This is a genomic window from Shewanella sp. GD04112 (assembly GCF_029835735.1).
In the GTDB taxonomy this organism is placed as follows: Bacteria; Pseudomonadota; Gammaproteobacteria; order Enterobacterales; family Shewanellaceae; genus Shewanella.
In genome coordinates this window covers 2189336-2420021 of the sequence record NZ_JAOEAL010000001.1, presented here as the reverse complement: position 1 = coordinate 2420021, position 230686 = coordinate 2189336, and the positions used below count along the sequence as shown (strand labels likewise).

The window sequence follows — 230686 nt, the reverse complement described above, 5'->3', positions numbered from 1 at the left end:
ACTACGTCGTAATTGGTTTTCGCCAATTCCAGCATACGTTTTTCGAGGGCTTCGATATCTTCTTGAGTCAGCTTGTGCTCAAGATCGATGTCGTAATAGAAGCCGTTATCGATCACAGGACCGATCGCCATCTTGGTTTGTGGCCATAATTGCTTGATTGCATGGCCTAATAAATGCGCGCAAGAATGGCGAAGGATTTCAATACCTTCTTCGTCTTTAGCGGTAATAATAGAAAGTTCAGCATCGGTTTCGATCAGATCGCAAGCGTCTTTTAGTTCGCCATTCACGCGACCAGCGATACAGGCTTTAGCAAGACCAGGGCCGATATCAGCGGCAACATCGAGAGTCGATACGGGATGTGCAAACTCGCGCTTGCTACCATCAGGAAGTGTAATTACAGGCATGAAATATCCTTGTCCAGTGGTGACCCACACGTAGGGCCACATGGTGATTAAGTAAAAAGAGAATGCTCGCGAGGTTAAGACAGTACAGGAGTCTTAGCCGCCTTGCGTAGCAGGACAGTTATTCTACGGGATAGTCTTTAAGGCACGCAAGTTAAATGGCCCAATTGCGAGGCTTAGCACTCAAATCAGCTTCTTTATTAACACCAATCCGCAAAGTTTACCGTGAATTCATCATATTGCAGTCAATCATTCATGTGGCAGTCATCTAACACCCCTACGCTATGCGCGTTAAATGATTGCGGGTTGGTTGGAGGTTTCCACCATGCCTACCGTGCCGTCACATCGCTGTAAATAATGAAGCCAAAGGAGTTGGTATGTTCACGAGTATCCTATTGACGGTTGCACTTAGCCAAGTCGCCCAGAACCCAATCCCAGTTAGCCCCACGCCACACACTCAACCTGCCCCCCGAGCTATTCAACTCCAAGCGGTGCAATTCGACGCCATAGGCTTACAGGCCGATATCCACGCCGAGCTTTTGCAGCAGATAGAACAGCTATCACAGGCCATTAGTGACAATATAGAGCAAGGCATATTACCGACGGCGCCTGTCGAACTGATGACAGTAAAGGATTGAGTTAGCTTAGCCGGTACGTATTGCTTGACGGTTTTTACGCGAGATAAATCTCAGTGAAAAAAGTACCCAGCGCTGAGATGAACGGAAAAATCTAGTTACAGAGATTTTGATACCGACTTTATCTAAGTTGCCACGGCACATTCTTGTATACTCAACTAAAGCCTGTGTGAAGGCTTAGCGACAAGTGTCATCCCTAGCATTCGTTAGAGAGGAGTTGCGCCATGAGGATCATGAATAAAGTGATTGCCTGCCCCCACTGCGGACACCATCAACATATTAGTATTGATGCCAGCAGCGGCGATCAGGATTATTACGATGACTGCCGAATTTGTTGTAATCCCATCCACCTGCGTTTACATGTGGATGATGCCCGCCGCACCATAGAGTTATATATTGACTCGGACGACGAGCAAATTTACTAGGCATGTAGCTTAAGATTGGCCGCTAAAACGTTTGGCCAGCACACGCTCGACGGTATCGACGATGGCTTGGGTTTGGCTGTCAATTTCGATATTTAGCTCATCTCCAACCTGACACTGGCCTAAGTTGGTCAATTTGAGGGTTTCTGGGATCAAGTGCAGCATAAAACTGCTCTCGGTCACCTCGCCGACCGTTAAGCTGCAACCGTTTACCCCGACAAAGCCTTTATAAAGGATATAGTTCATCCATTTGGGCTCGACGCTTAAGGTCAGATCATAATGCTGCTCGGTGTGACTAATGTGGCTAACTTTCGCCTTGGTATGAATGTGTCCCGAGAGGATATGGCCGCCGATTTCACTACCGAACGTCAAAGAACGCTCAATGTTCACCCGCTGACCAACGGTCAAATTGGCAAGGTTTGTCAACCTTAAGGTCTCTTCCACTACATCGAAAAATACCCTATCATCAACGACCTGAGTCACCGTCAGACATACCCCGTTATTTGCCACACTTGCGCCAATCGCAAGTCCCTCATGCAAATCAGGTTTAAACGCTACCTCAAGGGTATTTAGGCCATCTTTCTTATGTATTGCAACCACCTCACAGGTGGCTTGAACTATACCAGTAAACATTTTTTGCTCGCTTATTTGTTAAAGGCTGTATTTATGAATCATTCAGGCTTTCAGGCCAAACGCTTAATTCAACTCGCACTCCCTGTGTTGATTGCCCAAGTGACCCAAACCATGATGGGGTTTATCGATACGGTCATGGCGGGCCGCGTCAGTGCTGTCGATATGGCCGCCGTGGCCGTAGGAACCAGTCTTTGGTTACCCGCCATCTTATTTGTCCAAGGGTTGCTGATGGCGTTTACGCCGTTATTTGCCCATCATAATGGCGCAAATAATCAGAAAGCCATTCAACCGCTGGCGTTTCAAGGCGCTTATCTGGCCTTAATTGGTGGCCTTGGCGTGATGGCGTTTCTTGCATCCGCCCCACTCGTGCTCAGCCATATGAATTTAGAGCCCCAATTGTACAACTTAACCATAGGATATATCGACGGTATTTTATGGGGCGCGCCCGCATTTGTGCTCTATCAGGTATTACGCGGTTGCAGCGAAGGGATTTCTTACACATTACCGACCATGATCATCGGATTCGTTGGGCTCGCGGTGAATATTCCGGCGAACTATATCTTTATCTATGGTCATTTCGGCATGCCAGCAATGGGCGGCGCCGGCTGTGGTGTCGCGACAGCACTAGTGTTTTGGGCCATGTTGATTGCCATGACGATTTATATGCAGCTACATAAAAAGTTTGCCGCATTGGCGCCCTTTAGCCAGTTCCATCGCCCTGATTTTGCCACCATGAAGAAGATGACTAAGCTTGGAATGCCGATTGCGATGGCGCTCTTCTTTGAGGTGAGCCTATTTGCAATTATTGCCCTGCTGCTGGCGCCATTGGGCGCGACTGTCGTGGCCAGTCATCAGATTGCGCTGAACTTCTCCGCCATAGTATTTATGTTGCCACTCTCGATTGGTATTGCCGTCTCGATTCGTATTGGCTACTACCTCGGCCGCGATCGCGCGGATATTTCTGCCGTGGTGGCAAAGGTTGGATTGTGGTTGGCGCTTTCATTGGCCTTGTCGACGGCAATCTTAACGGTGTTATTCCGCTTCCAAATCGCTGAGTTGTATAACAGCGATCCTGAAGTGGTGGTACTTGCCGGCAGTTTGATGCTCATGGCCGCGCTGTATCAATTATCTGACTCAATCCAAGTGGTCGCTGCCGGTGCCTTGCGTGGATATAAAGATACCCGCAGTGCGTTTTATATTACGCTGTTTTCCTACTGGGGCATTGGCATGACATTAGGTTATACCTTGGCGTATACCGACTTTATCGTACCCGCCATGGGCGCCCATGGTTTTTGGACTGGATTAATTGCCGGCCTCACCTCAGCGGCGCTGCTGTTTTTCATCCGCCTTCGTTATATTCAAAAGCATGGTGTGCATTTAAGTTTGATTGAAGGCGACAGCGTGCATCATTAAGCAGATTGAAAGATAAAACGGCGAGCATTTGGCTCGCCGTTTTATTTCGCGCGGGGTCATTTGGGCCCTCATCACAGTCTAACTTGCCGCTTTATCAACAACTTTGCTGAAACACTGGACAAGTTGCACAGCAATTCACCATTTGGCAATAAAATTCATTTTTTTGCTTGCCAGCCTTTCGCTATCCCCCTAATATAGCGCTCGTTCCGAAGCGCAACGCTAAGTTGTGTTGAGGCAACAATTAAAACGATGCACCCGTAGCTCAGTTGGTTAGAGCACTACCTTGACATGGTAGGGGTCGGTGGTTCGAGTCCACTCGGGTGTACCACTCTCTTCAAAGAGTATAAACTTTGACTTCTTATTAAAAAGTAAACAGTGCACCCGTAGCTCAGTTGGTTAGAGCACTACCTTGACATGGTAGGGGTCGGTGGTTCGAGTCCACTCGGGTGTACCATTTCTCGCTTTAACTCCCTATAAAACCTCAATTTAATATAAAATCCATCGAGATTCTTAATTTTTATTTGTGCCTAAGATAAAATCTTCGAGCCTGTTTTAGTTTTTTGCAAAAACATTCAAACATGCCCCACCCTTCGGCTCTGTCTGATTTTGCCTCTTTTGCTTAATCCACATTTACCGCTGTTCCCCCAAAATTCAACGTTTTTCTAAACTTGTGCCCATTTCGTGCCAAACCTGTTGGCACAAGATACATTTGATAACTTGCCCACTGACCCCCATCTTAAATAGCTAAAGAAATCCTAGTAACCATCGGGAGTGAGCCATAACCGCCACACCGATTGCAAAATGTGTTTTCATTTCGCCGGCGGCAAATCGGCTAAGATTCTAGGTATTTTTATTTCGGCATTTAATGGGGTCATCTTGCCTGCATCACAACAGTATTCGCAAACAAGCAAGTCACTATTGCAATTCAAATATTCATTGTGTGGACATAGCGAAAGTGAAGACTCTGACTTATATATCTATGGAAGGAAAAATACCTACATTAGGCTTTTTTAACTGAATTTGAGCATAGTCATCATTGCTGGGGTTTACATGCGTAATCTAAAGATCAGTCACCTATTACTTGGCGCTTTTGCGATTCCAATTATTGCAATTCTAGGGTTAACCATGATGGCAATGAGCAAAATGCAGGTCATCAATGATCAGTCTACCGTCATATCCAATGACTGGTTGCCAGCCGTGCGGGTCATCGAGCGACTCAACGGTCAAACCGCAGATCTTAGGGTATTAGAATCCCGGCATATTCTCTCGCTGGATGAAGGACAGATGCGAGATACCGAGCGTGAACTGGAGAAAACCAAAGCGCAAATCGATGACTCTATCCGCACCTACGAGCAACTGATCAGCGGCAATAAAGAACGAAATATCTTCAATGATTTTCAGCGCTTATATAAGGAATATCTTGTCGTTCATCAGAAGCTGCTTATACTGTCACGGGCAAATAAAAACGAAGATGCTAAACAATTGCTGCTGACGGAATCACTCGAGGCGTACAACGAATACTCGGATTTATTGCTGAAATTATCAGACCTGAATTACAAAGGCGCGCAGGACGCAAGCAGCTATGGCGATGTGATTTACGATGAATCGATCAAAATAATGTTATTCATTTTGGTCATAGTGTCATTGTTGGTGTTAGTGACGTCGACGGCTATCTCAAAATTTATTATTACATCAATTAAAACTGTGCAGAGTTTTATGGCGAAGTTGGCTAATGGCGATCTTTCCGAGCGCATTGCCGATATTGGCAATAATGAATTGGGTATTTTGGCTCAGGGCTGTAATGAGACAGCCGATAAAATTTCTGAGATGACCGAGCAATTGATTACCGTTGCCGACAATACCGCGACTTCGGCCGAAATACTCGCCTCGACCATGAATCAAGTTGAGCATAATTCCCAGCAAATGCTGGTTCAGGTAGAACAAATCGCGACGGCGCTCAATGAAATGTCCAGTACGGCACTCGAAGTGAGTAAAAATGCGACTGAGGCGGAAACCAGTGCTGGTGAGGCGATGGGCAATGTCTCTGAAGGCAATAAATCCCTCGGTGAGTCCGATAATATTTCAGTCAAAATTGGCGCGGCGATCCGAGATTCAGGCACCATAGTCAATCAGTTGAAAGACTATTCCATCGAAATTGGCTCTGTTATTGATGTGATTACCAGTATTTCCGAACAAACCAACCTACTGGCACTCAATGCGGCGATTGAAGCGGCAAGGGCTGGTGAAGCGGGTCGCGGTTTTGCCGTTGTTGCCGATGAGGTTCGCTCTCTTGCGGCTAAAACCCAGCAATCCACCATTGATATTCAAGAGATTATTTCAAAATTACAGTCTCAGGCGGAAAAGGCCGATCATTATATGAAGGCCAATACCAGTTTGTTGGATGAGTCACAAATGGTATCGGAAAAAGTGCGTAGTGCTTTCCAAGGTATTTCCGCCTCCGTCAATGCGATTTCTAATGTTAATACCGTGGTTGCCACTGCCTCGAGCGAACAATCCAGCGTGACCGAAGACATTTCCAGAAATATCTCATCGACGGTTGAAATGGTCGATCAAAACGTGGTGGGAGTCGGCAACGCCAGTAAGGCTTGCCATGATGTGTTATCCGAAGCGGGTAAACAAAAACAGCTACTTGCCTTCTTCAAAACCAAGCGCAGTTATTGATTAGAGAATAGATTTATTCAGGTGTCGATTGTGAGTTAAAGCGAACTACTGAACGTTAGCACACTTGAGATTTAGCGCGGCCTAGGTTAGTGGAGTCTAGGCTGCGCTACAAAAGAGGATAAACACCTAACCGCAAACACTGTTGACGTTCAATGTGAAAGTTCATTGTTTAGCTATCTGTTGAAGCTCTTGTTAACGCAAGTGTCAGCGGCTCAAGATGGAGCAATTATTAGCTTGAACGTTCCGCTTGTTCTTCCCATGTCATACGTTTGCGATAAATGGTCGATGGACTGATATCCAGCAGTGCGGCCGCTTTAGGGACATTACCATCACACAGGGCTATCGCCCCTTCTATCGTTTGCTTCTCGGTTAACCAAAGCGGTTGGATCCGCTGTTGCTCAGCAGTATGTGTATGCGCCTCTTGCGTGGAATCTGCCGATAATTCGCGGCTCACCACTTGAACGGGTGTATCAATGTCCACTTTTGTCGTTTCGACCTGCATCTTAGTCTGCAGCTGAACTTTTGTTTGAGGCTGTGCTAGCGGCTTTAGCGGTGTGGGGAACATACTTGGCTCAACATGGCTTGCGTCATTGAGTACCACAATCTGACGGATCACGTTCTGTAGTTGCCTTACATTGCCTGGCCAATCATAGGCTTGCAACATGGCTGCAGCCTGAGGATTAAAGTCGATAAACTTTTTACCTTCTTCTTTGCTGTAGGTTTTTAATAATTGTTTGGCCAGCAAGAGCACATCATTCCCCCGTGCGCGCAGGGGCGGCAGTTCGATGGGAATAACATGCAGGCGATAAAACAAATCCTCACGGAAATGCCCAAGTTTGACTTCTTCCCAGGGCTCGCGATTGGTGGCACTGATAAAACGAATATCCACATGCTCTTCTTTAGAGCCGCCCACCCGTTGAAAGGTCCCTGTTTGGATAAACCGCAGTAACTTGCTCTGCAGTTCTAAATCCATTTCGCAGATTTCGTCGAGGAACAAGGTGCCGCCGTCGGCTCGAGTCGCGGCGCCATCCCGATTGTTATGGGCGCCGGTGAATGCCCCTTTGCAGTGGCCAAAAATTTCGCTTTCAATCAGTTCTTTCGGGATTGATGCGCAGTTTAAGGCGATAAAGGGTTTGTCGGCGCGATTACCGACTTGGTGAATGGCCTGGGCGCAGACTTCTTTACCCGTACCACTCTCCCCCATAATAAAAACCGATGCCTTACTGTTGGCGACACAATCAATGGTTTTGTACACGCTCTGCATCGCCAGCGAATCGCCGATAAACCCTTGGTAATGACCCTTTGGCAAGCTGTTTTCATACTGAGTCACAAGCTCGAGTAATTGCTTTTGTTTAAGGGCATTACGCACCGTTATTGATAGTCGCTTGGCATCGAAGGGTTTAACTAAAAAGTCGAACGCCCCTGAGCGCATCGCATCAATGGCAATATCGATGCTGCCGTGGGCGGTGATCATAATGGTGCTGATATGGGGATGACTCTGCTGCACTTGCTTAAGAATGTCGAGACCCGACATATCCGGCAGCTTAATATCGAGAATTAACAGATCAGGCTGCCAGTTCGACAATTCCTTTAGGGCATCCGCGCCGTAATGCACATGGGTTACGTTAATGTCCTCCGCGCGTAAATACTCCGTATAGAGCGCACCGAGTGACATACTGTCTTCAACCAATAATGCTGAATAATTCATAGCTATCCCTATTGAATAAATCGTTCCGTTAATAGGCTGTGAGTCTGTTTTCCAAGGACATAAATCTGTGCCATCAGCTCGGGAATGGCACCGAGCTGTTGCTGACGGGCACAGGCTTCTAATTTCTGAGCTAATAAGAACAGCGCCGTCGCCCCAAAACTGCCTGAACTGCTTTTTAGAGTGTGCGCTTGATCTTCAATCTCGTCCACTTGCGTCGAATCGAGTTCGCTTAACTGATTAAGCCGCTGCGCCAATTCATCACAGAAGATCGTCATCATGTTCGATAGACTCGCTTTACCTAAGGTTTGTTCAAGCTCCGCTAGGAGTGGTTCATCGAGTAAATTCGCTGAGTTTTCAGCGGGTTTATGTGAGCTTGGTAAGCTGACAACGGCATTGGGCAACCATTTTTGAATGGCATGCAGTAAGGTTTTTTGTTTGACGGGCTTAGCGATAAAGTCCTTCATCCCGACTCGATAGCAATGCTCTATCTCTTCTTTCATCACATTGGCCGACATCGCCAGAATAACTTGCTCAGGGTGATTTTGCAGGATGACTTCCGTGGCCTCGAGTCCATCCATCTCGGGCATACGTACATCCATCAAGACGAGATCGAAGGGCTTTTCGGCGACCAACTTAACCGCTTCAAGCCCGTTGCAGGCATAAGTGATATCAAACCCCGCCTTGGTGAGCATGGTTCCGGCAATAATTTGGTTCGCGGGACTGTCTTCGGCGAGGAGGATATGGCCTTGGAATTTCTCTTGGGCCACATACTCCTCTTCAAACTCATTCGCCAGCGCATCTTTACTCAAGAGTGCTAACTGCATGGCGCGGCTTAGGGGCTTATTGACGACTTGATCTAACCCTAACGTGGCGAGTGAATGGGTTATTTCGGTGCTCATTCCCGATACCAAGGCCACCATAGAACCATCGGCGGTTAAATGCGCTTGCCTTAATCGATTGACATCCTGTTCGTTTACATCCAAAAAGAAGCCTTCATCGAGCAAAATTAGGTTGAATTGACCTTTTATTTTTTTCGCCCGTTTGATTGATGGCCAGTCCATCACTTCAACCGTCTCTACCCCGTATTGCGAATATTGTTTCGAGACGAGCGATAGCCAAGTTGCATCATGGTGGGCGAGCAGAACCCGAGAATGGGCGGGGAAATAATGACTGTGGCAGAAATTTCCCTCAAGCAATTGCAAAGACACATAAAAAGTAAAGCGACTTCCCTGACCAAGCTCACTTTGCAGCTCGATCGTGCCGCCCATCATAGTGATAAGCTCGCTACAGATGGCCAAACCTAGGCCCGTACCCTTGTAGTTTGTGTTATGGGTATCGTGTACTTGGCTAAATTCTTTGAATAGTTTGCTTTGCGCCTCCGCAGAGATACCAATACCAGAGTCTGTGACACGGCAATAGAGTTGCACCTCGGTTTGGTGATTATCGGGGATCCACATTTCCACTGTGATGGTGCCGGATGCAGTAAACTTAATCGCATTATCGACGAGGTTATGCAGCACTTGGCGTAAGCGCTGCTGATCGCCAACCACGGTTCTTGGCACATTTCGATTCACAAAACTGACCAGCTCTAACCCCTTTTCGAAGGCTTTGGGCTCAAGAATTTGCAGCACTTGAGCAACCAGTTTATCTGGCTCAAACTCATGGGACTCGAGCACCATCTGCCCGGCTTCAATCTTCGAAAAGTCCAAGATATCGTTAATGGTATGCAGCAAAGCACTGCCCGCTTCCCGCGCGATATTGGCGTGAATGCGTTGATCTTTGCTTAAGGATGAGTCGAGCAACAATTCCACCCCGCCTAAAATTGCGTTCAGCGGTGAGCGGATCTCATGGCTCATGGTGGCTAAGAAACGCGACTTCACTTTACTGCCCTGCTCGGCTTGTTCTTTTGCCTGCTGTAGTTTTTGCTCGTTGGCTTTGCGCTCAGAAATATCCCGTAAAAATGCCGTAAACAGCACTTCATCCCCGAGTTGGATCGGTACCACCTCAAGCTCGATAGGGATTAGATTTCCAGCCTTGCAGCGCGCGAGTAATTCGACCCGCTTATTGAGCATTTTCCCTTCGCCAGTGCGGCGATAACGTTCAATGCCTCGCTTATGCCCCTGTTGTTTGTCTTCGGGGATAATTAAATCCTCCAATAAGGCGCCGACAGCTTCCTCGCGGCTATAACCAAACAGTCTGGTGGCCGCGAGGTTAAATTCAATGACTTTGCCCGACATATCGATGGTTATTAAGCAATCTTGGCTCGCCGCTAAGGTGGCAAGCAACACTGACTCGGTTTTCGCTGCGGCGATTTCTTTGCGTTTCGCTTCGGATAAGTCTTTGACTAAACCGATAAACATCGCCCGATTGTCGATGCTCATTTGCGACACGGATAAGGCGATAGGAAATAGCTGACCGTCCTTACGTTGCGCCGTTAACTCGCGGCTGGTGCCGATGATTTTGGCAACATGGGTTGTGAAGTACTGCTGAATGTAACCATCGTGCAATGGCCTTTGGTCGAACGGCATAAAAATCGATACATTCTGGCCAATCAGTTCATTATGGGCATAACCAAAGAGTCGACTGACGGCGGGGTTGATGTCGGTAATGATGCCGAATTCATTGATGATCACAAAGCCATCGACCGCCGACTCAAGAATGGTGTTGAGACGGATATTTGCCGCCTCTAATGCCTTGGTTCTGGCATCGACTTTATCGACCATATTGTTAAAGGCGCGGGTCATCTGGGCGATTTCATCCTTGCCTTTGACAGGCACCCTCACCCCAATCTCGCCCGCGAGAATGCGTTTAGAGGCGCTGGTTAGCTGAGTTAAGTTACGGGTGAGGTAATGCCCAAGCAGCAATGAAAACAAGGCCACCAGCAACATTTCAACCCCAGCGATTGAGAGGATCTGTTGTGTCACCGTATTAACCAGATTTTCAAGGCTCTGGGTCTCAAACCCCATGTTCACTTTGCCGAACAGATAGCCATTGACTTCAATGGGATATTCGAGATCGAAGATCCCATCTTTGACTTGATCCAGATGTTTATCCGCTTGATGCGAAACCTGAATGTATTTATCGGCGCCGCCATAGGCCAAAATGCGGCTCTGATCAGACACTGTTACATACAAGACTTCGCTGTGGCTTAACAGCTCTTGAATTAACGAATGTAATGTCGCCAGATCGTTACTGATCACCGCATCCTGCGCCGCCACAGAGAACAGTGTTAACGTGGTTTCGGCCCGTTTTTCAATTTGCGACTGATTAGACAACTTAAGGTAGTTAATGCTGGTATACACCAGCAAAAACAGTAATAAACCTTCGATTAAGGCGATCCCTAAAATTGTTTTCAGTCTAAACGACACACTATTTCTCCCCGAGCGGTTTGGTTAAGGAGCCGAGTTTGAGCGAGCGGACATCATCCCAATCCTGATCTTCTGCCGCGGTAAACGCTGAAAAGTCCACCGATTCTAATAAGGCTTTGCCCTGCGCTGTTGTCGAGAGTGCCATTAACCGCTCGAGTAGCATTTGACGCTGCGCCGCCGAGACTCGTGGATGCGTTGCAATAGCATGGGGCGTATAGGTCGGCGTTTGCCACAATACCGTTAATTGCTGTTTTTGCGCTTCACTAAGATTATTAAAGGTGCGCTGAACGCCGCCCCCCGCATCTACAAGCCCTTGCAGCACGGCTAAATATACTGAGTCATGGGAGCCTACATATTTTACCTGCACATTAAGATTGGCCTGTTGCAGATGTGCCCTTGGTAGCACACTGGCCGCAAATGCCGCGGGTGCCGGAAAAGCCAAGGTTTTTCCCTCTAATTGGGCTAACGATTTGATGGGAGAATCCTTGCGTACCACAAGCAAGCCTTTGAGCTTTTTATCCTTTTCACGCGCTAAGGCCAAATATCCCGGGCTGTCATGAAACACCACATAGTGGTAGGGATTCATATAGGCAATATCGTATTCCCCTGCCTTGAGCCGCCGCTCAAAGGTGGGAATGTCGGGTGCCGTTGCAAATTGCAATTGATAATTTGCATTTTCAGACAAGGCGGCGAGGATCGGCGGCCACAGCTTTGCGAGTTGAGTCGCCGACTGCTGGGGTACTACACCAAAAATCAGCGTCGGTTTTGGGGTATCAGGGGGATTGCTATCCTGCGCATAAGTCGGCGATACCCAAGCCATTACTAAGATTATCAGATAGATAAACTGCCATTTTATGGCATTGTTAGGCGCTGCCTTGACGCACAATCTAGAAAACTGAGCCATGCTAAATGTCCTTTTTTAATGATATGCATTCTACATATAGGGCATAAAACACTTTGCCCCTATGCTGCATCAGCAACCCCTGTGCCATAAAAAATACCATCAATAAAAACAATCATCTTGGAGAACATTTCGCCTGAGATAAACTCACTATGGATGAGGGTTTTGCATTTTGCAACAAGATGGCAAAAATCAGTCTTAAGCCTGCGCTTTTCGGCGATGCTTTGCAGTATCAACCTCAATTAGTTGGCTTTTTTTAAATGGGCATAGCTCTTGCTATTCGAAAATATTCCCTTTGCAGGAGTCAGACTATGCCGCTCTCTTCGCTCACATCGATTCAAGCCGTTACCTTGTCTGTGCTGGTCGTGGAAGACACAGATTGCGAGCGCTTTTATATCACTCACCTGCTAAGACAGTTTGGTTGGTTGGTCGAGAGTCGCAGTAACGGTAAGGCTGCGCTGGATTACTTGCAGCAGAATGAAGTGCATATTTTAGTCAGCGATTGGCGCATGCCTGAGATGAGCGGCATCGAGTTGTGCCAAATCGTTAAAAATAATCATCTGCCGCCCTTTGTGATCTTGCTGACGGCCAATAATCAGACAGCCGATATTGTGTTAGGTATTGAAGCGGGCGCCGATGACTTTATCTGTAAGCCTTTTCTACCAGAACTGTTAAAGGTTAGGATGTTAGCTGCAATGCGTATCGTGCAGCTGCAACATAACTTGAGCCGTAACATTCAACTGTTACAGCAAGGGCTTGCGAAAGAATCTGCCTTGCTCAGCACCATAAAACAGGATTTGTTTTCTGCCGCTAAGGTGCAGCGAGAATTACTGCCCCGCAGTAAAACCTTGCCAAGGGATTGGCAGTTACACCATGAGTTTCAGCCCGCGAGTTATCTTGCTGGCGATCTCTATCAATGTTTCGATCTTGGCGATGATCAACTCGGGTTTTATCTGATTGATGCCGCGGGTCATGGGGTCGCCGCCGCGCTGCAGAGTGTCAGCCTTGCCCAGCGTCTGTCGATGGAACGTACCGATTGGTGCGGATTATCGCCCCAAGAAATAGTGAATCAGGTTAATCGCGAGCTAAGCGACCCAGACAATACTGGCCGCTTTGTGACTCTGTTACTCGGCAAGATCAATACGCTGACGGGTGAACTAAGGCTGTGCAGCGCCGGCCATCCCGCGCCGTTACTGCTCACCGAGACTAGCTGCGAGCCCTTGCCCCTCGACACTGAGTTACCGCTTGGGATCCATGGCGCCGTGCAGTATCAAGATCAGCTAGTCACCCTCTTACCTGGCAGTCGCTTGTTGTTATTTTCCGATGGTACCTATGAGTGCCAACACCCCAAGTTCGGTTTTTTCGGCCAAGCGCGTTTGCAAACCCTGTGCTCGAAAGCCAACAGCTTGAGCGATGAAGCCTTGCTGCATCACTTGAGCCATGCCTTACAACTCTGGCAAGGCGGCACAACTCAAGATGATATTTCGATGATGTTAATTACCTACCCGTCAGCCAACTATGCCAATGCGGCTTTGGAGGCATTATGAACAGCTTGCAGTTTAACCTCACCCATGACCAATGGAGTCAACAGCCTTTTTGCTCCGAATTAGAGCAGTTTATGCTGATGCAAAATGTACATGAGCGCCAACGATTTAAAGTCATTACCTGCATACTCGAGGCGGTCAGTAATGTGATAAATCACACCGAAGATTCCCGTGAGCCCATCGTATTGATTGTCCACTGTAATCATGACCGGATTATCGTCGATTTACTGGACCGCTCGCCCGTGGTGCCTAAGGTTTCCTTCGACCAATGTCCTGACCAAATGAACGAGCATGGTAGAGGCTTATGGATCATGTATAACTGGATGGATGCGGTGCGGTTTCAGACCACAGTGCTCGGTTCACACTTAAGGTTAACCTTACTGCGTCATCACTAAAGATCATTTCCATCATACCTAGCGGCGGGAATTTCCACCGCTAGGTTTCGTTTCATGTTCGTAGCGCTTTCCAATTGCAAATTGCAATGCATTTTCAAACCTAGCTCTATCCTTAATACCTTTACCAAGTTAACTGATTGAATTTATTAATTATAAATATTGGCCTGATAAATGCCTATCTGTTACTGCGGTTTCAATATTAACTGGCAGCCAGAGGTGATTATCATGAAATTCTTCCCACTCGAAAAATACAACGCGAGCCTAGTGATATTTCCCACAGAGATGATGATGGCCAATACGCCCACCCACAGGGCCGCGCTATTACGCCATATGGAGCAGAACACTAACCGCCTAATCATCAATCTTGAACAAGTGAAATGCATCGACTCTAGCGGCTTGTCGGTATTGATCTCCGCTCTTAAACGGGCACAGCAGCATGATGGTGAAATATTGCTTTTGTCTCCTTCGGCCCATGTGCGCGCCCTGATTGAACTGACGCGCTTACACCAGATTTTCAGCATCTATGAAAATCAAGATGCAGCCATCGCGCACTTTAGTTGCCACTAGCGCATCGTACAGGGTTTAGCTAAGAGGGAGTGACATTATGGAAAGGTTAACACTCAGCCATTTGGGCCATATCGCAGGTAAATGCCATTTATCCTTACCACAAGTGACTATCAGCGCCGCTATCTGCTTGTTAACGGCTTGCGTCACTCCCCAGCGCACGACTCAGGACCAACTCTGTCAGCAACAGGCCGGAGAATATTGTCACTACTTCGGCCCGCAAACTTCGTATCTGCGTCAGGCGGACCAGCAGTTATTAACGGCGCAAGCTGAGAACGTCAGTCTTAATCCAAGTGAAGTTCAAAGCATTAGCGCCACATTGAGCGAAACAGCCGCCCTCGATGCACAGCTCTCCGTTGGTGATAAGTTGCGTGTAGGGATCCTTAATGGCGAGGATTTCAGTGCTGATGTGGAGATTGATGCCAACGGCCAAATCTATCTGCCCTATTTACCGCCGATTACTGCGCAGGGATTGACTCTCTCCGTCCTGAAACAACGTATCAGTCAAACCTTAGTGAATGAGCAATTAATGCAAGCCAGCAGCGTGCGGGTTAATATCAGTCCCATCGCCTGGGCGCCGGTTGAAGTCACTGTACTGGGTTCGGTATTTGAACCGGGGCAGCACTTTATCAACCAAAAGTCCGATACCGAGATTAAGGATGATGACAAGAGCCATAGCGGCGATCAGGCAAGCGATCGCACCATAGCCGCCGCCCTTCGCGCCTCCGGAGGGGTGAGACCCGACGCCGATATCCGTCAAGTGCGGGTGATCCGCGGTCAACAGCATTTTTTACTGGATTTATCCGGCGTGATCAGCGGTACCCAAGTGCCACGTTTTCTCTTGAGTGCCGGCGATCAAATCTTTGTCCCAAGTTCTCGGCATTTTGAGGACAAACTGGTGCGCCCCTCGCAAATCACCGCACCTGGGATCCGCGTGTTTATTTCTAACTTAACCCAACCAGCGAGCAGTAACTCGCAATCTGCGGTAGATACCGAAGCGACACGTTTTCCCTACGGCACACGTTTACTCACAGGCGCGATAGCGGCTAACTGTGTCGGCGGCGCCCAAAGCACCAACGCCAGTCGTCATGTGTTGCTAGTGACACGCAATCCGCTCTCGGATCAAACCGATATCGTCGAGCGCTCATTGGACAGCTTAATCCGTGATTCTTGGCAGCCACAAATGAACCCGGTATTGCTCCCTGGAGATGGTATCGCCTGCTATGACTCTGGCGTGACCAATGTGCGTGAGATTGCGCGCAGTCTAACCGACTTATTGGTGCCTGCAAGTTTACTCGGTTTGCTGTAGCTCGGAACAAGCGCTTGGGTGGCAGGTGATGCCACCCTTAGGATGATTCGCGAGGGAGAATTGATCATGAAAGCATCTCAGGAAGGCTACCCTCTACTGTGGTTAAAGCGCGCGCTGGTCAATGGCAGCAGCTTGCCCGCCCCCGCGCGCCGTAAGTTGTATCTAAAGACCGTGCTATCGGCATTAGCGGTAATTTGGCTGATAACCGGCCTTGTTATTGTTATCACCCCAACCCGCTATACCTGCAAATGGGTGCTGATTTTACCCGGCGCCGGCGCGGGGGCGGTCGTTAGTCTCGACAGTTTGGGCCAAGCCAGCAGTTCGAGCAGTTCCCCTTACCTGAGTTCAGCCATCGACCCGCGGGAAAACTATAAGGCCATCGCGCTAAGCGACAAGCTCTTAAGTGACGCAGCCGCCCAGTTAAATCTTAAGGCCTCAGCACTGGGCACGCCTAAATTAAAGCTCCCCAGTCAAACGGGATTAATGGAGTTTAGTATCAGTGCCAACAGCGCCGAGCTTGCCGAGCAAAAAGCCTGGGCACATTATCGCACGCTACAGGGCACACTCTCACACCTGAGAATCGATGAAATCCATATTCGCGAAAACGGCGTCAGAATGGGGCTTGAGAGCTTTGCCGATAAAGTGCATCAGAGTCAGGCGAATATTGTCGCCTTTCAATCTAAGACGGGGTTGGTCTCGCTGGATCAATTTAAGGAAGTGGCGGTCACCATTGAGCATTTACGCCAAAGCCAAGTCAATCTGACCGCTAAACTCAATGGCGGCCTTGCCAGTCAGCAACTGTTGGAAGCTGACTTATCCCTAACGGCGAGTCAGTCCACTGATTTGCTTAAGCTGAAAAACGATCAGCTATTCCAACAACTCTTAGTTAACTATACCGAGTCTACCGCGCTGCTTGTGGGCCTTAATGGTCACTTTGGTGAGCAACATCCCCAAGTGCTGACCGCCAAGACAGAGCAAAAAACCATGTTGGATGCGCTGCATAGTCGCTGCCAAAAATTGCTCACGCGCTGCGATCCAAAGTTGATGTTGATCCTGTCCGTCGACGATATCGATGGCCGCGCAGAGCTGATGCAAAAGCTGATAAACATCACTACCGAAAATGAAGGCTTAACCCATGAGCTGGCGTCCCTGAGCACCCAAATTGATGAATGGGAAATCCGGCTCAAGCACAGCAATGACGATGCGGCAAAGCTTGAGGATTTACACCGTGATCATCAACTTGCGACCGCGGTGTTTACCTCCGCCATTGCAAAAATTGATGTGGGCAAAGCCGACATCTTTTCCGCTTACCCGTTATTACAGCTGTTTGCAGCACCGACTCGCCCCGAAAAGCCTGACAAGCTGGGCTTAATTTTAACCTTAGTGGGTGGCATCGCCGCCTCAATGATGGTCATTGTCGGATTGAGCATACTATGGATACGCAAACCTATACTCCAGAAAATTCTGACGAACGACTAGTCTGGCTCGCCATTACGGGCACCTACTTCTTTTGGTTTTTAGGTGCCATGTATTTAGTTGCTCCAGTGATCGGTTGGATCTTAGTGCTGCGGATGCTCGGCAGACTGCTGTTTTACGCCGAAGGGTGCCGGATTTCGTTACCGATAATAAGTTGGATATTTGCCATGTTATTGATGCTACTGGCATTAGTAATAGGCCATCTGGTGGAGCATTTAGGCATAGCCCAACTGATTAAATCCTCCATAGGTTGGGCCAAGGGCTGGGCGCTACTGGCGGTATTTCCGCTGATTGGCGGCCTGCAAATTCGGCCACAGCTGATTTACCGCGCCTGCTGCGTGGTCGGCAAACATACCTTGATATTGTTTCCGCTGTTTGTACTCGCTTGGCTGCTGCACTTGCCGACAACCTTGTATGTCTCTCCCTTAAGCATTGTCGGTGGACCTGGGCCTGAGTTTTTCGCCGTTAGCTTGTATGAAATCGACCCTGGCAGCGGCATGCCGAGGTGGCGTCTCTTCACTCCTTGGGCTCCCGCCCTTGGCATGGTGGGTAACTTTTATTTTCTATTTGCCCTGCAGGAAACCAATAAGCGTTATCGCTTCTATGGCTTAGCTGGCAGTATCTTGATGGTGCTCATCTCCCAATCCAGACTCGCTATCCTCTGCTGCCTCGCCCTCGTCTGTTATTTCAACTTTATTCGCTACGCCAAATCCCCTTGGCTGTACTTATTGGTGAGTCCGGTTTTTCTATTGGCGGGTATTTTTGGCGAGTCGGTACTGTCTAGCATCGAAGCCAGTATTCACAGCGTCAAAGCCGCCAGAGCCGACTCGACTCGGGTGCGTGAGGCCCTCGGCCAAATCGCCCTCGAGCGCTGGGCGAATGAGGCGATTGTCTGGGGCCATGGCATTGTCGAGCGCGGCCCCCATATGGTGGAGTATATGCCGATTGGCTCGCACCATACTTGGTACGGTCTATTGTTTGTGAAGGGGATCGTTGGCGCCTTCGCGCTGGCAGTAGCCTTATTTGTCAGTGTGCTCAGTCTTCTGCCTAGTTTGATGCAATCCAGACTCTCGGCAGTCGGTATGGCGGTACTGATGATTTTGCTGCTTTACACCTTTGGCGAAAATTTAGAGATCCTCGCCTATCTCTTCTGGCCTGGGTTAATCGTGCTCGGTATTGCCCATAATCAGGCAAAACAAGCGGCGACCCTTCGCCAGCAGCGCTTATCACAAGCACTAGCGCAAAAACAGTAACAGGAATCATCAGAAGCCACTCAACCAAGTGCTGACTGAGAACCCTTCGCTAGTTTTTCCTTGTCCTTTCAATACACACGGCCGTTGCATCTTGATTTGCATTTTGCAATCGGCCGCAAATCAAACCGCCTCCCTAATATGCATTCACATTAAAAATAAGCTAACAATATGTTTTTAAATGGAAAAATAAAACACAAAAAGCTGGCATAGAAACTGAATAGTCAACATAGGCACTCTTAACTGATAGGTGTTGCGATGAGCAAGTGGGCATGGATACAAACCCTTAAGTACAACCAAGGTATTCGCCAATTGGGTAGCAGCATACTGTGGTTAGGCTCAGCCCAAGTCGGCGGGCGTATTGTGCGCCTTGGTTGCAGCATTATCTTAGCCCGTTTACTTACCCCCGAGGTCTTTGGCCAAGTCGCGATCATTCTGACCAGTTTTGAAATAGTCAGCATTTTTATTCGCAGGATCACCTCGGCATCACTGATCAAGATGGACGATAGCGCCTTTGCTTCTCATCTCGCCAGCGCCAATCTGATCAATATTTTTGTGTGTGTACTGTCTTTTGTTGCCTTGAGCTTACTCAGTGGCCTGTTAGCGATTTACTATCAAGACGCACAGATAGTGAAGCCTATGATACTCATGGCAACAAGCTATTTGCTCCTCCCCTTTGGCATGCTGCATGCCGCCGCCAACCTACGCCAAAATAAGATGCGTATCGTCGCCAAGGCCAACCTGTGGCAGACGGTGGCCGACAGTGTGCTCACCGCTATCTTAGCGTTATGCGGTATGGGGATCTGGGGGATTATTCTACCTAAAGTGCTGGTGGTGTTGATTTGGATAGCCGTGCATAGGCAGCATTCTGGTATCCATAATATTCACACTGCCCCACTCGCGCGTTCTTTCTGCCAGATAAACTTAACTCAATGTAAATCACTATTTCGCTTTGGTACTCAGGTGGCGCTTGGGGATCTTTGCCTCGCCCTGAGACAAAATATTGATTATTTATTAGTGGGTTACTTTTTAGGTGTTGAGGCGCTTGGGATCTATTTCTTCGCGGTCAATACCAGCCTTGGGATTAGCTTAGGGTTAATTCAAAGCTTTGGCACCGCCTTCTATTCACATCTTTGTCAGAGTGATGGTGAAGATCCGCTGCTTAAATACCGCCACGGTCTGCTGAGTATCATGCTAGTGACCTTGCCTATCATAGGCTTACAAAGCGCGCTCGCCCCTTGGTATTTACCGCTAGTGTATGGCCAACATTGGCTTGAAGCTGGCGCGCTGCCGGTCTTTATTCTGCTCTGTTTGAGTGGTTTAACGCGTCCCTTGGGTGAAGCCGCGAGTCAACTACTGATCTCCTGCGAGCTTAGTAAGCTGAACTTAGTCTCAAATGTCGGCTTTATTGGCCTATTGGCGTTGAGTATCAGCCTCGGCACCCTGTGGGGGCTGAAAGGCGTCGCCATGGGCATCTTCCTCTGTTACCTCATTTGTATGCCGTTATTTGCCTACTTTGTGATGAAACCCATAGCAGAAAAACTGCGTTTACCCACCTTATCCCCTTCATTAGGAGGTTCATTATGATCCCTACCGTCTCTGTGGTGATGCCGGTCTATAATGTGGAAGCTTTTGTCTCAAAAGCGATTTCCTCAGTATTAGCTCAAAGTTTTACGGATTTTGAGCTCATCATAGTCAATGACTGTGCCACCGATAATAGCCTCGCTCGCTGTAAACAATTTTGCGACAGCCGCATTCGTATCGTGCAGCATGCCGTGAATAAGGGCTTAGCCGCCGCACGTAATACCGGCATACGCCATGCGATTGGTCGCTATGTGGCCTTTATCGATTCGGACGACCTCTGGCATCCGGATAAGTTAAAGCTGCATGTGGATCATCTACAAAAATCGCCCAAGGTGGGGATCAGCTTCTCGCGTTCAAGCTTTATCGATTACCGGGGTAACCCGATCAACTTTTACCAGATGCCGCAGCTCACAGACATAGATGCTGGCCATTTGCTTTGCCGCAATCCGGTGGGCAATGGTTCAGCGCCGGTGATCCGCCGCGAGACCTTAAATGACATTCGCTTCCAAGCACTGAACCACAGCGAGCATTACACTTGTTACTTCGATGAACAATTTCGCCAATCGGAAGATATCGAGTGTTGGTTTCGCATCGTGGCGACAACCGAGTGGCAAATGGAGGGGATCCCCGAGCCATTAACTTACTACCGCTTAAACCACGGCGGCTTATCGGCGAATTTAGTGAAACAGTTGGCATCTTGGGAGCAAATGGTCACTAAGGCACGCCGTTATGCCCCTAAGATCCTGTTAAAGCATGAAAATGCTGCCAGAGCCTATCAGCTTCGCTACTTAGCCAGGCAAGCCATTCGCCTAGGCGATGGTCGTATGGCGAAAAACTTAGTCAATCAAGCGCTGCTGACTTCACCACAGATCTTATTCAAGGAAACCAATCGCACCCTTACCACGCTGATTGCGGCCTATTTGCAATGGTTAATGCCCCGAGGTTTATACCAAATGTGCGAAACCCTTGGGCAAAAGTACCTAGGTTATCGCCAACGTTTGCAAATCAAACGTGATGGTGTGACGGCAAGCTTACTCACCACCCAATTAAAATAAGTCAAATCGACGCGACAGCAAACGTTGCATATTCATCGTACAGATTCAAGGCGGCTCAGTGAGCCGCCTTGCTTTTGTCGTAGGTTAGTCTCTAATGCATTGCGCTCGTTTCACCACTGTGTTTCACATTATTTGTGAGCGTTAGTGATGATGAGGACAATAACAGCGCCTGAGATAATTCCCCCTAGCTGATACTTCCATCTCAAAAGGATTTGCAGCTTGCAAAGCAAACTGCAAAAAACCACTTAGTCCATAAAGCATTAACCTCTTAGTGATTGTTTTTAAATGATTTATCAATCTGGCCTGCATTATGCTTTGTGACTCTTGCCAAGCGCAGCTATAAGCGGTTATCGAGCGTCCCGCTTAGCATCAAGCAAATTGCATGGAGGTCATGATGAATACTCAGAACTCGACTCAAGTACGCTGGTCTATTCGATTATTCGATAGCGCCATTGCGATGCTGGCCTTATTGCTCTGCTCACCTTTTATTCTTGTGGTTTACCTTTACCGCAAGTCACAGGGACAAAGTGTATTCGAACGTGTGTATGTGCATGGTGGCCGTAATCAAATTGGTCTGTGGCAATTTGCCTACCAAGGCGCAGGATATCGTCTCCCCCAACTGTTTAATTTACTCAAAGGAGATATCGGCCTATTAGGTGTTGAAGCCCAATTTGCCTTCACGCCTTTAGTCGATTTACCTCAAGTTAATCGTATTGATCGAGTGGGTATATTTTCCATCAGTGCTATGCAGCGCCGAATGGGGATTGACTTTGAATCCAGTGAGAAAAGCTTAAACATCGCCTATTCGAGCTTAAGCCGTTACTTCTTTGCGCTGCTAAGCGCTATTTTGAATAGCCTTTTGACCTCTGCTTCACGCTCCCACACTAACCAAGTCACGATTTTTGGCGTGACCATGCGTAACCTCAGCATGACAGGCATGCTCGACATGCTAGTACAACAAGCACAGCACCCAAAACACCACTTAACCCCATTTTCCTTTGTGAATGCCGACTGTTTAAACAAAGCCTATTGCGATCCCCAGTACCATCAGATTTTGAATCAATGTGAAGCCGTTTTTGCCGATGGCATAGGGGTACGTATGGCTTGCCGCTGGCAAGGCGTGGATCTCAAGGGCAATTTAAATGGCACAGATATGTTGCCACTCTTATGTGAGCGCCTGATTGCAGCCAATCTGTCTCTCTATCTGCTGGGCGGCGCGCCAGAAGTCGCCCACCAAGCCGCCGAACAGCTTCAGTGTCGTTTCCCACAATTAAAAATTGCAGGCACCCACCATGGTTATTTCCATGAGGCAGATACCAAGCAAGTGATTAAAAAGATTAATCAATCTGGCGCTGCCGTGCTGTTGGTGGCCATGGGCGCCCCTAAACAAGAGCTATGGTTGAATCAATATCAAGCAAAACTTACTCCTGCGGTCGGTATTGGTGTGGGCGGACTGTTCGACTTTTACTCCAATCGTATTAGCCGCGCGCCACTTTGGTTAAGGCAAATTGGCATGGAGTGGATCTGGCGCTTAATGCAAGAGCCCAAGAGAATGTGGCGCCGCTACATTATCGGTAATCCCCTGTTTTTATATCGGGTATTCAAAGAACTGCGTGCTAACGCCAGCCTTAATGCAAAAACTCAAGCTGACGTACAACAAACACCCGCTACGCCCCAGTTTCCTAACTTAAGTGACTCAGGCTCACTGAAACGCTGCAAACGCATCCGCTTGCATCTGCTATTGAACCGCATCGTTAAACGTTGCCTCGATATCTTAGTCGCGGCCATCGCCATACTGTTACTATCGCCTCTACTGTTGATCGTTGCACTGCTTATTCGATTGGAATCCCCAGGCGCCGTGCTGTTTTGCCAGCAGCGCGTCGGCAAGTGGAATCAACCTTTTACCATGTGGAAATTCCGCTCCATGTATCAGGACGCCGAAACGCGACTGGCCAGCTTACAACAGGCGAACGAAATGCAAGGCGGCGTCCTATTTAAGATGAAACAGGACCCCAGGATCACCCGTGTCGGTCAATTTATCCGTAAAACCTCCATCGATGAGCTGCCACAGCTATGGAATGTACTCAAGGGCGAGATGTCACTGGTTGGCCCGCGCCCCGCGCTACCACGAGAAGTCGCGCAATACAGTCCAAGCGATCGCCGCCGCTTAGAAGTTAAACCCGGCATAACCTGCATCTGGCAAGTATCGGGTCGCTCCGACATTCCCTTCGACCGTCAGGTTGAGTTGGATGTGGATTATATCTACCAACAATCCTTAATAGCGGATCTGTCCTTGCTTATCAAGACCATACCCGCCGTGATTTTCAGCCGTGGTGCCTACTAAGGGGGTTACTATGCAAGCCATTATTTTCGCCAATCGCCATGGACACGAACTGACACCGCTGGATAAACAATACTGCCCAGCATTACTCCCCATGGGAAACCGTGCCCTGATTGAATACACCCTAGAAGATGTCGCCAATGCCGGGATTGTTGAGGTAAAACTGATTATCTCAAGCCATGCCAAAGAACTCGAAGCGCATCTTGGCGATGGTAGCCGTTGGGGATTAAAGATTGATTACTTCCTCAGCAGAGAACAAGAGTCTGTCAACTGCGTGATGTCACGACTAAAACTCGATTTCGAACAAGATTATCTCGTTGTAAGGGGCGATATGCTGCGCTCCCCCTGCATTAAACGCTTTATCGATTACAGCCTAAAGCGACCTTTACACTTAGTGTTACCCATAATGGCCGACTGCAATCCTGGTATGCTGCTATTGCCTAGCGCCTGTAACCATCTGTATCTCCTCGATTGGCCCTTAGAACGAGATCCAACGGTCACTAATGCCATGATGGAACCGCTACCTGGGCAGTGCGCCATGTTGGACTCCTTCGAATCCTATCTTAATGCCAATTTAGCCATAGGCGATGGCAGCTTTACTGGACTATCTCCTTCTGGTCGCCCCACTCCCAGTGGCCGACATGCCAAGTTTTTTCACCTAGGGGCTAAGGCGCAAACGGGCAAATTGGACCAACATGCCGCCTGGGGCGCGATTGGAGAGCAAACCTGGATAGCCCCCGATGTGGATATGCACGATCAACTGATCATTGGCGATCAATGTGTTATCGAGAAAAACTGCCGTTTGAGTAACAGCGTGATCCTGACGAACAGCTTTGTCGGTGAAGGACTGAATGTCGATAACTGTATTATCAGTAAAAATCTGCTGATCAATGTCGGATTTAACACTGCCATCGAAGTTGATGACCCTAGGCTTATCGCCTCAACCGAGCAGAATTTACACGCCCATGTACCTTGCTCGAGTCGGCTTATGGCTTTGATATTGCTTGGCTTAACTTTACCCTTCTGGCCATTACTCTGGCTGTGGAGCTTATGCCATTCATCAACTCTAGGCCAGTCTAGACCAGCAGTGAGTATTGCGTATCAGCCCATTAAGCTGTTGCGCGTTAATTTGCCGCCATCAGGCATGGGATTATCGCTGCTACCACAGCTTTATCAAGTATGTTTGGGGCGATTATTCCTGCTAGGCAGTCAATCCCCTGAGATGCATTCAGCATCCGAGCTTAGCGAAGCTACGCCACTATATGGCGTTTACGGTCCGCTGCAACTGCTTGGCGCCGAACTGCCAGAGGAAGAACAAGGGCTGATTGAGCAGGAGTTTCTTAGCAAGCCTAAGGCATCGCAATGTTATCAAGTGATCAAACTGTGCTTTCAATTAGTTTCAAAATCAGTGGCTTCAACACGCTCTGCCACGCCCAAACAGCCCAGCACAAATCAACTTAGTGCAAGCCAGCCAGATATCGCCAATGAATGGGGGAACGGACAATGAAAACCATCATCACTTATGGCACCTACGACTTATTCCACTATGGTCATGTGAGATTGTTTCAGCGCTTAAAAGCCATGGGCGATAAGCTGATCGTCGGCGTATCGACCGATGAGTTTAATGCGCTTAAGGGCAAAGCAGCCTTTTTCAACTATCAACAGCGCGCCGAAATGGTGGCCGCCTGTAAGTACGTCGATTTAGTGATCCCCGAGACACACTGGCAGCAAAAACCTCAGGATATTGTGGCGTTAGATATCGACATCTTCGGCATGGGCGACGACTGGCAAGGCAAATTTGATTACCTCGGCACCCTTTGTCAGGTGATTTACTTAGGCCGAACCGAAGCGATTTCAACCACGGAAATCAAAACCAATCTGGCTATGCCACACACTAAGGTGGCGCTAGCGATTCCCCAATTGATTAAGTAAGGCCGAGATTGAAGGAAATCATCGAAATCAAAGGGTAAGTGAGGGATATCATGGGCACAAATCTAGCATTAGCCTTACTGAAGAAATGCATTTTCACCCTCTCTTGGTTAGTACCAAGAAACGCTAACAAGGCGGTATTAGGTTGCTACAAGAACCGTTTTGCCGACAATAGCAAATACCTGTTTTTGCATTGGCAGCAGACGCACTTTATGCAAACCATTTGGATAAGCGGCGATAAAGCCCTAATCCATACTCTCAAACAACAAGGTTATACCGCCCATTCACGTTGGAGCCTGCTGGGCATTTACCATGCGCTCACGGCCAAATACTATGTATACAACAGTTATATTGGCGATATTAATCAGTGGTTTGCAGCGGGTGCGGTTCGCATTAACCTCTGGCATGGTTCGCCGCTTAAAAAAATCGAGTTCGATATCACCACAGGCCCGTTAGCCACCAAGTATCAAACCCAGTCCCTTTGGCAAGCTGGACTCAAGGCGCTGCGTTATCATCAGGAATATGTCCGTCCTAGTTTGATGCTAAGCCCTAGCCCACTGGTCGGTCAGTGCTTCAAAGCTGCCTTTCGGTTAGAAGAGGATTCGCTGCTGGCCAGTACTAATCCGCGCACCGATTACTATCTGCGTTACCCGGAGCAGCGCCAAACGCTACCCTTAAAGGCGGATGCGACGGCCTATCGCCGAGTCATTCTCTATGCGCCTTCTTGGCGGGATGCTTTATGGCAAAACAGTCAACATTTATCTTCACATTCGACCCCACATTTAACGAGAGGTAATAGCGATTCACCCTACCAAGCGGCTTTTGATTGGCAAACCTTGTCCCAACATTTAGTCGATACTGATTCCTTGTTGCTGTTACGTCTGCATCCCAATGAGCGTCAATACGCAGCGCAATTTTGTGCCTATCCCAATGTGCTCGATATCAGCGAATGGGATGATGTTTACGGGATTTTGCATCGTGTCGACCTGCTGATCACCGATTATTCGTCGTTATTTATCGATGTACTGCCACTTGAGATCCCTGTCATCTTCTACCGTTTTGACCATGAGCAGTATCTCAATCAGAGCCGCGATTGCCACGATATAGGTCAAGATCCGCTCAGTATTGGCCAGGTCGCCTATCAATTCAATGACTTATTGGCATTACTGCAGGAAATGAATCACCTTAACGCCAAACCGCAGCCGAATGAGGCTTACAAACAATTACAGCGATTATATTGGTCGCAGCACGCTAGTGGTTTATCAGCGGATAACTTAGCGACAGATGCTATATCTGTGGATGAAAGGCATGATGACAGTTTTGCACGTTTAGAGCGGCACCTGCGCCAAGGGCAAACTCAGTCGTTTAAGTTTGCCTTTGGCACTGATATCAAGCCTCGGATATGAAAGTTAGATATAAAGGTTCTGATATAAAAGCTCTGATATAAATAAATCAGCCATCGGACCTTGGTTTAAAGCCATTTACAAGAAGGTGTCTTTAAACCAATCCCAGATCCCGAGTGAGGTTTCGGGTAATAAATCGATACCGAGCGCCGATTTAAGCAGATATAACAGCAAGAGACCGAACAAGGTACACAGCAAGATAAAGGCAATAAAGAACAGGCTAAACATCATCAAGGACAAGCGTTTTTCTCGGCGTGTATAAGCGCGTCGGTTTTTACCTAAAAGAAATACATAATAAAAGCGCCATTTAATAAAAGGCAGCGCGAACGTACCTCTGTTATCAATAAAGTGTTTACCCCAAGTTCTGTCCCCCAAGGCAACACGTATCCCCATTAATTGTTCTTTTGTATAACTGTCGGCAATCTGTGGCGGTAATTTGGCCAATAACTTGAGAATGGTCGGCTCCTGTTTAATCTTATCTAACGTTTCTTGATCCCATGGCTCAAATTCATTCATGCCCTATTTCAACCCGATATTTATTATTTCTGAACAGATTATAGTCAACAAATTAAGCCATTTAGAGATATTACCATCAATCATTCGGTGGATATTCCCGCGCTATTCAGCTCAGGTTAACCGCGGCGCGGGTATCATAGCGCCAGAAATTCACGCATCGCTTAAGTTTTAAAAGCTATTATTTTCATGACGTTGTAGGAAAATCCGATCTTTTTTGAAAAAATTTTCAAAAAGATTAACCCTTTTTTGCTATTACTACGTTTACAAAGATAAGAATACAGCAAATGATGGTACAACCAACTGTGCTATGCCTTATCAACATCACTAGGAGACTATTATGAAATTGACTCACTTATTTAACACTGCGGCACTTCCCCTTGCCTTTGCATTATTATCTTTTAATGCCGCAGCAGTGAGCCCACCACATCCAACAGGATTAAATGCACCTATGATCAGTGTCGCGAGTTTCAACCATAAAAATTATGCCGAGCAAGAAGCCACAAAAATGTTTCCTGCACCTGAGGCGGGTATGGTGCAACATATTTTGACCTTACCCAAACTTGAGAATGAAGACGACTACATGGTTGAAATCCAAATTGGCCAAACCCAATTAGTCGACTGTAATAAGCATGGTCTGAACGGCGAGTTAAAAGAACTCTCGGTTAAGGGCTGGGGTTATAGCTATTATCAAGTATCAGAAGTCTCTGAAGGCCCAAGCACTATGATGGCCTGTTTGGACATGGCGAAAAAAGAAGCTTTTGTCCGCATTCCAGGTGAACTTAAAATGCGTTACGACAGCCGTTTGCCTAAGGTATTTTATCTGCCAGAAGGCACTGAGCTGCGCTTTAGAACCTGGAAAGTCGATTCAACGTATCACTACGCTAAATAAACTCGCATCAATATAAGTTGTTTATTTAATTGTATAACTACGGTGATATAAAGGGCATATCTCACTAGATATGCCCTTTTTTATCAGCAAGCTTCGTCGGCTAACTGCACTAATTGGACGCTAATTTAGCTTTAATCTCGGCATATCTAAGGTGTTCGCAGCGTCCAAAACCCGATAATTTCCGCACTTGTAGGCGAGTAAACAGCGGTAATGTCATGCCGGCCAAAAACCGGCATTGGGTATCTAGGGATAATGAAGCAAAACCTTTCGACTCCGCCGCTCGCTCTAGTTCATGCAAATCGGCCTTAAGCTGCGCATCATCAGGCCACTTTGGCACTTCGGAATACGCCAATTTAGCCATTTGGCCACGGCATACACTGCAATGACCACAGGATTGAGGCGCGGCATTATCATCAAAATAGCGGGCCAAATTGTAATTTAAGCAAGTCGTTAGCTCAAAAAATCGCACTAACTGGGCAATACGGGCGACTTCTTTCGTCTCTTTGTCGGTAAAGTATTGATGGAGTTCGTCGGCTAAATGCCCCTGCGCTAACACCTCAGTATTCACTTGATAGACATCCGTCACTCGCTTAGCTTCCAATTCGATAAGCTGTTGACTGGCAAGATATTCTAACGCCGCTAATACTCGAGTACGTTCCGCACCTGTGGCTTGGTAGAGCGCGGAAAAATCTAAACTGCCCCATACTCGTTTCATCTGAGTATGGGTAAAGATGTCATTTAAAAATGCCTGACGCTCGGGGGAAAACTGGCTCAAGATCTGCGCCTGTGGCTCAATAAAACGGTAACTGATATCGGCGTAATAAGCATAAAGCGGCTTAATCACGCCCATCATTTCAAGCTGAACTAGCAAGGTTTTAAGGGGAAGCTGCCTGATATTACTCACATTTGATAGCTGATGAAGTTGCAGCTCCCAACGTCCGTTATGGGTTTCTTCGCGAATGTTATCAATCACAGCAGTAATACTGGCCAGTTCCGGCGTATCGCCGTAAACAAAATTTTCGACCGTGTTTATGCCATCTAAATTCGCCAAAGTCACGCAATGTGAGAGCTGGCCATCCCTTCCTGCACGGCCAATTTCTTGGCAATAATTCTCTATGGATTTAGGCAGATCGTAGTGAACCACAAAGCGAATATTGCTTTTGTCTATGCCCATACCAAAGGCGATAGTCGCAACCACGATGCGGATCTTACCTTGCATAAAATCCTGCTGAATTTGCTGCCGTTTTTCATCCTCAAACCCCGCATGATAGGCACTCGCATCAAAGCCCATTTGACAAAGTTTCGCCGCAACATCCTCCGCAGTATGTTGCAATGTCACATACACAATCCCCGCGCCAGTAAAGTGATTAAGCTGCTGTTGCAGTGCCATCAGTTTGTGTTGGCTTGCTACAGGCAAGACGGTCAAGTCGAGGTTTGAACGATAAAAACCTGTTTGAACAATATGTTGTGGCTTGATATCGAAACGCGCCGCCATATCCAGTTTCACTTTACGTGTCGCGGTCGCCGTGAGTAACAGTACCAATGGAATCGCTAATTCACGGCGATAATCGGGAAGCTTTAAATAGTCGGGGCGAAAATTATGTCCCCATTCCGAGATGCAGTGCGCTTCATCGACAACCAGCATAGAGATAGGAATTGATTGAATAAATTGCCTAAAGCGCTCATTTTTGAAACGTTCAACCGACACCATCAAGAGTTTTAATTCGCCAGAGCGAGCATCACGCATGACCTGTTGGGTTAATTCAGGCGTTAAGGTTGAGTCGATACTTGCCGCTTTAATGCCCTTCTCATGCAAGAAACTCAGTTGATCTTTGATCAACGCCAATAAGGGTGACACCACTAAGGTTAGATGGGGAAGTTGCAGAGCAGTAAATTGGTAACAGAGTGATTTTCCTGAGCCGGTGGGGAAAATAGCAAGACTCGAATGGCCCGACAACAACTGCGAGACAACCTCATGCTGCCCTTGCCTGAACCCATCAAAACCAAACTGTTGCTGTAGTAAGGAAGCATAATCCGTGGCGTTCGCTGACGGCGTAATTGAATAAGACATAAACAAATCCTTATGCCACCAAAAGTGTGGAGGCGGTGGCGACCACGCAAACAGATGAATGTTCTAGTGAATGCGAGTAAGCGTGTCGCTATGATTTTCTAGCTAAATATAAATTGATAAAGGCGGTGAGTTTGTCATTGAAGGCTTCTTCAAAGGCATCAACATCTTGACCTAAGGTATTGAAATACTGTGTCACTTGCGCGCGAGATAAACTTTTGTTGGCGATACTGTATTCCATTTCTGGCAGTGTTTTATCGTAACGGGGCACTAGCGTCCAAGTCACCACATCGGCGGCAAAGTGCTTCATCGCTTGCTGCGCTAAGGCACAAAAAGCTTCAATATGCTCACGCCCATCGGGTCCCAAACACCCAGGCTCCACGCGGCAAAGGACGGCAACAGTTCTATGCTGTGACATGCTATTCCCTGTATAAAACTCATCAAAAATAGAAAGTTACAAAAGAGGTGGCGGAAGCGAATTAGCCATATTCGCGCTTAAGCTCTCTCTTTGAGTGTATGTGCCCCCCGTAAGAAGTCACGTACGCTAAGGTTAAAAATCACACACGAATATTTTAAACCTGACTCTCGTCTTCAACCATGGCAGCTACGGCCGCAGCATGTTCCGATAATAACGTATCGAGCGCTTGATCAAAACTGTCCAAACGTTCGAGTTCCATATAACGCTTCAAACGTAAAATAATATCTTTGCTGACTTCGATATGGGATTTCTTCTGGCGCTTTTTAATTTGTGAAAGTTCTTTTCGCACCATGCGCCAGCCCAAATCACTGAAATATTGATTCAGCATTCGATTTACAGATTGTAGTTGTTGGTCAACGGGCTGATTTTTTTTGCGCAGTTGAACCAGTAAATTTAAATTAGCAATTAATTCGGTATAACTGGATTGGGACTGATTTAACTGAAACCACTCTGCCCGCTCAGTGACACTTTCGGGATGAACCATGCGATAAATTAACGGCAAGGCAAACACTAATTCAGATTTATCTAACAGTAATAATTTTCGGCCCGCAGTAGGTGCGGCATGATGATATTCCCATAGCGTGTTTGTCGTCATTGGTACCGTTTTATACTTTCTAATAATGGTTTATGAATAGACTCATGATACCGACAAACAGTATAGATTAAAAGAATGGTTACACCATTTTATAGGTTCATTTTCACAGCACAAGGTTAAACGCTCCACTCCACAAACAAACGAGATGGAGCTCGTAGTTCTCTTGTCCTCTAATCCCCTGTTTTAGCATGGCTAAATCGATATCAGTTTTACATCAGCAAATCATAAGTTAAATTTATCTTCTACTTTTCAACCTTATAAAATGGTTAAACCATCTTTTAAAAATGCAGCTACTCCCCTACAAAGTTAACCGACTAGCAAAATAACTACAGGTTGTTTTATCGCCAAATTTAACTCGCATAGCCGTAATTGATCAAATAACAAACAGCAAAACCAGACTCATCTTTATCGCTTATTAACCTGTTATCTGACCCCACCTTATACATTTAATTCGTATTGAGCCCGCCTTGCCAACGCCTCTATCTTAAATAATGCTTTATTTTCAATCGATGCGATTGATTAAAATACAAATAACAGCTCTACCAGTGATAATGACGATTATCACTGGTAGATAAAGGCTGCTTTTACGTATAATTGCGCCAGTTTTATCGGCCGTAAAATACTCTAATGTCTAAATCCATTATCCATTATTCCACAGGTGGAAGTGCTCCTAGCCGTTCCTCTGGCATGACATCGAATATCACACCAAGCGATAAAAAAATGGATTCGCCATTTTTTGAGGAAAGCTCACTGCCCCAATCTGTTCACAGTGATTTTTTTAACGCGGCAGCCGAAACTGAATACGAAATATCCATCAATACCCGTCGGGTTTATCGGACCAGCTTTGGCCTATTTGAGCAATATTGCGCGACGCATCAGCTGCAATCCTTACCCGCCGATCCGCGCAGTATTATTTCTTTTATCGGTCATCAAAAAGAATTGCTCCAAGCAAGCAGTGGAACTCAGCTTTCAAAGCAAACTTTAACGACTCGGCTTGCCGCGATCCGTTACTATCATATTCAAGCAGGATTCCCATCCCCCACTGAACACCCGTTGGTGATCCGTGTGATGCGCGGCCTTAGTCGTAATCACCATAGGCAAGTCCAAGATTATGATCAGCAACCAATCATGTACGATGAGGTCGAACTATTGATCCAAGCGATTGAGCAACAGCCCCATCCACTGCTGCGCTCAAGGGACAAAGCCATTATTCAACTTGGACTGCAAGGCGGATTTCGCCGCTCAGAATTGGCCAATTTAAAAGTACAATATTTAAGTTTTATGCGGGACAAATTAAAAGTACGGCTGCCATTTTCTAAAAGTAATCAGCAGGGATTAAGGGAATGGAAGAATTTGCCCGACTCTGAACCCTTTGCCGCCTATAATGCCGTCAAGGACTGGTTAAATGAAAGTAAAATTACCGAAGGTCATTTATTTCGCTCAATTTCACGAGATGGAAAAACCTTAAGGCCTTATCAAGTTAGCGATAATGTCACATCTAAATCATCACTCATCCGAAATAGTGGATTCTTAAACGGTGACGATATTTATCGGATCATTAAGCAATATTGTCTAAAGGCAGGATTACCGGCGCAATATTATGGCGCCCACAGTTTACGTAGTGGGTGCGTTACACAACTTCATGAAAATAATAAAGATACCTTGTACATCATGGCAAGAACAGGACATACGGATCCACGCTCATTACGCCATTACCTCAAGCCAAAAGAAGATTAACCACAGTATTAGTACTTAATTAATAACACTGTTTTTAGTATTTGTTTTGAGAATATTTTTTATTTTTAAGTTATTTTTAATAAACAACAAAAATTATTATATTGCAGTATTACTGTCATATAAACTCAGCTTTAGTGTCATATTGCTACTTTAGGCTTAGGTTCGAAATTTAATTCATCGAACTAGCTGGAGTAAAATATGAGCAAGGCCACCTTTGACCCGACACTTTATAATAAAAGTAATAACGAACCTTTTAATCAAGTGTTGGATAAACATTTATCCCGCCGTAATTTTGTTAAAAGCGGATTAGGCCTAGGTGCGATGACCGCCTTCGCAGGCATGGGATTAGTGGGTTGTGGTTCGGACAATTCCCCTGCCCCAACACCTATCGATCCCGTTCCGCCATTACCACCGACTCAAAGTAGCGCCAAATTAAACTTCACATCAGTGGCCGGCGCCCGCTTGGATGCGGTTGTGGTACCCGAAGGTTACAGCGCGCAAGTACTTGCCCCTTGGGGAACACCATTAAATGCGAAGGCTGCACCTTGGAAAGCCGATGGCAGCAATACCGCCGATGACCAAGCAAACTCTGTCGGTATGCACCATGATGGCATGCATTTCTTCCCATTAAATGATGCAGGCGATGACGGTTTACTCTGTATCAACCATGAATATATCGATGAGATAGCCCTGCATCCTAATGGCCCAACCGTAGATGAAACCACTGGATTACGTACCATTATCGATGAAATCCGTAAGGAAATTAATGCCCACGGCGTGTCGGTGGTAAGAATTAAACTCGTTAATAATCAATGGGAAGTTGTTTACAACGACAGTCATAACCGCCGCTTTACCGGCGCAACTGTGATGGATATCGCCGGGCCTCTCGCCTATTCGCCACTACTCGAAACCCGTTATTCGCCCGATGGCAGCCAGGCTCGTGGCACCTTAAATAACTGTGGTAATGGTTACACGCCTTGGGGCACCTATTTGACCTGCGAAGAAAACTGGCCGGGTTACTTTGCCAACCGCGGCACTTTAGCCGCCGATCAAGCCCGTATCGGGATCAGCAAAAGCAGCACCCGCTATGGCTGGGATGACTTAGCGGGTCACGCCGAGGAGCGCCTCGATGAGTTCGCGCGTTTTGATGTCACGCCAAAGGGCAATAGTGCACAAGATGATTACCGCAACGAGGCTAATGGCCACGGCTATATCGTTGAAATTGACCCCTATAATCCAAGCTCACGCGCCATCAAACGGACTGCCCTTGGTCGCTTCCGCCACGAGGGATGTACCTTCGGAAAATTAACCGAAGGTAAACCTGTGGTGTTCTACTCTGGCCACGATTCTCAATTCGAATACTTATATAAATTTGTGTCGAATGCGCTGTGGGACCCACAGGATGCAAACAGCACAAATCGCCTGCAAATGGGTGATAAGTATATGAATGAAGGAACATTGTATGCCGCTAAGTTTAACGAAAATGGCGCTGGTATATGGTTGCCTTTAACCTTAGATAGCCAAACAACAGACGGGAAAACCTTAGGTGATAGCTTTGCCAGTCTGGCCGAGATTATCTTAAATACCGCAGGTGCGGCGGATTTAGTCGGCGCAACGCCTATGGACCGCCCTGAGTGGTGTGCGGTTGACCCCTTCACAGGTTCAGCCTACTTAACACTGACCAATAACTCTAAGCGTACCGAGGCAAACCCAGCTAATCCAAGACTTAAAAACTCCTTTGGACATATTATTCGTTGGGATGAAGGTGACAAAGACACTGAATTCACATGGGATATTTTTGTCTTTGGCTCACCGAGTGATGGCAATGCCGAGACCAACCTGTCGGGCTTAACGGATCTAAACCAATTTGCTAGCCCCGATGGATTGGCCTTCGACGCCCGCGGTATTTTATGGGTGCAAACCGATAATGGTGCCAAAGAAGTCGCCGAAGAAACCAATGATCAAATGCTAGCGATTGTGCCATCAACCTTAGTCGACAGCGCAAACAAGCAAGCCAGCGTCACGGCCGAAAACCAAATGGAATTAAAGCGTTTCTTTGTCGGGCCAAATGATTGCGAAGTCACAGGTTTTGCTATTAGCCCAGATTACACTTCGGTTTTTGCCAACATTCAGCATCCAGGTAACTGGCCCTATTCGAATAATGCCGCCGAAATAACGCCTGCTGGTACAGTACTGCGACCACGTGCGGCAACTGTGGTGATCCGTAAACTCGATGGTAAAGAAGTAGCGGTCTAATCGTCACCCAACCTAAACCCGATAAAAATCCCCGCCATGCGGGGATTTTTTTATTCACTCACGGCACCACCACCCAGCGCTCGATACAGGGCGATTTTGGCCAATTGCTTGTCACGTAATATCTCGCTGTAGGCCAATTGGGCGCTAAATAATTGCCGCTGCGCATCCATTAAATCCAGCGAAGTGGCCACACCATTTTGGTAACGCAGTCGCGCAAGACGTGCATAAGCCGATGAAGATTCAACTAATTCCTTTTGCGCTTTGATGGCCTCTTGGGCGCGTTTAAGATTATTCAGCGCATCGTTCACATCAAAGTAAGCGGTCAGCACCACATTGCGATAATTCAGCATTGACTGTGTAGCTGCTTCTGTAGCGATATCATATTCGGCAGCAATTTTTCCGCGGTTAAAAATCGGTGCACTAATGCCGCCAAGCAGTGACCAAGTGACACCATTACTGTCGAAGATATCTTTAAGATGATCGTTCTCCCGACCATACACACCCGAAATGGTAAATTTAGGGAAAAAGGCCGCCTTGGCGATACCCACTTCCGCATTCGCTGCAATCATCTGCTGCTCGGCAATTTTGACATCGGGTCTCAATGTCAACAATTCAGAGGGAACACCTGTATTGAGTTCATAGGGTAAACCCATATTTTCGGGTAAACCTTGGGGAGATGGTAAAGCATAATCATATTCACCGAGTAAGATATGTAACTGATTTATTTTATATTTTCTTTCGTAGTCTAATGTCGGCAAGGTCACTTTTGTGCTTTGAAGCTCAACTTCAGCCTGACGCACATCGAGGCCCGAAATCACGCCATTGGCATGGCGAAGCTTGGCGATATCCAGCTCCTTCTGCCGTAATCCCACGGTGTCGATAGACACACTATAACGCTGCTCGATATCGAGCCATTCGTAATAACGGCTAGCAATATCACTGATAAGGCTAACATGGCTGAGCCTGAGCTTTTCAACCTCCGAAAGATAATCGGCCATAGCGGCCTCGCTCGCCCTGCGGTTTGCGCCCCAAAGATCTAGCTCCCACGAAACCGCGCCGCCTAAATCTAAGGTGGTACTCGGACTTGGGTTAGTGCTGGTTGCACCGCTATCTAAACTGCGTTCATATCCCGCTTTGACTGAAACCTCAGGCCAAAGTGCACTGTCAACAACAGTCATTTTTGAACGTGCAGCGAGAAGACGCGACTGCGCCATTTGTAGGTCCAGATTGTTCGCCAGCGCATGTTCAATCAAGGAAATCAGCACAGGATCTTGATAAAAATGCCGCCATGATAGGGCCGAGACCTCCTTTACATTCCCCTGCTCGGCAGTGGTTTGCGACAATATTTGCGCTTGATACTGGCTCGGTAACGCCAGATCTGGCCGCTGGTAATCAGGCCCCATGGCGCAGCCTGCAACACTCAATGCCGTCACGAGTCCCAAATAAAGCGGCTTTAAGCGCAAATGAAAACCCAACGAAATAGACTGGATCATAGGCTGAGTCGCCGTCGATTGAGAGTCAGATAAAGTATGGCGATTAACCACGGCTCACCTCCTCGACGGTTTCTTGATCTAGGAGTAATTCCTCTTTTGTTTTAATGGGTTGTTTAACAACTTTCTTTTTAACCCAGCCAGCTGTCGTGACAAAGAACAGCGGCACAAACACTATGCCTATGGTGGTTGCCAACACCATGCCACCCAGGATAGGTAACGAAATCGATTGCCGACTCACGGCCCCAGGCCCTTCGGATAACACCAGCGGTAACACCCCAAGAATAAACGCCATGGAGGTCATTAAAATCGGCCTAAAGCGCATGGTCGCAGCTTCGAGCGCCGCCGAAATTCGCGTCCGACCTTGCTGATGCAACTGATTGGCAAACTCGACAATAAGAATTGCATTCTTCGCCGCCATACCGATTAAGGCGATAAATGCCACTTGGAAGAATAAGTTACTCTGCATGCCACTGATTAAGGTCGTCACCGCCGCCCCTAAGAGTGCGATGGGCGCGATCAGCAATACCGCGACTGGAATACTCCAACTCTCATAGAGCGCGGCTAAAAACAGGAATACGAATAACAGTGCCAACCCAATGGCAATGCCGGTTTGGTTCGCCGACTGCACCTCTTGGTAGGTAATACCCGTCCATTCGTATTTAAACTCATCGGGCAAAATCGGCGTTGCGACCCGCTCTATGGCTTGGATAACATCACCAGTGGCGTAGCCCGTTGCAGGCGTGACATTGATGGAAGCGCTGGAGAATAAGTTGTAGTGGGTCACCGAAGATGGCCCAACGGTGTAATCATACTTAGCCAGCACACCAATCGGTACCATAGCGCCGCTCGATGAGCGCACATAATAATCTTTTATCTGGTGCGGGAATTGACGGTAGCGCTCTTCCGCTTGGATCTTCACCCGATAGACACGGCCAAAGAGGTTAAAGTCATTCACGGTTGAGGAGTCAGTTAAGGTTTTGATGGTGCTGTAAATATCACTCACATTCACCCCAATCGCCATCGCCTTTGCCTCATCGACCGTCAAATGCAATTGTGGAATTGCGCTCTGCAGTGACACGCTGGCACTGGCAACTTCAGGCTGCAGTTTTAGCTGTTCGACTAATTCGTTAGCGGTTTCTATTAAGCCATCAAAATGGGTGCCAGAGGTGTCTTGGAGCTGCATTTCTACCCCAGAGCCATTGCCTAAGCCGGGAACGGCCGATGGCAAATACAGGTTAAACTCAGCTTCTAAGACGTTTTTCAGATCCTTATCTATCGCCTTCATCACGGATTGTACCGTAGCATGACTGGCTTCGCGCTCAGCCCAAGGCTTAAGTACCACTTCAAATTGGCCGTTGGCCTGATTCGCCCCCGAGCGGCGGTTTTCCCCCGCCAGCGTAAATGAATAGGCCACGGCAGGATTAGCACGCACATATTGCTCGGCTTTCTTTAAAATCGCCTCGGTGCGATTCACCGTTGAGCCATCGGGCAGTGTCATATCGATAAAGAATCGACCTTGGTCCTCATCGGGCATAAAGCTGCTCGGCAAATGGGACATGATGAAATAGGTGCCACCAAACATAATCGCAAAGGCTAAGTAACTGCGTTTGGCGTATTTGTTGGTTAAGGCGACTAAGCCGACATATTGATTGGTACCCACGTCGAGTTTTCGATTCAGCCAATGGAAGAATCCCCGCTGCGGTGCCTTGCTGGGTTTTAATAATAAGGCGCACAGTGCCGGACTTAAGGTCAGCGCGACTAGGGTGGAGATCAATACCGCGACCGTAATCGCCACCGCAAACTCACGGTACATGATGCCGGTGATCCCCGCTAAAAACGACACGGGCACGAATACCGCGCAGAGCACTAAACTGGTGGCCACCAATGCGCCCGACAATTCTTTCATCGCAATTCGGGTCGCATCGATAGCGCTCATGCCCTTCTCATGGATTAAGCGCTCCACGTTTTCGACCACCACAATGGCATCGTCGACCACAATGCCGATGGCGAGAACCAGCGCGAGTAAACTCACGGTATTAATAGTAAAACCAAAGGCCAGCATGGCCGCTAAGGTCCCAATTAAGGAAACCGGTACTGCAATGGCCGGAATCAAGGTGGCGCGCACATTTTGCAGGAACAAGTACACTACCAACACCACGAGCACTAAGGCTTCTATCAGGGTGTGGATCACCTCATCGATGGATTCCTGGATAAAGATGGAGGCATCGTAAAACACTTCCCATTTCATCCCTTGGGGGAACTTTTGCGACAGCTCTGCCATCGTCTGTTTCACCTTGCGGGTCACTTCTAGGGCATTCGCGCCAGGGAGTAAGTACACCTGCAAGATGGTGGCATTTTCACCATTTAACTGGGATTGCAACGTATAGGCGGAGGAACCTAGTTCTACACCGGCAATATCCCGCAGCCGGATAATCGAGCCGTCGGGATTGGCGCGCACAATGATCTCATTAAATGCCTGCACCGAGCTTAATCTGCCCGCCACACTGATGGGCAAGGTTAAACTGATGTCGTCATTATTAGGTTGAGTACCAATGGTGCCTGCGGGGGATTCTTTGTTTTGTGCCTTGATGGCGTTGATCACATCTGTGGTGGTTAAGCTGTACCCCGCCATGGCATCGGGTTTTAACCAAATCCGCATCGCATAACTGCGTGAACCCGTGTTACGGGTGCGACCCACGCCGGGAATGCGCCTCAGCGCAGATTCAATATTGATGGTGGCGTAATTACTCAGGTAAATCTCATCGAACCTTTCATCGTTCGAAGTTAACGCGAGTTTTAACAATTCCACCGACGCATCTTTGGAGACGGTCACCCCTTCGGTTTGCACGTCGATTGGCAGCCCCCCCGAAGCTTGCTGAGCGGAGTTTTGCACATCCACCGCTGCCAAGTCCGCATTAGTGCCCACATCGAAGGTAATGGTCACACTGGTGCCGCCCGAGTTGGTGCTCTTGGAACTCATGTAAATCATATTGGGCACACCATTCACTTCCTGCTCGAGCGGTGTGGCGACGGATTCGGCGGCGGTGGTAGAGCTTGCACCAGGGTAAGAAGCAGAAATGGTCACCTGTGGCGGCGTGATGTAAGGATACTGATCGACGGGCAGCTTAAACATCGCAATCACCCCGAGCAGCACGATAACGATGGAGATGACACTGGCAAAAATCGGCCGATTAATAAAAAACTGCGCCATTATTTTTGCTCCTGCTTTTGCTGCTCCAAGGCTTGGCGCTTAAGTGCCTCGGCTTTTGACATCTCATCTTCCTTCTCGGCGTATTCCTTCGCACTCAACGGCTCGGCAATCTGGCCGTGGCGTACACGGTGCATGCCTTCGGTGATCACCATTTCCCCCGCCTTGAGGCCACTTTTGACCACAACCCCTTCAATCCCTTGATGATCGATCACGATAAAACGTCGCTCGACCGTGTTATTGGGCAATACCACCATCACGTACACCCCGCCCTGATCTACTTGGGTGGCTTTTTGCGGGATAACAATCGCATTGGGGATTTCGGACAGTTTTATCCGCACATTGGTATATTGACCGGGCAACAGCTCTTTTTCAGGATTAGGCAGAATGGCGCGCACCTCAAAGGTGCCAGTGTTAGGGTTTACCTGGGGATCGGTAAAACTCACATCCCCGAGGTAGCGATATTCACTGCTATCAGGGAGCGTTATCCGCACAAAACCCGCGAGCGCCTTACCTTCGACCTCGGCTTCTTTTTTCGCCGAATAACTGGTTAGGCGGCGCTGGGCATTTAAATAATCCAGTGCCGACATATTAAAGCTGACATAAATCGGGTCGACCTGTTTAACGCGGGTCAGGAGCGATTGGCCCTTACTGCCCACAAGTGCACCAATATCAACCTCGGAGCGACTCACCAGTCCGGCTATCGGCGCCTTAATTTCGGTATAGCTGAGTTCTAATTCGGCCTCTTCCACCTCGGCGCGACTTGCGGTGAGGTTAGAACGGGCCTGAGCCAAGGTGGAGAGCGCATTATCGTAATCGAGTTGGCTAGCAGCATCCTGCTCATACAGCTAACACCTATCACTTAAGGTGTTTAGAGCGAACAGGGTAGCGAGTTTTATTGATACGAACGGTCCTTGCTTTGGGCCGTTTTCTTTTTTGGGGCAGTATGTAGCGTTTAACTCTCTCCCGCATGGCCCTTAGCTTTCTCGGGATGGAGCCGGGGGAGGCTATCGCACACCACATCAGCTCATCCTGAATATCTCTCAATGCCATCATAAAACTTATACGCAATGGCGATACCTGCGCCTCTCTCGCAATACGACTGATTTCCAGGCGAACCAAATTGTAAGCTATCAATATTCCCCAGATTTCTTGTATTACCCCCTCCACAGACTGACTTCGTAGCAGCACTTCATCTTCGAGCATATTGTGCTTTATCTCTCCGTAGCTGTTCTCTATTTCCCATCGTTCAAAATACACATCCAGTAATGACTGCGTACCATATTCCAGACTCGTTAAGGAGGTGAGAACACCTATGACGTGATTAGGTTGTTCTGGCTTAGGGTACAGGACAAGGCGGGCTTGCCATTTCTCCGGCAAGCTTGGGTCTTGTTTCCGAGCATGGGCTGACACTTTCATTTCCACTAAAAGGTCTCGCCCTTCCTTATCCAGTTGCTCAACCACTTCATATTGCGTGTTGGATTTTATCGGCGTCATCCAGTGACTCGTCGTATGTTGCCGTTGCCAATTAATCATCAACTCGGCACTGAGGTAACAGCGGTCAAAAATCGTCAGGGAGTGAGCGGGGGCTGAAGCGGCCAGCTGTTTGGCATAAGAGACCTCTCCTGTCGAGCTGGGCCCAAAGACAACATCATGTAATAAACGACTTCGCAGCGATGTGAGGGCACATAATCGAACAATCGGGTATTCAGTATGGTGGTTTTCATTGTACTTGATGTATTGGAAGTGCTCTGCAAGACAGGCGGTATCATGGGTGCGGAACTGAGTGCCGTCGACAGAAAGTAAACTCAGTCCAAACCATTTGTCATCGCTATCTTCCTGCTGGGTCCAATGGGCTGCTGTCAGTTTAAAAAGCGCTTCCAAAGGTTGGGCGGTGAGGCGCTTTCTCGCTTGAGGAATAGCACTTGGTGCAACAGAATCCCCTAAGTGGTTGGAAAGCTTGAGGTCTAGTTTATCTAAAACTTCCGTGATGGGTTTATCCCGATACAAGCCAATACCGACAATTAGCCAAACGACAAGTTCGGCGGGTAACTTACGCCGTCTCATGCTGGCTTTATTGGTAGAATCAAGGGCTTGCTCTATCCATTCGAGCGGGAGTTCTTTTTGGAAGAGAGCCAGTGATTCTGGTGCAGCAAACGTATCGACATCAATCAGCCAGTGAGCCAACATAAAAAATACCCTCAGCAATTAGTGTACTGAGGGTATTGTTAACCATCCGTAGGATCGTTCAACTGATCAATGCCTTAACTGATCGGTGTTACCCCAATGGGTGGTTTTTTAGTGGATGAAACTTCCTGAATTTTTCTCAAAAGTATGGGGTTATCATGACAGTACATGCCATGTTATGCTGATTTTCTCATAATCTTGATAAACATTTGGCGCGATAACAACAAGTACGCGCTGTGATCAAAATTGAGTGTTATGTTGGAAAATACGATGTATAGTAAACTTCATATAGGAAAAATCGAAGTTTATACTCTGAAGAAGCGATTATTCTAAAGTTTTCGACCGCTATACACTCTTATCATTCTTTGTTAATCGTTTATTAAGATAATAAATATAAGGACGAAACCATGAACGATGTCATTCGTGACTTTTTCAAAATGGAATCAGCTGGTGGTATTCTTCTCGTGATTGCCGCGGCAATTGCGATGACCATTGCTAACTCACCGCTGGGCGAAACTTATCAATCTGTACTGCATACTTATGTATTTGGTATGTCAGTTTCTCACTGGATTAATGACGGCCTAATGGCTGTTTTCTTCTTACTCATTGGCCTTGAAGTTAAGCGAGAGCTGCTTGAAGGTGCGTTAAAATCAAAAGAAACCGCAATTTTCCCTGCGATTGCAGCGGTTGGCGGTATATTAGCTCCTGCTCTTATTTACGTAGCCTTTAATGCCAACGATCCTGAGGCGATTTCTGGTTGGGCAATTCCAGCGGCGACAGATATCGCTTTTGCTTTAGGTATCATGGCGTTATTAGGTAAGCGTGTACCAGTAAGCCTAAAAGTGTTCTTGCTGGCGGTTGCTATCATCGATGATTTAGGTGTAGTTGTTATTATCGCGCTATTTTACACCGGTGACCTGTCGACCATGGCGTTGCTTGTTGGCTTCATCATGACTGGTGTCCTATTCATGTTGAATGCGAAGGAAGTAACAAAACTTACGCCATACATGATCGTCGGTGCGATCTTATGGTTCGCGGTGCTTAAATCTGGTGTTCACGCAACATTGGCAGGTGTAGTGATTGGTTTTGCTATCCCACTAAAGGGAAAGCAGGGCGAACATTCTCCACTTAAACATATGGAGCACGCGCTTCACCCATACGTGGCATTTGGTATTCTGCCTCTATTCGCATTTGCCAATGCGGGGATTTCGTTAGAAGGCGTATCGATGTCAGGTCTAACTTCAATGCTGCCACTCGGTATTGCTTTGGGTCTACTGGTTGGTAAGCCTCTAGGTATCTTTACCTTTAGCTGGGCAGCGGTAAAAATGGGCGTTGCTAAGTTACCTGAAGGCGTTAACTTCAAGCATATCTTTGCGGTATCTGTGTTGTGTGGTATTGGCTTTACAATGTCTATCTTCATTTCCTCTTTAGCGTTCGGAAATGTAAGTCCTGAATTTGATACCTATGCTCGACTCGGTATCTTAATGGGTTCTACGACAGCAGCATTACTTGGCTATGCCTTACTGCACTTTTCTTTGCCTAAGAAAGCGCAAGCGTAAGATAAAAATGAGCTATTTTGTAAAGCCTCCCAATCGGGATAACACCGATCAGTTAAGGCATTGATCAGTTGAACGATCCTACGGATGGTTAACAATACCCTCAGTACACTAATTGCTGAGGGTATTTTTTATGTTGGCTCACTGGCTGATTGATGTCGATACGTTTGCTGCACCAGAATCACTGGCTCTCTTCCAAAAAGAACTCCCGCTCGAATGGATAGAGCAAGCCCTTGATTCTACCAATAAAGCCAGCATGAGACGGCGTAAGTTACCCGCCGAACTTGTCGTTTGGCTAATTGTCGGTATTGGCTTGTATCGGGATAAACCCATCACGGAAGTTTTAGATAAACTAGACCTCAAGCTTTCCAACCACTTAGGGGATTCTGTTGCACCAAGTGCTATTCCTCAAGCGAGAAAGCGCCTCACCGCCCAACCTTTGGAAGCGCTTTTTAAACTGACAGCAGCCCATTGGACCCAGCAGGAAGATAGCGATGACAAATGGTTTGGACTGAGTTTACTTTCTGTCGACGGCACTCAGTTCCGCACCCATGATACCGCCTGTCTTGCAGAGCACTTCCAATACATCAAGTACAATGAAAACCACCATACTGAATACCCGATTGTTCGATTATGTGCCCTCACATCGCTGCGAAGTCGTTTATTACATGATGTTGTCTTTGGGCCCAGCTCGACAGGAGAGGTCTCTTATGCCAAACAGCTGGCCGCTTCAGCCCCCGCTCACTCCCTGACGATTTTTGACCGCTGTTACCTCAGTGCCGAGTTGATGATTAATTGGCAACGGCAACATACGACGAGTCACTGGATGACGCCGATAAAATCCAACACGCAATATGAAGTGGTTGAGCAACTGGATAAGGAAGGGCGAGACCTTTTAGTGGAAATGAAAGTGTCAGCCCATGCTCGGAAACAAGACCCAAGCTTGCCGGAGAAATGGCAAGCCCGCCTTGTCCTGTACCCTAAGCCAGAACAACCTAATCACGTCATAGGTGTTCTCACCTCCTTAACGAGTCTGGAATATGGTACGCAGTCATTACTGGATGTGTATTTTGAACGATGGGAAATAGAGAACAGCTACGGAGAGATAAAGCACAATATGCTCGAAGATGAAGTGCTGCTACGAAGTAAGCGTCCATTTTAGGACGTATTGACGCCTTATAGATTTCGGCCAAGCATCCTGGCTAGATGTCTTTCATGATCTGCACCAGTCCTGGTGGGATTTTCCACTGGCGGTTATCATCGCTGACCACCATCACTGATTTCTTGTTGATTTTGATAACCACGCCGAACACTTGGCCTTCTTTGGCCTTGAAGTGGACTTTTTGGCCTAAACGTAGCTGGCTTAGAACATTGATGTCGTTTTGCAAACGTAAGTAGTCTATCCGCTTGCAGATTAGCTCGTTCAGGTCATGTAATTCGTCTAAGGTTAGGTCTTCTATGCGCATATCGCCTCCGTCTGGAGGCTATTCTACCGAAGTGGCGGGTAAAGCAAAGAGGTCTGAACGCAGTGGATTATCGGCGAACTGGGTTTTCCAATACCGTGGCGTCAGTTCATGTACCAGGCTGGCAGGGTGTTGGCTGATACGTAGCAGTACATCGGTCAGATAATCGTTTACATTGATATCATGCAATCGACAAGTGACTATCAGGCTTTGGATAACGCCAACATGCTCAGCACCGATTTCTGTCCAACAGAACAACCAATTTTTTCTCCCCATGGGTATGGGCCTGAGCGCCCGCTCCAGATGGTTTGTATCCAGCGGCACATCGGGGTCTTCTAAGAAGACACGCAGTGCCATTTCTTTGCTTTGTACATAGCCAATCGCTTTGTAGAGGGGGTCTTTTGGCAGCAGCGTCAGGTTATGCAGGGTGTCATCACACCACGTAAAGAAGCGGTCAACCACCGGTTTACTGTGCGCAAGCCGGTATTGGCGTTTTTTGTCATCCGTGAGCTTTTGGTTTCGGATAGTCTCTTCTATCTCATACAGCTTGGCGATTAGGCTTATCGCTTCTTTGGCCGGTTGTGGCCAGCTGTTTTCGGCTGCAATAAATTGCCGGCGACTGTGCACCCAGCACTGGGCATGGGTTAAGCCCTCATTCGCTTTTATATAACTGGCATAGGCGCTGTAGCCATCGCTTAATAAAGTCCCTTTAAAGCGATGTTTTAATATCTCTTCTATATGTTGCCGCCCGCGGCTGGTGGAGAAGGTAAAAACAATTTCATCCTTATCACCATACACCGTGAGCTTACGGCAGCGTAGCTCAACTTATTTCAATTAACCTGATTTAATCATTGTAACTAAATCAACCCGGTCACAATGATGCCAGATAAACTCCTTAACACCCTCGCTAACTTTGAACAGTGGCGAAGCAATAAACCTTCTCGAGGTAGTGCAATCCCTGAAAATTTGCGCCAGCAAGCGATCGCCCTTTTACCGCATTATTCAAAAACAACCATTGTTAAAAAGTTGCGTATTAGTCATGAGCAATTCAATACTTGGCTTACCGCCAACTCATCAAGTGATGTATCCAATCACTTTATTTCACTACCCAATGCAACGCCGATAACCGAGTCGCTTTCTATCTCCCTGAAGTTCAACAATGGCAATTCTTTAGCCGTATCTGGCGAAGTCAGCGAAACACGGTTTGCTCAGTTAATTGAGGCCATAAAATCATGATCCATTTAACCCGTCATAGCGACATTTTGATTGCTACCCAGCCCGCTGATTTTCGTCAAGGCATTGATGGGTTAGCTACGCTGTGTAAACAACGCCTTCATTGTGAGCCTCGCTCTGGTACCTTGTTTGTTTTTATTAATCGTAACAAAACCATGGTGCGCGCACTCGCTTATGAAAATAACGGTTTTTGGTTGATGACAAAGCGTTTATCTAAGGGCAAGTTCTCTGGCTGGCCAACCATTAATAGTGCCATGACGTCCGTGGACGCCAAACATTTACGGCAATTGCTCAGCGGGAATTACCACCCATTATAAATAACCGCTTGATTTCATTTTAAATGGGATCATACTCCATCCTCTTTTTTATTCCCGCAGGCAAAAGGCTTATTGTGGCAAAACCTTTTAACGATATCGATGCACAATCTCTCGATGATTTAATCAAGCGAGTGATTGAAGCCAAAGAAAATAATCTTGCGCTTAGCGCTGATGATTATCAGTTATTGCTTGATGCGTTACTGACATTAACAACAACACAAAACAAGCTAGCTGACCACGGTATCACCGTGCATAAATTACGTAAGTTACTTGGGATTGAAAAATCATCAGAAAAACAAAGCGACCTGTGTAAAGCACAGAAAAAAACCAGCAAGAAAAGTAAAAAACCAAAAACACAGGATGAAGACTTTACACAGGTCAAACCGGTTATCATCAAACATGCGTTAAACGAAGTAAATAAAGGGGATAGCTGCCCAGAATGTTTGAAAGGTAAGGCCTATAAAGTCGAGCCTGGCAGTTTGTTGCGCATTACAGGGCAAACGCCTTTTACCCCAGAGCAACATATTATGGAGCGCTTGCGTTGCAATGCGTGTGGTGCCTATTTCACGGCAAACCTGCCCGATGAAGTATTACATGACGGTAATAGTCATCAAAAATATGGTTACTCTGCGCGTGCGTTAATGGCGATTTATAAATACTTTGCAGGGCTACCTTTTTATCGTCAAGGCAACATCCAAAAGCTATTGGGCGTCAACATCACTGCGTCGACGGTGTTTGACCAAGTAGAGCTTGTCTGTGATGCGATTTATCCTGTTTACCAGCACTTGTTTGAGTTGGCTGGCGATGCTAAGCACTATTACTTAGATGACACCACCCACCGTATTCTTGACGCCAAGCCAGTTGAAAAGAAAGTACGTAATAGCGAGAAAACACGCTTGCGCTCAGGTGTTTATACATCAGGAGTGATTGCCAGCTTAAAAACGGGCCATGATATTGTGTTATTTGAAACCAATATTGGGCACGCAGGTGAGTTTATCGACCGCATACTCTACAAACGACAAGTCACTGTCGCACCGATATTAATGAGTGATGCGCTCGCCAGTAATCAGCCAAGTACTTGCGAGGTTGAAACATCACTTTGTAATAGCCATGCAAGGCGCCAGTTTGTCGATGTCATTAATCATTTCCCCGAAGAGGTTGAAAATATACTCACACTCTATGGTGAAGTTTGGCGCAATGAACAGACAACCATTGAACGTGAACTCACCGCACGCGAGCGACTTGAGTACCATCAGCAACATTCATTACCCATACTTGAAGCGATTAAAAGTTGGGGTGAAAAGCACTTTACTAATGAAAGCATTGAAGAAAATAGCGGTCTAGGCAAAGCTATCCGTTATTTTTTAAAACACTATGACGGGCTGAGTTTATTTTGCCATCACGAAGGGGTAAAAATAGATAATAACCGCATAGAATCGATGTTAAAAATAGTGGTGCGAGATAGAAAAAATGCGATGTTTCGTAAAAGCTTACTCGGTGCGAACATTGGCGATGTTATCACGTCGATGATAGCAACAGGCAATGAAGCAGGCATCAATGTATTTGATTACTTTACGCGACTGCAACGAGATGCGGATGATGCAAAAAAGCATCCTGAAAAATACCTACCTTGGAATTATCTCGACCAATACCAATAATAAACCGCTCATAATCAAGCAATGCTTGGGCCAGTGGCCTAAGTATTGCCGTGCCTGAAATTTAAGAAACCAGATTTTTTGCTTTATTACTTATGTCACGCCATGCTGCCGTAAGCTCACCATACACCGGCCAGAAGTAACTTTGCTTCATTTTGCCCGGGCCCGCTTTGCCTGCTTTAATCGGCGTCTCGTCCATTGCCAGCACCTGGCTTTGTAAGATGCTGGTCAGCATCGCATCCACAATCGGATAGAGTAAATCAATACCGCGTGCCACGATGGTGCCCAGTGTGCTGCGGCTTAAAGTAATGCCCGCTGCGGCTAAGCGCTGGTGTTGGCGATACAGCGGCAAGTGGTATTGGAATTTATCCACCAACATGCCGACGATAAAACTCACATCCGCCACGCTTTTATCCAGCACATTAAACGGCGCTGCGCTTGGCAGGATAGTGTCGCTGCCTTTGTGTTTAACGATTTGCCGGTCATAACGCAGCACGTCGAAGCTCTCTGGGCGCTGTGCTAAGCGGAAGGTGCTTTTTACGCCAATCACTTCATACTGGTCGGCATCTTCCCCTTTTAACTCGTCTGGTATCAGCGTAATCACTTTCACCGGTACGTTATCGTTAAATCGCAAACCACTGTCATTAACGCAATCATCCGGGCGCTGTTTGCCTTTTCTGCGGGTGTAGGTGGTATATTCGGTTTCACCTTCGGGTTGGGTCAGCGGTGGCACCATATCGCCCAGTAAGCTTAACTGCATACCCAATTCCAAGGCGCGCTTTTCTGACTTCTGACCAAACAGCTGCTTCTCAAACCAGGCTAAGCGTTGCTGAATGCCTGCGAAGGTTTCGCGCAATGACGCATGCTCAGTTTCCAGCTTGCCGTACTTTTCTGACCAGGCCTGATTCTCTGCAGAAGCCTGTTGCAACAAACTCTGCAGGCGCGCGATTTCACTGGTCAAATTAACCCGTGTCTCGGCGTCCGTTGCCACGTTGGATGAGGATGAAGGCTTGATTTTCATAGCGTCAATTATACAGACTTATCAAGCGATTGACTGCCCATAGCGCTTCGCTTGTTTCTGGCGAAGTACGGTAATTCCGTCAACGATCATTTGCAGGGTGCAACCGGTGAGTGATTGGATCCCACTCGGATGCGGTTTCACCGGAAACTGGCCTTGCTCGAGGCGCTTAGCCCAGACACAATAGCCTGAGCTTTCGAAGTACAACACCTTCATCTGGGTTTTGCGGGCATTGATAAACACAAAGTACTGGCCGCTTTGTGGATTATGGCAAAGTTTATTGCGCACCAGGGCACTTAAACCGTTAAAGGATTTACGCATATCCACGGGTGTGGTGCACAGCCAGATTTTTTGGTTGGCAGCAGGGATAAACATTATTGCTGGTTAAGCGTGAGTTCAACGCCATTACCCAGTGACAAGACGATATGCCAGCGAGCGTTACCGTGATGTGCAAGCGCGGATAAATCGATAAACTGTGTATCCTGGCGAACAGGCGCTTGTTCAGTTTGCTCAGCCAAGCGTTGCCGCCATTTATAAAATGACATGGTGCTCAGTTGATGGGTTTGGCAAAACTCAGTGATGCTCAGCTCTGATGTGTGCCATAAGTCGATTAATTGCTGCCATTGTGCCGCGTTGCGGTAAGCTCGCTTTGCCATATCACTCTCCTGTTATGATGAGTGCACAGCTTATCGCGCGATCTTAAGTGGGAATAGGACGTCCTAAAATGGACGCTTACGGGTGTTAGTCAAGTTCACCATAATATAGTCATTTTTTAATGCTTCAGTTGCGGTTTACCTGGATTCGCCTATAATAATTTACTGCACCAACCGGTCGGTATTTTTGTGGCTACGGCGGCTTCGATCCGGCCTCGGCACGGGAGCTTATCCTTGAATAAAAAATCTCAACTGACTAACAGTCAAATCATTCAGGCCGCGCTTAGTGTTGCTGCTGAAAATGGCGCCGGTAAAGTGACGCTGGATGCGGTTGCCAAAGTCGCTGGTGTCAGTAAAGGTGGTTTGATTTACCATTTTCCCAGTAAAGAAGCGTTAATCAGCGCCATGGTGCAGCATTTGTTAGATGAGACAGAGTGCCAGCGGACGCAACAAGAGCGCACGGAAAGTTCGACCTTGGCAGCGGTATTGCAAACCCGCGCCCACTTTACCCGGCAGATTGCCGGTAATACCGCGATGGCGATTCTGGCCGCGGCCGCAGAGCAGCCAGCTTTGTTACAGCCGGTGCAGCAACACAATAAGGATGTAATGCAGCAAATTCAGGCTGAACATGGTAATTCACTGCAGGCAACCTTGCTGTTACTGGCCAGTGAAGCCCTGATTTATCACGATTTATTGAATTTATCCCCTTTTACCGCAGCAGAGCGCAGCGCGCTGGAACAACAATTAGTGCAACAGGCACGGGAGCTACAAGTATGAAGATGGCATTTAAATCACCCTGCTGGGTTTTGAGTTTCGTGATTGGTTTAAGCGCCTGCTCAGAAGCACCGCCACCGGCCGCAGTGGCGGTACCGACAGTGAAGCTCTATACCGTGAATGGCGAAGAGCAGGCCAATAGCCGGCATTTTGTCGGCCGTATAGATGCGGTGAGTACTGTTGATTTAGCCTTTCAGGTTGGCGGCCGGGTCACTGAATTACCGGTGCAGCAGGGGCAGGTCGTGCCTGCCGGAGAACTGCTGGCCGCTTTAGATCCCGCAGACTACCAATTAGCCGTGGACCAGGCGGAAGTGCAGCTGGCGCAGGCCAGTCGAGATCTGGAACGTGGCAAGCCGTTGCGTGAACAGGGAGTTTTAACCCCGTCTGCCTTTGATCAGCTGCAAACCAATTTTGAAATTGCCCGGGTTGCGTTGGAAAATGCCCGCCGTAATCTGGACTACACCCAACTTAAAGCGCCCTTTGATGCGCTGGTTACCCGCCGGCTGGTAGAACGTTTTGCCACTGTTGCTGCCGGTACGCCATTGTTACGAGTGCAAAATATTTCCGAATTGCGTGTACATATTAACGTGCCGGAACAGATTATGCGCCAGGTCAGGGATACCAGTGACTATCTGGTTTCAGTGCGGTTATCCGAGGCGGCAACCGAGCGTTATCCGCTGGCATACCGGGAACATGCTACCGAAGTCGACCCGTTAACCCAAACCTATCAGGTGTCTTTTGCGATGCCGCGTTTACCGGAAGTTAATTTATTACCAGGTATGACGGTTAATGTGGTGACTGAGCGGGTAGCAACCGACAGCGCCGTGTTGATTCCGGTATCCGCGCTGGATACCACCACACCGGAACAATTTTATGTCTGGCGCTATCAGCCCGAAACCCAAACTGTGCAGCGCATTGCCGTACAGGTTGGCACGGTGCGTGAGCAACAGATTGAAGTGCTCAGTGGCCTGAACCGGGGCGAGCAGGTGGTTTCTGCCGGGATTTATCAGTTACAGCCCGGGCAGCAGGTGCAGCCCTTTGTGGCCTACTAAGGAGCCTTCTGATGCGGATTGCCAGTTATGCAATTGAAAAGCAGGTTAATACCTGGCTGTTTATTATGCTGTGCTTTTTGGGCGGACTTTGGGCATTGGTCAGTATTGGCCGCTTAGAAGATCCGGCCTTTACCCTGAAAGAGGCGATTATTGTCACCTATTATCCGGGCGCAACGGCATTGGAAGTGGAAGAGGAAGTGACGGAATTGCTGGAATCCGCTATTCAGCAATTATCACAATTAAAGCGTATTACCTCCAAGTCGATGCCGGGTAAATCGGAAATCCGGGTGCAAATTCAGGATAAGTATGACGGCAGTCAGATGCCACAGATTTGGGATGAGCTCAGGCGTAAGGTTAATGATGCCAGTATTCGCCTGCCCACCGGCGTAATGAAGCCGATCGTCAATGATGATTTCGGTGATGTATTTGGTATTTTTTATGCCGTGACAACTGACGGTTTTTCCGATCGCGAAGTACGCGAGCTGGCTACTTTTTTACGCCGTGAGATGCTGACGGTGCCTGGGGTGGCAAAAGTCCAGACCGCCGGCGAACCGGAAGAGCAAATCAGCGTAGAAATTTCGCATGAGCGTTTGCTCGGGATCGGTCTGCCTTTGCAGTTAGTGGTCAATACTCTGCAAACCGAAAATGCAGTAGCACAAGCCGGCTCGGTGCAGGTGGGTGACAAAAGGATTCGCCTGAACAGCAAACCCGGCCTGGATTCAATTGAGGCAATTGAAAATTTACGGATTGGAAAACCGGGCTCAACCGAGCAACTAAGCATTTTTGATGTTGCAACAGTGCGCCGGGATGAAGTTGAAGTGCCATCGCAAATCATTCGCTTTAATGGCAAACCGGCCTTTACGCTGGCGATTTCCGGTCTGACCGATGCCAATATTGTCGATGTAGGTAAAGCGGTTGATCAGCATCTGGCGAAACTGGCAGAGCGTATCCCGCTTGGCGTAACCCTGCATCCGATCTATCAGCAACATGTCGTGGTGGATAACGCCATTAACGACTTTATTGTTAACCTGATCTTGTCCGTGGTCATTGTTATTGCGGTGCTGTGTCTGACCATGGGGTGGCGGGTTGGTTTAGTCGTTGGCGGTACTTTGTTACTTACCGTCTTGGGTACCGTATTCTTTATGAAACTGGCCAATATCGAGATGGAGCGGATTTCGCTTGGCGCGCTGATTATTGCCATGGGCATGTTGGTTGATAACGCCATCGTGGTCGCAGAAACCATGCTGATTAATATGCAGCGTGGCCAGAGTTCACGGCAGGCGGCGGATGAAGCGGCCAGTCGTACCCAGATCCCGCTGTTAGGCGCGACCGTGATTGGCATTATGGCCTTTGCTGGTATTGGCCTGTCGCCGAATAGTACCGGTGAGTTCTTGTTTTCGCTGTTTGCCGTCATCGCGATTTCATTGCTGTTAAGTTGGGTGCTGGCGATTAGTGTCACCCCTTTGCTGGCGCATTATTTGTTTAAAGTCGATGCCAATAGTGCCGCTGCCGATCCCTATGCTGCCGGTTTTTATCAGCGTTATGTCAGGGTATTGCGCTTTGCCTTGCGCCAACGTGCGCTAACTCTGGGCGGTTTGGCGCTGCTAACGCTAATTAGTGTTATCGGTTTCGGGCAAGTAAAGCAGGCATTTTTCCCGGCGTCGAACACGCCAATTTTCTACTTGAATTACTTCTTGCCCCAGGGCTCAGATATTCGCGCTACCTCGCGTGATCTGGCAGAAATTGAAGCCTTTGTAATGGCGCAACCCGAAGTCGAATCAGTCAGTAGTTTCGTTGGCTCGGGTGCCAGTCGCTTTATGTTGACTTACGCACCGGAGCAGCCGAATGCCGCCTATGGCCAATTGATTATCCGTACCGCACACCGTGACCAGATCCCACCGCTGATGCAGCGGCTGCGCACTGAACTGCCGCCGCGCTTACCGCAGGCTGAGATCTACACCCAGCAACTGATGTTTGGGCCGGGCAGTGGCGCTAAGCTGCAAGCCAGGGTATCTGGCCCGGATGAGCGCATCTTACGGCAGCTCGGCCAGCAAATTACTGAATTAATGCGTCAAGAGCCGGCTATCACCGATTTACGGCATAACTGGCGGCAACGGGAGCTGGTGATCGTACCGGACTTTAACCAAGAGCGGGCGCGGGTTGCCGGCATTAACCGCACTGATTTGGCGCAAACACTGGAGTTTGCCAGCACCGGGTTGCGCAGTGGTGTCTACCGCGAACATGATAAGCAAATTCCCATCGTGGTGCGGCCGCCAGCACCCGAGCGGTTTGATATTGACCGGCTGCAGGATCGGATGATTTGGAGTGCTAACGATAATACCTATATTCCGATTACGCAGGTGATTAATGGGCTGCAAACCCAAACTGAAGAAACGATAATTCAGCGCCGCGACCGGTTAAGAACCCTTACCGTTGAAGCTGAACCGGCCTGGGGTTACACGGCCGATCAGGCCCTAAAATTGGTTCGCCCGAAAATTGAGGCGCTGCCATTACCCGCTGGTTATCAACTGAGTTGGGGCGGTGAATATGAAAACTCCGCAGAAGCCCAGCAATCGCTGGCCGCGCAATTACCCTTAAGTTTTATCGTGATGCTGGTGATCAGTATTTTACTGTTTGGTGCGCTGAAGCAGCCGCTGGTGATTTGGTTAATAGTGCCGATGTCTATCTGTGGCGTGACCGCCGGTTTACTGGCCACCGGATTGCCTTTTGGCTTTACGGCCTTACTCGGCTTCCTCAGTTTGTCAGGCATGCTGATGAAGAACGCCATCGTACTGGTAGACGAAATTGATCTGCAAATTCAGCAAAACAGCGATAAGGTTCAGGCGATAGTGCAGGCCAGTGTCAGCCGGATCCGGCCGGTATTACTGGCAGCCTTGACCACGATTCTGGGGATGTTGCCGCTGATTTGGGATGCGTTTTTCAATAGTATGGCAGTAACGATAATGGCCGGCCTAGCCTTTGCCTCGGTATTAACCCTGGTCGCGGTGCCGGTACTGTATGCCATGCTGTTTCGGATAAAACCCGCCTGAGCTGGTTAAAACAGGGCCGGTTTTGCCGGCCCGGTGGCTACTTGGCGCAGCGAATACAAAGCTCAGTAAAGGGGATAGTGGTAAGACGTGCCAATTTAATGGCCTCGCCACACTGGGCACATTTATCGTAAGTGCCGAGTTCCATTCGGCCAAGCGCTCTGTTGATTTGTGCCAGCTCTTGCCGATCTTTTTGTTCGATAGCGCTTAATACTTCATCATTCTCGCGTTCGGTTGCCTGTTCGGCAAAGTCAGCACTGCGACCTTGCGCAAAGTCGCGCTCAATGGCAGCGACCTGGCGCTCCAATTCTAATTTTCGGGCTAGCAGGCGACTTTTAAATTCCTGAAATGGCATTTGCGGCGTAAGCGTCCATTTTAGGACGTATTGACGCCTTATAGATTTCGGCCAAGCATCCTGGCTAGATGTCTTTCATGATCTGCACCAGACCTGGTGGGATTTTCCACTGGCGGTTATCATCGCTGACCACCATCACTGATTTCTTGTTGATTTTGATAACCACGCCGAACACTTGGCCTTCTTTGGCCTTGAAGTGGACTTTTTGGCCTAAACGTAGCTGGCTTAGAACATTGATGTCGTTTTGCAAACGTAAGTAGTCTATCCGCTTGCAGATTAGCTCGTTCAGGTCATGTAATTCGTCTAAGGTTAGGTCTTCTATGCGCATATCGCCTCCGTCTGGAGGCTATTCTACCGAAGTGGCGGGTAAAGCAAAGAGGTCTGAACGCAGTGGATTATCGGCGAACTGGGTTTTCCAATACCGTGGCGTCAGTTCATGTACCAGGCTGGCAGGGTGTTGGCTGATACGTAGCAGTACATCGGTCAGATAATCGTTTACATTGATATCATGCAATCGACAAGTGACTATCAGGCTTTGGATAACGCCAACATGCTCTGCACCGATTTCTGTCCAACAGAACAACCAATTTTTTCTCCCCATGGGTATGGGCCGAAGCGCCCGCTCCAGATGGTTTGTATCCAGCGGCACATCGGGGTCTTCTAAGAAGACACGCAGTGCCATTTCTTTGCTTTGTACATAGCCAATCGCTTTGTAGAGGGGGTCTTTTGGCAGCAGCGTCAGGTTATGCAAGGTGTCATCACACCACGTAAAGAAGCGGTCAACCACCGGTTTGCTGTGGGTAAGCCGGTATTGGCGCTTTTTATCATCGGTCAGTTTTTGGCGTTGGATAGTCTCTTCTATCTCATACAGCTTGGCGATTAGGCTTATCGCTTCTTTGGCCGGTTGTGGCCAGCTGTTTTCGGCTGCAATAAATTGCCGGCGACTGTGCACCCAGCACTGGGCATGGGTTAAGCCCTCATTCGCTTTGATATAACTGGCATAGGCGCTGTAGCCATCGCTTAATAAAGTCCCTTTAAAGCGATGTTTTAATATCTCTTCTATATGTTGCCGCCCGCGGCTGGTGGAGAAGGTAAAAACAATTTCATCCTTATCACCATACACCGGCCAGAAGTAACTTTGCTTCATTTTGCCCGGGCCCGCTTTGCCTGCTTTAATCGGCGTCTCGTCCATTGCCAGCACCTGGCTTTGTAAGATGCTGGTCAGCATCGCATCCACAATCGGATAGAGTAAATCAATACCGCGTGCCACGATGGTGCCCAGTGTGCTGCGGCTTAAAGTAATGCCCGCTGCGGCTAAGCGCTGGTGTTGGCGATACAGCGGCAAGTGGTATTGGAATTTATCCACCAACATGCCGACGATAAAACTCACATCCGCCACGCTTTTATCCAGCACATTAAACGGCGCTGCGCTTGGCAGGATAGTGTCGCTGCCTTTGTGTTTAACGATTTGCCGGTCATAACGCAGCACGTCGAAGCTCTCTGGGCGCTGTGCTAAGCGGAAGGTGCTTTTTACGCCAATCACTTCATACTGGTCGGCATCTTCCCCTTTTAACTCGTCTGGTATCAGCGTAATCACTTTCACCGGTACGTTATCGTTAAATCGCAAACCACTGTCATTAACGCAATCATCCGGGCGCTGTTTGCCTTTTCTGCGGGTGTAGGTGGTATATTCGGTTTCACCTTCGGGTTGGGCCAGTGCTGGCACCATATCGCCCAGTAAGCTTAACTGCATACCCAATTCCAAGGCGCGCTTTTCTGACTTCTGACCAAACAACTGCTTCTCAAACCAGGCTAAGCGCTGCTTAATGCCCGCGAAGGACTGTGTCATTTTGGCATACTGCGCTTGCAGCTCATCCCAGTTTTGCTCAAGTACACTGTGTTTTTGTGATAAGGCAGCATGCTTTTGTGCCAATTCAGCATGGGCTTGCGCTAAGGTGTCTTTTTGCTGTAGCGCTTCAACCAAAGCTTGCAGGCGCGCGATTTCACTGGTTAAATTAACCCGTGTATCGGCATCAGTTGCCACGTTTGATGAGGATGAAGGCTTGATTTTCATGATGCCAATTATACAGGCTTATCAAGCGCTTGACTGCCCATAGCGCTTCGCTTGTTTCTGGCGAAGTACGGTAATTCCGTCAACGATCATTTGCAGGGTGCAACCGGTGAGCGATTGGATCCCACTCGGATGCGGTTTCACCGGAAACTGGCCTTGCTCGAGGCGCTTAGCCCAGACACAATAGCCTGAGCTTTCGAAGTACAACACCTTCATCTGGGTTTTGCGGGCATTGATAAACACAAAGTACTGGCCGCTTTGTGGATTATGGCAAAGTTTATTGCGCACCAGGGCACTTAAACCGTTAAAGGATTTACGCATATCCACGGGTGTGGTGCACAGCCAGATTTTTTGGTTGGCAGCAGGGATAAACATTATTGCTGGTTAAGCGTGAGTTCAACGCCATTACCCAGTGACAAGACGATATGCCAGCGGGTGTTACCGTGATGTGCAAGCGCGGATAAATCGATAAACGGTGTATCCTGGTGCACAGGCGCTTGTTCAGTTTGCTCAGCCAAGCGTTGCCGCCATTTATAAAATGACATGGTACTGAGTTGATGGGTTTGACAAAATTCAGTGATGCTCAGCTCTGATGTGTGCCATAAGTCGATTAATTGCTGCCACTGTGCAGCATTGCGGTAAGCTCGCTTTGCCATATCACTCTCCTGTTATGATGAGTGCACAGCTTATCGCGCGATCTTAAGTGGGAATAGGACGTCCTAAAATGGACGCTTACGCCCCAAAAAAGAAAACGGCCCAAAGCAAGGACCGTTCGTATCAATAAAACTCGCTACCCTGTTCGCTCTAAACACCTTAAGTGATAGGTGTTAGCTCATACAGCGGCTTTAAGCGTTTCACATCCCGCTCGGCCTTATCGAGAATAGCCTGCTGTGACGAAAGTTTGGCCTTTAAACGATTCACCACCGCCACATAGGGTTTATTATCAATCTGATACAGCAGTTCACCCGCTTTGACTGCACTACCTTCTACAAAACGCTTCTCCTCCACAAAGCCATCGACCCGCGCCCGAACTTCCACATCTAAGGAAGCTTGGGTCACGCCAATATAATTGCCATAGAGCGGCACGGTTGCCGTGGTGACTTTTTCCACCACCACCATTTTGGGGGAGATTTTAATTTCAGGATCTTGGCAGCCACTCACAGAGAGACAGAGCAAAAGACCACTCAGATAAAGGGGAAATGAGCCTAAGCGTGGAACAAAAAAACGAGCTGTAACAGATGGTTGAGGCATATGCGAATCCCGCACTCTAAAGACAGTGGAACCACTCGCATGGGCAAAGTGGTTTTAACAATTTTAGTCGGTTCTAGGTAACATCCTGTGACCAATGCAAATTCAGTGTAAGGCAAACAGCATAAAATTGAAATTTTAAAATCAATAAGTTCAATGATTTGTGATGGGAATGCGAAAGCGAGGATTTACAGCGGATGAGGCAAGTAAAATCACTCCCCAAAAGTGTCAGTGTACTCTTGGGGGATTAAAAACTAACTAGCGTTAAACACTGGTTGGCGTTGCGGCGCAGTAAGCCGCTTCGAAGGCGTCGGTAAAATCGCTGATGGGTAGAATTTCCTCGCGGCAGCGGCGATTGCGCCCGAGCAATGAGGACTCAACAAACAGATCGAACCAAGCCGTTAGTGCCTTTCCATTGGCCTCCTCGCCCATTGCCGCCAACGCCAGTGAGGCAACTTCTGCCGTACCTAGTTGAAAGTCATGACTGCCCTTACGTAAGGCATAGGTGGCTAAGGTATCTGGGTCAAAAGATAGCATAGGCAAACCCTGCAGATAGATACTCTTGCGAAACATCTTAATCGCTTCACGCCAACTGCCATCGAGCATAATCAGCAAAGGTCGTTTACCCTCGGCAAGACTGGCCATGGGCACCTCAGTCAATACGGTTTGCCCTTGGTCGGCATATTGCGCCGGAAAGACTAAAAAGGGTTGATAGTCGCTTGAAGCCAATAGCGCCAACAACTCAGGGGCGGGTTCGGTGCGCGACCAGAGAAAGGCATAGGTATCAGGGATAAGATCGGCAATTAAGCGACCGCTGTTGGTGGGCTTTAAGACCTCATCGTTATACATCAGCAGCAGAAAACTAGCATGAGTGGTCAACTGTTTACGCAGTGAACAGGTACAAAATTGCTCACCTAATAAGCATAAATGACAGCGGATCAGTTTTTTACCGCGGGCGCCAAAGGGCTTAGTCGATATGGATTTACGGTATTCATATAAGCGATGTACAGCGTGGGGAGCTAGAGCCATGGCAGCCAATTCTCAGTCTATTTCGGTCAAACTTGTTTTTAAAGGCGCGACTCAGTATACGCCATTTATGCGTGTACTTACGTGCGGTGGCGCAGTGTATCCTTTGGCCATGAAAGGCGCAATTAGCCTAGTGTAAAAGTGGCATTTCCCTTAAATTTTCCTTTGTGTATTTCACGACCCTACAAAACAAAAAAACCATTAAATCAGATCAAAAACTCAGCATTTTGATATGGGCATCAACCTCTTGTTCACCCTTTACTAAAATATTGCCGTTAATCCTGTCACCCAAGCGAAATTAAATGGCGAGTCGAGCCTAAATCGTGCTAAACCTTTCATCATTATCGAGTTTCAAACGGCGCAGATTGTTAATCCGTGCCGTTCAATCATGCCATCATCGCGAAAGGAATTGTATGCCAGAGTCTCTTCAGCCAGCCGTAAAAACAGCGAGGTTTTTACGCTTATCGAACCCATTCCCCCTTTTAGGTTTAGTCCTGATTACGGCGGCGCCATTAGTGGCCAATGCTGCACCACAGGTTCAAACAAAAGCCATGCAATCCCTTGTCGATTCCGCGATCAATCCCTTAATGAAGGAATATGGGATCCCTGGGGCTATTGTTGGGATCAGTATGAATGGTCAACAGTATTTCTTCCCCTATGGTGTTAGCTCAAAAACCACTGGGCAAGATGTCAGCGTGAATACCCTGTTCGAGATTGGTTCTATCAGTAAAACCTTTACCGCGACACTCGCAAACTATGCTCAAGTCGAAGGTAAACTCACTTTGACTGATAAAGTAAGCCAATACCTGCCCGAATTAAGGGGCAGTGCCTTTGACCAGATAAATCTTATCAATCTCGCGACCCATACCGCGGGCGATTTGCCCATGCAAGTGCCTGATAAAGTGACCAACAATGCAGAATTGATGCGTTATTTTAAAGAATGGCAACCCGCCTATGCCGCGGGAACACACCGAAATTATGCCAACCCCAGCATTGGATTACTCGGCCTAATTGCAGCTAAACAGTTAGGGCAAAGCTTTCCAAACGCAATGGAGCAAACCCTATTTCCACAACTGGGTATGACTCACAGCTATCTTCAAGTGCCAAGCAACAAGCTGGCCGATTACGCCCAAGGATATAACAAGCAAGATCAGCCTGTACGCCTGAATCCCGGTGTGTTAGCCGACGAGGCTTACGGGATAAAAACCTCGGCCGTGGATTTGCTGCGTTTTGTTGAAACCAATATGCAGCAACATCCTCTTTCTCCCGCATTGCAACAGGCTATCGATGCAACTCACGTTGGCTACTTTGATGTCGGCATGATGACCCAAGAGATGATTTGGGAGCATTATCCCTATCCTATAGCCCTCGATAAGCTGCTTACGGGACATACCCAAGAAGTGGTGTTTGGCAGTGTGCCAGTGAAAGCAATCGAGCCGCCGCAAGCACCACAGCCTGATTTATGGATAAATAAGACAGGTTCAACCGGCGGTTTTGCCGCCTATGTGGCTTATATTCCCGCGAAGAAACTTGGCATGGTGTTACTAAGCAATAAAAATTATCCCGTTCCGCCTCGGGTGACTGTTGGCTACCAGATATTAACGGGCTTAACAGCACTGCCAGCGAAATGATCCCTTAGCAACCCTCATTCGATGGAAGGCAGATTCTGCTTTCCATCTTTTTAATTGTTAACTCGCATACTGCTTTACGTCTCTATCTCTGTACTAATCTGAACGATAACTCTTTTATCCGCATCGGATCATATAAAAAATCTTGTTAATAAATAACTTGTGTTGATTAATCTAAGCTGCCGCCATTTATCAAAATCAATACCCAATTAACAAGTTACTCACCAAGTGTAAGCTTAGTTTGACAATGATAATTCGATAGAAAAACTTATGAATAAGATTAAAAAATATTTCAGTAAATCAATATGATTGCCACTTGAACTGAAATGTTTTGGGCGTAAGATGCGCGCCATCGTTCAACTCTGCTTTTTAATGGAATTATGATGTCAGACGACACACCGTCTTTAATCTCACAAAAAGCGCCGACACCCGCCGCAGGCTGCGCAACTCAGTTACTCTTTATGCTGGTATTTATGGTGGCCTGTGGGCAAATGGCACAAACTATTTTTGTCCCCGCACTCCCCCTTATCGCCCAAGGCTTAACTGTGGATGCCAGTAAATTGCAGGCGGTTATGGCCTGCTATCTGCTCGCCTACGGCTTATGTCAATTTATCTATGGCCCGTTATCCGACCGCGTTGGGCGTAAAATGCCGCTGCTCATTGGCATTGGGATTTTTATCCTTGGCGCGTTGATGGCGGCAGAGGCTACAAGTTTTAGCCAATTGATTTTCGCAAGCCTGCTACAGGGGCTAGGTACCGCGAGTGCTGGCGCCCTGTGCCGCAGTATTCCAAGGGATCATTACTTCGGCGATAACTTAGTTAGATTTAACAGTTATGTGTCCATGGCCGTGGTGTTCTTGCCCTTGGTCGCGCCCTTCTTAGGCAGCTTTGCCTCCGCTTACTGGGGGTGGCAAGCCGTATACTGGGTGCTGTTTGGATTCGGCGCCTTGGTTTGGCTACTGCTCTGCTTTGGCTTTAAGGAATCCTTACCCAAGGATAAGCGAGAGCAACAACCCATTTTGGCTTCCTATCGCCATGTTCTGCGCCACCGCAGTTTTAGGGCCTATTTGCTTTCGCTTATCGCGACATTTGCTGGCATTGCCGCCTTCGAAGCCATTGCAGGCGTACTCTATGGCCAATATTTGCAGCTCTCGCCGTTTATGGTGAGCTGTTATTTTGTCGCGCCCATCCCTGGATACTTACTCGGTGCCCTGATTGCGGGTAGACAAAAACAGGCACAGCGTACGGTGTTGCAAGGGGTTGCACTCTTGGGCGCAGGCGCCTTGTTTATGTTGATCCCAGGTATATTTCAACTGGTCGTGGGCTGGAGTTTATTGATAGGCTCGATTCTGTTCTTCAGTGGCGCTGGCATGTTATTTCCGACATTAACCTCGGCGGCGCTAGAGCCGTTCCCACGCCAGGCTGGCATTGCGGGCGCCCTACTCGGTGGCCTACAAAACTTCGGTGCGGGGCTTGCCGCCTTAACCATGTCGCTCGTGCCAATGGGCGGCCAGTTAAGTATTGGTTTGCTGAGCGCGCTGATGGTGCTGTTAGTGATTGTTGCCTTGCATTATGCAAGGGATCAAAACGATACCCATCACACCCTGTTGCCGCAAAATCCATAGTTGGCAAAACACCCAATAAAAAAGCCCACATTGGTGGGCTTTTTTATTGCTTCGATTAGAGAATGCGTCTGAGCAGGAAGTCTGCCTTTAGCCTTCTAATGCGAGTCATAATCTTCTTCACCGGCGCGGGATAGCTCTGTAAGGTATCCACTTGGCTGTAATGATAAAGTCTTTGCGTGTGTTCGAGGATATGGCTTTGCTCGGCCTCAAATTGTGCCTTCCAGCTGCCGCTTTCATCGTGTATGAGTAAACCATTCTCTAAATCCAGCGCCCATGCTCTTGGGTTTAAGTTTGAGCCCGTGATCAAATGCTTACGACCATCGGCGCTGATCCCCTTGAGGTGATAGCTATTGATGCCATGTTTCCACAGATGAATATTAAGCTGACCATTATCGATTGCCCATTGCTGACGCTTAGCAAATTTACGCAGCGATTGCTCATACAGATACGGCAATGCCCCTATGGTAGAGAAATCCTGCTCGGGCGGAATGTAAAAGTCATTCGCCGTTTTATCCCCTACCACTATGTCGATTCGTTTGCCTTTGCGGAGGTGCTTAGCCAAGGCACGCACCAGAATATAGGGAGGATTAAAATAAGGCGTGCAAATAAACAGTCTATCTTTTGACTCTTCCACCATGGCAATCACGGCTTTATTCAGCAGGTTATGTTTGCGGCCTAATCCCAGTAAAGGGGTGACACGGTTGCCACTGCGGGTCGCGTTAAACTCGTACTGTGCCTGTGATAACCTGAGTTTAAAGCTGCGCACATCGGTTTTGGGTGGCAAGACTTCTTGCTGCGCATCTTGAGTGAGCGAGGCAACGGCAGGATCGGCAATAATGTAGCGCTGGATCATAGTGCGCATACTGCGCGCTAACTCGGCCGACTCAATTACATGGTAACGGTCAAAACGGTATTTATCGTTTTGCTGCAGATAAATGTTATTCAGGCTGGCACCGCTGTAAATCACCGCATCATCAATCACAAAGCCCTTAAGGTGCAGCACGCCCATAAACTCACGGGATTTGACCGGCACGCCCATAATGTCGATAGGATGCTCTGCCTCGGCCATGACCTTGCGGTACATCAGATAGTTACCGCTGTCGCCCTTGTGACCAATCAAGCCACGTCTAGCACGGTGAAAATCGACCAAAATCTTGATATCTAACGCGGGGTTATTCGCCTTAGCCGTCATCAAGGCCTGTAAAATTTCGCGCCCAGCCTCATCGTCTTCAAGATAGAGTGCGGCGATATAAATGCTGTCCTTGGCATTTTCGATACGGCTAAGCAATTCTGCCTTAAATCGGCATGGCGTAAGCAACCACGTTAAAGCCTCGGGTTGAACGGCTATTCCACCAAGCTTATCTAGCAAGGCATCCTCCTTTAAACATGCTGACCACCCCGATAGGAAGCGCTTGGGGTCAGTGACAAAAACATCACAGCAATTTGGGTTAATTCTGGATAGGCTTCTGTCACTGCCAGCCTGATCGTTTGTTCTACTTTAAGATGGATATCAGGGTCGACCGGAAACCAAAGCAATTCGATTTGGACAAAGCGTTGATCAATTCTGCCATTACGGTAGCTGATGCTTGGGATCCAATCTAATGTAAAACTCTCTGCATTACCTTTACATATAGCCGCCAAAGACTGCAGTAATGTTTGGCTAAGCTCTGCAACAACTGCCTGTGGCAAGCCGCGCATACTAATATGAGGCATGGTTTTAGTGGTTACCTGAGATCCTAAAATCGTAAGGGGTAGAAATTACCGACTTCACTGCAACTCGGCAAGACTTTTCGGCGAAAAGCACGCGGGATAGCGCCTATTTTGCTGGTAATTTGACCTGAAACGACGCATTCCACACCAGCAGGACTAAAATGCAGCAATTTAGCCCACAAACGGCAGGCTTCTATGCCTGCATTCACGGCTAACTAAATGCTTTTTCAGTTTTTCCTTTAAACCTTTTGTCCATGATGGCTAATCGACGCTAGGCAGACCATAAGCAAAATGGTGTGTGAGTCACAAAACAGGGCTTCTGCCGCAGGCAAGCGTGCCTGTGGTCGTTGTTTTAGCGTAAACTAAAACATCTTAAGTCCCTATTGCCTAACACCATGAACAAAAAAATCCTACTGACCCTCGCCCTCACCTTAGCCTTAGCTTGGGGCATATTTCATTTTAAAGCGCAGCTCGGCTTGCTCATTTTGCCGCTTTTTATCGGATTGGTTTTATTTGTCACCCTAAGGCTGTATCGTCTAATGGAAAAAGACGATGGCAGCAATGACCGCTAATGGTAAAAAGGACATTCAGGACACCTATGACGCACTCGATAAACAAGGATCAGTTACAGGCATCATTTACTCGCCCCAAGCTTAATGGGTTCCTCGTAGGCAGCATGTTAAGTATTCTGCTGCCAACTCAAGTGATTGCAGCAATACATCCGCTGGATGAGTCGACATTTGCCAAGCAAATCGCCGACATTGCCCCGCGTCATTCGCAAGTCGCTTTGCTGGCCCGAGATTTAAGTACCAACACACTGTTATACAGCCAGCAAGCCGATACCTTATTTATCCCCGCCAGCACACAAAAAGTGCTGACCGCCGTGACCGCTATGGCCAACCTTGGCCCAGACTTTCGCTTTGTCACTGAGCTGTGGAGTGATGCGCCCATTCGCAAAGGTCATATTGCGGGCAGTGTTTATCTGCGTTTTAGCGGCGATCCAACGCTGACTCAGGACGATCTCAAAGCCTTGTTTGCCCATCTACAAAAGCAAGGCATAACAAGCATTGAGGGACATCTCTATCTTATCGGGGATAAACAAGAGCAATTACAAGCACCTGGTTGGGTGTGGGATGATCTCGGGATTTGCTTTGCAGCGCCAGTGTCGAGTTACATCATCAATCAAAACTGCGTTTATGGACAGTTTGCGCCAAGCTCAGCCAAGCATGCTTCTGAGGTCAAATTAAGGGCATCCAGTTTTGGAGTAAAAGTCAGTAGCGACGCCATATTCTCCCCCAAGGCAGGCCATGATTTTTGCCAGCTCGATTTAGTACGCCTTGGCCAGAACCAATATCATCTACGGGGCTGCTACCCCGGCAGTGAAGCGATACCACTGGCGATTGCCATTAGCGATCCCGAAAAATTTGCCATGGACACCCTAACAGCGACGCTCAAAGGTGAAATATCACTTTCGGGTAAAGTGAAAATAGGCAACACCATCCCTTCTAAGGCGAAACTGATCGCCAGCCATAGCAGCGCGCCCTTGCCTGAGCTGTTAAAAACCATGCTGTTGAAGTCGGATAACCTCATCGCCGATAGTTTGTTTAAGCGCGTGGGGAAAAATTATTACAAAGCCCAAGGCAGCTTTACCCATGGTGCTGCGGCGATGCGCCATATACTGACAGAGCTTGGGATTGATTTAACCAACGCCAATATTGTCGATGGTTCAGGACTTTCTCGCTATAACCTGTTGAGCGCAAAACAATTAGCCGATGTACTGGCGCTCATTTACCAAGATGCACGCTTTCACAGCCTCATTGACAGTTTGCCCGAGGCTGGTGTCAGCGGCACACTGCAATATCGCTTGGGATATACTAAACCGCCCTTAAAACATCTAGTGTTTGCCAAGACAGGCTCGATGCAGGGCGTCGCCAATTTAGCTGGCTTTATGCGTTTAGCGCAGCAGCGGGATATTCTCTTTGTGGTGCTCGAGAATGGCATTAGTCCTGAAACCAAAAAGCAACGTAAACCCGCCTTTAGCGCCGACTTTTTAACTCGGTTGTTGAGTGCTGTCGAAACTCAAACTCAGACCAGCCAAACAACGACCACAGAGCTAAGCACCGTTAAGTTAAGTGATTAATATCCGGTAAGGTGTAGAGTCATATACAAAGCAATGTCTCGTCCTAAGATAGGTTGACAGTTTTTAGGCCAGCTCCAGTAGCTGGTCTTTTCTATTGTGCACCTGATTAGGGGAGTCCATATTCAAACTCAGATGCGGTCTCATATTGTTGTATATTGCTATCGATTCTCTAACAAGTATCTTCAGCTCCGCAAATGTCCTACATCGGTGCAGTAAAAACTCCTGCTTCAGTATGCCATTTACTCTTTCTGCTAATGCATTTTGGTAGCAATCATAACCATCCGTCATTGACGGCTGGATTTGGCTCGCCTGAAGCGCATTCTGATAAACGGCTGAGCAGTACTGTAAGCCTCTGTCTGAGTGATGCACCGCGTTGCCGATATAGCGCTTATCTTTGATGGCCATTTTTAACGCTTTCACCACACTCTCGGCTTTCATGTCTTTACTCACGTGATGACCGACTATTTTACGAGAACTGGCATCGGTGACCAGTGACAGGTAGTGCACACCTTGGTCTGACTCAAGATAGGTGATATCGCTGACCAGTACATGCCCTGCATCGTGCAGTCCCTCCTCTTTCAGCAGATTAGGATGCTTCTTCATCCAGTGTTTGCTGAACGTGGTTTTTGTGTAGCTTTTCTTCGGTTTAACCAGTAAACCTTCACTTCTCAAATAGGTAAAGAACCCATCTCGCCCGAGTTTAATATCGTGCTCAACCAGCTTGGATTTTATCAACGTGTAGAGCTTACGGGCCCCTAACCTTGGCATATATTTACGCCAGTACTGGACCCAGTCTTTGATAACCGATAGCTCAGCTCTACGACTTTCCATTCGAGCAACTGCCTGATAAATACCTTGCCTCGACATACCCGCAGCACGACATGCGGCAGCGAGGTTTATTTCTCCGTTGCCTTTTGCTTGCCAGACGTACCGGATAAGTACTTTTTTCTGAGGCCTGCTCCATATTCATTGTCCATGATATCAACCATGCCATTGAGGATTTGGTTACGCAGTTTCTCTTCTGCTAACTCACGTTCAAGGCGCTTGATCGTTTCGGCAGGGGTTTCTTTTGACTTAGTCATAAGGGGATGCTGAAAAGGTTTCGACCAATCAAGTCTACCATGTTTTCTAAGCCAGACGAGTACCGTTGAACGGCCTTGAATACCAAAATGGGCTTGGGCTTGTTTGTACGTCATTTCGCCTTTTTCAACACGCTCTACAACGCCTAATTTAAAGGCTAAGGTGTAATCTCGTTGTGTGCGCTTACGGCTTGAGTTAATTAATGTTGTCATAAAGAAATCCTCTTTATGTCAACGTATTTCAGGACGGGACACAATTAAAACAAAAAGCACTGAATATCAGTGCTTTTTTATTAGGTTAATGCGAACGTTTAACGCGATTAAGCTGGTTAGAACAGCTCTGCTGGCATCGCCATTGTGCTGGTATCTCCCGCGCGCACTTGTGCTAAATGATAGTCAGCCTTAGGCAGCAATTTGTCGAAATAGAATTTAGCGAGGTAGGATTTTTGCTCGGCAAACTGTTTATCTTCAGCACCCACCGCTTTATCCAACATGGCTAACCAATAAAACCCATAGAGAGTGAAGCCGAAGGCATCTAAAAAGTCGACCGCACTGGCGTTAATGAGCGCTGGTTGAGTCAGCTTTTGCTCATTGATGGATTCGGCAACATTGACTAAGGCATCCAAACGGGCACAAACGGCGGAAACTTTCACCGCATCGACCTGAGTAAATTCACGCATTTGCGCCTTTAACTCGGCCACAAACTCCTTAAGGGTCGCGAGATTATCGCCAGTGACTTTTCGGCCGAGGAAGTCGATCGCCTGAATACCGTTAGTACCTTCGTAAATCTGCGCAATACGAGTATCACGTACTAACTGCTCAATACCGGTTTCACGAATATAGCCATGACCACCAAACACTTGCTGCGCCATGATAGTGGCATCTAAACCGCGGTCGGTTAAAAATGCTTTCGCGACTGGTGTTAACAAGCCCACATAACGAGCAGCCTTAGCTTTGACTTCATCCGCGGCATATTTTGCTAAATCGAGTTGTTTACCGGTAAATACTGAGAGTGCGCGCCCCGCTTCCGTCATCGCACGGATAGTCAACAGCATGCGACGCACATCACCATGCACAATAATAGGATCGGAATCGCTGCCCGTAGGTGAGCCGCCAGCGGCAACGCCTTGGTTGCGTTCTTTGGCATAATCGGCGGCCATTTGATAAGCGGCCTGCGCACTGCCAAGCCCTTGAATACCGATGGCTAAACGCTCGTAGTTCATCATAGTGAACATACACACTAAACCACGATTTGGCTCACCAATCAGGTAACCTTTTGCCTCATCAAAGTTCATCACACAGGTAGCCGAACCCTTAAGCCCCATTTTATGTTCGATGGAACCCACGCTCACGCCATTCGCCTGACCTAAACTGCCGTCGGCATTAACCGTGGTTTTAGGCACGAGGAACAGTGAAATACCTTTGCTTTCAGGAAGCTTTGCCAGCACTAAGTGAATGACATTCTCGGTCAAATCATGATCGCCACCCGTGATAAAGATTTTGCTGCCGCTAATGGCATAACTGCCGTCATCCTGTGGGATAGCACGGGTACGGATATTACGTAGATCTGAGCCTGCCTGAGGTTCAGTCATATCCATGGCACCTGCCCATTCACCGCTGTAAAGTTTCGGCAAATAGGTTTCTTTAATCTCTTCACTGCCGTGGGCATTAATACACAGTGCCGCCCCCGCCGTGAGTGAACCATACAGAGTGAATGCATTACAGGCGCTGTAAGCCATTTCATCGACTAACACCCCCAGCATTTTCGGCATGCCCATACCACCAAACTCGGGTTCACCACACAGGCCCACCCAGCCGCCTTGGGAATATTGATCGTAAACGGCTTTATAGCCATCAGGCGTAATCACTCGATTATCCTGATGAACAACGCCTTGCTCATCGCCAGCACGGTTAAGCGGATGGATTAATTCAGCACTGATTTTCGCGGCTTCTTCGAGAATCGCGCCGGCCGTATCCATATCGACCATTTCAGCAATATCAGGGAGTTGTGCCCAAGTATTTGGCGCATCAAAAACCTGTTCCAATAAGAAACGCATATCCGCTAACGGAGCTTGGTAAGGATTCATGGGTAGACTCTTAAACGCAGGATTTAAACAGTTGTTTTAATTTATACCAGTTCAATACAGAAAACAATCTCATTACAAATTCACTTTGCAACTCAGAACCAGTAAAACCGTTAATGTGAAATACGGGCAATAAAAAACCCTTAAGTTGCCTTAAGGGTTTTAGTGTAGCCAGAGATAAGCGATGCGTCGTCGGCTTAGCTCACGATTAACGCATTGATTACCACATTAAATCGTCTGGGATCGCATAATCTGCATAGGGGTCATCTTCGACCTCTATCGCCTTCCCTTCATCCTGTTGCCATAGATAACCGCACCATTGTGGCACCAACAAATTAACGCGCTCAGCCAATTTATGGGGGACTAGGTAGCTCTTATCCTCATATCGAACAATCCCTAACAGTCCTTTAAGCAGTTCCGATTGGATTTTCTCATCGATATAAACTGAATAGATTTTATTATCGAGGGTATAGTTAAACTTGACCTCGGCATGGCTTGGGATCTTAATCGCAAATTGAGTAAATTCACTCACTAAGCCACGCACTTGCCCACGGGCTGTCGCCTCGGCAAAGCGCTGCTCGTTCAATGCCTTATCTTTTTCAGCTTGGAGTCGTTTTTGCTCGGCAATGTCACTCTTCAATGCGCTCGAACCATCATCCACCCGCGCCTTTTTATCGCGACGTTTTTGCGTCTTCACATCACGCACTTTTTGTTTACTGGCAAGGCCAGCCTTAAGCAGCTGCTCTTGTAATGCATTCGCCATGGATTTTCACCCGATTTCTCTATCAAATAAATAAGTTACAACGCTTAACTAATTGTTATCACTGCTGAGCTTTAGTCGCCAACTCGCCTAATGCGGTCATTGCAATGCTCGCACCGCCAAGTGACCAACCACCATCGACAGGTAACACAACCCCAGTGATGTACGAGGCATACTCTGATCCTAAAAACATCGCGGCATTAGCAATATCCTGCCCTTCGCCATTACGTTTTAACGGTACAGACTGTGCAACTTGCTGTTGCAGCGCTGCGCTCGGCGCTAAACGGTTAAATCCTTCAGTGCCTGCGATTGGACCAGGAATAATGGAGTTTATACGTATCCCTTCACAACCCCATTCTATCGCCAATGTCCGAGTGAGCATGTCTACGCCCGCTTTAGCGGCGCACACATGGGCTTGCATTGGCATGGCTATCGATGCCTGCGGCGCCGAGATTTGAATAATATTCCCTTGGGGGCGACGCAGTAAAGGATAAGCCGTCTTTAGCACTTGAAAACTGCCCAGCAGATCAATATCCATCACGGCTTTAAAGCCATTAGCAGAGAGTTTTGCCGCTGTAGCCGGAAAGTTACCTGCCGCGCCACTTACCAACACATCGATAAAGCCAAATTCGGAGGCGATAGTATCAAAGCCCTGCTCAACTGCAGCCAAATCCCTGACATCAAAGCTCACTCCAAGGTGAATACCATCTGGATTTGATTGCTTTAATTGCAACACGGCGGCATCAATCTTGTCTTGGCTGCGACTCGCCACCGCCACATTCGCACCGGCCTGCGCAAACGCGTTGGCTATCGCGAGGTTAATTCCACTCGTACCACCGACAACGACAACATTCTTACCTTGATAATTAAACATCGTAGTATTCAGCATGGGCATTCTCCGTGAACGGTCAAATTAACGCGCGAATAAGTGCTTAAGCCGCAATGGCTTTCATCATTTCTCTCAAGCGAGAGATTGATGAATCGCCTGCAGTGCAGCCAGAGGGTCGGCGGCCTTAGTGATTGGTCGACCAATCACTAAATAATCAGAACCGGCTGCAAGCGCCTGCGGTGGTGTCATGACCCGGTGTTGATCACCCACGTCGCTGCCCACAGGGCGGATCCCCGGGGTGATAAGTTTAAAATCTTGACCTAAGAGTGATTTAAGTACGCTTGCCTCTTGAGCTGAACAGACTACACCATCGAGGCCCGCCTGTTTGGTGAGTTTCGCGAGACGTTGCACATGTTCAAATGCAGGAACATCAATGCCGATGAGTTTTAAATCTTCATCACTCATTGAAGTAAGGACAGTTACTGCGATTAGCATAGGAGCATCATTACCATAGGGCAGCAACGCTTTTTTCGCCGCCGCCATCATGGCCAAGCCACCGCTGGCATGCACGTTTGTCATCCACACGCCCAGTTCTGCCGCGGCCGCGACCGCTTTGGCGACCGTATTAGGAATATCGTGAAACTTTAAGTCGAGGAAAAGATCGAAACCACGGTCGTGAATATCTTTCACCAATTGTGGGCCAAACAGGGTGAACATTTCTTTGCCCACTTTGAGGCGGCACATGTTGGGATCGAGTTGATCTATCAGTTGTAAGGCGTGGTTTTTATTATCGTAATCAAGCGCTACGAGGATAGGTTTGGTCGTCATCATCTCTCCAACTGGGTTACACTAACAAGGTATTTCTAAAGGTTATTCACCGTCTAAGCCACGGATCCGTTTAATGGTGCCCCATTTTTTACAGGAGGGGCAATGCCAATAAAGCGTGTGGGATGGGAAACCGCATTCTTTACAGCGATAACTTGGACGGAATTTAATTTGCTGTTCAACAAGTTGCTCAAGCATAGTCAAACTTTGTTTGGCTTGCCCTTCTTCTGCTTGACGCAGGTGCATCTGCATTAAGTGCTGAAATCCCTTCATGGTGGGATGGCGATACAGGGCATCTAACACCATGTTTTCAGCCGCTTTTATCTCATCGAGACTAATCATATGTTGAGCAAGCGCTACCACCACAGAGGCGCCCGCGCCTTCGGCCATCGCACCCGCTAATAATTCTTGATAACCCTCTTTATCTTGGGTATCACGATACACTTGCTTCGCCGTGGGTAAGGCATCGGCGAAGAGTTCTATATCGGCCTTTTTCAGTGCCATCAGCATAGATTTACACTGGTTGTAATCCTTGGCGTCGAGAAATTTTTTGGCGAGCGTGAGTAAAGCTCGGCCGCACTTAGGATCTTGTTTTAATGCCTGTTGTAATAGCTTGATCTTGTCAGCATCATCACTGGTTTCGTCCGCAAGCTGGCAATAAAAATGGGCGATAATCGGTTTAAGCACCTGCTGGCGCTTGCGACTTAAGCGCTTAGTGATATCGATGGCCTTTTGCCATTCCTTAATGACTTGATAAATGGCAATCAGCTGCGTCTCAGACTCTTCGCTATGGTCATCTTGACTCACCAAATTCAGGAAAATCTCTTCCGCGCGGTCGTAAAAGCCCGCCGCAAGGTAATCTTTACCCAGTTCCATCATCGCGATATCACGCTGCTCATTGGTGAGCGTTGGGCGTGCGATTAAGTTTTGATGGATACGAATGGAGCGGTCAACTTCACCGCGTTTGCGAAATAGCGAACCGAGGGAAAGATGGGTATCGATGGTTTCATCGTCCACATCGAGCATACTGATAAACAAGTCGACCGCTTTGTCTGACTCGTTCGACAACAGGAAATTCAAGCCGGTGAAATAATCACGACTTAATTGCTTACGCTGATTACTCTGGTTTTGCCTTATGCTCCGCCGCCCCATATACCAACCGTAACCGGCAGCAATAGGAAGCAACAGGAAGAGGATCTCAAGCATATTAGGCGTCTACACCTTGAGGAGTTTTAGCGGTTTGGACCGTTAATTTTTTTCTGGTCGCCGCTAAAGCCAATTTCAGTTTGACAATATAATAGCTGGCCACAAGCCAACTCAACATAAAGCCTGCAAAGAAAACCACGGCTAATACTACGGGTAAACGGTACTCACCCTGAGCCACAAAGTAGCTGATCGTCACTACTTGTTCATTACGCGCACCAAAAATCAATGCCACGATAAATAACAGTGCCACAAGGACTGTCGCTACAAAAGATTTCACGTCGCACTCCCTTAAACGCCTTTCAATTTTCTGATTATCCAAGAAATTTACTGAGCTGACCAGCTTTGCCTTGCATTAGATATAAAAAAGCCCCCTTACGGAGGCTTTTTGTAATGCGGTCAATTATACATTAACTGCGTCAACGCGTTCGCGCAGTTCTTTGCCTGGCTTAAAGTGCGGGACGTATTTGCCTTCCAATTCAACTGATGAACCAGTCTTTGGATTGCGGCCAGTACGCGGTGCACGATAATGAAGCGAGAAACTACCAAAGCCACGGATCTCAATACGATCACCGCTTTCTAATGTTGTTGCCATTTGCTCCAACATCTCTTTGATTGCGCCTTCAACCTCTTTCGCCGACAGCTGCGACTGCCTGGTGGCGAGTTTTTCGATCAGTTCGGATTTTGTCATCCTAGCTATCCCCTATTATCAAGCCAAACACAGTCACCTAATGGGGAGAAAAACTCCCCATACAACAGGCGATTATTTGCGAGCTGCTTTAAACGCTTCAGCCATTGCATTACTAATAACAGCGTCTTCTTGTTTATTCAAGGTCGCCATTACTTCTTTTTCTTCAGCTTCGTCTTTCGCTTTGATTGACAGGCTGATAGAACGGTTCTTACGGTCAACACCCATGAACTTAGCTTCGATAGCATCACCTACTGAGTAAACAGTAGATGCATCTTCGATGCGCTCACGGCTGATGTCAGCTACACGGATGTAACCTTCAACAGTGTCAGCTAGTTCAACAGTCACACCTTTAGCATCAACAGCAGAAACAGTACCGTTTACGATAGTACCTTTCTTCTTGTCAGCTAAGTAAGCGTTGAATGGATCGTCTTCAGTTTGCTTAACACCTAAGCTGATGCGCTCGCGCTCTGGATCAACAGACAGAACCACTGCGTGGATTTCGTCGCCTTTCTTGTACTCAGATACTGCGTCTTCGCCAGTGCCGTTCCAAGAAATGTCAGACAGGTGAACTAAACCATCGATACCGCCGTCAAGACCGATGAAGATACCAAAGTCAGTGATTGACTTGATCTTACCAGAAACCTTGTCGCCTTTGTTGTAACGAGTTGCGAAGTCATCCCATGGGTTGGTCTTACATTGCTTCAGACCTAGAGAAATACGACGACGCTCTTCATCGATGTCCAGAACCAGAACTTCAACTTCGTCACCTAAGTTAACAACTTTAGATGGGTGAATGTTCTTGTTAGTCCAATCCATTTCAGAAACGTGAACTAAGCCTTCAACGCCTTCTTCGATTTCAACGAAACAGCCGTAGTCAGTCAGGTTAGTTACGCGACCAGTTAACTTAGTGTTTTCTGGGTAGCGCTTGCTGATTTCTAACCATGGATCTTCGCCAAGTTGTTTCAGACCTAGAGACACACGAGTGCGCTCACGATCGTACTTCAGAACTTTAACGTTGATTTCGTCACCAACGTTCACGATTTCAGATGGGTGCTTAACGCGTTTCCATGCCATATCAGTGATATGTAACAGACCGTCAACGCCACCTAAATCTACGAATGCACCGTAGTCAGTCAGGTTCTTAACGATACCTTTAACTGCTTGACCTTCTTGCAGGTTTTCTAACAGTGCATCACGCTCTGCGCTGCTTTCTGATTCGATAACTGCACGACGAGAAACAACAACGTTGTTACGCTTCTGGTCAAGTTTGATAACTTTGAATTCTAATTCTTTGTACTCTAAGTGAGCGGTGTCGCGAACTGGGCGCACGTCAACTAGAGAACCTGGTAAGAAGGCACGGATACCGTTTAATTCAACAGTGAAACCGCCTTTCACTTTACCATTGATGATACCGATTACAGTTTCAGCATCTTCGTAAGCTTTTTCCAGAACGATCCAAGCTTCGTGACGTTTCGCTTTTTCGCGAGACAGTTGAGTCTCACCGAAGCCGTCTTCAACAGAGTCAAGAGCTACGTCAACTTCATCACCAACAGCGATTTCTAAAACGCCTTGAGCGTTTTTGAATTGTTCAGCTGGGATTGGGCTTTCAGACTTCAGACCTGCATCAACCAGAACCATACCGTTTTCGATAGCAACTACAGTACCACGAACGATAGAGCCTGGACGGAATTCCAGAGTTTGAAGGGATTGTTCAAATAGATCAGCAAAAGATTCAGTCATGTTTAGGTTACTTTAATGTAATAAACCACAGTCAATCCTAGACGTGGAGTCAGTCAAATTATCCGTATCATCCTTAATACGAATACCTATCCAAACAATAACTTAGTTAGTGTTGGATAATTTTTGGTTGATGTAGTTGAGCGCAAGCTCAAGCACTTCATCAATACCTTTATCACTAGTATCGATAACGAGCGCGTCCTCGGCAGGGACCAAAGGGGCCACTGGACGATTCATATCGCGGTCGTCACGCTCGATAATTTCAGCTAAAAGGCGCTCGATATTAACATCGAAGCCCTTGTCCTGCAACTGATTATAGCGTCTTTGAGCCCGCTCCTCTGCAGAAGCAGTTAAATATAATTTAGCCGATGCCGTTGGGAAAACAACCGTGCCCATGTCACGGCCATCGGCGATTAATCCTGGTGCCGTTCTAAAGGCACGTTGACGGCGTAATAAGGCTTCCCGCACACGGGGAAATGCTGCCACTTTAGAGGCCGCATTTGAGCATTCTTGAGTACGTATCGCAGTTGTGACGTCTTCACCTTCTAAGATCACTTGAACTGGGTCTTTCTCGTTGCCGGTTAAAAATTTCACATCAAGGTGCGCAGCAAGGAGTGTGATGGATTCTTCATTTTCCAGTTCTACATCGTGGTGAATTGCAGCTAACGCAAGCACTCGGTAAATAGCACCACTATCAAGCAGTTGCCATCCAAGATGCTTAGCCAATAATTGGCTAATTGTCCCTTTACCAGCACCACTTGGGCCGTCGATTGTGACTACAGGAGCCCGTTCAGACATACATTCCTCCGCAAAAAATAATCATCATCCGTGAGTTCTTAACTAGAGCCCCGAAAATGAGCGCGCCGCATTGTACAATACTATACAAATAAAATCCGTGGATTTTTTATGAAGTTTAGAAGCCGCTCAAATGCGGCTTCATCATCTTGATATGACCCAAAGTCAGTCTGTTACAGAAAGCAATTAGGCTTTGAGGCTGGCAAATTGGACAAAATAGTCAGGAAAGGTTTTCGAAGTACAATCGGGATCATTGATGGTAATCCCGCAATCAGCAAACGCCATCATGGAGAAGCACATCGCCATGCGGTGGTCGTTATAAGTATCAATCTCTGCAGTATTGAGCACAGCTGGCGGCGTGATTTGAATATAATCATGCCCCTCTTCCACTAAGGCGCCCACTTTACGCAGCTCTGTGGCCATCGCCGCTAATCGGTCGGTCTCTTTAATGCGCCAGTTATAGATATTGCGAATGGTGGTTGTGCCCTTAGCAAACAAGGCCGCGGTGGCAATGGTCATCGCCGCATCGGGAATATGATTCATGTCTAAATCAACCGCGGTTAACGGCGCGCCACGGGCAATAATGTAATCATCGCCCCACTCAATATCGGCGCCCATTTTTTCCAGCACATCGGCAAATTTCACATCGCCCTGAATGCTTAAACGCCCAACGCCCGTGACTTTTACTTCACCGCCTTTAATGGCTCCCGCGGCTAAAAAGTAAGATGCAGAAGATGCATCCCCTTCCACTAACACTTTACCCGGAGACACATACTGCTGCCCGGCCGGGATCTCAAAGCGGGCATAGTCATGGTTAATCACCTGAACGCCAAACTGCGCCATCAAGGCTAAGGTAATGTCGATATAAGGTTTTGAAACCAGTTCACCTTTGACATGAATGTTCACACTGCCCTTAGCGAGGGGGGCAACCATTAACAGCGCCGTTAAGAATTGGCTAGACAGATCGCCAGCAATTTCCACATCGCCACCGTTAAGCCCGGTTGCATTGATGGTCAGAGGCGGAAACCCTTCATTCTTAAGGTACACAATATTAGCGCCCAATTGTTTTAGGGCATCGACCAAGTCACCAATGGGACGCTCTTCCATGCGCGGTTCGCCCGTTAGGGTAAATTCGCCACGCCCTAAGGTCAGCGCAGCGCACAATGGGCGCATAGCCGTGCCCGCATTGCCTAGAAACAGCGTTTGCGCAGTATCCGCCGAGATAGCGCCACCTAAACCAGTGAGCTCGCAGACAGTATTATTTTGAGATAAGCGGTATTCAACTCCCAACTGCTTTAAAGACGCCAACATATGACGAATATCATCGGAGTCGAGCAAATTGGTGAGCGTGGTGGTGCCTTTGGCTAAGGTCGCCAATAATAATGCGCGGTTAGAAATGCTTTTTGAGCCCGGAATGTTGATCTCACCGCGGACTTGCACAACAGGTTCAAGACGTAATTGCTTCATGAGTAAATCTTCTTTCTCTTAGGGCGTAACCATCGATGGCACGCAGACTGAAAATAGGTAAATGGCAACCTCACGCTACATGGCGTCAAGTTAAGATTACAAATTAAAGGAGATTGGGGACCTTGTTGGTGCTTCGTCGTTATAAAATTACCGATAGTGACGCAGGATTCAACCGTTTTTTACTAAAAAACGGCTTTTTAAACCGGAAAATTACTCAAGTCAGTCTAAAAATAACAAAAACACAAAATATCTGCGGTTAAATTGTGATCTAAAGCGTTTTTTGGCAGGCTTTTTTGCCAGATTAATTGGCCATAGTTCACAGTTTTTGCTTTAAATTTTTCATCTATCCACGCTATTCTAGGTTTCAAACGATAAATCATGCATATTCTTTGCAATTCATGTTGTCGCAATATAACCAAAAAGGTAGATGGAGCCATGTTTAACTCACTCGTCGCAATGCCTGCGGATCCTATCCTCGGCCTATTAACCCAGTACCGTGAAGACTCACATCCTCAAAAAGTCGACTTAGGTGTGGGCGTTTATAAGGATCCCGCTGGAAACACTCCCATCCTTAATTGCGTGAAAAAAGCCGAAAAATTCCGTTTAGACACTGAAACCACCAAAGTGTATATCGGCCCAACCGGTTCGCCTCAGTTTAATACCCTGATAACAGAATTAGCCTTTGGCAGTGATCACAGCGCGATTATCGCCAACCGAATTCGTACAGTATCCACGCCTGGTGGCACGGGCGCCCTGCGCGTTGCCGGTGATTTTATTAAACGTTGCAATCCTAATGCTGTGCTATGGGTGAGCGATCCCACATGGGCTAACCATATAGGCTTGTTTGAAGCGGCGGGTCTGACCGTTAAAACCTACCCTTACTATGATTACGACACTAAGTCGTTAAAGTTCGATGAGATGCTCAGCGCGCTTACGCAGATTGGCCCGAACGATGTGGTGCTGTTCCACGCCTGTTGCCATAACCCGAGCGGGATGGATTTAACGACAGAACAATGGGATAAAGTGGTTGCCCTCACCAAGGAGCAAGGTTTTACCCCGCTTATCGACATGGCTTACCAAGGTTTTGGTGATGGGGTCGATATCGATGCCTACGGCGTGCGTAAAATGGCCGCCGCGGTCGATAATATGATCCTGTGTAGCTCTTGCTCGAAAAACTTCGGTCTGTACCGTGAGCGTATCGGTTCTTGCTCTGTGGTTGCAAAAGATGCAAACACGGCAAACATCGCGCAATCTGTACTGCTTTACGTGGTTCGCTGCCTGTACTCCATGCCGCCAGCCCACGGCGCGGCAATTGTCGAAACCATTCTAGGTTCGGCAGAATTAAAGCAAGAGTGGTTAGATGAGCTCAAAGTGATGCGCGACCGTATCAACGGTAACCGCGCCATTTTAGTGGAAAAACTCAAAACCAATGGCGTGGACCGCGACTTTAGCTTTATCGCACGCCAAAAAGGCATGTTCTCTTTCCTAGGAGTTAATCCTGAGCAAGTGGCGCGCCTGCAGAAAGAATTCAGCATTTATATGGTGGGTTCGAGCCGCATTAGCATTGCAGGCATTAGCGAAGATAATGTGGATTACTTAGCTAAGTCGATTGCCAAAGTACTGTAACAAGAGTGTTGGGATGAAGCGCCTAATTCGGCCTAAGTCACCTAGCCTTCCTTTAGCTATTAATTAGTGCATGCTTTCATATCAACTTTAAGCTTTATGCAACCAATAAAAAACGAATGCCTAGGCATTCGTTTTTTGTTCTCACTTTACGCTGTTAAAACTGACTTTAAACGACGCGTATCAGTCAGCAAGTTAGGTAAACTTCATTACTTGGCTTAGCTATGCTTTGCCGCAAATTCGTTCATAAAGCTCACCAGCGCAGCTACACCTTCAAGTGGCATCGCATTGTAAAGGCTGGCACGCATGCCACCAACGATTCGATGACCTTTTAAGGCCACTAGGCCCGCCGCTTCGGCCTCTTTTAAGAAGGCGCCGTCAAGGGATTCATCCGCCAGTTGGAAAGTCACGTTCATTTGTGAGCGGTTTGCCGCGACGACACCATTTTTATAGAAAGGATTGGCGTCGATACAGGCATACAGCATTTGCGCTTTTTGCTGATTGATTTTCGCGATACTGGCCACACCACCTAAGGATTTGAGCCAGGCAAATACTTCAGCCGCTAAGTACCAAGCAAAGGTTGGCGGCGTATTGAACATAGAGTCATGCTCAACGGCTAAACGGTAATCCATGATGGATGATTGGGTTAAACTCGGCAGTTTCAACATATCATCACGCACGATCACAATAGATAAGCCCGAAGGACCAATGTTCTTTTGCGCACCAGCATAGATTAAGCCGTAACGACTGACATCGATTTCGCGAGACATAATGGTAGATGATAAGTCGGCGACAATCGGCCATGGACTGTCTAACTCATCAAAAATTTCGATACCATCAACTGTCTCATTTGGGCAGTAGTGCACATAACGGTAATCGGCATCAATCTTATGCAGATCAGGCAGCACTACTGCATTGAGTCCATTATGTTTTTCAACAATGTTAAGGCTATCAATTTGCGCGTCGCCCGCCAGCTTTTGAGCTTCGGCTAATGCTGCAGAAGACCATTGACCACTGACTAAATACAGGGCACGGCCTTGATTGCCTAAAAAATTATTCACAACGGCAGAGAACTGACCGCGACCACCGCCGTGCATAAACAGCACATGATAGTTCTGTGGAATGTGCATCAGCTCGCGTAAATCCGCCTCAGCTTGCTTGGTCAGCGCGATAAATTCCTTACCTCTGTGGCTGACTTCCATCACGGAGACACCTAGCCCATTCCAATCGAGTAATTCCTGTTGTGCTTTTTTCATTACCGCTGCGGGTAACATCGCAGGACCTGCACAGAAATTATAAATCGCGCTCACTGCCACTCTCCTTATTTACAAACCATGATATTAGAATTCATAAAATAAAACGTTGCCATGAAAAAAACGAGCGTCCAATTGGACGCTCGTTTTCATACTCTCGAATTAGTCTTCGTCTTGCTCGTCGTCAAGCTCTTCGTCTTCATCTAATTCTTCTTCCAGTTCATCCTCTAAAGGCTCTTCTTGAACAGCGTCACCTTCAGCGACAACTGGGACGATTGGCATACCGTTTTCATCCAGCTCGACTTCATCTTCGTCGCCTTGGATCTCATCGATACGTTGCAGACCAACCACTTTCTCGTCACTTGCGGTACGGATAATGGTCACACCTTGGGTGTTACGGCCGATGATTGACACGCCGTTCGCTGGCGTACGCACTAAGGTACCTTTGTCGCTGATCAGCATGATTTCGTCATTGCCGCCAACTTGTACCGCGCCAACAACCGCACCGTTACGCTCACTCACCTTGATCGATACCACACCTTTGGTCGCGCGGCTCTTAGATGGGTATTCAGACAGTTCAGTACGTTTACCATAGCCGTTTTCGGTCACGGTTAAGATAGCGCCATCGCCCTTAGGTACGATGAGAGACACCACTTTTTGACCTTCTTCAAGCTTAATACCGCGAACACCGGTCGCGCCGCGACCCATTGGACGCACGCCCTTGAAGTTGATTTGTGGGTTGCCTTCTTCATCCAGCACTGGGTTGCCGTTTTCATCGAGTACGGCCACTTCTTCGCCTTCTTTAAAGCGAACCACTTTACCTTCGTTCGAGAACAGCATGATCTCATCATCACCGTTGGTGATATCGACACCGATCAGTTGGTCGCCGTCTTTCAGGTTCACGGCGATAATGCCGTTAGCACGTGGGTTGCTGTAAGCTGTCAGCGCAGTTTTCTTCACGGTACCGTTAGAGGTCGCCATGATGATGTACTTATCTTCTGCGTATTCACGCACCGGCAGAATCGCAGTAATGCGCTCGCCATCGGACAACGGCAGTAAGTTAACAATCGGACGACCACGGGAAGTACGGCTCGCCAGCGGTAATTGATAGACCTTAAGCCAGTACATCTTACCGAAATCTGAGAAGCACAGGATGGTATCGTGAGTGTTGGCAACCAGCAGTTTTTCAACGAAATCTTCGTCTTTCACCTTAGTTGCGGCTTTACCCTTACCACCACGGCGCTGGGCTTGATAATCGCTCAGCGGTTGGTACTTGGCGTAACCTAAGTGTGACAGCGTCACAACCACGTCTTCTTCGTTGATTAAGTCTTCAAGACTCATATCAATTTCATTGGCATTGATGACAGTGCGGCGAGCATCACCATATTCAGCAAGAATTTCTTCTAGCTCTTCTTTGATCACTTCCATCAAACGCTCAGGGCTGCGCAGAATAAACAGCAGACCCGCGATGAACTCGAGCAGCTCTTCGTATTCGGCGATGATCTTATCGTGCTCAAGACCGGTTAAACGGTGTAAGCGCAGCTCAAGGATCGCCTGAGCCTGTTGCTCAGTCAGGTAATATAAGCCATCACGGATGCCGAATTCTGGCTCTAACCACTCAGGACGCGCTGCATCGTCACCCGCTTTTTCAAGCATGCCCTGTACATGGCCTAAGGCCCAGCCCTGCTCAACCAGTTTGACTTTCGCATCGGCTGGGGTAGGAGACGCTTTGATCAGCGCAATAATCGGATCGATGTTGGCCAGCGCGACCGCTAATGCCTCAAGAATATGGGCGCGTTCACGCGCTTTACGCAGTTCGAATACGGTACGGCGAGTCACCACTTCACGGCGGTGCAGGATAAAGCATTCGAGCATTTCTTTTAAGTTGAACAACTTAGGCTGACCATTGGTCAATGCCACCATGTTGATACCAAAAGAACATTGCATTTGTGTCTGGGCATAGAGGTTGTTCAGGACAACTTCACCCACTTCGCCGCGTTTGATTTCGATAACGATGCGCATACCGTCTTTGTCAGACTCGTCGCGCAGGCCGCTGATGCCTTCAATCTTCTTATCTTTGACTAACTCAGCGATTTTCTCGATGAGTTTCGCCTTGTTCACCTGATAAGGGATTTCAGTAACGATAATACGTTCACGACCGTTATCTTCGGTTTCGACTTCAGCCAGCGCGCGCATAACGGCGCGGCCGCGGCCTGTCTTGTACGCATCGATAATGCCTTTACGGCCATTGATAATCGCCGCCGTTGGGAAGTCTGGGCCTGGAATATGTTCCATCAGCTGTTCAATAGACAACGCAGGATCGGCGATCAGCGCTAAACAGCCCTTAACGACTTCGGTTAAGTTATGAGGCGGAATATTAGTCGCCATACCTACCGCAATACCCGAAGAACCGTTGATTAACAGGTTAGGGACACGTGTCGGTAATACAGCAGGAATTTGTTCTGTGCCATCGTAGTTAGGCACATAGTCAACGGTTTCTTTTTCAAGATCGGCGAGGAGCTGGTGCGCTAACTTGTCCATACGGATTTCGGTATAACGCATTGCCGCTGCGGAGTCGCCGTCAACCGAACCGAAGTTTCCTTGACCGTCGACTAAGGTGTAACGCAGAGAGAAAGGCTGAGCCATACGTACGATAGTATCGTAAACCGCCAAATCACCATGGGGGTGATATTTACCGATCACGTCACCGACCACACGGGCAGACTTTTTGTACGGCTTGTTCCAATCGTTCTTCAATTCACTCATGGCAAACAGCACGCGGCGATGCACAGGCTTAAGGCCATCACGCACGTCTGGTAATGCACGTCCCACGATGACGCTCATGGCGTAATCAAGGTACGAATTCTTTAGTTCGTCTTCGATATTAATTGGCGAAATAGATGATGCCAGATCAGTCATAAACTGCTCGTTCCCCTGAAAATTAGCCGACAACGTATAATCCGTATCATTGAGCGGCCCAAAAACGTGATTTGGCATTCTAACACAGTTATTTAATGTCGCCAGACCTATCCTACGTGAATTGCGAAGGATGTGGCTTAATAGATGAAAACACTGTCAATTTGCCCTTTTAAACCCGATAAAATCCGTCGTTAATGGCGAAATTGAGGCCAAGACTTGATTAATATCCGAGCAGAAAAACCGCTCTGCTTCACAAAGTGTTTAAGAATTAATGATAATTGCTGAAATTTCACTCAACCACAAAGACTTAGGATCAGCCAATACTGTGTTTATCCCCCATTGTCGTTATAATAGCCGCACAATGACAGCCGCTATAGGTAATAGCATGCAACAGAATACCAACGTAGACCCGCAGGAAATCGCAAAGTTTGAACGTATGGCCGAAACCTGGTGGGATCTCAACGGCGAGTTTAAGCCGCTGCATCTATTAAATCCCCTGCGCCTTAACTATATCGATCAGACGGCGGGCGGGATTTTTGGTAAGAAAGTGCTCGACGTCGGCTGTGGCGGCGGCATTTTATCCGAAAGCATGGCGCGCATCGGCGCGGTCGTTGACGGCCTCGATATGGGTGAAGAACCATTAGAAGTCGCGCGTTTACATGCACTGGAAACTGGCGTGAGCATCAACTACGTCAAAAACACTGCCGAGGCCCATCGAGAAGATCACCGCGAATACTACGATGTGGTGACTTGTATGGAGATGCTCGAGCATGTGCCGGATCCGCAATCAGTCATTCAAGCCTGCTGCGATATGGTTAAACCCGGCGGTTTTGTGTTTTTCTCAACCATCAACCGTAATATTAAGTCTTTTGTCGAGACCATTGTCGGCGCCGAGTACCTATTAAAGATGCTGCCCATTGGCACCCATGATCATAATAAGTTTATCAAACCTTCTGAATTGATTGCCTTAGTCGATAACACCGATCTTATCTGTAAAGATGCACTTGGGATCACCTATAACCCACTGACGGGGATCTTTAAGTACACCCCAAAGGTCGATGTTAATTATATGATTGCGACGCAAAAGGTAGATTAAGATGAGCTTAGCTGAGGTTAAAGGGGTCTTATTCGACCTTGACGGTACCCTTGCCGATACCGCGCCGGATCTGGTTCAGGCCCTTAACCTCAGTTTGTCGGATGTCGGTATCGCAGCAAAACCTCTCGCAGACATGCGTAGCGCTGCCTCCCATGGCAGCTTTGCCTTAGTCGATGCGGCGATTCCCGGTGCGGATGATTCCCTGCGCACTCAAGTACAGCAAGGGCTCCTCGCCCATTATCAAAGGATCAATGGCGACCATTGCCAGTTGTTTGATGGTATCGCCCCCCTGCTCGATTGGCTCGAGTTATGCCGAATACCGTTTGGGGTGATCACCAATAAACCCGCCCGCTTTACACGACCGCTATTGCATAAACTTAAGCTCAGCTCACGTATGCCGGTGATGATCAGTGGCGATTCCACTCGTTATCCTAAGCCTCATACCGCACCTATGCTATTGGGCGCGCAGCAGCTGCAATGCCTACCACAGCAAATCCTCTATTTAGGCGATGCCGAGCGGGATTTACTCGCGGCTCAAGCGGCGGGCATGCTCGGCGGTGTGGCGCTGTGGGGATATTTGGGTGAGGCCGATACGCCCTATGCATGGCCTGCCTATGCGCAGTTTAACTCGCCATCGAGTTTGCATTCGGCCTTAAGCCAAGCATTAGCGAAATAGCGGTAACGGACCGACTCGTGCTCATTGCTCAACTGAACCATTAACGGCAAAATGATGCCCCCTTCGCTGGTAATGCAATTTAGGCTAAGGGTCAATCCTTGCGATCGCGATCGCTGCTTATTTTAGCGATCGATCACACAGTGAAATTTGCGCAAAAAAACGCCATCAATCTCGCACGCTAATCTCAATTTGAGCTTCAGGGTTAGTCATCACTAACGCTTTTCTTTATCCTCAAGATATCCACAAGATACCCCCTGAATTGAGACTTGCAAATAGCGGCAAACCTCACTATCTTGTATCTCAGATTATTTAAAACACCATATCTTGTGTATAGGTAGCAATCAGACACACTAGAAGTTCCCCGTTAAATCGACTATCTCCTGCATAGTCAGCAGTATTAAGGGTTTTCAGGTTGATTGTTTTACAAGGAAACGTACGGTGACTTAGTTCACCTGAACAGATATCAGAACCAAGGCCTCTCTTCAATGAATAGCAATATGACAGTCACAAAACGCTGTGGTGCACGTGAGACAATCGATCTCGACAAGATACACCGCGTAATTACTTGGGCAGCCAAGGGATTAAAAAACGTTTCTGTTTCTGAAGTTGAACTTCGCACGCATTTACAGTTTTTCGACGGGATCCCAACCGAAGCTATCCACGAAACGATCATCAAATCTGCGGCGGATTTAATTTCCCCAGAATCACCGGATTATCAGTTTCTGGCTGCGCGCTTAGCCGTATTCCATTTACGTAAGAAGGCCTTTGGTCAGTTCGAGCCGCCAAAGTTATACGACCATGTGACTAAACTGGTCGAGCTTGGCAAGTATGATATGCATATTCTGCAGGATTACACCCGCGAAGAACTCGATATCATGGACAGCTATATCGACCATTGGCGCGATATGAACTTCTCCTACGCGGCGGTAAAACAGCTCGAAGGTAAGTATCTGGTACAAAACCGTGTGACCCACGAGATCTACGAGAGCGCCCAGTTCCTCTATATTCTGGTGGCGGCCTGTTTGTTTGCCCGTTATCCAAAAGAAACGCGCCTGCAGTACGTTAAAGATTTTTACGACGCGGTATCGACCTTTAAGATTTCGCTGCCAACGCCAATCATGGCAGGTGTACGCACGCCAACACGTCAATTCAGTTCATGCGTACTGATTGAATGTGGCGACAGCCTAGATTCAATCAACGCGACCGCCTCTTCTATCGTGAAGTATGTGAGCCAACGCGCAGGTATCGGTATCAACGCCGGTCGTATCCGTGCATTAGGTAGCCCAATCCGTGGCGGCGAAGCCTTCCACACCGGTTGCTTACCTTTCTACAAGTATTTCCAAACGGCGGTGAAGTCTTGCTCGCAAGGCGGCGTTCGTGGTGGTGCTGCGACCCTCTTCTACCCCATTTGGCACTTAGAAGTAGAATCCCTGCTGGTACTGAAAAACAACCGCGGTGTTGAAGATAACCGTATTCGCCACTTAGACTACGGCGTACAGCTCAACAAGCTGATGTACCAACGTCTGATCAAAGGCGAAAATATCAGCCTGTTCAGCCCATCGGACGTACCAGGTCTTTACGATGCCTTCTTCGAAGATCAAGACGAATTCGAACGTCTGTACCTGCAATATGAGCAAGACAGCAGCATTCGTAAGAAGACATTGAAAGCGGTCGAACTGTTTTCATTGATGATGCAAGAGCGTGCTTCAACGGGCCGTATCTACATCCAAAACGTCGACCACTGTAACACCCACAGTCCGTTCGACTCGAAAGTCGCTCCGATCAGACAATCTAACCTTTGTCTTGAAATCGCGCTGCCGACCAAGCCATTGAACAACATTGACGATCCAAACGGAGAAATCGCGCTGTGTACACTGTCAGCGTTAAACTTAGGTGCAATCAAAAACTTAGCCGAGCTTGAGCCATTAGCCGATTTAGCGGTACGTGCACTGGATAACCTACTGGATTACCAAGATTATCCAATCAAAGCGGCCGAAATTTCATCGATGAACCGTCGTACCTTAGGTATTGGTGTTATCAACTTTGCGAACTACTTAGCGAAGAATGGCATGAAGTACTCCGATGGTAGTGCGAACAACCTGACTCACAAGACCTTTGAAGCTATTCAGTTTTATCTGCTCAAGGCGTCAATGAATCTGGCGAAAGAGAAAGGTGCGTGCCCATTATTTAATGAGACCACTTACGCCCAAGGTATTTTACCTATCGATACCTACAAACGTGATTTAGATAAGATTTGCAGCGAGCCATTGCATTTAGACTGGGAAACACTGCGCCAAGACATCAAACAGCACGGTTTACGTAACTCGACCCTGTCTGCATTGATGCCGTCTGAGACTTCATCACAGATCTCAAACGCGACTAACGGTATCGAACCGCCACGCGGTTTGATCAGTGTCAAAGCGAGTAAAGATGGCCAGTTAAAGCAAGTGGTGCCTGATTTTGATGAGCTGAAATACAACTACGAGCTGCTATGGCAAATGCCAAGCAACGAAGGTTACTTACAGCTCGTGGGTATCATGCAAAAATTCGTTGACCAAGCCATTTCGGCCAACACTAACTATGACCCAACGCGTTTCGAAGGCCGTAAGGTTCCGATGCAAACTCTGCTGAAAGACTTACTCAATGCCTATAAGTTAGGTGTAAAAACGCTGTACTACCATAACACTCGCGATGGTGCATCGGATCAACACGACGACATTACCAACATAGAGAAAGAAGATGACGGCTGTGCTGGCGGCGCCTGCAAAATCTAATCTTCAATGTTAACGGTTGCGGGATCCCTTTGGGATCCCGACTTATTGGAATACTCGTACCATGACCTACTCTACTTTTTGCCAAACACCCAACGATGCCACCCGTGAACCTATGTTCTTCGGACAATCGGTTAACGTCGCTCGTTATGACCAACAAAAATATGAAGTGTTTGAAAAACTGATTGAAAAGCAGTTGTCTTTCTTCTGGCGCCCAGAGGAAGTTGACGTGAGCCGCGATAAAATCGACTACAACTCACTGCCAGATCATGAAAAGCATATTTTTATTTCGAATCTGAAATACCAAACGCTGCTCGACTCTATCCAAGGTCGCTCGCCTAACGTGGCGTTTCTGCCCTTAGTGTCGTTGCCAGAATTAGAGACCTGGATTGAGACTTGGTCTTTCTCCGAGACCATCCACTCGCGCTCATACACGCACATTATTCGCAATATCGTGAACGATCCTTCGGTGATTTTTGACGATATCGTGGTGAATCAAGAGATCCTGCGCCGCGCGACTGACATTGCCGAATACTACGATCACTTGATCAAGCTGACGCAGGTTTACCACCTGTTAGGCGAAGGCACCCATGTGGTCGATGGTGAGCCGATTGAAGTCAACACTCGTACCCTGAAGAAAGCATTGTACCTGTGTATGATGTCAGTTAACGCCCTCGAAGCGATTCGCTTCTACGTCAGTTTTGCCTGCTCATTCGCATTTGCTGAGCGTAAGCTCATGGAAGGTAACGCGAAAATTATTCGTCTTATCGCCCGTGATGAAGCGCTGCACTTAAACAGCACCCAGCATATCTTAACCATTATGCAGGGCGGCAAAGACGATCCTGAAATGGCTGAGATTGCCGCAGAATGCCAACAGGAAGCGTACAACCTATTCCTCAAGGCCGCCGAGCAAGAAAAAGAATGGGCAAAATACCTGTTCAAAGACGGCTCAATGATCGGTCTCAACGAGCAGATCCTCTGCCAATACGTTGAGTACATCACCAACCAACGAATGAAGTCCGTTAACCTGCCACTGCCTTATGCCGAGCAGTCTAACCCACTGCCTTGGATGAAGAACTGGTTAGAGAGTGACGCGGTACAAGTGGCGCCACAGGAAGTCGAAGTGTCATCTTATCTTGTCGGTCAAATCGATTCGGCCGTCGACAGTGACGAATTCCTCGATTTCGATCTCTAACGGGATTTGATTGCTCATGGCTAAATCGAACCTGCTGTTAAACAACCCCTTTGCAAAGGCGCCGATTGTGCGCCTTCAAGGGCAACCTGTGCTGCTGTTTACCGAGCAGCACAATTCGTTGTTGCAAGCACTCGAAGCCAAAAAAGTGACCATTTTCTCTGAGTGCCGCAGTGGTTTTTGCGGCGCTTGCAAGACCCGTATTCTTAGTGGCAGCGTCAGCTATTTAACCGAGCCTTTAGCCGAGCTTAAAGCCGACGAATGTCTGCCCTGCTGCTGTATTCCTAGCGAAGATTTAGAACTCGATTTATCCCCCGAAGGTGCTGCCGTGGTGACCTATCCCCGCAGTAAAAATCTAGCCCAACTCCCATCGACGCGTAAAACCGCCAATCTAAAAGCTGTGCCACAGCAAGAAGTGGTTGAAGGCTAATAGAGTCGTCTACAAGAGATTGGTATTTCCTGCACAGCATCTGCTGATTAAGTAAAAGATAACATCTTTTCGACTTCCAAAATGCTTTACCACTCGCCCTTGTTAGCTTGCCAAAAGTTCATTATGTTATTGCTTTCCACTTACTTTTACTTTGTTTAGGTGGCCCGTTTATGCCAAGGAGAGCTATGGATAAGTTAATCGCAATCAGCTTGCTGCTTGTGTCTATGAGTGCATTTTCGAGTGAAGATAACCTCGTTGCCGAGATGAAGGACATGGATAACAAGGTATTTGCTTCATTTAATCACTGTGCCGATGAGCAACAACTCAAGTTGCACGAGAGTTACTTTGCAGAGAAAGTCGAGTTTTACCACGACAATGGTGGTGTCACTTGGGACCGCTAATCGATGATCAACAACACCAAAAACTATGCCTGCGGTAAATACACCCGCTCACTGGTTGAGGAAAGCTTTCAAGCCTACCCCATCAAAGACTTTGGCGCGATAACTGAAGGCATTCATAAATTTTGCAGTCTAGAAACTGGCAGTTGTGACGGCAAAGCCAAATTTTTAATGGTCTGGCAACGCAGTAATGGCTTATGGCAAGTCACGAGGGTGGTAAGTTATGGACATTTACCCAACTAAGCAGATGCCCCACTCATTCTGCTTGGCCCTTATCTTCATATCAATCAACAAAAAAGCCTGAGTCTGACTCAGGCTTTTTATTGATCAAATAGCTTAACAACTACAGTCGCATGGCAAGCTCGGCGCCTTGGCGAATGGCGCGTTTTGCATCGAGCTCGGCGGCCACATCGACACCGCCAATCAAATGCACAGGAATACCCGTTGCTTTCATCTCATCGACTAAGGTGCGGTTAGATTCTTGTCCAGCACAGAGGATCACATTATCCACGGCCAACACTTCGGTTTGCTCGCCAACGCGGATATGCAGACCCGCATCGTCAAACTTGTCATAGTTGACGCCAGTTTTCATCTTCACATCGTGCTGTTTTAACACTAAACGGTGGATCCAGCCGGTGGTTTTACCTAAACCTTGGCCCATTTTAGAGGTTTTACGTTGTAGCAAGTAGACTTGTCTATGATCGGCATTATCGACTTCAGGCTCAGCTAAACCACCCGCATGCTGATATTGCTTGTCTATGCCCCACTGCTTTAACCATTTTTCAGGATTAAGGGTGCTCGACTCTGATTCGCAGAGGTAATGCGCCATATCAAATCCAATGCCACCGGCACCAATCAGGGCCACTTTGTTGCCAATCGTGGCTTGCCCCGTCAGCACCTGTTGATAATCCACCACTTTGGGGCTATCAAAGCCTGGTAAACTTAACTCACGCGGTACTACGCCCGAGGCGATAACAATTTCATCAAAGGCTTCGGTTTCCAGCACCTTAGCATCTAAACGGGTATTTAAGCGCAAATCGATCTTATGCAGTTTGATTTGATTAAGGAAATAACGAATCGTCTCGTTAAACTCTTCTTTTCCTGGGATTTTACGTGCCAGATTAAACTGCCCACCCACCTCAGATTTCGCCTCGAAGAGCACTACTTCATGGCCGCGCATGGCCGCATACACCGAAAATGCCATCCCAGCGGGGCCTGCGCCCATCACAGCGATACGCTTCTTGTTATGGGTAGGTAAGAAGTTAATTTCGGTCTCATAACAGGCACGGGGGTTGACCAAGCAAGTGGCACGTTTCAGAGAGAAAGTATGGTCCAAGCAGGCCTGATTACAGCCGATACAGGTATTGATAAGCTCTGGCGTGTTGGCCGCCGCTTTATTCACAAATTCAGGATCGGCTAGGAACGGCCTCGCCATAGACACCATATCCGCTTGACCAGAGGCAATAATTTGCTCACCAATCTCAGGCGTATTGATACGGTTTGTGGCAATCAAGGGCACTGAAACCGATTTTTTAAGTTTTTCTGTCACCCAAGCAAAGGCGCCGCGGGGCACGCTTGTCGCAATGGTTGGCACACGAGCCTCATGCCAGCCAATCCCAGTATTAATAATCGACACACCAGCATGCTCGAGCCACTTAGCCAGTTGCACGACTTCATCCCAAGTAGAGCCGTTATCGACTAAGTCGAGCATGGATAAGCGGAAGATAATGATAAAGTCTTTGCCCACTTTGGCGCGAATCGCATTCACAATCTCAATCGGGAATTGCGCACGTTTTTCAAAACTGCCGCCCCATTCATCGGTGCGCGTATTGGTTCGCGAACTGATAAATTGGTTGATCAAATACCCCTCAGAGCCCATCACTTCAACGCCATCGTACCCCGCTCTTTTCGCTAAAGCGGCAGAACTTGCGTAATCCTTAATGGTGGCGCGTACCTGGCGGCTCGACATGGACGAAGGTGTAAAGGGAGTGATAGGCGACTTAATTTTACTCGGCGCCTGCGAAAAAGGATGGTAACCATAACGCCCCGCATGCAGGATTTGCATACAAATTTTACCGCCAGCCTCGTGCACCGCTTGAGTCACAATGCGGTGTTTACCTACTTGCCAGGGGAAACTCAGCTGACACGCATGGGGAGTCAAGCGACCACGTAGGTTTGGTGAGATACCGCCGGTGACAATTAAACCGACTCCGCCTAACGCGCGCTCTTTATAAAACGCTGCCAGTTTCTCAAATCCGCCCTTTTCTTCTTCTAAACCCGTGTGCATGGAGCCCATTAACACACGATTTTTGAGCTGGGTGAATCCCAGATCTAAGGGTTCTAATAAATGGGGAAACGACATTCAAACATCCTTTTTAAACAAGTGATTTAAATGAGCATACCTTGAGTCAAATGTAAGCTCAACTGTTGCTAGGGGGTTAAAAGTTAAAATCCTTTACAATTGTGTTTAGCCAGTGAGGGGATTTTCAGTTAGCATTGGCAGATTCGATAAGCAAAGGAGTGGCTAATGTCCGCTAACCCATCGTTTTTCAAGAGAATATGTTTATTTATATGGAACACCCTCAACGGGGTCCGTAAATTCATACTCAACCTGATTTTTTTTGGCTTCCTGGCCATCATCCTCATTACCATTGGCAGCAGTGAAGATATTCAGGTCGAAGAGAACTCAGCATTGGTGCTTAATCTGGCGGGTTCCATTGTCGATCAAAAACAGCAGGTCGACCCAATTGAAGCCGCACTTAAGCAAGGCAATAACGGCAGTAGCGATGGCGAAATCCTGCTGGCGGATATTATCTATGTGATTGATAACGCGACGCACGATAACAGGATCAGCACCATAGTCTTAGACTTAGCCGAGCTGAAACGCGCAGGGATCAGCAAATTACAATCCATCGGTGATGCCCTAAATCGTTTTAAAGAAAGCGGCAAAAAGGTGGTGGCAATTGGAAACTACTACGAGCAAAACCAATACTTTCTTGCCAGCTTTGCCGATACCATTTACCTCAATCCCCAAGGCAGCGTCTCTCTCGATGGCTTAAGTATGTATAACCAATACTTCAAGTCTGCCCTTGAGAAGCTCAAGATAAAGGCCCACATTTTCCGCGTCGGCACCTTTAAATCCGCAGTAGAACCATACATGCGTGACGATATGTCCGATGCGGCCAGAGAAGCCAGCAGCGCCCTACTTGCCGATGTTTGGCAGAGTTACACTCAAACTGTGGCGGAAAATCGCCAAATCGATGCCAATACCTTAGTGCTCGACTCGGCAAATTACCTCGCGCAACTCGATAAGGCCGAAGGTGACTCCGCCACTATGGCCATCAATATGAAATGGGTCGATACCCTAGCGACCGATGAAGAGTTCCGTAAAGTCATGCTCGATAGCGTGGGGAAAGAGAAGTCGGGTGACAGCTTCAAACAAGTCAGCTTTTACGACTATTTAACCTTAGTGACACCTCTGCCAAGCTTCGTTGAACAAGACAGTGTCGGCATTATCGTTGCCAGCGGTACCATTTTAAATGGCAGCCAACCCGCCGGCCAAATCGGTGGTGATAGCACCGCAGAGCTGTTACGCAAGGCGCGATTTGATAAGCATATCAAAGCGCTAGTTCTTCGAGTCGACAGCCCTGGCGGTAGCGCCTTTGCCTCAGAGCAAATCCGCCAAGAATTACTCGCCCTCAAAGCGGCGGGTAAACCTGTGGTAGTGAGTATGGGTAGCCTTGCGGCGTCCGGTGGCTATTGGATTTCGGCCAGCGCCGATTATATCTTCGCAACCCCAACCACGCTGACGGGCTCTATCGGGATCTTCGGGATGATCACCACCTTCGAAGATTCACTCGCCAGCTTAGGCATCCATACCGATGGTGTATCGACCTCCGAATGGGCGGGATTGTCTGTGACTCGCACCCTCTCGCCACAAATTGAATCGGTTATCCAGCGTCATATCGAGCGTGGTTACTTAGACTTTATCTCACTGGTCGCTAAGGAACGTAAAATGACATTAGAACAAGTGGATAGCATCGCCCAAGGCCGAGTGTGGAGTGGTAAAAAAGCCCTAGAGTTAGGTTTAGTGGATGAGCTTGGGGATATCGACCAAGCCGTTGCCAAAGCCGCTAAATTGGCAGATTTAAGCCTATTCGATACCCGCGTAATTGAACAAGAGCTCACGCCTGAACAGCGTTTTGTGCAGCAAATGTTTGCCTCTGTGTCGGCTTATTTACCCGCTTCACTTAGCCATTCAACACTGCTTGAGCAAATGCTGGCTCAATGGACTGGCAGCTTAAAGACCATCGCGGCCTTTAACGATCCTAACCATGTGTATGTGTATTGTGACAGCTGTGCGATCAACTAACGCAGACTCAAGATGAAGGACACAAAAGCCCGATTGCCTCGGGCTTTTTTATTGGGTTTATGCCTGCAAAATCGTATAATTAGCTCACTTGCAGCTAAGATAACGACAAGAATGACTAAACGCTCCATTTACGTCGCCTATACGGGCGGCACCATAGGCATGCAAAAAACCGCGAATGGCTTTGCACCAGTGGCAGGTTTTTTGACCCAATGCGTCCAATCCATGCCCGAGTTTTACCATGATGAAATGCCTGAGTTTGTGATCCACGAATACTGCCCGCTCATCGACTCATCAAACATGGCACCAACCGACTGGCAAATGATCGCCGATGATATCAAGGCCAATTACGACAAGTACGATGGCTTTGTGATCCTCCACGGCACAGATACCATGGCCTATACCGCATCGGCCCTATCCTTTATGCTCCAAGGCCTATCAAAGCCTGTTATCGTCACCGGCTCTCAAATTCCTTTGGCACAGCTGAGATCCGACGGTCAAACCAATCTACTTAACTCTTTATATATCGCCGCCAATTATCCAGTGGCTGAAGTATGTTTATTCTTTAATAACAAACTGTTCCGCGGCAATCGTTCCACCAAAGCCCACGCCGATGGCTTCGATGCCTTTGCCTCGCCTAACTTCCCCTTACTGCTTGAAGCGGGGATTAAAATTAATCTGCGTGCAGGTAAAATTGCCACGCCAAGCGATAAGCCTTTGGAAGTGGCTAATATCAGCCCACAGCCCGTTGGCGTAGTGACTCTCTACCCTGGCATTTCGACGCAAATTTTTGAGAACATTCTGCAACAACCCGTGAAGGCACTGATTTTACTGACCTTTGGCGTGGGCAATGCACCACAGGATGCGGCATTACTCGATACCCTAAAGCAAGCGGATGAACGTGGAATTGTGTTAGTAAACCTAACTCAGTGTTTCCAAGGCAAAGTGAATATGGGCGGTTACGCTACGGGCAATGCCCTCGCCAAAGCGGGGGTGATCAGTGGTGCAGACATGACCATTGAAGCTGCACTGGCTAAGTTGCATTATCTGCTGTCGAAAAACTTAAAGCCGAGCGAAATTAAAACTGCCATGTTGCAAAACTTGGTTGGTGAGCTCAGCCCCGACTAAGTATCGAAACGTTACGCATGAAAAAGCCCACATTAGTGGGCTTTTTGTTATTTAAGCATCAAGTCTGCGATTAGAGTTCGTCAGCTTTAAACTCGGCAATCGACTCACCACGGAATTGTTTCTTCAATTCCGCCTTCGATAACTCATTTAACTTTCCACCGGCCGCTATGGTGAAATGCTCAGTTTGATCTAAGCGGCGCGCCTGATAGAGCATCACCACTTGAAGAGTCGATTCACGCTGGGCTTCGGTCAATACTGTGCCATCTTCCCATTTGCCTAATTCAGCGGCGCTACGCAGCCTTTCATAGACTTCTTCAGGCATTTGGTCGATAACTTGATTAATGTCGGTCATACACTCTTTCGCTTATGTAATACGATTCTAACGCGGGTAATTAAATAGCCCACAAAACCAAAGACAAAACAGATGGCGCCAATGGTCGCGCGTAAACCTTCGGCAGGTTCGCCGCCCCAAAACCAAATCACCACTCCCGCAATAAACAGCGTCATGGCCACAAAGCTTTGGTTCATTAAGCTGCTGGATTTTTGGATATGACTGATCCGTGCGAGCGAGCTATTGTCACCATTGGTTTTTGCCTCACAATGCGGGCAAGCTGGTGCTTTGCTCGACATCCGTTTACGGCAGATTGGACATTCGATTAATGCCATAGTCACACCTATCTTAACTTATCAACCACGGCGAGCATGGCAATCAATGACGCTTCGCCTAAATAAATGCTGCGCTCTGGCGACCAACCCACAAACGGATCCTGCAGGTTGTTGTTGTCTTTAAAAGGCATTTCTAAGGTGTTCGACAAGCAATCGAAGGTTTGCGCCACCCAATTAGAGGCCACGGTCAAGTTGGCTTGACCTGGCTCGTCTTTAGCGTAACCAAACTCGGTTTGGAAATCGGCACTGGCCAAAGTTAATGCCTGACTAAAATCAGCTTGTAGCTGCGCCAATCGCTCATTGTAAGCGGGAACACCTTCACAACCCGCGAGGAATACATAGGGCAGGCCTTCATCGCCATGCACATCGTAAAATAAATCTACGCCCGTTTGCTGCATTTTATGCACTACGTGGTAAACCTCTGGGCTTCTTTCTAAGCTCGGGGTTTGCCATTCACGGTTAAGGTTAACCCCAATCGCATTGGTACGCAGATGGCCTCTTACGCTGCCATCCGGGTTCATGTTAGGCACAATGTAGAAGTTCGCTTTATCGAGCAGCGCTTTTGCCGTTGGACAATCATTATCCAGCAAACGATTCACTAACCCTTCGACTAACCATTCCGCCATGGTTTCACCGGGATGTTGTCTTGCGGTGATCCAGATATTGCGTTTATCAGGATTGCCATCGCCCACTTTCATCAGGGTGATATCGCGGCCATCTAAGGTCAGACCTAAATGCTCAAGATTAACATCGGGATGCAATTGTGCATTGCTGAGAAGATCTAAGTGACGCTCGTAGCTGTAGGGCGCAAAGTAAGCGATTTGAATTGCATCACAATCAAGTGCTAACTGAATGCTCAGTTTGCCATCGATATATTGGGTTGGCACACGGAACCAATGCTGACGGTCGTAACTGGCGACCGCATGGTAATCTTGCCAGCCCTTAGGATAGGAGGCAGTGCCCGCATTGATGATATTCAAGGTGTATTGATTACCCACCTCACCTTCGAATCGGAAGTTGAACCATTGATAAAACTCACCGCCCGCATCGGGACGGATTGCCAGTTGAATATCGTCTTTATTATCAAGATTAATGACTTGGATATTTCCGCCATCAAAATTGGCACTGATCCGCATAATGATTCCTACTTGGTTATTCATGTGAGGGTAATGATGCTGAATACGCATCTACTATAATGCCCGTTAGAATAAACCAAATCCGTATCAGGGGAAAATGAAAGCGACTAAAATTGCCTAAGAAGCCAGCAGTCGCGCTGTAATTCATCAGTGCCTAGTTTGTAAACTCTCACAACACATCAAGCGGAAAAACTGTACCCTTGACCACGGACCGTATTGATTAATGTCCGCGGTAAACGGGTATTCGCCAGCTTGCGCCTTGTATTACTGATATGCATATCCAAGTTACGATCGAAGCGTCCTAAGTCCTTCTGCAATACGGATTTTTGCAGTTCTTGCTTAGTGATCACTTGCCCCTTACGCTCGAACAGATATTTAAACAACCTAAACTCGGTTTGGGTGAGTTCCACGGCATTTTTGCCAATAGTGATCCTATAGGCAGCCTCATCGAATTTGACTGGCTGGATTGTCGCCTGCTCGATTGCCATTGGCTCTATGGCGCGCGGAATTAATCGCCGCTCTAAGGCATGCAAACGCACCAATAACTCTTTAATGCTAAAGGGTTTCGTTAAGAAATCATCCGCACCAAGCTCGTAACTTCGGATCCTGTCAGCCTCATTATCACGGGCAGAGAGCATCATGATAGGCGTCATACAGTCCCTCGCCTCTAATAGTGAGAAACCATCCATTTGCGGCATCACCAGATCGAGCATAATAATATCGGGCATAAAGCTGCGAATACGTTTGAGCCCTTCAACGCCGTTTACGGCACATTCAACTTCATGTCCCTGTGCTTTAAGCGCTTCAGTTAACCAAACTCTGAATAATGGATCATCATCGACTAACAGTATTTTACTCATCCCTAAACACCAAACGAGAATCAATATCATTTATGTTACCATAACTAAAAATTTGTCTCTAGCATTAGAAGATGATTAAAAATCAGTATTCGCTTAATTGTGATCAAGTTGGCAGCGATAGATAACGGCTTGTAACCTTTTGCACCAAAACAAAAAAGCGCCCGAAGGCGCTTTTTAAAGGTTGGTTCTGTTTTAGATTAGAACTTAACTGTTACACCACCGTAAATAGTACGGCCGATAGTGTCGTAAACCTCTGGAACAGTACCAGCATCACTGCCGTTAGTTACGTAAAGAGGTTTCTCATCAGTAAAGTTCTTCACACCTAAACTAACAGTTGTGCTGTCATTTAGATGGTAAGTACCAGAAATGTTGTGATACAGAATTGAATCTACACCTCTTACTGCAACGAATGGATTGTCATTGGCATCATAATCAGTGTAAACATCAGTCATCGATCTAATATAGCGGTTGAAGTACATTACGCTCCAATCATCTTGACCTGCAGAGATGCTGAAGTTGTTACGTACGCGAGCATAAGCTCCCATATTACCATCGATTGTGCCAGTATAGTTTTCACCATCCTGTTCGAACTTAATCAAGTAAGTAGTATCGTTACTCACTTTCCAATCTAAACCAAGTAGCTCAAAGTTATATGCTAAGTTGAAGTCAACACCGCTAGTGTCCTGTGAACCTACGTTAGTCAGTGCACTTGTTAAGTTGAATAAGTCACCATCAGCAGTGATATTGAATGTGCTACAAGCTTCTGCATCACCACCATGACACGCGTCTAAACCAACTTGCACGTCTGCACGAGCAATTGCATCAGTGACTTTGAAACGCCAGTAGTCAAGGGTGATTGACATGCCATCAATATAGCTTGGCGAATATACTAAGCCTGCAGTGTAAGATTCTGACTCTTCAGGTTTCAAATCTGGATCAGATGTACGGTTAACTAAAATCTGTCCAGTTTGATCACTCATAGGTAACCAAGGATTAGTTAAATAATCAAATGAACCTGAGTTACCGCCATATAGCTCAGCAACGCTAGGAGCACGGAAACCGGTAGCAGCTACGGTACGAACCATCAGCTCATCTGTTGCAGTGTAGGTTAAACCAATTTTCCAAGTAGTCGCTTTACCGAAAGTAGAGTAATCGTCTAAGCGCAGAGCAAATTCACCCGTTAGTTTTTCCGTAAATGGCACGCTCACTTCTTGGAAGATAGAAATAACGTTGTAATTGCCACTTGTAGGATCTTGTTGAGCGGCAGTACTGTCACCTGCAACAACAATTGCATCTGGATTGTAGAAACCACTTTCACGACGGTATTCAGCACCAATAGCGAAACCCACGGCTCCAGCACTCAGATCGAATAATTCACCGTTTAAGCCTGCAGATAATGTTTGCTGCTCATTACCACCCGTCTCTTGCTGGTCATAAGAAACATCCTTCATCTCATCAGTCAAAGGAGAACCTTCAAACCAAGCATATGGGTCGGCATAGATTGAATTAGCCATCAATGTTGCGTTAATAGAGTTAGCAACACCTGTCTTAGCTTCGTTCTTACCAAATGTGTAATCCACATTCCAATTCATACCCGTATGAACGTCTAAAGAACCTGCTAAACCAGCTGATAAACGCCAAGTATCAGTATCTTGGTTATAAATACGCGGGCCAACATCCTTCATACGTCTGTTGTATTGCACTTGTCCACGGGCATCAGCTTCAATACCAGCATCAATCATGCCTTGGTCAAGGGTCAGACATCCTGCTGTAGGATCGGTAACTCTTGGATCGCCACACACATTCAATTTGATTTGAGCTGGCTGTGCTGCAAGCTGTTGGTTAGAACGGCGATTGGTATAAATAGCATCCGCAGTCAGAACAACATCATTGCCTAGCTCTTGCGTCATATTTGCAAATAAGCTACGGCGCTCACTTGGTGTTTGGAAATAGACATCATTTGAGTAGTCATAAGTCGAAGTTCTTTTAACCCAATTACCGTTGGCATCGATAACTTTTTGATTTAAAGCACCCGTTGGGATGATAGAACTGGTATTGTCCAGTGGATCATACCAATCACGGTCACCTTGAACTACACCACGACGGTCAGAGTAAGCTGCACCAAAGGTATAGTTACCGCCTTCAGTATTGAAGCCGTACAATGCGCTGATGTCACCGTTTTCGCCGTCACCTTTGTCGGTGCCGCTGCCGTTAAAGTCTAATTGGAAACCATCGAAATCTTTCTTAGTGATGATGTTCACTACACCGGCAATCGCATCAGAACCGTATACCGCTGAAGCACCATCTTTAAGGATTTCAACGCGAGCGATCATAGCAACTGGGATAGAGTTTAAATCCACAGCACTGTCAGCACCTGAACCTGAGTTCACCATACGACGACCGTTCAGCAATACGAGAGTACGTTGCGAGCCCATACCACGTAAGTCAACTTGTGCAACACCGTCCGCACCGTTGTTGGTGGTTGAACCAACCGCAGCACCCGCCATAGAGGTTTGAACTTGCAACATTTGGTCTACAGAGGTAAAGCCTTCTGCTTTGATTGCAGCAGCATCAATAACGGTAACAGGAGAAGCTGTTTCCATATCTTGACGTTGAATACGTGAACCCGTGACTTCAATACGTTCTACTTTTGCAGTCTCTTCAGCTGCAAATGCGCTTGATGCGACAAAGGTACCAGCAGCAATTGAGCTGACGACAGCTAAATTAATAGCCGACGCAACTTTGGTTCTTTTGATCATGAATGAATGCTCCCTAGATCTTACTATTATTTTTATGCTTACAGCTTGTACAACTAATGCTGTACGACTGTTGCGCTTGATACTGAGGATTCACTTTCATTCAGTCAATGCTCATTTTTTTAACCTTGAACATCATTTTGTTCTGTATTTTTATCAATATTGTAAATCGATTGTTTGATTTAAATCTTGAATGCTATTTCAATCCTATTGTTAGCATTAAACACCATATATAACGATAATTTTTAGTGACAAAAACTGTTAATAAAATAACATTAAGAAAACATATGATTACCTCGAAAATGTGACACTTATCACACTTTTCTAAAGGAAGACTATCTGATGCACAGAATAATATGTCGATTAATTATGAAAAAATATGCATATTGGTAATCATTGCAACAGAAAGAATCGTGTAGATATCATGGGTTTCTCATTGCACATTGATACAAAATGAATAACTTGTGATTTTTATGCACCGCAAGTGTGCAATAAACACAAATGCAACAATTCATTGTCGATTAATATCAAACTTAAGCTCTAGGTGTTTTAGAGTGGGATAAGTGCTAAAAAAGTGAACATAAGAAGAACCATTACAATGTAAAAGCATTATGAGAATGCTTGTTTTGTAAACAACACAAATGCCATTTCGAGCGGTTTAAATTCAACATACAAATACATTTGTTTTATTGTTGTTAATTAACTAGATTAAATATTATTTACAAACCAAAGTAAGAACATTATTTAGCCGAATAAATTTAAATAAAAACAGTATTCAAGTGACGAACCTGCTCCACAGCCCATTTAATTAAGTCGTTATTCATTAAATAATATTCATTTAACGATACAGATGTGGATACTCCTAGCGGCAAGTAATCTGGTGACAAAAAGTAGCAATAACAAATCGATAAAAACAAAAAAGCGGCCGAGGCCGCTTTTTGTTAACAAGGTCATCCTTCTTGGATGTTACTCTGGTTTTATCATGCCAAAATGAAGATAGGCTCTGGTTGTGGCAATACGCCCGCGTGGAGTACGTTGGATAAATCCTTGTTGGATAAGGAAAGGCTCCAATACATCTTCAATGGTTTCACGCTCCTCACCAATAGCCGCGGCAAGGTTATCAAGCCCTACAGGGCCTCCCATAAACTTATCGATAATAGCAAGCAGCAGTTTTCGATCCATATAATCGAAACCTTCGCCATCGACATCGAGCAAATCAAGCGCCTGCTCTGCGACTTTTTGCGTTACAGCACCGTCGTGTTTCACTTCCGCATAGTCACGCACTCGGCGCAGTAAACGGTTGGCGATCCTCGGGGTTCCCCGTGAGCGCTTGGCAATTTCGGTGGCCCCTTCACTATCAATGGCCAATCCCATCACCTGCGCCGAACGGGTCACAATGGTGCTTAAATCTTTAACATTATAAAACTCGAGCCGCAGTGGAATGCCAAAACGCGCCCTTAACGGAGAGGTTAACGCCCCTGCCCGCGTGGTCGCACCCACTAAGGTAAAAGGCGGTAAGTCCAACTTAATTGAACGTGCAGCAGGCCCCTCACCAATCATAATATCCAGCTGATAGTCTTCCATCGCAGGATACAGAATTTCTTCGACGACAGGACTTAAGCGGTGAATTTCATCGATAAAAAGCACATCCCCCGCCTCAAGATTGGTGAGCAGCGCCGCCAAGTCCCCGGCTTTCTCGAGCACAGGCCCCGACGTCGATTTGATGTTCACCCCCATTTCATTAGCCACAATCATGGCTAAGGTGGTTTTACCTAACCCCGGCGGGCCGTAGATCAACATATGGTCTAAGGCTTCTTCGCGATTCTTTGCCGCTTGAATAAACACTTTTAATTGGGCACGCGTATCATCCTGCCCAGTATATTCATCGAGCAATTTAGGGCGCATGGCCCTGTCGATAACATCGTCTTGACCTTGCAGCTGCGGCTGGATCAGTCTATCTGCTTCAATCATTTACCTATTCCTGTTACCGCATCGACATACGGCACTTGCTATTTTGGTGCAGTTGCAACCTAACTGGCTGCAAAAATCGCGTACCGCAATATAACACTAGCCTCAATGAAAACCATGCCATTAGAGCATCGATTTTAACGCGGCTTTAATCAAGGTCTCACTGTCCATGCCTTCTTTATAGGTGGCAGAAACGGCTTTACTCGCCTGTGGTGGTTTATAGCCGAGGGAGATCAAGGCTGAAATCGCATCCTCTTCGGCACTGTTGACCGTCGGAGCCGGTGAATAGTTAGATTGCAGCACGAACTCACGCTCAGAGCCTACGGATGCCTCCATTAAGCTCTTCAATTTATCGCGCATCTCAACCAATAAACGTTCGGCAGTCTTTTTACCAACACCGGGTAATTTCACCAGCGTCACTATATCATCGCGCTCGACACAGCCCACAAACTCGCTGGCGGTCATGCCAGAAAGAATGGTTAACGCCAGTTTAGGACCCACGCCGTTGGCCTTGATAAGCAAACGAAACAGTGAGCGCTCTTGTTTAGTGATAAAGCCGTAAAGCAGCTGGGCATCTTCACGCACCACAAAATGGGTATACACTGTGGTCGGTTGATTGACCTCGGGGAGTTCATAGAAGCTGGTGAGGGGCATCTGTAACTCGTACCCTACACCATTGACATCAATCAACACCTCTGGCGCTTGCTTTTCAATTAACACGCCACGTAAACGACCTATCATCTGTACCGTCCATATGTTCTTGTTGTCGCTCGGCCGCTTAAGGCGACCAAACTTTGATTGGTGTGATAATGACATACCGCAACGCCGAGCGCATCAGCAGCGTCGGCCTGTGGCGCCGCAGGCAACTTAAGCAATTGCTGGATCATATGTTGAACCTGTTCTTTCTTGGCTCGCCCCGTTCCGACCACCGCATTCTTAATTTGGGTGGCACTGTATTCGGCAACGGGTAAGTTGGCCACTGTCGCAGCCACGATGGCCGCACCACGGGCTTGACCCAATTTCAAGGCCGAGTCGGCATTCTTGGCGAGAAACACTCGCTCAATCGCAAATTCATCGGGTTGGTATTGGCGAATAATTTCACTGATCCCATCAAAGATTTGCTTGAGTCTTAATGGTAAATCCTCGCCCGAGGTGCGAATGCAGCCACTGCCCAAATAAAGTTGCTGACGCCCTTGGCATTGGATAACGCCGTAACCTGTGATCCGAGAACCTGGGTCAACCCCTAAAATAATCGCCATGCTATCCCTAATGTCTGTACTCGAATTAATTCAACCTAGATAACGGCAATTGTAAACCGAGCAACAGCGCAAAAAACATCAATAAATCAAAGGTAAATCTAAGGTGACCCAATAAGCAATATGTGGTGTCTAAACGCTGGTTCAAAGCTCAGTGTTAAGCGCTTGCTCTATGTAAGAACCGCTCTATGTAAGAACTGATCTATGCAAGAACCAAGCTCTGGCGAGCTCAGCTCCGGCCACCTACTAAGATAAAAATCAAATGACAGCTTAGGCTTACCCTAAACTTTCCATAATCTCATCGGAGATTTCGGCATTATGATACACCTCTTGCACATCATCGTGCTCTTCGAGGGTATCGATAAGACGCATAAACTTCTCCGCCGTCTCGGCATCTAACTCCGCTTTGGTCGAGGCTATCATCGCGATTTCGGCGTTATCACTGACAAATCCCGCCGCATCGAGGGCATCTTTCACCCCATAAAACTCGGTCGGTTCGGTAAATACGTCAATTGCACCATCATCGTAACTCACCACATCTTCGGCGCCTGCTTCTAGCGCCGCGTCCATCAGGGCGTCTTCATCTGTGCCCGGCGCATAGGACAACACGCCGCGCTTAGTGAACAAATAAGCAACCGAACCATCGGTCCCTAAATTCCCACCCGATTTACTAAAGGCATTACGCACGCCGCTCACGGTACGGTTACGGTTATCTGTCATGGTCTCGACCATCACAGCGGTGCCGCCAGGGCCATAGCCTTCGTAAATAATGGTTTCGAGTTGCTGACCTTCAAGCTCACCGGCGCCACGTTTAATTGCGCGCTCAATGGTGTCGCGGGTCATGTTGCCGCCAAGCGCTTTATCGATTGCAATACGCAGACGCGGATTTGAATCGGGATCCGAACCACCTTCACGGGCAGAAACCGTTAACTCGCGGATAAATTTGGTAAAGAGTTTACCGCGTTTGGCATCTTGCGCTGCTTTGCGGTGTTTAATGTTGGCCCACTTACTATGACCTGCCATGGGAGTTCTCCTCTACACATAGCCATTGCACATCTTATCAATAGCCTAAGGTAACCTTGACGGCGCCTCTTGCAAGGTTCCTATAACCAATGTTCCTTTACACAAAGATTGACGGCAAATTCAGTGACGTCGATAACGCAGATATTGATAAGAAATGAAATGACGGGGTAAAAATAGACCGAGGCTTGCGCCTCGGTACTCGATAAATACTAAAGATTAGTCTTCAGTCTTCGCGGCTTTCACCACGGAAATACCTAGTTCAGCTAATTGTTGTGGGTTAGCAAAACCTGGGGCATTGGTTAACGGACACGCAGCTGTGGTGGTTTTCGGGAAAGCCATCACATCACGGATTGAGCTTGCGCCCGTCATCAGCATGATAATACGGTCTAAACCGAATGCCAGACCCGCATGTGGCGGCGTACCGTAGCGCAGCGCTTCGAGTAAGAAGCCGAATTTCTCTTTCGCTTCTTCATCGGTGATGCCAAGAATACGGAATACCGCAGATTGCATCTCTTGGTTGTGGATACGAACTGAACCACCACCTAATTCACAGCCGTTTAATACCATGTCGTAAGCATCTGACACACGGTTAGCCGGATTGGCTTCCAGCTCTTGTGGTGTCACGCCGCGTGGCGCAGTAAACGGATGGTGAACCGCGTGGAAGCTGCCGTTGATCTTCTCAAACATTGGGAAGTCAACCACCCACAGTGGACGCCATTGACCTTCGAGCAGATTAAAGTCTTCACCGGCTTTAAGACGCAGTGCGCCCATAGATTCAGCAACCACAGTCGCGTTATCGGCACCAAACAGGATGATATCGCCAGTTTGTGCGCCAGTGCGGCTGATGATTTCGTTTACAATGCCTTCGTTCAAGAACTTAAGCACAGGTGATTGAATGCCTTCTAAGCCTTGAGTCAGGTCGTTTAGCTTCATCCACGCTAAACCTTTAGCACCGTAAATACCGACAAACTTAGTGTAATCATCGATTTGCTTACGGGATAAGCTCGCGCCACCAGGAATACGCAGGGCCGCAACACGGCCTTCTTCATCATTAGCTGGGCCTGAGAATACCGCAAACTCCACTTCTTTGAGCAAGTCAGCGACGTCAACCAGTTCTAATGGGTTACGTAAATCTGGCTTATCTGAACCGAAACGACGCATGGCTTCGTTATAGGTCATACGTGGGAATTCGCCTAAATCGACGTTCAGCATCTCAAGGAACAGACCACGCATCATCTCTTCGGTCTTAGCCATCACCTGCTCAGACGTCATAAATGAGGTTTCGATATCGATTTGAGTAAATTCTGGCTGACGATCAGCACGTAAGTCTTCGTCACGGAAGCATTTTACGATTTGATAGTAACGATCAAAGCCTGACATCATCAGTAACTGTTTAAACAGCTGTGGTGATTGTGGTAGCGCGAAGAATTGACCTTTGTAAGTGCGGCTTGGCACTAAATAGTCACGTGCACCTTCTGGCGTTGCCTTAGTCAGGATAGGCGTTTCGATATCTAAGAAACCGTTTGAGTCGAGGAAACGACGCACAGCACTGGTCACTTTCGCGCGGAACATTAAGCGCTGCGCCATTTCTGGGCGACGTAAATCTAAATAACGGTACTTTAGACGCTGCTCTTCACTGTTGTTTTGATAGTTATCTAAGCTCAGCGGCAGCGGCTCAGAACTGTTGATGATCGTCAGTTCTTTACCTAATACTTCAATTTCGCCGGTCTTCATTTGCGCGTTGACTTGGCTATCAGGACGGGCACGAACCACGCCTTTTACCTGCACACAAAACTCGGCGCGCAGCGTACTGGCCACATTGAACACCTCAGGTAAATCTGGATCGTAAACCACTTGGACCAGACCTTCTCTGTCTCTTAAATCTAAAAAGACCACGCCACCCAAATCACGGCTACGATTAACCCAACCTACCAAGGTAACTTCTTGTCCAACGTGAGACTTATTGACGTCTCCACAATAATGACTGCGCATCTAACTCTATCCTTTATCCGGAAACCGGTGCTTTGGAAATAATCAAAACGAGATAAAAGCGGCATTATAGTCAAATAATGCCGATTACCAAAGTACTTCACTTTTAGGCGGTGAAGTATCAAACAGTTTTACGCCCTTGACTAGAGGCGAACGCACTATCTGCGTATAAGCGTTCAAAAAACCATCAAGCTAGGCGGTAGCAACGGCCACCCGCCGTTTTGGCTTGATACATCAGTTGGTCGGCTTTCTTCATTAACTCGATGGCCGTATCGCCATCGCGGGGATAAATGACCACGCCAATACTGATAGCCACCTCAACGGTCACCCCTTCTATGCTAAAAGGTGACGATAACGAGTGCAGAATATTATCAGCAACTTGGGTCGCGGCATCGAGATCTTGCACACGATTTAGCAGGATCACAAACTCATCGCCGCCGAATCTTGCCACTGTATCAGAATTGCGAATGGCTTTGGTCAATAATCCCGCCACTTTTAATAGCAGTGCATCCCCCACAGGATGACCATATTGATCGTTAATTTGTTTAAAGCCATCCAAATCGATAAACAACAAGGCGAAATGGCTATGATCTCGCCGATGGGCAAGTAAGGCCTGAGACAATCTATCATCCAACAGTGCCCTATTAGGCAATTGGGTTAAGGCATCGTGACTAGCAACATGCTGCAAACGCTTTTCAGCGGCAATTCGGCGGGTGATCTCAAGATTCAAACGACGATTAACGACTAAAATCGCCACCATCACGCCAGATAACACTAACGCCCCGAGCAATAAATAACGGATCCATTGCAGATATTGACTGTTATCCGTCGTCAAAGAAAAACTCACCCAATGGGAATAGATTTGTTGCTGCGTATGTTGATCGATTTGCGCCAACACGCGATTGATTAAGGGAACCAGCGGCGCATACTGCGGGTTAAGTCCAAAGTGGCTGTGCTGATCGGCTAAGTCACTGAGGAGTGACATTTTCAGCAACGGATATTGGCCTGTTTTTAACTCAGAGGCCAGCGTCACGACTTTATCGATAAACACATCCGCATGGCCATCGTTGACCGCCGAGAGTCCCGACTGGGTATCAGGCACCAGCACCAGTTTGAGCGAGGGCTGCAATGCCATCAGTTGCGCCACCAGATGATAGCCCTCCACCACTGCCACCCTTTGTCCCGCCAATTGCGCCAGATTAAATACCGAGACTTGCTCAAGCTGTGATACTAAACCCCATGGTGATGGCCAGTAGGGATCGCTAAAAGTTAAAAATTGCTGGCGCTCGGCGGTTTGAGCAATACTGCCCGCCAGTGCAATCTCGCCTGAACGCAAGGCGCCAATCAGCGAGTGCCAATCGTCAAAGGCGACGGGCTGAATATTAATCCGCAGTTGCTCGGCTAACAGCTGGCTGACATCGCTATTAATCCCCGCAAACTGGCCTTGCTCATCGCTAAACTCCATTGGCGGCCACTGTTTCAAGTAACCGAGTTTAAGCTCACCGAGTTGCGAGAGGTAATCTTGCTCACTGCTTGAGAGCTGAATGCCGTGTAATCCCTTTTGGTTAAAAATGCGATCCTTAGGGTTAAGCATCCATTTCTGCTCTACCTCGGCAAATTCCTGCATGCTAATACTGCGAAAACCATTAGCAATGCGCTGGGTTAAGCCGGGATCGTCACTGCGGGTCAGTACATACACATCGGTCGGAAACTCAAGCTCAGGATATTGATGAAATTCGGACCAAGCCTTATTTTGCAATAAATAGTGGGAAGTCCATGCACCCGCGGCAACAAAGCCTGCGATCTCGCCCGAGCGCGCACCCGCGACCATGCTGTCCATATTTTCGTAATAACGCAGCGTGACATCGGGCAGCGCTTTACGCAGCGCAACGAGATAAGGCGCTGTCGGCACAACACCGATACGTTTGCCTTTTAAACTCTGTAAATCGGTCAGTTGTTGCTGATATAAAAACAACCGACTCTTCACCGTATAGAGTTGCCATGCGCGGGTTAAGCCAGTTTTCAATTCGTCACTTTCAGGGTAACCAATATGCGCATCGGCTAAACCTTGGCGCACATCATTGACACTGGCATTCATGTCGCCCGAGATAAAATCCACATTAATGCCGGTCTTCGCCGACCATAGTTGCCAGAGATCCACATAAAATCCATGGGGCAAGCCATCGACGCCTAAATCGACAAAGGGCTCAACGCCTAGCTGCATCGCCACCACAAGACCCGCTTTTTGCCCGTGATAGCCTAACCAGCGACGCTCGGTTTGTTGCACAAAACGTGCATCGAGTGAATGAAACCCCTGATTAATCTTCTCGACTAAAGCTTGATTGCCTTTCATCACCGCGGGGACAAACTGCATGGCCTTGATTGGAATACGCGCACTGATGGGAAAACTGCCCGCAATTGCTTGGCTTGATGCAGGATCGCGCAGATAGCCATCGAGTCCTGCAAAGACGACCGTTTCGCCCGCTGCAACACCCGCCAGTAATTTTTCACGGCTCTCATAATATTTGAAGACTAAATTCGGCTCGATACGGCGAAGCTCAGCCTCATGGGATGAGCCACTCACAATTCCGATTTGGTAAGGAATAAGTTCCTTAATGGACTTTTTACCCTGCAAGGATTTATGCAGGTAAAGATAGGTACTGACATCGGCAATAGGCTCCGCAAAATCAAACAACTGTTCACGCTCGGGCGTCTGTCCCATGCCGATATGCACTTGGGCTTTACCCTGCTGCAACTGCTGCAATGACTCATTCCAGTGACGCGCCACAAATACTAATGGTGTATTGGTACGCTTGCCCCATTCCTTCCACAGATCCACTAATAAACCCGTGGCTTCACCGTCGTTGTCGACAAACTGATAGGGAAAGCTGTCTTCCCCCATCACCACAATCAGTGACTCAGTCTGTCCTTGACTGGCGTTAACTGCGTTACTGGTGAGTATGCAACACAGGATCACGATAAGCTGGAGCACTAACTTCAACTGGGGTCCCTAGTACTTGATGTACAATGTAAATACTTTGTTATTGATGCATATTAGACAGAAATTTCGGGCAAATTACTAGCTGAGACTTGCTGCTAGTCAACGGGATTCGTTAAAATGCATGGCTGAATTTTCGAGATATTCCCAGATGAACGCTTCCCAAGATACTATCTACGCTCAAGCGAGCGAACACATTAGCGATTTCCAGTTTGATAACCGTGTCGCGGGTGTCTTCAGTGACATGATCCGCCGCTCGGTGCCTGGCTATGCGCAAATTATCAATACTATTGGCGATTTTGCGGATCGTTTCGTCAAGCCTAATACCCAAGTCTATGATTTAGGTTGCTCTTTAGGTGCTGCCACCTTAAGCATTCGCCGTCAAATCCAGGGCCGCGATTGCCGCATTATCGCCGTGGACAATAGCGAATCCATGGTGACGCGCTGCCAAGAAAACCTCAATGCCTATGTGAGTGATACTGAGGTTGAGCTGATCTGCGGCGATATTCGTGATATTCACATCGAAAACGCTTCTTTAGTCGTGCTTAACTTTACCCTGCAATTTTTACCGCCAGAGGACAGAGAAGCGCTGATCGCGAAGATTTATCACGGTTTGAATCCCGGCGGTCTGTTAGTGCTGTCGGAAAAAATTCGCTTCGATGATGCGCCTATTCAAAGTGTGCTCGAAGAGCTGCACTTAGACTTTAAACGCGCCAATGGCTACAGCGAGCTCGAAATCAGTCAAAAGCGCAGCGCGCTCGAAAACGTGATGAAGCCCGATACCTTAACTCTCCACCAGCAACGTTTGACTCGCCAAGGGTTTAGCCACTTTAGCTTGTGGTTCCAATGTTTTAATTTCTCTTCCATGGTGGCCATCAAGTGATCAGTTTCAGTTCCTTTTACCAACAAATTGCCGATTCCAATTTGCAGCATTGGCTCGAGACTTTGCCAGCCATTCTCGGCAAATGGCAAAGAGAACATAAACACGGCAACTTACCCAAGTGGGAAAAAGTGCTCAATAAGCTGCACTATCCCGCCCCAGATCGCGTTGATTTTGTCAGCAGTGTCACTGTCGGCACAGGCGAGCAACTCACGCCCGGCGAAAAGGAAAAGCTTGAGAACCTACTGCGCCTGTTTATGCCTTGGCGCAAAGGCCCATTTCATATCCACGGCATTCATATCGATACCGAATGGCGCAGCGATTGGAAGTGGGATCGCGTGAGCCCGCATATTTCTCCTTTGCAAAACCGCACAGTGCTCGATGTCGGCTGTGGCAGCGGCTATCACATGTGGCGCATGCTTGGCGCGGGCGCTAAACGCGTGGTGGGCATCGACCCTTCACCGTTGTTTTTATGCCAATTCGAAGCCGTTAAGCGCCTAAGTGGTGAAAATCACCCGGTGCACTTACTGCCACTTGGCATTGAAGAGCTGCCACCACTGGATGCATTCGATACGGTTTTCTCCATGGGCGTCTTGTATCACAGACGTTCGCCTATTGATCACTTGTTGCAATTACGTGATCAGTTACGTATGGGTGGAGAATTAGTGTTAGAGACTTTAGTAATAGATGGTGATGAAAACGCCGTACTCGTCCCTCAAGATAGATATGGGAAAATGAATAATGTATGGTTTATTCCATCCGTCGCGGCCCTGATGCTCTGGCTAAAGAAGTGTGATTTCACAGACATACGTTGTGTCGACACCGATGTCACCGCCCTAGCCGAACAGCGCCGAACCGATTGGATGCCGAATGAGTCACTGGTTGAATATCTTGACCCTAACGATATCACTAAGACTATCGAGGGTTACCCCGCGCCGAAACGCGCAACGATTATTGCGGTGAAAAATCAACCCAATCAAGATTTGACCTAACGAGTTAACTCCAGTGGCCTAATACGCTTATGCCTAGGTAAACCCTAGGCATAAAACCCGTTTTAACGCCAATAGGAAGTACTATGCTAAAGCAGTTGATCGCTATCGCCGTTGCCAGCAGCTTAATCGGATGCGCAGCGACAGAACCGACCGCCCACGCCCCCAAACCACTCGATACTGATACCTTTAATACCCGTCTTAATCAGCAGCAAGATCAATTAGTCGCTGCGATTAATCAGCAATGCCAGCCTGCGGATTTAACCTCGCTTGCGACACTCAACAGCCAAGTCGAGCAGCTCAGTCTGCAAATCAATCATTTAAATCAAGCGGCGAAAAACCTCACTGCGCAAAAACAAGCCGCGGTGGTGACGCCTGCGCCGAGCCAATGCCCCAAGTCCGCCCTTGGGGATAAGTTTTTACTCGGTGAAATCGAAAATGTGTTTATCGATGAACTCAATGCCAGTTTTGCCACCCGCATTGATACTGGGGCAGAGTCTTCCTCCATCGATGCCCGTAATATTACCCTGTTTGAGCGCGATGGCGCCCAATGGGTGCGCTTTGATGTGTATACCCAAGGGGAAAAACAGCCCGCGACAAATTTCGAATCTAAGGTCGTACGTTTTGTACGGATCAAGCAGGACGCGAATGAAAAGGACGATCGTCGCCCCGTGATCCACGCGCACCTTAAGATTGGTCAATATTCAGCAGAGACTGATCTTAACCTCACCGACCGTAGTCACCTCGACTATCCCTTATTGCTCGGCCGTAAATTTATCAAAGATATCGCCGTAGTCGATGTCGGCCAGCGCTATGTGCACGGTAAAGCTAAACAGCCCAAAGCCACACCCAAACAACCCGATCCTGAACAACCTAAAGCAGAGTCAGCTATCGTCTCCAGCGGCAAAAAATAATAACCACTTGAGCTTATTGGTCTGTCAGCTTGTGGCATCGCCGCTCAATCTGACGCAGCCTGACGTAGCTAATACCCGCCACGCGTGGATCTTACGCGTGACGACGAGTTCGAACCGCCAATGCCTGGGTAATCCCACGTTTTTCGGCCATTGGCGCAACATGGGAAACACGTATGCATTCACGTAAACCTTTTTACATTTTGGTGGCATTACTATTTATTGTCGGTTTAAGCGCCAGCATCTACCGCGGCGTTAAGCATCAGGTGCCTTTTCTCCCCGGCGAGCAAGTTCAAAGCTGGGCGGTAGACGCCAAAATCAGCTTCGATGGCACAGGGGATGCGGCCGAAGTGTCCTTCTCTTTACCACAGGATCCCGCCTATGAAGTCTTGGTCGAGAACGCCAGCTCCCCAGGCTTTGGGCTGTCACTGAGTGATGATAAGGACGCGCGCCGCGCCAATTGGTCGATTCGCGAGGCCTATGGCAGCCAAGATCTTTATTATAAAGTGACCCTAGTGCCGACGGGCGTGACCCAAATCCACAGCGACGATATCCCAAGTCAACCAGAGCCTTACCTCTGGCCCGCGACCGAGAAAACCGCTGCAGAGCAAGTAATTAACGAAACCTGGGCGCGCAGCGCATCGAACTTGTCCTTCGCCCAGCAATTAATGAATGCAATCACGGCCACTAAGCGCAGCCAGAATATGGAGCTGCTACTGTCGAGCCAAACCGCGACGCAAGTGTTTTTGCATATGCTGCAAACCAAGGGTATTCCCGCCCGTGAAGTCAGCGGACTCTACCTTGAAGATCAGCGCCGCCGCCAATCCCTCTCGCCCTTTGTGGAAGTGTTCCATAACGGCGAGTGGGTCTTGTTCGATTTAGTTAAAGGCAAGCAAGGCCGCCCTGAGAACTTACTGCTGTGGGAACGTTCGGGCCATTCCGTGCTCGATGTGATGGGCGGCGTGAACTCGCAGGTGCATTTCTCGATGTTGCAAGACACCCGCTCGGCATTAGCGACATCCATCGATATGATGATGAATAACAATGCCTTGGATTTTTCGCTCTACCAATTACCGCTAGAGGAACAGAGTCTATTTAAGGGCATTTTATTGATCCCTATCGGGGTACTGATGGTGGTGTTTTTACGGGTGATCATTGGGGTGAAAACCTCGGGTACCTTTATGCCAGTCCTTATCGCCCTCGCCTTTATTCAAACCAGTTTAGTCACGGGCTTAGTCGGCTTCTTACTGATCGTAGCCTGCGGCTTGATGATCCGTTCTTATTTATCCCAATTAAATCTGTTGCTGATCTCGCGAATATCGGCGGTGATCATCGTTGTGATCGGCATTATCGGTGTCTTTACCTTGCTCTCCTATAAGTTCGGTTTAAGCGAAGGACTGACGATTACCTTCTTCCCGATGATTATTTTGGCGTGGACCATCGAACGTATGTCTATCCTGTGGGAAGAAGAAGGCCCGAAACAAGTGATAGTGCAAGGCGGTGGCAGCCTGATGGTCGCCACCCTCGCTTACTTAGCCATGAGCGCCAGTTGGGTACAACACTGGGTATTTAACTTCCTTGGGATCCACTTAGTGATCTTGGCTTTAGTGCTATTAATGGGCCAATACACAGGTTATCGCCTACTGGAACTCAAACGCTTTAAACCACTCGCGGGGGATGCCTAATGAGTATTGCTTGGCCATGGGAGCTGCGCGCGCGCGGCGTGCTCAATATGAATAAGCGCAATATCGATTACATTGGTCGCTATAATCCGCGTAAATTTTATAAACGAGTGGACGATAAGCTGCTGACTAAACAGTTGGCATTGGCCAATGATATTGCCGTGCCCGATTTAATCGCCGTTGTGCGTGAGCAGCACGAAATCGTGCATATTCCCAAGCGCGTTAAAGGCCGCACAGGGTTTGTGATCAAACCTGCCAAGGGCTCTGGTGGTAAAGGCATTTTAGTGATCACCCATATCGAACAGGGGCGTTACTATAAACCCAGCGGACACGAAGTCAGCCCATCGGAATTGGATAGACACGTGTCCAATATCCTCAGCGGTTTATTCTCCCTTGGCGGCAAACCCGATGTGGCGATTGTCGAGGGACTGATTGAATTCGATCCTGTGTTTGACGGTTACAGCCATGAAGGCGTGCCCGATATCCGCTTGATTGTCTTTAAAGGTTTTCCGGTGATGGGAATGCTCAGGCTCTCCACCGCCGCCTCCGATGGTAAGGCCAATTTGCACCAAGGCGCCGTGGGTGTGGGCGTTGACATTGCCACGGGAAAAGGGTTACATGCTGTGCAATTTGATGCTCCAATTGAGTTTCATCCAGATACAGGCAAAAAGCTCACCGATATTGTCGTCCCCCACTGGGACAGCTTGCTGCATACCGCATCGAGCGCATATGAAATGTGTGAGATGGGTTATTTAGGCACAGATATGGTGCTTGATCAAACTAAAGGCCCGCTGTTATTGGAACTCAATGCACGCCCGGGACTGGCGATCCAGATTGCAAATGGAAAAGGCATTTTGCCTAGACTTAAGCATGTCGAAGCCATGTCATCCCATTCAATGACAGTTGCAGAACGTGTAGCCTATGCAAAAATCCATTTTAACGGCTAGCCTGTTTGGCTGGTGTTTATCCTCCCTCGGTGCAGCCTATGCTGCGCCAAGTCCTGTGCCGCTGCTGGTAGAGCAGTGTTTGCGCCAACCCAATATCGATTTGGCAGGCGCCTTCGCCAGTTACGCCAGCACCCACCAGCTCCCAAGCTTAACATTGGCGGATAAAGCCCTAGTGTTAGAGCAGCAAACCATTGGGCTGAATAATGTCAACGACAGACTCACCTACTACCGAGGTTTGCCGCTGTCGGGGGATGAGCGCCAAGGTTTACTGCAGTGTCAGTTGCGCTTGGCCGATACTCTGAGCGACTTACTAAATCAGGCGGAATTTAGCCAATTGGCGTTTGAGCTGACACAAGCAGCATCGATAAATCATGCTGCAGCAAGTCAAGAACAGGCCTTGCTCGGCGAGCAATTAACGGCTTTATTACGCCAACATTTATCCATTATGGATAAAGCCAAGCTGCACACAGCGCAGGCCAGCATTCGCCAAGGTTTAGGCAATCAGCAGTTTCAACTGGATATTCAAGCGGCTAACTGCCAGCTCACGGATGAAGGAGCAGAGGTTAATACAGCCAATAACGAAGATGAAACGGCAAATTCAGGCACTTTTTCAGGGACTATCGCCAATTACCTGTTAAAGCAATCTAATGCCGAATGTCGGCAAACCCTGTGGCAAGCCTATCAAGGTCGAGCCAGGGAACATAATCAAGTCGCCTTACACCGTATTGCCGAGCTACGCCAACGCATTGCCAATGACGCAGGTTTTAGCGATTACGCCAGTTACAGCCTTAGCGATCAGCAACTCAATACCCCGGAATTAGTTAAAGCCTTTCTCGATAGCCAAACCGAAGCGATTCAAGTTGCCCCTTGGGATCTTGGCCGTACCTTATCGCAATTACCCAGCGCGCAAACCACCGCCCTCAATACCCGTGAGCTGCTCGACAAGGCCTTAACAAGCTTCAGCGAGTTTGGTTTACGTTTTGAGGTCATTGGCGAGCATCTAGACTCGAAAGCTACTCAAACAACACTTTCTCAAACTACACTCGCACAAACGCAGCAACAAATCCTCCGCGTTTACCATATGGATAGATTATTAGGAGAAGTGTATCTGGCTATCGGCGCTCAAGATAAAGTGAATAAACCTAGGAATGCCAGTCAACACACCCTCAGGCAAAATGTGATTGGACAGCAATTTGGTCAACAGACGCTTGAGCTCCCCGCGACACTCAATAATTTCAAAGATATCGAACGCTTTACCCAAGCCCTCGCCGATGCAATGACTTCACTGGCGCGCGGCAGTCATTTTTACCTTAACAACACCTTAGGCCCGACGCTCGATACCAATCAATTACCGAGTCTTTGGCTCGCTAAGGTATTACGCCAAACGCTATTCCCCCAATTTGATACCCTATATATTCAGCCGAGGGAAACGCTCGCAAGCGCCTATGCAACGCAGCTTAAAGTCTTTCGCGCTAAGATAGCACTTAACTTTTACCAGTCTTTAAACCAGCAAAGCTATCCGGATCTTCCTGCTGAATTTAGCAAAAGCTTTGGGGCGAACTGGACACAAGCGATTGATTACCCATACAGTTTCAATGCAATCGCCAACGAAGGCCCACGTTATTATCAATCCCTGTGGCAAGCCAAACTCGCGACGCTTGTCTATCAATCCACCCAAGACTGCCAAGATAAGCTTGGGCTTTTTAATCTCCTCGTGGTCAATGAGACCGCACTCACCTTGAGCGAGCAACTGCGCGCCATACTTGGCGAACCCGTGGATGCCGCTGCGCTTATCCAAAGGATTATCCATGTCTCAGGATCTGAAAATCACCCATACACCACAACCGAAACACAAACTCACACTACCCATTGCGCTTTTTAGCGGTTTAGCCTTCTTTACCGCACAGAGTGCTTTCGCCAACACGCATAGCTCATCCCTAAGTCACGCAGGGCTTGAGTACTCACAAAACGTACTCAAGCCAAACGCCGCAGATAAAACCGAATTAAGCCAAAGCGACGTTGCGCAGCTTATTCAACAGAACCTTGAAACCCATCTCTATACACTCCCGCCTCGGGTGCAAGGACATTATGGGATCCGTCTCTATCGCCTGACGGGCGATGAGCAATATGCCAACGCGGCGTTAGTCGATCTTTATACGGTAACCGAAGCTCAAGCGTTTTATGCCTGCCAAATGGATAACCCTGAGTTTGTACGCCAAGCCTCACAGAACGCCATCGCCGAACTGGGTAATGGTCCCAGAGCCAAGGCCCGTAAAAAAGCCCTCGCGCCCTTTCCTGAGTTTTTATTTTACTCCGATGTGCTATTGCGATTTGCCAGTCGAATCGATGAGTTAGGCTTTACAGGTCCTTGCCATAGCCAAATGATCCAAGCCCTCAAAAAGGCCGACTTACGCCAAGGTTTGACCGATCCCGCGATGATTAAAGCCTGGGCGGCGCAGCTGATTAACTATGTGTATTGGGCCAAACAATTGGGTGTGGGAGATTATCTAGAGGATTATAAAACGGCGTTTACTCGGGTTTATCCTGATTCGCAGGATGCCACACTCAGCAAAGCACTGTTTCGTAATAAGCTCTACGGCATGACGCATTTTATCTTTGCCGCCAGTGAATATTATCAGCATCGGGTGGATGCCACTGAGTTTGCATGGATTTTGGATTACTTTGACGCCAACATTGAGCGAATTTTACAGGATGCGACCGACGATATTATTGCCGAAGTCGGCATTAGTTTTCTGTTAGCGGGCAAGACAGACCATACTGTCGTGGCTCAAACTCGGGCGTATATTGCCAACTCGTTCGACCCTGATAGCCAAATTATCCCCTCACCCAAGGGCAATCCTGACTTAGCCCTTGGCGAGCATCGTAATGTGCTAGCGATAATGTTACTTAATTGGCCAGAAACCCTCTATCCCGGCCCCTATCTGAACGAACTTAACGCGACAAAAAAGTATTTACCTATGGGCGTGACGCCTAAGGTTATCGATTAACCCATTACTCATAGTTTGTACTGATAAGAGGTTGTCACGCCGCAGCATTGCAACGCGATAACCTCTTTTTCAATTAACACGATAATAGTATTGAAAAAACGATCATAGCTCGCCACTATAAGCCTCAATCTATCGCTTTTTTAGAAACCTGTCGTTTTCGACATGAGGACAACCATGACTCGCGCGAAATCCACCCTTGAGCAATGGCGTATTTTACAGGCTGTCGTCGACTATGGCGGCTACGCGCAGGCGGCAGAAAAGCTCAATAAGAGCCAATCCTCACTCAATCATGCGGTGGCTAAGTTGCAACACCAGCTTGGTATAGAACTACTCGAAGTTCGAGGCCGCAAAGCTTACCTGACACCACAGGGCGAAGTATTATTGCGCCGTTCGCGCCATGTGACTCAAGCGGTCAATGAGTTAGAACAACTCGCGAGCAACCTTGAGCAAGGTTGGGAGCCCACACTCACCATTGCCCGCGAAATCGTCTATCCGATGGAAAGTCTAGTGTGCGCGCTAAGTGACTTTTTGCCCCATAGCCGCGGCACTCGGATCATTATGTTGGACTCAGTCATCACAGGTACTCAAGAATTAATCCTTCAAAATAAAGTCGATATTGCAATTTGCGCCGGAATTCCACCGAAGGGCTATTTATCCGAGCCCCTGTGTGAACAGGAGCTGCATCTGGTTTGCCACCCGAGCCACCCCTTGGCAGAAATGGGCACCTTAGACGATGACAAGCTACTGGCGCAGCACCTGCAACTGGTGATCAAAGACACGGGCCTGCAACCCAATGTTGATATCGGTTGGTTGAAGGCCGAGCAGCGCTGGACAGTATCTAACTTCCATGAGGCGAAAGTCATTTTAAATCAAGGTATTGGTTTCTGCTGGATCCCGTCCTTCCTTATCCAAGAAGAATTAGCCGCAGGCAAACTAGTGCGCTTACACCTTCAAGGTAGCCAGAAACGGCGGATTATGCTAAGCCTAGTGATCCCGAATCGTGACCAACAGGGCCCCGCTTCAAAACTGCTGGCCTCTTATCTCCTCAAACATCATGGTGTGAGTACAAGCGATTAACCACGCTCACCTTCTTCCACCGTGTGCGGCAAAACGAGCACCAGGCTAGCAGGGAATCATTGTGGGTTTATCCTTTTAATGGCGACTGAACTTGTCATGCAGAGCATGGCTTAAGCGATTGTCCTTAATAGGCAAACGCTAGTTAGTTAAAATTTGCGGGCATTTCGAGAACGAGAGGCTAGACATTCACATCTAAGAAGCGTGGACGGTGCAGTGCTAAGGTTTGAGGATTGAACAGGCCGCGTGTATTTTGACCGCTTGAGGACTCGAGCGCCAATCCATTGGACATAATACTATCTGGCTCATAGCTAGACGAGTCACCTATCGGCTCAAGTGAAACATCATTCGAACCTGATTGATTAACTTCAGTGTTTCCCTTACTTGCCAGCGTTGTTACAGCGACCGAGCCATAGAAACGCACCGCATTACTGCCGTTTGTTGTGTGACTCGATGTACCCTTGTTGTCACGAGACGACGCCAACCGCTGCATAGCAAGCTCTGGCGCTTCATCCTTATTTGATACGGCGCCGATCGCTAAGGTCGCCGTTGGCGGCTCAATGGTCTCTGTCTTATCAACTTCAGAGGTACTTGCTACATCTGAGGTTTTACTCGATGCAACCTGCGCCGCAATGGCTTGTTTAATCTTATCAATCACGTCTGTTACAGGCGCCGATGGTTCCTCTTGGGGCGCTGCGATATTGCCATTAGCATCAATCTTGCCTGTGACTTGAATTTGTCGCTCCTTAAGCGGTGGTAAACCTTCAATCTGTGCCTCTGCGCCAATCAGCGTTTCCATTGTCGGTTGATCAACAATCTGCTGCTGACGTTCCTCTGCAAGTTTCGCCTTGGCCTCATTCATTTTCTGCAGTGCTTCTGCGGCAACACGAATATCCGCCGAAGAAGGATCAACAGGTGCCATCGCCGCCGCATAGACTTGCTTCATCTTATTGATGGTCGCCAGTGGATCGCCAGGTACTATCGACACATCGATTTGCACCTCACCGTCAGTCGCATAACGCTGACCATCGGCACCTTTTTCATATTTGAAACTGGGGCTTTGGGCATATTGACCGCCCACACTGGCGTGAGCATGCTCATGGGCTTTGACTTCTGTGTCCCTTGATTTTAATGCATCCACTTGGGCTTTTTGCTGCTCAATTGCCTTTTCTTGCGCCTGTTTAACTTGCTCCTTCGCTACGTCTTGCTGACGAGTTTGCTCGTCCTGTGTCTGCTGAGCTTGCTTAGTTTGCTCAGCTTTGGCAAAAACCTCGGCTAACGCTTGCTGCTTTTGCTCCTGCTCTTGTACCGCCTGTGCCCTTGCCTGCTTGGCTTGTTCATCTCGCGCATCTTGAGCTTGAATTTGTTCTGTTTGAGTCTGCTGTTGTTGCGTTTGAGCATTTGGGGTAATTCCAGCACCGACTTGGCCACTTTCCCCCGAGGGTTTACTAAAAACACGGCTCAACTGCTCGCTTACACCGCTTGATTGATTGCTATCAGGAAGCGCATTTGAATTGGCAAAAGCTGAGGCGCTGGAATGTGACGCTTTGTCTGTCGCATCTGCACCAGAAAATTCAGTCGCAAAGGGAGTCACCACTGCACTTGAGGCATTTGGATTAATGCTATTAGACCCGGTTGAGCCAATATTCGTAGCAACCGCTGTAGATGTGGAGAAAATATTGGCTAACCCCACACTCGCGGAGCCAACACTGCTATCGGTAGTAGCAATTGTGGCTGCAAGGCTTGGGGCTGGAGGAGAAAAAGGCGTAACAGCACCACTCGTGGCGCTAAAACCTACATCCGATGCCCCCAAGGTTGAAACTGATGGCTGTGTGGCTATGGCAGCAATTTGCCCTTCCCTCATTCCGCCAATCGAGCGAGGGCCTGTGAGTAAGCTAAAGCTAGTTGAAGCATGTAAGCTTGTATTTAACGGAGTCGAAACAGTCTCGTTAGAATGGAGTTGTGCCTTGGCATTTCCACCGAGAGCGGTGAAAGCCTTCTGAACAGAGACAGTATCAACATGAGATGAAATCGGAGGACTAGCAGGTTTGACATCCGTCAATGAAGCGGGCGGTGTCGTACTGATTGGCATAGCTTGGTCCATCACAGCCCCGAGGCTGCTTAGTGATGGTGCAAGTGCCCCACTCGCTTCGAGTTTTGGCGCATTTAGGTTAGTGGTTGAAGCAAAGAGCGTTGCAACCGCCTGACCATTTCCCCCTTGATAAGTCTGTCCGCCTTGAGGTTTAACGCCTTTTGCTGGCTCAATAGACTTATCCGCGCCCAAAAACGAAGTGGATGGCGCGCCAATTTGTGCTGACAGCGCCATAACCGACATAACTATACCTTGATGTTAATTATCGAACCTATGGTTTCTGACTCTCGCTGGAGTACCTCAGTCGATGCCTCACCTTGTCGCAATGATTCATTCGCCGCCAGTAACGCCGAAGTTTTATCGGGTTCATCTACCGCCTTAGCGGTTTCTGTCGGCGCAGCACTTTGCGATGGGCTAGGTTTGGCCACATCAATCGTTGCCTGCGTGAGCCCTGATTGAGCCGTTTGCAAGCCTTGCAGACCGGAAGCATAAGCAGATTGGATTTGCATAGGAGTATTCCTGCATCTGGTAATGACTGGATTAATTATTAACCAACTCTAGTGCGAAGTACAGATTTATCGCCCCTTCTAGCGGCATTTTCGAGCGCATTTCTGCAGGATCTTCGCACGCCATTTAACCCGCAATCCAAGCCGATTCCCAATCCTTAAAAACCGGATTAAATCCCCGAAGGCGCATCTGAGTCATGACTTGCTCAACGGTACGTTCATCGCTTATCTCAAACTGATCTAATTGGCTCTCTGGCGCCTGATAACCGCCAGGTTGCGTTGAACTCCCCGCACTCATTTGTGTTATCCCAAGTGGCAGCAAATTATCCCGAAGTGATGGCGCCTCGCGTGTCGATAAACTGATATCAAGTTGCTGATTAAAAAGCCTGAAGGCACAGATCAATTGTACCAGTCCAAGATCGGTTAAATGCACTTTTGGCGTTATGCCGCCGGTACAAGGCCGCAAACGAGGTAACGAAATACTAAAGCGAGTCCGCCAATAATGCCGTTCTAAATAGTCCAAATGATGCCCCATCAGTAAGGCATCGAGTCGCCAGTCATCCAAACCCAATAACACGCCTAGGCCAATCTTATCGACACCTGCGCTGGCAACGCGGTCGGGCGTTGCCAGCCGATACGCAAAGTCCTGCTTATTGCCTCGGGTGTGATGCTTAGCATAGGTCGCCGCTTGATAGGTTTCTTGATACACCATCACAGCATCAAGTCCTAGCTCGACAAGCTGGCGATAATCAATCTCATCAAGCGGCTGTACCTCCATGGCTAAATAACTAAACTGCTGTTTTACAATGGGTAACACGCGCTTAAAGTAATCCATCCCTACTTTGGTTTCATGCTCACCCGATACCAGTAAGATAGAGTCAAAGCCACGGGATTTAATAATCGCCATTTCGGCCACAATTTCCTGCTCATTGAGCACTTTGCGCTTTAGCTTATTGCTCATGCTAAAGCCGCAATAGTCGCACTCGTTGGCACACAGATTTGACAGATATAAGGGTAAATAGAGTCCAATATTGGCCCCAAAGCGTTGCCGAGTGAGCGCCGCCGAGCGCTGCGCCATCTCTTCAATATAGGGCTCTGCTGCTGGAGACAACAAGGCGAGTAAACTCTCTAGATTACCCTCGGGTTGCATCAGGGCGCGCTCAACCTCCGCTGCCGTGCAGGAATATAACGCCAGCAATAACTTATCCCGTTCAATGCGGGCAAATTGGTCAACAAAACTCATTGCTGCAAGAATCCTGTTAATGGACTGGTATGGACAGCCTGGGTTTGCACTCGGCCAAGCCCCGCTTCAAAGGCGCGTCGCCCGCAATCTACTGCATCCTTAAAGCACTGCGCCATTTCAATGGGCGAAGCACTACTCGCGATGGCGGTATTAACCAGAACGGCATCGGCTCCCAGCTCCATCGCGTGGGCCGCATGGGATGGCGCGCCAATTCCCGCATCAATCACCACGGGCACTTTTGCCTGCTCAATAATCATCTTGATAAAAGACTCAGTCACCAGCCCCTGATTAGTGCCAATTGGGCTTGCCAGTGGCATCACGGCAGCGCAGCCAACCTCTTCTAAGCGGCGACATAACACAGGATCGGCATGCACGTAGGGCATCACGATAAACCCACGTTCACACAGGGTTTTGGCCGCCGCTAACGTCTCGACTGCATCGGGCATCAGGTATTTGGGATCGGGATGAATTTCAAGTTTAACCCATTGTGTTCCCAGCATTTCCCGCGCCAGTTCAGCGGCGAATATCGCTTCCTTCGCATTACGCGCCCCCGATGTATTAGGCAAGAGTCGCACGCCCGCTTGCCTTAGTGGCGATAGCAAATCATCGGCTCCTGTTTTCAAATCAATTCTTTTCATCGCAACTGTAACCAACTGCGATTTAGACGCCTTAATGGACTCCAGCATCAGCTGACTTGAGCTGAACTTACCCGTGCCCGTAAATAATCGTGACTCAAATTCCACACCCGCAATCGTTAACATCTTAACCTCCAGCTACAACGGCAAATACATCAATCTTATCCTCGTGTTGGCACTGGATAGATGACCATCGGTGTTTTGGCACAACAGCCTCATTAAGCACTAAGGCAACCGAGTGTTGGCAAATATTTTGTGCTTCTAACAAGGCTTGTAAACTCAGCGGTTGTTGCAGTGTTTGGGGCATATTATTGAGATGAATTAAAATCATAACAAACCTCGATTAGGGACAGATTTGAATGAAACGGTTACGGTCGAATGCTGAGTGTTAGCATTCGCCTTTTCTACGCGCTCGCTTGATTGGCGTTGCATGAATTCACTCGGTTTTAATGAATTCAGCTTTAATGAACTCGGTTTTAATCCGCACACTTCGCACTCGGGATCACGGGTTAATGCGGCCGAATGCCATTGCAGCAACTTGGCATCGAAGCGCCAGAATCGCCCAAGTAGCGCTCTCGTGGAGGCGATTGAATGGCTTGCCTCTTCGAAAGTCTGATTGGCTGTTTGCTTTGTTGCAGAGGTTGGCGGCGTGGCTAGGAGCAACAATTGCATTGCTAGCAGCGCCTGCATCGATGCCATCACGCCGACACTGGGGCCAAGCACACCTTGGCTGCTACAATTTTGTGGCGCGCGAGTATTCGAGGGGAAAATACAGTGATAACAACCGCCCATTGGGAAACGCTGTTGATCAACCGCAAACAGTTGGCCGTTGAAAGCGGCAATGGCGGCACTCACCAGAGGTAAGGCATGCTCAATACACAGCCGATTGATACAATGGCGCGCCGCAAGATTATCAGTACAATCAAGCACTAACCTCGTCTCTTTACCATAGGCTAACAGACCAGAAAATACAGTGTTCGCAGACTCAAGAGTCAAATGCTCGGCAAAGGCATCAATCTCACAACCTTGCGCCAACACGGCCAATTTTTGTTTAGCAATGAGGGCCTTGTGATGGCCAATATCGTCATCACTAAAGAGTAATTGCCTTGGCAGATTGGACAATTCCACCCTATCGCCGTCGACAAGCGTTAAGCGCCCAACACCGGCACAAGCCAAATACTGCGCCGCCAATTGCCCAAGGCCGCCGAGGCCTACGATAAGGACATGAGCCTGCTTAAGCATCAACTGGCCAGCCTCGCCGACTTCAGGTAAAAATATTTGCCGCGAATAGCGAATAAAGTCTTTATCGGCAAGGGATTGCGCCTGCTCTTGTGTGATGCTCATAGGCTTGACTCCCAAGCTCGCGTCAATTCGGCAAAGGCCATTATTGGATCGCTTGATTCAGTAATCGCCCGCACCACGGCAATATTGCTCACCCCAGTCGCTTTGACTTGGTCAAGATTCGAAGATCCTATGCCGCCAATTGCCACTAAGGGATAGTGCGCATTTAACAGCTCAACATAATAAGTGAGTTTACATAACCCCTGCGGCGCCGATGGCATTTGCTTTGTGGTCGTTGGGAAGATATGCCCAAGGGCGATGTAAGATGGTGCATGTTGATGGGCACGCAGCAACTCGAAATAACCGTGGCTAGAGATGCCAAGAGCCAAGCCCGCTGCATGAATGGCGTTAAGATCCGTTACCGCCAAATCTTCTTGCCCAAGATGGACCCCAAATGCGCCATGCTTTATCGCTAGCTGCCAATGATCATTGATAAAAAGCTGCGCATCATAATGCTTACCTAAGGCAATCGCAGTTTGGATTTGTGCCTCAAGTTCGTCCGACGTCAGCGCATTAGAGTTTGGCACATTAGACTTTATCCTGATCTGTACCGTCTTCACGCCTGCCGCCAATAACTGCTCGAGTAACAGTAAGTTATCGACAACTGGATAAATCCCTAAGTCAGGATCAAGGCGCTTAAACGCGCCGCATTGCAAATCACTGGATTCACTCAAGCTGTTTTGAGAATAAGCAGTGACCTGAGGATACGCTGTTAAGCTGTGCGGCCAAGCGGTACGCGCGAGTGGCCCTGGGCCTTGGCCAATCCCCTCTGCATAAGTTAAGCCTTGATTGACATAGGCTTTTGCTACCACAACCGCATCCTGCAATACAAAGCCAAAGGCTAACACCGAGGCGATGGCCGAAGACAGAGTACAGCCACTGCCGTGGTTATGGCGCGTGTTTATCCGCGCGCTGCTGAGCCAAAAACCGCCATTCGCGTCGAGCGGTGTGCAACCTGTAACCTGATGACAAATCAACAAATCTTCCGCCATACGCTGATTATCTGTGGCACTGCGATGACTTGTGATATCGCTTTTGTGACCGCTTAAGCTATCCCTTGTATTAATGCCTACGCTTGCCTGAGCCGCAAAATCAATATCGCCGCCCTTGGCTAATACGCTGCAGTCTAATTGTTCAGAGAGTTGCATTGCCGCAGCGGCGAACTCTGCTTTTGTGTGAATTGCTGACGCTTGTTTATCTGTGGCGACAGTAAGCCTTGCCAACTCCTGCACATTCGGCGTAATCAGGCTAATCAAGCCCTTAAAGGGAGTAAAATCCATAGGTTTACTTGCAGTGCTCTTATCGCCCAGTTCATCCCCACAGCTGGCAACCATCACAGGGTCGAGAATAACGGGGACGAGTGGAAATTGGGTTTTAAAACCAGCCAACCAGTCGGCAACTAAGTGCAGTTGCTGCTGATTTGCGAGTAAACCAATCTTAATCGCCTGAGGCGGTAGATCGGCTAACAGGGTCGAGAGCTGTGTAAGTAACATTGCCTCACTCACAGGCTCAACTAACGCCACCTCCACCGAACTTTGGGCCGTTAACGTAGTGATTACGCTACATCCATAACCGCCCAAATCCTTGATGGTGGCTAAGTCGGCTTGGATCCCCGCGCCGCCACCGCTGTCTGAACCCGCAATGGTCCAGACGATAGGTTTAGGCGCCACCAGGCTAATATCTTTAGCAGGGCTCATTATCAAACCTCCGCTACCTGTACTGTGGGTTGGAGCTCTGTCCCATCCTGTTGCTTGGCCGATTCTTTGGCTGTATTAGCATCGCCCAGCGGCAGATACAGTTTGGCGCCCGAGGCCGCAAACTCAGCCGATTTTTGCGCCATGGCCGCCGCTAATTCATCTTGAGTTTTGACTCTGATCTGCTGGATTGCTTCTTTGCTAGCTTGCCCTTGTGGAGCAGGGTTTATCGATGCAAGCGCTTCAGCGCTCTCAACATTCAGGCTTGACGAAGCCCCTGTTAACGTACCCGCCGCTAAACTTGCCGCATAGTCGCGCACATCTTGGGTGATCTTCATTGAGCAGAACTTAGGGCCACACATAGAGCAAAAGTGCGCAACCTTGGCCGACTCCTGTGGCAGGGATTCATCGTGATAGGCTCGGGCGGTATCAGGGTCGAGTCCCAGGTTATATTGGTCTTCCCAACGGAATTCAAAACGCGCCTTAGATAACGCATTGTCGCGGATCTGCGCGCCCGGGTGACCTTTTGCAATATCGGCGGCATGGGCGGCAATCTTGTAGGCAATCAGCCCTTGTTTGACGTCCTGCTTATTGGGCAAACCTAAGTGCTCCTTCGGCGTCACATAGCAGAGCATGGCGCAGCCATACCATGCGATCATCGCCGCGCCTATCCCTGAGGTGAAGTGATCATAACCCGGTGCAATATCAGTAATTTGTGGGCCTAGGGTATAAAACGGCGCCTCAGCGCAGTGGATAAGCTGCTTATCCATATTCTCTTTGATAAGCTGCATCGGGATGTGCCCAGGCCCTTCGATAATGGTCTGCACATCGTATTCCCAAGCGATTTTGACCAACTCGCCTAAGGTCTCAAGCTCGGCAAACTGCGCCTCATCATTGGCATCGGCAATCGAGCCTGGACGCATACCATCGCCTAATGACAGCGACACATCGTAGGCCACGCACAGCTCGCAAATCTCACGGAAATGGGTATAGAGGAAGTTTTCTTGATGGTGGCTCAAGCACCATTTGGCCATAATCGAGCCGCCGCGGGACACAATTCCAGTCACCCGTTTGGCAGTCATGGGCACATAGCGCAATAACACGCCCGCGTGGATGGTAAAGTAATCGACGCCCTGCTCCGCTTGCTCAATCAAGGTATCGCGAAATACTTCCCAGGTCAGGTGCTCGGCAACACCATTCACTTTTTCCAATGCTTGATAAATCGGCACTGTGCCAATCGGCACTGGCGAGTTGCGGATGATCCATTCGCGGGTTTCATGGATATAGCGCCCAGTGGACAAGTCCATCACAGTGTCTGCGCCCCAACGGGTTGACCAGACTAACTTTTCGACTTCCTCCTCGATGGAGGACGTGACCGCCGAGTTACCGATATTGGCATTCACTTTCACTAGAAAGTTACGACCAATAATCATAGGCTCGGCTTCTGGATGATTGATATTTAACGGAATAATGGCGCGGCCACGGGCAATTTCATCGCGGACAAACTCTGGGGTAATCGGTTTACCAATCACAGCGCCGAAGGATTCACCTTGGCCACGGCGGTTTAAGATTTCATCTTGCACCTCGGCGAGCGCCATATTTTCTCGAATCGCAACATATTCCATTTCAGGGGTAATAATCCCTTGGCGGGCATAGTGTAATTGGCTCACGCGTTTACCCGGTAAGGCACGGCGAGGACGAACAATCGCACTTGAGCCAGCTTCGAAACGCAAATGATCGAGCCCATCATCCTTGAGGCGCTGCTGGGTAAAATCTGAGGTCGCACAATCAAGCACTTCGGTATCTTGCCGCTCGATAATCCAAGGTAATCTGAGTTTAGCTAAACCTTGGCGCACGTTAATTTGCGCAGCCGGATCGGAATAAGGCCCTGCGCAGTCGTACACCGGAATGGGAGGATTTTTCTCGACTATGGGCGCGGTCGCAGTGCCGCCAATCCGCGTATCGGTTTGCAGAATTTGCCGCATCCCTACACGGAGATCCTCACGGCTTCCCTGCAAATATAACTTTTGCGAATTAGGGTGTTGTAATGGTTTAAGGGTATCGATAAAGGCTTGCGCCTGGGCGCGCGCCGCACGGCGGCTCGTTTGCCCTTGGGTGTTCACGGCAATCGATTCTGAGGACGATTCTAAACTGGACATAAGCAATCTCACTTTAACAAATAAAAATGGGGTTGCTTGTCTGGAGACTTGAGTGTTGAAGCTGAGCCTTGCAAACCCTAAGCGGGTTTACGGACTCAATAACAACTAAATCGATGGGTTAATACAGGGCAAAAGGTGGCCGCTGATACGATTTAATGGATGTTATTATGCTTGTTTCCTTCGCAGGTTTTAACCTGATCAGGTTCAACGGATCCCGAATAAACGGTCTCAGCCAAGAGGCACTCCGACAAGATGGGCAAAAGTATAGGCAGAAGCGCTGCGAACAAACAAGCGTAATTTTAGGATAAAAATCAAATTACCAATCAAAAATAAAGAACAAATAACCTATTGTATAAAACAGATTTAATTTTAATAAACTCTATAATCCACAATAAATATCATTTTTAGTGAAAATTTATCATCACTATTTTTTAATCTTTTGGCCGCTTTACCATCATTTTATCGAGCTGCGCCTTAATGGCATCATCAATTTCTTGATTCATTTTCTTGCCACTGCAATTGAAGGGGAACCCTAAATTCTCCGCATAGGGATTAATTTGGGTGCCGACTTTAACGACCCGGTAGCAGGTATCCCCTTTACGGACAATTCGATTGGGATCCAGTTCTAAATCTAAACTGGTGGGGCCGCTAAAATCGTCGGCATTGGGCACAATCAACACCTCCATCTCGGGGCTCATTTCAGACATAGTCGACCGTTTGCTGTAATGATTTGCCTGCTCTAACACTAAATCATCTAAGGCTTGCTCACGCTGGCGTTCAAAATAACGCTGGGTAAATAAACCGACACTGCCAGCCGCACCGCTGCTTTGCTCACCAGTATCTGACTGCTGAGTACTTGCCGCTTGAGCCGAGCTTGATTGGACTTCTGCCTTTTGAGGCTTAATAGCTTCTTTTGCACTCTGCTGGGTTTGGCCCTGTGTTGGAGTCTTTGAAACTGCTCTATTCGACGCTTGGGCGCTGACTTCAAGAGGTTTTGCAATCTGCTCTGTAGTTTTTGGCGCCAACTTTTCCGTGGGTTTTGGTATCACTTTTGCGGCTGGTTCAACATCCACTGTCAGCTGCGTAGTGTTAGGCGGCGAAGTGATCGGCTCACTAGAAACGGTAGGTTCTTCAACGGAGTAATCTTGAGGCGGATCCGCTGGAGCAGTTTGCGTTGGCGGCGCATAAATAAAATACGCCTTTAACGCCTTGGTTGTAGTCCGTGCGTTGGAAGATGATTCGGTAAACGACAGCCCTAAGTGTTCCGACTGAGTTCGCCATAAAAAAATTAATAACAACAGCAGTAAGCCATGGCCCAGAATGACCCCAAACAATGGCTTAAGATTGAAATACTGCGACCACTCTCGCCCACTTAGCTTTGAAGATGTTTGAAATGTGCTATCGATATCTTTTTGGTTAGCCTCATGCAAATTAAGGCTTATATCGCTCCCCAAAGGCTCTGCATGAGCGCTAAAAGGCTTAGTATTCAAATCTGTAGCGCCTTGGGCTGTAGCGCTGAAAGACGTTGCACAAAAAGGCATAACGGAAAATGGTGCGGTCTCGTCGTTTGTCACACGACCGTACGCGTCAAAACTAAGATCATCTTCTGGGGTAATATTCGAACGAATAGGCAAAATCCATCCCTTAGTACTTAATGGACAAAGTACTTAACAAATCCATGACATCTACGGGAGATTAGAGAAAGTGCGCAGCACAAAGTTCCAAGGCGTTGACATTAATCAGTCGTAAACAGGCACCATAATGTTGTACAACTAGATAAGGGCTCGCCTAAGTCTCAGTTGATGATGTGGTCCTTAAAATAAATTAGCTTACACGTGTAAGCTAATTATGGCTTTCCAATTTATCAACTGATAGACTCAGTCATTATCGCCATCGAGTGGATCAACAGCATGCCAAGCCAGAGTTTGATAGAGCCGCAAATGAGTCATGAAAAACCATTGAATATCAGTGGCTATAGCCTTAGTGAGGAGATAGCCAATAGCATCAGCCATGGCCTTGGAGTGATCGCGGGTGTGGTCGGCTTAGTGTTTATGATCCTCAAGGGCGCCGACCACCTCACCAGCATTCAGCTCACAGGTGTTATTATTTATGGTGCAAGCCTTATCCTGTTGTTTTTAAGTTCTACCCTGTATCACAGCGTAACGCATGTAGGCTGGAAACATAAACTCAAGATTGCCGATCACTGTGCCATCTACTGCTTAATTGCAGGCACCTATACCCCTCTGATGTTAATCAGCCTGCAAGGACAACTTTCCACCATTATCCTGACGGCGATTTGGTCCTTGGCTATTGGTGGGATTTTATTTAAGACCTTGTTTATTCATCGTTTTAAAAAAATGAGCCTAGTGCTCTATTTGGTGATGGGTTGGCTGTGTGTGACTGTGATGGGCGATTTGACGGCGGCGATGTCGCCGCTAGGATTTAAGCTTCTGCTATTAGGCGGGTTGTTTTACACCTTAGGGGTGGTCTTCTATGTCGGTAAACGCATCCCATACAATCACGCGATTTGGCATTTATTTGTATTGGCGGGCGCGATGAGCCACTTCTTTTGTATTTATTTAACAGTGATCTAACCGTTAAGGCAGCCATCAAGCTAACTTTATCTACAGCAACTCTGCGACGATTCGTTTGAGCAGAAAGGTTTCCCTGTCGATGGATTGCCCTTTATTGGCGAACGTTCGTTGGATCTCTTCATTATGGGCAATCGCTTGGTGGATATTGATCCATTCAGGGCGCATGCCATTTTTAATCTCATGGGCTTCGAGTCTTGGCTCACCTAGGCCGCGCTCGCCAAGGCTCGTATCGATTTCGCACAGGTAACAGTAAGAGTCCATGTGTACAACATTTGCTCCCTCACGAAACCAGGAACGATATTCCTCATAACGACCAAAGGGCGCTAACACTTTGGCGGTAATGGCGCCGGTTTCTTCCTGCAATTCGCGGATAAGTCCAACTTCAAGGCTCTCGCCCTTATCTACCCCACCACCAGGCAAACCGTAATCGCGATATTTTTGGGTATAGAGCAGCAAAATATCTTCCCCCGACAGCACAATGGCACGGGCGGCTTGGCGATAAAAAATCTTCGCCTGTTTAAGATTGAGATTGGTGGCTTGGTTGGACTTCAATAAACGCATAATAAAACTCAAGATTAACGGCCTAATAGCATAAACCAACTCGATGGATTTACAGAGTAAAACCGTTTCAACGCCAAGGCTAAGCGCTCAATGACTACATGTTGACCTATGAGGTTAACAATTCAGTTGCTGCAAAATGTGCTGATAGGCCGCCACAATTTGCGACTTGTTTGGCATGCGATGCGCAGGAATACGCTGATAATGGCCTATGGTTTGGTCAAGATACCGTTTGGCTTGGTTGGTTTTATCCGCATCTAACCCTTGCCACATGATTGAGCCCGTCGCACTTAAGGGCACAGCTTCAGTTGTTTTTGAACTGGTAATCGTTTTTGAGCAGGCATTGGCCTGAGTTAAATGCAGGATCTCGTAGAAACGTTGGTTTTCTTCGAGTAAATATTCATCTTTAAGGGATAAGCCCAATTCTGCCAACGCGCTGCGCACATGGTAATTATGATGCACGGGACACAAAATAAATTCGAGCTGGCAGGCGCCTTGACTAAGGTCATGATTACTCGAATCATTTCCACTGTGAGCATCACTTTGACTTTGCTGATTCGCCACAATACTGCGCACCAATTCAACCAATAACTCACCACCGACACCCGCAATAATCACTAAGTGCTTGGCTTGCTTGCCGTATTGCGCCAGTGGCAAGGCCGCCACATCGAGGCAATGCACTTGCCATTCACTTTGAAGATTGGTGGTTTGCTCAATTGCATTTTGAGTGGTAGAGATAGGCTGCTGAGGGAAAAACCTTGCTAACTCAAGGCTAAGTTGCTGCATCAAGGGCGCGACACAATCGACAAAATGCACCTTAAGTGCGGCATTTCTTTGCAGTAACAACATGCCGAGTAAACCATGATCGCAGCAGCAGTCCCAGATATGATCGTATCCAGGGCCCACCATTCGATTGATCTGCTGTAATCGCTGACTGATTTTCACCGCTCACTCCAAAACCCGTTGATATCACAGCCTATATCGGCTTAAGCGCCTTAAACACCTAAAGCCCCTTAAACACAATAAGAAAGCCGCGCATTCTACCCGAGTCAGCGGTTAAAACCCATCTCTTTACGCCTTACTAACCGCCTGTGGCATAACTGGTCACTATGGTGAATACGTATGCAAACCATTGCGAGCAAAAACCCATCGCCACTAGTATGCATTGACCCATATTCACTATAAAAACAAGGATCAGGGAATGTTCAGCAATCCTCTTACCCATGCACGCCATATCAACTCGCCAACGCGAAATAGCCGCCATTGGGCCGCCAGCCTATTTACACCCAGCTTGCTAGCACTCAGCATTGGCAGCCTGTTCTGCACTAGTGCCACAGCGCAGACTCTCAACCTAAGCTCCCCCGATAAGCAAATCGTCTTGAGTCTGAGTGATGATACGGGCCGCCCCGAATACCAAATCCATTTTCATGGCAAATCGATTATCGAACCGAGCCGCTTAGGGTTAGTCTTTGCTTCACTGGGCGAATTAGGCCAAGGTCTACGTATCAAATCGAGCAACAGCGCCAGCGCCGATGGCAAATGGCAGCAACCTTGGGGTGAGCAAGAGTGGATAAAGGATCAACACAATCAGCTGAGCGTGGTATTAACCGACGGCAAAATCGACTTAAATCTCGAGTTTAAAGCCTTTGACGATGGCATCGGTTTTCGTTATCACTTAGCGACCCAAAACGCACTACCGACCAATACGCCGCTTGCCATTACCGATGAACTTACCGAATTTAATATTGGCCAGAGTGATAAGGCCACCGCCTGGTGGATCCCTTCTCGTGGATGGAACCGCTACGAATATTTGTATCGCACCAGCGCGCTCAATCAAGTCGACCGAGCCCACACCCCTTTTACCTTTAAACTGGTCGATGGCACCCATTTAAGCATTCACGAGGCGGCGTTAGTTGATTTTGCCTCGATGACCCTCGATCAACAGCGCGATGGCAAACTTAAGGCCGATCTTACCCCTTGGTCAGATGGTATTCGGGTTAAAACCCAAGCGGGCTTATATACCCCATGGCGCACGATTCAAATCGCCGACAAGGCCACGGGACTGCTTAATTCTCACCTTATCCTCAACCTGAATGAACCCAATAAACTGGGGGATGTCTCTTGGGTAAAACCGGGCAAATATGTCGGCATTTGGTGGGGGATGCACCTCAATGAAAACACTTGGGGCTCGGGTCCAACACACGGCGCAACCACCAGCGAAACAGAGCGCTATATGGATTTTGCCGCCAAGTATCAGTTTGATGGCGTCTTGGTCGAAGGTTGGAACCAAGGTTGGGATGGCGATTGGTTCCATAATGGCGATCAATTCAGTTTTACCAAGGCCTACGATGATTTCGATTTACCCGCCATTACCGCCTACGGCGCGAATAAAGGCGTGCGCCTGATTGGTCACCATGAGACCGCAGGCTCAGTGACCCATTATCGTAATCAAATGGATGATGCCTTCGCCCTGTATGAAAAACATGGCGTGACCCAAGTCAAAACCGGTTATGTGGCTGACGGTGGACAAATCAAACGCATCGATGAAAACGGCATCACCCGTCACGAATGGCACGATGGACAGTTTATGGTCGGTGAATATCTGCACAGTGTAACCGAAGCCGCAAAGCACCATATCAGCATCAACAGCCATGAGCCGATTAAAGATACCGGACTTCGCCGCACCTATCCAAACTGGCTTGCCCGCGAAGGCGCACGCGGACAGGAATACAATGCCTGGGGCAGCCCACCAAATAACCCAGAACACACTGCCATGTTGCCCTTTACCCGCATGCTGGCGGGGCCAATGGACTTTACACCGGGGATTTTTGACTTAGCCCCGAAAGGCTTAGATGCCGAAAACCGCGTGCAAACCACCTTGATGAAGCAGCTCGCCCTGTATGTGGTGCTCTATAGCCCAATCCAAATGGCCGCCGACTTGCCGCGCAATTACCAAAAACATCTAGATGCTTTCCAGTTTATCCGCGATGTACCAACAGACTGGTATCAAAGTATCGCACTGGCTGGCGAAGTGGGTGATTATGTGGTGTTTGCCCGTCAGGCCAAGGATCAACAGGATTGGTACTTAGGCGCGCTGACCGACGAAAATGCCCGTCAGGTTAAGGTCAAACTGGATTTCCTCGACCCAAATAAACGCTATCAAGCACAGATCTACCGTGATGGCGCTAAAGCCGATTGGAAAACCAATCCCTATGATTATGTAATTGAAATCAAAGAGGTTAGCGCCAAGGATAGTCTGACATTACAGCTAGCCAGCAGTGGCGGCACAGCGATCCGCTTTAAAGCGCTGTAACGACAAGCGCTAACATGAACGCTTAAAAACCCCGAGCAATAGTCACTATTGCGACAGTGACTATTGCAACAGCAATCCTAGCGACAGTAGTCATTACAATAGTCACCGAGAAACCCTTCTTGGTGACTATTTTTTTATTGAGCCACTTCGTTACTTGTTTAAGTTACTTTGTTTAAGTTCCTTTATTTTAGTCACTTAGTTTGAGTTGCTTAAATTTGAGTTACAGCGCCTTACAACCGTTGGCGGATTGCATGTAAGCAGTACCACTGCCCTCCACTACTGAGTCACACGCGACACAGATGCAAATTGCCTTAAGTTAGCTTAAGCTAAACTCCCCCAATGCTTAATGGTGACGACCTTGCGATACACGGCTAATGAACTCGAAATGCGCAGTTTTAAGCGTTTCGAGACCCAATTTGCCCACTTAGGCTTTAATCATTTTCAAGCCATTGCCCCACTGCGTCCTTGGGTGCAGCGTTTTTTTCATTTGCATGTCGCAGCGGATTTACCACAGTCAATCGAACAAAGCTTCTATCCTGACGGCGGCACAAGCCTGCATTTCTATTTACCATCACCCGGTACTGGCGATACGCCTTTAGCGTATTTTTACTCGGGACAGCAGCGGCATTATCACAGCTTCGCACCGGGTACCGAGCAAATTACGGTGCGTTTTCAGCCCGGTGGCGCCTTCCATTTATTGGGTCTTGAGCTAGCCGCTATCCGCGTCGATACGACAACAAACGTTATCGATGTGACCCAGTGGCCCATCGTGGGTTTAACGGCGCTCTTATACCAACTCGTCGACACATCACAGCCTAGCGAGCGTATCGCCCTCGTGGAATGCTGGCTATTGCAACGAGCGAAGCAATTAGACTTAAGCTTATCGACGCGAATGAGTCTAGTCCCCGCAACCTTACCTCGACTCATCCACACCCAAGCCAATTTAGACACGTTTTACGGGCAACTCCCCATGAGTCGGCGCCAATTTGAACGTAAATTTAAGCAGGAAACGGGTTTATCGCCCGCGCAATTATTGCAGCTGAATCGAGTCAAAATCGCCCGCAACTTATTGAGCCAATCGCCATCCCTTAGTCTCGCGCAAGTGGCCTTCGATTGTGGATTTTACGATCAAGCCCACCTACACCAGCATTTTTTGCGGGTAATGCAGCAAACACCGGGGCAATATAAAAAACGCAAGATGTCGCAAATCTCCAATAAAACGCCCGATTAAGCCCTTAGATTGAAGCCTCAACTTACAGGAGGCTTTATGTCAGAACGAATTCCACGCCAACAGATTTACCAACTCCAACCCGAACTCGCCAAAGCACTCATTAGCCTAGATAAAGCGGCGGCTGACTCGGCGTTTTCGCCATTATTGGTGCATTTAGTCAAGCTTAGGGCATCGCAGCTCAATGGCTGCGCGTTTTGTCAGCGAATGCACGCCGAGGAGGCGCGCCACGATGGTGAAACCCAGCGGCGTTTAGATTTACTGGCCGCTTGGCACGAAGTCGATGATCTCTTTGATGCACGGGAGCAAGCAGCGCTGCGCTGGACCGAAACCTTAACCCGCGTCGCCCAATCGCCGGTACACGACAGTGAATATGCCGCGCTCGCCGAGCATTATTCTGAGAAAGAAATTGTCGATCTCACCTGCCTAATCATCGCCATTAATGGTTGGAACCGCGTCGCGATCGCCTTCCATTTACAACCCATCTAGTGGCACATAAATCGACAAATAAACAGGGCACCGAATCGGGTGCCCTGCTTGTTAATATCACTGTGTCGTTCGTATCGCTATGTCGTTAGTTTAAGGTCAACGCGACAATTTTAAGTGGATGATTATCATCGAATGACGGGAAATCCTCATGGGGATCGAGCCAAGTGTGCTCAGTCACGCCTCGGCCTTGTTTTTCAACGCAGCGTACTAGGCTATCAAACCAATCTTGTCGGTCAACTTTGGCGACATTATTGCAACACACGATTGTGCCACCGGCCTTGGTTGATAATAACGCGGGTTTAAATAACCCTTGGTAATCATTAACCAAATCGACAATTCCGAAGGCACTCTTGGCATAACGAGGAGGATCGAGGAACACCAGATCAAACTGGGTTTGCGGCAATTTGGGGTAACTCGGCAATTTTTGATTACGACGTCCGCCCACATTTAAACCTGCTAATTGGCGCAGGGCCGGAAACGCATCACTCTGCACAAATTCACATACCTCTGACACTTGGTTTAACTCGGCATTGGTTCGCCCTGCGGCGAGTGCAAAGGAGGAAAAGTCAACATTCACAACTCGTTCTGCGCCGCCCATGGCAGCTGCGGTTCCGATACCACAGGTATAAGAAAACAAATTCAGCACGGTTTTATCTTGGCTATGTGCCCGCACATATTCACGACCAATACGCATATCAAGAAATAGCAGCGGATCCTGTCCTTCGTGGCGCAGCTTAGTGGTGAATTTGATCCCATTTTCCTGCATTACCAACTCCGCACAGGCAATATCATCCAGTTCAGGGCTTAATGCATTGAGCACGCGGGAATGACCAGCGGAGCGATCGTTATACACCACAGGCAGAGCCACTTCTTGGGTGAGCACTTCCACAATTTCAGCTAATTCCGCATCGGTTAAGGTTTGGTGAAAACTCTGCACTAACCAATTATCGCCGTAGCGATCGACATTCAAGCCACTGACACCTTCGACTGTGCCATGGAACACCCGAAAACAATCGGTATGGTCTTGTTCTGCTTGCAGTAAAAAATCATGGCGCTTGGCCAGAGCCGTCGATAACAGCGTTTGAATAGACATAAAAAGCGGGACTCATACAGCGGAAACCTGCGTAAGGTTTCGAGGGCAAAACGGCATAATATCAAACTAGGCCGCAGAATATCGGATAAATTCACCCTGCCTGTGCGAAAAAATGGCCTTTAGCATCTTGGCTCGCCGCGATTGTTAGTTCGTTTTTTCGCTTTGGTCGTTACCGCTAAATGCATGCTCAGACTAATTTATACCTTCCGTTTCGGTGCAATTCAGCGAGTCCACTTTGGATAAGGCTAACGCAGGCTGAGGGATCTTCTAATGGCAGCAGATGTCCATACCGCTTATCTTCTAAAAACACTGTGTCTGGCGCGAGCTGTTGCCAGCGCTGCCAAGTGGCTTCAGAAAAGAAAACTGACGGTTTCCCTCTGATGGCGACGCAGGGAAGCTTTAGCTGCTGCAATATCGATAATACATTCGGCGGTTGAGTGTAATTATGCGCTTCCCACTGTTTAGGAAACTTCAACGTGAACTGTCCATCAGTGTTTTGATAAACCCCGAATTGGGCTAAGGCGGTAAACGCCTCATCATCAAAGCGTTTGTATAGCTTACTCATTTTGCAATATTCAAGAAAATGCTCACGGCTTTCCCACATATCGCGCTTCTTTAAGGTGTTTTTTGCGGGCGCAGTAAAATACATTAGTGATTTAGGCATTAACTTGGCAAACCAAGCGATAGAGCGCGATACCATTGCGGGTTCAATAAGGACCAATGCCTTAAACAAATCGGGTCTTTTGCTGGCGGCAAGAATAGTACTGGTTGCTCCCATCGAATGGCCTATGCCCACAATTGGCGCACTGCAATGTTGTTCTATATGCGAGATCAAATCATCGGCATATAGCTGCCAATCTCGGCGCTTAGGCGGCAAACCAACATCGGGCCATGTCGGTCTTAACTCGAGTGCACTCAGGCTGAATGCTTGCTGCAACTTGGCTAATAAGGGCGCATAAACACCCAATGGAAACCCATTAGCATGGTAAAAATGCGCACCTTCACCAGTGTCTGAAAAGGTTTTAAAAACCTTTGCCTGTTGTAACTCATTGCAAATTTGATCCATCAAATCCTTCTTATCGCGTTCCGCTGTGCTAGTTAAGCGGGATGAAATACCCAATCTCAGCATTTGGCACCTTTCGCTAAAGCGACGAAATCTAGCCTGCCGATATCAGCCTCTATGACAGACTTAAAGGCCATTAAATCACTTCAATCAACGGCTCTAAACCTGCTGCGGCTCGAGTGGGGACAAATTCCACCACCTCAAATTCGGCCACCTCTTCGATATAGAAGGGGTCGAGTTTGACAATGGCTTCAAGCTCGGCGCGATTATCCGCTTTGGCAAGGATCACTCCACCTGTGCGGGGTACCTTACGGCCAGAGGCGATAAAGGTGCCCTTGGCATAATATTCATCGAGATAGGCAATATGGGCCGCCAAATGCAGTTCCACATCGGCCAGCGGTTTTTTGTAGGTTAAAGTAATAACAAACATAGCGTTCCTTAATGGCGTAATAACAAGCCAGAATGAATTCTCAATTGCTCTTGCCACAAACATCAATGGCGGCAAGTCGGTAAAGTCTGGCGACATAGTGATGCATTATACTTTCGCTATCAATAGCCTATAAAGATGAGTCTGTTGATTAAGCTGAAAGATGAGCCACGTGCTTACCCACATATCTGAGTGGATTGAATGCATAGCCCTTCATCACAGCGCGAGTGACCCATGGAGCAAGGTTCTGAACGCCCCCCACCGATGTGATAACAGGATAAATCGAGGGTTTAAACCCATCCACGCCTCACGTAAAATCCACACACTATTAGTTACAGGGCTGTTTCGCCAGGGTTATCAAGGAATGATGAATACGTATGTAAGCGGTTGTGCGTCAATTGGCGCTGCGGCTACTATAAATTCGCTAGTTTCACCCTCTGCTTGTGGGGTTGAACACTGTGAGGTCGTTTCTGGTGGTTGCCTTTGAGGATAGCTGTCAGGCTTAGGTTCTTTTCTGCTATTGAGCATTTGCATCATTGAGTATGAAAATGAATTTATTGGCGAATATGCTTCTGAGGGAGAGGTATATTCGCCATTTTTTCACCCACACGGTCAAGCGCTGATGCACGTTTGGGAAGCTAGCACAACACGCGTAAAACTGAGCAAAGGCCATTGAATAGGCCACACATTATAACGATAAATGACTCAAGGCAGCCCCGCTGCCCGCTACTGAAGGGAAGTTGCATGTCCGCGGATCAACAAACGGTTACCCCATTAGAGAATTTCTCGCCCAAGGTGGCGCAGCGCGCCGTGCATAGGGTGCAACCCGAGCTGAATTTCTGGCAAATCTTCAATATGTGCTTTGGCTTTTTGGGGATCCAATTCGGCTTTGCGTTGCAAAATGCCAACGTCAGCCGCATTTTCCAAACCCTTGGCGCCTCTATCGATGATATTCCTATTCTGTGGATTGCTGCACCGTTAACGGGTCTACTGGTTCAACCTATTATTGGTTATCTGAGCGATAACACTTGGGGGCGCTTAGGTCGCCGCCGGCCGTATTTTTTAATCGGCGCCATTTGTACGACTCTCGCAATTTTTGTGATGCCGCATTCCCCTACGTTATGGATTGCCGCGGGCATGCTGTGGATTATGGATGCCTCAATCAATATCGCCATGGAACCCTTCCGTGCCTTTGTGGGGGATAATTTACCCCCCAAGCAGCGCACTCAAGGCTATGCTATGCAAAGCTTTTTTATCGGCATCGGCGCGGTTGTGGCCTCGGCCCTGCCCTATATTCTCAGCAACTTCTTTGCTGTCGCCAATACCGCGCCCGCGGGCGAAATAGCCGATTCGGTGCGTTATGCCTTCTATTTTGGCGGCGCAGTGCTGTTTCTTAGCGTGGCTTGGACTGTTGTGTCTACCAAAGAATATTCCCCCGATGAACTTGCCGCCTTCCATGGCAATGCTGACGCAGGCATAGATGAGCAACAAAACCGCACACGCACCCACAAGAATTATCAATTTGCCGCTATCGTTTGGATGGCTGTAGGCGCACTGCTAACGCTTGCGGTGTTGACACAGGATTTAGATAAGCAGCTGTATATTTTAACCTTAGGGATTTTTGCCTTTGGCCCATTGCAACTTTACTGCGCCCTGCGTTTAGGCAAATCAACGCCCTCACAGCGCGCGCAACTGGGCATTGTCTTTAATGTGGTCGATGATTTATTCCATATGCCTAAGGCCATGCATCAGTTAGCCATAGTGCAGTTTTTCTCTTGGTTCGCGCTCTTTGCGATGTGGATTTACACCACCTCGGCGGTGACGTCCTATCATTTTGGCAGCAGCGATGTGTTGTCTAAGGCCTATAACGATGGTGCCGATTGGGTGGGCGTACTGTTCGCCTCCTACAATGGATTTTCGGCCATTGCGGCCCTGTTTATCCCACTGCTTGCTAAACGTATCGGCATCAAACTGACCCACACCTTTAATATGTTCTGCGGCGGGTTTGGGTTGATCAGTTTCTATTTTATCAAAGATCCCAGTCTGTTATGGCTACCCATGATTGGCGTGGGTATCGCTTGGGCCTCGATTCTCTCCGTGCCCTACGCCATGTTATCTGGCGCCTTACCGCCGAAAAAGATGGGGGTGTATATGGGGATTTTTAACTTCTTTATCGTGATCCCACAGCTGCTCGCGGCCAGTGTTTTAGGCTTAATTCTTAATGGATTATTTGATGGTCAGCCCATCTACGCCCTGATCACTGGCGGCGTTCTGATGCTCTGCGCCGGGATTGCCGTGCTCTTTGTTGAGCAACCGAATACTCAGCACACTCAAGCGTAAATCGCAGATCCTACAACTCGGCACCCTTGGCGTTTGGGCAACTAAACGCCAAGACGCATGACCACATAGCTTACAACAAGAATAAATCGCAATTAGCACCATCTATTGATTGGGGAGATTTTGAAGAATATGGCATCGACAACAGTACCTTCACTGCAGGCTCGCAGCTTAACTGACCGCCGCAACTTAACTCGTAAGCCGATTGCGCTCGCAATTGCCGCAAGCCTTATCGGCGTTGCCAGCTTAACGGGCTGCTCACCCTCGGCCACCAATGCAGACTCATCAACAGCGGCCGTCATCAAAGTCACAGACGCACAGATTGCCCCCGGCGCCCCCGGCAAAGCCCCAACCTGGGCGTTTTCCGGCAAAACCGGTATCGGCACCTCCTATGAGCCTTATACTCAGGGGCAATACCAAGACAGCATCCAAAATCCCATTAGCCGAGTGTGGTTCTCCGTCGCACAGGGGATTTTAACCGAGACCATGTACGGCCTTATTCATAATGCTCAGCTCAAAGAGTTGCAATTTGTGATCACAGGCAATGGCTTTGTCGATACCGAAAAAGACAACACTATCAGCAGCATTGAATACTTAGATACCGATGCCAATGGCCGCCCACAATCCTTGGCCTATAAGATTATCAATCGCGATGTTGAAGGTAAGTATCAGATAGAAAAACATATCTTTACCGATCCCGACCGCGATACGCTGATGATGCGCGTGACGTTTACCGCTTTTGAAGCAGGCATCACACCGCATTTATACGTTAACCCCCATATCGATAATGCAGGCGCGAATGATATTGGCAGAATCGATCATCAAGCCCTTATTGCTCGCACCAATGATCCCCACAGCAGCGTAATGACGGTGAAATCGGATATCGATTTTACGCAGGCGACTACGGGCTTTGTCGGTGTATCCGACGGTTTGGCCGATTTAGCCGATAACGGTAAGCTCGATACCCTGTATCAGGCCACCAGCAACGCTGAAAAGCCCACTCAAGGCAACATTGCCTTTACCGCCAGTTATCCTGCACTCCAAGCTAATCAACCTCTTAATGTGAATTTGGCGATTGGTTTTGGCCAGGATGAAGCCAGCAGTTTAGCCAATGCCAACGCCAGCTTAACGGCGGGGTATGATGCAGTGCTGAGCCAATACAACGCCGGTTGGCACAGTTATTTACAATCGCTACCCGCGATGCCTGATATGGCACAGAGCACCACGGATAATGGCAAGCTGCTGTATACCAGTGCCATGGTACTCAAGGCGCAGGAAGATAAAACCTATGCGGGCGCCCTTATCGCTTCGCTTTCTAATCCTTGGGGCGATACCGTCCCTGCTGTCACACCCAGCACGGGCTACAAGGCCGTTTGGCCCCGAGACTTTTACCAGTGCGCCATGGCATTTCTCGCCATGGGCGATACACAAACGCCTAAAGTCGCCTTTGAGTACCTTAAAAAGGTGCAAGTGAGTGACAAAACTCCAGGCTATAGTGGCACGCCCGGTTGGTTCTTACAAAAGACCCATGTGGATGGCCAAATCGAATGGGTGGGCGTACAGCTCGACCAAACGGCGATGCCGATCATGCTCGGCTGGAAACTCTGGCAGGCAGGCGTACTCAGCCAAGCGGAACTGAGCCATTGGTATCAAGAGATGCTAAAAGCCGCGGCGGAATTTTTAGTCAGCGGCGGAGAGGTGAATCTTGACTGGAATCACACGCAAATTACGCCACCGAAAACCCAGCAAGAACGTTGGGAAGAACAAGCTGGTTATTCGCCCTCCACCACGGCCGCAGTGATCGCAGGCTTAGTGGCCGCGAGTGATATTGCTAAGGCAGTAAACGACAGCGATGCCAGTCAGCGTTATCTCGCAACCGCTAAAACGCTTAATCAACAACTTGAAAAACACTTAGTGACGACCCAAGGTTTGCTTACCGATAGCCAAGGCATTAAGGCGCCTTATTATCTGCGATTAAGCCCGAATGGCGAACCAAACACCGCCGAGCAACTCGCCGCTAATAATGGTCGTGCGGGATTAGATCAACGTCAGATCCTCGATGGCGGCTTTTTAGAGCTGGTGCGCTACGGCGTGCGTGGCGCCACCGATAAGCTGATTAATCAAAGCCTAGCGCTGGTGGATAACACTGAGCTTGAGGACAATTTACGCCTCAAATACAACTTTACTGCAAAAGATGGCAGCAGTGTTCCTGGGTTTAGACGTTACGGTAACGATGGCTACGGTGAAGATATCCTCACTGGCGCAAACTACGCCGAATCAGGCAGTAATAGCGACAACCAACGCGGCCGCGTATGGCCCTTCTTCACCGGCGAGCGTGGCCATTTTGAATTGGCCCTCGCCAGCGCTAAGGGAGAGCTAAGCGGTGTTCACGCGCAGCAAACCAAACAGCAGCTTATCAATACCTATGTACAAGGGATGGAAACCTTCGCCAACGCGGGTCTAATGCTCCCCGAGCAAGCATGGGACGGTGTGGGTAACGCCACACGCTACCAATATCAACTCGGCCAAGGCACTAACTCCGCCACCCCGCTCGCCTGGACCCACGCTGAATATATCAAGCTGGTGCGTTCAATGAGCGATGGTCGAGTATGGGATAACTACCCTATCGTCCCAGAAGCGTTGAAATAAACCCTACTCGAGACAATCTAATTGTGTCCTTTAGTGCTGATTAGCACTAAAGGACTCTGTTTAAGAACGCTCTTAAGGGATTATTTCTAAGGTCTATCTCTAAGATCTAGCCCTAAGAGCAATCTAAAGGAACTAGCTTAAAGAACTATCTTTGCAGCTATTCAAAGAAGCCTGCTTGGTAGCCGTTAGATTGAGTACAAAGCGAGAGATAGTAATGCTACCGTGTGGCTTGCACGCTTTTTTGGGCATATTCCTGAGGCGTGCAACCAAATAAGACTTTAAATGCTGCGCTAAAACTACTGACACTCAAATATCCAAGGCTATGGGCCACGCTTGTTGTGCTTTCCCCTTGGGTTAACCGCTCAAGGGAGTTGAGTAATCGGTATCTTTGGCGCCATTGCCTGTAGGTCTGCCCGGTTTCGGCTTTAAAGAGTCGTTCTATGGTTCGAATACTCGCCCCCGCACTTTGAGCTAATTCGGCCAAGGTATACTCCGACTGCGGTTTTTTGATCAATAACTGGATCACTCGGCCAAGACGCGGATCCGAGCCCGCATTCAAGTAGGTATTCACACTGTCGAGCGCATCTAACTCGTCTATGGCACTTAAACCCAAGCGAAAATATTTGGCAGGTTCCATTGTGGCGTCTTGGCATAGTTTCAGAACCATTTCACGCATTAGCGGCGTCATAGTAACCATCACCACCTGCGTGTCCTGCACTCTTACGCGATAACTGGGATCGATATATAAATTGCGAAGATGAGCTTGGGTTTCACAGTTAATTTGATGCCGGCAACCACTGGGAAGCCACACGGCATGGGTCGATGGTACCACCCAAACCGCATTATCGCTCTGAACCCGTAAAATCCCTTTTGCCGCCCAAAGTAACTGCCCCCGAGGGTGAGAATGGGGTTCAACGCCCATTTCGGCCTCAAGATTGCGCGCATTACTCAATACGGGACGATTTGCATCTAACGTGAACGCAAATTGGCTGGGCGCCAACATTGTCGCTTTAGAAATAACATCTGACACATTACCACCTTAAAACGCCATATTAACTGGGCTATCTTAGGCCGCAATATCAATGCCCGCAATATTAAGGTGATCCCCTATGGGTAAGTTAAGTATTAAAAAATGGCTGGTCTTTAGCGCCATGCTCGTCGCAGTCTTGCTGGCCATATTTCCACTCCAGCAGCACCCATCACTTTTTTCCTACAGCGCATCGGTCGTACTCATCACCCTGTTATTTTGGAGCACCGGCTTTATTCCGCCCTTTATGGCGGGACTGATCTTTTTTGCCTTGGCCACCATTTTTAAACTGATCGACCCCAGTGCGTTGTTCTCGGGATTCGGTTCGACGGCGGTGTGGTTAATTATCTCTGGCTTTGTGATTGGCAGCGCCATTGCAGAATCGGGGTTGAGTCGCCGCCTCGCGGCCGTTATCGCCCCCGCGTTAACTATGAGTTATCCACGCATGATTGCGGGACTCGTCATCAGCGCGATGCTACTGGGATTTGTGATGCCATCCTCGGTTGGGCGCGCGGTAGTGATGCTGCCCATCGGTATGGCCTTGGCCGAGCAACTCGGATTTAGTCGAGGCAGCAATGGCCGGATAGGCATAGCAACCGCCCTAGCACTTGCCTGTAATATGCCAAGCCTTGCGGTGCTGCCCGCCAATATTCCCAATATGATTTTGGCAGGTGCGAGCGAAAACCTGTTTAACGTGCATTTTGGCTATGCTGAGTATCTGTTTCTGCACTTTCCGATTTTAGGTCTGCTCAAATCAGCCATTATCGTGGTGATCGTGGTGTATTTGTTTCCGGCCAAAATTGATAAAACCCAGATGGCGGCAGCGACGGATATCGAAGCGTATGATGTGACCAAGCAAGTTAAACTCGCTGTGTTACTCATCATCACCCTGCTATTTTGGATAACAGACTCATGGCATGGGATCAATCCGGCATGGGTGGGGCTAACGACCGCCATCATCCTCTTGCTGCCGAAATGGGGCATTATTGAGCCAAAACGTTTTAATCAATCAGTTGATTTTTCAACGGTTATCTTTGTTGCCGCCGCGCTAGGATTAGGCGTTTTAGTCAATCAATCTGGGCTAGGTAGCGCGCTCGGCCAAGCATTCAGCCAATACTTACCCTTGTCACAAGGCGCCTCTTTCCTCAACTTTATGTCCTTATCACTGATATCGACCTTAACCGGATTAGTGGCAACCGTGCCTGGTGTGCCTACGGTATTAACCCCAATGGCTGCCGACTTAGCGAATGCGACAGGTTTTTCTCTCCCCGCGGTATTGATGACCCAAGTGATCGGCTTTTCGACGGTGATTTTCCCCTATCAAGCGCCGCCGCTGATTTTGGCGATGCAATTATCTCAGGAGTCCCTCGCCCATCTGCTGAAAGTCACCTTACCCTTAGCGCTGATCACCTTACTAGTGCTGATGCCGCTGGACTACCTCTGGTGGCAGTTATTAGGCTGGATAAGCTAAGCCTTTGAGGTATAGAAAAATAACCCTAGTTTTATGAGCCAAACAAGACTCAAAATTGCGGCAAAGGAGTGCCGCAACCAACTTAGCGACAACCCCATGCGTTAACGTTAGTGAATTAGAAGGTTGTGACCTAAAGTCATTCCCCACGTCGTGCTTACTATTCCTTTGCATCTGATTGTGTGACCTCAACGTTTGCCTGTCGTCTTACTCAACACACTTTCGACAAGTCATCAAAATACGCTACACTGTTTTTATATACAGTATTTTGATTTTCATTATGCATATGCTCACACAAACACAGTATCCACTTTTTAGCTCCTCCGTTGCGGCTGGATTTCCTTCTCCTGCCCATGATTACATTGAGCATTCACTCGATCTCAATGAACTTTGTATTAAACACCCCACAGCAACATTTTTTGTGAAGGTACAGGGAGACTCAATGGTCGATGCGGGCATTTCGAGTGGCGACATATTAGTGGTGGACAGAGCATTACAGGCTACGCACGGTGATATTGTGGTCGCATCCGTCGATGGTGAGTTTACCGTTAAACAATTGCAGTTACGTCCAATAGTGCAATTAATACCCCGTAATCCGGCATTTAAAGCCATTAACATCCACCATGATTCCGAGCTAAACCTATTTGGTGTTGTCACCTGTGTGGTGAAGAAATTCAAATGACTGCTACGCTATTTGCCCTCGTCGATTGCAATAACTTCTACGCTTCCTGCGAACGCTTGTTTCGCCCCGATCTTCAAGGCAAACCCATTGTTGTGCTTTCCAATAACGATGGTTGCGTGGTTGCACGCTCAGCAGAGGCGAAACAATTAGGCGTCAAAATGGCCGTCCCCGTGTATGAGGTGATGGACATGATCCGCGCCCATAATATAGCGGTATTTTCCTCCAACTATGCACTTTATGCCGATATTTCAAATCGAGTGATGACCACTCTCGAGCACATGGTGCCAAGGGTAGAAGTCTACTCAATTGATGAGGCTTTTTTAGATTTGTCTCGGCTCGATAGATGCCAAGATATCACTCAGTTAGCCGCGGATATTCGCCAACGGATCCAACAATGGATTGGGATCAGTGTCTGTGTTGGCATAGGTCCGAGTAAAACCTTAGCCAAACTCGCCAATTATGCCGCTAAAAAATATCCCATGACTCAAGGTGTTGTCGATTTACGCACGACGGAACGCCAACGGCGATTAATGGCCTTGACGCCAATTGATGAGGTATGGGGGATTGGCCGAAAAATTGCGCAACGTTTAAAGCTTATGGGTATACATACCGCCCTACAGCTTGCCGATGCCCCACCTAAGCTCATCCGAGACAGCTTCTCGGTCACAGTCGAACGAACTGTGCATGAGCTAAACGGTATTGCCTGTGATGATATTCAACAACTTGTGGCGACAAAACAGCAAATCGTCAGTTCTCGCTCTTTTGGTGAACGCATTACCCAGTTCACGGCAATGCAGCAGGCCATCAATGATTACACCTGTCGAGCCTGCGAAAAACTGCGTGTTGAGGGTCAATTTGCACGTACCCTATCCGTATTTATTCGGACCAGTTATTTCACTGAACATCAACCCCAGTACAGTCAGGTGCTCACAGGCAATTTAACTTATCCCAGTGACGATACCCGCGATTTTATCGCATTAGCGCAGCGGCTCTTGTCTAGGCTTTGGCGTGAAGGATATGCCTATGCCAAGGCGGGCGTCATGCTGGGGGATTTTTATGCGCCAGGTGTGTTTCAACTAGGATTATTTGATGAAGTCAAACCACAGCCAAAAAGTAGAGCCTTAATGAACCTACTGGATAGCGTGAATCACAGCGGTAAAGCCAAGATCCAATTTGCAGGTCAAGGACTTAATGCAGATTGGAGCATGAAGCGTAACCAACTCTCCCCCCGCTACACCACACAGTGGGCACACATTCCGACAGTAAAATAAGCCATAGTATGCAAACACGCTATTTGCTTACCTGTTAAGGTTTGTTAAATCCCTAAAGCTGCGGCAATAATGCGCTATTTTTCAACAGTTAATAAGATACTTCCAATCCACCACTTTTATCCCACCTTGATTCAGCTCACAGAATCTAAAACTCAATCAAACTAAATACCTAGGATATAAATTGACATTGTAAAGACAATGTTTCGTTACATTGAGATACAACCACGCCATAGCGCATACCGTGCCGTCATTCTTTATTTCCCCTCGCACTTAATTAGCCTCCTCGCTTTTACAAACACAACATTTAGACAGCATACGAACAACAATTAAGCTGTTGATATTAAAGTTGTTAATGATAATTTTCCGACTATGGAGGGCAGTTGCAAATAAATATAAGCCGTGATGAAACCCTTCCTGATCGTCATGGCATTGTTAAGGGAATGAAAATATGACTACGCAAACAACCGTGGCACGTGCGGTTCGTTTTAGTTTACTCGCTTTGGTCTCCGCCTCGGTGACACCGCAAGTATTTGCCGCCGATGAAGCGGCCGTTATCGATGATAAAGTGGAGCGTATCGAAGTCACGGGTTCACGTATTAAACGTACCGATCTTGAAAATGCCTCCCCTATCGTGGTGGTGAGCGCAGCAGATATCGAAAAAGGCGGCTTTAACTCAGTGCAAGACGTGTTAGGTAACCTGTCGCAAAACTCCGGTGGGTCGATGACCCAGCAGGAAGTGCACGGCTTTACTCCAGCGGCATCGGCCGTCAACCTGCGTGGTGTGGGCGCTGGCCGCGTACTGACATTAATCAATGGCAAACGTGTGCCTAAATATCCGTTTGGTGCTGGTGGTACAGACAGCTTTGTCGATACCGCTAACATTCCGTTAGGGGCCATTGAACGCATCGAGATTTTAACCACGGGCGCCTCGGCAATTTACGGCTCAGATGCGATGGGCGGTGTAATTAACATCATCTTGAAAAAAGACGTTGAACAAAGCACCTTCAAATACCGTCACTCTGATACCTTCGATGGTGGTCTGCAAAATAACCAGTTCTCCTTTATGACGGGTGTCAGCAGTGATAAAGCGAACCTGACCTTCTTCGCCGAATATGAAGATCGCCAAGCGTTAAAAGCCTCGGATCGTCCTGAATGGGGGACCGATATTGTTCCGGGTAACTACTATTCCAGCTACAGCTCCTATGGCGCCAACCTTGTGGATAGCAATGGTAAATTACTCAAGACCTTAAGCGCCGCAGAATGTGATGCGCGCGGCTATGTGATGATGGCCAATGGTAAGTGTGGGTTCGATCGCTCCGCACAGCGCGACTTTTCGCCTGAGCAAAAACGCTATTCAACCATGATCAACCTCACCAAAGACTTAAACGACAATCATCAGCTGTATTCGCGCCTCGATTACACCCATGCCTCGACCTACACTGAGATTGAATCGGCAACGGTCGGCGAAGATTTTATGTTCAACGTATCGGGCAATAACGTCACTATTGTTGATGAACTCAATGGGTTATCTCAAGTCTTCGATAAAAATACCGCCTTCGGCGGAGATTTTGCCGGCGCTGCCGATGGGGACTATTACTACACTCGCCGTATGTCGGAGTTAGGTCCACGCACCTCTGATTTTGAGACCAATAACTTCTCCTTCTTATTAGGCAGCAAAGGTTACCTCACCGATTCAATCGAGTACGACACCTCGTGGTCGATTGCGCGCCAAACGGTAGACTCCACCACCGCAGGTTCACCCACCTACCAAAGCATGTGGAATTACCTCACCGCAGGCACAAACGGCAATTCGCTGCTGGATGTGATTTCACCGGACGATGCCGCAATGCTGGATTTCCAAGGTGGTAAGAAGGGGCAATCTACCCTATCGAGCTTCAACGCGGGGATCAGTGGCGATGCCTTTGAATTACCAGCAGGCACAGTGGCTTATGCCGTGGGCGTCGAATACGGTAAAGAATGGTTCTACGATAAGTCCGATAGCTTCACCAGCAATGGTGGCGTGATTGGCAAAGGCGGCAGCAGCGCCCAAGGTGAACGTGAGCAATATGCAGGTTATGCCGAAGTCGCCGTGCCTGTGATTGAAAACCTCACCGTCACCCTTGCGGGCCGTTACGACTACTATGACGATTTATCCGATGTCGGCGGTCAATTCAGCCCACAAGTCGCAGTCGAGTATCGCCCGATTGATAATCTGTTGTTACGCGGTCTGTATGCAGAAACCTTCCGAGCGCCAGACATGCAGCGCTTATTTGGTGAACCAACGGCAGCCTATAGCACAGTGATCGACACTCCAACCTGTGAGGCCGCGGGTGGCACGGGCCCTGCCTGTGAGAAGATTGACTCACTGCCAATTACTATCGGTGCAAACCCAGAACTTGAAGCGGAAACCGGTAAAAACTATAACCTCGGCATTGTGTGGGATTATAACGATCTCAATTTAACCTTGGACTACTGGATTGTTGAAATCGATAACCTAGTCAATAGCCCAAGCGCCCAGTATATCTTGGATCACTCTGATGCCTTCGCCGATAAGATTTTCCGCGATGCAAGCGGCAAGTTAATTCAAGTGAATACTCAAGCCATCAACATGTCATCCCAAGAAACTTCGGGTATCGACTTCTCGGTGGGCTATCGCTATGAGACTTCAGGCTACGGCGATGTCACCGCCCGCTTAGAAGGCACCTATTTATTGAAGTGGGAGGAGCAATTAACCCCAGATTCAGAGCCTTTAGATCTGATCGATGGTGACGGCTCTGCCCCGCAAATCCGTGGTAACTTAAATCTGGGTTGGAACTACGATGACTTCGCTACCAACCTGCTGGTCAAGTACACCGACAGCATGAATGGCCAGCGTAAAGAGGCATTCATTAACAATGGGTTAGCGGATAAATATGCCGTCACTATCGATAGCCATGTCGAAGTGAACTGGGCCGCCAGCTATATGTTAACCGATGCGATTAAGTTCTCCGGCGGGATTAATAATATCTTCGATGCAGGCCCTGAGATTGATGAAACCCAAAACTCTTGGCCGCACTATCCACGTTCTTACTACAACGTTGTTGGGCGTGAATATTATTTAGCGGTAGAGATGAACTTCTAATCAACCTCATGTTTTGATTAGTATTGCTTCCTCAAACACAAAGCCGAGCAACTGCTCGGCTTTTATCTATTGGCTTCACACTCAGTTACGCGTAGGTATCAATCGATTCGCCTTGACTCGCCTCACGGGCGCGCTCTTTGGCGGACTCGCTCACCTCTTCCACTTTGGCTGGTGCAGGTTGAGCGGGTAACGCAGTGGGTGAAGATGAACGGTTGGCAGCATAGCTATGCGCTAACATTGGGCTGCTTGCACTGATATTCATAGCGATCCCCTTGTCGATTTAGGCTCAATGCTCAGGTTCAATACTTAGGCTAGAAGCCAATACTTAAGTGACGCTTAAGCGCTTGTGCTAAAAAATCCTTTTGCCATTGGCTGCATCGGCTGCAATTGATGACCATACAATACGATAACCCCCTTGTGGCATCTAACGCACAATGCCACAATGCGAGCAAAATCAATGCGTGCCAACGGCGCCCCGCGATAGGAGCATCATCTTGACCCTTTTTGGTATTAAAAATTGCGATACAGTGCGTAAAGCACGTAAATGGATTGAAACCCATCAACTTTCGGTCAACTTCCATGACTTTAGGGAAGATGGATTAGCAGAAAAGGATCTTCAGCATTGGTGTCAAATTGCAGGATGGGAAACTGTCTTTAACAAACGCAGTACCAGTTTTCGCGCCTTGAGTGATGCAGATAAGGCCAATATCGACCAAGCCAAAGCCATTCAACTGATGCTCACTCACCCGACGCTGATCAAGCGCCCAGTGCTAGTGGTGGGTGAACAAGTGCTGGTGGGCTTTAACGAAGCCGAATATAAGAAGGCCTTTTCCCTATGACGCACGCTTCGAACACCCACCCAGTTACCGAACTGACTAAAGCGTTAATCGCCCGTCCTTCGGTCACCCCGCTGGATGAAGGCTGCCAAACCCTGATGGCCGCACGTCTTGCCGCCATTGGCTTTAATATTGAGCCCATGGTCTTTGAAGACACCACCAATATGTGGGCGCGTCGCGGTAATGAAGGCCCAGTATTTTGTTTTGCTGGCCATACCGATGTAGTGCCCGCAGGCGATTTAAGCCGCTGGCATACCCCACCTTTTGAGCCAACCATTATCGACGGTTACCTCTATGGCCGCGGCGCGGCAGACATGAAAGGCTCATTGGCGGCGATGATCGTCGCGACCGAGCGTTTTGTGGCTAAGCACCCAAATCACCCCGGCTCGATTGCGTTTTTGATCACCAGCGATGAAGAAGGCCCCTTTATCAATGGCACCACACGGGTTATCGACACCCTAGAAGCCCGCAATGAAAAAATCACTTGGGCGCTGGTGGGCGAACCCTCATCGACCCTAAAACTCGGTGATGTGGTCAAAAATGGACGCCGTGGCAGCCTGACCGCCAACTTGACCGTTAAGGGCATTCAGGGCCATGTGGCCTATCCGCACCTTGCGGATAACCCAATCCACAAAGCCGCGCCGTTTTTAGCCGAGTTAAGCCAAACCCATTGGGATAATGGCAACGAATTCTTCCCGCCCACCAGCATGCAAATCGCCAATATTAATGGCGGTACGGGCGCATCGAACGTGATCCCAGGCACCCTAGAGGTGATGTTTAACTTCCGTTATTCGACCGAAGTGACCGCCGAGATATTAATCGAGCGCGTGGAGGCCTTATTGACCGCCCACGAACTGGATTATGACATCAGCTGGACCTTCAACGGTCTGCCATTTTTAACCGGCGAAGGCCCACTGTTAGACGCGACTCGCCATGCTATACGTCAGATCACTGGCTATGATACCGATCCGCAAACCACGGGCGGCACCTCTGATGGACGCTTTATTGCACCAACGGGCGCCAAAGTGTTGGAACTCGGTCCAGTGAACGCCACTATCCATAAAGTGAACGAGTGCGTGAAAATCGACGATCTCGAGCAGTTAGCCCTGTGCTACGAAGTGATTTTGGAACAGTTGCTGTGTTAAACGCCACGCCACGCTTAAGGAACACAGCCCAGCTCTATGGAATAGAAAGTGGAATAGAGAGTGGGATAGCAAGCAGTTTAGACACGGGCTTACATACCGACTTATCCGCTGCTGTAACCCAAGAGTCAGCGCAGAGACTGCAATTAGTCGAACTGCTGAGTCCCCATCACCCGAGCGAAACACGCTTCATGCTGGAGGCTCAAACCGCCCTCGCCTTTAAGGCGATGGCGGACAGCGCCGCCAAAGATGGGATAGCCCTCGCGATTTGCTCGGCCTATCGTCCTTTTGACAGGCAACTCGCCATTTGGAACGCCAAAGCCAGCGGTAAGCGTGTTGTGCTGGATATTAACGAACAGCCCGTGGATATCAGTCCACTGAGCGATGATGCATTAGTCGATTTGATTTTGCTCTGGTCGGCACTGCCAGGCGCGTCACGCCATCACTGGGGCACGGATATCGATGTGTTTGATGCCAAGCAAATCGAGGTGAAATCCCTGCGATTAGTGGAAGCGGAATACACTGATGGCGGCCCTTGTGCCCACTTGCACCAGTGGCTACTCCAGCACGCCAAGGATTTTGGGTTTTATTTTCCTTTTCAGCGCGGTAAAAGCGCCGTCAGCGCCGAGCCTTGGCATATCAGCTATTTCCCCGTGTCTCAAACCCTGTTACCCCAATTTGAGGTGCAGGCCTTAGCGCAGGTTATCCAGCGCAGCGATATGTTGCTTAAAGAAGCGGTGCTCGCCCGTTTACCTGTGCTTGTGGCGGAATATGTACATCGAATTGCACAGCCTTAAGGTGTCGCCATTCGCACAACTCGATGGCGCCTTTTACTCGGCGCTTATCTTTAAAAGTAGGTTTTATGGATTTTTCTTCACACAGAAAACAACTCAACATCGCCGGTAGCCAACTCAGTTACCTCGATATAGGTTCAGGCCCAGCGCTGTTATTTGGCCACAGTTACCTCTGGGATAGCGCCATGTGGGCGCCGCAAATTGCCAGCTTAAGTCAACAGTATCGCTGCATCGTGCCCGAACTCTGGGGACACGGCCAATCGGGCGCCGTCCCAGAAAGCTGCAACAGCCTCTTAGACATCAGCGAGCATATGCTGACTCTGATGGATAGCCTCAACATCGAGCAATTTGCGGTTATCGGTTTATCCGTGGGTGCCATGTGGGGCGCCGAGCTCGTGCTTAAAGCCCCCGCGCGCGTCAATGCTCTGGTGATGCTCGACAGTTTTATTGGGTTTGAGCCAGAGATCACCCGTGCTAAATATTATGGCATGCTGGACACGATCCAAGCCGCCGGCAGCATACCTGCGCCGCTTATCAGCGCCATTTCGCCACTGTTTTTCGCCGATAATGCCAAAGCGAATAATCCCGAATTAGTGCAGCGTTTTGAGGCCTACTTGGCCGCGCAAACGCCAGAGACGATCCCGAGCATAGTTAAGCTTGGCCGAATGATTTTTGGCCGCCGCGATACGATGGAATTTGCCGAGCAATTAACTCTGCCCTGTTTAGTCATGGTCGGGGTTGAAGACAAGGCCCGCAGCGTGCTAGAGAGTTACCTGATGAGCGATGCCATCGACGGCAGTCAGTTAGTGCATATTCCTAACGCAGGGCATATTTCCAGCCTAGAGCAAGCCGAGTTTGTCACTGAGCATTTAACTCAGTTTTTAGCGAAGGTATTGTAACAGCGCCCGTATCAGCAAGGTGCCACCCAACTGCGGCACATTGGATAGACCAGCAAGCGTAAATTTACTGGTATACTCTTGCTAAAAATGTGCTGCTTGCATCACTTAGGGCAATAAAGACATTTTAATATGTCAATAAAACAATAGGTTAAAATGAAACTACTCAAACCCTTATTCGATAACAACCGTCGCTGGGCCGGACGCATTCGCCAAGAGCACCCTGATTTTTTTGAACAGCTGGCGAAACAGCAGAACCCTGAATATCTTTGGATTGGTTGTTCCGACAGCCGAGTACCTTCAAACCAAATCATCGATTTAATGCCGGGCGAAGTCTTCGTTCACCGCAATATTGCCAACATGGTGATCCACACCGATCTTAACTGCCTATCTGTTCTGCAATACGCCATTGATGTACTTAAGGTGAAGCACATTATGGTGGTAGGACACTATGGCTGTGGTGGTGTACGTGCCGCCATGGGGAATCAACGCTTAGGGCTTATCGACAACTGGCTCGGTCATTTACGTGATGTTTACCGTCTTCATCAAGATGAATTAATGCAAATGGATGATGCCAAGCGTTTCGACCGTCTGTGTGAACTCAACGTAATTGAACAGGTTTCTAACGTCACCAGCAGCACTATCGTGCAGGAAGCTTGGGCTCGCGGCCAAGAACTGGCGATCCACGGTTGGATTTACGGTATCGATAATGGTCTGTTAACCGACCTTGATGTGACTGTCGATCGCGCGCAAAAGATTTAAATCGGTTTGAGTGAAACACGCCAAAAACCTGCCCCGTGCAGGTTTTTTGTTTTAATGCATGCCAATATCTATGCACGCCACATACAAGCTCCATCCGCCTAATTTAACTTGTTGCCAAGGTACTTCCACACTCGCCCCATTGGCTCTGAATGGCGCAGTTCATCTCAACCCATCGGCTAAACCTCGAGCTGCACCTCGCTTAATGGACTCGCATGCCCTAATACAACGGCTCGCAAAGGCTAACAAGCACGAACACATGCAATAACACAGTGTTAAGTGAGCAAAATCTAAGCTCGAAACGTCAACATGACCTTATTTTCATCAATAAAACATCGCAAGGGATCTTTAGCCCAGTTATAATCCGCCAGTTAATTGCAGCGCGACCATGCGCCACAAATTCTAAGGAGATACCTTCCATGCCCGGTTTTGAATTATTTGGTCCAGAAGAAAAGCAAGAAGTCGCCGATGTGATGGAGCACGGCTTTACCTTCCGTTATAACTTCGACCATATGCGTAATGATCGCTGGAAGACTCGCGATATGGAGCAACTGCTCTGCGAGAAAATGAATGTTAAGCATGCTCACCTCTTATCTAGCGGTACTGCTGCGCTGCAAACAGCCTTAATGGCGGCAGGCATTGGTGCTGGCGACGAAGTTATCGTGCCACCTTTTACCTTTGTTGCTTCTGTAGAAGCGATTTTCATGGCCGGTGCTGTGCCAATTTTTGCCGAAATCGACGAGACACTGTGTCTATCACCAGAAGGCATTGAAGCGGCGATCACCCCACGCACTAAAGCAGTGAACTTAGTACACATGTGTGGCTCTATGGCCAAGATGGACGAAATCAAAGCCGTGTGCGCTAAACACAACATCGTATTGTTAGAAGATGCTTGCCAAGCCATTGGCGGCAGCTACAAGGGCCAAGCCCTAGGTACTATCGGTGATGTAGGTTGTTACTCTTTCGATTCTGTTAAAACCATCACCTGTGGTGAAGGCGGCGCGGTGATCACCAATAACACCGAAATCTACGATCACGCCCATATGTTCTCCGATCACGGCCATGACCATATTGGTAAAGACCGTGGCGCCGAGTCACACCCAATTATGGGTCTGAACTTCCGTATCTCTGAAATGAACGCGGCCTTAGGTTTAGCCCAGTTACGTAAACTCGATACCATTATCGACATTCAACGTAAAAACAAAAAAGTCATTAAAGAAGCGATGGCGAGCATTCCTGAAGTCAGCTTCCGCGAAATCCCCGATCCAGAGGGTGATTCAGCTGGCTTCTTAAGCTTTATGTTACCAACAGAAGCACGTACCCAAGAGATCAGCAAAAAACTGGCTGAGAATGGCGTTGACGGTTGCTTCTACTGGTACGTGAACAACTGGCATTATCTGAAAAACTGGAAACACATTCAGGAGCTTAAGGCCCCTGCTGCGTTGCCAATCACATTAATCGCCGACAGACCTGACTATACTCAAATTTCTGTGCCGAAATCTGATGCCATTATGAGCCGCACTATTTCCATGCTCATTAAATTGTCTTGGACCGATGCTCAGATTGCCGAGCGTATTGAAAACATTAAGAAAGCATTTGCCCAATAATTAAACGGGAGTTTTTGCAATGAGTTTTAAAAATTTTAAAGTAGTTGAAAAGATGATCTTCGGTCGTGGCTCCTTCGCACAATTAGACGAAGTATTAGCTGCACAGCGTAAGGCCGACGATGACTTCGTGGTATTTTTAGTCGATGACGTTCACCAAGGCAAACCACTCGAAGCACGCATCCCAGTGAAAGCCCAAGACTTACTGATTTGGGTTAACGTAGATGATGAGCCAAGCACAGTGCAAATCGACACCCTGACCGAGCAAGTTCAAGCCTTCAACGGCAAACAACCGGTTAGCGTCGTCGGTTTAGGTGGCGGTTCAACCATGGACGTCGCAAAAGCGGTATCACTGATGCTGACCAACCCAGGCGGCTCTGCCATGTACCAAGGTTGGGATTTAATCAAAAATCCAGCGGTTCACCACATTGGTATTCCAACGATTTCAGGTACGGGTGCTGAAGCGTCACGCACCGCAGTATTGTGTGGTCCAGTGCGTAAACTGGGTCTGAACTCAGATTACACAGTGTTTGACCAAATCATCATGGACTCTGAGTTAATCGAAGGTGTTGAAACTGACCAATGGTTCTACACAGGTATGGATTGCTATATCCACTGCGTTGAATCATTAGAAGGTACCTTCTTAAACGAATTCTCTAAGTCATACGCCGAAAAAGCCATGGAGCTTTGCCGCCAAGTGTACTTAGAAGATCACCCAGAAAAAGACGACAAGCTGATGATGGCGTCATTTATGGGCGGAATGAGTATCGCTTACAGCCAAGTAGGTGCATGCCACGCGGTATCTTATGGTCTGTCTTACATCCTCGGCTACCACCATGGTATCGGTAACTGTATCGCCTTCGACGTGTTAGAAGAATTCTACCCAGAAGGTGTAGCTGAATTCCGTCTGATGATGAAGAAGCACAACATCACTCTGCCGAAGAACATCTGTAAAGATCTGCCAGATGAAACCATCGCGAAAATGGTTGCCGTGACTAAGAGCATGGGTCCATTATGGGCAAACGTGTACGGCCCAACATGGGAAGAGAAAGTCACTGACGAAATGTTGACTGCCCTGTTCCGTCGCATTTAAGCTCTCAAGCAGATGACAAGGGCTCGTTGTGAGCCCTTTTGTCTATCTACACTGCATATCTTTGATAAATTAGGATAATTTAATGAATGTGACTCTGTTAATCCCGGCGCGTTACGGTTCAAGCCGCTTCCCGGGCAAGCCCTTAGCCCCGATTAACGGCAAGCCGATGATCCAACACGTGTACGAACGCGCGTCGTTAGCCAAAGGCCTCACCAATATTTATGTTGCAACCGATGATGAGCGTATCAAAAGCGCCGTAGAAGGCTTCGGTGGCAAAGTGGTCATGACCAGCCCTGATGCGGCATCGGGCACAGACCGTATCAATGATGCGATTAACCAATTAGGTTTGAAGGATGACGATTTAGTCATCAACCTTCAAGGCGACCAACCCCTAATCGACCCCACTTCCATCGAGCAAGTGATCAGCCTCTTCGAACGCCATCCAGGCGAGTTTGAAATGGCGACCCTCGGCTATGAAATTGTCAACAAAGCCGAGCTCGACGATCCTATGCATGTGAAGATGGTGTTCGATAACGACTACTACGCGCTGTATTTCTCCCGCGCACGTATTCCCTTCGGGCGCGATACCAAAGATTATCCAGTTTACAAGCACTTAGGCGTGTATGCTTACACCCGCAGATTCGTGCAAGCCTTCGCCGCCCTCCCCTTAGGTCGTCTCGAAGATCTGGAAAAATTAGAGCAGCTACGTGCCCTAGAACATGGCCATAAGATCAAAGTCGCCATCAGCGCCTTCGACTCAATCGAAGTTGACACGCCGGAAGATATTCGTAAGTGTGAGCAGCGTTTAGCCGTTGATTAATCAGGGCGTTGCTCAATAAGGAGTTGTCATGTCGAGCTTAGAAGTGTGGATCATTATTATTTTGGTGGTGGGTGTGATTGCCAGCAATCTTGCCGCACTGAAATACAGTGCCAAATTCAAACTGCCACAGTTTGGTCAGCACGATAAAGAAAAGCAGTTAAAGACCGATAATCGCGCGAATTCCTCACCCGATGCCGATAAGTCTGCGGATACGGCGATTGAAAATCGTGATAAATCAACCCAAGTTGAGCAAGATAAACCCTAAGCGAATCGCTTTACTCCTCTGATTTATCCATCAAAAAGGCGCAATAGCGCCTTTTTTGTGGGTGAGAAATAATGTTTCGGTATAGCTTGGCGTATACGCCCAATCTTTCACAGCAAAGATGAAGTATTGAATTATCAAGAATAATACTCGCCACTAAAATGCGTCAGGAAAAGAACAGCCTCATGTATTGAAGTTTTATACAAATCGAAGCAAGACCGCGTGGAAAGGCAAAAAAGCGTGTCAGGACGTCAGCTGTATCAGGTGAGTTTCGAGTAAAAATGTCTATGGGTTAACGCCCACATTTAGCGAGTAAAGCCGCGCAGTGGGTTGACATCGTCGCCAGCGCTTTTTGCTGGCGATAAAATTTGATGATTAGCAGACGGCACGGCTCATGTAGTAAAACCGATCATCTTCACTTGTTAAACCAAACCCTTGTCTCTTATACAAATGAACGGCAGGGCTATTTTTAAACACTTTAAGCTTCAAAATGTGAGAACCATGCTCTTTAGCCAGACGTTCCGCCTCAGCAATAGCGATTGAGCCAATCCCACGATTCTGGTAACTCTGATCCACTTGCAAATCTCGTAACCAGCACGCTTCAATGTCAAAAGATAATCTAACAACACCAACAAGCTTTTCTTCAAATAAAATATCAAAGTTCACAAGATCTTGTGTCATTTGCTCAATCTGAGCTTCATCCCAATCTACAGCGTATTGTGCATAATATGGCAGCATATTCGACAGAGTAAAATATGCTGCTTTTGCTAAATCCTTAGCTGGTCTAAATGTAACCACCGATCTAGTCTCCTAACGTCGCGCTCTGCTGTAAATTGGTCCGACAGTAGCGCTTTGTTATAGCATTTTCCTCAGATATTGAGCTCAACAACCGTGTTTACTATTTCATCGTACTCTTCACAGATTACACGAACGACAACCGTATGCTTTCCCTCTATTAGAGGGACTACCATATACTCATCATCGAACGTCATGTGTCTTGTATGAAGCAGGCTATCGATCTTTATCGTGATTTTTCTTCCTTCCAACTTTGTCCACCAACGTTGATTAATAGGGTGGATATTCGGAAAATCAAATTCGGGACGAACTAAATTTGTAAGGCCCATCAATTCATTTCCGAGACCAAACCTAGAATGTAAACCTGATAACGCAGTGGCTTTAGCATTCAATTGCTCTACGTATTTTGCTTGAGCGCGTTTTATTGGATTAATTGGGATAGGGCTTTTCGGCTCACTATGTTTTTCACCAGTTTCGTAGATAAGAATCCCCTCTGGAAACTCGATATCTACATACACATTGCTTGCTTTAGCGGAACCGTTATTGGCGACATCTATGACCAGCGCAGAAGAATAATTTTTAATCTTATAAAGCGTTTCACACTTCTTGTTGTAATCTTCTAAATCCTGCTGACTAGGGATAGAGTTATTGTATTTTTCAATGTCTTGCTCTGAAACAAACTCTAGCAGATGCGCCTCAATACTATCGAATCTCAATGGCTCAGGCATTTGAGTCGTTCTATATGAATTGAAGTGTTCATCAATAGCCGGGGGTACTATATCGATTCCCATAGCCGGAAGCTTAGATGATATTTTTGACTCAAGATCCATCACTCTTTCTCTGAGCTCTCTGTTCTCCTTGCTAAGAGCCGTCAGTTCCTTAGAAAGAGCCTCATCGGCATGGGCCTTATCTCCTCTAATCCACCCTATGCCAGGTTTTTGCATAATCTGTTTCATTAATGAAATCGAAACACTTTTTATAAGCTGATCTTTTGTTTCCCAAAATTGGGCCATTTTTGAGTTGGTTAAAACCAACTCCCTAAATTTATTGATTTCTGAGAGATCATCATCCCGCTTATCCCTTGACAAGGACACGGTGTCTTTCATCACAAATGCAAGGATCGGTATATTTTTGTCTAGTGCATACTCATATTCCTTTTGAGTAAAACTAATTCCTTCAGATGTTTTTGACCCATATCTCAGACCCAAAACAAGAACGTAATAGTCGCTCACCTCTATGGTTCTTCTAATTATTTCCCATTGATCTTCATCTTCAGCACTGAACATCTCCATGCCGATGGGTATATGGTACATCTCCAAGATAGCCTTAATGATACTTTCCCGTTCTTCTGCTAAATCAGAGTAAGTTGAGCTTAAGAAAACTTGATACTTTATTGATTTCAAGGCTACTCCTAGATATTTCAACGACCGCTATAACATTTTTTAGTGCACATGAGCGTTTAGCACATTGGACCAGTGAAAACGTGAACAATTAACTATCTGTATGCAAAGAACTTATCAGCACTCTGTTAAATATACCATCTGGAAAAACGCGCATGCGCGTTTTCCAAACCTATTATCTAATCCATGAATTTATAGATAACTGATTTAAAAGGCATTTACTTATAAAAATGTGAGAACACGCAAGAAGATAGGATGAAAATTTTTAGGTGAGATAATCTACTTTCGAATGCACCACAGACAATTTGTTAACTCATTTTGGGGCTGAAACAAGTCCGAAAAGGCGATAGCGAACTAAATCCCGCCTATGCCACATACGGATTTATCTACGCCATAAAAAAGGCCAAGTGTGGAGAGCACTTGGCCTTTGGCTGGAGATGGAATATGACTCGAGTTTAGAAGCCTTCAACCCCTGCCATATCGGGAAGATGGTGAGCAATCCCTTTATGACAATCGATACAGGTTTTCTCACCACTGGCCAAGGATGTCGAGTGCATCTGGGCGGCGCGTGGTGACTGTCTGGTAAAGTCCATGTAGGTAAAGTTATGGCAGTTACGGCACTCGAGCGAGTCGTTTGCCTTTAACCGTTCCCATTCATGTTCGGCCAGCTCGCGACGTTTGTTCTCAAACTTTTCGCGGGTATTGATGGTACCAAACACTTTACCCCACACTTCTTTCGATGCCTGCATCTTACGGGCAATCTTATCGGTCCAGTTGTGCGGTACGTGGCAGTCAGGACAAGTCGCACGCACACCACTGCGGTTCGTGAAATGGATAGTCGACTGTAACTCTTGATAGACGTTATTTTCCATTTCGTGGCAACCGATACAGAAGGCTTCTTTGTTGGTGGCTTCAAGCGCGGTGTTAAAGCCCCCCCAGAAGATCACCCCCGCCACAAAGCCACCTAAGGTTAAAAACCCTAAACTATAGTGCACACTCGGACGATTGAGAACTTGCCAGATCTTTTTGAGTTTATCTAACATGCTGACTCCTAGTGTGTTTTCTGCTCAGTGTTGGCTTTAATCAGATGATCCATATCCACAAAGTCGTTCTCGACCAGTAATTTGGCATCCAGTTGCGGCACATGGCACTGAGTGCAGAAGTAACGTCTTGGCGAAAGCTCGGCTAAGAAGTTGTTATCCCTATCCATATAGTGAGTCACGCTGACCATAGGCGCTTGGGAATCCCCCGTGCGGTGTCTAGCATGGCATGACATGCACTTGTTGACCTTAAGATCGAGCTGATAGCCGTCGATCTTGTGCGGGATCACCGGTGGCTGCATCGGGTAGTTACGCATCTCTTTGATATCTTTGTTCAGCACCGCCTGCATCGCGGGCGGAGTAGGCTCAACGTTGATTGGCGCTTGGCGCAAAGTATCAATTCTGTCCTCTGGAATGCTCGCCGCAGTCACGCTGGGCATCATCAGGGTGGAGAAGGCAAGCACACTGAATGCTGAGACTAATTTGAATGTTTTCATCCTGTACTCCTTATACCTTGACGATTTTCACGGCGCATTTCTTAAAGTCGGTTTGTTTTGACAGTGGGTCTGTCGCATCCAAGGTGACTTTGTTAATGAGCTGACTGGCATCGAACCAAGGTACGAACACGAGTCCCACAGGCGGTTTGTTGCGGCCACGGGTTTCGACACGGGTTTTGATTTCACCGCGGCGAGACACCACGCGCACTTCGTCACCACGGCGTAAACCGCGTTTTTTCGCATCTTCTGGGTGCATAAAACACACGGCATCCGGGAAGGCACGGTAAAGCTCTGGCACGCGTTGAGTCATCGAACCTGAGTGCCAATGCTCGAGCACCCGTCCGGTGGATAACCACATATCGTATTCGGTGTCTGGCGACTCTGCAGGCGGCTCGAAGGGCAAGGCATAAATCACTGCGCGGCCATCGGGTTTACCGTAGAACTCAAAGCCTGATCCAGGTTTGACATAAGGATCGCTGCCCTCACGGAAACGCCATTTGGTTTCTTTACCATCGACCACCGGCCAGCGAATACCATGGGCTTCGTGGTAGGCATCGAAAGGTGCTAAATCGTGACCATGGCCACGGCCAAAGGTGGCGTATTCTTCAAACAGGCCTTTTTGGACATAGAAGCCAAAGTGTTTCGCCTCGTTGTTCAAATACTTAGGATCGGTATCGGCCAGCGGGAACTTATCGACATTGCCGTTTTTGTACAGCACTTCAAATAAGGTTTTGCCCTTAAATTGTGGATTCGCCGCTAAGACTTCCTTCGACCAGACTTCGTCGGTCGTAAAGCGCTTAGAAAACTCCATCAACTGCCACAGATCCGAGTGGGATTCGCCCGGCGCCTGCACCATTTGATGCCAGAATTGAGTACGACGCTCGGCATTACCATAGGCGCCCTCTTTCTCAACCCACATGGCGGTTGGCAGAATTAAGTCCGCAGCCTGAGTCGTGACTGTGGGATACGCATCGGATACCACAATAAAGTTGGCAGGATTACGATAGCCTGGTAAGCCTTCCTCGTTGATGTTCGGCCCCGCCTGCATATTGTTGTTCACTTGCACCCAGTAGCAGTTCAAGTCGCCATCTTTTAAGCGGCGGTTTTGCTCGACGGCGTGATAACCGGGTTTTGGCGGAATAATGCCACTGGGGATCTTCCAAATTTCTTCGGCGTGTTTTCTATGCTCTGGGTTTGTTACCACCATGTCGGCAGGTAAACGGTGTGAGAAGGTTCCCACTTCGCGAGCCGTACCACAGGCAGAAGGCTGACCGGTTAACGAGAATGGGCTGTTACCGGGAGTCGAAATCTTACCTGTCAGTAAGTGGATGTTATAAATCAGGTTGTTACACCACACACCGCGGGTATGTTGGTTAAAGCCCATGGTCCAGAAGGACGTGACTTTAGTCTCGGGATCGGCATAGAGTTTGGCTAACTCGATAAGTTTAGCCTCAGGCACGCCCGACATCTTGCTGACCTTCTCCACCGTATATTCGGCGACAAAAGCCTTAAAGGTATCGAAATCAATCGGAGTCGAATCCCCTGCCGTTTTCACGTTTTTGGCTTTCTGCTCCAGCGGATGGGTTGGACGTAAACCATAGCCGATATCCGTGGTACCTTGGTGGAAGTTCACGTGCTTCTTCACAAAGTCCCAGTTCACTTTATCGTTTTGAATGATGTAGTTGGCGATAAAGTTTAGGATGGCTAAGTCGGTTTGTGGCGTAAATACTATCGGTAAATCCGCGAGATCGAAGGAGCGATGCTCAAACGTCGAGAGAACTGCCACCTTCACATGGGATGCGCTTAAACGACGGTCAGTCACTCGAGTCCATAAAATCGGGTGCATTTCGGCCATGTTGGAGCCCCAAAGCACAAAGGCATCGGCCGCTTCCATATCATCGTAACAGCCCATAGGCTCATCGATACCGAAGGTACGCATAAAACCGACAACGGCTGACGCCATACAGTGGCGCGCATTCGGGTCGATGTTGTTAGAACCAAAGCCTGCCTTCATCAATTTAACCGCGGCATAGCCTTCCCAAACGGTCCACTGACCCGAGCCAAACATCCCAACTGCAGTCGGGCCTTTGGCTTTTAAGGTTTCTTTCCATTTTTGCGCCATGATATCGAAGGCACTGTCCCAGCTGATGGGGGTAAACTCACCGTGCTTGTCATACTTGCCGTCGGTCATTCTCAGCATTGGCGTAGTCAAACGATCGCTGCCGTACATAATTTTCGACAGGAAGTAACCTTTAATACAGTTAAGACCGCGGTTCACTTCACTGTTTGCATCGCCGTGGGTGGCAACCACTTTGCCCTCGCGGGTCGCGACAATCACAGAGCAGCCCGTACCACAGAAGCGGCATGGGGCTTTGTTCCACTCTAATTTGGTTTGTTCTGAGCTGGTGATTAAATTGCTCGCCGATGCCGGCAGCGCTAAGCCTGCGGCGCCCGCTGCAGCAATCACCGCATTGGCTTTGATAAAGTCACGTCTATTCATGTTCATTCTTCACCCTCTTCGAGCTCTTCACTCTGGTGGTAAACCATAGTGGCGGACAAGACGCCAGGAATGGCATTAATCTGTTCGATACCGTCCATCAAGGCACGTTGGGAGTCACCTTCAAGTACGACGACGAGTTTCACTTCGTTATTGACAGAGAGTTCGGCATTTTCAATCGCCATAATGTGTTGCCTAACATCCGCCATTTTTTGTGGCATGACTTGCACCACTAGACTCGTGATATGAAGCTCTTTGCTCATCCGACACTCCGCTTATTCATGCTGTTGTTATTGTTCTTTAGGCCTCAACCTGCACCCGGTGGGCCGGTGAAGATTTGGCTAAACCATATGGCAAATCCCAATCCACTCACCAACAACACGGATAAGAGGGGGGCGAGAAATACGGTTAAAAAGATAAAAATTTTCAGTTCTAAGGATTTTTCTGCTGCGCTGTTAGCACTCATGCGTCCTCCAAGAGGTTCGTTCCTGTGATGGATTGCTCTGACCAATGCAGGATTTATAGGTATCTCAATTACATCTTTGATCCACGAAATGATCATAGCGTTAAGGTGTTAACAAACTGTATACCTCCAAATCGGTAAACCCTTTGATGCTTGATCCAGATCATCAATTTGGCGATAGATTTAGTTAGATCATGGTTTTTAAGCGTTTTTTTAGATTGTAAATCGATTGATTGGTTATATTTTTTTATTAACCAATTGCTAAAGCATGGAAAAAATATAGGCGCTCAGCAAGTAAAGCGCACAAGATTTAAACAAAATATTCCTTAAGGAGTATTAGGGGATGGTAAAGGAAGGCACAAATTACCGATTATCCACGGCAAAATCGGCTTAACATCTTCGTCAAAGTGTTAACTCACTCAAGAGACAGCCAAATCCCCTACCGTATTGGCTAACTGACCACGCAAATTTGAGGTTTTTAATATCGCCATTAGGGCCAATTTACTCGCCACCGACTTTGCCCTTTGGGGTTAGCCTGATAGCCCATAGCGAAAATCTATGCAGTAAGGGGCAAGTCTGTCGTGGCTAATGGTAGTTAGGTGAAAATGAACAATAAAAAAGCCGAACCCAAAGGTTCGGCTTTTAATGCTAAAGATGACGCGTTACGCTCAACTCACTGAATCTACAGATTCAATCCGTAATGTATCAACATCATTAACTCAGCAGGATATGGTTTAAGATACGCTTCTCCGAGATGGGATAAGCCGTTCCCAGCGCCTGTGCAAAGCAAGACACCCGATACTCTTCAATCATCCAACGGGCTTCAATCAGTGCCGCAGGTACGGGCTGTGAGCGCGGCACTTTGGCAAGTTGCGCCGCTAAGGCCTCCTGCACTTTAGTGATACTCTGCATATGCAAACGGTCACGGGTCGGATCCACAGGCAACTTATCGATACGGGTTTCAATCGCCTTTAGGTAACGCGCCACATCCGCTAAGCGATTCCAACCACAGGCTTCGACGAATCCCTTAAACACTAATTGGTCTAATTGGCTTTGAATATCACTCATCGCAAAAGCGATATCTAAGCTAATTTTACCCTTAGTCCGCTTTTTAATGCCCTGATAGAGCGTCAAAATCTGCTCCACTTTTAGGGCGATTTGCTCAGCCGTTGGATTCAGCTCTTGGCGTACCCAATCCTTGGCCTGTTCGAACTGAGTGGCATCGCGTACATCCAGCGCCTTTTCATCAAGCAATTGCTGCACGGCTGCGGCAATGATGTCATCAATCAGAATTTGCACTTGGCCAAATGGATTGAAATACATTGCCAGCTTTGCCTTGTTCGGCAGAGCCTGTTGCAGGTGTTTTACTGGCGATGGAATGTTGAGCAACAGCAGACGACGAAGCCCCTGACGATGCGCCGCCTGCGCCTCAAATTCATCATCAAATAATTTGATGGCAACTGAGTCTTTATTATCAATCAGCGCGGGGAAAGCCCGCACTTGATAGTTGCCCTTACGCTGTTCAAATTGTTTTGGTAAGTCGCCAAAGGACCACTCGGTGAGCGCTTCTTTCTCAATGCCCTTATCCGCTACTTGACGAATCGCCTTAGCGACCACGCCCTGTAACTCGGCCTTTAAGGTATCGAGTACCCGCCCCTGTGCGACTAATTTGCCCTTGTCGTCCTCAATCTTAAAGTTCATTTGCAAATGCGCGGGCATCTGCGTGACATCAAAATCTTCAGGATTGACGCGGGTGCCACTCATACGCAAAAGCTGTTTGCACATGGCGTCGAGTAAACTGGCGCTAAAGGGCTGCATTGCTTGCACGCAGGCTCGGGCATAATCGGGCGCAGGCACAAAGTTACGTCTTAGTCCTTTAGGCAAAGACTTAATCAGGGCGACGCATTTCTCCTCACGCATCCCCGCCACCAGCCAATCGAAATCCGTATCATCGATTTGATTGAGTAGTGCCACTGGAATATGCACAGAAACGCCATCATCACTCGCTGCAGGATCAAAGTGATAACTCAGTTGCAAGCGAATATTGCCCTTGTGCCAAGTGTCGGGGAAATCGAGCGCCGAGATATGATCGGCACTGCGCTGCATCAATAGTGACTTATTAAAATCGAGTAAATCGGGTTGAGTTCGGCGCGCTTCTTTCCACCAGCTAAAGAACTTAGGCGCGTTATAGATGCCTTCGGGAATGCGCGGCTCGTAAAAGTCCATCAACACTTGTTCATCGACCAAAATATCGCGGCGACGGGACTTGTGCTCGAGCGCTTCGACATCCTCTAATAGCTTTTGGTTAGCGATAAAGAAGGCTTCTTTGGTTTGTAATTGCCCTTCGGCGAGCGCGCTACGGATAAAAATTTCCCGCGCTTCAACAGGATTAATCGGCCCGTATTGCACGCGGCGGCGATGCACCACGGTCAAACCGTAAAGCACTTGGTTTTCAAAGGCAATGACACTGCCCTGTTTTGCCTCAAAATGCGGCTCGAGGTGATTCTTTTTAATCAGATGCGCCGCTAACGGCTCGAGCCACTCTGGTTCAATTTTGGCGCAGCAGCGCGCAAACAGCTTAGAGGTTTCGGTAAGCTCCGCCGCCATGATCCATTTCGGGCCTTTTTTCGCCAGCGGTGAACCTGGGAACACAAAAAACTTACGATTGCGTGCACCTAAATATTCGTTGTTATTGTCCTTAAAGCCGATATGACTCAGCAGGCCAGATAACAGCGCACGGTGCAGCGCATCGTAGTTGGTTGGCGTCTCGTTTAAGCGCCACTTTAAATCGTGAACCGCTTGTTTTAGCTGAGTATATAAATCCTGCCATTCGCGCACACGCAGGTAGGCTAAGTACTCGTCGCGGCATTTTTTACGGAACTGGCTGGCGGATAATTCCTTTTGCTGCTCTTTTAAGTGCTGCCATAGGTTCACCCAACTGACAAAATCTGAATGGGGATCGGCAAAACGGCGATGGGCCTCATCGGACGCCTGCTTTTTATCCATGGGACGCTCGCGGGGATCTTGAATCGACAGACCCGCGGCAATCACTAACACTTCCTGCAAGCAGCCCAGCTGATGACTCTCCACCACCATACGCGCTAAACGCGGATCCACCGGGATCTGCGATAACTGACGCCCAAGCGGCGTTAACACGATATTGCCCTTCTGCTGCTTAACGGCTTGCAATTCCTCAAGCAGTAAGAAGCCATCGCGAATATGGCGCGGATCGGGCGGCTCAATAAAGGGGAACGCCGCAATATCGCCAAGGCCGATGGCGAGCATCTGCAAAATAACCGAGGCTAAGTTGGTGCGTAGGATTTCGGGATCGGTAAACGCGGGACGACTGTTAAAATCCGCCTCATCGTATAAACGAATACAAATACCCGGGCCAACACGGCCGCAGCGGCCTTGACGCTGATTGGCACTGGCCTGTGAAATGGGCTCGATGGGCAGGCGCTGCACCTTAGTGCGATAACTGTAACGGCTGATCCGCGCTGTGCCTGGGTCAATAACATAACGAATACCAGGGACGGTGAGCGATGTTTCCGCCACGTTAGTGGCAAGCACGATGCGACGCCCAGTATGGCTGCTGAATACCTTGGACTGCTCGCCGTAGGAGAGGCGCGCATACAGCGGCAAAATCTCGGTATCGCGGTAATTGCGACGGTTAAGCTGCTCGGCGGTATCACGAATTTCGCGCTCGCCGTTCATAAAGATCAGAATATCGCCCAAGCCTTCGGCGACTAATTCGTCAACGGCAGCAAAAATCCCTTCGATTTGGTCGAGATCCGCTTCGGTATCTTGCACCAACGGGCGATAACGGGTTTCCACCGGATACGTCCGGCCAGAAACTTCGATAATAGGTGCATTATTGAAATGCTTAGAAAAACGCTCAACATCGATAGTCGCCGAGGTGATGATAATCTTAAGATCGGGGCGTTTTTTCAGAATTTGCTTGAGGTAACCCAAGATAAAATCGATGTTGAGGCTGCGCTCGTGCGCCTCGTCGATAATGATAGTATCGTATTGATCTAAATAGCGATCCGAGGTGAGCTCCGCCAGTAAAATCCCGTCAGTCATCAGCTTGATATAGGATTCGCTCTTTAAGGCATCGGCAAAACGCACCTTAAAGCCCACCACTTCGCCGAGCGGACTTTGTAATTCTTCAGCAACACGTGTCGCCACGCTACGCGCCGCTAATCGCCGCGGCTGGGTATGACCAATAAAGCCGCGACTACCAAGGCCCAGTTCTAAACAGATTTTCGGGAGCTGAGTGGTTTTACCTGAACCGGTTTCACCCGCAATGATCACCACTTGGTTTTCACTGATGGCTTTAGCGATCTCTTCGCGCATGCCGCTAACGGGCAGATTATCTGGATATTGGATTTTCGGGCGCGCCTTAAGGCGCTGCTCGACCTTTTCGAACGCTGCTTGCGCCTGCTCTGCAAGTTTGGCTAACTCTTGGGTTTTCTTATCAGAATCGACTTCTTCATTGAGCTTAAATAAACGGCGGCGGATCCGCGAGGCATCACTTTGAAAGCACTGCTTGAGAAAGTCGCTCGATAACGGATGTTTGTCAGAGTTCAAAACCAAATTCCATTGCTAGCATCGAAAACAGCGATCCTAGCAAGGAACGGGATGTATTGGTACGACTAATTTGGCCTCAAAAGGATGAAAAATAGGCAAATTAATCACCTTTTGAAAGGCTTAGCGCTTAGGCGGGTGCTAAGTAACATTGCTGCATATACACATTCATGGCGCGCAGCACATTCGTGCGGTTAATGGTGCCGACGACTTTACCCTGCTCGACCACGGGATAAATCTTAGGTTTAGAGCCAAGCATTTGCTCTGCTAATTGCAAAATGCTGTCATCGGGACCGACATACAAGACTTCGGTGCGCATGCAATCTTTTACCACTGAGGTCATATCACAGTGATAACTGCTCTTTAGCATCACGGCTAAACAATCTTGCTGGGATAAAAAGCCCACTAAATCGCCGTTATCATCCACGACAGCAGCACCCATCTTGTTATTGTCTAACAGTTTTTCAACCGCAGTGGCCAGCGACATATTGGCGCGTAGCAATACGGGTTGACGATCCATATGGTCGCGTATTTTTATTGAATCCATAGCAATCTCCCCAATCTATCCTTTACCAACTCAACTCGGCTTACGCTTTGAGTCTAGTCAAAATCTCGCAAGTGGTAAGCGATTAATATCGATTGGAGTTATCTATTTACTCAGCGGAAAGGAAATTGGGCGGATAAAAGCGGTGATTTAGAGGGGTAACACTGGGCCTACAAACGCCATTTTGAAAAGGATGGCTTAGAGATATTGCCTTAGCGCATGTTAAGCGCGCTAAGGCAATAGGCTGTAACCTTATTGGTCCTGCCAAATCATCACTTGGGCAGGCTCGCCATTACTACGGGTAGCGCGGTACATGCCTTCGGTGTTAAATGGCGTGGCAATATTGCCCCTGTGGTCGACAGCTATCACACCTCCAGAGCCACCAGCGGTGATAAGGCGTTGATTAATCACTTCATCTGCCGCTTGAATAATGGATTTTTGCTGGTATTTCACCTTAGCGCAGATATCGCCCGCCACTTGGTAGCGAATAAAAAACTCACCGTGGCCCGTGGCCGACACAGCGCAAACGCCGTTTTCGGCATAGGTGCCAGCCCCAATCACGGGCGAGTCTCCAATGCGACCAAAACGCTTGGCCGTCATACCACCAGTAGAAGTACCCGCCGCTAAGTTGCCGTTTTTATCTAAGGCGACAGCTCCAACGGTACCAAATTTATAATCGAGATCTTTCATCTCAATACCCGCAATTTGATCTGATTTTTCAGCCGCCTGCAGTTTTTGTCTGGCATCGAGTAATTGTTGATAACGGGCATCGCTATCGAAATGGCTATTAGGTACCAGTTTAAAACCTTGGGTTAAGGCAAACTCCTCGGCGCCTGCGCCCGACAGCATGACATGCTCTGACTTATTCATTACGGCTAAGGCCAAATCGATGGGATTAGCGATATGGCGCACACCCGCTACGGCGCCCGCATTCATGGTTTTACCATCCATAATCGACGCATCTAACTCGTGGCCGCCATCATAGGTGTAAACCGAACCGACACCGGCGTTAAACAGCGGGCTGTTTTCTAATACATTGATAGCGGTTTGCACCGCGACTAAGCTATCACCGCCCTGCTCAAGCACTTTTGAGCCTTTGTCGACGGCTTCTTTGAGCTTGTCTTTATAGGCCTGACGCAGCTCTGGCGTGAGGTTGGCCTTAGAAATCGTGCCAGCGCCACCGTGGATCGCAATGGCAAAAGGTTTTTCATTCGCTTGGGTATTTTCTGACATAAAAAGTGCACTCGAGAGAATTAAACTAAAGGTCGCTAATTTTATTTTCATTATTTACATCCCCTTAAACAGTAACGTCCTTTGTAACCATTTCAATGACTAATTTCAATCATCTCCTTGCCTGTTGCGCCTATTCTGGCGACAATGAACTCACATCACAGGGATTATAAAGTGCAGCGATACTTGCAAATAACGTCATTATCTTTTCGTCTTCATTTGCTACTTGGCCTGAGTTTAGTGACATCGGGGGCGATGGCCGCCGATAACTTGTTAACGCTTTCAGTGAACGGGGTCGACGAAGCCCTAAAGCGTAATATTCTCGCCCACTTAGGTGCTATGCCCGACTCCGAAGTGCAGCGCCGAGCCTTCTTATTTAACGTGGAAGACAATGTCTCCACCGCCCTCGAGTCCATGGGCTATTACCATGGTGAAGTGGAAGAACAGTTAGTCGAAAAAGAAAAAGGCCCGTGGGAATTAAAGCTCACGGTCAAAGCGGGTGAACCGGTAAAGATCCAATGGGTTGATATTAATTTCTCCGGCGAGATGCTCGACGATCGCGCCTTCGATAAGTGGCTTGCGGAGGTGAATATCAAGCCTGGGGATACACTCAACCATGGAGTGTATTCCGATGTGAAATCCCAACTGGTGACGCTTGCCCTCGCGAGGGGGTATTTCGATGGCGAATTCACCGAGTCGCAAATCAAAATCAACCGCGATTTAAACACGGCGCAAATTAGCCTGCATTTTAACTCAGGCGCACGTTACCATTTTGGACAAGTGAGCTTTGAGGGCCATACCTTAGAGCCGGATATTCTCACTAAGCTTATCCCCTTCAAGGAAGATGCCGCCTATTCGACCCGTCGGGTCAGCGCCCTAAACCGCCAGTTGCTGGATACGGGCTATTTCGCCAATATCAAGGTCATACCGCAGATCGATCAGGCAAAGGATAACCAGTTGCCCGTCAAGGTGGAGCTTACCAATAAGGCCAGCCACTCGATAGAATTAGGTCTCGGTGGCGATATAGGCCAAAGCGCCGATAAAACCTTCGACCCTAGGGTGCGGGTCACTTGGCGTACGCCACAAATCAATAAATACGGTCACTCCCAGGAGACCAGTTTAGAGTGGTCGCCTGACAGGCCTAAGTTTTTAACCACTTATACGATTCCGCTGACTCATCCCTTAGACGATCAACTGAAAATTCGCCTAGGCTTGCTGCGGGATAAATACGGAGTAACCCAGATTTACGAGCCCGAGAACCGCGATTTTCGTAACACAGGCCAATTGGAGTCGACTAAGTATTTGCTCGGGCTACTCAGGCAGCAACGCTTAGATAATCAATGGCTGATGACCTATTCCCTCGATGCGATTCGCGAGGAATATACTCAGTCCGATACCGATTACAGCCCCAGTTTTTATCTGGCGGGAATCAACTTTTCTAAAACGACCCGTGGGGATAACTCACTCGATCCCAAGTCTGGTTTCAGGCAAATGTATAGCCTAGATTATGCCGATCCTTATCTTGGCTCCGAGACACGCCTTGCCCGCTTACAGGCCAAGTTTAAGTGGATTGACACCTTTTTTGATAACCACAGAATCGTGGCGCGTATGGATCTCGCCGCCAACCTAGCCAATGAAAATGAGCTGGCCTTTATCCCACCATCACTGCGCTATTTTGCCGGTGGCGACCAAACCATACGTGGTTATGGCTATCAAGAACTTGGGCCTTATCTCGATTACATCGATGCCGATGGCAAAGTCAATCGTGAAGTTATCGGTGGTCGTTATCTCATGGTCGGCAGTTTGGAATATCAATATTACGTCACCCCAACTTGGCGTGTTGCTACCTTTGTGGATGCGGGTAACGCCTTTGATAACAATCAGTTTGAACCCGTAGTCTCAGTGGGTGGTGGTATCCATTGGATCTCCCCCATTGGCCCAATTAAGTTAGATTTAGGGGTTGGTTTGAAAGAGACAGACACCATTGACCGTTCATGGCGCATTCACTTAACCATGGGGACAGAGCTATGAGCAAGCCCCCTATTCATGAGCCTAATGCAACAGCTCAACAAGAGAATCAAACCCCTGAGCAATTGTCTTTGGAACAAAATCCAACGTGCGTGCAGCCCAAAACACTTAAGCTGCGCATTTGGCAAATATTTAAACTCTGCACGCGGATTATTGTTTACGTTCCCTTAAGTCTTTTGGTGTTAACGGCATTACTGCTCGGGACTGAAATTGGCTCGCGGATAACGGTGGGTTTAGCCGATAAGTTTGTGCCCGATCTGGCGCTCACCTACACCTCTGGCTCGTTAAATAAAGATCTCACCTTAGCCCACGCCAGTTGGTCGATGGATGGGATTAAGGTCGAGCTCAAGGATTTACATTTGGCATGGCAACCCACTTGTCTGCTACAAAAGCAGCTGTGCGTGAATGCCTTAACGGCGAGCCAAATCGATGTCAATATCGATACCGAGGCCTTAAGCTCAGGTTCCACTGAAGCAGACGTTACCCCCGAAAATGATCAGCCGAGTGAACTGGTTCTGCCCTTTGGCATAAAGCTCGACAGCGCCGAACTGAACAACATCAATATTGCGGTCGATAAGATGCGCTTTTCGGCAAATCATATTCAGACCGCTGCAACTTGGTTTGCCGAAGGACTGACGGTCGAGCAGCTTAGCAGTGAAGGCTTGGCCGTGTTAATTCCAACCGACGACAGTCCTGCGCCAGACACAGATCCTCAAGGCGCAGGCACTCAAGCTACAGGTACTCAAGCCACTGACACTCAAATCACAGGCACACAAGTCACTGACACCAAGGCAGCCGAGACAGCTGCAACTGCAGCGGCAAAAACCACGACCGCAGCGGCGACAACTCAGCCTGAGACCGAAAAATCAACAACCACAGTGGCGACTGCAAGTGCTAAAGCTTCAGCGGACAAGCCAATTGTCGAAAAGAAACCTTCTACGGAAACTGCCGCAAATCCTCAAGCAGATAAACAAACGGATGAAAACGCCGATAAGCAAGCATCTACAGAGGAATGGGCACTTGCCCATTTACCACAGGTTTTTATGCCTTTCCCGGTGGATGTCAAGCACCTCAGTTTAGACAACAGCCGTTTACAGATTGGTCCGCGCGAAGATCTATTTAGTCATATTGAGCTTCAAGGTCAATTTGCCAAGTATCAGTTAACTCTAGAAAAACTGCTGCTTGCCCATAGTTATGGCGAAGTGTCTGTGGTGGGTCAACTCGCCCTCGAACAGGACTATCCGCTCGCGCTTGAGGTTCAGGCCAATGTCACTCAGGTTGCCGAGTTGCCAGAACTGACCCATCAACAATTAAGCCTAACCCTTAGCCAAAGCGTCGGACAACTGGGGATCCACGCCCTTGCCAAAGGGGATGTGGATTTTAGTCTCAATGGACAATTGACCCTCAAAGATCCCACGCTGCCCTACAAGGTGAAACTGGAAAAAGTCCGCGCACAGTGGCCGCTGCAACATGCCGAGTATCTTGTGAGCGACCTCAATCTCGACAGCCAAGGCTCCCTCACTCAACAGGCCGCGACGCTCAATGGAAATGTCATCACACCTTTCCATAAAGTGTTAGCCATTAGCAGTGAGCTTCATCATCAGGGTGCAAAGCTCGATATTAAGCAGTTTACTGCGAAGGGCGAACTAGGTTCGGTCGATGTGACTGGTGAGCTAGATTACGCTAAGGCGATCACTTGGAAAGCCAAGGTATTGCTCGATAATCTGAAATTACAGGAAATCACACTGCCGGAAACTGCACAGACTCCAGAATCAACACCTACAAAGGACGCTAAAGCACCGAGCACAAATACCGATAAGCCAGCGCCAGCAATAACAAATGCTCCCGCTCCTGCGACAACAACTGCAGCTGCAACTACAAATGCAAAAGCAACTACAACTACAAGTGCAAGTGCAAGTGCAAGTGCAAGTGCAACGAGCAGCTTGCCAAACAGTTTAATCTCGGGCCAATTGCAGACCACCGGGCGCCTGTTAGATAAACAGTGGCAAGTGGCTCTAACGGACACCCAACTGTCAGGCACAATGCAGGGTTATCCGTTTGATATCACAGCCGATGTCAGCATCAACGATAAACTGTATATCAGCGCCAAAGGTGTCAATGCCAAGGTATTGGGTTCCACCTTAACCTTAGCGGGCGAAACCAACAAAACCTGGAACCTTGAGGGTAAACTGCAAGTCCCCGATTTCGGTTTATGGTTGCCCCAGGCCAGTGGTCAATTGCAGGCCGATATCAATGTCACTGGGGAAGAGAAACATCCACAAGTCGAGTTAACCGCGCAACTGGTCGATCTGGTGCATCAAAATATTAAGCTCAGGGAGTCAACACTCAAGGCTTACTATAAGCCTTTGGATGCCCATGAGTTTGCCCTATCACTCAAGTCAAAGGCACTGCAACTTGGCTCACAGAGTTTAGATACCGTGACCTTGGGCAGTAAAGGCGATATTCAAAACCAAAAATTGACTCTCAGCGCCACAGGGGATCTTGGGCTCGAGCTTGGCGTCACTAGCCAATACGATATGAAAAAATCCCAACTGCAGGCGCAGGTGAATAAAATCAACTTGGCAACCCCCGTCGGACGTTGGGAGATAGATAAGGATATTCTTGTCGGCTGGGATCAAAATAAGTCCAAAGGCAATATCAGCCCCTTCTGTCTAGTGAATCCCAACAGTAAGGTTTGCCTCGATAATCAAGTGACTATTGGCAAAACTGGCGAGGCTCAGCTCAGTTATGCGGGCAATCTAGGCAAGCTATTAGTGCCTGTATTACCCAACAATATGCAGTGGGATGGCAGTTCTTCACTGTTGGCAAATTTTGCTTGGGCGGCGGGACGTAAACCCACGGCCAATGTCGACTTTAATTTTACTCCCGGTAGCATCAAGCTTAAACGAGCCAAAAACCGTGAAGTCACCATTAATTATCAACAACTTGATTTCAAAGCTAACTTAGACGCTAAACGACTCCTCTCGTCAATTAGCTTTGAATCGGAAGATGTCGCCAGTTGGCAGAGTGAGGTCACGGTCAACGTAACGCCGGACAGAACCTTGTCGGGTTACGCCAATATCAAGCAAATTAACCTGCAACCTTTAGGTGAGTTTTTCCCGCAGCTCAATACTCTCGAAGGCTTGCTCACCAGCAGATTAAACTTTGCTGGCACCTTGGATGCGCCAGAAGTGTCGGGCAATGTGTCCTTAACCCAAGGCGCCCTCGCATTGACGGCCAACCCTACGCTTATCAATAAAATCGACATGTCGATGGACTTGGGCGGTCAACAGGCATCCCTCAAAGGCCGCTGGATGATGGGCAATGGTTTGGGGCGTGTTACGGGTGATATGCGCTGGCCTCAGGGCCAATTCAGTGGCGAGCTTGCAATTAAGGGCGACAAATTAGCCGTGATCCAACCGCCACTTACGCTACTTGATGTCTCGCCCGATCTCACCATCGCCTTTAGCAGTCAACAGCTCGAAGTTAAAGGGGTTGTCGATGTGCCTTCGGGTAATATCAAGATAGTCCAACTCGCTGAAGGCGGTGTTGCCCTGTCGGAAGATGTGGTCTTCGATGACTCGATTGCCGCGGCGCAACCTAAAGCTAGCCCCTATGCCATTGTGGCGGATCTAAACATTAATGTCGGTAACGACTTAAAAGTCGATGGCATGGGCCTTAAAGGTAAACTGCAAGGAACCTTAAAACTGCAGCAACAGGCGTTCCGCCCACCACTGCTATTTGGCGATATTAAAGTCAAACAAGGCAGCTATAAGTTTATGGGACAAACCCTGAAAATCCGTACCGGTGAAGTGCAGTTTGTCGGCCCGACATCCGTGCCTAACTTAAATATCGAAGCTATTCGTGAAATTAAGAGTGAAGATCTAGTCGCGGGTGTCCGTGTCACGGGCACGCCCGCCCGCCCAGTGGTAACCCTGTTCTCTAACCCTGCTAAGGAGCAAGCAGAGATCCTGTCTTACATTATCAAAGGCAGCGGCTTTAACAGCAGCAATAACGAGCAGAACAATTCGTTGATGATGGGAGCGGCGCTGGGCTTAGGTTCACAGGTCGGCGGCGGTGGCGCCATCAATAACATTGGCAGTACCGCCACTGGGATTATTGAAGAGTTTGGCTTCTCTAACGTACAACTGGACACCAACGATGAGGGCCGCGTGGCGATCAGTGGCTTTATCGGTGATAACCTGATGGTGAAATATGGTGTTGGGGTATTTAACCCAGGCTATGAGATGACGGTCAGATACTACCTGTTATCGCAACTCTATCTGGAAACGGTATCAGGTACCTTAGGCCAATCCCTCGATATCTATTACAACTTCAATATCAAGTGATGCTCCCCCGCGTAGTTAGGTTGCGCGGGGATAATTTTATGTTCTTGTTCGTTAAAAAACAGCCACAAAAAAAGCGCCCTATAGGCGCTTTTTTGCTTCAATCACGCGATTAAGCGTAAACGAAGTCAACGTGCTCGATCATTGGCTTGAACGCGTGACGTTGCATAGCTTGTGCACGAACACCTACTTCTTTGCCATCTAAAACGATAGTCACAACAGAAGTGTAGAAGTCTTCGTTAGTTTGAATGTTGATGATGTCTTTGTGATCAAAAACAATAGAAACTGGCTCTTTGCCTGCGCCGTAGATAACAGCAGGAACTTTACCTGCATGACGTAGGCGGCGGCTCGAACCTTTCCCTATTTCAGTGCGGGTTTGTGCTTGGATAGTGTAAGACATGTGTTTCTCACTTAAATTTAGAGTAAAAACCGTCACCATTTTCGACCAATGGTGACTCATATAAAGCGCGCGCATACTAACACAGTTACTCAGCAGGTACAAGAACAGCCCCACTCTTAAACCTGAATGATACCGAGCGGCTATCGTTATAAATCACAAAGAGTATTTATTGAATTGGAAAACTTGTTTGTAGCCTGTTAAATAGCCGAAGCGGCTTTGATCTGAATCAAAAAACCCGCGATCTTGATCACACTTAAGCCAGTCGATGCCTGCTAAGCTCGGGCAAATTTTGTCACTTTAGTCTTGTCAAACATGCGTCACGAGCTGTATTTATTGCAACAAGAAAATCGTCTTTCATGCCAATTAGCCCGTGAACTCGTCTCACTTATCGAAACTGTACCCTATCAGCAGACCACGATCGAATTGAAACTGTTAGAACTGCTCGCCTGCACTCAACAAAAAAATCGTAGCTTACTGATGTTGATGCAGCTTTGTGAATCATCCGCGGTTGAAGGCCAACGACTCAGGCAATTTAAGTTTTCACAGTGCCTCAATCAGCATGTGAACGACTGGCAACAACACCGGGAAATGAACAAGCTTGGGCAACTCTTTTTGCCGCTGTTAAAACATTATTTGCAGGATATTCAAGCACTCGAGCTGCAGTTTTATCAGCAGCTCTCAGTGCAAAACGATAAGACTACCAGTGGCGGACTGGGCCACAGTCAACATGCACAAAACCTGACTTAGGGTAATAACCCACTCCTCCTAATTTAAGCGATAACGCCGCATCACGAAGGGTCTTTAGGTTCACACCCGGGATAGCGATGTCCATTGCCATGCCTTGCATGTGATAACTTTTCTTTGCCACCCCACTGCTCTTACCCGCCAACATGGCGTTAGTCTTGGGCGAACGATAACCAGAAATCACATGGATCTCATTCTCCGTATTGAGGGTGCTCTTGAGGGTGTAAAGCAGATCGAATAAGCGTTTATCCATGGGCGCCGCCACATTCTGGCGATGATCCCGCAGCAAGTGACTAAAATCATTCAACACTTCGCTCTGGTAATGGCCGTCAATCCAATAACTGCCATTGTTATGCTCGCCCGTGTGGCGATTGTAGAGGCTGAGATCGCGAACCCCTTTGGTCGACCGACTTGCAAACGCTTTAGAAGGAATTAAAGAACACAATGCCACACCACTGAGGCCTAACAACAACTGCCTACGGGCAGGACAAAGTAACGTCACATCATCACCTTTTGTTCGTTTTTTGGACACTAAAACCGCAAATTATACTGAATCGCCATTCAGATCAAGCCTTGACTGGCTCACAAGATTTCAGATTTCAAAATCTCTTAAAAGTTCAGGTCGTTATAGAATGTAAAAAATTGCTGCAGGCACCGCCTGGGTAAACTCAACTTCTAAGTGATAAATATCATTGCGATATTGAATTTGCCCAGCATCATCAAGCCATGCTGTCCAATAAACCGTGTAGACAGGCATGGTATCTGACAGCGCAAACCATTGGGATTGAGTGGTATTAGGCGTTAATTTGTCCCAAAGGCGCGTATCTTTAACTAAGTGAGTTTGAAACCAGCGGGCCAGCTCCTCGACCTTTTCAACCCGAATGCAACCCGATGATAAGGCCCTATCGGTCTTTTTAAAGAGACTTGGCTCAGAAGTTCCGTGCAAATACACACTAAAACTGTTGTCGAAATGAAATTTATATCGACCTAAGGCGTTTTTCGCCCCGGGGCGTTGCACTAAACGATAGGGAAAATGGCTGGACGCTAACTCTTGCCACTCCTGCGGCGAATGTTCGACTCGCGCGCCGTCATAGTCGTAAACATCAAACCCGCGGTCCTGCAGGTAATGACCATCTTGGCGTATATGGGGCATGATATCGCGCCGCACTATGGTGCGCGGTACGCGCCACGGTGGATTGAGCACCACGCTGGAGATATGACTACTTAGCAGCGGTGTTGGCCGCGATGCTTTGCCTACTATCACTTTTGAATTAAGGATCACCTTCCCCGCTTCGACGAATTGCAGCTCAAATGCAGGGATGTTTATCACCAGATAGCTTGCAGGTAAGGTGCGAGTAAAAAGCTGCTGCCTAAGGGTATTTTTCGCCAGCAGCTTTGCCCGAGCATAGGGAGATTGATTAAGCCAATACAGGGTTTGTTTACCTATCACCCCATCCGCCTGTAAGCCATGCTGGGTTTGAAAGTTTTTGATCGCGCGAACCAGTTCATCATCATAAGGCATGGAATTGTTATCAGTTGCAGCCTGCTCAGTCCGTGCAACCGTTCCAGCATAAGTTGTTGCGTTTGGTGAAATTCGGTCTGACTCAATGTTTGGATCAATGTCTGACTTAATGACTGGCTTAGATCCTAGTTCAGATACTGGCAAAGCTGCTTCATCGGCTACAGACTCGGAAGCCGTGCTAGGCATCTCTGCTAGAAAACCTAATAGGAAAAGGCGCTGTGCAATCGGCGCAATGAGCGGGCTCTCTTGCCCTGGACTGAGCTTATCTTCAAGGATGAGTGTCTCCCACGAAGAGGATTCCGCTAACGCCATCAATTGCTTCAACTTGAGGACCACAGCGCGAAAATACGTATCCTTAGGGATCAGTGCTGCCGATAGGCATGGCGCAGTGCATTCAGCTTGGGCATCAAGATACTGCCAATAGTTATCCAATTGCAGCTGCATTTGGCGAAGCTTCAATTGCTCCTCGTTATTCAGCGCCCTATGTTGCCACTGGATCAACTGTTGATAATTGGCGCTAAAAACCGGGCTAACATCGGCAAGACTCAAGAGTAAGGTTTGCCCTAGAATTTGCTCAACTGCAGTGTCTGGGTCAGCGACTTCAGCGGAGGGCGTAAGAGCGGGCTGTTCAACCCTTTCTGCTTCAACGCTTAAAGGTGCTGTTACCAGTGGTTCGGCGGCATAGGATTCTATGACTGCAAGCGAAAGTCCCATCAACAATGCACCGAGTGGCCAGCGCTTAAGTGAACTAAAGCTGCGGTTGGATGTATTAGGATTTAGCGTTAATCGACTCACAGGCATCATAAACGTCCCCTGTCACAGCAGATTCTTGACCGTAAAATTACCGCAAGTGCAAACATCGACACTCAATTCACCAGTAATCTGTGTTCACTATAGCTGAAGCCGTTGCCGAAATGCAGGCGAGCAAAGGGATAAAACAAAAATGCCACTGACAGACGTCAGTGGCATTTCAATTATTTGACAACAATTAAGCCCATTAAGCGAGGTGAATTATTACCCTAAAAACGTGTTACCTAGCAGAAAGAGACCAAGTCTTCTGGCACAAACTGCTCTGGCAGCTTTTGCAAGCTTCGCAGCATCAGCGGATTGGCTAGCACCAGCGCCATCTCCTGACGGTTAAATAACGCCAAGGCACTCTGTTGGCACTGCGCTTCATGCACTTTTACGTGCACAATAGCTTCAACCGGTTCAATGGGTGTACCCGCCGCACGCAGTGGCTGCTTATCAACCATAGCTAAATGCAGTTCCATTAACGCTGGATCTTTTAACACTTGCGCTAATGTCCAAGGCTGCTCGATATGCGCCTGATAAGCGGCACGTGCCTCTTGAGCACGAATACAGATAGGCGCAGGATTACGCTCCTCTGGCGTGGCCAAAATGCCAATGCGTTTAAAGAACTCACCAATTTTGATTGACCCCGTCCACGCCGAAATCGGCACGGCTAACCACAGACCAATCAAGGCGGGGCTCATCCACGCAAGCAATGTTAAGGAGTCCAAAATCGCCGCATAACCTAACATCACGCCCGCCAGCATATGCCAGCGGTGGCGATAGATCAGGGTTAACCAAGGCATGCTGCCATCGTCACGGCGCTGTGGAGACCAGCCACTGTCACGCCCCATCAGAATCGACATCACCGCACCGCAGTGGATAAACATCATGATAGGTGCGATTAGCGCAGAGAGGATCACCTCAAAGATCACGCTCAAAATCGCCTTGATGCGACCACCGACACTGCGGGCAAAATTTCCATCTTTTAGCAGCAATAATACGCCGAAAATCTTAGGTCCAAACAACACGCCCATAGTGATATAGAACAATCTTAATGCCCTATCCGAGTCCATGATTGGCCATGTCGGGAACAGCGAGAATTGGTCGGTAAAATACTCAGGACGAATAAAGTGTGCCTGCAACGCGAGCATCAAACCAGTCAGAATCAATAACAACCAGAATGGCGATGACAGATACGCCATAATGCCCGTCATTAAGTGCAAACGGCTGACCCAGTGCAAACCTTTAGTTGGCAGAATACGGGAATGCTGTAAGTTACCTTGACACCAACGGCGATCGCGCACGGCTAAATCGACAATAGATGGCGGACATTCTTCATAAGAGCCGGGTAAGTCGTAGGCAATGACCACACTCCAGCCCGCACGGCGAATCAGCGCCGCTTCGACAAAGTCATGGCTTAGGATATGACCACCAAATGGCGGTTTACCCTTAAGGTTTGGTAGACCTGCTGCGCCCATAAAGGCTTCGGTACGAATAATAGCGTTATGGCCCCAGAAGTTACCTTCTTTTTGTACCCACCAACCAAGCCCCGTACCAATCACAGGACCATAAATACGCGCCGCAAACTGCTGCAGACGCGCCATTAAGGTGGTGCCATTGATGAGCGATGGAATCGTCTGGATAAGTCCGGCGTCAGGATCGGCCTGCATACGTTGTGCTAAGCCAGTGATGGTCGATGACTCCATCAAACTGTCAGCGTCCAGCACCAATAAGTGATCGTAGCGAGAGCCCCATCGGCGGCAGAAATCCGCCACGTTACCCGCTTTACGCGCCACGTTCTTACGACGGCGGCGGTAATACACGCGAGAATGTTTATGGGTTTCTTGGCGTAGCACTAAAAACGCCTGTTCTTCTAACAGGGCGATTTCAGGATCTGTGGTATCACTTAAGATAAACCAATCGAATGCATGGCCATGCCCCGTTTGGGATAAGGCTTCCGCCATCACTGATACCGCGGAGAACACCCGATCAGGCGACTCGTTATAGGTTGGCATCAAAATCGCGGTGCGGGTATGTAGCTCAGTCTGTTCAAGCTCGTTTGGCTTGGGCTTTTTCAGCAACATGAAGAAGCCTGCGATACCACTACAAAACGCCAAGGCAATCCAGCAGAAATTAATCGCAAACAGCGCCAACATCAGATATTCGAGGGGAGTGATCCCTCCGATACTGAATACAGCGCCCATTTCGTAGATAGCAAAAGCAGACAGCGCCAGAGCTCCGCCCACGACAAAGAATCGACGGGATACCTTAGAACGTACACCATTGGCAACGGTGCTACGACGCGGAAATCCTTCAGGCATTTGGCTTAAGCTTTGGGGTTCCATTGCGCCAGGCCTTTCATTAGGCATGGCGCTACCACCCACGAGCACTTCAGTCTCAAGAACCGAATTCTCGGATACAGTCATATTATGTCGCTCCGTCATGGACCTTAAAGCGTCCAGCGATAGAGCCAGGTTTCAACCTGACGCGGTGTTGAGAACTTGAGTTCGGCACGTAATTCGATAAGTTCCTTATCTTCTGGCTCCAACTCAAACGCGAGGCGATAACCATTGTTGGCCGCGTTACGCGCAATAACCACATTTGAAATCACCCCACCGGAAGACTCAACCTTCGCGAGCGGTAATTCATCGGGCATGGCGCCGTTAAGATGATAATCCACGACAAACAAACGTCTTGGGGTCGCTTTTGCGATGTCGGCACGACCACTGGCTGTACGACTCACCACGACAGAATTGGTTTTCGCCACTGGCTCCTCGCCCCAGCTCATACGGTAAGCAAAATGATATTCGCTGCCCGCAGGAATAGGCTGACGCGGCTTCCAGAAGCTCACGATATTATCATGAATTTCTGATTCTGTTGGAATTTCTGTCAGAACGACCGCACCTTGTCCCCAGTTACCCACAGGTTCAATCCACAAACTTGGACGACGCTCGTAGTGGGCTTCGAGATCTTGATAAGAGGCATAATTGCGTTCACGTTGAATTAACCCAAAACCCTGTGGCGAGTTGTCAGAAAATGCACTTACCTGTAATTGGCGTGGGTTAGCCAGTGGGCGCCATAGGTGCTCACCGCGGCCGTTAAACATTAACAAACCGTCTGAATCGTGGACTTCGGGTCTAAAGTCGTCGGTATCATGGCGGCCATTGAGTGAATGTAAGAACATGCTAGTACTTGGCGCTAGACCCACTTTGCTGAGTTCGACGCGAGGGAATAATGTCGCTTCAACGTCAATTTGGGTGTTGTCACCAGGACGCACCGAGAAGCGATACGCACCCGCTACACTTGGGCTATCGAGCAATGCATGAACCACGATCAGGTTGCTGTCGTAGGAAGGACGTTCAACCCAAAATGCGCGGAAAATCGGGAACTCTTCCCCTTCTGGATCTGCGGTTTTCAAGGCTAAACCACGGGCAGATAAACCATAGGAGTTACCTTTACCTAAGGCACGGAAATAGCTCGCACCTTGGAACACCATCAACTCGTCATAAACGCCGTTGGTGTTTAACTGGTTATGAATGCGAAAGCCTGAGTAACCAATGTCATCATTTGGCAACGCTTGAGTGATAACCTCACCCGCAGTGAAATACTTAGGCTCGTAGGCTAAGTGAGTCGCTTGGTTAGCTTCAACAATGGCAATTTCGATTAAATCTTGGAAATAGAAGCCACGGTGAAACATTTGCATTTGGAAGGGTAAACCTTGATCGCGCCAAATCGACGAAATCGGGTTAAAGCGAATGTCACGGTATTCATCGTAGGTTAACTTAGCGAGGCCTGCTGGCAGCGGATCCTTTAGTACCACATAGGGTTTAGAAGCCAACTTGCGAGCTAACTTCACGACTGAGTCGCCATCAAAGGTGCCCGTTTTAGTAAATCTCACTTGATTTTTGTTCGCCGGCTGAGCCGTCGCCTTAGGTGGACTCACCACAGGTGTGGCGGGTTTGTTTTCAGCAGGCTTTGTCTCTTCAGCAAATGCCGAGCTCGACAGCGCAAATGCTGCGCTAAGCGCCAGTGAGCAAATGAGTGAAGAAGAAGGTTTAAACGATTGGCAACGCAACAAGCTAACCATAGGATAGGTAACCTAAAAATAAACTAAGAAATCAACGTTTTTTGTGTGCACAGTGAAATTTTTTTACCGCTGTTTGAACGAAAAAAAACACAGGCTGTTACATATCGCGAAAGATATCAGAAGGAGTAAAAAACTCATAAATAAAGATGCAGTTAACTCCTTTTGCACGATACTATTTAGCAATATACTTATACCAATAAAGAATATCAAATTCGAATTAACATACCAATTTGATCTTTAAAAGTTACAAGTGCTAATAAAGTGCTGCCAAGTTCGCATAATAGAAACAAAATCAATCTGTTTTGCAAATTTGCGGTATCACTCATCTTAGCGATTTGCCCTAACTACAAATCTTAGATGATGCCTGCCAATACGCGAGCCAGCGGGCATAAAATAATTATGTTAAGGCTGCGAATCGCGTTGAAATACCATTTGAAATGTGAGTTACAGGGGAAGCGCAAGCGTGACCACTAAACCGCCATTTTCACGGGGCGTGATCGTCAATTCTCCTTGGTGTAAATCAATGATGTGGTGGCAGATGGACAGCCCCAATCCCGCGCCTATTCCTTCATTTTCATTGACGCGGTAAAAACGCTCCGTCGCACTGGCGATTTGCTCCAGAGTCATGCCCTGCCCGCGGTCGGCGATCTTTATCTCGACATGGGTGTGGGTGACTGCGGCACTGATACTAATCTCAGTTTCGACAGGACTGTATTTACAGGCATTTTCGATGATGTTTTTTAGCACGATCAGCAGGTAAAACCGATCGCAGTTGAGCGTTAATGCCGCATCGATCTCGATTTGCCATTCATAGTCGGTGATCAGTGGCATTAGCTGATTCAGCGCATCTTCCACCATTGGCAGTAACAGATGAGGTTGCACATTGAGTTCGGCAATCGAATCGACCCGCGCAAGCAACAAAAGTTGCTCAACGGTGTGACTCATATGCTTCACACCGGCATCGATAGCGGCAAGGTGAATACGCTCCGCATCACCCTCGCCCACTAAACCTTCTAACCCCTGTTGATGTAATTTAATCACGGATAAGGGGGTTTTTAACTCATGGGCCGCATCGGCACTAAAGCGACGCTCCCTCGCAATAAAGTGCGCAATGCTGCTGATATATTGGTTTAGCGCGCGGCGCACAGGCACGAGTTCCTTAGGCAGTGACATAGTGAGCGGCGTGAGATCGTTAGGCGAGCGTGCCATTAACTCGCGCTCGAAGGACTTCAACGGCCGGAACAAGATGTAAAACAGCAAGCTGACGATAAGTAAGGTCAAGGGCACAACGATCAGCGGCACGATTACGGCATTGTGCATAATTTGCGAGACCAGCTCTTGGCGCACTTCATCTTGCTGGGCTGTGATTATCCAGACTTTGTGTTTGACCGAAAAAAAACTGAACACATGCCACAGCTCCCCTTCAAACACTTTTTTGCTATAGCCTTGAACAAACTTAGTTATGGGTTGTCGGCCGATATTGTCTGAAAACACCAGCGCTTGCCCCGCCTCGCTCCAGATCTGAAATGCGAGTTTGTGCTCATAGGCCAGCTTTAATGCATCGGCCTTTTGAGCAAAGGTACTGATCTGGCTATCGGGGACATGGAGAACTTGCGGCAGCTCTTGTGGCGTTTTAAATTCCGCCTCATCGTGATAAAAAAGCTCAAGCATTTTCGCGCTTTGCAGCATTTGCGCATCAAATAACTCTTCGATTTGATGCTTAGAATCCCGGGTGCTGAACCAGCTTGAAATACCCACGGAAACCGAAATCCCCGAGAGCATCAGCAAGGTTAATAACAAACGTAATGAGTACACATCCAGCACCTTGAGTCGATTCACCCCATAGTCCCCGTCGTTTATGGTGAGAGTAAACATGCCTAAAAGGCTGTTACTAAATACCGATAAACGCCGAGTTTGTCACTTAAATCCTGACTCTCGCGTTAATTTTCAGGTTAATTGACTTCGGTTAGGGTATAGCCAATGCCGCGTACGGTCTTAATCAAGTCATTGGCTAACTTTTTACGTAAATGGTGGATATGGACCTCAATCGAGTTGCTGCCAACCTCATCCCAGCCATAGGTTAACTGCTCTAGCTGATTACGAGTTAACACTCGGCCAGCGGATTGCGCCAGTTCGAGTAGTAGCTGAAACTCCCGACGTGATAGCGGCACATTTTGATCGCGAAAACTCACCTCACGGGTGTTGAGGTCAATACTTAATGCACCGATATTCAAGCTGTTATTATCCAGACCATATTGCCGGCGGACGATCGCCCGAATGCGCGCGGCTAACTCACGCACATCGAAGGGTTTACCTAAATAATCGTCGGCGCCGATATCGAGGCACTCAAGTTTGGTATCAAAATCCGTGTTGGCCGTGAGCACAATGGTCGGAATCGACACGCCCTCTGCCCGCCACGCTTTAAGTAGCTCCTTACCATTGCCGTCGGGTAAGCCTAAATCGAGCACTATGGCGCTAAAGGTTTCATTCTTAATGCCCACTAATGCTTGCTGATAACTACTTAGGTGATCGACCTGCATCCCCATTTTGGCAAGGCTCAAGCAGATCCCTTGGGCTAATAACTCGTTGTCTTCCACTAACATGATACGCATTGATAATGCCCTATCGAAAAATACTAGATTGCACCGATTGCTCGGCTAAAAAGGCTTCGGCCTGCTCACCCTGTAACATGGCCATGGTGGCCAACATGCCTGCGGTGACGCAGTTTGGCCCAAGAACTGTCACCGAGCGCGGCGCCCCACTTACCGGATAGCCAGTGCGCGGATCGACAATATGCCCATAACGCTTGCCATCAACTTCAATAAATCGCCGTGTATCACCACTGGTAGCTAAAGCGCCCTGGGTTATTGCCAGCACTTTCGCGGCATGGTCGAGCTGATGCGGATCTTCAATCCCCACCTGCCAAGGCACGGCATTTGCCACTGGACAAGCGATATCGCCGCCAAAATTGACCAATACCGAAATCCCCGCATAGGACTCGGCAAGCTCATAGGCGACCCTATCGACCGCATATTCTTTGGCGATACCGCCAAAATCGAGCTGCATGCCTTGGGGCATCAACAACTCATGGGAATTAAATTCGATGCGCTCAAAGCCAACTAAGGCTCGTGCAGCCTCGATATCCGCTTTGTCGGGCATCTTGGCATCGGCCGTAAAACGCCACAGCTGCATCAATGGGCACGCCGAAATATCGAAGAGCCCATCGCTCAACTCAAAGCATTGTTTCGCAAAAGCCAACAGTTGCCAGGTTTCTTCATCAATAGCGCTGCGTTGCCCCTGAGCATGATTAAGCCGCCATAGCGGGTTACCCTCGATAAAGCGGCTGTATTTCTGCTCGATTCTTTGCGCCTCGCGCGCCGCCATATCGAGCATATCGTAGGCAATAGCCTCATCATGGCTTGCGATTAATAGCTCGCATGGGCTGGCCATGGCCCTAAATTCGCCTAAATACCCCCAATCTCGACGCACGAGTCGATATGGCGGATTAGGGGAAACTGCTGGCATCTTCGTATCCTTAGTCTGTGACTTCGCGTAACGCTCAATATGGGCAACACCCCATATTGATGCGCTTTGTTTGCGGCTCAGTAACAGAGTATACCTTTAAAAAGAATAACTAAACTGCGCCGTTATCGCCTTTTGGGTCGGGAACAAGTCGTAGTTTTGCAGCTCACCCGGGATAGTTGTGCCATTGTTTTTCGGATCCTGTTGGTAATATTCCAAGCGATATGTCATTTCATGGCCGCCCGACAGACGATGGCCAAACTTAACGCCAATGGTATAGGCACTCATATCACCAATCCGGTAATCGGCACTGGCAAACTCGGGTAACGGCGTATCGGCAAGCAGGAACGGTTGATAGAAATTCACCGCCGACTGTTGGTAATAGCGTAAATGCAATTGCCCGTAGAAACTGCCGCTAAAGTAATAGCGATAGTGGGTTTCTAAGGTGTGCGAAGTTAAATCCCAATCATCCGTGTTATAGCGGTAGGAGAAATCCACAACGCCGGAATCGAGTGCTCCTTTGGTCATCACATAAAAACTGTGTTTCAGGCGCGAATCGGGGCGATTCTCGTAGACTATGTCCTCGGTCGTGCCGTTATTGTCCACCACGCTCAACACTTTATAGGGATCGGTTAAGTAGCCGCTGACACTGGATAATCCATAGTTTGCCTGTAATAACCACCGTTGATTCAGTACTTGGGTGATCCCAAGCATCAAATCGACGGTTTGTTTATCGTCACTGCCCGTTTGGCGAGTGGCATCGAATGCACTGCGGTAAGCTTCATCACTGGTAAAATTGTCGCGAATGGCCATAGAGGATAAGGCCACGGGTCTGCCACCGACGGGGTCAACCACATCGAAGCTGTAGGCCGTGCCCAAAAACAGCGTGGTATTGTCCTTGTTAAAACCACGTTCTACCCCTGCATTAATACCCATCGACATATAGTCAAATTCGTTTGAGCCATACACGCCGCCATTGACTTTCCAATCGGAATTGAGCGCCTGTGACCAATTGGCACTGCCCTGCACTCGGGTATCGTGGAAGGTATCATCGAGCGGAGTCTCACCGGCCGCCACTTTATATTGGCCATTACCGGAAGGACGGGTGAAGGTTTGGCTGTCGCTTTGGGCGACCGCACCGGAGGCCGAGGCCCCCGTTAAGCTGTCGACCACCAGCTTTAAATCCAGCACACTGTCGTCGCCAAAGTTTTTCTGCGCCGTACCTATGGCTTCAACCGCTTGTACCCTGTCTTGCTCGCCGTAGTACATCAGCGCGGCATCGACTTTCCAATCATCGGCATTTTTTGCAAGCTCAGTGGCATGGCCGCTTGAGACAAACAGGCCACAACTGGCTAAGGCTAAAGCGCTGGCAATATGCTTAGTCTGGGGTTTTACCTGTGCTGTGATTTGCAGCGATTGTGGGGCGATTAAGTCTAACTTATTGTTATTATTTGTCATGGCAGACAACACCTTTATGTCATTAACGCGTTTTTAGACTAAAAACCTAATTTATGCTAAACCTCAGGTACCACTTGTTGAATGTACAAGGCTTAGTTACAACCGCAGCCGCCGCCCGCAAACGCGCGACCACCGCTACTGCCTTCCTTACTGAAGTAGATATGATCGTCTAACGCCTGATCTAACTTTTCGCTGTCAAGGGCCATATCCGCCCGTGCGAGTTGTCCTTTTTCCCAAGGCTGCACCCCAAGGCTCGAACACCCACTCACCCCTAACATCACTAACGACATGGTAACTAACGCGATGTTACGCATAACTTACTCCTTCAACAGATTCACGAGTTCTTGTTCATAATCGGCGGCATTATCTTGGTAAAAGCCCACATGGCTTTTGACTAACTCGCCTTGGCGATTGAACATAAAGCTGCTGGGCATGCCCAGTAAATCAAAGCTTCGTGCTACATCACCCTCAGGGTTAAAACGCACAGTAAAAGTCGCTGGCACCTGCTTTAAAAATTCATCGGCGAGCGCCTTATCAGTATCGAGGTTAATCGCCACCACGGCTAAACCTTGCTCGCGATACTTTTGCGCCATCGCATTCATCCAAGGGAAAGACTTACGGCACGGACCACACCAAGACGCCCAAAAATCGACGTAGACCACTTTGCCCTTAAACTCAGTCAAGGAAACACTTTGGTTATTTGCATCAAACACCTGATGCTCCAGCGACGGTGCAGCCTGGGCGCCAAGACTTAACAAACTGAGTAACAACAAGAGTTTTTTCATACTAGGTCCATCCATCACAATTGCGTTTGAATTTATTAACTGAATCTTAAGGTTTGCTTAAACTGTAGAAGAATAAATTTAAGCTCGCGTTGGCGGTTATTGTTTGCCGTATCAATTGATTGCAAAGTGAGCTGCAACAGAAAAAAGGTTAAAAGTGCGACATTTTGTCCCATTAGCAAAATCGAAATTAGATCTGCATCATGTTAATTAAATGTCAAAATCAGTTTCATCACATCTCTTGAAAATTCTTGATATGCATCAAGAATTCTGTGTCGCCTAAGGCCTAAACTGGCAGTGTCAATTATGTAAACCCTTACCAATTTACATTCAAATAACAAAAAGGTTGACCCATGGACACACATGCAGCCCTCTATGAACAGGGAAAGGCGCGCTTAGACGCACTGCGCCAACTCGCTCCCCGTCAACAGCAAACATTAATCGAAAAATTACAACAACACGGCATCACTCGTCGTGACTTTATGAAGTGGAGCGCCATGGTGACGGGCATGCTCGCCCTACCGCTGCCCTTTAGTAACTTAGTTGCCGAAGCCGCCGAACTGGCCGACCGTGTACCCTTAATCTGGTTACACATGGCCGAATGTACTGGCTGCTCTGAATCCTTAGTGCGCGCCGATACGCCTAATTTAGATTCGCTGATCTTCGACCATATCTCGTTGGAATATCACGAAACCTTAATGGCCGCTGCCGGCTGGCAAGCAGAGGAAAACCTCGAGCACGCTCTTGAAACCTACAAGGGCCGTTATCTACTCGCCGTTGAAGGTGCCGTACCGACCGCTAATAACGGCAGCTTCTTAACCGTGGGCTGTAAAGGTCATACCGGCTTAGAAATTATCAAGCATGCCGCCGAAGACGCCGCGGCGATTATTTCTGTGGGCACCTGCGCTTCCTTTGGTGGCGTGCAAGCCGCCTACCCTAACCCCACAGGGGCGAAAGGGGTACACGAAGTCGTGAGCAAGCCTGTGATCAACTTAGGTGGCTGCCCACCGAGTGAGAAAAACATCGTCGGCACCCTGATGTATTTCATCATGTTCGGCAAATTACCCGCGCTGGATATGTTTAATCGTCCTAAATGGGCCTATGGCGCACGGGTGCACGATAACTGTGAACGCCGCGGCCGTTTCGATGCCGGTGAGTTCGTTGAAGAGTTTGGCGATCACGGAGCGAAGGAAGGTTACTGCCTCTACAAAGTGGGCTGTAAAGGACCTTATACCTATAACAACTGTCCTACAGAGCGCTTTAACCACCATACCAGCTGGCCAGTGTTAGCGGGCCACGGTTGTATGGGCTGCTCAGAACCTAACTTCTGGGATGATATGGCCGACTTTGAAAAACCCCTTGGCCGTCAACTACTCCATGGATTGGATGCTACCGCAGACACAGTCGGTGCGGTGATTTTAGGCGCGACCGTCGTCGGCATTGGAGCCCACGCCGTCGCCAGTATTTTTGCCAAGCCGCTGGAGGAATAACCCATGAGCAAGCGCGTTGTTATCGACCCTATCACCCGTATTGAGGGTCATTTACGTATCGAAGTCGAAGTTGATGAGAATAATGTCATCAACAAAGCATGGTCATCCTCTACCCTGTGGCGTGGTATTGAAGTCATCCTCAAGGGCCGCACACCAATGGACGTGGGGCTGATCGTGCAGCGGATCTGCGGTGTTTGTACCTATTCCCACTATCGCTGTGGTACCGAAGCGGTGGAAAATGCCTTAGGCATTCAAATCCCGTTAAACGCGAAATACCTGCGCTCCTTGATGCAAACCTCGCTCTATATGCATGACCATATAGTGCACTTCTATCATCTACACGGTTTAGACTGGGTGGATGTTGTGTCAGCTTTAAGTGCCGATCCCGCCAAGGCTGCACAGGTTGCCCTTAAATATACCGACAAGCCGATTGCTGCGGGCGAAGGCGAATTAAGAGCGGTGCAAGAGCGGGTTAAAGGCTTTGTCGAAACTGGCAAACTCGGCCCCTTCGCTAACGCTTACTGGGGCAATGGCACCTATAAATTTACCCCAGAGCAAAACCTGATTGCCCTATCACATTACCTCAAAGCCCTTGAAGTACAAAGGGTTGCCGCCGAAATGCTGGCGATTTTCGGGGGTAAACAGCCGCATCCACAATCATTGGTTGTGGGCGGTGTGACCTCAGTGCGCGATATGTTAAGCCCTGCGCGCCTGCAGGAGTGGAAACAAAAACACGCGATTGTGACTGACTTTATTCTGCGTGCCTATCAAGCAGATATCGTCATGGCGGCGGAAGCCTTTGGTGGTGAAGCCAGCGTACTTGGCGGCGTGAACGTTAAAAACTTCATGGCGACCAATGACTTTGTGCTTGCCAATGGCGAATACCTGTTCGACCAAGGCGTGATTATGAAGGGCGACTTAGCGGGCGTAAGCGACATCAACCCAGAGCTAATCGCCGAAGACGTCAGCCATGCCTGGTATAGCGCAGATGCGCCGCAGCATCCCTACGATGGCACAACTATCCCCAACTACACCGGCTTTGTTGAGCGCGATACGGTTTATGGCAAACTGCCCACCTTAGATGGCGATGGCAAATACTCTTGGGTGAAATCGCCCCGCTATCAAGGCGAGCCGGTCGAAGTGGGCCCATTGTCCTGTCTGCTGGTGAGCTATGCCCGTGGCAACAAAGTGGTGGTCGATGCCGTCAATGCGCTGCTGGCTCGCACGGGTCTGCCGGTTGAAGCCCTGTTCACCACCTTAGGCCGTACCGCAGCGCGGATGCTGCAAACCGTTATCGTGGCGCAGGAAGGTCTGAAAACCTTCGATGCCCTGTTAACCAATATTCAATCCGATGAAACCACCTATGTGAAACCCCATATCGACCCAAGTCGTGAATATGTGGGTCACGCCATGATTGAAGCACCACGCGGCATGTTAAGCCACTGGATCCGCATCAAAAACGGCGTCATTGAGAACTATCAAGCCGTGGTGCCCACCACTTGGAACGCAGGCCCTGTGGATGCCAATGGCAAGATTGGCCCCTACGAAGCCTCACTCATTGGTTTGAAACTGGAAGATCCCACTAAGCCCCTTGAGGTGATACGTATTATTCACTCATTCGACCCTTGCATGGCGTGTTCAGTACACGTGATGGATTTCAAAGGTCAAGCACTGAGCGAGTTCCGTGTCAGCCCCAATGGTCAATAACAACGAGGGAGGGAACGCAACATGAACCATTCTGAAACCCGCATTCGGACACTGGTTTTTAGTCCCGCGATACGGATTTTTCACTGGCTACGGGCACTGTCGATTTTAGTGCTGGTGATCACCGGATTCTATATCGCTTGGCCGTTTCTTGTGGCGCCCGACAGCACGGATGTATTGGTACAAGGTTGGGTGCGATTTGCCCATCTGATCTGCGGTTTTGTGTTGACCGCAGTCACCTTGGTCCGCTTCTACCTGTATTTTTTCAGTCGAAGCGATATCGAGCGACGCTCATTCCGTGATGTGATGAGCGTTAAGAGCTGGATCACCCAACTGAAATCCTACATTTGGATGGGACACTTGCATAAAGCCGGTGTTTACGGACCGCTGCAATTTGTGACCTACGTAGCAATCTCCTTCGTGGCACTTGTGATATGTATTACTGGACTCGTGCTGTATGCCAACGTCTACCATGAAGGTTTAGGTGGCATGCTTTGGAGCAGCGCAGCTTGGATCACGGCGCAAATGGGTGGACTGGCACAGGTGAGAATTTGGCACCATTACCTCACTTGGGCTTTCGTTATCTTTGTGGTTATCCACGTCTATATGGCGGTTTGGTCAGGGATACGCTTCAAACATAACTCTGTCGACTCAATTGTCTCTGGTTACGACTACCCGAAACCAGACTCACACCACTAGGAGTCCAATGAAGATATTGCTACTGGGTATTGGCAATGTCCTGTACGCCGATGAAGGCATCGGCGTACATTTTGTCAATTACATCGCTGAGAATTATCAGTTCACACACGAGTCCCACCAGCTGGAGATGCTCGATGGCGGCACCTTGGCTCAGGGACTCATTCCGATTATTTGCCAATACGATTATTTGATCGTAGTCGATACCGTCAATGCCAACGGCGTCGAGGCTGGCGAAGTGTATTTCTTTGATTTTGATAAAGCCCCGCAGGAAATCGACTGGCAAGGCAGCGCCCATGAAGTCGAAATGCTACAAACCCTCAATATGATGGAAATGGTAGGCGACAGACCCAAAACCTTTGTGTTAGGTGTCACCCCTACCGTGTTAGAACCGATGACACTGGGACTGACCACTAAGGTGGCCGCCGCCGTCCCCTTGATGGAACAAACCCTGTTAACCCACTTAGCCTCCCTCGGGTTCACCGCGACACGCATTGCCGAGCATAGTATCGATTCGCTGATCCCCAATTCTTACAAACGTGGCGTCACTACTGGTGAAAATATAGAAGATGAAACACATCAGATTTGAGTTTACCTGCTCGCGTCAGGTGCCTTTGTATGCGCATTTATGTAATCAATACCTAAATTACGATGCACTCAATATCAGCATCGGCTGCGACAGTCAGCAGGATTTTGGTTCGCACACTTATTTTATTGAGGCCCAAGGCGAACAAGCGCAGCTAGAACAATTAGCCGAGGCGATCGCCGCCGACTTTTTAATTTCAGTCTGGCTGGTCGACTCAGGCATTCATGCGATTGAGGCGCCGCAGGGACAACGGACATTATTGACCGTCCCATCCACTGAGGGTGCGCTTAACGTGCAATCGGTCGCGGCTTTTTGCCAGCAGTGTTATCCCAGATTTGGTGATAATCAGGCGGCGCAATTTGGTCAGCTCGATTTAGCCTGCACTTGCTGCCACGGTGAAAAGCGCTTAACCAGCGCCCAAAAGGCGTTAACGCTGTCCGATCTCAAGGCGATGGCCGCGCAGCTTATCAGCCAAGGCTCACTAGATTTAGCCAGCGAAGGCGTGCAATTAAGCCTAACGCCCTTTGCCCATACAACAGCGTCCAGACCGCAACTGCTTATTTGTAATCCCAATACCCTCAACGCGCATTTTTGCCTGAAGGATAATCAAGTCCTCGCCCTATCCAGTATCGAAAAACCGCTGATTAGTGTCAGACCAACCCAAGATAATCAAAAGCTGCCCGCACCACTCTACGATATCTGCTTTGGTTACAGCCGAGTGGTGTTAGTGCTGAGTGAAATCCTGCGGCAAAAAGGTATCGATTGGGTGTATCTTGAGGGGGCGCACCAGAGGCCAGCGCTCGCCTGGGTCGATGGCGCTTGGGCTCAGTTAGGCAGCCACACAGCCGAAAACGCAGCGACGCAGACCATTAAGCAATTCAGTGCGCCGGAGCCTCTGCGGGAAGACATCCACTTTTTAGGCTTTAAGGCCAAATGGCAAGCCAATAAGAAAACCCGTTCACACCAAGGTTTATTGACTGTGCAGGCCATACCAAGTGAGGCCGAGACAGCTGAATATGCCGCGAGTGAGGAAGACCATACCATAGCGGATGCAGCCCTGTTTGCAGCGCTGCTTAATGGTAAATTTACGACCCATAAGCAGGCTAAAAATGCGGCGGTGATTTACTTAAGCCATCACCACACTGGGCAAATCGTTACCTGCGACAATAAGGGAGACACCTCACTGTTTTTCGCCCTGCCCGAACTACCGGACAATGGTTACGAGATTTTCCATTGCCTTGACAGCAGTCCACAAAAAGCCGTCGCGCAAAAATTTAAGAGCTTGTTTCCAGAAGATTACTTAAAGTTGCTGAGCTTAAAACTTAACGGCAGACGTGATAATCTTCAGAGTCTGTGGGCGATTGCTGCGGTATTGATTGGCCTTAATCCACAGGAAGAAACCCAATCGCAAGCCTATTTGAGCGATGCACTGCTCGCCGCCGCCATGCGTTACCATGGTGCGAATGCGCCGCGCATCGATTATCCCCTCACCAAAGGCGAGGCCCACCGCAGCCTGAATTGGTGTAAAACCCTAGGCACTCTGCTGAGTTTTCGCGTTGCAGGGCACAGCGATCCGAGTCAACTGGCCTTTGCAATGCAGGACTCCCTCGCCGACTACCTCGCGAATTGGCTGGAACACATTGACTTAAATATCGGTGTACACAACATTGCGTTAGCGGGCAATGAGTTAGCCAATGAAACCCTCTGCAAGCGTATTAGCCTACGACTCGGGAAAAACTTCCCGCTATTGGTCAATCGCAGTCTGGATTTAGAGGGCGACAACCTGGCCGTAGGCGCGCTCTATGTGAAGCAGCGGCAGTTAAATAGCCTTTAACAACACCCGCTCACCGCTAACCTTACATTCAGATAGCGCTAACGCATGGAAGATAAAATGTTTTATCTTCCATGCAGATGCAGCCAGATAAGCGAAGAATACCGAGATTGAAAAAAGCCACCTCACCCGCCAATCAAACCGAGCAACTCGAGCGCCGCCAGCTGCATATCACGGGCATTGTGCAAGGTGTGGGCTTTCGCCCCTTTGTTTACCGCTGGGCGAGTGAGCTTAAATTAACTGGCACTGTGCTAAATAATGCCAATGGCGTGATGATTGAGCTGCAAGGCCCCACCGCAAACTTAGATAACTTTGTGCGTGAGTTAACCACCAATCCGCCGCCGCTGGCGCGCATCGACCAGATTACCCAGAGTCCGTTAGCGGTAAAGCTTGAAGAGACTAGCTTCGATATTATTCAAAGTGATAGCCAAAGTGATGAATCTGGTGAGCATAACTTTGCAGCGCTGGTTGCCGTATCGGCCGACAAGAGTACCTGTCAGGATTGCTTAAGCGATATGCATAACCCGCAGGACCGCCACTTTGGCTATGCCTTTACCAATTGCACTAACTGCGGCCCAAGATACACCATTATCAACGCCTTACCCTACGATCGCCATCATACCGCCATGGCGGATTTCGCCATGTGCCCCGACTGCGCCAAGGCTTATCAAGATCCGCTAAATCGTAGATACCACGCCCAGCCTGTGAGTTGCCCTAAGTGTGGTCCTCAATTGAGTTTAAAATCACCTCAAGGCGAGTTACTTGCACCTAATTCCTTGTCCGCTTTGCAAGATAACAGCCTAGCAGTATTGTCGGCGGCGGCCGAAAAACTGGCCCAAGGGCAGATTCTTGCGATAAAGGGCTTAGGTGGCTTCCACTTAATGTGCGATGCAACCAACACCCTAGCGGTCAATCAATTAAGGCAACGCAAGCAACGAAAAGCCAAGCCACTAGCGGTGATGATGCCGAGCATCGAAGTGGCAAAACGCTATGTAACGGGTACACAGGCAGAGTGGCAAACCTTAAGCGCGCAGGAGCGGCCCATCGTACTAATGCAGGCGCAGGATAAACACAATCTGAGCCCTGAGATTGCGCCTAATATCCCAAAGCTCGGGATATTTTTGCCCTACACACCGCTGCATCATTTACTGCTCGGGCAATTTAACGGCCCACTGGTCGCGACCAGTGCGAATGTCTCTGGCGAACCGATTATCACCGATTGTGATGAGCTTATCAGCCAACTAGGCCATGTGGTGGATGCCATAGTCGATCACAACCGCCCCATACTCAACGGCTGTGATGACAGCGTGGTGCAACTTATCCAACCGCCAAACGGCTGTGCGCCACAGGTGCAAGTGCTGCGTTTAGCGCGGGGATATGCGCCATTAAGCTTCCCGTTACCCAAACCGCTGAGTCACTCCATTCTTGCCGTGGGCGCCCAACAAAAAAATGCCATTGCTTTAGGTTTTGGCTCGAATGTGTTTTTAAGCCCGCATATTGGCGATCTCTTTAGTGTCAGCGCCGAGCAGTACTTCGAGCGAACCTTGGCGACCTTCGCCCGTCTGTATCATTTCAGCCCCGAGCTGATTGTCCACGATAAGCACCCAGACTACGCACCATCGCGCTGGGCAGAGACGCAGCAACAGCACAGCCTTGATACACAAAGCCAAGACACGCAGCCAATCCAAACCTTAAGTGTGCAGCATCACCACGCCCATGTGCTCAGCGTGATGGCCATCAATCAATATCAAGATCCAGTATTAGGCTTTAGTTTCGATGGCACAGGGCTTGGAAACGATGGCAGCCTCTGGGGCGGAGAGGTCTTACTGACCACCCTTAACGGCGCCGAGCGGATTGCCCATTTCGAGGCTATTCCCTTGCTCGGTGGAGAACAGGCAATTAAGCAACCTGTGCGTTTGCTGCTGGCATTACTGTTTCAGCAGATGAGTCTCGAGGAAGTGCAAGCCCTTAAGTTGCCGATTCTGACAACCTTAAGCCCCATCACCTTAAGCAATCTGCATCGGATCTGGCAAAACGGCCATGGGATTAATAGCTCATCGGTGGGACGCTTGTTCGATGCCCTCGCCTGCGCCTTAGGCTTTATCGACACCACTCAATTTGAAGGTCAAGCGGGTATGTTAATTGAAGCAGCAGCAAGACGGGCCGATGCCAAACAACTGCCGACGCTGATGCTCGACTTACCCTTGGAAATCTCAGATATGCCCAGTGATAGCTCGATACACGAACCGCATATCTGGCGCAGTAGCCAGCTCTTTAAGCAGATAATCACGCTAATCACCGAAGCGCCGCTCACTCGCGATCGGCAAGCGCAGTTAGCCCGCGCCTTTTTACATTGTGTGGGGGATGCCGTTTGTGGTTATGCCGCGCGCTACCCAACTCTGCCCGTAGTGCTGTGCGGCGGCGTGTTTCAAAACCAATATTTGCTCGAATATTGCCTCAGTAAACTGCACCAACAGGGCAATACCGTGCTGCCTAACAAACATATTCCCGTCAACGATGGCGGTATCGCCCTCGGGCAGCTTTGGTATGGTATCCATCAAAATGTGAGCAATAACCAGTGATGGTTTAAGACTCAAGCTGGTTCATAAAGGCTTTCATTGCGGGCGTAATGCTGTGCATACGGGTCATAAAGACCGTTTGCCCTGAACTGACACCGTCCAAAAGTTGATACGGGATCCCAAAGAGTTGCGCCACCGATTCGGCAATACCGCGGCTGACGATAGCACTGCCTAAACCATGCTTTACCGCGCCGATTAAGTGGAATAATGAGTCGGTTTCTAGCACCAGATTAAAATCGATCCCCGCCTGCGCCATCGCATTATCTATGTATTTTCTAAACTGCATATTTTGACTCAGCAGCACTAAGGGACGCGTACCTATGTCCGCTAAAGACAAGGATTTGCTTGCACTGTCATCAACCGAATCACAGGACAACAGCGCCATTTGATTGGCCCGCTGCGGATAAAACACGAAGCTGCGCCGATTAGCCTCGGTGAGTTGTTCGTCAAACCCAAGTCCGATATCGGTTTTATGCAAACTAAGATTTTCAATCAATTGCCCATTGGTCATTACAGATAACTTGATGCTGATATTGGGATAAGCCTGATTAAACAGCTTGATCAGCGGCATGATGTCGATACTCGATTGCGGCACTATGCCAATCCGTAACGAACCCGTAAGCTGGCCACGAAACAAACTCAACTCCTGCTTTAACGCTGCCTGTTCCTGCAACATTCTCTCGGCGTATTGCAGCATGATCTGTCCCGCATCAGTGAGCGCCACAAACTGGCTCCCCCGCACCACAAGCTCTGTGCCTACGCTTTTTTCAAGGGCGCTTATCCCCGCAGAGAGTGTCGGTTGCGTCACATGGCAGGCGTTCGCCGCTTTGGCAAAATGCTGTAATTGCGCGAGTTGTTGGAAGTAATGCAGGTGGCGAATATTCATAGTGTTTTCGACATAGTTAGATACAGTGCTTTAGACAAATCTGAAAAATCAAACCCTATTGGTATCCATAGTTTAATAGAAATCTTCTATCAATCCATAAAATAGTTTGATTGGCCTAGCGCGTAAACCCTCCCTAGAATGTGATCAATATCTAATTTCAGGTTGAAATGCGTGCTAACTCACCCACTCGATTCGGCGAATGATCCAAGGCTCTGCCCTGGATCTCAATACAGCCCAAACGCGGCTCAACAGCCTAACACCCGTTATTCGCATCTGGTTGAAGAGGTCGCTGCCGCCATCAACCTCAATGGCATCAGCTATGCGGTGATGATGATAACGCCCGACCACTTTGAGGATTTTGTGATTGGGTTCTTATTCGCCGAAGGCATTATCAGCCAAGACCAAGATGTGCATGAGATTGATATCACTCCCGTCCAAGACGGCGTAATGCTCGATGTCACCTTAGCCAATCGTTGTTTCATCGCCCTTAAACAACGCAAAAGACGGCTCGTTGGCGCAACTGGCTGTGGGATCTGCGGTGTGGAAGCCCTAGGTCATGCCCTACCAGATTTACCGCCATTACCCGCATGCGCTCCCTTAGTGCTTGAGCAAGTCGACAGCCTCAAACAGCAAATACATACACATCAGCTTAAGGCGCAGCGCAGCGGCGCTATCCATGCGGCTTTTGCCTTAGATGAGGTTGGCAATATCCTTGAATGCCGTGAAGATATCGGTCGTCACAATGCGTTAGATAAGCTCATTGGCGCGCTGCTGCGGCAAAAGCGCAGTGCCAAGGCGCTGCTGATGACCAGTCGCTGCAGCAGCGAGTTGATCCAAAAGGCGGTGCGTTATGGTGCCAACCATCTGATTAGTCTCGCATCACCGAGCCAGCTCGCGGTGAAACTGGCGCTGAAATACCAGCTTAATCTTGTCCATATTCCTAAGTTTGATCCGCCAATCCACTACTCCATATTTGATGAAAGCCTTGCATTACAATGCAATCGCGGAGAATTTTATGCCTGTTCATATTGAAAAACCGACCAAAGCCGGCGGCTTCCCCTCACTGCAATCGACCTTAAAGCATGTGCTGCGGAGCCAAAAGACCCAGCAAAATATCAAAAATCTGCTCAGGGTAAACCAAACCGATGGCTTTGATTGCCCGGGTTGTGCCTGGGGCGATAACAAGGCCGGTGCCTTTCAGTTTTGCGAAAATGGCGCCAAAGCCGTGGCGTGGGAATCGACGGGCAAGATTGTTGACCGCGACTTTTTCGCCGAGTATTCGGTGCGCCAGTTAGCTAAGCAGACCGACTATTGGCTCGAATATCAGGGCCGCTTAGCCGAACCTATGCGTTATAACGCCGCGACCGATCACTATGAGCCCATCAGCTGGGATGATGCCTTTCAGCTGATTGCTGATACGCTCAATGGCCTTAGCGATCCCAATCAGGTGGAGTTTTACACCTCGGGCCGCGCCAGTAACGAGGCATCCTATCTCTATCAATTGTTTGGCCGACTGTATGGCACCAATAACTTCCCCGATTGCTCGAATATGTGCCACGAGGCCAGCGGTGTGGCACTCAACCAAGCCATTGGTGTCGGTAAAGGCACAGTCGTATTAAACGATTTCGATGCGGCCGAGGCGATTTTTGTCTTCGGACAAAATCCCGGCACCAACCATCCACGGATGATGAATGCCCTACGTAAAGCCGCCAGACAGGGTTGTAAAATTGTCACCTTCAATAACTTAAAAGAAGTGGCGCTGGAGCGATTCGCCAGCCCACAAAGTCCAACTGAGTTATTAACTCCCGCTGCGACCACCATTAGCCATCAATACCTCACGCCGCTGCTGGGCGGCGATATGGCGGCCATTCGCGGCATGGCAAAGCATATCCTTGAGTCGAACTCAAAGTGTATCGACCGGGAGTTTATCGCCACCCACACTGCGTTTTTCGCAGACTATGAACAGAGTGTCCGTCATACCGACTGGCAACAGATTGAAGCCCAATCGGGCTTATCCAAGGCCGATATTATTCAAGCCGCCACAGTCTTTAGCCAAAGCAAGACGGTGATCAGCTGCTGGGCCATGGGCATCACTCAGCATAAACATTCCGTCGATACCATCCGCGAAATCATCAACCTGCATCTGCTCTGCGGCCAAATTGGCAAAGCTGGCGCAGGCCTTTGCCCTGTGCGCGGTCACAGCAATGTGCAGGGTAACCGCACTATGGGTATTAACGAAAAACCCAAAGCCGAATTTATTGACCGTTTAGAGCAGTATTTGGGCTGCCAATTACCCCGCGCTGCAGGTCATAACGTGGTTGAAGCCTTAAAGGCCTTAGAGTGTGAGCAAAGCAAAGTACTTATCTGCCTCGGCGGAAACCTCGCCGCCGCAGCGCCCGACAGCGCTTTTACCTATAGCGCCATGGGAAAAGCGCGCTTAAATGTGCAAATCAGCACTAAGCTCAATCGTAGTCACTTACAGGTCGGCAAAGATGCGCTGATCTTACCTTGCCTTGGCCGCACCGAACTCGATAAGCAAAAACACGGCATTCAAAAAATCACCGTCGAAGATACCTTTAGCATGGTGCACGCCTCAACTGGGATGAACGATGCGGTATCGCCACTCTGCCTGTCGGAAATCGATATTGTGGCGCGCATGGCACATGCCACCTTGGCTGTGAAACCACCATCAATCAATGCAACCAGTGCCAAGTCCATTGACTGGTTAGCCCTAAGGGATGATTACAACCTGATCCGCGATTTGATTGAGCAAACCATTGCAGGTTTTGAAGACTACAATCAAAAAATTAACGTCCCAGCGGGATTCCATTTAACCAATAATGCTACGCAGCTCGACTGGCATACCCAAAGCCACAAGGCTGAATTTAACGCCTGTGCTTTACCCGACTCCATCATCGCCGATTGTTCGAGTCAGGCCCTGACCAGTACACTGCCAGTGTTACTGCTGCAGAGTCTGCGTTCACACGATCAATACAACACCACCATCTACGGCATGGATGACAGATACCGTGGCATTAAGGGCAAGCGCAATGTGCTGTTTATGAACAGTGATGATGCCAAAGCGCAGGGCTTTAGCGACGGCCAGTTAGTCGATATCCAATCGCTCACTAACGATGGAAAATTACGCAAAGTATATGACTTTATGGTGATTTATTACGAGATCCCCAAGGGCAATATCGCCGCCTATTACCCCGAGACCAATCCCTTAGTCGCCATCGACAGTGTGGGCGTGGACTCCTACACCCCGACCTCAAAATCGGTTCCCGTTATCTTAACCCCAGCAAGCAGCAACAAAATCAACATCCTTCAACGCTAAGCCACGTAAGCGTGTTATCCCCAAAGGCCAAAGAAATTTTCTTTGGCCTTTGTTTATCCAAATAAACCTGACGAACATCAAAGAATCCACAGCCGATTTGTATCACACTTAACATTAGCGTAATCAAATTAACCCTATTTAATAGCATCAGCATATTGTCAGGCTAATACCGCCCAAAGAGGCATTTTGCCTAGGACAAGGAGAAATATAAGATGTGTAAAGACTGCGGCTGCTCCTTACCCCGCCATTCCCATGATCACGGCCATCTGAATCACCATCAGGAATTGCACACCAATCCACAGCTTAACGATAAAAAAACCTTGTCGGTGATCCATAAAATTCTCGATAAAAACGATGTTGAAGCCGCCCATAACCGCGCGCATTTTGAGGCGCACAATATCACCGCCTTCAATTTAATGAGTAGCCCAGGCAGTGGCAAAACCACCTTGCTCGAACACTTAAAAGAGTACACCGCCCTCAACTACGCCGTCATTGAAGGGGATTTAGAGACCTCCCGCGATGCCGATCGCTTAATCGCCAAAGGCATTCAGGCCCATCAAATTCAAACCGGCAGTGCCTGCCACCTCGACGCCTTTATGGTGCACGGTGCTTTACATCACTTGCCACTCGAAGGCTTAGATATTTGTTTTGTCGAAAACGTGGGAAACCTCGTCTGCCCCGCTAGCTACGATGTCGGCACCCATAAAAATATCGTGCTGCTCTCGGTTCCCGAAGGTGATGATAAGATTGAGAAATATCCCGTCATGTTCCGCCGCGCCGATCTGGTGCTCATCACCAAGTGTGACCTCTTGCCCTACTTCGATTTCAGCGTAGACGAGGCCAAAGCCCAACTTAAAAAGCTCAACCCCGATACACAGATTTTGGAAGTCTCAATTAAGGATGGCGATTCCATGCGAGCCGTCGTTGCATGGCTGAACAACAACCTTCACCACGCTTCGGGAGAGCCACAATAATGTGCCTGTCTATTCCCTCCCAAGTGGTGGCCGTCGATAACGAGCGTCAATCGGTCACCGTCGATACGCTAGGCGTCAGGCGTGATGTGAGCAGTCATTTGATGACTGAGCCTTTAGTCATTGGTGACTATGTGCTTATCCATATTGGTTTTGTGATGAATAAAATTGATCGCAATGATGCACTACAAAGCCTTGAATTATATAAAGAGATAGTTTCAAAACTTGAAGCTGAGACCACGCATTAAGTAATCACCGCAGTAAAAGTGATAACAAATAACAGCCAAAACTGCGCAAGGACTGAAGATGCTTGACCTAAAACAACTTTATCAAGGCTTTCGCGACCCCGATACCATAGCCTCGTTTGCGGAGGATATCGCTAAATGCGCCCGCACACTCAAAGAGCCTATTAATATCATGGAGGTCTGTGGCGGCCATACCCACACCATCATGAAATACGGCTTACTGGATTTATTGCCGGAAAATATTGAATTTATCCACGGTCCCGGCTGCCCAGTGTGCGTCATGCCCAAGGAGCGAATTGACCAAGCCGCAGTGCTCGCCCAACAAGAGAATGTGATTTTAGTGACCCTAGGGGATATGATCCGCGTCCCCGGCTCCCAAGGGTCACTTGCCAGTTTCAGGGCCAAGGGCTGTGATATTCGCCCTATCTATGACCCTTTAGACACGCTCAAAATCGCCCGCGACAATCCCGATAAAACCGTGGTGTTTTTCGCCATTGGCTTTGAAACCTCGACCCCAATGACCGCGGTGCTGCTGCAACTGGCCGAGCAGGAAAAGCTGGCGAATTTGTTGTTTCATATCAATCACGTCTTAGTTCCACCCGCGATAGATGCCGTGATGCACGACCCTAAAGCCAGAGTAAACGCCTTCATTGGCCCAGCCCATGTCAGTGTGATCAGTGGTGCCAAAATCTATCGCCCCGCCGTCGAGCAATACGGTACGCCTGTGGTGGTATCGGGGTTCGAACCCGTCGATGTAATGGAATCCATTCTGCGCATCGTGCGGCAAAAGGTAGCAGGAACGGCGCTATTAGATATCCAATACAGCCGCGCCGTATCAGAGGAAGGCAATCTTGCCGCTCAGGCCAAGGTGGATCAATTTTTCCAGACTCGGCCGCAATTTCGTTGGCGCGGGCTTGGGCCCATTCCCAACTCGGCGCTTGAGTTAAAACCCGAATACGCCCACAGGGACGCCGAGAAGTACTTTAAGGACAGATTACCCGTCAAAGAGATAGACGATCATAAGGCTTGCCAATGCGGCGATATTCTTCGCGGGCTCGCCAAACCTAAGGACTGTAAAGTCTTTGGCCGCGGCTGCAATCCCGAAACCCCTCTCGGTAGCTGTATGGTTAGCTCCGAAGGCGCGTGTAATGCGTATTACCGCTATCAAGGCATAGATAGCAAGGAGCCACACCATGGCTGATTTCCAACCCAAAGATAAAGCGATTCAACTCAGCCACGGTGGTGGCGGCAAAGAGATGAATAAACTCATTCGTGAACTGTTTTTTGCCGAGTTCGATAACCCGATCCTGCGTAGCGAAGAAGACGCGGCCAAGCTTGAATTGCAGGGCGCGACCGCCTTTACCACAGATTCCTTTACCGTATCACCGCTGTTTTTTGCCGGCGGAGATATTGGCAAGTTGGCGATCGCCGGCACTGTGAATGATCTCGCCATGATGGGCGCCGAGCCACAGTATTTAAGTTGCAGCGTGATCATCGAAGAAGGCTTTTCGCTCAATCAGTTAACCACTATTGTGCGCAGCATGGCGAAGGAGCTTAAACAGAGCGGCGCCAGAATCGTCTGTGGCGATACTAAAGTCGTGCCTAAGGGCTGTGCCGATGGCTTGTTTATCAATACCTCAGGCGTTGGGCGCATTTTACGTCCGAATATTTCGGCGGCGAATGTCGCACCGGGGGATGCAATCATTGTCTCCCGCGATGTGGGCTGCCATGGCGCCGCGATTCTGATGGCGCGCGAAGGTCTGACCCTCGAATCAGCTTTGCAAAGCGATTGTGCCACTCTTTGGCCCGTGGTTGAGCAGCTTATTGCGGCGAATATTCCTATTCATGCGATGCGTGATGCGACCCGTGGCGGGCTTTCAGCCGTGTTAAACGAATGGGCAGTGGCCGCCAATGTCGGGATTACCGTCAATGAAGCCAGTATTCCGGTTTGCGATGAAGTCAAAGGCTTGTGCGAACTCTATGGCTTTGAGGCCATGGATTTAGCCAATGAAGGCACCTTTATCTTGGCGGTCCCTAACGATATCGCCCTAGGCGCCCTAGAAATCATGCAACGTTTTGGTCATTGCGAGCAGGCGGCCATCATCGGCACCGTCAGCGACGAACTTCCTGGAAAAGTGATCTTAAGAACGCCATGGAATACCAAACGTTACTTAGACCTGCCCCAGGGTGAACTGCTGCCAAGGATTTGTTAATGCACGAATATTCCATCGTTAGCGCCTTGATTGAGCAATGCGAGCAACACGCTAAGGCCAATCGTGCCAATAAAATCACCCGCGTCGATATCAAACTCGGGGTGATGAGCGGAGTCGAACCCGCCTTGCTTGAGACCGCTTTTGAGACCTTTAAACTCGATGGGATCTGCCGTGATGCTGAACTGCGGATGACACTGCAACCCTTAGTGATTGCCTGTTTGGATTGCCACCAAGAGTCTGAGATTGCTGAGCGCTCTATCGTCTGTCCTGCTTGTCACAGCTACCATACGCAGGTATTAGATGGCGAAGATATGCTGCTGATGCAGCTCGAAATGGAGCAAGAGGACGAGCGCTGAGTGGCTGTAAGCCTCTTACTTAAGCATCTGCACTTGATAAAAAAATGGGCTTTAAGTATTTCACTTAAAGCCCATTTTATTGGTCTGCGAACCGCGACTTTCACTATGGACAAGTCGCTATTGATAAATCGAAGCTTGCCCTGCGGGGCGGGTCTTAAGCAATCTTAAGAACCACATATATTGCTCAGGGTAAGCGAGGATCACTTGCTCAACCGCTTTATTCAGTGCCAACGCTTCGTTTTCTTTACCGACCATGTCTTCGGCGGCAATAGCGGGCATCACAGTTAAATCAAACTGGCGTGAAGCTTGGTTATAACCAATTTTTACCGGTAGCACTTGGGCATTTCCCGCCTGAGCTAAGCGGCCAACCACGGGTAATGTCGCTTTAACTGTGCCTAAAAACGGGGTAAACACGCTCTGATCTGGGCCTAAATCTTCATCGGGCAGGTAAAAAAAGCTATTGTTCTGCTTTAATTCGGCCAACAAGGCGCGGATCCCCGCCTCTCGCATATAAACATGGCCACCGCCACTGCTACGTACCCTATTGTTAAACCAGTTAAATAGCGCGTTTTTATGGGCCTTTGCCATAGTCACCATGGGTAAGTCGAGGTTTAACCTCAGTCCCGCATAATCGATAGGCCACACATGGGGCATGATAAATATCACAGGTTGCCCTTCCGCTTGTGCCGCTTGAACATGCTCAAAGCCCATGAGATTCACACGGCGGCGTAAATGCGCCTTTGAGCGTACCAACAGCTCACCTTGAGATAACAGCACTAAGACGAAGTTCTGCACGTTCTCATCGATTAAGGCTTCAATCTCTGCGGCGGATTTTTCAGGGAAACACGCCTTTAAGTTCGCTCTGGCAATACCTATCGGCTTTTTCGCAATAGGCGCCACCAGTTTGGCCAAGGTTCTGGCGATAGGATCACGCAGCCACGCGGGCATGATCCCAAAAATCACTAATAGGCCGATCGCCAACCAAGTGACCCAATATTTAGGGTGCAATAAGGCCAGTTGAAAACGTCGGTCAAAATGTTTGGGCTGTCTTGACAAAGAAATCACCTCAGACAGTAAAAGACTGAATTCACATAGGAAGAAAATAGGAAAGCCACTCGCGATGGAGTGGCTTTCCTATCAAACTTTAAGAAATTACTTGCCCGCGTTAGCAGCTTCTACGCGAGTTTTCAGTTTCTGGCCGGGACGGAAGGTCACGACACGGCGAGCGGAAATCGGGATATCCTCGCCTGTTTTTGGGTTCCTTCCCGGTCTTTGATTCTTATCCCTAAGGTCAAAGTTGCCAAAGCCAGATAACTTGACCTGCTCACCACTTTCAAGTGCGCCTCGAATTTCTTCAAAGAACGACTCAACCATCTCTTTGGCGACACGCTTGTTAATTCCTAGTGTTTCAAAAAGATGTTCTGCCATTTCGGCTTTGGTAAGTGCCATACTTTAATCCCTCAACGATGCGTTGAACTCGGTCTTCAGGGCAGAAACAACTGAATCTACTGTCTCAGCGATCTCTTTTTCCTCAAGTGTACGAGTAGTGTCTTGTAATGTAAGTGCTATCGCCAAGCTCTTCTTGCCGGGCTCAACACCTTTACCTAAGTATACATCGAACAAGTTTATGCCAACCAACTGATTTTCGCCAACTTTTCTTATCAATTTCATTACATCGCCTGCAGATACACTTTCATCTACGACTACTGCGATGTCACGACGATTAGCCGGGAACTTAGATACAGCTTGGGCTAGCGGTAAACTGGTATGCAATAAAGCATCCAATTCCAACTCAAAAACGATGGTTTTACCATTGAGTCCAAAAGGCTTCTCCAAACTAGGATGGATAGCACCTATATGACCGATCACTCGATCATTTCTCAATATTTCAGCACATTGCCCTGGATGAAGAGCAGAATGCGTCGCTACTCTAAAGCTAAATTCTGATGCGGAAACTGTCAAGCCGATAATTGCTTCTAAATCGCCTTTAAGGTCGAAAAAATCAACAGTTTTCGATTCCATAGCCCAATGTTCGTCATTTTGGAGGCCAGTTATGACGCAACCGAGCATAGCTTGCTGTCTTACACCTGATTCTGCATTAATATCAGGAACAAAGCGCAGGCCAGTTTCAAAAAGTCTCACACGACCCTGTTGACGACTTTGGTTGTAGCCAACCGCAGTCAATAATCCTGTGAACATCGACAAACGCATGGCCGACATTTCGCTAGAAATCGGGTTCGGTAATACCATGGCTTGCTCACCTGGGTGAACCAGATTTTGCAGCTTAGGATCGACGAAACTGTAAGTCACGGCTTCTTGGAAACCACGGGCCACTAACAGCGAACGTACGCGCTTAAGGCTTAAGTCGGTTTCTTTATGGTCAGACATCCGCAGTGACGCCACAGGCGCAACGTTTGGAATGTTGTTGTAACCGTAGATACGCGCGACTTCTTCGATTAAGTCTTCTTCAATCGCCATATCGAAGCGGTAAGTGGCGGTCGTGACCTGCCAGCTACCCTCACCTACAACGACGCCAAAACCTAAACGTTCGAGGATTTCAACCACGTCGCTATCGGGAACATGGTGGCCCAGAGTTTTATCTAACTTACTGCGACGCAATAAGATTTGCGCAGGCTTTGGTAAATCAGCGTCAGACTTGGCTTCAACCACAGGGCCCGCTTCACCGCCGCAAATATCCAACACTAAGCGAGTCGCACGGTCCATAACCTTATGCTGCATCTCAGGGTCAACACCACGCTCGAAACGGTGTGATGAATCAGTATGCAGACCTAAACGGCGTGATTTACCCATAATCGCTAACGGTGCGAAGAAGGCACATTCCAGCAGAATGTCTTGCGTGGTGTCACTCACACCCGAATATTCGCCACCAAATACGCCAGCAAGCGCTAATGGGCGAGCATCGTCGGCAATCACTAAAGTGTCGCTTGGAATGGTCACTTCGCTGCCATCGAGCAGGGTGATTTTCTCTTCGCCATTACCTAAACGCACTTGGATATCGCCAGTGAGTTTGGCAAGATCGAACGCATGCATAGGTTGACCGAATTCAACTAACACGAAGTTAGTGATATCGACGATAGGATCGATAGAACGGATACCGCTGCGACGCAGTTTTTCCTGCATCCATAATGGCGTAGCCGCTTTCACGTTCACATTCTTCACCACACGACCTAAGTAGCGTGGGCAAGCTGCGGTTTCCTTCACATTGATAGCCACTTTGGCATCAATCGTTGGCGTAACAGCTTGCCATTGTGGCTCAGTCACAGCAGCACGGTTTAACACGCCGACTTCACGGGCCAGACCCACCATGCCTAAACAGTCGGCACGGTTAGCGGTTAAATCCACTTCAATCACAGCGTCATCAAGCTGGAGATACTCACGTAAATCCGTGCCTAATGGCGCATCTAATGGCAGTTCGATAATGCCATCGCTGTCGATGTCGATGCCTAGCTCGCTGTATGAACACAGCATGCCTTCTGAAGGCATACCACGCAGCTTAGCCTTTTTAATTTTAAAATCGCCTGGCAATACAGCGCCAACCATGGCAACGGCAACGCGTAGACCTTGGCGGCAGTTTGGTGCGCCACAAACGATATCGATAAGTTCACCACTGCCGACACTGACTTTAGTCACACGCAGTTTGTCTGCATCTGGATGCTGGCCACATTCGACCACTTCACCAATCACAACGCCGTTGAACTCGGCAGCCACGGCATCAACGCCATCGACTTCAAGGCCTGCCATAGTGATCTGGTGGGATAATGCTTCACGGCTAACGGCAGGATTGACCCACTCACGAAGCCAAGATTCGCTAAATTTCATGCTATACAGCTCCGTTATTTAAATTGCTTCAAGAAACGCAGGTCGTTTTCGAAAAACGCACGTAGATCGTTTACGCCGTAACGCAGCATAGTTAAACGCTCAACGCCCATACCAAAAGCAAAACCAGAGTATTTTTCTGGATCGATGCCCACGCTACGTAGCACGTTCGGGTGCACCATACCGCAGCCTAACACTTCTAACCATTTGCCGTTTTTACCCATCACGTCCACTTCGGCTGAAGGTTCAGTGAATGGGAAATAAGAAGGACGGAAACGCACCTGCAAATCTTCCTCGAAGAAGTTACGCAGGAAGTCGTGTAACACGCCTTTTAATTCGGCGAAGTTAACGTTTTCATCCACCAGCAAACCTTCCACTTGGTGGAACATTGGCGTGTGAGTTTGGTCGTAGTCGTTACGATACACACGACCCGGTGAAATAATCCGCAATGGCGGCTTTTCAGTTTCCATAGTACGGATCTGCACGCCCGACGTTTGGGTACGCAGCATCAGCTTAGGATTAAAATAAAACGTATCGTGGTCGGCACGCGCTGGGTGATGCTCAGAGATATTCAAGGCGTCGAAGTTATGGAAGTCATCTTCGATTTCTGGCCCTTGTTTTACCGTAAACCCTAATTCCCCAAAAAAGGTTTCGATACGTTCAATGGTGCGCGTCACTGGGTGTAAGCCACCGATGTCGATAGTGCGGCCAGGTAGCGTCACATCAATCTTTTCGGCGATTAACTTGGCTTCCAGTTCGGCACTTTTCAGGCCGTCGATGCGCTCAGTTAATTTCTGTTGAATGGCCTGCTTCGCATCATTGACCGCCTGACCAAAAGCGGGTTTTTCTTCAGGACTTAAGCTGCCCATCATTTTCATCATGTCGGTGATCTTACCCTTCTTACCTAGGTAATCGACACGGATATCATCCAGTGCTTTTAGATCACTGGCCTGGTCAATAATGACTAAGGCTTGTTCTACGATCTCAGTTAACTGCTGCATTTTCTCTTCCACTGCATAGTCGCGCTTGATAAACAAGTGCTATGGGCGCCAAACTTTCAGGCTATTTGGGTGCTCAGGTTATCGGGCGTTAATGCCAGACGCTTTGCTAGCTATAACGAAATAAAAGGAGAGAAATTTTACGCGAGCGAGCGGCATATTACTAGGGTTTATTCGGGGTTTTTATCATGCAAATTCATGTGTTACCCCAACAAATCCGTCGAGTTTGACACCTTGGAAAAACATTTGCTGATTTTTACAGCAATCGCCTCATCGGACACTAACCACTAGCGACACATGTAACTAAACTGTAAACTTATGTTTGTACCTTGCCAAAATTGCTGCAAAACAAACAAAAATGCCGCAATTGGACAACAATAATACAAGCAACTGCTTACTAAACAGAAAATCATAAAGTCTATGGCAAACCGACCGATATCCATTTGGTCACAGCCCAATTTATCGAGGCGCTAATGAAAGAAGTTAAATTTCGCTGGATAGATCAATATCTTATCCACATGACCTTAAAAACCAAGTTTGCAATTCTCGCCCTAGTTCCCATGTTTATGATTGTGGGATTAGCGGTCTTTTTAAATACTCAGTTTAGGGACACCCTGCTCGAAAGCCATTTGAACGGCATTCAGGACTCGTCACAGAAAATCAATCAACTCGCGGCGCAGGTCTATAACAAACTGCCCGAACAAGAACAACAAAATCTCCCTAATCTGTTAAGCCAAGGGATGCAGAATGTTCGAATTATCACGGTTTCAGAGGCCGACAGCCGCGCGCAAACCATTGCGCGCAGCGGTGGCGGTATCGATACCAGCAGTTCACCTCAAAGGGCGATAAGCTCAGTGAACGAGCACAATATGCTAACCATTATTCCCGTGGACGAGCGTCAACTCGATGCCCTGTTATCTGCCGATAATCTCTTGGTTTATAGCGTGATGGCGGTGCTGTTATTCGTGCTCTTCCTCTTTAGCTATTACATTTCCACCTTTGTGGGTGGCGCACTCTATACCACTGTTATGGCGCTCAAACGTGCCGCTTCGGGGGATTTGACTGGCCGATTAAACTTCTTCGAAGTGAAAGATGAGTTCAGCATTCTTGCGATCAGCATCGACACTCTCGTTGAACGTCAACATACCCTAGTAAAGCAAATCGCTGAATCCACCAGCAAAATTCGGGAAGTGGTTTCATCTTTTAGAAGCACGGCGCAGCAAGGACAAGCCCTTGCGGTCAATCAACGTCAGCATCTCGATTCCTTAGCCACGGCAATGGAAGAAATGACCGCCGCGGTTAAAGAAGTGGCGCGTAACGCCGAGCAATCTTCAGCCGAAACCCAAGAGGCGAATCAGCAGGTGAATGCGGGCTCTAAGGATATTGAAACCACAGTTAGCGCGATTGATGTACTGTCTGATGAGATTTCTGCGGCCTCAGATGCGGTGAATATCCTCAACGAAAACGCCAGTAAAATTGATGAAGTAGTGTCGACCATTAATGCCATTTCGCAGCAGACGAACCTACTCGCCCTCAACGCCGCGATTGAAGCGGCGCGCGCAGGCGAACAGGGCCGAGGTTTTGCGGTGGTCGCCGATGAGGTGAGAACCCTTGCCGGTCGCACACAGGCAGCAACGGTTGAAATCAAGTCGATGATCGAGTCATTGCAACAAGGTAGCCGCAACCTGACGCAAGTCATGTCGCGCACCGTTAGCCAAGCGAGTGAAGGCAAGCAACATGTGCTGCAAACGGGTAAAGATCTCGAGTCAATTGCCCACCACAGCAGCCGTGTGTTCGAAATGAGTGTGCTAATCGCAACATCAGCCGAAGAACAATCGGCTGTGGCTAACGAAATCGCGACCAATCTGATGGAAATTCGCAATCAATCCCACGATGTCGAGCAATCGGCGAACCAGTCTGTGTCGGGTTGTGATGAATTGCAAGCCACTGCGGGACAACTTGACCAACTGATGGTTGGATTAAAAGTCTAATTCTTAAAAAGTCTGAGTTAAGCTGAGAAGGGATAGTTTTATCCCTTCTTTATTTCTTCTGTAACGTCCTTTCCCCTTTCTTCCCTCGCTTGCGTATTTGATTTTTAAGTTTCTCTAGCATCGTCTTATTGCGCCGGACACCAAACAAATTCATGGGTTGGAGCGCCAGTCGTTTGTAGCGGTAATTGGTTAGGCACTTTGTTATCACGTACCACAAGATAACCGCATCAGATACCATATCTTATTGTTATTCATGCAAATATTTACACTAGCTTTACACGTTTCTCGACGAGAGCAACTTGCTGGCACATTTAAGAATAATTATCATTCGCCAAAATTTTACAAGGAAGAATGAAATGCCTGCACAACCTGATATCCGCCTGCCGCGATTTTCCCGTAACGCCCTCACCTGCGCCATCGCCTTAACACTGAGCGCGGCCGCCACACTCGCTCAAGCACAAGATGCGCCCGAGATGGAACGCATGGTCATCACTGCCACTCAAACACAACACTCCGAGCTCTCGGCGCCAGCATCGGTTTCGGTGATCAATCGTAGTGAGCTTGAAGCTTTAGTGATCGACGATCTCGCCAGCGCCGTTCGCTATTTACAGGGAGTGAATATCAGTGAAGGTACGCCCTATGGCCGTAACGAAATCAGCCTTCGCGGCCTAGATTCCGACTACACCTTAATCTTAATCAATGGTCGCCGCGTCAATTCCCGTGAGGCGCTAACCTCCAACTACGGTAATGACTTTGACCTATCGTCTATCCCCATGTCAGCCATCGAGCGTATTGAACTTGTCCGTGGCCCCATGTCGTCCCTCTATGGCTCCGAAGCTTTGGGCGGTGTAGTCAACGTCATCCTACGTCAACCGACCGAAAGCTGGCAAACCAGTATTGGCGTGCAATACGACACGCCAACCAGTGGTGAAGGTGGAGATAGCACTAAATACAACTTCTACAGCAGCGGTGCGCTCATTAAAGACAAACTGCTGGCGAACTTGATTGTAGATAGCAATAAACGTGATGCATGGCGTTCTGACTTAAAACCGGCCATAGATGCGCTTGAAGATAGGGATGAAATCAGCGCCTTAGCCAATCTACAATGGTTAATCGACACGCAGCAGGATCTGCAATTTGATATCAGTTACGCCAACGATGAGCGTGAATCCGATTGGAATAACTACGGCACTATCCTGACCAACAACCAGCAGGCAGAACGCATCAGTTCAGGCCTTACCCATAATGGCCGCTGGGATTGGGGCGATACGCGCTTACGCTATTATTATGAAAATGTCGAAGTGACCGATAATTCGGCGCTGATCGCACAAATTGGCCATATTACTCAAACAAACCACAATCTTGATGGGCAAACCACAGTGTTACTCGGCGAACATATGCTCACTGGCGGCGCCGAATACCGTTGGACCAAACTTGAGAACAGCCGCAATATTTTAGGCGATGGCACGCTAGACGATAGCCAAGCGGCGCTGTATCTGCAGGACGAATTCAGTTTAGGGGAACTTAGCCTCACCCTCGGCGGACGAGTCGATCACCACGATGTGTATGGCACCGAATTTAGCCCTCGTCTGTATCTGGTTTATCCGCTCAGTTCCGAATGGGTGGTCAAAGGTGGTGGGGGTAAAGCCTTTAAAGCTCCGAATATGTCGCAGTCTCAAGCCGATTATATTATCCCAGCCTGTCGCGGCGCCTGCTCTGTGGCCGGGAATGGCGATTTACAACCCGAAACTTCGGTCAACTACGAGCTATCGACCCAATATCAAGCGGACGATTTTGGCGGTTCAGTCACCTATTTCCACAATGATGTGGAAAACAAAATCATCACCGAAACTTGGGACAGAACCCCTGGCGCGGTACTCACTTATCAAAACGTTAATGAAGCTAAGATTACCGGGTGGGAATTGCAGGCATGGTACGAGTTAACCGACAGCTTAAGCCTGAGTGGCAACTACAGTAAAACCGATGCCAAGGATAAGCAAAATGGCGCGCCTTTTACCCTAACACCCGAAGATAGCTACAACCTCAAACTGCAATGGCAAGCGCTGGAGGGATTATCCACCTTTATCGCCTACCACTACACGGGTGAACAATATCTGCGAACTAAGGTCAAGTCTGATGGTTATGGCTCATTAGATATCGGCGTTAATTATCAAATAAACCCAATGTTTAGGGTCAAACTAGGAGTAACTAACCTGACAGATGCCGAGCGCGATCAAATTGCCACCGATTTGGATTACATTCAAAAGAGCCGCAGTGTCTATGCTGGGGTAACGGCAAGCTTTTAATCTTTAACGGCCTGCTACGGCAGGCCTTTTTCATCCGTTGTTCGGCAAGCATGACGTATTAGATCACAAGACGATTAAGGGATTTTCCTTAAAAATTGCAGGGCTTGGTCTAAATCTCGGGTGCGCGCCATCGGCGGCAATGAGTTTAAAAACGCCTGTCCGTAGGCGCGATTCACAATTCGATTATCACAAAGAATGAGTACCCCGCAGTCCTTTTCGTCACGGATCAAACGTCCAACCCCTTGTTTGAGCGCAATAATCGCTTGAGGTAACGACACTTGAGTAAAAGGATCGCCGCCCTGACGGCTGATATTGTCGGCGCGGGCACGGTAAAGCGGCTCATCGGGAGACACAAAGGGCAGCTTATCGATAATTACGCAGCTTAATAACTTGCCGCGCACGTCCACCCCTTCCCAAAAACTGCTCGTGCCCAGTAACACCGCATTCCCTAGTTGGCGAAACTTGGTCAGCAGACTCTGCTTGCCCGCCTGCCCTTGCACCAATAGCGGATATTGAGTTCGTGTGCGCAATGCCAGCGCGGTTTGCTCGAGCATTTTATGGCTGGTAAACAGAATAAAGGTTCGCCCCTGCGCCGCCTCAATCGCTTTGACACACACATCGACTAACTGCTTAAGCGCTTGCTGTTGATTCGCCACATTTCCCAGTTGCCTCGGCACACAAAATAACGCCTGACGCGGATAATCAAAGGGACTGTCTAAAATATGCGCCTTGGCATCGCTTATCCCAAGCTCCTGTGCAAAATGCCCTAGGCTGCGGTTCACTTGCAAGGTCGCCGAGGTAAAAATCCAGCTAGTATTGGCGACAAATAGCTGCTGGCACTCGCGAGCAATATTGATGGGTGACATACGTAGCATGACAAATCGGCTACCAAACTCAACGCTGTACGCCGCCTGCGGGTTATCACAATTAAAAAATTGAGTCAGTTTATGATTAAGCTCAGTCAGCTTTACCGCAATATCATCCAATAATTCACTGCGCCCCACGTGTACAAGTAACAGCTTTTGCAGTGCGGTTAATTCAGCCAATAAATCCCAAGAGGCTAAGGCGATGGATTTATTACCAAGCTGCATCCGCCAGTCCGACTCGCCGCTCGAAAATAACGCATTATGCCAATCACTTAACTTGGTTAAACAGCGCTGACAAAATTGAGCAATCTGCCCCGTATCGCTGAGCTCGGTTTGATAAATCTGCAATAACTTTTGCAGATAATCATCGATGGTGCGACTCGACGATTGCTGCCCAAAGTAACTGACGCAGATGTCTGGCAACAAATGCGCCTCATCGAAGATCACGACATCGGGATCGGGCAACAGCTCGGCAAAGCCCGTATCCTTTAACACGCTGTCGGCAAAGAATAAGTGATGATTCACCACGATGATTTTTGCGTCCATGGCGCGGCTGCGGGCCTTGCGGGTAAAACAGGCATCATAAAATTCGCAGCGCTGGCCAAGACAGGTCTCTTTGGTACTGACCACTAAGGGAAGCGCGGGTGAGTTTTCAGCAACAGAGGTTAAGCCACCGATATCACCATCTTTGCTCATACCCGCCCATTGATTGATTTTGAGCAAATCATCCAATAAGCGCGGCTCAATATGGCTGGCCTCCTGCATCTGCCTATCGAGTCGATATTGGCATAAATAGTTATTGCGGCCTTTTAATAACGCAAGCTTGGGCGCAATCCCAAGCATAGATGTCAATGCGGGTAAATCCTTTAAAAACAATTGCTCCTGCAGGTTTTTACTGCCCGTGCTCACGATTACTTGCTTGCCACTTAAGATCGCCGGAATTAAATACGCGAAGGTTTTACCGACCCCAGTGCCCGCTTCAATCAGTGCATTGCCCTTACTGGCAATCGCTTCACTGATGATTTGCGCCATTTCAATCTGACTCTGACGCGCACTAAACCCTTGAATATGCTTGGCAAGCACCCCATCGCTGGCAAAAGCGCGCAGCACTTCACTCGCCAATCGGCTCATTGGACGTTGAGCGTCGCTCGACTGCAGATTGGATTGCTGAAGTTTGGCTTGCCGCATCGCTGGGCGTCGGGAGTGATTCAAGGGCGTGCGAGGTCCTTTAATAGGGTTAACATAATACGGTTCTAAGATGGCGGACTGTGGCTTAAGTCGTAAACAATTATTAAGGAGCCTGACTCCGTAAGGCCGCAGTGTAATTAAGCCCGCCTAATAATACCAATAGTTTCAGTCCTGCACCGAATTCAACATGCACATAGTTCTATGCGAGAATATTACGAAGTTTGGTGGCCAGTCGAAAATACGCTTAAAAGATTGGTGCTCCTTGCCACGGATGAACGTTTATAACGCGACAGGATGATTCAATGAAATACCTTTCTGGTTTTTTACTATTGTTGGCTTTTAACCCCGCCTCATGGGCAGGTTGTGATGAGGTGACTTCACAATGCCTCGTTATTAATGGGCAGGAAGAACGCTCTGAATCCTGCGATATCGCAATTTGCGCCAATATGAGCGAATACCTAGTTGATGTCTTGCTCGAAAATGGAGGAACCATTTTTATGAAACAGGATAATCAATCGCAGCTTATTCGTGTTAATGGCAACCCAGGTCTCTTCATAAGGCCCTCACCCGAAAAGAATGACCAAACCTGTTATGCTATGGCAGATAAAAGCATAACTTACTGCTTGCCTGATGCAGTGCTGTAATCAATATTGATAAGCTTATATTAGACGGCAAAACAGACTGCATATAGCTCACTAAGAAGGTAAGCCTGGAACATAGGGATTAACCATGCAAACGACATTATCTTTGTCACAATATGTGAGAAAGCGAAATGGTGTGCCACTGGGTGCCAATCACTCGATGAGGAATATGCTATCCCGCGCCCTTGGCGCTAAGTCATTCCCCATTTTTTGGCATTATTGGAATCCGATTTGGGGTTATTATTTATCACGTAATGTCATGCGTCCTAGCAGTCAGTTTCTGCCCATGTGGCTCGCCGTACTCGTCACCTTTTTGGTCAGCGGTGCGCTACATGATCTCGCCATCGCTCTGGTTAAATGGCAAGCCATGTTCTTTTTTACCCCCTGGTTTGGCATCATGGGAATTATCGTGATTGCCTCAAATAAATATGGCCTTTTCTACGGCGCATTACCTTGGATTATGCGGGCCTTGATTAATTTACTGTTTATTTTCTCATCATTTACGTTAACCAAATTCATGCTGGGTCTATTGAATCCTTAACCCTAATTAACTCGTCCAAATGATGTAAATGATGCTCGCTCAAAAGGATATTTCATGCGATTAACATTAACCTTGGAAACCCTATTATCTCAACTTGGTTCTTTTTCGTGGCACTTGGATGTGTATAAAACCTTAGAGCAACCATTAAGTCCTACAATGTCGGTGTTAATCATTGACGATGAGCTTGAAGAAGAACGCGACCAACAGGATGAGCCTCTCTTTCCACAAACCCAAGGCTATCAATACGTTTTAAGCATTGCCGATTTACAAAGCATCAAGGCTAATTTAGTGCAACAGCGGCCTAATACCAGCTTGTATGACTTAATTCATGCTGTCAGTTATTACTATCAAAACGATGCTTATATAAATGTAGAGTGTTAACCGCTTTAATTAAGATTTTTTAAGATACATTAAACCCAATTGTTAAAAGATAAAAAAGAATCAGATATGGATAAAAAAGCAAAAAGGATTTTATTCTCCACCTATTGGAAGAATGGTTGGATTGACGCCAAAAATAGAAGTCTCTCCGAGTCCGACTTTAACTACGCCAAATCGAAGGGATTAATGTTTGATCCTTTAACTATCTCCCACGATGAATGCATCCTTGCCATCACAGCGCTAGTGAAAGGCATATCGCAAACACAAGTAACAAAAGGATTTTTAAGCAGTCTAACCTCTAGGCGATTGGATTGGCGCTCATCCCTTACATCCTATGCGATCGCCCAAAAAATCCCATCACACCAATATGCGCCCGTCATTTCAGGCACTTCTTATACGGATGGCAAACCAACGGCACACTCCTATACCTGTGGCATTTGCCGAGACAGTCAATATGGCATCCGAGGCAGTGAATCCTATAACGAGATGGATATTAACGTATTCAATTTCGAGCGCATTAAATGGGGCGGCGTGCGCCATGGGGATATTTTGTATACCTATTTTGATTTAAGCCAATTTATCAATGCCGATATTCCAGAGCCAACAACAGCCGATATTGCCTGTTTTAGGGAGATATTAACGATTATCGAAACATCTGAGCCGAGCGATTATCCCAGCGCATTGGAGAAAAGATTAGCGAGTGTAATAAAATCGAGTAAAGCTGAGCGACAAATATTAATCGAAATATTAGCCAGTCTGGGAATATTAAAACCCAATACTGTCGATAGACAACGCCAAGGCAAAAATGACTGGGTATTTGCCGAATATTGGCGTGGTGAAGATAAATATTGCCAACAGACAGTTGAACATCTGTTTGGAAAATATTTAGCACAATAAAAAGGATGTCACAGCACTAATCCTGCATTAGCGCTGTGACTGACACTCATCCGCACTCGCCAGTCTAGAGAATACTGCTAGATAAAATCTGCCATCCTTGCCGCTATTCTAGCTGCCGAACGTTTCTAAAAGCAGAGTTGGCTTTGCGCCCATCCTAGCAAACCTCAAGTATTCGTTCTTCTTGCAATCGGTTGATTAACCTCCAACGACCATCAAGATGAAACATTTTCATAAAGCGCATAAATATTCTTATTTAGTTAAAATTAGCTGTTGCAAACGACACAGAAAGCGGTTAGCTTAAAAAAACGTTCGATGGATAAGTATCCATCAGCACCGAATTCAACAGAATACAGAGTATAGAGAGTCATATGAGCCCATTACTGAACGCTATCCACCATCATCACCACCATATGCGGTAGCCTTCGGACGCTCACTGCCGGAGGACTGTATCCTTCTGGCGGACTGATTCAAAGATGATCACTAACCCCTGGAAGGAATTCCGGGGGTTTTTGCTTTTAGGCTTTTTAACTTACAACTTAACCCGTGTTTAGTATGTAATTTCAATATGTTAGCTAGACAAATACCGGCCAAACATAGAAACCAGTTAAACCATGCGACAAAAGAATATCACTTTGAATTTGTTAACTTTGAGCGAGACAAGACTATGACTGAATCAAACCGTTTACGCATCGCCATCCAAAAATCTGGCCGTTTATCCACCGACTCACAGCAATTACTCAAGAGCTGCGGCGTTAAATTTTCCATTAACGAACAACGCCTTATCGCGCACGCAGACAACATGCCTATCGATTTACTCAGAGTGCGTGACGATGATATTCCAGGGCTGGTGATGGATGGCGTGGTCGATTTAGGCATTATTGGTGAGAACGTGCTCGAAGAAGAGCAGATTGAGCGTCAAACCTTAAATAAACCCGCCGAGTTTGTGAAATTACGCCAACTGGATTTCGGTGCCTGTCGCCTATCATTAGCCGTGCCAACCGAGTTTAGCTATGCCGATGCCTCATCCTTGGAAGGCTTGCGAATTGCCACCTCCTACCCCAACCTGCTGCGCCGTTTTATGCAACAAAAAGGCATAAGTTATCGTGACTGTATGTTAAAAGGCTCGGTTGAAGTCGCGCCGCGTGCCGGGCTTGCCGATGGCATTTGTGACTTAGTCTCCACCGGCGCCACCCTTGAGGCCAACGGATTATACGAGACCGAAGTCATCTACCGCTCCATGGCCTGTGTTATCCAATCGACCCAAACTCAAACGCCGAGCAAACAAGCCTTAATCGACAGAATTTTATCCCGCGTAAACGGCGTGATCCGCGCCCGTGAAAGTAAATATATTTTGCTGCACGCGCCCACTGAAACCTTAGATCAAATTGTCGCCCTGCTGCCCGGCGCCGAAAACCCAACGGTGCTGCCATTAAACGACGATACTAATCGAGTGGCCATCCACGCCGTCAGTACTGAAGATTTATTCTGGGACACCATGGAGCAACTCACCGCGCTCGGCGCCAGCTCTATCCTCGTAATGCCAATTGAAAAAATGATGGGGTGATCTATGGATATTTTGACTTGGGCAGCGTTATCCGCCGATGAACAAAAAGCCGCGCTCCAACGCTCACCTTTAATTGGTGACAGCGGCTTAGAACAAAGTGTTCGGGCGATTGTTGATGCCGTGGCTAGCCGTGGCGATGCGGCGCTGAAAGAGTTTAATCAAAAGTTTGATGGCTTTAATAGTGCCAATATCGACAGTCTGCGTTTAAGTGAAAGCGAGATTAGCGCCGCCAGCGCACGAGTCTCGACTGAACTTAAAGCCGCCATTGCCCAAGCGATGGCCAATATTGATGTGTTCCACAGCGCGCAGCAATTTCGCCCCATAGAGATTGAAACCCAAGCGGGTGTTCGCTGCGAGCTTCGTAGCGAACCGATTGAAAAAGTCGGTTTATATATTCCCGGCGGCAGCGCGCCCCTCATTTCGACCGTGATGATGTTGGCTCTGCCAGCCAAAATCGCCGGCTGTGAAAAACGCGTATTGGTGAGTCCGCCGCCGATTAACGATGCGATTGTGTATGCGGCAAACGCCTGTGGGATCACTGAAATTTATCAAGTGGGCGGCGCGCAAGCCATTGCCGCACTCGCTTTTGGTACTGAAACGATTCCTAGCGTCGATAAGATTTTTGGCCCGGGTAATCGTTATGTCACCGAAGCCAAACGCTTAGTCTCTCAAGATGGTCGCTGCACTGTGTCTATCGATATGCCAGCGGGACCCTCCGAGGTGTTGGTGATAGCAGATAGCGATGCCAATGTGCAGTTTATTGCCGCGGATTTACTCTCGCAAGCGGAGCATGGCCCAGATTCGCAGGTCATTTTAGTCACGGATTCTGAGCCATTAGCACAAGCAGTCAATCAAGCGCTCGAGTCACAACTGGCCGCCCTGCCGCGCCAAGAGATTGCCGCGACCGCCCTAAAAGGCAGCCGCACCATTTTGGTAAAAGATATGCAAGAAGCGGCGCTCGTTTCGAATCGCTATGGGCCCGAACACTTAATTATTCAAACCCGTTTCCCAAGGGACGTACTAAATCATATTCGCGCCGCAGGCTCAGTGTTTTTAGGCGCTTATACACCTGAATCGGTTGGGGATTATGCCAGTGGGACTAACCATGTATTGCCAACTTACGGTTATAGCCGCGCGGTATCTAGCCTCTCCTTGGCAGACTTTAGCCGCCGCTTTACGGTGCAAGAACTCAGTGCCAAGGGCCTGCTCGGACTCGGGCAAGCGGTAATGACCCTTGCCAGCAATGAGTTACTCGATGCCCATAAAAATGCGGTCGCGATACGCTTAGCCAGTCTTAAGGACTGATGGAAATAAGTAACGCAATCAACAGTACGCTTAATTAAAGCCGTAGCCAGACTTAGGACGAATAGGATGAGCCAAGTGCCAACTAGCCAAGCACCAACGAGCAATGTGCCTGTGACAAATATTCCGAGCGCCAATTGCGCCAGCAATACTCTCGACAACAATACTCTCGATAACACAAGCATCGAGCCAACAACCCTTGCCGCCCGTCTTGCGCGGCCCGAGCTGCTCGAGTTAACGCCTTACCAAAGTGCTCGCAGGCTGGGTGGTCGTGGGGATATTTGGATCAACGCTAACGAATCGCCCTTCAATAATGTGGCCGTTGCCGAACTCGATTTATCTAAGTTAAATCGTTACCCCGAGTGCCAACCGCCCGCGTTAATCAATGCCTATAGCCAATATAGCGGTGTTGCGGAGAGCAAAATTGTCGCCAGCCGCGGCGCCGATGAGGCCATCGAGCTACTTATTCGTGCTTTTTGTATCCCAGGCATCGACTCAATTGCGACCTTTGGGCCCACTTACGGCATGTACGCCATTAGCGCGCAAACCTTTAATGTGGGCGTTAAGGCATTAAGCTTAACGGCTCAGTACGGTCTCCCAAGTGACTTTGCGACGGCCGCGCGCGGCGCTAAGTTAGTGTTTATCTGTAATCCCAATAACCCAACTGGCACTGTGATTGAGAAGGCGCGCATAGAGCAAGCCATCCAAGCCCTGCCCGACGCCATTGTTGTTGTCGATGAGGCTTATATCGAGTTTTGCCCCGAATATAGCGTCGCCGATTTACTCGAGTCTTACCCAAACCTTGTGGTGCTACGCACCCTTTCAAAGGCCTTTGCCTTAGCGGGCGCGCGCTGCGGTTTTTTGCTCGCCAATGAAGAGATTATCGAAATCATCATGCGGGTGATTGCGCCCTATCCTGTGCCATTGCCCGTGAGTGAAGTGGCCGTGCAAGCGCTATCCGCTGCTGGGATTGCGCGGATGAAAACCCAAGTCAAAGCGCTCAATGCTCAGGGCGAGCGACTCGCGGCGGCGCTGAATTTGTACTGCGAACAATGGGGCGGCGCCGTGCTAACACCCAATGGTAACTACGTGCTAGCCGAATTTGACGACGTGGCAAAAGTGGCAAAGCTACTTATCGACAATGGCATTGTCGCGCGGGCCTATAAGGACCCTAGATTGGCTAAAGCCATTCGTTTTAGCTTTAGCTCTCAGGCTGATACCGACAGCTTAGTGTCGCTCTTTGAATCACAAAAGCTGTGAGCATTTGATGCAAGTATCAACGCAGCATTGGCCTAATAGACTGATTTTATAAAGATAACAAACTGAATTGAAAGGTAGCAGCATGAACCCAGTATTTACCCCGAATGTCGCCCAGAAAATACTTTTTATCGACCGTGATGGCACCTTGATTGAAGAGCCTATCACCGACAAACAGGTTGATAGCCTCGCCAAACTCGTATTCGAGCCCCAAGTGATCCCCGCCTTACTGCGCCTGCAAAAAGCTGGGTTTAGGTTGGTGATGGTTAGCAATCAGGACGGACTCGGTACCCCTTCCTTTCCGCAGGAAGATTTCGATGCGCCGCACAATATGATGATGCAAATCCTCTCCAGTCAAGGGGTTAAGTTTGAAGATGTACTCATCTGCCCGCACTTTAACGATGAAAATTGCAGCTGCCGCAAACCAAAACTAGGGCTAGTGAAAGACTTTTTGACCCAAGGGACCATCGATTTTACCCAGTCCGCCGTGATTGGTGACAGACACACAGATGTTGAACTGGGCAATGCCATGGGGATTAAAAGCTTTCAATATCAGCGTGGCAGCCTAGGCTGGGACGCGATTGCCGATGCCTTACTCAACAAGGGCCGCACCGCGACTGTGGTACGCACCACCAAGGAAACCGATATTCGCGTGACTGTCGATCTCGACAATGCCAGCAAAGGCGCCATTAACACTGGCATTGGTTTCTTCGACCATATGCTGGATCAAATCGCCACCCACGGAAACTTCAAAATGGAGGTGAATGTCGATGGCGATCTGGAGATAGACGATCACCACAGCGTTGAAGACACGGCATTGGCGATTGGGGATGCACTGCGCCAAGCCCTTGGCGATAAACGCGGTATTGCCCGTTTTGGCTTTAGTTTGCCGATGGATGAGGCCAAGGGCGAATGCTTACTCGATCTCTCCGGCAGGCCTTTTATTAAATTCGCCGCCCAATTTGAACGGGAAAAAGTCGGTGAAATGGCCACCGAAATGGTGCCGCACTTTTTCCGTTCTTTTGCCGATGGCCTACGCTGCACCCTGCACGTCGCCGCCGAGGGAGACAACGATCACCACAAGGTCGAAGCACTATTTAAAGTGCTGGGCCGCGCGCTGCGTCAGGCCGTCAAAGTTGAAGGTGATGTCTTACCATCGAGTAAAGGCGTGCTCTAACACCGCACTCAACCTGAGTTAGGTGTGTAATGACCTGATGCAGATTGATTAGCGAATAATACAAAGCCTGATGATTTTAACGAGGGGCAGTTTCAGGAATGTGGCGACAAACCACTTCCCCCACTGACCTATCAATAGGAAAACCCAATGTCAGCAAACATAGATGAATTTGATGTTGTCATCATAGACACAGGTTGCGCCAACTTAAGTTCGGTCCGGTTCGCCTTTGAGCGCCTCGGCGCTAAGGTGTTAGTCACCGATGACAAGGCCAGCATTAAAGCCGCTAAACGTGTAGTACTGCCGGGTGTCGGCAGCGCTGGCGCCGCGATGGCTTCATTATCTGAAAAAGCCTTAGTCGAATTAATTCAAGGGTTAACTCAACCCGTGCTGGGTGTCTGTTTAGGGATGCAAATGCTCACGCTGCTCTCTAAAGAACGCGG

Annotated in this window: 186 protein-coding genes, 2 tRNA genes, 5 pseudogenes and 1 riboswitch (2 of these 194 cut by a window edge); of the genes and pseudogenes, 98 read left to right on the top strand and 95 right to left on the bottom strand. The window is 48.3% G+C overall.

Annotated features, from left to right (window positions below; translation table 11 throughout):
- On the bottom strand, positions 1-404 hold the 5' portion of the coding sequence (gene thrS / locus N7386_RS10735; RefSeq protein WP_011622724.1) for a threonine--tRNA ligase. The gene continues 1525 nt to the left of window position 1, outside the view; the window shows 404 of its 1929 coding nt (coding positions 1-404); its start codon is at positions 402-404; the stop codon falls past the left edge of the window.
- Positions 405-778: 374 nt separating this feature from the next.
- Between thrS and N7386_RS10730 the strand changes: the two genes are divergently transcribed.
- Together N7386_RS10730 and N7386_RS10725 are read left to right on the top strand one after the other, a co-directional pair.
- Entirely contained in the window at positions 779-1039 is a 261-nt protein-coding gene (locus N7386_RS10730; protein ID WP_244096609.1) for a hypothetical protein, read from the top strand.
- Positions 1040-1260: 221 nt separating this feature from the next.
- On the top strand, positions 1261-1461 hold the full coding sequence (locus N7386_RS10725; RefSeq protein WP_011622722.1) for a CPXCG motif-containing cysteine-rich protein: 201 nt from the start codon (positions 1261-1263) through the stop codon (positions 1459-1461).
- A 9-nt stretch (positions 1462-1470) separates the two neighbouring features.
- On the opposite strand, the gene N7386_RS10720 is transcribed toward N7386_RS10725, so the two are convergent.
- Positions 1471-2091, bottom strand: coding sequence for a riboflavin synthase (locus N7386_RS10720; protein ID WP_011622721.1), 621 nt, complete (start codon positions 2089-2091; stop codon positions 1471-1473).
- Positions 2092-2124: 33 nt separating this feature from the next.
- On the opposite strand from N7386_RS10720, the gene N7386_RS10715 reads away from it, so the two are divergent.
- The 4 genes from N7386_RS10715 to N7386_RS10700 all read left to right on the top strand — a co-directional run bounded on the left by N7386_RS10715 (position 2125) and on the right by N7386_RS10700 (position 6186).
- Entirely contained in the window at positions 2125-3504 is a 1380-nt protein-coding gene (locus N7386_RS10715) for an MATE family efflux transporter (protein WP_011717029.1), read from the top strand.
- A 251-nt stretch (positions 3505-3755) separates the two neighbouring features.
- Positions 3756-3832 (top strand) — tRNA-Val (locus tag N7386_RS10710).
- Between the two features lie 49 nt (positions 3833-3881).
- Positions 3882-3958: transfer RNA gene (locus N7386_RS10705), tRNA-Val, on the top strand.
- Between the two features lie 596 nt (positions 3959-4554).
- On the top strand, positions 4555-6186 hold the full coding sequence (locus N7386_RS10700) for a methyl-accepting chemotaxis protein (RefSeq protein WP_279768454.1): 1632 nt from the start codon (positions 4555-4557) through the stop codon (positions 6184-6186).
- Between the two features lie 229 nt (positions 6187-6415).
- On the opposite strand, the gene N7386_RS10695 is transcribed toward N7386_RS10700, so the two are convergent.
- Genes N7386_RS10695 through N7386_RS10685 form a run of 3 tightly spaced genes read right to left on the bottom strand, consistent with a single transcriptional unit; the run spans position 6416 to position 12166 of the window.
- Positions 6416-7894 (bottom strand): sigma-54 dependent transcriptional regulator, encoded by a 1479-nt coding sequence (locus N7386_RS10695; RefSeq protein WP_279768452.1) that lies wholly within the window; start codon positions 7892-7894, stop codon positions 6416-6418.
- 8 nt (positions 7895-7902) lie between these two features.
- Entirely contained in the window at positions 7903-11262 is a 3360-nt protein-coding gene (locus tag N7386_RS10690; protein ID WP_279768450.1) for a PAS domain S-box protein, read from the bottom strand.
- A 1-nt stretch (position 11263) separates the two neighbouring features.
- Positions 11264-12166, bottom strand: a complete 903-nt coding sequence (locus tag N7386_RS10685; protein ID WP_011717004.1) for a phosphate/phosphite/phosphonate ABC transporter substrate-binding protein — start codon at positions 12164-12166, stop codon at positions 11264-11266.
- Positions 12167-12474: 308 nt separating this feature from the next.
- Between N7386_RS10685 and N7386_RS10680 the strand changes: the two genes are divergently transcribed.
- From N7386_RS10680 to N7386_RS10625, 12 genes are all read left to right on the top strand, one after another.
- Positions 12475-13710 (top strand): SpoIIE family protein phosphatase, encoded by a 1236-nt coding sequence (locus tag N7386_RS10680; protein WP_011717003.1) that lies wholly within the window; start codon positions 12475-12477, stop codon positions 13708-13710.
- Positions 13707-14102, top strand: a complete 396-nt coding sequence (locus N7386_RS10675; protein ID WP_011717002.1) for an ATP-binding protein — start codon at positions 13707-13709, stop codon at positions 14100-14102. The genes N7386_RS10680 and N7386_RS10675 overlap by 4 nt, the downstream gene beginning before the upstream one ends.
- 225 nt (positions 14103-14327) lie before the next feature.
- On the top strand, positions 14328-14669 hold the full coding sequence (locus N7386_RS10670; protein WP_041413020.1) for an STAS domain-containing protein: 342 nt from the start codon (positions 14328-14330) through the stop codon (positions 14667-14669).
- Between the two features lie 37 nt (positions 14670-14706).
- Entirely contained in the window at positions 14707-15975 is a 1269-nt protein-coding gene (locus N7386_RS10665) for a polysaccharide biosynthesis/export family protein (protein WP_011717000.1), read from the top strand.
- 66 nt (positions 15976-16041) lie between these two features.
- Positions 16042-17454: a hypothetical protein gene (locus N7386_RS10660; protein WP_011716999.1), complete on the top strand. Its 1413-nt coding sequence runs from the start codon at positions 16042-16044 to the stop codon at positions 17452-17454.
- Positions 17409-18704, top strand: coding sequence for an O-antigen ligase family protein (locus tag N7386_RS10655; RefSeq protein WP_011716998.1), 1296 nt, complete (start codon positions 17409-17411; stop codon positions 18702-18704). The genes N7386_RS10660 and N7386_RS10655 overlap by 46 nt, the downstream gene beginning before the upstream one ends.
- A 255-nt stretch (positions 18705-18959) precedes the next feature.
- A complete protein-coding gene (locus N7386_RS10650; RefSeq protein WP_011716997.1) occupies positions 18960-20288 on the top strand; it encodes an oligosaccharide flippase family protein in 1329 nt (442 codons plus the stop codon).
- The gene (locus N7386_RS10645; protein ID WP_011716996.1) at positions 20285-21340 is read left to right on the top strand and encodes a glycosyltransferase family 2 protein; all 1056 of its coding nucleotides are present in this window, start codon (positions 20285-20287) and stop codon (positions 21338-21340) included. The genes N7386_RS10650 and N7386_RS10645 overlap by 4 nt, the downstream gene beginning before the upstream one ends.
- Positions 21341-21734: 394 nt before the next feature.
- Positions 21735-23684 (top strand): exopolysaccharide biosynthesis polyprenyl glycosylphosphotransferase, encoded by a 1950-nt coding sequence (locus N7386_RS10640; RefSeq protein WP_279768441.1) that lies wholly within the window; start codon positions 21735-21737, stop codon positions 23682-23684.
- Between the two features lie 10 nt (positions 23685-23694).
- Positions 23695-25188, top strand: a complete 1494-nt coding sequence (locus N7386_RS10635; RefSeq protein ID WP_011716994.1) for an NDP-sugar synthase — start codon at positions 23695-23697, stop codon at positions 25186-25188.
- Positions 25185-25613 carry a glycerol-3-phosphate cytidylyltransferase gene (gene tagD / locus N7386_RS10630; protein WP_011716993.1) on the top strand — a complete coding sequence of 143 codons (429 nt, stop codon included), beginning with the start codon at positions 25185-25187 and terminating at the stop codon, positions 25611-25613. Before N7386_RS10635 ends, tagD begins: the two co-directional genes overlap by 4 nt.
- 50 nt (positions 25614-25663) lie before the next feature.
- Complete coding sequence (locus N7386_RS10625) at positions 25664-27016, top strand: CDP-glycerol glycerophosphotransferase family protein (protein ID WP_279768438.1); 1353 nt, start codon at positions 25664-25666, stop codon at positions 27014-27016.
- 75 nt (positions 27017-27091) lie between these two features.
- Here N7386_RS10625 and N7386_RS10620 read toward each other — a convergent pair whose 3' ends face one another.
- Positions 27092-27529 (bottom strand): hypothetical protein, encoded by a 438-nt coding sequence (locus tag N7386_RS10620; RefSeq protein ID WP_279768435.1) that lies wholly within the window; start codon positions 27527-27529, stop codon positions 27092-27094.
- Positions 27530-27866: 337 nt separating this feature from the next.
- Between N7386_RS10620 and eco the strand changes: the two genes are divergently transcribed.
- Complete coding sequence (eco, locus tag N7386_RS10615; RefSeq protein WP_220055501.1) at positions 27867-28418, top strand: serine protease inhibitor ecotin; 552 nt, start codon at positions 27867-27869, stop codon at positions 28416-28418.
- Positions 28419-28527: 109 nt separating this feature from the next.
- Here eco and N7386_RS10610 read toward each other — a convergent pair whose 3' ends face one another.
- The 3 genes from N7386_RS10610 to N7386_RS10600 all read right to left on the bottom strand — a co-directional run bounded on the left by N7386_RS10610 (position 28528) and on the right by N7386_RS10600 (position 31559).
- Positions 28528-30489: a RecQ family ATP-dependent DNA helicase gene (locus N7386_RS10610; RefSeq protein WP_279768433.1), complete on the bottom strand. Its 1962-nt coding sequence runs from the start codon at positions 30487-30489 to the stop codon at positions 28528-28530.
- An 88-nt stretch (positions 30490-30577) separates the two neighbouring features.
- On the bottom strand, positions 30578-30904 hold the full coding sequence (locus N7386_RS10605; protein ID WP_279768431.1) for a hypothetical protein: 327 nt from the start codon (positions 30902-30904) through the stop codon (positions 30578-30580).
- A 154-nt stretch (positions 30905-31058) separates the two neighbouring features.
- Positions 31059-31559, bottom strand: a complete 501-nt coding sequence (locus N7386_RS10600) for a hypothetical protein (protein WP_086904735.1) — start codon at positions 31557-31559, stop codon at positions 31059-31061.
- A gap of 687 nt (positions 31560-32246) precedes the next feature.
- Here N7386_RS10600 and N7386_RS10595 point away from each other — a divergent pair.
- Together N7386_RS10595 and N7386_RS10590 are read left to right on the top strand one after the other, a co-directional pair.
- Positions 32247-33296, top strand: coding sequence for a tyrosine-type recombinase/integrase (locus N7386_RS10595; RefSeq protein WP_279771010.1), 1050 nt, complete (start codon positions 32247-32249; stop codon positions 33294-33296).
- 198 nt (positions 33297-33494) lie between these two features.
- Positions 33495-35552, top strand: coding sequence for a PhoX family phosphatase (locus N7386_RS10590; protein WP_279768428.1), 2058 nt, complete (start codon positions 33495-33497; stop codon positions 35550-35552).
- Positions 35553-35602: 50 nt separating this feature from the next.
- On the opposite strand, the gene N7386_RS10585 is transcribed toward N7386_RS10590, so the two are convergent.
- From N7386_RS10585 to N7386_RS10570, 4 genes and pseudogenes are all read right to left on the bottom strand, one after another.
- Entirely contained in the window at positions 35603-37096 is a 1494-nt protein-coding gene (locus N7386_RS10585) for an efflux transporter outer membrane subunit (protein ID WP_347815251.1), read from the bottom strand.
- Positions 37089-40256 (bottom strand): multidrug efflux RND transporter permease subunit, encoded by a 3168-nt coding sequence (locus N7386_RS10580; protein ID WP_279768426.1) that lies wholly within the window; start codon positions 40254-40256, stop codon positions 37089-37091. The genes N7386_RS10585 and N7386_RS10580 overlap by 8 nt, the downstream gene beginning before the upstream one ends.
- Positions 40256-41101: pseudogene (locus N7386_RS10575) on the bottom strand (efflux RND transporter periplasmic adaptor subunit); the annotation flags it as partial. The gene N7386_RS10580 and the pseudogene N7386_RS10575, both read right to left, overlap by 1 nt.
- 10 nt (positions 41102-41111) lie before the next feature.
- Positions 41112-42443, bottom strand: a complete 1332-nt coding sequence (locus tag N7386_RS10570) for an IS4 family transposase (protein ID WP_043015601.1) — start codon at positions 42441-42443, stop codon at positions 41112-41114.
- 404 nt (positions 42444-42847) lie between these two features.
- On the opposite strand from N7386_RS10570, the gene nhaA reads away from it, so the two are divergent.
- Both nhaA and N7386_RS10560 read left to right on the top strand, forming a co-directional pair.
- A complete protein-coding gene (nhaA, locus tag N7386_RS10565; RefSeq protein ID WP_001000601.1) occupies positions 42848-43999 on the top strand; it encodes a Na+/H+ antiporter NhaA in 1152 nt (383 codons plus the stop codon).
- 130 nt (positions 44000-44129) lie between these two features.
- Positions 44130-45149, top strand: a pseudogene (locus tag N7386_RS10560) (IS4 family transposase); the annotation flags it as partial.
- A 49-nt stretch (positions 45150-45198) separates the two neighbouring features.
- Here N7386_RS10560 and N7386_RS10555 read toward each other — a convergent pair.
- Positions 45199-45462 (bottom strand): transposase, encoded by a 264-nt coding sequence (locus N7386_RS10555; RefSeq protein ID WP_014610306.1) that lies wholly within the window; start codon positions 45460-45462, stop codon positions 45199-45201.
- 18 nt (positions 45463-45480) lie between these two features.
- Positions 45481-46257 (bottom strand): annotated as a pseudogene (locus N7386_RS10550) (IS66-like element ISSpu21 family transposase); the annotation flags it as partial.
- A gap of 81 nt (positions 46258-46338) precedes the next feature.
- On the opposite strand from N7386_RS10550, the gene N7386_RS10545 reads away from it, so the two are divergent.
- From N7386_RS10545 to N7386_RS10535, 3 genes are all read left to right on the top strand, one after another.
- Positions 46339-46695 carry a hypothetical protein gene (locus tag N7386_RS10545; protein ID WP_140374535.1) on the top strand — a complete coding sequence of 119 codons (357 nt, stop codon included), beginning with the start codon at positions 46339-46341 and terminating at the stop codon, positions 46693-46695.
- Positions 46692-47009, top strand: coding sequence for an IS66 family insertion sequence element accessory protein TnpB (gene tnpB, locus N7386_RS10540; RefSeq protein WP_086904928.1), 318 nt, complete (start codon positions 46692-46694; stop codon positions 47007-47009). The genes N7386_RS10545 and tnpB (N7386_RS10540) overlap by 4 nt, the downstream gene beginning before the upstream one ends.
- Positions 47010-47140: 131 nt before the next feature.
- Positions 47141-48667, top strand: a complete 1527-nt coding sequence (locus tag N7386_RS10535; protein WP_279768420.1) for an IS66 family transposase — start codon at positions 47141-47143, stop codon at positions 48665-48667.
- A gap of 115 nt (positions 48668-48782) precedes the next feature.
- Here the strand turns inward: N7386_RS10535 and N7386_RS10530 are convergent.
- The 3 genes and pseudogenes from N7386_RS10530 to N7386_RS10520 all read right to left on the bottom strand — a co-directional run.
- Positions 48783-49685: pseudogene (locus N7386_RS10530) on the bottom strand (IS66-like element ISSpu21 family transposase); the annotation flags it as partial.
- Positions 49686-49706: 21 nt separating this feature from the next.
- Complete coding sequence (gene tnpB / locus N7386_RS10525; RefSeq protein WP_014610304.1) at positions 49707-50057, bottom strand: IS66 family insertion sequence element accessory protein TnpB; 351 nt, start codon at positions 50055-50057, stop codon at positions 49707-49709.
- Complete coding sequence (locus N7386_RS10520) at positions 50057-50338, bottom strand: hypothetical protein (protein ID WP_086904956.1); 282 nt, start codon at positions 50336-50338, stop codon at positions 50057-50059. Before N7386_RS10520 ends, tnpB (N7386_RS10525) begins: the two co-directional genes overlap by 1 nt.
- A 231-nt stretch (positions 50339-50569) precedes the next feature.
- On the opposite strand from N7386_RS10520, the gene N7386_RS10515 reads away from it, so the two are divergent.
- Genes N7386_RS10515 through N7386_RS10505 form a run of 3 tightly spaced genes read left to right on the top strand, consistent with a single transcriptional unit; the run spans position 50570 to position 55211 of the window.
- A complete protein-coding gene (locus N7386_RS10515; protein WP_279768411.1) occupies positions 50570-51112 on the top strand; it encodes a TetR/AcrR family transcriptional regulator in 543 nt (180 codons plus the stop codon).
- A 2-nt stretch (positions 51113-51114) separates the two neighbouring features.
- On the top strand, positions 51115-52161 hold the full coding sequence (locus N7386_RS10510; protein ID WP_279768409.1) for an efflux RND transporter periplasmic adaptor subunit: 1047 nt from the start codon (positions 51115-51117) through the stop codon (positions 52159-52161).
- A gap of 11 nt (positions 52162-52172) precedes the next feature.
- Entirely contained in the window at positions 52173-55211 is a 3039-nt protein-coding gene (locus tag N7386_RS10505) for an efflux RND transporter permease subunit (RefSeq protein ID WP_086904892.1), read from the top strand.
- Between the two features lie 37 nt (positions 55212-55248).
- Here N7386_RS10505 and N7386_RS10500 read toward each other — a convergent pair whose 3' ends face one another.
- The 7 genes and pseudogenes from N7386_RS10500 to N7386_RS10470 form a co-directional block, all read right to left on the bottom strand.
- The gene (locus tag N7386_RS10500) at positions 55249-55563 is read right to left on the bottom strand and encodes a TraR/DksA family transcriptional regulator (protein ID WP_086904891.1); all 315 of its coding nucleotides are present in this window, start codon (positions 55561-55563) and stop codon (positions 55249-55251) included.
- Between the two features lie 64 nt (positions 55564-55627).
- Positions 55628-55891, bottom strand: coding sequence for a transposase (locus N7386_RS10495; protein ID WP_014610306.1), 264 nt, complete (start codon positions 55889-55891; stop codon positions 55628-55630).
- Positions 55892-55909: 18 nt separating this feature from the next.
- Positions 55910-57637: an IS66 family transposase gene (locus N7386_RS10490; RefSeq protein WP_216832058.1), complete on the bottom strand. Its 1728-nt coding sequence runs from the start codon at positions 57635-57637 to the stop codon at positions 55910-55912.
- Positions 57638-57658: 21 nt separating this feature from the next.
- Positions 57659-58009 carry an IS66 family insertion sequence element accessory protein TnpB gene (tnpB, locus tag N7386_RS10485; RefSeq protein WP_216832057.1) on the bottom strand — a complete coding sequence of 117 codons (351 nt, stop codon included), beginning with the start codon at positions 58007-58009 and terminating at the stop codon, positions 57659-57661.
- Positions 58009-58290 carry an IS66 family insertion sequence element accessory protein TnpB gene (locus N7386_RS10480; protein ID WP_216832056.1) on the bottom strand — a complete coding sequence of 94 codons (282 nt, stop codon included), beginning with the start codon at positions 58288-58290 and terminating at the stop codon, positions 58009-58011. Before N7386_RS10480 ends, tnpB (N7386_RS10485) begins: the two co-directional genes overlap by 1 nt.
- Positions 58291-58465: 175 nt before the next feature.
- A pseudogene (locus N7386_RS10475) lies at positions 58466-58885 on the bottom strand (biotin/lipoyl-binding protein); the annotation flags it as partial.
- A gap of 261 nt (positions 58886-59146) precedes the next feature.
- On the bottom strand, positions 59147-59911 hold the full coding sequence (locus tag N7386_RS10470) for a DTW domain-containing protein (RefSeq protein ID WP_279768396.1): 765 nt from the start codon (positions 59909-59911) through the stop codon (positions 59147-59149).
- Between N7386_RS10470 and N7386_RS10465 the strand changes: the two genes are divergently transcribed.
- The 3 genes from N7386_RS10465 (at position 59910) to emrD (ending at position 63161) form a co-directional block, all read left to right on the top strand.
- A complete protein-coding gene (locus N7386_RS10465; RefSeq protein WP_279768394.1) occupies positions 59910-60047 on the top strand; it encodes a hypothetical protein in 138 nt (45 codons plus the stop codon). The genes N7386_RS10470 and N7386_RS10465 overlap by 2 nt on opposite strands.
- Before the next feature lie 274 nt (positions 60048-60321).
- Complete coding sequence (ampC, locus tag N7386_RS10460) at positions 60322-61539, top strand: class C beta-lactamase (protein WP_279768392.1); 1218 nt, start codon at positions 60322-60324, stop codon at positions 61537-61539.
- 377 nt (positions 61540-61916) lie between these two features.
- Positions 61917-63161: a multidrug efflux MFS transporter EmrD gene (gene emrD, locus N7386_RS10455; protein WP_279768390.1), complete on the top strand. Its 1245-nt coding sequence runs from the start codon at positions 61917-61919 to the stop codon at positions 63159-63161.
- Positions 63162-63216: 55 nt separating this feature from the next.
- Here emrD and pssA read toward each other — a convergent pair whose 3' ends face one another.
- Both pssA and N7386_RS10445 read right to left on the bottom strand, forming a co-directional pair.
- Positions 63217-64530, bottom strand: coding sequence for a CDP-diacylglycerol--serine O-phosphatidyltransferase (gene pssA / locus N7386_RS10450; RefSeq protein ID WP_220055490.1), 1314 nt, complete (start codon positions 64528-64530; stop codon positions 63217-63219).
- Positions 64531-64541: 11 nt separating this feature from the next.
- The gene (locus N7386_RS10445; protein WP_011622704.1) at positions 64542-64874 is read right to left on the bottom strand and encodes a DUF1904 family protein; all 333 of its coding nucleotides are present in this window, start codon (positions 64872-64874) and stop codon (positions 64542-64544) included.
- Between the two features lie 392 nt (positions 64875-65266).
- On the opposite strand from N7386_RS10445, the gene N7386_RS10440 reads away from it, so the two are divergent.
- Together N7386_RS10440 and dacB are read left to right on the top strand one after the other, a co-directional pair.
- Positions 65267-65443 carry a hypothetical protein gene (locus tag N7386_RS10440; protein WP_011622703.1) on the top strand — a complete coding sequence of 59 codons (177 nt, stop codon included), beginning with the start codon at positions 65267-65269 and terminating at the stop codon, positions 65441-65443.
- 26 nt (positions 65444-65469) lie between these two features.
- Entirely contained in the window at positions 65470-67011 is a 1542-nt protein-coding gene (gene dacB / locus N7386_RS10435) for a D-alanyl-D-alanine carboxypeptidase/D-alanyl-D-alanine-endopeptidase (protein ID WP_089067828.1), read from the top strand.
- Between the two features lie 63 nt (positions 67012-67074).
- On the opposite strand, the gene N7386_RS10430 is transcribed toward dacB, so the two are convergent.
- The 11 genes from N7386_RS10430 to aroA form a co-directional block, all read right to left on the bottom strand.
- Positions 67075-68303, bottom strand: a protein-coding gene (locus N7386_RS10430; RefSeq protein ID WP_279768379.1) for an IS3 family transposase whose coding sequence is annotated in 2 segments (ribosomal slippage) — positions 67075-67952 and positions 67952-68303 — 1230 coding nt in all. Because the reading frame shifts where the segments join, the coding sequence is not laid out codon by codon here.
- 116 nt (positions 68304-68419) lie between these two features.
- A complete protein-coding gene (locus N7386_RS10425; protein ID WP_279768377.1) occupies positions 68420-70177 on the bottom strand; it encodes an acyl-CoA dehydrogenase family protein in 1758 nt (585 codons plus the stop codon).
- A gap of 217 nt (positions 70178-70394) precedes the next feature.
- Positions 70395-70937, bottom strand: a complete 543-nt coding sequence (locus N7386_RS10420) for a DUF2058 domain-containing protein (protein ID WP_279768375.1) — start codon at positions 70935-70937, stop codon at positions 70395-70397.
- Positions 70938-70995: 58 nt separating this feature from the next.
- On the bottom strand, positions 70996-71823 hold the full coding sequence (locus tag N7386_RS10415) for an SDR family oxidoreductase (protein ID WP_089067831.1): 828 nt from the start codon (positions 71821-71823) through the stop codon (positions 70996-70998).
- Positions 71824-71895: 72 nt separating this feature from the next.
- Positions 71896-72591, bottom strand: a complete 696-nt coding sequence (pyrF, locus tag N7386_RS10410) for an orotidine-5'-phosphate decarboxylase (RefSeq protein WP_279768372.1) — start codon at positions 72589-72591, stop codon at positions 71896-71898.
- A gap of 42 nt (positions 72592-72633) precedes the next feature.
- Complete coding sequence (lapB, locus tag N7386_RS10405) at positions 72634-73794, bottom strand: lipopolysaccharide assembly protein LapB (RefSeq protein WP_023267046.1); 1161 nt, start codon at positions 73792-73794, stop codon at positions 72634-72636.
- 1 nt (position 73795) lies between these two features.
- Entirely contained in the window at positions 73796-74071 is a 276-nt protein-coding gene (locus N7386_RS10400; protein WP_011626213.1) for a lipopolysaccharide assembly protein LapA domain-containing protein, read from the bottom strand.
- A gap of 123 nt (positions 74072-74194) precedes the next feature.
- A complete protein-coding gene (gene ihfB, locus N7386_RS10395; RefSeq protein WP_011072380.1) occupies positions 74195-74482 on the bottom strand; it encodes an integration host factor subunit beta in 288 nt (95 codons plus the stop codon).
- Positions 74483-74554: 72 nt separating this feature from the next.
- The gene (gene rpsA, locus N7386_RS10390; protein WP_011622695.1) at positions 74555-76222 is read right to left on the bottom strand and encodes a 30S ribosomal protein S1; all 1668 of its coding nucleotides are present in this window, start codon (positions 76220-76222) and stop codon (positions 74555-74557) included.
- 102 nt (positions 76223-76324) lie between these two features.
- A complete protein-coding gene (gene cmk / locus N7386_RS10385; protein ID WP_011622694.1) occupies positions 76325-77017 on the bottom strand; it encodes a (d)CMP kinase in 693 nt (230 codons plus the stop codon).
- 183 nt (positions 77018-77200) lie between these two features.
- Positions 77201-78481: a 3-phosphoshikimate 1-carboxyvinyltransferase gene (aroA, locus tag N7386_RS10380; RefSeq protein ID WP_279768365.1), complete on the bottom strand. Its 1281-nt coding sequence runs from the start codon at positions 78479-78481 to the stop codon at positions 77201-77203.
- Positions 78482-78916: 435 nt separating this feature from the next.
- Here aroA and N7386_RS10375 point away from each other — a divergent pair, with 435 nt between their 5' ends.
- On the top strand, positions 78917-80107 hold the full coding sequence (locus N7386_RS10375; protein ID WP_279768363.1) for an aspartate/tyrosine/aromatic aminotransferase: 1191 nt from the start codon (positions 78917-78919) through the stop codon (positions 80105-80107).
- A 215-nt stretch (positions 80108-80322) separates the two neighbouring features.
- Here the strand turns inward: N7386_RS10375 and serC are convergent, their stop codons facing one another.
- Together serC and gyrA are read right to left on the bottom strand one after the other, a co-directional pair.
- Positions 80323-81414: a 3-phosphoserine/phosphohydroxythreonine transaminase gene (serC, locus tag N7386_RS10370; RefSeq protein WP_248967873.1), complete on the bottom strand. Its 1092-nt coding sequence runs from the start codon at positions 81412-81414 to the stop codon at positions 80323-80325.
- 105 nt (positions 81415-81519) lie between these two features.
- Positions 81520-84276, bottom strand: coding sequence for a DNA gyrase subunit A (gyrA, locus tag N7386_RS10365; protein WP_279768359.1), 2757 nt, complete (start codon positions 84274-84276; stop codon positions 81520-81522).
- Between the two features lie 385 nt (positions 84277-84661).
- On the opposite strand from gyrA, the gene ubiG reads away from it, so the two are divergent.
- From ubiG to N7386_RS10330, 7 genes are all read left to right on the top strand, one after another.
- On the top strand, positions 84662-85372 hold the full coding sequence (gene ubiG, locus N7386_RS10360) for a bifunctional 2-polyprenyl-6-hydroxyphenol methylase/3-demethylubiquinol 3-O-methyltransferase UbiG (protein WP_086903968.1): 711 nt from the start codon (positions 84662-84664) through the stop codon (positions 85370-85372).
- Position 85373: 1 nt separating this feature from the next.
- Positions 85374-86048: an HAD hydrolase-like protein gene (locus N7386_RS10355; RefSeq protein ID WP_086903969.1), complete on the top strand. Its 675-nt coding sequence runs from the start codon at positions 85374-85376 to the stop codon at positions 86046-86048.
- 485 nt (positions 86049-86533) lie between these two features.
- A complete protein-coding gene (gene nrdA / locus N7386_RS10350; RefSeq protein WP_011716964.1) occupies positions 86534-88822 on the top strand; it encodes a class 1a ribonucleoside-diphosphate reductase subunit alpha in 2289 nt (762 codons plus the stop codon).
- Between the two features lie 61 nt (positions 88823-88883).
- Positions 88884-90014: a class Ia ribonucleoside-diphosphate reductase subunit beta gene (nrdB, locus tag N7386_RS10345; RefSeq protein ID WP_279768355.1), complete on the top strand. Its 1131-nt coding sequence runs from the start codon at positions 88884-88886 to the stop codon at positions 90012-90014.
- A 16-nt stretch (positions 90015-90030) separates the two neighbouring features.
- Positions 90031-90441 (top strand): class I ribonucleotide reductase maintenance protein YfaE, encoded by a 411-nt coding sequence (gene yfaE / locus N7386_RS10340; RefSeq protein ID WP_279768352.1) that lies wholly within the window; start codon positions 90031-90033, stop codon positions 90439-90441.
- Between the two features lie 185 nt (positions 90442-90626).
- The gene (locus N7386_RS10335; RefSeq protein WP_279768349.1) at positions 90627-90842 is read left to right on the top strand and encodes a hypothetical protein; all 216 of its coding nucleotides are present in this window, start codon (positions 90627-90629) and stop codon (positions 90840-90842) included.
- 3 nt (positions 90843-90845) lie between these two features.
- Positions 90846-91082: a hypothetical protein gene (locus tag N7386_RS10330; protein WP_279768347.1), complete on the top strand. Its 237-nt coding sequence runs from the start codon at positions 90846-90848 to the stop codon at positions 91080-91082.
- Positions 91083-91182: 100 nt separating this feature from the next.
- On the opposite strand, the gene N7386_RS10325 is transcribed toward N7386_RS10330, so the two are convergent.
- On the bottom strand, positions 91183-93201 hold the full coding sequence (locus N7386_RS10325) for an NADPH-dependent 2,4-dienoyl-CoA reductase (protein ID WP_279768346.1): 2019 nt from the start codon (positions 93199-93201) through the stop codon (positions 91183-91185).
- A 165-nt stretch (positions 93202-93366) separates the two neighbouring features.
- Here N7386_RS10325 and sppA point away from each other — a divergent pair, with 165 nt between their 5' ends.
- Complete coding sequence (gene sppA / locus N7386_RS10320; RefSeq protein WP_279768344.1) at positions 93367-95211, top strand: signal peptide peptidase SppA; 1845 nt, start codon at positions 93367-93369, stop codon at positions 95209-95211.
- A gap of 111 nt (positions 95212-95322) precedes the next feature.
- The gene (ansA, locus tag N7386_RS10315) at positions 95323-96336 is read left to right on the top strand and encodes an asparaginase (RefSeq protein ID WP_011716958.1); all 1014 of its coding nucleotides are present in this window, start codon (positions 95323-95325) and stop codon (positions 96334-96336) included.
- Positions 96337-96406: 70 nt separating this feature from the next.
- Here the strand turns inward: ansA and N7386_RS10310 are convergent, their stop codons facing one another.
- From N7386_RS10310 to N7386_RS10260, 11 genes are all read right to left on the bottom strand, one after another.
- Positions 96407-96688 (bottom strand): DUF1315 family protein, encoded by a 282-nt coding sequence (locus N7386_RS10310; protein ID WP_011716957.1) that lies wholly within the window; start codon positions 96686-96688, stop codon positions 96407-96409.
- Complete coding sequence (locus N7386_RS10305) at positions 96685-97002, bottom strand: hypothetical protein (RefSeq protein ID WP_039977219.1); 318 nt, start codon at positions 97000-97002, stop codon at positions 96685-96687. The genes N7386_RS10310 and N7386_RS10305 overlap by 4 nt, the downstream gene beginning before the upstream one ends.
- A gap of 8 nt (positions 97003-97010) precedes the next feature.
- Positions 97011-98138, bottom strand: a complete 1128-nt coding sequence (locus tag N7386_RS10300) for a M14-type cytosolic carboxypeptidase (RefSeq protein ID WP_011716955.1) — start codon at positions 98136-98138, stop codon at positions 97011-97013.
- A 179-nt stretch (positions 98139-98317) separates the two neighbouring features.
- Positions 98318-98998: a response regulator transcription factor gene (locus N7386_RS10295; protein ID WP_088211175.1), complete on the bottom strand. Its 681-nt coding sequence runs from the start codon at positions 98996-98998 to the stop codon at positions 98318-98320.
- 197 nt (positions 98999-99195) lie between these two features.
- Complete coding sequence (locus N7386_RS10290; RefSeq protein ID WP_279768331.1) at positions 99196-101757, bottom strand: TonB-dependent receptor; 2562 nt, start codon at positions 101755-101757, stop codon at positions 99196-99198.
- Between the two features lie 963 nt (positions 101758-102720).
- Positions 102721-103725, bottom strand: a complete 1005-nt coding sequence (ruvB, locus tag N7386_RS10285) for a Holliday junction branch migration DNA helicase RuvB (protein ID WP_011716952.1) — start codon at positions 103723-103725, stop codon at positions 102721-102723.
- 120 nt (positions 103726-103845) lie between these two features.
- Entirely contained in the window at positions 103846-104463 is a 618-nt protein-coding gene (ruvA, locus tag N7386_RS10280; protein WP_086903456.1) for a Holliday junction branch migration protein RuvA, read from the bottom strand.
- Positions 104460-104981, bottom strand: a complete 522-nt coding sequence (ruvC, locus tag N7386_RS10275) for a crossover junction endodeoxyribonuclease RuvC (RefSeq protein ID WP_011622671.1) — start codon at positions 104979-104981, stop codon at positions 104460-104462. The genes ruvA and ruvC overlap by 4 nt, the downstream gene beginning before the upstream one ends.
- A 273-nt stretch (positions 104982-105254) precedes the next feature.
- Complete coding sequence (locus N7386_RS10270; protein WP_011622670.1) at positions 105255-106001, bottom strand: YebC/PmpR family DNA-binding transcriptional regulator; 747 nt, start codon at positions 105999-106001, stop codon at positions 105255-105257.
- Between the two features lie 216 nt (positions 106002-106217).
- Positions 106218-107993, bottom strand: a complete 1776-nt coding sequence (gene aspS / locus N7386_RS10265) for an aspartate--tRNA ligase (protein ID WP_011716950.1) — start codon at positions 107991-107993, stop codon at positions 106218-106220.
- A gap of 184 nt (positions 107994-108177) precedes the next feature.
- A complete protein-coding gene (locus tag N7386_RS10260; RefSeq protein ID WP_086903457.1) occupies positions 108178-110991 on the bottom strand; it encodes a transporter substrate-binding domain-containing protein in 2814 nt (937 codons plus the stop codon).
- A gap of 148 nt (positions 110992-111139) precedes the next feature.
- Here N7386_RS10260 and cmoA point away from each other — a divergent pair, with 148 nt between their 5' ends.
- The 8 genes from cmoA (at position 111140) to N7386_RS10220 (ending at position 120482) form a co-directional block, all read left to right on the top strand.
- Positions 111140-111871, top strand: a complete 732-nt coding sequence (cmoA, locus tag N7386_RS10255; RefSeq protein ID WP_086903458.1) for a carboxy-S-adenosyl-L-methionine synthase CmoA — start codon at positions 111140-111142, stop codon at positions 111869-111871.
- Positions 111868-112860 (top strand): tRNA 5-methoxyuridine(34)/uridine 5-oxyacetic acid(34) synthase CmoB, encoded by a 993-nt coding sequence (gene cmoB, locus N7386_RS10250; RefSeq protein WP_011622666.1) that lies wholly within the window; start codon positions 111868-111870, stop codon positions 112858-112860. Before cmoA ends, cmoB begins: the two co-directional genes overlap by 4 nt.
- An 83-nt stretch (positions 112861-112943) precedes the next feature.
- Entirely contained in the window at positions 112944-113771 is an 828-nt protein-coding gene (locus N7386_RS10245; RefSeq protein WP_279768323.1) for an ATP-dependent zinc protease, read from the top strand.
- Between the two features lie 173 nt (positions 113772-113944).
- Positions 113945-115453 carry a UUP1 family membrane protein gene (locus N7386_RS10240; RefSeq protein ID WP_279768322.1) on the top strand — a complete coding sequence of 503 codons (1509 nt, stop codon included), beginning with the start codon at positions 113945-113947 and terminating at the stop codon, positions 115451-115453.
- Complete coding sequence (locus N7386_RS10235) at positions 115453-116397, top strand: alpha-L-glutamate ligase-like protein (RefSeq protein ID WP_279768321.1); 945 nt, start codon at positions 115453-115455, stop codon at positions 116395-116397. Before N7386_RS10240 ends, N7386_RS10235 begins: the two co-directional genes overlap by 1 nt.
- Positions 116372-118279, top strand: coding sequence for a M3 family metallopeptidase (locus N7386_RS10230; protein ID WP_279768319.1), 1908 nt, complete (start codon positions 116372-116374; stop codon positions 118277-118279). Before N7386_RS10235 ends, N7386_RS10230 begins: the two co-directional genes overlap by 26 nt.
- A complete protein-coding gene (locus N7386_RS10225) occupies positions 118206-119405 on the top strand; it encodes a DUF3541 domain-containing protein (RefSeq protein WP_279768318.1) in 1200 nt (399 codons plus the stop codon). Before N7386_RS10230 ends, N7386_RS10225 begins: the two co-directional genes overlap by 74 nt.
- 174 nt (positions 119406-119579) lie before the next feature.
- Positions 119580-120482, top strand: a complete 903-nt coding sequence (locus N7386_RS10220; RefSeq protein WP_011716942.1) for a LysR family transcriptional regulator — start codon at positions 119580-119582, stop codon at positions 120480-120482.
- A gap of 178 nt (positions 120483-120660) precedes the next feature.
- Here the strand turns inward: N7386_RS10220 and N7386_RS10215 are convergent, their stop codons facing one another.
- The 9 genes from N7386_RS10215 to N7386_RS10175 all read right to left on the bottom strand — a co-directional run bounded on the left by N7386_RS10215 (position 120661) and on the right by N7386_RS10175 (position 131639).
- Positions 120661-122814 (bottom strand): putative metalloprotease CJM1_0395 family protein, encoded by a 2154-nt coding sequence (locus N7386_RS10215; protein ID WP_279768317.1) that lies wholly within the window; start codon positions 122812-122814, stop codon positions 120661-120663.
- 2 nt (positions 122815-122816) lie between these two features.
- The gene (locus N7386_RS10210; RefSeq protein WP_086903466.1) at positions 122817-123080 is read right to left on the bottom strand and encodes a chemotaxis protein; all 264 of its coding nucleotides are present in this window, start codon (positions 123078-123080) and stop codon (positions 122817-122819) included.
- 124 nt (positions 123081-123204) lie between these two features.
- Positions 123205-124320 (bottom strand): 2-iminoacetate synthase ThiH, encoded by a 1116-nt coding sequence (gene thiH, locus N7386_RS10205; protein WP_086903467.1) that lies wholly within the window; start codon positions 124318-124320, stop codon positions 123205-123207.
- The gene (locus N7386_RS10200; RefSeq protein ID WP_086903468.1) at positions 124317-125081 is read right to left on the bottom strand and encodes a thiazole synthase; all 765 of its coding nucleotides are present in this window, start codon (positions 125079-125081) and stop codon (positions 124317-124319) included. The genes thiH and N7386_RS10200 overlap by 4 nt, the downstream gene beginning before the upstream one ends.
- 1 nt (position 125082) lies before the next feature.
- A complete protein-coding gene (thiS, locus tag N7386_RS10195) occupies positions 125083-125286 on the bottom strand; it encodes a sulfur carrier protein ThiS (RefSeq protein ID WP_086903469.1) in 204 nt (67 codons plus the stop codon).
- Complete coding sequence (locus N7386_RS10190) at positions 125283-126299, bottom strand: HesA/MoeB/ThiF family protein (protein WP_279768312.1); 1017 nt, start codon at positions 126297-126299, stop codon at positions 125283-125285. Before N7386_RS10190 ends, thiS begins: the two co-directional genes overlap by 4 nt.
- Complete coding sequence (gene thiE, locus N7386_RS10185) at positions 126296-127993, bottom strand: thiamine phosphate synthase (protein WP_279768310.1); 1698 nt, start codon at positions 127991-127993, stop codon at positions 126296-126298. Before thiE ends, N7386_RS10190 begins: the two co-directional genes overlap by 4 nt.
- A gap of 2 nt (positions 127994-127995) precedes the next feature.
- Positions 127996-130149, bottom strand: a complete 2154-nt coding sequence (gene thiC, locus N7386_RS10180) for a phosphomethylpyrimidine synthase ThiC (RefSeq protein WP_279768309.1) — start codon at positions 130147-130149, stop codon at positions 127996-127998.
- A 158-nt stretch (positions 130150-130307) separates the two neighbouring features.
- Positions 130308-130406, bottom strand: a riboswitch (TPP riboswitch).
- A gap of 174 nt (positions 130407-130580) precedes the next feature.
- Positions 130581-131639, bottom strand: coding sequence for a hypothetical protein (locus N7386_RS10175; protein ID WP_279768307.1), 1059 nt, complete (start codon positions 131637-131639; stop codon positions 130581-130583).
- Between the two features lie 420 nt (positions 131640-132059).
- Between N7386_RS10175 and N7386_RS10170 the strand changes: the two genes are divergently transcribed.
- A complete protein-coding gene (locus N7386_RS10170; protein ID WP_011716932.1) occupies positions 132060-132743 on the top strand; it encodes a hemolysin III family protein in 684 nt (227 codons plus the stop codon).
- Between the two features lie 30 nt (positions 132744-132773).
- On the opposite strand, the gene N7386_RS10165 is transcribed toward N7386_RS10170, so the two are convergent.
- Both N7386_RS10165 and N7386_RS10160 read right to left on the bottom strand, forming a co-directional pair.
- Entirely contained in the window at positions 132774-133304 is a 531-nt protein-coding gene (locus tag N7386_RS10165) for an NUDIX domain-containing protein (protein WP_279768299.1), read from the bottom strand.
- Between the two features lie 114 nt (positions 133305-133418).
- On the bottom strand, positions 133419-134246 hold the full coding sequence (locus tag N7386_RS10160) for a tRNA (adenine(22)-N(1))-methyltransferase TrmK (protein ID WP_279768292.1): 828 nt from the start codon (positions 134244-134246) through the stop codon (positions 133419-133421).
- Between the two features lie 256 nt (positions 134247-134502).
- Between N7386_RS10160 and N7386_RS10155 the strand changes: the two genes are divergently transcribed.
- The 3 genes from N7386_RS10155 to N7386_RS10145 all read left to right on the top strand — a co-directional run bounded on the left by N7386_RS10155 (position 134503) and on the right by N7386_RS10145 (position 138331).
- Positions 134503-136614, top strand: a complete 2112-nt coding sequence (locus N7386_RS10155) for a glycoside hydrolase family 97 protein (RefSeq protein WP_279768291.1) — start codon at positions 134503-134505, stop codon at positions 136612-136614.
- 346 nt (positions 136615-136960) lie between these two features.
- Entirely contained in the window at positions 136961-137845 is an 885-nt protein-coding gene (locus tag N7386_RS10150; RefSeq protein ID WP_279768288.1) for a helix-turn-helix domain-containing protein, read from the top strand.
- A 36-nt stretch (positions 137846-137881) separates the two neighbouring features.
- Positions 137882-138331: a carboxymuconolactone decarboxylase family protein gene (locus N7386_RS10145; RefSeq protein WP_279768286.1), complete on the top strand. Its 450-nt coding sequence runs from the start codon at positions 137882-137884 to the stop codon at positions 138329-138331.
- A gap of 85 nt (positions 138332-138416) precedes the next feature.
- Here N7386_RS10145 and N7386_RS10140 read toward each other — a convergent pair whose 3' ends face one another.
- The 3 genes from N7386_RS10140 to N7386_RS10130 form a co-directional block, all read right to left on the bottom strand.
- Positions 138417-139424: a class I SAM-dependent methyltransferase gene (locus tag N7386_RS10140; protein WP_089067870.1), complete on the bottom strand. Its 1008-nt coding sequence runs from the start codon at positions 139422-139424 to the stop codon at positions 138417-138419.
- 187 nt (positions 139425-139611) lie between these two features.
- Entirely contained in the window at positions 139612-140553 is a 942-nt protein-coding gene (locus tag N7386_RS10135) for an alpha/beta hydrolase (protein WP_279768282.1), read from the bottom strand.
- Between the two features lie 70 nt (positions 140554-140623).
- Positions 140624-140917 carry a YciI family protein gene (locus N7386_RS10130; protein ID WP_086903480.1) on the bottom strand — a complete coding sequence of 98 codons (294 nt, stop codon included), beginning with the start codon at positions 140915-140917 and terminating at the stop codon, positions 140624-140626.
- Between the two features lie 741 nt (positions 140918-141658).
- On the opposite strand from N7386_RS10130, the gene N7386_RS10125 reads away from it, so the two are divergent.
- Positions 141659-143254: an MFS transporter gene (locus N7386_RS10125; RefSeq protein ID WP_279768279.1), complete on the top strand. Its 1596-nt coding sequence runs from the start codon at positions 141659-141661 to the stop codon at positions 143252-143254.
- Between the two features lie 129 nt (positions 143255-143383).
- The gene (locus N7386_RS10120; protein WP_279768277.1) at positions 143384-145900 is read left to right on the top strand and encodes a glycoside hydrolase family 15 protein; all 2517 of its coding nucleotides are present in this window, start codon (positions 143384-143386) and stop codon (positions 145898-145900) included.
- 217 nt (positions 145901-146117) lie between these two features.
- Here N7386_RS10120 and N7386_RS10115 read toward each other — a convergent pair whose 3' ends face one another.
- The gene (locus N7386_RS10115; protein WP_279768276.1) at positions 146118-146930 is read right to left on the bottom strand and encodes a helix-turn-helix transcriptional regulator; all 813 of its coding nucleotides are present in this window, start codon (positions 146928-146930) and stop codon (positions 146118-146120) included.
- A 79-nt stretch (positions 146931-147009) separates the two neighbouring features.
- On the opposite strand from N7386_RS10115, the gene N7386_RS10110 reads away from it, so the two are divergent.
- The 4 genes from N7386_RS10110 to N7386_RS10095 all read left to right on the top strand — a co-directional run bounded on the left by N7386_RS10110 (position 147010) and on the right by N7386_RS10095 (position 153469).
- The gene (locus N7386_RS10110; protein WP_279768274.1) at positions 147010-148398 is read left to right on the top strand and encodes an SLC13 family permease; all 1389 of its coding nucleotides are present in this window, start codon (positions 147010-147012) and stop codon (positions 148396-148398) included.
- Between the two features lie 277 nt (positions 148399-148675).
- Complete coding sequence (umuD, locus tag N7386_RS10105; protein ID WP_109285937.1) at positions 148676-149077, top strand: translesion error-prone DNA polymerase V autoproteolytic subunit; 402 nt, start codon at positions 148676-148678, stop codon at positions 149075-149077.
- Positions 149074-150348, top strand: a complete 1275-nt coding sequence (gene umuC / locus N7386_RS10100; protein WP_279768270.1) for a translesion error-prone DNA polymerase V subunit UmuC — start codon at positions 149074-149076, stop codon at positions 150346-150348. The genes umuD and umuC overlap by 4 nt, the downstream gene beginning before the upstream one ends.
- 448 nt (positions 150349-150796) lie before the next feature.
- Positions 150797-153469, top strand: coding sequence for a TonB-dependent receptor (locus N7386_RS10095; RefSeq protein ID WP_279768268.1), 2673 nt, complete (start codon positions 150797-150799; stop codon positions 153467-153469).
- 85 nt (positions 153470-153554) lie between these two features.
- Here the strand turns inward: N7386_RS10095 and N7386_RS10090 are convergent, their stop codons facing one another.
- Positions 153555-153731 carry a hypothetical protein gene (locus N7386_RS10090; RefSeq protein ID WP_198134665.1) on the bottom strand — a complete coding sequence of 59 codons (177 nt, stop codon included), beginning with the start codon at positions 153729-153731 and terminating at the stop codon, positions 153555-153557.
- A 172-nt stretch (positions 153732-153903) separates the two neighbouring features.
- On the opposite strand from N7386_RS10090, the gene N7386_RS10085 reads away from it, so the two are divergent.
- The 9 genes from N7386_RS10085 (at position 153904) to N7386_RS10045 (ending at position 161678) form a co-directional block, all read left to right on the top strand.
- A complete protein-coding gene (locus N7386_RS10085; RefSeq protein WP_011626269.1) occupies positions 153904-154308 on the top strand; it encodes an ArsC family reductase in 405 nt (134 codons plus the stop codon).
- A complete protein-coding gene (dapE, locus tag N7386_RS10080) occupies positions 154305-155450 on the top strand; it encodes a succinyl-diaminopimelate desuccinylase (RefSeq protein WP_279768261.1) in 1146 nt (381 codons plus the stop codon). Before N7386_RS10085 ends, dapE begins: the two co-directional genes overlap by 4 nt.
- Positions 155444-156244 (top strand): M15 family metallopeptidase, encoded by an 801-nt coding sequence (locus N7386_RS10075; protein WP_279768258.1) that lies wholly within the window; start codon positions 155444-155446, stop codon positions 156242-156244. Before dapE ends, N7386_RS10075 begins: the two co-directional genes overlap by 7 nt.
- Positions 156245-156309: 65 nt before the next feature.
- Positions 156310-157140, top strand: coding sequence for an alpha/beta fold hydrolase (locus N7386_RS10070; protein WP_279768255.1), 831 nt, complete (start codon positions 156310-156312; stop codon positions 157138-157140).
- Between the two features lie 153 nt (positions 157141-157293).
- Entirely contained in the window at positions 157294-157899 is a 606-nt protein-coding gene (can, locus tag N7386_RS10065) for a carbonate dehydratase (protein WP_089067888.1), read from the top strand.
- A gap of 416 nt (positions 157900-158315) precedes the next feature.
- On the top strand, positions 158316-159503 hold the full coding sequence (gene kdnA, locus N7386_RS10060; protein ID WP_011716906.1) for an 8-amino-3,8-dideoxy-alpha-D-manno-octulosonate transaminase KdnA: 1188 nt from the start codon (positions 158316-158318) through the stop codon (positions 159501-159503).
- 19 nt (positions 159504-159522) lie between these two features.
- On the top strand, positions 159523-160593 hold the full coding sequence (gene kdnB / locus N7386_RS10055; protein ID WP_011716905.1) for a 3-deoxy-alpha-D-manno-octulosonate 8-oxidase KdnB: 1071 nt from the start codon (positions 159523-159525) through the stop codon (positions 160591-160593).
- An 82-nt stretch (positions 160594-160675) separates the two neighbouring features.
- On the top strand, positions 160676-161413 hold the full coding sequence (gene kdsB, locus N7386_RS10050; protein ID WP_011622622.1) for an 8-amino-3,8-dideoxy-manno-octulosonate cytidylyltransferase KdsB: 738 nt from the start codon (positions 160676-160678) through the stop codon (positions 161411-161413).
- A 28-nt stretch (positions 161414-161441) separates the two neighbouring features.
- The gene (locus tag N7386_RS10045; protein WP_086903492.1) at positions 161442-161678 is read left to right on the top strand and encodes a DUF2897 family protein; all 237 of its coding nucleotides are present in this window, start codon (positions 161442-161444) and stop codon (positions 161676-161678) included.
- Positions 161679-162050: 372 nt separating this feature from the next.
- Here the strand turns inward: N7386_RS10045 and N7386_RS10040 are convergent, their stop codons facing one another.
- The 10 genes from N7386_RS10040 to N7386_RS09995 all read right to left on the bottom strand — a co-directional run bounded on the left by N7386_RS10040 (position 162051) and on the right by N7386_RS09995 (position 174782).
- Positions 162051-162473, bottom strand: a complete 423-nt coding sequence (locus N7386_RS10040; RefSeq protein ID WP_126513059.1) for a GNAT family N-acetyltransferase — start codon at positions 162471-162473, stop codon at positions 162051-162053.
- A 71-nt stretch (positions 162474-162544) separates the two neighbouring features.
- Positions 162545-163873 carry a DUF4062 domain-containing protein gene (locus tag N7386_RS10035; RefSeq protein WP_126513058.1) on the bottom strand — a complete coding sequence of 443 codons (1329 nt, stop codon included), beginning with the start codon at positions 163871-163873 and terminating at the stop codon, positions 162545-162547.
- Between the two features lie 452 nt (positions 163874-164325).
- On the bottom strand, positions 164326-164913 hold the full coding sequence (locus N7386_RS10030) for a cytochrome c3 family protein (protein ID WP_011626281.1): 588 nt from the start codon (positions 164911-164913) through the stop codon (positions 164326-164328).
- An 8-nt stretch (positions 164914-164921) separates the two neighbouring features.
- On the bottom strand, positions 164922-165407 hold the full coding sequence (locus N7386_RS10025) for a nitrate reductase cytochrome c-type subunit (protein ID WP_279768248.1): 486 nt from the start codon (positions 165405-165407) through the stop codon (positions 164922-164924).
- Between the two features lie 10 nt (positions 165408-165417).
- Positions 165418-167907 carry a nitrate reductase catalytic subunit NapA gene (napA, locus tag N7386_RS10020; RefSeq protein WP_279771007.1) on the bottom strand — a complete coding sequence of 830 codons (2490 nt, stop codon included), beginning with the start codon at positions 167905-167907 and terminating at the stop codon, positions 165418-165420.
- 2 nt (positions 167908-167909) lie between these two features.
- A complete protein-coding gene (locus N7386_RS10015; RefSeq protein ID WP_011716899.1) occupies positions 167910-168167 on the bottom strand; it encodes a chaperone NapD in 258 nt (85 codons plus the stop codon).
- Between the two features lie 44 nt (positions 168168-168211).
- Complete coding sequence (locus N7386_RS10010) at positions 168212-168370, bottom strand: nitrate reductase (protein ID WP_011716898.1); 159 nt, start codon at positions 168368-168370, stop codon at positions 168212-168214.
- Positions 168371-169081: 711 nt separating this feature from the next.
- Positions 169082-172963, bottom strand: a complete 3882-nt coding sequence (gene hrpA, locus N7386_RS10005; protein WP_279768245.1) for an ATP-dependent RNA helicase HrpA — start codon at positions 172961-172963, stop codon at positions 169082-169084.
- A 121-nt stretch (positions 172964-173084) separates the two neighbouring features.
- Entirely contained in the window at positions 173085-173501 is a 417-nt protein-coding gene (locus N7386_RS10000) for a CBS domain-containing protein (protein ID WP_011716896.1), read from the bottom strand.
- Positions 173502-173750: 249 nt separating this feature from the next.
- The gene (locus N7386_RS09995; protein WP_279768241.1) at positions 173751-174782 is read right to left on the bottom strand and encodes an isoaspartyl peptidase/L-asparaginase; all 1032 of its coding nucleotides are present in this window, start codon (positions 174780-174782) and stop codon (positions 173751-173753) included.
- Positions 174783-174902: 120 nt separating this feature from the next.
- Here N7386_RS09995 and N7386_RS09990 point away from each other — a divergent pair, with 120 nt between their 5' ends.
- Positions 174903-176759, top strand: a complete 1857-nt coding sequence (locus tag N7386_RS09990; protein ID WP_086904890.1) for an autotransporter assembly complex family protein — start codon at positions 174903-174905, stop codon at positions 176757-176759.
- Positions 176756-181105, top strand: coding sequence for a translocation/assembly module TamB domain-containing protein (locus N7386_RS09985; protein WP_279768239.1), 4350 nt, complete (start codon positions 176756-176758; stop codon positions 181103-181105). Before N7386_RS09990 ends, N7386_RS09985 begins: the two co-directional genes overlap by 4 nt.
- Before the next feature lie 109 nt (positions 181106-181214).
- Here the strand turns inward: N7386_RS09985 and rplY are convergent, their stop codons facing one another.
- A complete protein-coding gene (gene rplY, locus N7386_RS09980) occupies positions 181215-181502 on the bottom strand; it encodes a 50S ribosomal protein L25 (RefSeq protein WP_011622605.1) in 288 nt (95 codons plus the stop codon).
- A 312-nt stretch (positions 181503-181814) separates the two neighbouring features.
- Here rplY and N7386_RS09975 point away from each other — a divergent pair, with 312 nt between their 5' ends.
- A complete protein-coding gene (locus N7386_RS09975; RefSeq protein WP_011716892.1) occupies positions 181815-182249 on the top strand; it encodes a hypothetical protein in 435 nt (144 codons plus the stop codon).
- Here the strand turns inward: N7386_RS09975 and N7386_RS09970 are convergent.
- The 10 genes from N7386_RS09970 to N7386_RS09925 all read right to left on the bottom strand — a co-directional run bounded on the left by N7386_RS09970 (position 182200) and on the right by N7386_RS09925 (position 194412).
- A complete protein-coding gene (locus tag N7386_RS09970; protein WP_011622603.1) occupies positions 182200-182748 on the bottom strand; it encodes a DUF882 domain-containing protein in 549 nt (182 codons plus the stop codon). The genes N7386_RS09975 and N7386_RS09970 overlap by 50 nt on opposite strands.
- A gap of 123 nt (positions 182749-182871) precedes the next feature.
- Positions 182872-184572, bottom strand: coding sequence for a L,D-transpeptidase family protein (locus N7386_RS09965; protein WP_126513055.1), 1701 nt, complete (start codon positions 184570-184572; stop codon positions 182872-182874).
- Positions 184573-184802: 230 nt separating this feature from the next.
- Entirely contained in the window at positions 184803-186986 is a 2184-nt protein-coding gene (mdoH, locus tag N7386_RS09960) for a glucans biosynthesis glucosyltransferase MdoH (RefSeq protein ID WP_011716890.1), read from the bottom strand.
- Between the two features lie 23 nt (positions 186987-187009).
- Complete coding sequence (locus N7386_RS09955) at positions 187010-188647, bottom strand: glucan biosynthesis protein G (RefSeq protein WP_011716889.1); 1638 nt, start codon at positions 188645-188647, stop codon at positions 187010-187012.
- A gap of 444 nt (positions 188648-189091) precedes the next feature.
- Complete coding sequence (locus tag N7386_RS09950; RefSeq protein WP_011716888.1) at positions 189092-190486, bottom strand: ATP-binding protein; 1395 nt, start codon at positions 190484-190486, stop codon at positions 189092-189094.
- Positions 190487-190599: 113 nt separating this feature from the next.
- Complete coding sequence (locus N7386_RS09945; RefSeq protein WP_011716887.1) at positions 190600-191259, bottom strand: response regulator transcription factor; 660 nt, start codon at positions 191257-191259, stop codon at positions 190600-190602.
- Positions 191260-191269: 10 nt separating this feature from the next.
- A complete protein-coding gene (locus N7386_RS09940; RefSeq protein WP_126513054.1) occupies positions 191270-192172 on the bottom strand; it encodes an FAD:protein FMN transferase in 903 nt (300 codons plus the stop codon).
- Between the two features lie 96 nt (positions 192173-192268).
- Complete coding sequence (locus N7386_RS09935; protein WP_126513053.1) at positions 192269-193627, bottom strand: DUF3570 domain-containing protein; 1359 nt, start codon at positions 193625-193627, stop codon at positions 192269-192271.
- Positions 193628-193719: 92 nt separating this feature from the next.
- Positions 193720-193941, bottom strand: a complete 222-nt coding sequence (locus N7386_RS09930; protein WP_086903676.1) for a DUF4266 domain-containing protein — start codon at positions 193939-193941, stop codon at positions 193720-193722.
- 3 nt (positions 193942-193944) lie between these two features.
- Positions 193945-194412 (bottom strand): TlpA disulfide reductase family protein, encoded by a 468-nt coding sequence (locus N7386_RS09925; protein WP_086903675.1) that lies wholly within the window; start codon positions 194410-194412, stop codon positions 193945-193947.
- 350 nt (positions 194413-194762) lie between these two features.
- On the opposite strand from N7386_RS09925, the gene hyaA reads away from it, so the two are divergent.
- The 6 genes from hyaA (at position 194763) to hypF (ending at position 203298) form a co-directional block, all read left to right on the top strand.
- The gene (gene hyaA / locus N7386_RS09920; protein WP_011716882.1) at positions 194763-195899 is read left to right on the top strand and encodes a nickel-dependent hydrogenase small subunit; all 1137 of its coding nucleotides are present in this window, start codon (positions 194763-194765) and stop codon (positions 195897-195899) included.
- Between the two features lie 3 nt (positions 195900-195902).
- On the top strand, positions 195903-197606 hold the full coding sequence (gene hyaB / locus N7386_RS09915) for a nickel-dependent hydrogenase large subunit (protein ID WP_011626296.1): 1704 nt from the start codon (positions 195903-195905) through the stop codon (positions 197604-197606).
- A 21-nt stretch (positions 197607-197627) separates the two neighbouring features.
- Positions 197628-198302 carry a Ni/Fe-hydrogenase, b-type cytochrome subunit gene (gene cybH, locus N7386_RS09910; protein WP_011626297.1) on the top strand — a complete coding sequence of 225 codons (675 nt, stop codon included), beginning with the start codon at positions 197628-197630 and terminating at the stop codon, positions 198300-198302.
- A 7-nt stretch (positions 198303-198309) separates the two neighbouring features.
- The gene (locus N7386_RS09905; RefSeq protein WP_011622590.1) at positions 198310-198888 is read left to right on the top strand and encodes a HyaD/HybD family hydrogenase maturation endopeptidase; all 579 of its coding nucleotides are present in this window, start codon (positions 198310-198312) and stop codon (positions 198886-198888) included.
- Positions 198869-200719: a hypothetical protein gene (locus N7386_RS09900; RefSeq protein WP_011716881.1), complete on the top strand. Its 1851-nt coding sequence runs from the start codon at positions 198869-198871 to the stop codon at positions 200717-200719. Before N7386_RS09905 ends, N7386_RS09900 begins: the two co-directional genes overlap by 20 nt.
- 71 nt (positions 200720-200790) lie before the next feature.
- A complete protein-coding gene (gene hypF, locus N7386_RS09895) occupies positions 200791-203298 on the top strand; it encodes a carbamoyltransferase HypF (RefSeq protein WP_126513052.1) in 2508 nt (835 codons plus the stop codon).
- Positions 203299-203302: 4 nt separating this feature from the next.
- Here hypF and N7386_RS09890 read toward each other — a convergent pair whose 3' ends face one another.
- Complete coding sequence (locus N7386_RS09890) at positions 203303-204181, bottom strand: LysR family transcriptional regulator (RefSeq protein WP_126513051.1); 879 nt, start codon at positions 204179-204181, stop codon at positions 203303-203305.
- 171 nt (positions 204182-204352) lie between these two features.
- Here N7386_RS09890 and fdhD point away from each other — a divergent pair, with 171 nt between their 5' ends.
- The 7 genes from fdhD to hypA all read left to right on the top strand — a co-directional run bounded on the left by fdhD (position 204353) and on the right by hypA (position 211303).
- Positions 204353-205213 carry a formate dehydrogenase accessory sulfurtransferase FdhD gene (gene fdhD, locus N7386_RS09885; protein WP_126513050.1) on the top strand — a complete coding sequence of 287 codons (861 nt, stop codon included), beginning with the start codon at positions 204353-204355 and terminating at the stop codon, positions 205211-205213.
- Positions 205197-207518 carry an FdhF/YdeP family oxidoreductase gene (locus tag N7386_RS09880; RefSeq protein WP_126513049.1) on the top strand — a complete coding sequence of 774 codons (2322 nt, stop codon included), beginning with the start codon at positions 205197-205199 and terminating at the stop codon, positions 207516-207518. The genes fdhD and N7386_RS09880 overlap by 17 nt, the downstream gene beginning before the upstream one ends.
- Positions 207519-207730: 212 nt before the next feature.
- On the top strand, positions 207731-208492 hold the full coding sequence (gene hypB / locus N7386_RS09875) for a hydrogenase nickel incorporation protein HypB (protein ID WP_126513048.1): 762 nt from the start codon (positions 207731-207733) through the stop codon (positions 208490-208492).
- Complete coding sequence (locus N7386_RS09870) at positions 208492-208737, top strand: HypC/HybG/HupF family hydrogenase formation chaperone (protein WP_126513047.1); 246 nt, start codon at positions 208492-208494, stop codon at positions 208735-208737. Before hypB ends, N7386_RS09870 begins: the two co-directional genes overlap by 1 nt.
- Before the next feature lie 58 nt (positions 208738-208795).
- Positions 208796-209935, top strand: coding sequence for a hydrogenase formation protein HypD (gene hypD, locus N7386_RS09865; protein WP_126513046.1), 1140 nt, complete (start codon positions 208796-208798; stop codon positions 209933-209935).
- The gene (gene hypE / locus N7386_RS09860) at positions 209928-210947 is read left to right on the top strand and encodes a hydrogenase expression/formation protein HypE (RefSeq protein WP_089067915.1); all 1020 of its coding nucleotides are present in this window, start codon (positions 209928-209930) and stop codon (positions 210945-210947) included. Before hypD ends, hypE begins: the two co-directional genes overlap by 8 nt.
- On the top strand, positions 210947-211303 hold the full coding sequence (gene hypA, locus N7386_RS09855; RefSeq protein ID WP_126513045.1) for a hydrogenase/urease nickel incorporation protein HypA: 357 nt from the start codon (positions 210947-210949) through the stop codon (positions 211301-211303). Before hypE ends, hypA begins: the two co-directional genes overlap by 1 nt.
- Before the next feature lie 117 nt (positions 211304-211420).
- Here hypA and lpxM read toward each other — a convergent pair whose 3' ends face one another.
- The 4 genes from lpxM to pheS form a co-directional block, all read right to left on the bottom strand.
- Positions 211421-212359 carry a lauroyl-Kdo(2)-lipid IV(A) myristoyltransferase gene (gene lpxM, locus N7386_RS09850; protein ID WP_126513044.1) on the bottom strand — a complete coding sequence of 313 codons (939 nt, stop codon included), beginning with the start codon at positions 212357-212359 and terminating at the stop codon, positions 211421-211423.
- 96 nt (positions 212360-212455) lie between these two features.
- On the bottom strand, positions 212456-212752 hold the full coding sequence (gene ihfA, locus N7386_RS09845) for an integration host factor subunit alpha (RefSeq protein WP_011716870.1): 297 nt from the start codon (positions 212750-212752) through the stop codon (positions 212456-212458).
- A 3-nt stretch (positions 212753-212755) separates the two neighbouring features.
- A complete protein-coding gene (pheT, locus tag N7386_RS09840; RefSeq protein ID WP_086903663.1) occupies positions 212756-215143 on the bottom strand; it encodes a phenylalanine--tRNA ligase subunit beta in 2388 nt (795 codons plus the stop codon).
- A 14-nt stretch (positions 215144-215157) separates the two neighbouring features.
- Positions 215158-216141, bottom strand: a complete 984-nt coding sequence (pheS, locus tag N7386_RS09835; RefSeq protein WP_041413005.1) for a phenylalanine--tRNA ligase subunit alpha — start codon at positions 216139-216141, stop codon at positions 215158-215160.
- A 470-nt stretch (positions 216142-216611) separates the two neighbouring features.
- On the opposite strand from pheS, the gene N7386_RS09830 reads away from it, so the two are divergent.
- Both N7386_RS09830 and N7386_RS09825 read left to right on the top strand, forming a co-directional pair.
- On the top strand, positions 216612-218129 hold the full coding sequence (locus N7386_RS09830; protein ID WP_086903662.1) for a methyl-accepting chemotaxis protein: 1518 nt from the start codon (positions 216612-216614) through the stop codon (positions 218127-218129).
- Positions 218130-218485: 356 nt separating this feature from the next.
- Positions 218486-220435 (top strand): TonB-dependent receptor, encoded by a 1950-nt coding sequence (locus tag N7386_RS09825; protein ID WP_086903660.1) that lies wholly within the window; start codon positions 218486-218488, stop codon positions 220433-220435.
- Positions 220436-220509: 74 nt separating this feature from the next.
- Here N7386_RS09825 and N7386_RS09820 read toward each other — a convergent pair whose 3' ends face one another.
- Entirely contained in the window at positions 220510-222489 is a 1980-nt protein-coding gene (locus N7386_RS09820; protein ID WP_164718008.1) for an ATP-dependent DNA helicase, read from the bottom strand.
- 302 nt (positions 222490-222791) lie between these two features.
- On the opposite strand from N7386_RS09820, the gene N7386_RS09815 reads away from it, so the two are divergent.
- From N7386_RS09815 to hisH, 9 genes are all read left to right on the top strand, one after another.
- The gene (locus tag N7386_RS09815; protein WP_086903659.1) at positions 222792-223133 is read left to right on the top strand and encodes a hypothetical protein; all 342 of its coding nucleotides are present in this window, start codon (positions 222792-222794) and stop codon (positions 223131-223133) included.
- An 85-nt stretch (positions 223134-223218) separates the two neighbouring features.
- Positions 223219-223671: an acyltransferase gene (locus tag N7386_RS09810; RefSeq protein WP_086903658.1), complete on the top strand. Its 453-nt coding sequence runs from the start codon at positions 223219-223221 to the stop codon at positions 223669-223671.
- A 54-nt stretch (positions 223672-223725) separates the two neighbouring features.
- Positions 223726-224052, top strand: a complete 327-nt coding sequence (locus tag N7386_RS09805) for a hypothetical protein (protein WP_086903657.1) — start codon at positions 223726-223728, stop codon at positions 224050-224052.
- A 66-nt stretch (positions 224053-224118) separates the two neighbouring features.
- On the top strand, positions 224119-224946 hold the full coding sequence (locus N7386_RS09800; RefSeq protein ID WP_086903656.1) for a hypothetical protein: 828 nt from the start codon (positions 224119-224121) through the stop codon (positions 224944-224946).
- A 664-nt stretch (positions 224947-225610) separates the two neighbouring features.
- Positions 225611-226510: an ATP phosphoribosyltransferase gene (gene hisG / locus N7386_RS09795; protein ID WP_086903682.1), complete on the top strand. Its 900-nt coding sequence runs from the start codon at positions 225611-225613 to the stop codon at positions 226508-226510.
- A gap of 3 nt (positions 226511-226513) precedes the next feature.
- Positions 226514-227815 carry a histidinol dehydrogenase gene (gene hisD, locus N7386_RS09790; RefSeq protein ID WP_086903655.1) on the top strand — a complete coding sequence of 434 codons (1302 nt, stop codon included), beginning with the start codon at positions 226514-226516 and terminating at the stop codon, positions 227813-227815.
- A gap of 66 nt (positions 227816-227881) precedes the next feature.
- A complete protein-coding gene (gene hisC, locus N7386_RS09785) occupies positions 227882-229072 on the top strand; it encodes a histidinol-phosphate transaminase (protein ID WP_126513043.1) in 1191 nt (396 codons plus the stop codon).
- Positions 229073-229154: 82 nt separating this feature from the next.
- Positions 229155-230246, top strand: a complete 1092-nt coding sequence (gene hisB, locus N7386_RS09780) for a bifunctional histidinol-phosphatase/imidazoleglycerol-phosphate dehydratase HisB (RefSeq protein ID WP_086903653.1) — start codon at positions 229155-229157, stop codon at positions 230244-230246.
- Positions 230247-230393: 147 nt separating this feature from the next.
- On the top strand, positions 230394-230686 hold the start of the coding sequence (gene hisH, locus N7386_RS09775; RefSeq protein WP_126513042.1) for an imidazole glycerol phosphate synthase subunit HisH. The gene runs 373 nt beyond the window's last position; 293 of the gene's 666 nt are visible here — the first part of the coding sequence; its start codon is at positions 230394-230396; its stop codon lies off the right edge, out of view.

Excerpts from the sequence above, each read along its gene's own strand:
- N7386_RS10730 (WP_244096609.1), top strand. The coding sequence starts at position 779 with ATGTTCACGAGTATCCTATTGACGGTTGCACTTAGCCAAGTCGCCCAG.
- N7386_RS10725 (WP_011622722.1), top strand. The coding sequence starts at position 1,261 with ATGAGGATCATGAATAAAGTGATTGCCTGCCCCCACTGCGGACACCAT.
- N7386_RS10720 (WP_011622721.1), bottom strand. The coding sequence starts at position 2,091 with ATGTTTACTGGTATAGTTCAAGCCACCTGTGAGGTGGTTGCAATACAT.
- N7386_RS10715 (WP_011717029.1), top strand. The coding sequence starts at position 2,125 with ATGAATCATTCAGGCTTTCAGGCCAAACGCTTAATTCAACTCGCACTC.
- N7386_RS10700 (WP_279768454.1), top strand. The coding sequence starts at position 4,555 with ATGCGTAATCTAAAGATCAGTCACCTATTACTTGGCGCTTTTGCGATT.
- N7386_RS10695 (WP_279768452.1), bottom strand. The coding sequence starts at position 7,894 with ATGAATTATTCAGCATTATTGGTTGAAGACAGTATGTCACTCGGTGCG.
- N7386_RS10685 (WP_011717004.1), bottom strand. The coding sequence starts at position 12,166 with ATGGCTCAGTTTTCTAGATTGTGCGTCAAGGCAGCGCCTAACAATGCC.
- N7386_RS10680 (WP_011717003.1), top strand. The coding sequence starts at position 12,475 with ATGCCGCTCTCTTCGCTCACATCGATTCAAGCCGTTACCTTGTCTGTG.
- N7386_RS10675 (WP_011717002.1), top strand. The coding sequence starts at position 13,707 with ATGAACAGCTTGCAGTTTAACCTCACCCATGACCAATGGAGTCAACAG.
- N7386_RS10670 (WP_041413020.1), top strand. The coding sequence starts at position 14,328 with ATGAAATTCTTCCCACTCGAAAAATACAACGCGAGCCTAGTGATATTT.
- N7386_RS10665 (WP_011717000.1), top strand. The coding sequence starts at position 14,707 with ATGGAAAGGTTAACACTCAGCCATTTGGGCCATATCGCAGGTAAATGC.
- N7386_RS10660 (WP_011716999.1), top strand. The coding sequence starts at position 16,042 with ATGAAAGCATCTCAGGAAGGCTACCCTCTACTGTGGTTAAAGCGCGCG.
- N7386_RS10655 (WP_011716998.1), top strand. The coding sequence starts at position 17,409 with ATGGATACGCAAACCTATACTCCAGAAAATTCTGACGAACGACTAGTC.
- N7386_RS10650 (WP_011716997.1), top strand. The coding sequence starts at position 18,960 with ATGAGCAAGTGGGCATGGATACAAACCCTTAAGTACAACCAAGGTATT.
- N7386_RS10645 (WP_011716996.1), top strand. The coding sequence starts at position 20,285 with ATGATCCCTACCGTCTCTGTGGTGATGCCGGTCTATAATGTGGAAGCT.
- N7386_RS10640 (WP_279768441.1), top strand. The coding sequence starts at position 21,735 with ATGAATACTCAGAACTCGACTCAAGTACGCTGGTCTATTCGATTATTC.
- N7386_RS10635 (WP_011716994.1), top strand. The coding sequence starts at position 23,695 with ATGCAAGCCATTATTTTCGCCAATCGCCATGGACACGAACTGACACCG.
- tagD (WP_011716993.1), top strand. The coding sequence starts at position 25,185 with ATGAAAACCATCATCACTTATGGCACCTACGACTTATTCCACTATGGT.
- N7386_RS10625 (WP_279768438.1), top strand. The coding sequence starts at position 25,664 with ATGGGCACAAATCTAGCATTAGCCTTACTGAAGAAATGCATTTTCACC.
- N7386_RS10620 (WP_279768435.1), bottom strand. The coding sequence starts at position 27,529 with ATGAATGAATTTGAGCCATGGGATCAAGAAACGTTAGATAAGATTAAA.
- eco (WP_220055501.1), top strand. The coding sequence starts at position 27,867 with ATGAAATTGACTCACTTATTTAACACTGCGGCACTTCCCCTTGCCTTT.
- N7386_RS10610 (WP_279768433.1), bottom strand. The coding sequence starts at position 30,489 with ATGTCTTATTCAATTACGCCGTCAGCGAACGCCACGGATTATGCTTCC.
- N7386_RS10605 (WP_279768431.1), bottom strand. The coding sequence starts at position 30,904 with ATGTCACAGCATAGAACTGTTGCCGTCCTTTGCCGCGTGGAGCCTGGG.
- N7386_RS10600 (WP_086904735.1), bottom strand. The coding sequence starts at position 31,559 with ATGACGACAAACACGCTATGGGAATATCATCATGCCGCACCTACTGCG.
- N7386_RS10595 (WP_279771010.1), top strand. The coding sequence starts at position 32,247 with ATGACATCGAATATCACACCAAGCGATAAAAAAATGGATTCGCCATTT.
- N7386_RS10590 (WP_279768428.1), top strand. The coding sequence starts at position 33,495 with ATGAGCAAGGCCACCTTTGACCCGACACTTTATAATAAAAGTAATAAC.
- N7386_RS10580 (WP_279768426.1), bottom strand. The coding sequence starts at position 40,256 with ATGGCGCAGTTTTTTATTAATCGGCCGATTTTTGCCAGTGTCATCTCC.
- N7386_RS10570 (WP_043015601.1), bottom strand. The coding sequence starts at position 42,443 with ATGTTGGCTCACTGGCTGATTGATGTCGATACGTTTGCTGCACCAGAA.
- nhaA (WP_001000601.1), top strand. The coding sequence starts at position 42,848 with ATGAACGATGTCATTCGTGACTTTTTCAAAATGGAATCAGCTGGTGGT.
- N7386_RS10555 (WP_014610306.1), bottom strand. The coding sequence starts at position 45,462 with ATGCGCATAGAAGACCTAACCTTAGACGAATTACATGACCTGAACGAG.
- N7386_RS10545 (WP_140374535.1), top strand. The coding sequence starts at position 46,339 with ATGCCAGATAAACTCCTTAACACCCTCGCTAACTTTGAACAGTGGCGA.
- tnpB (WP_086904928.1), top strand. The coding sequence starts at position 46,692 with ATGATCCATTTAACCCGTCATAGCGACATTTTGATTGCTACCCAGCCC.
- tnpB (WP_014610304.1), bottom strand. The coding sequence starts at position 50,057 with ATGTTTATCCCTGCTGCCAACCAAAAAATCTGGCTGTGCACCACACCC.
- N7386_RS10520 (WP_086904956.1), bottom strand. The coding sequence starts at position 50,338 with ATGGCAAAGCGAGCTTACCGCAACGCGGCACAATGGCAGCAATTAATC.
- N7386_RS10510 (WP_279768409.1), top strand. The coding sequence starts at position 51,115 with ATGGCATTTAAATCACCCTGCTGGGTTTTGAGTTTCGTGATTGGTTTA.
- N7386_RS10505 (WP_086904892.1), top strand. The coding sequence starts at position 52,173 with ATGCGGATTGCCAGTTATGCAATTGAAAAGCAGGTTAATACCTGGCTG.
- N7386_RS10500 (WP_086904891.1), bottom strand. The coding sequence starts at position 55,563 with ATGCCATTTCAGGAATTTAAAAGTCGCCTGCTAGCCCGAAAATTAGAA.
- N7386_RS10495 (WP_014610306.1), bottom strand. The coding sequence starts at position 55,891 with ATGCGCATAGAAGACCTAACCTTAGACGAATTACATGACCTGAACGAG.
- N7386_RS10490 (WP_216832058.1), bottom strand. The coding sequence starts at position 57,637 with ATGAAAATCAAGCCTTCATCCTCATCAAACGTGGCAACTGATGCCGAT.
- tnpB (WP_216832057.1), bottom strand. The coding sequence starts at position 58,009 with ATGTTTATCCCTGCTGCCAACCAAAAAATCTGGCTGTGCACCACACCC.
- N7386_RS10480 (WP_216832056.1), bottom strand. The coding sequence starts at position 58,290 with ATGGCAAAGCGAGCTTACCGCAATGCTGCACAGTGGCAGCAATTAATC.
- N7386_RS10465 (WP_279768394.1), top strand. The coding sequence starts at position 59,910 with ATGGCAGCCAATTCTCAGTCTATTTCGGTCAAACTTGTTTTTAAAGGC.
- N7386_RS10470 (WP_279768396.1), bottom strand. The coding sequence starts at position 59,911 with ATGGCTCTAGCTCCCCACGCTGTACATCGCTTATATGAATACCGTAAA.
- ampC (WP_279768392.1), top strand. The coding sequence starts at position 60,322 with ATGCCAGAGTCTCTTCAGCCAGCCGTAAAAACAGCGAGGTTTTTACGC.
- emrD (WP_279768390.1), top strand. The coding sequence starts at position 61,917 with ATGATGTCAGACGACACACCGTCTTTAATCTCACAAAAAGCGCCGACA.
- N7386_RS10445 (WP_011622704.1), bottom strand. The coding sequence starts at position 64,874 with ATGCCTCATATTAGTATGCGCGGCTTGCCACAGGCAGTTGTTGCAGAG.
- N7386_RS10440 (WP_011622703.1), top strand. The coding sequence starts at position 65,267 with ATGAACAAAAAAATCCTACTGACCCTCGCCCTCACCTTAGCCTTAGCT.
- dacB (WP_089067828.1), top strand. The coding sequence starts at position 65,470 with ATGACGCACTCGATAAACAAGGATCAGTTACAGGCATCATTTACTCGC.
- N7386_RS10425 (WP_279768377.1), bottom strand. The coding sequence starts at position 70,177 with ATGAATCCTTACCAAGCTCCGTTAGCGGATATGCGTTTCTTATTGGAA.
- N7386_RS10420 (WP_279768375.1), bottom strand. The coding sequence starts at position 70,937 with ATGGCGAATGCATTACAAGAGCAGCTGCTTAAGGCTGGCCTTGCCAGT.
- N7386_RS10415 (WP_089067831.1), bottom strand. The coding sequence starts at position 71,823 with ATGCTGAATACTACGATGTTTAATTATCAAGGTAAGAATGTTGTCGTT.
- pyrF (WP_279768372.1), bottom strand. The coding sequence starts at position 72,591 with ATGACGACCAAACCTATCCTCGTAGCGCTTGATTACGATAATAAAAAC.
- lapB (WP_023267046.1), bottom strand. The coding sequence starts at position 73,794 with ATGCTTGAGATCCTCTTCCTGTTGCTTCCTATTGCTGCCGGTTACGGT.
- ihfB (WP_011072380.1), bottom strand. The coding sequence starts at position 74,482 with ATGACAAAATCCGAACTGATCGAAAAACTCGCCACCAGGCAGTCGCAG.
- rpsA (WP_011622695.1), bottom strand. The coding sequence starts at position 76,222 with ATGACTGAATCTTTTGCTGATCTATTTGAACAATCCCTTCAAACTCTG.
- cmk (WP_011622694.1), bottom strand. The coding sequence starts at position 77,017 with ATGTCTGAACGGGCTCCTGTAGTCACAATCGACGGCCCAAGTGGTGCT.
- aroA (WP_279768365.1), bottom strand. The coding sequence starts at position 78,481 with ATGAAGCAATTACGTCTTGAACCTGTTGTGCAAGTCCGCGGTGAGATC.
- N7386_RS10375 (WP_279768363.1), top strand. The coding sequence starts at position 78,917 with ATGTTTAACTCACTCGTCGCAATGCCTGCGGATCCTATCCTCGGCCTA.
- gyrA (WP_279768359.1), bottom strand. The coding sequence starts at position 84,276 with ATGACTGATCTGGCATCATCTATTTCGCCAATTAATATCGAAGACGAA.
- ubiG (WP_086903968.1), top strand. The coding sequence starts at position 84,662 with ATGCAACAGAATACCAACGTAGACCCGCAGGAAATCGCAAAGTTTGAA.
- N7386_RS10355 (WP_086903969.1), top strand. The coding sequence starts at position 85,374 with ATGAGCTTAGCTGAGGTTAAAGGGGTCTTATTCGACCTTGACGGTACC.
- nrdA (WP_011716964.1), top strand. The coding sequence starts at position 86,534 with ATGAATAGCAATATGACAGTCACAAAACGCTGTGGTGCACGTGAGACA.
- nrdB (WP_279768355.1), top strand. The coding sequence starts at position 88,884 with ATGACCTACTCTACTTTTTGCCAAACACCCAACGATGCCACCCGTGAA.
- yfaE (WP_279768352.1), top strand. The coding sequence starts at position 90,031 with ATGGCTAAATCGAACCTGCTGTTAAACAACCCCTTTGCAAAGGCGCCG.
- N7386_RS10335 (WP_279768349.1), top strand. The coding sequence starts at position 90,627 with ATGGATAAGTTAATCGCAATCAGCTTGCTGCTTGTGTCTATGAGTGCA.
- N7386_RS10330 (WP_279768347.1), top strand. The coding sequence starts at position 90,846 with ATGATCAACAACACCAAAAACTATGCCTGCGGTAAATACACCCGCTCA.
- N7386_RS10325 (WP_279768346.1), bottom strand. The coding sequence starts at position 93,201 with ATGTCGTTTCCCCATTTATTAGAACCCTTAGATCTGGGATTCACCCAG.
- sppA (WP_279768344.1), top strand. The coding sequence starts at position 93,367 with ATGTCCGCTAACCCATCGTTTTTCAAGAGAATATGTTTATTTATATGG.
- ansA (WP_011716958.1), top strand. The coding sequence starts at position 95,323 with ATGACTAAACGCTCCATTTACGTCGCCTATACGGGCGGCACCATAGGC.
- N7386_RS10310 (WP_011716957.1), bottom strand. The coding sequence starts at position 96,688 with ATGACCGACATTAATCAAGTTATCGACCAAATGCCTGAAGAAGTCTAT.
- N7386_RS10305 (WP_039977219.1), bottom strand. The coding sequence starts at position 97,002 with ATGGCATTAATCGAATGTCCAATCTGCCGTAAACGGATGTCGAGCAAA.
- N7386_RS10300 (WP_011716955.1), bottom strand. The coding sequence starts at position 98,138 with ATGCGGATCAGTGCCAATTTTGATGGCGGAAATATCCAAGTCATTAAT.
- N7386_RS10295 (WP_088211175.1), bottom strand. The coding sequence starts at position 98,998 with ATGAGTAAAATACTGTTAGTCGATGATGATCCATTATTCAGAGTTTGG.
- N7386_RS10290 (WP_279768331.1), bottom strand. The coding sequence starts at position 101,757 with ATGATCAAAAGAACCAAAGTTGCGTCGGCTATTAATTTAGCTGTCGTC.
- ruvB (WP_011716952.1), bottom strand. The coding sequence starts at position 103,725 with ATGATTGAAGCAGATAGACTGATCCAGCCGCAGCTGCAAGGTCAAGAC.
- ruvA (WP_086903456.1), bottom strand. The coding sequence starts at position 104,463 with ATGATAGGTCGTTTACGTGGCGTGTTAATTGAAAAGCAAGCGCCAGAG.
- ruvC (WP_011622671.1), bottom strand. The coding sequence starts at position 104,981 with ATGGCGATTATTTTAGGGGTTGACCCAGGTTCTCGGATCACAGGTTAC.
- N7386_RS10270 (WP_011622670.1), bottom strand. The coding sequence starts at position 106,001 with ATGGCAGGTCATAGTAAGTGGGCCAACATTAAACACCGCAAAGCAGCG.
- aspS (WP_011716950.1), bottom strand. The coding sequence starts at position 107,993 with ATGCGCAGTCATTATTGTGGAGACGTCAATAAGTCTCACGTTGGACAA.
- cmoA (WP_086903458.1), top strand. The coding sequence starts at position 111,140 with ATGAACGCTTCCCAAGATACTATCTACGCTCAAGCGAGCGAACACATT.
- N7386_RS10245 (WP_279768323.1), top strand. The coding sequence starts at position 112,944 with ATGCTAAAGCAGTTGATCGCTATCGCCGTTGCCAGCAGCTTAATCGGA.
- N7386_RS10240 (WP_279768322.1), top strand. The coding sequence starts at position 113,945 with ATGCATTCACGTAAACCTTTTTACATTTTGGTGGCATTACTATTTATT.
- N7386_RS10235 (WP_279768321.1), top strand. The coding sequence starts at position 115,453 with ATGAGTATTGCTTGGCCATGGGAGCTGCGCGCGCGCGGCGTGCTCAAT.
- N7386_RS10230 (WP_279768319.1), top strand. The coding sequence starts at position 116,372 with ATGCAAAAATCCATTTTAACGGCTAGCCTGTTTGGCTGGTGTTTATCC.
- N7386_RS10225 (WP_279768318.1), top strand. The coding sequence starts at position 118,206 with ATGTCTCAGGATCTGAAAATCACCCATACACCACAACCGAAACACAAA.
- N7386_RS10220 (WP_011716942.1), top strand. The coding sequence starts at position 119,580 with ATGACTCGCGCGAAATCCACCCTTGAGCAATGGCGTATTTTACAGGCT.
- N7386_RS10215 (WP_279768317.1), bottom strand. The coding sequence starts at position 122,814 with ATGTCGGTTATGGCGCTGTCAGCACAAATTGGCGCGCCATCCACTTCG.
- N7386_RS10210 (WP_086903466.1), bottom strand. The coding sequence starts at position 123,080 with ATGCAAATCCAATCTGCTTATGCTTCCGGTCTGCAAGGCTTGCAAACG.
- thiH (WP_086903467.1), bottom strand. The coding sequence starts at position 124,320 with ATGAGTTTTGTTGACCAATTTGCCCGCATTGAACGGGATAAGTTATTG.
- N7386_RS10200 (WP_086903468.1), bottom strand. The coding sequence starts at position 125,081 with ATGTTAACGATTGCGGGTGTGGAATTTGAGTCACGATTATTTACGGGC.
- thiS (WP_086903469.1), bottom strand. The coding sequence starts at position 125,286 with ATGATTTTAATTCATCTCAATAATATGCCCCAAACACTGCAACAACCG.
- N7386_RS10190 (WP_279768312.1), bottom strand. The coding sequence starts at position 126,299 with ATGAGCATCACACAAGAGCAGGCGCAATCCCTTGCCGATAAAGACTTT.
- thiE (WP_279768310.1), bottom strand. The coding sequence starts at position 127,993 with ATGAGCCCTGCTAAAGATATTAGCCTGGTGGCGCCTAAACCTATCGTC.
- thiC (WP_279768309.1), bottom strand. The coding sequence starts at position 130,149 with ATGTCCAGTTTAGAATCGTCCTCAGAATCGATTGCCGTGAACACCCAA.
- N7386_RS10170 (WP_011716932.1), top strand. The coding sequence starts at position 132,060 with ATGCCAAGCCAGAGTTTGATAGAGCCGCAAATGAGTCATGAAAAACCA.
- N7386_RS10165 (WP_279768299.1), bottom strand. The coding sequence starts at position 133,304 with ATGCGTTTATTGAAGTCCAACCAAGCCACCAATCTCAATCTTAAACAG.
- N7386_RS10155 (WP_279768291.1), top strand. The coding sequence starts at position 134,503 with ATGTTCAGCAATCCTCTTACCCATGCACGCCATATCAACTCGCCAACG.
- N7386_RS10150 (WP_279768288.1), top strand. The coding sequence starts at position 136,961 with ATGGTGACGACCTTGCGATACACGGCTAATGAACTCGAAATGCGCAGT.
- N7386_RS10145 (WP_279768286.1), top strand. The coding sequence starts at position 137,882 with ATGTCAGAACGAATTCCACGCCAACAGATTTACCAACTCCAACCCGAA.
- N7386_RS10140 (WP_089067870.1), bottom strand. The coding sequence starts at position 139,424 with ATGTCTATTCAAACGCTGTTATCGACGGCTCTGGCCAAGCGCCATGAT.
- N7386_RS10135 (WP_279768282.1), bottom strand. The coding sequence starts at position 140,553 with ATGCTGAGATTGGGTATTTCATCCCGCTTAACTAGCACAGCGGAACGC.
- N7386_RS10130 (WP_086903480.1), bottom strand. The coding sequence starts at position 140,917 with ATGTTTGTTATTACTTTAACCTACAAAAAACCGCTGGCCGATGTGGAA.
- N7386_RS10125 (WP_279768279.1), top strand. The coding sequence starts at position 141,659 with ATGTCCGCGGATCAACAAACGGTTACCCCATTAGAGAATTTCTCGCCC.
- N7386_RS10120 (WP_279768277.1), top strand. The coding sequence starts at position 143,384 with ATGGCATCGACAACAGTACCTTCACTGCAGGCTCGCAGCTTAACTGAC.
- N7386_RS10110 (WP_279768274.1), top strand. The coding sequence starts at position 147,010 with ATGGGTAAGTTAAGTATTAAAAAATGGCTGGTCTTTAGCGCCATGCTC.
- umuD (WP_109285937.1), top strand. The coding sequence starts at position 148,676 with ATGCATATGCTCACACAAACACAGTATCCACTTTTTAGCTCCTCCGTT.
- umuC (WP_279768270.1), top strand. The coding sequence starts at position 149,074 with ATGACTGCTACGCTATTTGCCCTCGTCGATTGCAATAACTTCTACGCT.
- N7386_RS10095 (WP_279768268.1), top strand. The coding sequence starts at position 150,797 with ATGACTACGCAAACAACCGTGGCACGTGCGGTTCGTTTTAGTTTACTC.
- N7386_RS10090 (WP_198134665.1), bottom strand. The coding sequence starts at position 153,731 with ATGAATATCAGTGCAAGCAGCCCAATGTTAGCGCATAGCTATGCTGCC.
- N7386_RS10085 (WP_011626269.1), top strand. The coding sequence starts at position 153,904 with ATGCCACAATGCGAGCAAAATCAATGCGTGCCAACGGCGCCCCGCGAT.
- dapE (WP_279768261.1), top strand. The coding sequence starts at position 154,305 with ATGACGCACGCTTCGAACACCCACCCAGTTACCGAACTGACTAAAGCG.
- N7386_RS10070 (WP_279768255.1), top strand. The coding sequence starts at position 156,310 with ATGGATTTTTCTTCACACAGAAAACAACTCAACATCGCCGGTAGCCAA.
- can (WP_089067888.1), top strand. The coding sequence starts at position 157,294 with ATGAAACTACTCAAACCCTTATTCGATAACAACCGTCGCTGGGCCGGA.
- kdnA (WP_011716906.1), top strand. The coding sequence starts at position 158,316 with ATGCCCGGTTTTGAATTATTTGGTCCAGAAGAAAAGCAAGAAGTCGCC.
- kdnB (WP_011716905.1), top strand. The coding sequence starts at position 159,523 with ATGAGTTTTAAAAATTTTAAAGTAGTTGAAAAGATGATCTTCGGTCGT.
- kdsB (WP_011622622.1), top strand. The coding sequence starts at position 160,676 with ATGAATGTGACTCTGTTAATCCCGGCGCGTTACGGTTCAAGCCGCTTC.
- N7386_RS10045 (WP_086903492.1), top strand. The coding sequence starts at position 161,442 with ATGTCGAGCTTAGAAGTGTGGATCATTATTATTTTGGTGGTGGGTGTG.
- N7386_RS10030 (WP_011626281.1), bottom strand. The coding sequence starts at position 164,913 with ATGTTAGATAAACTCAAAAAGATCTGGCAAGTTCTCAATCGTCCGAGT.
- N7386_RS10025 (WP_279768248.1), bottom strand. The coding sequence starts at position 165,407 with ATGAAAACATTCAAATTAGTCTCAGCATTCAGTGTGCTTGCCTTCTCC.
- napA (WP_279771007.1), bottom strand. The coding sequence starts at position 167,907 with ATGAATAGACGTGACTTTATCAAAGCCAATGCGGTGATTGCTGCAGCG.
- N7386_RS10015 (WP_011716899.1), bottom strand. The coding sequence starts at position 168,167 with ATGAGCAAAGAGCTTCATATCACGAGTCTAGTGGTGCAAGTCATGCCA.
- N7386_RS10010 (WP_011716898.1), bottom strand. The coding sequence starts at position 168,370 with ATGAGTGCTAACAGCGCAGCAGAAAAATCCTTAGAACTGAAAATTTTT.
- N7386_RS10000 (WP_011716896.1), bottom strand. The coding sequence starts at position 173,501 with ATGGATTCAATAAAAATACGCGACCATATGGATCGTCAACCCGTATTG.
- N7386_RS09995 (WP_279768241.1), bottom strand. The coding sequence starts at position 174,782 with ATGAAAATAAAATTAGCGACCTTTAGTTTAATTCTCTCGAGTGCACTT.
- N7386_RS09985 (WP_279768239.1), top strand. The coding sequence starts at position 176,756 with ATGAGCAAGCCCCCTATTCATGAGCCTAATGCAACAGCTCAACAAGAG.
- rplY (WP_011622605.1), bottom strand. The coding sequence starts at position 181,502 with ATGTCTTACACTATCCAAGCACAAACCCGCACTGAAATAGGGAAAGGT.
- N7386_RS09975 (WP_011716892.1), top strand. The coding sequence starts at position 181,815 with ATGCGTCACGAGCTGTATTTATTGCAACAAGAAAATCGTCTTTCATGC.
- N7386_RS09965 (WP_126513055.1), bottom strand. The coding sequence starts at position 184,572 with ATGATGCCTGTGAGTCGATTAACGCTAAATCCTAATACATCCAACCGC.
- mdoH (WP_011716890.1), bottom strand. The coding sequence starts at position 186,986 with ATGACTGTATCCGAGAATTCGGTTCTTGAGACTGAAGTGCTCGTGGGT.
- N7386_RS09955 (WP_011716889.1), bottom strand. The coding sequence starts at position 188,647 with ATGGTTAGCTTGTTGCGTTGCCAATCGTTTAAACCTTCTTCTTCACTC.
- N7386_RS09945 (WP_011716887.1), bottom strand. The coding sequence starts at position 191,259 with ATGCGTATCATGTTAGTGGAAGACAACGAGTTATTAGCCCAAGGGATC.
- N7386_RS09940 (WP_126513054.1), bottom strand. The coding sequence starts at position 192,172 with ATGCCAGCAGTTTCCCCTAATCCGCCATATCGACTCGTGCGTCGAGAT.
- N7386_RS09935 (WP_126513053.1), bottom strand. The coding sequence starts at position 193,627 with ATGACAAATAATAACAATAAGTTAGACTTAATCGCCCCACAATCGCTG.
- N7386_RS09930 (WP_086903676.1), bottom strand. The coding sequence starts at position 193,941 with ATGCGTAACATCGCGTTAGTTACCATGTCGTTAGTGATGTTAGGGGTG.
- N7386_RS09925 (WP_086903675.1), bottom strand. The coding sequence starts at position 194,412 with ATGAAAAAACTCTTGTTGTTACTCAGTTTGTTAAGTCTTGGCGCCCAG.
- hyaA (WP_011716882.1), top strand. The coding sequence starts at position 194,763 with ATGGACACACATGCAGCCCTCTATGAACAGGGAAAGGCGCGCTTAGAC.
- hyaB (WP_011626296.1), top strand. The coding sequence starts at position 195,903 with ATGAGCAAGCGCGTTGTTATCGACCCTATCACCCGTATTGAGGGTCAT.
- cybH (WP_011626297.1), top strand. The coding sequence starts at position 197,628 with ATGAACCATTCTGAAACCCGCATTCGGACACTGGTTTTTAGTCCCGCG.
- N7386_RS09905 (WP_011622590.1), top strand. The coding sequence starts at position 198,310 with ATGAAGATATTGCTACTGGGTATTGGCAATGTCCTGTACGCCGATGAA.
- N7386_RS09900 (WP_011716881.1), top strand. The coding sequence starts at position 198,869 with ATGAAACACATCAGATTTGAGTTTACCTGCTCGCGTCAGGTGCCTTTG.
- hypF (WP_126513052.1), top strand. The coding sequence starts at position 200,791 with ATGCAGATGCAGCCAGATAAGCGAAGAATACCGAGATTGAAAAAAGCC.
- N7386_RS09890 (WP_126513051.1), bottom strand. The coding sequence starts at position 204,181 with ATGAATATTCGCCACCTGCATTACTTCCAACAACTCGCGCAATTACAG.
- N7386_RS09880 (WP_126513049.1), top strand. The coding sequence starts at position 205,197 with ATGCCTGTTCATATTGAAAAACCGACCAAAGCCGGCGGCTTCCCCTCA.
- hypB (WP_126513048.1), top strand. The coding sequence starts at position 207,731 with ATGTGTAAAGACTGCGGCTGCTCCTTACCCCGCCATTCCCATGATCAC.
- N7386_RS09870 (WP_126513047.1), top strand. The coding sequence starts at position 208,492 with ATGTGCCTGTCTATTCCCTCCCAAGTGGTGGCCGTCGATAACGAGCGT.
- hypD (WP_126513046.1), top strand. The coding sequence starts at position 208,796 with ATGCTTGACCTAAAACAACTTTATCAAGGCTTTCGCGACCCCGATACC.
- hypE (WP_089067915.1), top strand. The coding sequence starts at position 209,928 with ATGGCTGATTTCCAACCCAAAGATAAAGCGATTCAACTCAGCCACGGT.
- hypA (WP_126513045.1), top strand. The coding sequence starts at position 210,947 with ATGCACGAATATTCCATCGTTAGCGCCTTGATTGAGCAATGCGAGCAA.
- ihfA (WP_011716870.1), bottom strand. The coding sequence starts at position 212,752 with ATGGCACTTACCAAAGCCGAAATGGCAGAACATCTTTTTGAAACACTA.
- pheT (WP_086903663.1), bottom strand. The coding sequence starts at position 215,143 with ATGAAATTTAGCGAATCTTGGCTTCGTGAGTGGGTCAATCCTGCCGTT.
- pheS (WP_041413005.1), bottom strand. The coding sequence starts at position 216,141 with ATGCAGCAGTTAACTGAGATCGTAGAACAAGCCTTAGTCATTATTGAC.
- N7386_RS09830 (WP_086903662.1), top strand. The coding sequence starts at position 216,612 with ATGAAAGAAGTTAAATTTCGCTGGATAGATCAATATCTTATCCACATG.
- N7386_RS09825 (WP_086903660.1), top strand. The coding sequence starts at position 218,486 with ATGCCTGCACAACCTGATATCCGCCTGCCGCGATTTTCCCGTAACGCC.
- N7386_RS09820 (WP_164718008.1), bottom strand. The coding sequence starts at position 222,489 with ATGCGGCAAGCCAAACTTCAGCAATCCAATCTGCAGTCGAGCGACGCT.
- N7386_RS09815 (WP_086903659.1), top strand. The coding sequence starts at position 222,792 with ATGAAATACCTTTCTGGTTTTTTACTATTGTTGGCTTTTAACCCCGCC.
- N7386_RS09810 (WP_086903658.1), top strand. The coding sequence starts at position 223,219 with ATGCAAACGACATTATCTTTGTCACAATATGTGAGAAAGCGAAATGGT.
- N7386_RS09805 (WP_086903657.1), top strand. The coding sequence starts at position 223,726 with ATGCGATTAACATTAACCTTGGAAACCCTATTATCTCAACTTGGTTCT.
- N7386_RS09800 (WP_086903656.1), top strand. The coding sequence starts at position 224,119 with ATGGATAAAAAAGCAAAAAGGATTTTATTCTCCACCTATTGGAAGAAT.
- hisG (WP_086903682.1), top strand. The coding sequence starts at position 225,611 with ATGACTGAATCAAACCGTTTACGCATCGCCATCCAAAAATCTGGCCGT.
- hisD (WP_086903655.1), top strand. The coding sequence starts at position 226,514 with ATGGATATTTTGACTTGGGCAGCGTTATCCGCCGATGAACAAAAAGCC.
- hisC (WP_126513043.1), top strand. The coding sequence starts at position 227,882 with ATGAGCCAAGTGCCAACTAGCCAAGCACCAACGAGCAATGTGCCTGTG.
- hisB (WP_086903653.1), top strand. The coding sequence starts at position 229,155 with ATGAACCCAGTATTTACCCCGAATGTCGCCCAGAAAATACTTTTTATC.